At 46.0% G+C, this 169,829-nt stretch carries 203 protein-coding genes, 2 tRNA genes and 4 pseudogenes (2 of these 209 running past the window's edge); 33 read left to right on the plus strand and 176 right to left on the minus strand.

Annotation, left to right across the window (positions count from 1 at the left end):
• The 61 genes and pseudogenes from rimO to ACX4JR_RS11365 all read right to left on the minus strand — a co-directional run.
• Window positions 1-946, minus strand: partial view of a 30S ribosomal protein S12 methylthiotransferase RimO gene (rimO, locus tag ACX4JR_RS11065; RefSeq protein WP_476058114.1) — the 5' portion only. The gene continues 398 nt to the left of window position 1, outside the view; the window shows 946 of its 1,344 coding nt (coding positions 1-946); the start codon lies at window positions 944-946; its stop codon lies off the left edge, out of view.
• A gap of 116 nt (window positions 947-1,062) precedes the next feature.
• Window positions 1,063-1,827 carry a helix-turn-helix domain-containing protein gene (locus ACX4JR_RS11070; protein WP_476060540.1) on the minus strand — a complete coding sequence of 255 codons (765 nt, stop codon included), beginning with the start codon at window positions 1,825-1,827 and terminating at the stop codon, window positions 1,063-1,065.
• Window positions 1,718-2,911: a tRNA 2-selenouridine(34) synthase MnmH gene (mnmH, locus tag ACX4JR_RS11075; protein WP_476060541.1), complete on the minus strand. Its 1,194-nt coding sequence runs from the start codon at window positions 2,909-2,911 to the stop codon at window positions 1,718-1,720. Before mnmH ends, ACX4JR_RS11070 begins: the two co-directional genes overlap by 110 nt.
• Before the next feature lie 118 nt (window positions 2,912-3,029).
• Complete coding sequence (locus ACX4JR_RS11080; protein ID WP_476058115.1) at window positions 3,030-5,243, minus strand: DNA translocase FtsK; 2,214 nt, start codon at window positions 5,241-5,243, stop codon at window positions 3,030-3,032.
• 88 nt (window positions 5,244-5,331) lie between these two features.
• A complete protein-coding gene (locus ACX4JR_RS11085; RefSeq protein ID WP_476058116.1) occupies window positions 5,332-6,114 on the minus strand; it encodes an undecaprenyl-diphosphate phosphatase in 783 nt (260 codons plus the stop codon).
• A 151-nt stretch (window positions 6,115-6,265) separates the two neighbouring features.
• Window positions 6,266-6,456: pseudogene (locus ACX4JR_RS11090) on the minus strand (transposase); the annotation flags it as partial.
• 181 nt (window positions 6,457-6,637) lie between these two features.
• The gene (locus tag ACX4JR_RS11095; RefSeq protein ID WP_476058117.1) at window positions 6,638-6,856 is read right to left on the minus strand and encodes a YlzJ-like family protein; all 219 of its coding nucleotides are present in this window, start codon (window positions 6,854-6,856) and stop codon (window positions 6,638-6,640) included.
• Window positions 6,853-7,659 carry a ClpP family protease gene (locus ACX4JR_RS11100; RefSeq protein ID WP_476058118.1) on the minus strand — a complete coding sequence of 269 codons (807 nt, stop codon included), beginning with the start codon at window positions 7,657-7,659 and terminating at the stop codon, window positions 6,853-6,855. The genes ACX4JR_RS11095 and ACX4JR_RS11100 overlap by 4 nt, the downstream gene beginning before the upstream one ends.
• A 140-nt stretch (window positions 7,660-7,799) precedes the next feature.
• Entirely contained in the window at window positions 7,800-9,464 is a 1,665-nt protein-coding gene (locus ACX4JR_RS11105) for a ribonuclease J (protein ID WP_476058119.1), read from the minus strand.
• A gap of 286 nt (window positions 9,465-9,750) precedes the next feature.
• The gene (gene dapA / locus ACX4JR_RS11110) at window positions 9,751-10,635 is read right to left on the minus strand and encodes a 4-hydroxy-tetrahydrodipicolinate synthase (protein ID WP_476058120.1); all 885 of its coding nucleotides are present in this window, start codon (window positions 10,633-10,635) and stop codon (window positions 9,751-9,753) included.
• Window positions 10,636-10,667: 32 nt separating this feature from the next.
• Window positions 10,668-11,894, minus strand: a complete 1,227-nt coding sequence (gene dapG, locus ACX4JR_RS11115) for an aspartate kinase (RefSeq protein WP_476058121.1) — start codon at window positions 11,892-11,894, stop codon at window positions 10,668-10,670.
• 3 nt (window positions 11,895-11,897) lie between these two features.
• Window positions 11,898-12,917 carry an aspartate-semialdehyde dehydrogenase gene (locus ACX4JR_RS11120; protein WP_476058122.1) on the minus strand — a complete coding sequence of 340 codons (1,020 nt, stop codon included), beginning with the start codon at window positions 12,915-12,917 and terminating at the stop codon, window positions 11,898-11,900.
• 70 nt (window positions 12,918-12,987) lie between these two features.
• Entirely contained in the window at window positions 12,988-13,572 is a 585-nt protein-coding gene (locus tag ACX4JR_RS11125) for a dipicolinate synthase subunit B (protein WP_476058123.1), read from the minus strand.
• Between the two features lie 27 nt (window positions 13,573-13,599).
• On the minus strand, window positions 13,600-14,487 hold the full coding sequence (gene dpsA / locus ACX4JR_RS11130; protein ID WP_476058124.1) for a dipicolinate synthase subunit DpsA: 888 nt from the start codon (window positions 14,485-14,487) through the stop codon (window positions 13,600-13,602).
• Window positions 14,488-14,574: 87 nt separating this feature from the next.
• Window positions 14,575-15,378, minus strand: a complete 804-nt coding sequence (gene dapB / locus ACX4JR_RS11135) for a 4-hydroxy-tetrahydrodipicolinate reductase (protein ID WP_476060542.1) — start codon at window positions 15,376-15,378, stop codon at window positions 14,575-14,577.
• 240 nt (window positions 15,379-15,618) lie between these two features.
• Window positions 15,619-15,801: a hypothetical protein gene (locus ACX4JR_RS11140; protein ID WP_476058125.1), complete on the minus strand. Its 183-nt coding sequence runs from the start codon at window positions 15,799-15,801 to the stop codon at window positions 15,619-15,621.
• Between the two features lie 19 nt (window positions 15,802-15,820).
• The gene (locus ACX4JR_RS11145) at window positions 15,821-16,831 is read right to left on the minus strand and encodes an SDH family Clp fold serine proteinase (protein ID WP_476058126.1); all 1,011 of its coding nucleotides are present in this window, start codon (window positions 16,829-16,831) and stop codon (window positions 15,821-15,823) included.
• A 92-nt stretch (window positions 16,832-16,923) separates the two neighbouring features.
• Window positions 16,924-17,193: a YlmC/YmxH family sporulation protein gene (locus tag ACX4JR_RS11150; protein WP_476058127.1), complete on the minus strand. Its 270-nt coding sequence runs from the start codon at window positions 17,191-17,193 to the stop codon at window positions 16,924-16,926.
• 27 nt (window positions 17,194-17,220) lie between these two features.
• Window positions 17,221-17,559: a hypothetical protein gene (locus ACX4JR_RS11155; RefSeq protein ID WP_476058128.1), complete on the minus strand. Its 339-nt coding sequence runs from the start codon at window positions 17,557-17,559 to the stop codon at window positions 17,221-17,223.
• Window positions 17,560-17,627: 68 nt separating this feature from the next.
• Window positions 17,628-18,182, minus strand: coding sequence for a dCTP deaminase/dUTPase family protein (locus ACX4JR_RS11160; protein WP_476058129.1), 555 nt, complete (start codon window positions 18,180-18,182; stop codon window positions 17,628-17,630).
• Window positions 18,183-18,244: 62 nt separating this feature from the next.
• Complete coding sequence (locus tag ACX4JR_RS11165; protein WP_476058130.1) at window positions 18,245-19,501, minus strand: M16 family metallopeptidase; 1,257 nt, start codon at window positions 19,499-19,501, stop codon at window positions 18,245-18,247.
• 83 nt (window positions 19,502-19,584) lie between these two features.
• Window positions 19,585-20,643 carry a D-alanyl-D-alanine carboxypeptidase family protein gene (locus ACX4JR_RS11170; protein ID WP_476058131.1) on the minus strand — a complete coding sequence of 353 codons (1,059 nt, stop codon included), beginning with the start codon at window positions 20,641-20,643 and terminating at the stop codon, window positions 19,585-19,587.
• A gap of 114 nt (window positions 20,644-20,757) precedes the next feature.
• Window positions 20,758-21,477, minus strand: a complete 720-nt coding sequence (locus ACX4JR_RS11175; protein ID WP_476058132.1) for a polysaccharide deacetylase family protein — start codon at window positions 21,475-21,477, stop codon at window positions 20,758-20,760.
• Between the two features lie 131 nt (window positions 21,478-21,608).
• Window positions 21,609-23,828 carry a polyribonucleotide nucleotidyltransferase gene (locus ACX4JR_RS11180; protein ID WP_476058133.1) on the minus strand — a complete coding sequence of 740 codons (2,220 nt, stop codon included), beginning with the start codon at window positions 23,826-23,828 and terminating at the stop codon, window positions 21,609-21,611.
• A gap of 204 nt (window positions 23,829-24,032) precedes the next feature.
• Entirely contained in the window at window positions 24,033-24,302 is a 270-nt protein-coding gene (gene rpsO, locus ACX4JR_RS11185) for a 30S ribosomal protein S15 (RefSeq protein WP_476058134.1), read from the minus strand.
• A 101-nt stretch (window positions 24,303-24,403) separates the two neighbouring features.
• Window positions 24,404-24,625 (minus strand): hypothetical protein, encoded by a 222-nt coding sequence (locus ACX4JR_RS11190; RefSeq protein ID WP_476058135.1) that lies wholly within the window; start codon window positions 24,623-24,625, stop codon window positions 24,404-24,406.
• Window positions 24,626-24,638: 13 nt separating this feature from the next.
• Window positions 24,639-24,869, minus strand: a complete 231-nt coding sequence (locus ACX4JR_RS11195) for a hypothetical protein (RefSeq protein ID WP_476058136.1) — start codon at window positions 24,867-24,869, stop codon at window positions 24,639-24,641.
• A gap of 116 nt (window positions 24,870-24,985) precedes the next feature.
• Window positions 24,986-25,918 carry a bifunctional riboflavin kinase/FAD synthetase gene (locus ACX4JR_RS11200; RefSeq protein WP_476058137.1) on the minus strand — a complete coding sequence of 311 codons (933 nt, stop codon included), beginning with the start codon at window positions 25,916-25,918 and terminating at the stop codon, window positions 24,986-24,988.
• A 24-nt stretch (window positions 25,919-25,942) separates the two neighbouring features.
• Entirely contained in the window at window positions 25,943-26,869 is a 927-nt protein-coding gene (gene truB, locus ACX4JR_RS11205) for a tRNA pseudouridine(55) synthase TruB (protein WP_476060543.1), read from the minus strand.
• A 2-nt stretch (window positions 26,870-26,871) separates the two neighbouring features.
• Window positions 26,872-27,852: a DHH family phosphoesterase gene (locus ACX4JR_RS11210; RefSeq protein ID WP_476058138.1), complete on the minus strand. Its 981-nt coding sequence runs from the start codon at window positions 27,850-27,852 to the stop codon at window positions 26,872-26,874.
• Window positions 27,845-28,204, minus strand: a complete 360-nt coding sequence (rbfA, locus tag ACX4JR_RS11215) for a 30S ribosome-binding factor RbfA (protein ID WP_476058139.1) — start codon at window positions 28,202-28,204, stop codon at window positions 27,845-27,847. The genes ACX4JR_RS11210 and rbfA overlap by 8 nt, the downstream gene beginning before the upstream one ends.
• Window positions 28,205-28,244: 40 nt before the next feature.
• Window positions 28,245-30,749, minus strand: coding sequence for a translation initiation factor IF-2 (gene infB, locus ACX4JR_RS11220; RefSeq protein ID WP_476058140.1), 2,505 nt, complete (start codon window positions 30,747-30,749; stop codon window positions 28,245-28,247).
• A gap of 9 nt (window positions 30,750-30,758) precedes the next feature.
• The gene (locus tag ACX4JR_RS11225; protein WP_476058141.1) at window positions 30,759-31,100 is read right to left on the minus strand and encodes a L7Ae/L30e/S12e/Gadd45 family ribosomal protein; all 342 of its coding nucleotides are present in this window, start codon (window positions 31,098-31,100) and stop codon (window positions 30,759-30,761) included.
• On the minus strand, window positions 31,093-31,368 hold the full coding sequence (gene rnpM / locus ACX4JR_RS11230) for an RNase P modulator RnpM (RefSeq protein WP_476058142.1): 276 nt from the start codon (window positions 31,366-31,368) through the stop codon (window positions 31,093-31,095). The genes ACX4JR_RS11225 and rnpM overlap by 8 nt, the downstream gene beginning before the upstream one ends.
• Before the next feature lie 11 nt (window positions 31,369-31,379).
• On the minus strand, window positions 31,380-32,465 hold the full coding sequence (gene nusA / locus ACX4JR_RS11235) for a transcription termination factor NusA (protein WP_476058143.1): 1,086 nt from the start codon (window positions 32,463-32,465) through the stop codon (window positions 31,380-31,382).
• A 6-nt stretch (window positions 32,466-32,471) separates the two neighbouring features.
• A complete protein-coding gene (gene rimP, locus ACX4JR_RS11240) occupies window positions 32,472-32,945 on the minus strand; it encodes a ribosome maturation factor RimP (protein ID WP_476058144.1) in 474 nt (157 codons plus the stop codon).
• Window positions 32,946-33,156: 211 nt separating this feature from the next.
• Window positions 33,157-34,896: a proline--tRNA ligase gene (locus ACX4JR_RS11245; protein ID WP_476058145.1), complete on the minus strand. Its 1,740-nt coding sequence runs from the start codon at window positions 34,894-34,896 to the stop codon at window positions 33,157-33,159.
• Window positions 34,897-34,910: 14 nt separating this feature from the next.
• Window positions 34,911-35,987 carry a flavodoxin-dependent (E)-4-hydroxy-3-methylbut-2-enyl-diphosphate synthase gene (gene ispG / locus ACX4JR_RS11250; RefSeq protein WP_476058146.1) on the minus strand — a complete coding sequence of 359 codons (1,077 nt, stop codon included), beginning with the start codon at window positions 35,985-35,987 and terminating at the stop codon, window positions 34,911-34,913.
• Window positions 35,988-36,019: 32 nt separating this feature from the next.
• Entirely contained in the window at window positions 36,020-37,063 is a 1,044-nt protein-coding gene (gene rseP, locus ACX4JR_RS11255; protein WP_476058147.1) for an RIP metalloprotease RseP, read from the minus strand.
• A 23-nt stretch (window positions 37,064-37,086) separates the two neighbouring features.
• A complete protein-coding gene (locus tag ACX4JR_RS11260) occupies window positions 37,087-38,235 on the minus strand; it encodes a 1-deoxy-D-xylulose-5-phosphate reductoisomerase (RefSeq protein WP_476058148.1) in 1,149 nt (382 codons plus the stop codon).
• A gap of 48 nt (window positions 38,236-38,283) precedes the next feature.
• Window positions 38,284-39,390, minus strand: coding sequence for a sporulation integral membrane protein YtvI (gene ytvI, locus ACX4JR_RS11265; RefSeq protein ID WP_476058149.1), 1,107 nt, complete (start codon window positions 39,388-39,390; stop codon window positions 38,284-38,286).
• Window positions 39,391-39,400: 10 nt separating this feature from the next.
• Window positions 39,401-40,189: a phosphatidate cytidylyltransferase gene (locus ACX4JR_RS11270; RefSeq protein ID WP_476058150.1), complete on the minus strand. Its 789-nt coding sequence runs from the start codon at window positions 40,187-40,189 to the stop codon at window positions 39,401-39,403.
• Between the two features lie 20 nt (window positions 40,190-40,209).
• Window positions 40,210-40,998, minus strand: coding sequence for an isoprenyl transferase (locus ACX4JR_RS11275; RefSeq protein WP_476058151.1), 789 nt, complete (start codon window positions 40,996-40,998; stop codon window positions 40,210-40,212).
• A gap of 89 nt (window positions 40,999-41,087) precedes the next feature.
• A complete protein-coding gene (locus ACX4JR_RS11280) occupies window positions 41,088-41,255 on the minus strand; it encodes a DUF362 domain-containing protein (RefSeq protein ID WP_476058152.1) in 168 nt (55 codons plus the stop codon).
• Window positions 41,245-41,463, minus strand: a complete 219-nt coding sequence (locus ACX4JR_RS11285; protein WP_476058153.1) for a hypothetical protein — start codon at window positions 41,461-41,463, stop codon at window positions 41,245-41,247. Before ACX4JR_RS11285 ends, ACX4JR_RS11280 begins: the two co-directional genes overlap by 11 nt.
• Before the next feature lie 10 nt (window positions 41,464-41,473).
• Window positions 41,474-41,995 carry a ribosome recycling factor gene (gene frr, locus ACX4JR_RS11290; protein WP_476060544.1) on the minus strand — a complete coding sequence of 174 codons (522 nt, stop codon included), beginning with the start codon at window positions 41,993-41,995 and terminating at the stop codon, window positions 41,474-41,476.
• Window positions 41,996-42,023: 28 nt separating this feature from the next.
• Window positions 42,024-42,752, minus strand: coding sequence for a UMP kinase (gene pyrH, locus ACX4JR_RS11295; protein ID WP_476058154.1), 729 nt, complete (start codon window positions 42,750-42,752; stop codon window positions 42,024-42,026).
• A 97-nt stretch (window positions 42,753-42,849) separates the two neighbouring features.
• Window positions 42,850-43,506: a translation elongation factor Ts gene (gene tsf / locus ACX4JR_RS11300; protein WP_476058155.1), complete on the minus strand. Its 657-nt coding sequence runs from the start codon at window positions 43,504-43,506 to the stop codon at window positions 42,850-42,852.
• A gap of 117 nt (window positions 43,507-43,623) precedes the next feature.
• Entirely contained in the window at window positions 43,624-44,325 is a 702-nt protein-coding gene (gene rpsB, locus ACX4JR_RS11305) for a 30S ribosomal protein S2 (RefSeq protein WP_476058156.1), read from the minus strand.
• A gap of 193 nt (window positions 44,326-44,518) precedes the next feature.
• Complete coding sequence (gene codY / locus ACX4JR_RS11310) at window positions 44,519-45,304, minus strand: GTP-sensing pleiotropic transcriptional regulator CodY (RefSeq protein WP_476058157.1); 786 nt, start codon at window positions 45,302-45,304, stop codon at window positions 44,519-44,521.
• Between the two features lie 20 nt (window positions 45,305-45,324).
• Window positions 45,325-46,728, minus strand: coding sequence for an ATP-dependent protease ATPase subunit HslU (gene hslU, locus ACX4JR_RS11315; protein ID WP_476060545.1), 1,404 nt, complete (start codon window positions 46,726-46,728; stop codon window positions 45,325-45,327).
• A 66-nt stretch (window positions 46,729-46,794) separates the two neighbouring features.
• Complete coding sequence (gene hslV, locus ACX4JR_RS11320) at window positions 46,795-47,325, minus strand: ATP-dependent protease subunit HslV (protein WP_476058158.1); 531 nt, start codon at window positions 47,323-47,325, stop codon at window positions 46,795-46,797.
• 32 nt (window positions 47,326-47,357) lie between these two features.
• Window positions 47,358-48,266, minus strand: coding sequence for a tyrosine recombinase XerC (xerC, locus tag ACX4JR_RS11325; protein ID WP_476058159.1), 909 nt, complete (start codon window positions 48,264-48,266; stop codon window positions 47,358-47,360).
• 2 nt (window positions 48,267-48,268) lie between these two features.
• Complete coding sequence (trmFO, locus tag ACX4JR_RS11330; protein ID WP_476058160.1) at window positions 48,269-49,606, minus strand: FADH(2)-oxidizing methylenetetrahydrofolate--tRNA-(uracil(54)-C(5))-methyltransferase TrmFO; 1,338 nt, start codon at window positions 49,604-49,606, stop codon at window positions 48,269-48,271.
• Window positions 49,607-51,757, minus strand: coding sequence for a type I DNA topoisomerase (gene topA / locus ACX4JR_RS11335; RefSeq protein ID WP_476058161.1), 2,151 nt, complete (start codon window positions 51,755-51,757; stop codon window positions 49,607-49,609). It abuts the gene before it with no gap.
• Between the two features lie 143 nt (window positions 51,758-51,900).
• Entirely contained in the window at window positions 51,901-52,998 is a 1,098-nt protein-coding gene (gene dprA / locus ACX4JR_RS11340; protein ID WP_476058162.1) for a DNA-processing protein DprA, read from the minus strand.
• A 91-nt stretch (window positions 52,999-53,089) separates the two neighbouring features.
• Window positions 53,090-54,052 carry a non-homologous end-joining DNA ligase gene (gene ligD, locus ACX4JR_RS11345; protein WP_476058163.1) on the minus strand — a complete coding sequence of 321 codons (963 nt, stop codon included), beginning with the start codon at window positions 54,050-54,052 and terminating at the stop codon, window positions 53,090-53,092.
• Window positions 54,053-54,500: 448 nt separating this feature from the next.
• Window positions 54,501-54,728, minus strand: a complete 228-nt coding sequence (locus tag ACX4JR_RS11350) for a hypothetical protein (RefSeq protein ID WP_476058164.1) — start codon at window positions 54,726-54,728, stop codon at window positions 54,501-54,503.
• A 23-nt stretch (window positions 54,729-54,751) separates the two neighbouring features.
• Window positions 54,752-55,597 (minus strand): non-homologous end joining protein Ku, encoded by an 846-nt coding sequence (gene ku / locus ACX4JR_RS11355; RefSeq protein ID WP_476060546.1) that lies wholly within the window; start codon window positions 55,595-55,597, stop codon window positions 54,752-54,754.
• Window positions 55,598-55,674: 77 nt separating this feature from the next.
• Window positions 55,675-55,839, minus strand: coding sequence for a hypothetical protein (locus ACX4JR_RS11360; RefSeq protein WP_476058165.1), 165 nt, complete (start codon window positions 55,837-55,839; stop codon window positions 55,675-55,677).
• Window positions 55,840-55,937: 98 nt separating this feature from the next.
• Complete coding sequence (locus ACX4JR_RS11365) at window positions 55,938-56,186, minus strand: hypothetical protein (protein ID WP_476058166.1); 249 nt, start codon at window positions 56,184-56,186, stop codon at window positions 55,938-55,940.
• Window positions 56,187-56,337: 151 nt separating this feature from the next.
• On the opposite strand from ACX4JR_RS11365, the gene ACX4JR_RS11370 reads away from it, so the two are divergent.
• The 6 genes from ACX4JR_RS11370 (at window position 56,338) to ACX4JR_RS11395 (ending at window position 60,976) form a co-directional block, all read left to right on the plus strand.
• Entirely contained in the window at window positions 56,338-56,547 is a 210-nt protein-coding gene (locus ACX4JR_RS11370; protein WP_476058167.1) for a hypothetical protein, read from the plus strand.
• Between the two features lie 29 nt (window positions 56,548-56,576).
• Window positions 56,577-57,113 carry a DUF362 domain-containing protein gene (locus ACX4JR_RS11375; protein ID WP_476058168.1) on the plus strand — a complete coding sequence of 179 codons (537 nt, stop codon included), beginning with the start codon at window positions 56,577-56,579 and terminating at the stop codon, window positions 57,111-57,113.
• Complete coding sequence (locus ACX4JR_RS11380) at window positions 57,097-57,453, plus strand: hypothetical protein (protein ID WP_476058169.1); 357 nt, start codon at window positions 57,097-57,099, stop codon at window positions 57,451-57,453. Before ACX4JR_RS11375 ends, ACX4JR_RS11380 begins: the two co-directional genes overlap by 17 nt.
• 58 nt (window positions 57,454-57,511) lie before the next feature.
• Window positions 57,512-57,700: a 2-hydroxymuconate tautomerase gene (locus tag ACX4JR_RS11385; RefSeq protein ID WP_476058170.1), complete on the plus strand. Its 189-nt coding sequence runs from the start codon at window positions 57,512-57,514 to the stop codon at window positions 57,698-57,700.
• A gap of 116 nt (window positions 57,701-57,816) precedes the next feature.
• The gene (locus ACX4JR_RS11390; RefSeq protein WP_476058086.1) at window positions 57,817-59,250 is read left to right on the plus strand and encodes an IS1182 family transposase; all 1,434 of its coding nucleotides are present in this window, start codon (window positions 57,817-57,819) and stop codon (window positions 59,248-59,250) included.
• A 289-nt stretch (window positions 59,251-59,539) separates the two neighbouring features.
• Window positions 59,540-60,976: an IS4 family transposase gene (locus ACX4JR_RS11395; protein WP_476058171.1), complete on the plus strand. Its 1,437-nt coding sequence runs from the start codon at window positions 59,540-59,542 to the stop codon at window positions 60,974-60,976.
• 17 nt (window positions 60,977-60,993) lie between these two features.
• Here ACX4JR_RS11395 and ACX4JR_RS11400 read toward each other — a convergent pair whose 3' ends face one another.
• Window positions 60,994-61,095, minus strand: coding sequence for a DUF1540 domain-containing protein (locus ACX4JR_RS11400; RefSeq protein WP_476058172.1), 102 nt, complete (start codon window positions 61,093-61,095; stop codon window positions 60,994-60,996).
• A gap of 202 nt (window positions 61,096-61,297) precedes the next feature.
• On the opposite strand from ACX4JR_RS11400, the gene ACX4JR_RS11405 reads away from it, so the two are divergent.
• Complete coding sequence (locus tag ACX4JR_RS11405) at window positions 61,298-61,525, plus strand: DUF1657 domain-containing protein (RefSeq protein ID WP_476058173.1); 228 nt, start codon at window positions 61,298-61,300, stop codon at window positions 61,523-61,525.
• Window positions 61,526-61,723: 198 nt separating this feature from the next.
• Here ACX4JR_RS11405 and ACX4JR_RS11410 read toward each other — a convergent pair whose 3' ends face one another.
• The 13 genes and pseudogenes from ACX4JR_RS11410 to ACX4JR_RS11470 form a co-directional block, all read right to left on the minus strand.
• Window positions 61,724-63,157 (minus strand): IS1182 family transposase, encoded by a 1,434-nt coding sequence (locus ACX4JR_RS11410; RefSeq protein ID WP_476058086.1) that lies wholly within the window; start codon window positions 63,155-63,157, stop codon window positions 61,724-61,726.
• Window positions 63,158-63,245: 88 nt separating this feature from the next.
• On the minus strand, window positions 63,246-64,712 hold the full coding sequence (locus ACX4JR_RS11415; protein WP_476058174.1) for a SpoVR family protein: 1,467 nt from the start codon (window positions 64,710-64,712) through the stop codon (window positions 63,246-63,248).
• A 59-nt stretch (window positions 64,713-64,771) separates the two neighbouring features.
• A pseudogene (gene yhbH, locus ACX4JR_RS11420) lies at window positions 64,772-65,818 on the minus strand (sporulation protein YhbH); the annotation flags it as partial.
• Window positions 65,811-67,322, minus strand: a complete 1,512-nt coding sequence (locus tag ACX4JR_RS11425) for a recombinase family protein (protein ID WP_476060547.1) — start codon at window positions 67,320-67,322, stop codon at window positions 65,811-65,813. The pseudogene yhbH and the gene ACX4JR_RS11425, both read right to left, overlap by 8 nt.
• Window positions 67,323-67,332: 10 nt before the next feature.
• Window positions 67,333-67,506, minus strand: a complete 174-nt coding sequence (locus ACX4JR_RS11430) for a hypothetical protein (RefSeq protein ID WP_476058175.1) — start codon at window positions 67,504-67,506, stop codon at window positions 67,333-67,335.
• A 121-nt stretch (window positions 67,507-67,627) separates the two neighbouring features.
• Complete coding sequence (locus tag ACX4JR_RS11435; RefSeq protein WP_476058176.1) at window positions 67,628-67,954, minus strand: DUF7768 domain-containing protein; 327 nt, start codon at window positions 67,952-67,954, stop codon at window positions 67,628-67,630.
• A 15-nt stretch (window positions 67,955-67,969) separates the two neighbouring features.
• Entirely contained in the window at window positions 67,970-68,233 is a 264-nt protein-coding gene (locus ACX4JR_RS11440) for a hypothetical protein (protein WP_476058177.1), read from the minus strand.
• Between the two features lie 140 nt (window positions 68,234-68,373).
• Entirely contained in the window at window positions 68,374-69,354 is a 981-nt protein-coding gene (locus ACX4JR_RS11445; protein ID WP_476058178.1) for a ParM/StbA family protein, read from the minus strand.
• A 17-nt stretch (window positions 69,355-69,371) separates the two neighbouring features.
• Entirely contained in the window at window positions 69,372-70,094 is a 723-nt protein-coding gene (locus ACX4JR_RS11450) for an EAL domain-containing protein (RefSeq protein WP_476058179.1), read from the minus strand.
• Window positions 70,095-70,586: 492 nt separating this feature from the next.
• On the minus strand, window positions 70,587-71,981 hold the full coding sequence (locus ACX4JR_RS11455; RefSeq protein WP_476058180.1) for an HNH endonuclease: 1,395 nt from the start codon (window positions 71,979-71,981) through the stop codon (window positions 70,587-70,589).
• Between the two features lie 516 nt (window positions 71,982-72,497).
• Window positions 72,498-73,700 carry an S-layer homology domain-containing protein gene (locus ACX4JR_RS11460; protein ID WP_476058181.1) on the minus strand — a complete coding sequence of 401 codons (1,203 nt, stop codon included), beginning with the start codon at window positions 73,698-73,700 and terminating at the stop codon, window positions 72,498-72,500.
• Window positions 73,701-73,897: 197 nt separating this feature from the next.
• A complete protein-coding gene (locus ACX4JR_RS11465; RefSeq protein ID WP_476058182.1) occupies window positions 73,898-74,074 on the minus strand; it encodes a hypothetical protein in 177 nt (58 codons plus the stop codon).
• 98 nt (window positions 74,075-74,172) lie between these two features.
• Entirely contained in the window at window positions 74,173-74,295 is a 123-nt protein-coding gene (locus ACX4JR_RS11470) for a hypothetical protein (protein ID WP_476058183.1), read from the minus strand.
• Window positions 74,296-74,319: 24 nt separating this feature from the next.
• Between ACX4JR_RS11470 and ACX4JR_RS11475 the strand changes: the two genes are divergently transcribed.
• The 3 genes from ACX4JR_RS11475 (at window position 74,320) to ACX4JR_RS11485 (ending at window position 77,398) form a co-directional block, all read left to right on the plus strand.
• Window positions 74,320-74,607, plus strand: coding sequence for a zinc ribbon domain-containing protein (locus ACX4JR_RS11475; protein WP_476058184.1), 288 nt, complete (start codon window positions 74,320-74,322; stop codon window positions 74,605-74,607).
• Between the two features lie 492 nt (window positions 74,608-75,099).
• Window positions 75,100-75,315 (plus strand): hypothetical protein, encoded by a 216-nt coding sequence (locus ACX4JR_RS11480; protein ID WP_476058185.1) that lies wholly within the window; start codon window positions 75,100-75,102, stop codon window positions 75,313-75,315.
• A gap of 253 nt (window positions 75,316-75,568) precedes the next feature.
• Window positions 75,569-77,398 (plus strand): multicopper oxidase family protein, encoded by a 1,830-nt coding sequence (locus ACX4JR_RS11485; RefSeq protein WP_476060548.1) that lies wholly within the window; start codon window positions 75,569-75,571, stop codon window positions 77,396-77,398.
• Between the two features lie 46 nt (window positions 77,399-77,444).
• On the opposite strand, the gene ACX4JR_RS11490 is transcribed toward ACX4JR_RS11485, so the two are convergent.
• The 9 genes from ACX4JR_RS11490 to ACX4JR_RS11530 form a co-directional block, all read right to left on the minus strand.
• Window positions 77,445-77,795, minus strand: coding sequence for a hypothetical protein (locus tag ACX4JR_RS11490; protein ID WP_476058186.1), 351 nt, complete (start codon window positions 77,793-77,795; stop codon window positions 77,445-77,447).
• Entirely contained in the window at window positions 77,722-78,264 is a 543-nt protein-coding gene (locus ACX4JR_RS11495; protein WP_476058187.1) for a ParM/StbA family protein, read from the minus strand. The genes ACX4JR_RS11490 and ACX4JR_RS11495 overlap by 74 nt, the downstream gene beginning before the upstream one ends.
• Window positions 78,265-78,307: 43 nt before the next feature.
• Window positions 78,308-78,709 carry an EAL domain-containing protein gene (locus tag ACX4JR_RS11500; RefSeq protein ID WP_476058188.1) on the minus strand — a complete coding sequence of 134 codons (402 nt, stop codon included), beginning with the start codon at window positions 78,707-78,709 and terminating at the stop codon, window positions 78,308-78,310.
• Window positions 78,706-79,026: an EAL domain-containing protein gene (locus tag ACX4JR_RS11505; protein ID WP_476058189.1), complete on the minus strand. Its 321-nt coding sequence runs from the start codon at window positions 79,024-79,026 to the stop codon at window positions 78,706-78,708. Before ACX4JR_RS11505 ends, ACX4JR_RS11500 begins: the two co-directional genes overlap by 4 nt.
• Window positions 79,027-79,060: 34 nt before the next feature.
• Window positions 79,061-80,329 (minus strand): CpaE/TadZ family protein, encoded by a 1,269-nt coding sequence (locus ACX4JR_RS11510; RefSeq protein WP_476058190.1) that lies wholly within the window; start codon window positions 80,327-80,329, stop codon window positions 79,061-79,063.
• 17 nt (window positions 80,330-80,346) lie between these two features.
• Window positions 80,347-82,008 (minus strand): hypothetical protein, encoded by a 1,662-nt coding sequence (locus ACX4JR_RS11515; RefSeq protein ID WP_476058191.1) that lies wholly within the window; start codon window positions 82,006-82,008, stop codon window positions 80,347-80,349.
• A gap of 4 nt (window positions 82,009-82,012) precedes the next feature.
• On the minus strand, window positions 82,013-82,756 hold the full coding sequence (locus ACX4JR_RS11520) for a hypothetical protein (protein WP_476058192.1): 744 nt from the start codon (window positions 82,754-82,756) through the stop codon (window positions 82,013-82,015).
• A 63-nt stretch (window positions 82,757-82,819) separates the two neighbouring features.
• Window positions 82,820-83,938, minus strand: a complete 1,119-nt coding sequence (locus ACX4JR_RS11525) for a hypothetical protein (protein WP_476058193.1) — start codon at window positions 83,936-83,938, stop codon at window positions 82,820-82,822.
• A 140-nt stretch (window positions 83,939-84,078) separates the two neighbouring features.
• Window positions 84,079-84,360, minus strand: coding sequence for a hypothetical protein (locus ACX4JR_RS11530; protein WP_476058194.1), 282 nt, complete (start codon window positions 84,358-84,360; stop codon window positions 84,079-84,081).
• A gap of 67 nt (window positions 84,361-84,427) precedes the next feature.
• Between ACX4JR_RS11530 and ACX4JR_RS11535 the strand changes: the two genes are divergently transcribed.
• A complete protein-coding gene (locus ACX4JR_RS11535; RefSeq protein ID WP_476058195.1) occupies window positions 84,428-85,480 on the plus strand; it encodes a stalk domain-containing protein in 1,053 nt (350 codons plus the stop codon).
• A 4-nt stretch (window positions 85,481-85,484) separates the two neighbouring features.
• The gene (locus ACX4JR_RS11540; protein WP_476058196.1) at window positions 85,485-86,060 is read left to right on the plus strand and encodes a hypothetical protein; all 576 of its coding nucleotides are present in this window, start codon (window positions 85,485-85,487) and stop codon (window positions 86,058-86,060) included.
• On the opposite strand, the gene ACX4JR_RS11545 is transcribed toward ACX4JR_RS11540, so the two are convergent.
• The 12 genes from ACX4JR_RS11545 to ACX4JR_RS11600 form a co-directional block, all read right to left on the minus strand.
• Window positions 86,044-86,220 (minus strand): hypothetical protein, encoded by a 177-nt coding sequence (locus ACX4JR_RS11545; RefSeq protein WP_476058197.1) that lies wholly within the window; start codon window positions 86,218-86,220, stop codon window positions 86,044-86,046. The two genes, ACX4JR_RS11540 and ACX4JR_RS11545, sit on opposite strands and share 17 nt — an antisense overlap.
• 59 nt (window positions 86,221-86,279) lie before the next feature.
• The gene (locus ACX4JR_RS11550; RefSeq protein WP_476058198.1) at window positions 86,280-86,678 is read right to left on the minus strand and encodes a TadE/TadG family type IV pilus assembly protein; all 399 of its coding nucleotides are present in this window, start codon (window positions 86,676-86,678) and stop codon (window positions 86,280-86,282) included.
• Entirely contained in the window at window positions 86,672-87,193 is a 522-nt protein-coding gene (locus ACX4JR_RS11555) for an A24 family peptidase (RefSeq protein ID WP_476058199.1), read from the minus strand. Before ACX4JR_RS11555 ends, ACX4JR_RS11550 begins: the two co-directional genes overlap by 7 nt.
• 15 nt (window positions 87,194-87,208) lie before the next feature.
• A complete protein-coding gene (locus tag ACX4JR_RS11560) occupies window positions 87,209-87,412 on the minus strand; it encodes a hypothetical protein (protein WP_476058200.1) in 204 nt (67 codons plus the stop codon).
• Between the two features lie 24 nt (window positions 87,413-87,436).
• Window positions 87,437-87,583, minus strand: a complete 147-nt coding sequence (locus tag ACX4JR_RS11565; protein WP_476058201.1) for a hypothetical protein — start codon at window positions 87,581-87,583, stop codon at window positions 87,437-87,439.
• Window positions 87,584-87,601: 18 nt separating this feature from the next.
• Window positions 87,602-88,474: a type II secretion system F family protein gene (locus ACX4JR_RS11570; RefSeq protein ID WP_476058202.1), complete on the minus strand. Its 873-nt coding sequence runs from the start codon at window positions 88,472-88,474 to the stop codon at window positions 87,602-87,604.
• Window positions 88,475-88,504: 30 nt separating this feature from the next.
• Window positions 88,505-89,410, minus strand: a complete 906-nt coding sequence (locus tag ACX4JR_RS11575; RefSeq protein ID WP_476058203.1) for a type II secretion system F family protein — start codon at window positions 89,408-89,410, stop codon at window positions 88,505-88,507.
• The gene (locus ACX4JR_RS11580) at window positions 89,398-90,747 is read right to left on the minus strand and encodes a CpaF family protein (protein WP_476058204.1); all 1,350 of its coding nucleotides are present in this window, start codon (window positions 90,745-90,747) and stop codon (window positions 89,398-89,400) included. The genes ACX4JR_RS11575 and ACX4JR_RS11580 overlap by 13 nt, the downstream gene beginning before the upstream one ends.
• Complete coding sequence (locus ACX4JR_RS11585) at window positions 90,747-92,003, minus strand: CpaE/TadZ family protein (RefSeq protein ID WP_476058205.1); 1,257 nt, start codon at window positions 92,001-92,003, stop codon at window positions 90,747-90,749. Before ACX4JR_RS11585 ends, ACX4JR_RS11580 begins: the two co-directional genes overlap by 1 nt.
• Entirely contained in the window at window positions 92,000-92,773 is a 774-nt protein-coding gene (gene cpaB, locus ACX4JR_RS11590) for a Flp pilus assembly protein CpaB (RefSeq protein ID WP_476058206.1), read from the minus strand. The genes ACX4JR_RS11585 and cpaB overlap by 4 nt, the downstream gene beginning before the upstream one ends.
• 16 nt (window positions 92,774-92,789) lie before the next feature.
• Entirely contained in the window at window positions 92,790-93,302 is a 513-nt protein-coding gene (locus ACX4JR_RS11595) for a hypothetical protein (protein WP_476058207.1), read from the minus strand.
• A gap of 184 nt (window positions 93,303-93,486) precedes the next feature.
• Window positions 93,487-93,978 carry a TadE/TadG family type IV pilus assembly protein gene (locus tag ACX4JR_RS11600; protein WP_476058208.1) on the minus strand — a complete coding sequence of 164 codons (492 nt, stop codon included), beginning with the start codon at window positions 93,976-93,978 and terminating at the stop codon, window positions 93,487-93,489.
• A gap of 214 nt (window positions 93,979-94,192) precedes the next feature.
• Here ACX4JR_RS11600 and ACX4JR_RS11605 point away from each other — a divergent pair, with 214 nt between their 5' ends.
• Together ACX4JR_RS11605 and ACX4JR_RS11610 are read left to right on the plus strand one after the other, a co-directional pair.
• Entirely contained in the window at window positions 94,193-94,612 is a 420-nt protein-coding gene (locus tag ACX4JR_RS11605; RefSeq protein ID WP_476058209.1) for an exoribonuclease R, read from the plus strand.
• Window positions 94,613-94,614: 2 nt separating this feature from the next.
• Entirely contained in the window at window positions 94,615-94,839 is a 225-nt protein-coding gene (locus ACX4JR_RS11610) for a type II toxin-antitoxin system HicA family toxin (RefSeq protein ID WP_476058210.1), read from the plus strand.
• A gap of 165 nt (window positions 94,840-95,004) precedes the next feature.
• Here the strand turns inward: ACX4JR_RS11610 and ACX4JR_RS11615 are convergent, their stop codons facing one another.
• Window positions 95,005-95,403, minus strand: coding sequence for a hypothetical protein (locus tag ACX4JR_RS11615; protein WP_476058211.1), 399 nt, complete (start codon window positions 95,401-95,403; stop codon window positions 95,005-95,007).
• 95 nt (window positions 95,404-95,498) lie between these two features.
• Between ACX4JR_RS11615 and ACX4JR_RS11620 the strand changes: the two genes are divergently transcribed.
• Window positions 95,499-96,317 (plus strand): RNA-guided endonuclease InsQ/TnpB family protein, encoded by an 819-nt coding sequence (locus tag ACX4JR_RS11620; RefSeq protein ID WP_476058212.1) that lies wholly within the window; start codon window positions 95,499-95,501, stop codon window positions 96,315-96,317.
• Window positions 96,318-96,539: 222 nt separating this feature from the next.
• Here the strand turns inward: ACX4JR_RS11620 and ACX4JR_RS11625 are convergent, their stop codons facing one another.
• Complete coding sequence (locus ACX4JR_RS11625) at window positions 96,540-97,043, minus strand: hypothetical protein (RefSeq protein WP_476058213.1); 504 nt, start codon at window positions 97,041-97,043, stop codon at window positions 96,540-96,542.
• Between ACX4JR_RS11625 and ACX4JR_RS11630 the strand changes: the two genes are divergently transcribed.
• Window positions 97,027-97,497, plus strand: a complete 471-nt coding sequence (locus tag ACX4JR_RS11630; RefSeq protein WP_476058214.1) for a hypothetical protein — start codon at window positions 97,027-97,029, stop codon at window positions 97,495-97,497. The genes ACX4JR_RS11625 and ACX4JR_RS11630 overlap by 17 nt on opposite strands.
• Here the strand turns inward: ACX4JR_RS11630 and ACX4JR_RS11635 are convergent.
• The 17 genes from ACX4JR_RS11635 to ACX4JR_RS11715 all read right to left on the minus strand — a co-directional run bounded on the left by ACX4JR_RS11635 (window position 97,471) and on the right by ACX4JR_RS11715 (window position 109,615).
• Window positions 97,471-97,785 carry a hypothetical protein gene (locus tag ACX4JR_RS11635; protein ID WP_476058215.1) on the minus strand — a complete coding sequence of 105 codons (315 nt, stop codon included), beginning with the start codon at window positions 97,783-97,785 and terminating at the stop codon, window positions 97,471-97,473. The genes ACX4JR_RS11630 and ACX4JR_RS11635 overlap by 27 nt on opposite strands.
• Window positions 97,786-97,843: 58 nt before the next feature.
• Window positions 97,844-98,056, minus strand: coding sequence for a hypothetical protein (locus ACX4JR_RS11640; protein ID WP_476058216.1), 213 nt, complete (start codon window positions 98,054-98,056; stop codon window positions 97,844-97,846).
• Between the two features lie 34 nt (window positions 98,057-98,090).
• Window positions 98,091-98,366: a hypothetical protein gene (locus tag ACX4JR_RS11645; RefSeq protein WP_476058217.1), complete on the minus strand. Its 276-nt coding sequence runs from the start codon at window positions 98,364-98,366 to the stop codon at window positions 98,091-98,093.
• Window positions 98,367-98,416: 50 nt separating this feature from the next.
• A complete protein-coding gene (locus ACX4JR_RS11650; protein WP_476058218.1) occupies window positions 98,417-98,728 on the minus strand; it encodes a hypothetical protein in 312 nt (103 codons plus the stop codon).
• Between the two features lie 107 nt (window positions 98,729-98,835).
• Window positions 98,836-101,364 carry an outer membrane protein assembly factor BamB family protein gene (locus ACX4JR_RS11655; protein WP_476058219.1) on the minus strand — a complete coding sequence of 843 codons (2,529 nt, stop codon included), beginning with the start codon at window positions 101,362-101,364 and terminating at the stop codon, window positions 98,836-98,838.
• Window positions 101,365-101,423: 59 nt separating this feature from the next.
• Window positions 101,424-102,140: a copper amine oxidase N-terminal domain-containing protein gene (locus ACX4JR_RS11660; protein WP_476058220.1), complete on the minus strand. Its 717-nt coding sequence runs from the start codon at window positions 102,138-102,140 to the stop codon at window positions 101,424-101,426.
• An 80-nt stretch (window positions 102,141-102,220) separates the two neighbouring features.
• Window positions 102,221-103,333, minus strand: a complete 1,113-nt coding sequence (locus ACX4JR_RS11665; RefSeq protein WP_476058221.1) for a CpaE/TadZ family protein — start codon at window positions 103,331-103,333, stop codon at window positions 102,221-102,223.
• 435 nt (window positions 103,334-103,768) lie between these two features.
• A complete protein-coding gene (locus ACX4JR_RS11670; RefSeq protein ID WP_476058222.1) occupies window positions 103,769-104,098 on the minus strand; it encodes a HepT-like ribonuclease domain-containing protein in 330 nt (109 codons plus the stop codon).
• The gene (locus ACX4JR_RS11675) at window positions 104,095-104,382 is read right to left on the minus strand and encodes a nucleotidyltransferase family protein (RefSeq protein WP_476058223.1); all 288 of its coding nucleotides are present in this window, start codon (window positions 104,380-104,382) and stop codon (window positions 104,095-104,097) included. The genes ACX4JR_RS11670 and ACX4JR_RS11675 overlap by 4 nt, the downstream gene beginning before the upstream one ends.
• A gap of 175 nt (window positions 104,383-104,557) precedes the next feature.
• Window positions 104,558-104,869 (minus strand): hypothetical protein, encoded by a 312-nt coding sequence (locus tag ACX4JR_RS11680; protein WP_476058224.1) that lies wholly within the window; start codon window positions 104,867-104,869, stop codon window positions 104,558-104,560.
• A gap of 24 nt (window positions 104,870-104,893) precedes the next feature.
• Window positions 104,894-105,136: a hypothetical protein gene (locus ACX4JR_RS11685; protein ID WP_476058225.1), complete on the minus strand. Its 243-nt coding sequence runs from the start codon at window positions 105,134-105,136 to the stop codon at window positions 104,894-104,896.
• On the minus strand, window positions 105,133-105,363 hold the full coding sequence (locus ACX4JR_RS11690) for a hypothetical protein (RefSeq protein WP_476058226.1): 231 nt from the start codon (window positions 105,361-105,363) through the stop codon (window positions 105,133-105,135). Before ACX4JR_RS11690 ends, ACX4JR_RS11685 begins: the two co-directional genes overlap by 4 nt.
• A gap of 57 nt (window positions 105,364-105,420) precedes the next feature.
• Window positions 105,421-106,275 (minus strand): tyrosine-type recombinase/integrase, encoded by an 855-nt coding sequence (locus ACX4JR_RS11695; protein ID WP_476058227.1) that lies wholly within the window; start codon window positions 106,273-106,275, stop codon window positions 105,421-105,423.
• A 17-nt stretch (window positions 106,276-106,292) separates the two neighbouring features.
• On the minus strand, window positions 106,293-106,730 hold the full coding sequence (locus ACX4JR_RS11700; protein WP_476058228.1) for a PD-(D/E)XK nuclease superfamily protein: 438 nt from the start codon (window positions 106,728-106,730) through the stop codon (window positions 106,293-106,295).
• Window positions 106,731-106,743: 13 nt separating this feature from the next.
• Complete coding sequence (locus tag ACX4JR_RS11705; protein WP_476058229.1) at window positions 106,744-107,583, minus strand: DNA adenine methylase; 840 nt, start codon at window positions 107,581-107,583, stop codon at window positions 106,744-106,746.
• A gap of 376 nt (window positions 107,584-107,959) precedes the next feature.
• Window positions 107,960-108,133, minus strand: coding sequence for a hypothetical protein (locus ACX4JR_RS11710; protein WP_476057841.1), 174 nt, complete (start codon window positions 108,131-108,133; stop codon window positions 107,960-107,962).
• 54 nt (window positions 108,134-108,187) lie between these two features.
• Window positions 108,188-109,615, minus strand: a complete 1,428-nt coding sequence (locus ACX4JR_RS11715; protein WP_476057840.1) for an ISLre2 family transposase — start codon at window positions 109,613-109,615, stop codon at window positions 108,188-108,190.
• An 84-nt stretch (window positions 109,616-109,699) separates the two neighbouring features.
• Here ACX4JR_RS11715 and ACX4JR_RS11720 point away from each other — a divergent pair, with 84 nt between their 5' ends.
• Window positions 109,700-110,389, plus strand: a complete 690-nt coding sequence (locus ACX4JR_RS11720) for a YkgJ family cysteine cluster protein (RefSeq protein ID WP_476058230.1) — start codon at window positions 109,700-109,702, stop codon at window positions 110,387-110,389.
• 591 nt (window positions 110,390-110,980) lie between these two features.
• Here ACX4JR_RS11720 and ACX4JR_RS11725 read toward each other — a convergent pair.
• The 4 genes from ACX4JR_RS11725 to ACX4JR_RS11740 are packed head-to-tail and all read right to left on the minus strand — an operon-like array spanning window position 110,981 to window position 113,375.
• Window positions 110,981-112,231: an RNA-guided endonuclease TnpB family protein gene (locus ACX4JR_RS11725; RefSeq protein ID WP_476058231.1), complete on the minus strand. Its 1,251-nt coding sequence runs from the start codon at window positions 112,229-112,231 to the stop codon at window positions 110,981-110,983.
• Window positions 112,232-112,238: 7 nt separating this feature from the next.
• Window positions 112,239-112,550, minus strand: coding sequence for a hypothetical protein (locus tag ACX4JR_RS11730; RefSeq protein WP_476058232.1), 312 nt, complete (start codon window positions 112,548-112,550; stop codon window positions 112,239-112,241).
• Entirely contained in the window at window positions 112,547-112,975 is a 429-nt protein-coding gene (locus ACX4JR_RS11735) for a hypothetical protein (RefSeq protein ID WP_476058233.1), read from the minus strand. The genes ACX4JR_RS11730 and ACX4JR_RS11735 overlap by 4 nt, the downstream gene beginning before the upstream one ends.
• 46 nt (window positions 112,976-113,021) lie before the next feature.
• Window positions 113,022-113,375 (minus strand): hypothetical protein, encoded by a 354-nt coding sequence (locus ACX4JR_RS11740; protein WP_476058234.1) that lies wholly within the window; start codon window positions 113,373-113,375, stop codon window positions 113,022-113,024.
• A 250-nt stretch (window positions 113,376-113,625) separates the two neighbouring features.
• On the opposite strand from ACX4JR_RS11740, the gene ACX4JR_RS11745 reads away from it, so the two are divergent.
• Together ACX4JR_RS11745 and ACX4JR_RS11750 are read left to right on the plus strand one after the other, a co-directional pair.
• The gene (locus ACX4JR_RS11745) at window positions 113,626-114,834 is read left to right on the plus strand and encodes an IS110 family RNA-guided transposase (protein ID WP_476058235.1); all 1,209 of its coding nucleotides are present in this window, start codon (window positions 113,626-113,628) and stop codon (window positions 114,832-114,834) included.
• Between the two features lie 281 nt (window positions 114,835-115,115).
• Window positions 115,116-115,259, plus strand: a complete 144-nt coding sequence (locus tag ACX4JR_RS11750) for a hypothetical protein (RefSeq protein WP_476058236.1) — start codon at window positions 115,116-115,118, stop codon at window positions 115,257-115,259.
• 20 nt (window positions 115,260-115,279) lie between these two features.
• Here the strand turns inward: ACX4JR_RS11750 and ACX4JR_RS11755 are convergent, their stop codons facing one another.
• Window positions 115,280-115,501, minus strand: a complete 222-nt coding sequence (locus ACX4JR_RS11755) for a helix-turn-helix transcriptional regulator (RefSeq protein WP_476058237.1) — start codon at window positions 115,499-115,501, stop codon at window positions 115,280-115,282.
• A gap of 124 nt (window positions 115,502-115,625) precedes the next feature.
• On the opposite strand from ACX4JR_RS11755, the gene ACX4JR_RS11760 reads away from it, so the two are divergent.
• Both ACX4JR_RS11760 and ACX4JR_RS11765 read left to right on the plus strand, forming a co-directional pair.
• Window positions 115,626-115,943, plus strand: a complete 318-nt coding sequence (locus ACX4JR_RS11760; RefSeq protein ID WP_476058238.1) for a helix-turn-helix domain-containing protein — start codon at window positions 115,626-115,628, stop codon at window positions 115,941-115,943.
• A 166-nt stretch (window positions 115,944-116,109) separates the two neighbouring features.
• Window positions 116,110-116,427 (plus strand): hypothetical protein, encoded by a 318-nt coding sequence (locus tag ACX4JR_RS11765; protein ID WP_476058239.1) that lies wholly within the window; start codon window positions 116,110-116,112, stop codon window positions 116,425-116,427.
• A gap of 35 nt (window positions 116,428-116,462) precedes the next feature.
• Here the strand turns inward: ACX4JR_RS11765 and ACX4JR_RS11770 are convergent, their stop codons facing one another.
• On the minus strand, window positions 116,463-116,870 hold the full coding sequence (locus ACX4JR_RS11770; RefSeq protein ID WP_476058240.1) for a helix-turn-helix transcriptional regulator: 408 nt from the start codon (window positions 116,868-116,870) through the stop codon (window positions 116,463-116,465).
• Between the two features lies 1 nt (window position 116,871).
• Between ACX4JR_RS11770 and ACX4JR_RS11775 the strand changes: the two genes are divergently transcribed.
• The 5 genes from ACX4JR_RS11775 to ACX4JR_RS11795 all read left to right on the plus strand — a co-directional run bounded on the left by ACX4JR_RS11775 (window position 116,872) and on the right by ACX4JR_RS11795 (window position 120,351).
• Window positions 116,872-117,237, plus strand: a complete 366-nt coding sequence (locus ACX4JR_RS11775) for a helix-turn-helix domain-containing protein (protein WP_476058241.1) — start codon at window positions 116,872-116,874, stop codon at window positions 117,235-117,237.
• A 131-nt stretch (window positions 117,238-117,368) separates the two neighbouring features.
• The gene (locus tag ACX4JR_RS11780; protein WP_476058242.1) at window positions 117,369-118,163 is read left to right on the plus strand and encodes an ImmA/IrrE family metallo-endopeptidase; all 795 of its coding nucleotides are present in this window, start codon (window positions 117,369-117,371) and stop codon (window positions 118,161-118,163) included.
• Window positions 118,164-118,257: 94 nt separating this feature from the next.
• On the plus strand, window positions 118,258-119,310 hold the full coding sequence (recA, locus tag ACX4JR_RS11785) for a recombinase RecA (protein WP_476058243.1): 1,053 nt from the start codon (window positions 118,258-118,260) through the stop codon (window positions 119,308-119,310).
• A gap of 325 nt (window positions 119,311-119,635) precedes the next feature.
• Window positions 119,636-120,040 (plus strand): secondary thiamine-phosphate synthase enzyme YjbQ, encoded by a 405-nt coding sequence (locus ACX4JR_RS11790; RefSeq protein ID WP_476058244.1) that lies wholly within the window; start codon window positions 119,636-119,638, stop codon window positions 120,038-120,040.
• A 71-nt stretch (window positions 120,041-120,111) separates the two neighbouring features.
• Complete coding sequence (locus ACX4JR_RS11795) at window positions 120,112-120,351, plus strand: hypothetical protein (protein ID WP_476058245.1); 240 nt, start codon at window positions 120,112-120,114, stop codon at window positions 120,349-120,351.
• 87 nt (window positions 120,352-120,438) lie between these two features.
• Here ACX4JR_RS11795 and ACX4JR_RS11800 read toward each other — a convergent pair whose 3' ends face one another.
• Window positions 120,439-121,560: an RNA-guided endonuclease InsQ/TnpB family protein gene (locus ACX4JR_RS11800; protein ID WP_476058246.1), complete on the minus strand. Its 1,122-nt coding sequence runs from the start codon at window positions 121,558-121,560 to the stop codon at window positions 120,439-120,441.
• Between the two features lie 113 nt (window positions 121,561-121,673).
• Here ACX4JR_RS11800 and ACX4JR_RS11805 point away from each other — a divergent pair.
• A pseudogene (locus tag ACX4JR_RS11805) lies at window positions 121,674-121,973 on the plus strand (stage II sporulation protein M); the annotation flags it as partial.
• A gap of 260 nt (window positions 121,974-122,233) precedes the next feature.
• Here ACX4JR_RS11805 and ACX4JR_RS11810 read toward each other — a convergent pair.
• From ACX4JR_RS11810 to ACX4JR_RS11915, 22 genes are all read right to left on the minus strand, one after another.
• On the minus strand, window positions 122,234-122,458 hold the full coding sequence (locus tag ACX4JR_RS11810; RefSeq protein WP_476058247.1) for a hypothetical protein: 225 nt from the start codon (window positions 122,456-122,458) through the stop codon (window positions 122,234-122,236).
• A 143-nt stretch (window positions 122,459-122,601) separates the two neighbouring features.
• A complete protein-coding gene (locus ACX4JR_RS11815) occupies window positions 122,602-123,459 on the minus strand; it encodes an ArdC-like ssDNA-binding domain-containing protein (protein WP_476058248.1) in 858 nt (285 codons plus the stop codon).
• 72 nt (window positions 123,460-123,531) lie between these two features.
• The gene (locus tag ACX4JR_RS11820) at window positions 123,532-123,879 is read right to left on the minus strand and encodes a hypothetical protein (RefSeq protein ID WP_476058249.1); all 348 of its coding nucleotides are present in this window, start codon (window positions 123,877-123,879) and stop codon (window positions 123,532-123,534) included.
• Window positions 123,880-124,233: 354 nt separating this feature from the next.
• Entirely contained in the window at window positions 124,234-124,425 is a 192-nt protein-coding gene (locus ACX4JR_RS11825; protein WP_476058250.1) for a hypothetical protein, read from the minus strand.
• A 413-nt stretch (window positions 124,426-124,838) separates the two neighbouring features.
• Window positions 124,839-125,060: a hypothetical protein gene (locus tag ACX4JR_RS11830; protein WP_476058251.1), complete on the minus strand. Its 222-nt coding sequence runs from the start codon at window positions 125,058-125,060 to the stop codon at window positions 124,839-124,841.
• A gap of 82 nt (window positions 125,061-125,142) precedes the next feature.
• The gene (locus tag ACX4JR_RS11835; RefSeq protein ID WP_476058252.1) at window positions 125,143-125,694 is read right to left on the minus strand and encodes a DUF6927 domain-containing protein; all 552 of its coding nucleotides are present in this window, start codon (window positions 125,692-125,694) and stop codon (window positions 125,143-125,145) included.
• A 118-nt stretch (window positions 125,695-125,812) separates the two neighbouring features.
• The gene (locus ACX4JR_RS11840; RefSeq protein ID WP_476058253.1) at window positions 125,813-125,977 is read right to left on the minus strand and encodes a hypothetical protein; all 165 of its coding nucleotides are present in this window, start codon (window positions 125,975-125,977) and stop codon (window positions 125,813-125,815) included.
• A 120-nt stretch (window positions 125,978-126,097) separates the two neighbouring features.
• Window positions 126,098-126,628, minus strand: a complete 531-nt coding sequence (locus ACX4JR_RS11845; protein WP_476058254.1) for a hypothetical protein — start codon at window positions 126,626-126,628, stop codon at window positions 126,098-126,100.
• Between the two features lie 3 nt (window positions 126,629-126,631).
• The gene (locus tag ACX4JR_RS11850; RefSeq protein ID WP_476058255.1) at window positions 126,632-127,273 is read right to left on the minus strand and encodes a hypothetical protein; all 642 of its coding nucleotides are present in this window, start codon (window positions 127,271-127,273) and stop codon (window positions 126,632-126,634) included.
• Between the two features lie 300 nt (window positions 127,274-127,573).
• Window positions 127,574-127,798, minus strand: a complete 225-nt coding sequence (locus ACX4JR_RS11855) for a hypothetical protein (RefSeq protein WP_476058256.1) — start codon at window positions 127,796-127,798, stop codon at window positions 127,574-127,576.
• A 322-nt stretch (window positions 127,799-128,120) separates the two neighbouring features.
• The gene (locus tag ACX4JR_RS11860) at window positions 128,121-128,621 is read right to left on the minus strand and encodes a hypothetical protein (protein ID WP_476058257.1); all 501 of its coding nucleotides are present in this window, start codon (window positions 128,619-128,621) and stop codon (window positions 128,121-128,123) included.
• Between the two features lie 12 nt (window positions 128,622-128,633).
• A complete protein-coding gene (locus tag ACX4JR_RS11865; protein WP_476058258.1) occupies window positions 128,634-129,437 on the minus strand; it encodes a 30S ribosomal protein S1 in 804 nt (267 codons plus the stop codon).
• 39 nt (window positions 129,438-129,476) lie between these two features.
• Window positions 129,477-131,009: a M23 family metallopeptidase gene (locus ACX4JR_RS11870; RefSeq protein WP_476058259.1), complete on the minus strand. Its 1,533-nt coding sequence runs from the start codon at window positions 131,007-131,009 to the stop codon at window positions 129,477-129,479.
• 184 nt (window positions 131,010-131,193) lie between these two features.
• Entirely contained in the window at window positions 131,194-133,008 is a 1,815-nt protein-coding gene (locus ACX4JR_RS11875) for a hypothetical protein (protein ID WP_476058260.1), read from the minus strand.
• Window positions 133,009-133,147: 139 nt separating this feature from the next.
• A complete protein-coding gene (locus ACX4JR_RS11880; RefSeq protein ID WP_476058261.1) occupies window positions 133,148-134,995 on the minus strand; it encodes a VirB4 family type IV secretion system protein in 1,848 nt (615 codons plus the stop codon).
• Window positions 134,985-135,722 (minus strand): hypothetical protein, encoded by a 738-nt coding sequence (locus tag ACX4JR_RS11885; protein ID WP_476058262.1) that lies wholly within the window; start codon window positions 135,720-135,722, stop codon window positions 134,985-134,987. The genes ACX4JR_RS11880 and ACX4JR_RS11885 overlap by 11 nt, the downstream gene beginning before the upstream one ends.
• On the minus strand, window positions 135,715-136,017 hold the full coding sequence (locus ACX4JR_RS11890; RefSeq protein WP_476058263.1) for a PrgI family mobile element protein: 303 nt from the start codon (window positions 136,015-136,017) through the stop codon (window positions 135,715-135,717). The genes ACX4JR_RS11885 and ACX4JR_RS11890 overlap by 8 nt, the downstream gene beginning before the upstream one ends.
• Before the next feature lie 15 nt (window positions 136,018-136,032).
• On the minus strand, window positions 136,033-136,377 hold the full coding sequence (locus ACX4JR_RS11895) for a TrbC/VirB2 family protein (RefSeq protein WP_476058264.1): 345 nt from the start codon (window positions 136,375-136,377) through the stop codon (window positions 136,033-136,035).
• 185 nt (window positions 136,378-136,562) lie between these two features.
• A complete protein-coding gene (locus ACX4JR_RS11900) occupies window positions 136,563-137,732 on the minus strand; it encodes an RNA-guided endonuclease InsQ/TnpB family protein (RefSeq protein WP_476058265.1) in 1,170 nt (389 codons plus the stop codon).
• 105 nt (window positions 137,733-137,837) lie between these two features.
• Window positions 137,838-138,215, minus strand: coding sequence for a hypothetical protein (locus tag ACX4JR_RS11905; protein ID WP_476058266.1), 378 nt, complete (start codon window positions 138,213-138,215; stop codon window positions 137,838-137,840).
• Between the two features lie 140 nt (window positions 138,216-138,355).
• Complete coding sequence (locus ACX4JR_RS11910; RefSeq protein ID WP_476058267.1) at window positions 138,356-138,859, minus strand: metal-dependent hydrolase; 504 nt, start codon at window positions 138,857-138,859, stop codon at window positions 138,356-138,358.
• Window positions 138,860-138,900: 41 nt separating this feature from the next.
• Entirely contained in the window at window positions 138,901-140,988 is a 2,088-nt protein-coding gene (locus ACX4JR_RS11915) for a VirD4-like conjugal transfer protein, CD1115 family (RefSeq protein ID WP_476058268.1), read from the minus strand.
• A 73-nt stretch (window positions 140,989-141,061) separates the two neighbouring features.
• Between ACX4JR_RS11915 and ACX4JR_RS11920 the strand changes: the two genes are divergently transcribed.
• The 4 genes from ACX4JR_RS11920 (at window position 141,062) to ACX4JR_RS11935 (ending at window position 142,399) form a co-directional block, all read left to right on the plus strand.
• Window positions 141,062-141,487: a CGGC domain-containing protein gene (locus ACX4JR_RS11920; RefSeq protein ID WP_476058269.1), complete on the plus strand. Its 426-nt coding sequence runs from the start codon at window positions 141,062-141,064 to the stop codon at window positions 141,485-141,487.
• A 186-nt stretch (window positions 141,488-141,673) separates the two neighbouring features.
• Window positions 141,674-141,769: transfer RNA gene (locus ACX4JR_RS11925), tRNA-Cys, on the plus strand.
• A gap of 22 nt (window positions 141,770-141,791) precedes the next feature.
• Window positions 141,792-141,867, plus strand: a tRNA-Lys gene (locus tag ACX4JR_RS11930).
• Between the two features lie 247 nt (window positions 141,868-142,114).
• Window positions 142,115-142,399, plus strand: a complete 285-nt coding sequence (locus ACX4JR_RS11935) for a hypothetical protein (RefSeq protein WP_476058270.1) — start codon at window positions 142,115-142,117, stop codon at window positions 142,397-142,399.
• Window positions 142,400-142,449: 50 nt separating this feature from the next.
• Here the strand turns inward: ACX4JR_RS11935 and ACX4JR_RS11940 are convergent, their stop codons facing one another.
• The 5 genes from ACX4JR_RS11940 to ACX4JR_RS11960 all read right to left on the minus strand — a co-directional run bounded on the left by ACX4JR_RS11940 (window position 142,450) and on the right by ACX4JR_RS11960 (window position 144,206).
• A complete protein-coding gene (locus tag ACX4JR_RS11940; RefSeq protein ID WP_476058271.1) occupies window positions 142,450-142,908 on the minus strand; it encodes a metal-dependent hydrolase in 459 nt (152 codons plus the stop codon).
• Window positions 142,908-143,123 carry a hypothetical protein gene (locus ACX4JR_RS11945; protein WP_476058272.1) on the minus strand — a complete coding sequence of 72 codons (216 nt, stop codon included), beginning with the start codon at window positions 143,121-143,123 and terminating at the stop codon, window positions 142,908-142,910. The genes ACX4JR_RS11940 and ACX4JR_RS11945 overlap by 1 nt, the downstream gene beginning before the upstream one ends.
• A gap of 16 nt (window positions 143,124-143,139) precedes the next feature.
• Window positions 143,140-143,370: a hypothetical protein gene (locus tag ACX4JR_RS11950; protein WP_476058273.1), complete on the minus strand. Its 231-nt coding sequence runs from the start codon at window positions 143,368-143,370 to the stop codon at window positions 143,140-143,142.
• A gap of 92 nt (window positions 143,371-143,462) precedes the next feature.
• Entirely contained in the window at window positions 143,463-143,912 is a 450-nt protein-coding gene (locus ACX4JR_RS11955; RefSeq protein WP_476058274.1) for a hypothetical protein, read from the minus strand.
• Window positions 143,913-144,206, minus strand: coding sequence for a hypothetical protein (locus ACX4JR_RS11960; protein WP_476058275.1), 294 nt, complete (start codon window positions 144,204-144,206; stop codon window positions 143,913-143,915).
• Between the two features lie 19 nt (window positions 144,207-144,225).
• On the opposite strand from ACX4JR_RS11960, the gene ACX4JR_RS11965 reads away from it, so the two are divergent.
• Window positions 144,226-144,657 (plus strand): hypothetical protein, encoded by a 432-nt coding sequence (locus tag ACX4JR_RS11965; protein ID WP_476058276.1) that lies wholly within the window; start codon window positions 144,226-144,228, stop codon window positions 144,655-144,657.
• Window positions 144,658-144,933: 276 nt separating this feature from the next.
• Here ACX4JR_RS11965 and ACX4JR_RS11970 read toward each other — a convergent pair whose 3' ends face one another.
• The 5 genes and pseudogenes from ACX4JR_RS11970 to ACX4JR_RS11990 all read right to left on the minus strand — a co-directional run bounded on the left by ACX4JR_RS11970 (window position 144,934) and on the right by ACX4JR_RS11990 (window position 149,249).
• Window positions 144,934-146,037, minus strand: a complete 1,104-nt coding sequence (locus tag ACX4JR_RS11970; protein ID WP_476058277.1) for a helix-turn-helix domain-containing protein — start codon at window positions 146,035-146,037, stop codon at window positions 144,934-144,936.
• Window positions 146,038-146,216: 179 nt separating this feature from the next.
• A complete protein-coding gene (locus ACX4JR_RS11975) occupies window positions 146,217-146,510 on the minus strand; it encodes a hypothetical protein (RefSeq protein ID WP_476058278.1) in 294 nt (97 codons plus the stop codon).
• 55 nt (window positions 146,511-146,565) lie between these two features.
• Window positions 146,566-146,706, minus strand: a pseudogene (locus tag ACX4JR_RS11980) (sporulation protein YhbH); the annotation flags it as partial.
• 52 nt (window positions 146,707-146,758) lie between these two features.
• Window positions 146,759-148,657: a PrkA family serine protein kinase gene (locus ACX4JR_RS11985; protein WP_476058279.1), complete on the minus strand. Its 1,899-nt coding sequence runs from the start codon at window positions 148,655-148,657 to the stop codon at window positions 146,759-146,761.
• A 454-nt stretch (window positions 148,658-149,111) separates the two neighbouring features.
• Complete coding sequence (locus ACX4JR_RS11990) at window positions 149,112-149,249, minus strand: hypothetical protein (RefSeq protein ID WP_476058280.1); 138 nt, start codon at window positions 149,247-149,249, stop codon at window positions 149,112-149,114.
• A gap of 205 nt (window positions 149,250-149,454) precedes the next feature.
• Here ACX4JR_RS11990 and ACX4JR_RS11995 point away from each other — a divergent pair, with 205 nt between their 5' ends.
• Window positions 149,455-150,534, plus strand: a complete 1,080-nt coding sequence (locus ACX4JR_RS11995) for an Mrp/NBP35 family ATP-binding protein (protein ID WP_476058281.1) — start codon at window positions 149,455-149,457, stop codon at window positions 150,532-150,534.
• 69 nt (window positions 150,535-150,603) lie between these two features.
• On the opposite strand, the gene ACX4JR_RS12000 is transcribed toward ACX4JR_RS11995, so the two are convergent.
• From ACX4JR_RS12000 to ACX4JR_RS12105, 22 genes are all read right to left on the minus strand, one after another.
• Window positions 150,604-151,326, minus strand: coding sequence for a type 1 glutamine amidotransferase (locus tag ACX4JR_RS12000; RefSeq protein WP_476060549.1), 723 nt, complete (start codon window positions 151,324-151,326; stop codon window positions 150,604-150,606).
• Complete coding sequence (locus ACX4JR_RS12005) at window positions 151,298-152,704, minus strand: MurT ligase domain-containing protein (RefSeq protein WP_476058282.1); 1,407 nt, start codon at window positions 152,702-152,704, stop codon at window positions 151,298-151,300. The genes ACX4JR_RS12000 and ACX4JR_RS12005 overlap by 29 nt, the downstream gene beginning before the upstream one ends.
• Window positions 152,705-152,710: 6 nt before the next feature.
• Window positions 152,711-153,667, minus strand: coding sequence for an MBL fold metallo-hydrolase (locus tag ACX4JR_RS12010; RefSeq protein WP_476058283.1), 957 nt, complete (start codon window positions 153,665-153,667; stop codon window positions 152,711-152,713).
• Window positions 153,668-153,915: 248 nt separating this feature from the next.
• Entirely contained in the window at window positions 153,916-154,578 is a 663-nt protein-coding gene (locus ACX4JR_RS12015) for a DUF4198 domain-containing protein (RefSeq protein WP_476058284.1), read from the minus strand.
• A 22-nt stretch (window positions 154,579-154,600) separates the two neighbouring features.
• The gene (locus ACX4JR_RS12020) at window positions 154,601-155,296 is read right to left on the minus strand and encodes a YkgJ family cysteine cluster protein (RefSeq protein ID WP_476058285.1); all 696 of its coding nucleotides are present in this window, start codon (window positions 155,294-155,296) and stop codon (window positions 154,601-154,603) included.
• Window positions 155,297-155,363: 67 nt separating this feature from the next.
• Window positions 155,364-157,115: a sigma 54-interacting transcriptional regulator gene (locus ACX4JR_RS12025; protein WP_476058286.1), complete on the minus strand. Its 1,752-nt coding sequence runs from the start codon at window positions 157,113-157,115 to the stop codon at window positions 155,364-155,366.
• 357 nt (window positions 157,116-157,472) lie between these two features.
• Window positions 157,473-158,186, minus strand: a complete 714-nt coding sequence (locus tag ACX4JR_RS12030; RefSeq protein WP_476058287.1) for a TraR/DksA C4-type zinc finger protein — start codon at window positions 158,184-158,186, stop codon at window positions 157,473-157,475.
• Between the two features lie 35 nt (window positions 158,187-158,221).
• Window positions 158,222-158,521 (minus strand): DUF5665 domain-containing protein, encoded by a 300-nt coding sequence (locus tag ACX4JR_RS12035; protein WP_476058288.1) that lies wholly within the window; start codon window positions 158,519-158,521, stop codon window positions 158,222-158,224.
• 100 nt (window positions 158,522-158,621) lie between these two features.
• Window positions 158,622-159,491, minus strand: a complete 870-nt coding sequence (gene secF, locus ACX4JR_RS12040; protein WP_476058289.1) for a protein translocase subunit SecF — start codon at window positions 159,489-159,491, stop codon at window positions 158,622-158,624.
• Between the two features lie 23 nt (window positions 159,492-159,514).
• The gene (secD, locus tag ACX4JR_RS12045; protein WP_476058290.1) at window positions 159,515-160,750 is read right to left on the minus strand and encodes a protein translocase subunit SecD; all 1,236 of its coding nucleotides are present in this window, start codon (window positions 160,748-160,750) and stop codon (window positions 159,515-159,517) included.
• 26 nt (window positions 160,751-160,776) lie between these two features.
• Complete coding sequence (locus tag ACX4JR_RS12050) at window positions 160,777-161,436, minus strand: HD domain-containing protein (RefSeq protein ID WP_476058291.1); 660 nt, start codon at window positions 161,434-161,436, stop codon at window positions 160,777-160,779.
• Window positions 161,437-161,529: 93 nt separating this feature from the next.
• Window positions 161,530-161,817: a preprotein translocase subunit YajC gene (yajC, locus tag ACX4JR_RS12055; RefSeq protein WP_476058292.1), complete on the minus strand. Its 288-nt coding sequence runs from the start codon at window positions 161,815-161,817 to the stop codon at window positions 161,530-161,532.
• A gap of 77 nt (window positions 161,818-161,894) precedes the next feature.
• Window positions 161,895-163,010, minus strand: a complete 1,116-nt coding sequence (tgt, locus tag ACX4JR_RS12060) for a tRNA guanosine(34) transglycosylase Tgt (protein WP_476058293.1) — start codon at window positions 163,008-163,010, stop codon at window positions 161,895-161,897.
• Window positions 163,011-163,018: 8 nt separating this feature from the next.
• The gene (queA, locus tag ACX4JR_RS12065) at window positions 163,019-164,041 is read right to left on the minus strand and encodes a tRNA preQ1(34) S-adenosylmethionine ribosyltransferase-isomerase QueA (protein WP_476058294.1); all 1,023 of its coding nucleotides are present in this window, start codon (window positions 164,039-164,041) and stop codon (window positions 163,019-163,021) included.
• Between the two features lie 23 nt (window positions 164,042-164,064).
• Window positions 164,065-165,477, minus strand: coding sequence for a SpoIID/LytB domain-containing protein (locus tag ACX4JR_RS12070; RefSeq protein ID WP_476058295.1), 1,413 nt, complete (start codon window positions 165,475-165,477; stop codon window positions 164,065-164,067).
• A gap of 129 nt (window positions 165,478-165,606) precedes the next feature.
• Window positions 165,607-165,831 (minus strand): DUF2905 domain-containing protein, encoded by a 225-nt coding sequence (locus tag ACX4JR_RS12075; protein WP_476058296.1) that lies wholly within the window; start codon window positions 165,829-165,831, stop codon window positions 165,607-165,609.
• Window positions 165,831-166,382, minus strand: a complete 552-nt coding sequence (locus tag ACX4JR_RS12080) for an epoxyqueuosine reductase QueH (RefSeq protein ID WP_476058297.1) — start codon at window positions 166,380-166,382, stop codon at window positions 165,831-165,833. The genes ACX4JR_RS12075 and ACX4JR_RS12080 overlap by 1 nt, the downstream gene beginning before the upstream one ends.
• A gap of 36 nt (window positions 166,383-166,418) precedes the next feature.
• The gene (gene ruvB, locus ACX4JR_RS12085) at window positions 166,419-167,459 is read right to left on the minus strand and encodes a Holliday junction branch migration DNA helicase RuvB (RefSeq protein WP_476058298.1); all 1,041 of its coding nucleotides are present in this window, start codon (window positions 167,457-167,459) and stop codon (window positions 166,419-166,421) included.
• Window positions 167,460-167,506: 47 nt separating this feature from the next.
• Complete coding sequence (gene ruvA / locus ACX4JR_RS12090) at window positions 167,507-168,103, minus strand: Holliday junction branch migration protein RuvA (protein WP_476058299.1); 597 nt, start codon at window positions 168,101-168,103, stop codon at window positions 167,507-167,509.
• Window positions 168,100-168,588: a crossover junction endodeoxyribonuclease RuvC gene (ruvC, locus tag ACX4JR_RS12095; RefSeq protein ID WP_476058300.1), complete on the minus strand. Its 489-nt coding sequence runs from the start codon at window positions 168,586-168,588 to the stop codon at window positions 168,100-168,102. The genes ruvA and ruvC overlap by 4 nt, the downstream gene beginning before the upstream one ends.
• 86 nt (window positions 168,589-168,674) lie before the next feature.
• Window positions 168,675-169,328, minus strand: coding sequence for a hypothetical protein (locus ACX4JR_RS12100; RefSeq protein ID WP_476058301.1), 654 nt, complete (start codon window positions 169,326-169,328; stop codon window positions 168,675-168,677).
• Window positions 169,329-169,422: 94 nt separating this feature from the next.
• Window positions 169,423-169,829 carry the 3' portion of a YebC/PmpR family DNA-binding transcriptional regulator gene (locus ACX4JR_RS12105; protein ID WP_476058302.1) on the minus strand. The gene runs 322 nt beyond the window's last position, so only the last 407 of its 729 coding nucleotides appear in the window; its start codon lies off the right edge, out of view — the gene reads right to left on this strand; the stop codon is at window positions 169,423-169,425.

Genomic DNA, 169,829 nt, shown 5'->3' on the forward strand with positions numbered 1-169,829 from the left:
TAAAATCAGCCTCTGTTTCTCCTGGAAAACCCACTATAAAAGTGGTGCGCAAGGACAAGTCAGGAATAGAAGACCGTAATTTATCAATTAAGCGTAAAGCATCTTCCTTACTTCCCCTACGGTTCATTCTCCGTAACATTGCGTTACTGGCATGCTGCAAGGGCAAATCAATGTATTTACAGATTTTATTTTCCTGGGCAATCACTTCTATTAAGTCTTCCGTAACATTGGTTGGATAACAGTACATAACTCGTAACCATTCATATCCCTCCACGGAAACCAAATGACGTAAAAGTTCTGCCAGCTTATAATCTCCATAAATATCCAATCCGTAACGGGTAGTCTCCTGCGCAACCAGGATAATTTCCTTAACCCCATCCTCGGAAAGTTTCTGCACCTCATTAATGATAGCCTCCATAGGTCTACTCCGGTAGGGGCCTTTTATATAGGGAATGACACAATATGAACAATAATTAACGCAACCTTCTGCTATCTTAACATAAGCTGTAGGGGAAGTTTCCAATGGAACCCTTATGCGGTAATCTTCATGCAGGGAATTCTTATTATCTATTGTTAGAACCCTTTCACCACTAAGTATCCTTCTCACAATTTGGGCAACATTGGCAACCTCATTGGTACCCATAACCCCATCTATCTCAGGCATTTCCTTTAACAATTCCCTGCCGTACCGCTGGGAAAGACACCCAGCCACCAGTATATAGGGCCTATTTCCTCCTTTTTTAAGGCGGGCCATATCAAAAATGACTTCAATGGACTCCTCTTTGGCAGCGGTAATAAAACCACAAGTATTAACTATTATCACATCGGCTTCTACAGCTTCATCTACAATCTCAAAACCTTCTTCCTTTAGAAAGCCTAACATAAGTTCAGTATCAACTGTATTTTTAGGACAGCCTAGACTTATGGTTCCAACCTTAATACCCATAATTTCACCTTTTATTGCTATGTTTTTAACAAATTTAATATACTTTAGCTTTTATGCCGTGTCAAAATGTCTATCACCACATTGCCGGGGGATTTACCCCCCGGCATAATCTTAACCTAAGAATCAGTTGTTTTTTCGGCCCAAAAAGTTTCTTCCACAACTTGTCCTTTTCCTCCCAGGTAACCTTTATCTTCACCGTTCACTTTAACCTTTATAGCACCCGCGTTGCCAAGACGCAGCTTAATACTTTCCCGCCCGGAAAATTCTTTTTTCTCACCGGGAACAATAAAACCCTCTTGGACCACATTTCCATCCACTACTACCCGCATCCAGGAACGACCTTCGGCACTGAGAACCAAATTTACCCTCTCAGGATCCGCCGAATTTTTTATTTCGTTATCTTTAGCAGTTTCAGTAGATTGCAAGTCATTATTCAAAATTGGCTTATTGGTTTTGGACTGGTCCGTTATTACATTATTTTCTTTTCCTTTGAAAATCTCGTTCCCTGTTTCATTGGCGTTACCAAACAGCCCTGAAAATAGCATTATAATTCCTGCAAATAAAAACACCCCTAATACAGCTATTAGAACATAATGCCGTCCAGGTGTTCCTTTTGTAATTGATGCTCGTACGTTATTCTGCTTAAAATTTTCGTTTTCCTGTAAAGCCACGTAATTATTATATTGTTCAACTAAAGCCTCACCATCTAATCCTAAAAACCGGGCATAATTTCTTAAAAACCCGCGAACGTATACTTTCCCCGGAAGAATTTCAAAATTCTCCTGTTCCAAAGCATTCAGATATTTCTTCCTTATTTTGGTCTCCTTCTCCGCAACTTCCAAGGATATACCTTGTCTTTCCCGCGCCGTTCTTAAGGTCACTCCAATATCCATCCAACGCACCTCCCCGAGAAAGTGAGTCGCCATACTCAGGCAGCCGGCAAATAAACGTCTTTAATTGCTCAACAGCCTTGGGAATATCCGTAGTATCCAAACAAAGATCATATTCATCGCTGGAGGCATGGGGATAACCGTATAACGGATCATAATAGTCGGTAAGCAAAAAGCGTATAACATGCTCAATTTTTCCTTTTTCAATTTCCTCATTAAGCTCTGTAACTTTTTTCCGACCAAGATATTTGGTCAAGCGGCTTATTGCCCTTTGCAGGCTTTGGACGGCATCAGCGCCTTGGGCGGCATAAATTTGTCTAATCCTGTTTACCCGGCTCTCCATGGAAGCGTAAAGAAGCACATTATACCCTTCTTTCATGGTATGCATCACTGATTGAGGAACCAAAAGATTGCCCAATCGCCTGCTTTCACATTCAACCACAAAAACACCGAACCGCTCCGCTTTTCTTAATTCTTCCACAATCAACGCTTCAAACATCTTTTGGCTGGGAGAAGGAGGCATACCAATTTTCCCAAAAACCGATCCCCTGTGACGGGCCAGACCCTCCAAGTCTAAAACAGGAATCCCCTTCTCGGCCAGTAATTCAATAATTTCAGTTTTACCGACACCGGTAAGTCCATGTAATACAACGGCTTTTAAAGGAAGGGATTCCTGCTCAAGGTAATTCCTTACAAAACCGCGGTAAGCCTTAAACCCTCCTACCACCCTGTAAACTTTAAATCCCATAAAGCCCAGGATGTTGGCCATAAATAAACTCCGTTCACCGCCCCTCCAGCAAAACAGCACTATAGCCTTTCCTCCAGCCGCCTGCTTGACCGCATTAACTATTGATGGTAGTTTGGGAGATACAATCTCCATGGCCAAATACCTTGCTGCTTCAGGATCTTTTTGTTTATAAGTAATTCCCACAAGGGATCTTTCCACATTATCCAGCAAGGGGATATTTATTGCCCCGGGAACAGTTGCTTGAGCATACTCGCCCGGAGAGCGAACATCCAAAATCACTTTTTCGCTAAGCTTAAAAGCTTCTTCCGCACTGATATCCTTGAACATCAACGTCTAACCTCCATAAGGACATAACGCAAAAAACTACTTTCTTTACTTTTTCCAATCTTTTTGAAGTCATCCTTTCGACAATTACCCCACTTTTCCTTCCCCCTAATATGATTTCTTACCTGCGGGAATTTTTAAAGTTTTTTTCATATTGTTCCATGGTCATTAACACTGCCCTTGGTTTGCTTCCCTCATATCCTCCCACGATCCCTTTCCTTTCCATAATATCAATTAAGCGCGCCGCCCGGGCATACCCAATACGTAATCTCCGTTGCAACATGGATATAGAGGCCTGACCCGATTCGGTTATAATCCGAACGGCCTCGGAAAAGAGCTCATCCTCAACCGGCTCTTCCTCCCTTGGAAATTCCCCTGCTATAAAACATTCATCATAATCCGGCACACTCTGCTTTTTTAAATAACTTACCAAGTTGTCCACGTCTCGGTCGGAAAGAAAAGCTCCTTGAACCCTTAGGGGCTTAGCAGCTCCCACGGGGTAAAATAACATATCCCCTTTTCCCAACAGTTTTTCCGCCCCACCCATATCCAAAATGGTTCGCGAATCGATTTGAGAAGAAACTGCAAAGGATATCCGCGAGGGAATGTTAGCTTTGATAAGACCGGTAATGACATCCACCGAAGGACGCTGGGTTGCTATTACCAAGTGCATTCCCGCCGCCCTGGACATTTGAGCTAAGCGGGATATAGCATCCTCAACATCTGCCGGGGCTACCATCATTAAGTCCGCCAATTCATCTATAATCACCACGATCAAAGGTAAGGGCAATTCTGTTTTCCTTTTTTCTTTAACCAATATATTATAACGGTAAATATCCCTCACCCCGGCCCTAGCAAAAAGCTCATAGCGATGCTCCATTTCTTTAACTGCCCAGCGGAGGGAAGTAGCCGCTTTTTTCGGGTCGGTAACCACCGGTGACACCAGGTGAGCGATCCCGTTATAATTGGTCAGCTCCACCATTTTAGGGTCGATAATTAAAAATTTTACCTCGTAAGGGGTAGCTTTAAACAAAACACTGGCAATAATAGTATTTAAACATACACTTTTTCCTGAACCGGTTGCCCCTGCAATTAACAGGTGCGGCATTTTCGCTAAGTCTGCAACCACAGGCATTCCAGTTACGTCTTTTCCCAGGGCCAGAGTAAGTTTGGAAGGCGATCGGAAAAATTCCTTGGATTCTATAAGTTCGCGTAAATATACCATAGATATTTCCTTATTAGGCACCTCTATACCCACAGCCGATCTTCCCGGAACAGGCGCCTCAATCCTAACATCCAGGGCGGCCATACTTAAGGCAATATCATCTGCCAAGCCCATAATTCTACTTACTTTAACCCCCGGTGGAGGTTGAATTTCGTAACGGGTAACAGCAGGTCCCCGAACGACTTTACTGACCTTAGCCTTAACCCCAAAACTTTCTAAAGTAGCTTCCAGTTTGCGTACATTTTCATTTATATGTTTTTCTCCCTTGTCATTCTTTAACCTAGAAGGTTTTATAAGGAGATTGGCAGGAGGAAGGCGGTAATTACCCGCCTCTTTTATCTCAGGCTCTACTGATTCATCACCTTCAAAATTCATATCGTCCTCCTGGGAAAAATTCTTGGATACCATTACCGAACCTGATAAATAGGTATCTTTCTCTTCATTTTCGCGTTGATAATCAATGGTAGCTGCCTGTTCCTCAAAATAATCTTCCGCATCATTACCATAATTTAAAATTATCTGGGCCTCTTCTTTCTTTACTGTTTTATTTGGTATCTCTTTTTCGTATAAAAAATCAGACATTTGTTTCCGGCTTTTCTCAATTAAGTTATTTATCCTTTTATAGATAGTAAAAAAGATGGAAGTAAGGGACCTATCGGTTATAATCAATATTCCTATTATAGTCAGGGTAAAAAGTATTAAATAAGCTCCCGTTTTACCAAAGGATTTTTGAAATATGTAACTGGAAAATCCGCCAATTAAACCTCCACCATCACCCTTCATTCCCGCTTGTAGGGCATAGTCTACGGGAATGGGTAGGTGCAACAATGTCAGCCCTGTTAGTAACAATAATAAATAACCGTAAACATTTACAGAATGAGTCTTTCGCCTGTTGTTTCGCAGGAGACTAAATCCTGCAGTACCAATTGCCAGGGGAAATAAATACCTACCCTCACCAGCTAATGCTTTTAAAACCATACTTGTATAATTGGATACTACTCCCATAGAAGGATTTATTAAACACAAAAACACCAATACCGCCAAAGCCAATAAAGATATACCGGCAATTTCCCATTTCATGTTCTTTTGTAATTGATTGGATCTTTTCATTTTAAACCACTCCAATTAACTATTATATACCATATTAACCAATAAATCCCTTCACTTGGAACAAAAAAAAACCGCAATATTGCGGTTTTTACCTAAATATGGCCAATCCCATTACCATTATTCCTATTGCCAGCCGGTACCAAACAAAAATTAAAAAACTATGACTGGATAAATAACGTAAAAGAAATTTTATCGATAAAAAACCTACCACGGCTGAAGTTATAACCCCGAGGATAAAACTTCCGTTTAAATCCGCCATGGATATTTCGGATAACTGACTAACTCCAGCACCAAAAATAATGGGAGTTGAAAGGAGAAAGGAAAATCTAGCTGAAGTTTCCCGGTCTAAATTTAAGAATCTGCCCGCAGTCATGGTAATACCCGCCCTGGACACGCCAGGGATGATGGCAAGAGCCTGGGAAAAACCGATGAACAGACTATCTTTAAGGCTTATGTCTTCCAGGTTCTTTATTGCCTTAGCCCTACTATCAACGATCCAAAGAATTAAACCCATCAGTATAAGCATGGCTCCTATAACCAAAGGCTCGCGAAATACGGTTTCAGCGTAGTCCTCCAACAGGTAGCCCCAAAATGCCCCCGGAATAGTGGCAACCACCAGGTACCAAAAGAGTCGTCCATAAGTGGTACGCCGACCGCGTAAACCATCCACCGCCAAAACGAACCAATCCCGCCAAAAAAAAGAAATAACAGCAAAAAGAGTTCCCATATGTAAGGCCACGTCAAAAGTCAGGCCCGCATAGGGCCAACCCATAAGCCAGGGAATCAATACTAAGTGCGCGGAACTGGATATAGGTAAAAACTCCCCTATTCCCTGAACTATCCCCAGAATAACTGCCTGAAACCACTCCAAAGACCACATCTCCTCTATCTCAATATTTTGCAGTAAAACTTTAATTAGTTTTTCCTTCGTTCAGCATATTGGGGGTGGGTGGGGAACTGGTACTCGTATGCAGGGTCTATGCCCTAATGGAGAGATTACAGGTTCCCCCACCCAAGGTTAAGAACATTACCCTTAAAAGTTTCCAAGCAATGGCAATCAAAGCCTGTTTTTTCTTAAGTGGGTTTTCCTGTCGGTTTTTAAGGTGATGGTACAGGGCTTTAAACTGCGGATTTTTGGCTACCAGAGCAGTGACGCCTGGTATAAAAGGCAGCGCAATCCCGGCCGGCCCCGCTTGGAAATTTTAGTAGGGCCGTATTGCTTCATTCGTTGGGTTTTTTGTGAGTTCTATTTCTTTTTACCAGGAGGTCTTTTTAATGGTCAACTTCGATTCAAATGTACAGAAATGCTCGCAAATTAACCCTTTAAGCCGGAACAATTATATCATATAGCCAAGTCCTTTGACTACATAAAAAACCGCAGCTAAGCTGCGGCCTTAACATTTAAAACTAACAGGGGTACCTGGAGTTAAATGGGGACTTAAATAATCCCGGGGATCCGTACTTAAAAGCTTTAATAGTTTACCTCTTCCCGGCCCTTCCTCCTGGACAAGGACCGGGATACCATTTATTTTCACTTCTCTCTCCTTGGGGTGTTTCATATCTTCCAGCCCATCAAGTACCAGCTCTAATTGCATGGGTGTGTAAAGTATCATCGTACGTGCACCTCTTTACCCCTCTCAATCATTCCTTTTAAAGTTGTTATGGCTTCATTTAACCCGCCCACTGCATCGATAAGACCTACATCCACTGCTTCCTTCCCAATAAGTACGGTGCCAATATCCCGAGCTAATTCACCGGTACGAAACATAAGTTCTCGAAACTTTTCCTCGGAAATATTTGAATGTTGCGTAACGAAACCTACCACTCTATCCTGCATCTTGTCTAAGTATTCATAAGTTTGTGGTACTCCTATAACCAAGCCGTTGAGCCGAATAGGATGAATGGTCATTGAAGCAGTAGGGGCTATAAAGGAAGTGTTTGCCGCTACGGCAATAGGTACCCCTATGGAATGCCCCCCTCCCAGCACCACAGAGACGGTAGGCTTGGACATACTGGCTATCATTTCTGCTATTGCAAGCCCCGCCTCAACGTCACCTCCAACGGTATTTAAAATTATTATTACTCCTTCTACCTCGTTGGATTGTTCCAAAGCTACTAATTGGGGAATAAGATGTTCGTATTTGGTTGTTTTGTTCTGGGGAGGAAGAACCAGGTGCCCTTCAATTTGTCCTACAATACTTAAACAATGGATATTACTGTGAACTTCCGGAACGTTATTGGCACCTAACTCTTTTACAGATTCCATACTGGGCTTAGATTTTCCCGTTACACGGGTACGTCCCGGCTCACCGGGCCTTTCAGTTCGTTCAGGCTCATTACCCCGGTTCGGGTACGGCTCTTGATGACCGGGAACAAACGGAAACAAACCAGGTTGCCACATATACTTTTGAGACATAACATATCCTCTCCTTAAGAATTTCGATTAACCTTTGTCTTTAGTATGCTTGACAATTCAATAAAATAAACAAAAACTCTTTAAGTAAACAGGGGGATGGAATTCGCAGAATTGCGAATTCCATCCCCCTGTTCAGTCATTTATACTTCCATGATAATCGGTAAGATCATAGGCCTTCTCCTGGTTTTTTCATAAAGAAACTTTCCCAATGCATCTCGAATTTGAGATTTTATGACTGACCACTCTGATACTTTTTTGCTTTGGCATTTTTCTAACGCACCCTTAACCCTTTCCTTAACCTCTTCCATTAATTCTTCGGATTCCCTGACATAGACAAACCCTCTGGAAACTATATCGGGGCCTGCCATCACCTCTCCGTTTTTTCGACTAATGGTGACCACCACAATTAATATGCCGTCCTGGGATAATTGCTTCCGATCCCTTAATACAATATTCCCCACATCTCCAACACCGAGACCGTCAACCAATACCCTGCCGGCAGCCACTTTTCCCGCCACCCTGCCAGAGCGTTTTGTAAACTCGAGTACATGACCGTTTTCGGCAACAAAAATGTTATCAGCCGGAATTCCAATTTCCTGTGCCAACTGGGCATGCTTGATAAGCATACGATATTCCCCGTGAATCGGAATAAAAAACTTAGGTTTTACCAGGTTAAGCATTAACTTAAGCTCTTCCTGGCTGGGATGTCCGCTCACATGAATACCCGATACTGCCTCATAAATAACCCGGCCACCTTGTTTGAAAAGCTGGTCGATAACTCGAGCTACCAACTTCTCATTACCCGGAATGGGCGTAGCGGAAATGATAATAGTATCTCCCGGCATTATCTCGACCTGCTTGTGATCACCCGCAGCCATCCTTGTAAGCGCACTCATAGGTTCCCCTTGGCTGCCGGTGGTAAGTATTACCACTTTATGCTTGGGTAAGCGCTTAATCTCTTCCAAATCCACCAGTACACCCTCAGGAATATCCAGGTAACCCAATTCATGGGCTATATTTACTACATTTGCCATACTTCTACCCACCACGGCCACCTTACGATTATAACGGTGAGCAGTTATTATAGCCTGCTGTATACGGTGCACGTTCGACGCAAAGGTGGCGACAAGTATCCTCTCCTGAGCTTGTCTAAATGTAGTGTCAAAAGTATGCCCCACAACCCGCTCGGACATGGTAATGCCGGGCCGTTCCACATTGGTGCTATCGCTTAATAGGACCAAAACACCCCTTTCTCCAAGCTGTGCAAGCCTGTGGAAATCCGTAACTTCACCGTCCACCGGTGTTTGGTCTATCTTAAAATCACCCGTATGAACAATAGTACCGATGGGTGTATGAATGGCCAGTGCCACGGCATCGGGAATACTGTGAGACACCCTTATAAATTCAACTTTAAAGGGCCCCACCTGAACTACATCTCTAGGTTTTACCACATGAAAACGCACCTCGTCGCCGATATTTTGCTCCTTTAACTTAGCCCGCACAATTCCCAAGGTAAGCTTAGTACCGTACACGGGAACATTTATTTCTCTTAATACATATGGCAAAGCCCCGATGTGATCCTCGTGGCCGTGGGTTAAAACAATAGCCCTAATAAGTTCTTTATTTTCTAACAGGTAAGTTATGTCAGGTATTACTACGTCAATGCCAAGCAAATCTTCTTCCGGAAACATTAAACCGCAGTCAACCAATAAAATATTTTCCCCAAATCTCACCGCCATCATATTTTTACCAATTTCTCCCAAACCCCCAAGGGGAATCAGGAATAACTTAGAATCACGAGCCAATTCCCCACCTCCTATAACTGAATACCTAAATATTACGCCTTTAAAAAAGGTGAGACTCAGGAGAAGGGGGGGAAAATATTTGGTTGACCGCAAAGGGAAAGCCGTTCAAAAAACTCCAAACGTAATTATACTTTAAACTAATATAGATAACAAGCCGGACATACCCAATTTAAGATTAGCATATCCAAATAATGGTTTAATAATACAAAATATAAAATAAAAACCACTGAATAAAAAATTAACCACCCCGGGAACTTCCGGAGCGGTTAAGTTTTTACTTTGAACTTTAAAGCAATCCCTGATCGGAAAGAACCTTCTTTAATGTATCTTTTTCAGTTTCATTGGCTTCTACCAAAGGTAACCTAGGAGATCCTACCTGCCAACCCAACAAGTTTAAGGCGGCCTTTACCGGTACAGGATTGGTTGTTATAAACATGGCTTTAAATACCGGAAACAGTTCTATGTGCAGCTTGGTAGCCATAGTGATATTTCCTGAGGTGAAGGCATTAATCATTTCTTTTATTTTAGGGCCCACCACATGCGCCGCTACGCTGATGACTCCTTTGCCACCCAACGCCATTATGGGCAGTGTCATGGAATCATCCCCGCTATATATGGCAAAACTGTCGGGCAGGATACGGCGAAGCTCACTAACTTGATCCAAACTTCCGGATGCCTCTTTTATGGCCACTATGTTTTCTACCTGTGCCAATCTTTTCACGGTAGACGGCAAAATGTTTACCGCGGTGCGGCCAGGTACATTATACAGCATTACCGGCAAGTCAGTACTTTCAGCCACTGTTTTAAAGTGCTGATACAAACCTTCTTGGGAAGGTTTATTATAATATGGTCCGACCAACATTACCCCGTCTACACCGACCTTCTCCGCGGCCCGGGTCAAAGCTACGCTCTCAGCCGTGTTGTTACCACCGGTTCCGGCAATTACTGCCGCCTTGCCTCCCACTTCCTCAACTATAACTCTAAAGAGTTCTATTTTTTCCTCCTTGGTTAAAGTTGGAGACTCCCCGGTAGTACCGGCCACTACCAGCCCTTCAGAACCTGATTCCACCAAATAACGGGCTAATTTTTTTGCCTGGGCATAGTCAACGGAGAGGTCTTTGCCGAACGGGGTTACCATGGCCGTTAAAATTCGACCAAAATCAATGGCCAATTTGTTCACCTTCCTTCCCCATAATTAGGGCATCACTGGGCCAGCAAAAACTGCCTGTGCAATGCCCTTACAGCCTTTTCCATATCTTCCCGCTTGACCAATACCCACACCGTTGTATGGGAATCGTTACATTGTAAAATTTGAATATCTTCTTTAGTCAATGCCTCAACAATATCGGCTATCACTCCGGGCACCCCGGTCATTGCCGCCCCTACACAGGAAACCTTGGCACATCCTTGCACCACTTCCGGCAAAAATCCCGTATTTTCCAGAACTTTAGCTGTTTTATCGGCCAATTCATCTTTTACGGTAAATAACACTACTTCCGGAAGAACATTAATAAAATCAATACTTATACCTGCCAAGGCCACCCCTCTGAACAAGCGTCTCTGATGCTTCAACCCCTTGGCGCCGCTTCCTACCGCAACCTTAAATTGCGAAATACCTGAAATTTGTGCTATACCTGTAATAATTCGGTCTCTGGTTATATCTATAGTACCCTTGTAAACTTCACTGCTGCTAGTCACCAACGTACCGGGACTGTCGGTAAATGTGGAGCGGACCCTTATGGGAATACTTTTTTGGGAAGCTATTTCCACAGCCCGGGGATGTATTACCTTTGCACCTTCATGGGCCAAGTGACATATTTCGTCATAGGTAATTGATTCCAGCGCCCTGGCTTCTTCCACTATTCGGGGGTCAGCGGTCATAATACCTTCAACATCGGTATAAATATCCACGTAAACGGCATCCAGGGCAACACCTAAGGCTGCCGCAGTGGTATCACTGCCCCCGCGACCCAGGGTAGTTATTTCTCCATCCTCGGTTATTCCCTGAAAACCGGCAACCACTACTATATTACCTTCCTGGGCATGCTTTATTACCCGTTGTGGCTGTACCTTTAATATCCTGGCTTCACCATAGGAGCAATCCGTAATAATACCGGCCTGCGCCCCTGTAAGAAACACCGCTTGATGCCCTTTCCTTTGTAAGGTGGCCGCCAAAATTACACCTGAAATAATTTCTCCACAGGACATCAAAAGATCCAGTTCCCTTTGTGGAACATCACGGTAAGTTTGCCGGGCAAAACCCAGCAAGCTGTCAGTGGCATAAGGTTCCCCTTCCCTGCCAATGGCTGAAACAACCACCACCGGCATATAGCCTTCATCTTTGGCTGCAATAATTCTATCTGCAACCCTTTCTCGTAATTCAGGTGAAGCCAGGGAAGTGCCACCAAACTTTTGCACCAGAAACTTCACTATTTATCTCTCCCGAAGGCAACCGTATTTTATAACCAATTCGGCAATTTGTACTGCATTGGTAGCAGCGCCCTTACGGAGCTGATCTGCCACAACCCAAAGATTCAAGCCATTCTCCACGGTATTATCTTCCCTAATCCTGCCAACAAAGATCTCATCTTTATGGGATGTAAACAAAGGCATGGGATATTTATTATTAGCCGGGTCATCTTCAACAATTATGTTGGGAAATGCTTGTAAAACCTCTCTAGCTTCCGCAGCAGTAAGCTTTTTCTTTGTTTCTATGTTAATTGATTCCGAGTGACTCCTGTAGACCGGCACCCTAACCGTAGTGGCGGTAATGGCCATTTTTTCGTCATGCATGATTTTCCGGGTTTCCTTAACCATCTTCCATTCTTCTTTGGTATAATCAAGCTCTTGGAAAACATCAATATGCGGAATAAGATTAAAAGCAATTTGGTACTGGAATTTTTTCGGCTTAACAGCTTCGCCGGCAAGAACGGCCTTGGTTTGTTCCGTCAATTCCTCAATACCCTCGGCACCAGCCCCACTCACGGCTTGGTAAGTGGAAACTACTACCCTTTTTATGCCAGCAGCATCGTGAATAGCCTTTAAAGGTACGGCCATTATAATAGTGGAACAGTTTGGATTGGCGATAATCCCTTTATGCCATTTCACATCTTCCGGATTAACTTCGGGTACTACCAATGGCACTTCCGGGTCAAGACGAAAGTTACTGCTGTTATCAATTACCACCGCGCCCCGCTCCACTGCCGCCGGTCCAAATTCTTTACTGGCGGAACCGCCGGCAAATAGCGCTATATCCATATCATTAAATGAATCCGGTGTAGTTTCTTTCACCACATACTTCTGTCCCCTAAAGCTCATTTCTTTACCGGCGGAACGAGAGGTGGCGCAAAGACGCAGTTTTCCTACGGGAAAGTTGCGTTCTTCCAAAACTTTCAAAATTTCTTTTCCTACCGCCCCGGAGGCGCCCACTACTACAACGTTGTATTGCTTCAAAATGCTTTCCCTCCTTATATTTCTTTTATTGACCCGGACCGACCATTTCCCCTAAAACATTATACTCCTTTCAAAAGGTTTGTAACACAGGCTGGATTTGCTTACCTTGCAGGGCCAACTCTATGGTATCAACTAATAAATTCATCTTGGCTTTTAAAGAATTGGGCTTACCTGTGGGGTTATCCTGACCAAAGGGCACCAGATAAATGTTCTTTGCATTAAGAAGCACTCCTAAGTTTCTTGCATTCATACCCAGTCCGTCATTGGTGGATATGGCCAGTACAACGGGACGCTGATTACGCAAGTGAGCCTTTACAGCCATTAACACGGGGCCGTCTGTAATGGCATTGGCCAGTTTAGCCAGCGTATTCCCCGTACAAGGAGCAACTACCACAACGTCAACCAGCTTTTGAGGCCCAATGGGCTCTGCCCCCACAATAGTATTAATTATGGGAATCTCCGTAATTTCCTGCAATACCTTTTTCCAACGTTCCGCAGTACCAAACCTGGTATCAGTTTGGTCCACGGAAGAACTTATCACAGGATAAATTGCAGCCCCCTCTTTAACTAATTTTTTTATCTCAGGTATTACCTCACCCAAAGTACAATGGGAACCCGTTAACGCAAAACCTATACTAACACCCTTCAGCCGCAATGACAAACACCTCCTACCAAAATCAGCTCAACGGAGGGTTAGTTCCTCGGCTAATAAGCGGGGTATCACCCTGGCCAATATTTGACCTGCAGTCTTCGGAGCCACTTTCCCAGGTAATCCCGGTGCCAGCAGGGCCTCAATCCCTAACCTTTTGGCTGCCTCAAAATCTGTACCGCCCGGTGCGGATGCAAGGTCGATGATTAATACGTCGGTTGGTAAGCGTTCAAGAACCGTTTGGCTTAACACCAGAGCAGGAACGGTATTAAAAATAACGTCTACCTCTCCTGAAAAATTTTCAATTTGGGAATAAGTGACAATTTCTAAACCCATTTCGTAAGCCCGTGCCAGCTGAGAAGGGTTCCGCGCAACTACGGTAGTTTTGGCTCCCATGGCGGATAAAAGCCGGGCCAGGGTAATGCCTGTACGACCAAAACCCAATACCCAGGCCTTACTTCCATGGATAGTTATGGACATTTTTTCCATGGCCAGTTGAATAGCCCCCTCTGCCGAGGGAATGGAATTTAATATGGCCACCTCATCAATCTTCATAACTTCTATTAACCGCAAACCCAACTTTTCTACCAATCTCTTTAGCGAGGCCCTGGCAATTCCTACTATAACGGGGCTCCCTTGGGGGAGTTGGGCCAGCAATTCCTCGGTTAAAAACATTGGCTGCTCTAAGTAGGCCGAATATATTTTTAATTCTTCACTTACTCCGGGAACTGGTAATATTACAGCATTGACCGAATCCATTGCCTCGGAGAGTTGAAGGCAATTAATAATGTTTTCTCCTTCAACCGGCAGCCCCACCACTTTTACAAGAGCACCTTGCTCGGCCAAATGTTGTGCCAGAATTACTTGCCTGGCATCCCCACCCAAAATTGCCAATTTAACCTCGCTTAAGTTAAACTGCATGTTGCTAACCCTCCTACGGCCTTACTGATAACCTAATATATGAAAGGCTTAATCAGGAGGTGCTTGTCATCCTTTGAACTTAAGTGGTCAATCTTCAAAAATTAAGTTTTCTAACCCATATATCATCCCTTTCACATTTATTACTTTTCTTATAGCCATTAAAACACCAGGCATAAATGATTCCCGGGATATGGAATCATGCCTTATTTTAAGAGTCTGACCCAACCCGCCCAGGATAACTTCCTGGTGTGCCACGAGGCCCGGCAGGCGCACACTGTGAATCCTTATACCCCCGTCAAATTGAGCTCCCCTGGCACAAGGTAAATTCTCCACTTCAGTAGGCAATCCCTGCCGAAATTCACTTCGCCTTTGAGCCAAAACTTCAGCTGTTTTAATAGCTGTGCCGGAGGGAGCATCCACCTTTTGGTCGTGATGTAGCTCAATTATTTCCACATGGGGAAAATACTTTACAGCTTCTTCAGCAAATTTAATCATTAACAGGGCACCAATCGCAAAATTCGGGGCAATAATGCAACCCAGGCCCTTTTCTTCCGAAAGTTTACGTATATTATCAAGCTCCGATTTGCTTATACCGGTAGTTCCTACAACCGGCCTTACTCCATGCTCCAGAGCGGTACGAATATTGCCGCCAACCACCTGGGGGTTGGTAAAATCAACCATAACATCGGGCCGTAAATTTTCCAGGGCAGCAGTTAAATCTTGCTGAACCGTTATACCAATCTCTCCGCTACCCATCAAAACTCCGACATCGTCACCAATAAACCTGGTATCCACAGCACCTGCCAATTCCATATCCCTTGCATGCCCAACAGCCTTTAGTACTTCTCTGCCCATTCTACCTGCAGCACCTGCTACTACAACCCTTATCATATATTCCCTGGTTTTCACCTAAAAACTAAACAATAAAATAAGGACCTGTGAAAACCAGTTCTTGCCCCCTTTCCTGTAAGATTATCAAAAAAATTTTTAGCAGATGTTTTTGAAGTTAATTTTCTTATATGAATAAAAGGTTGTCAAGGTAAAACCGGTAAACGTTACTTTTCCCTACCCAAACCGTAGTGTTTGCCCGAGATATAAAAAAGACACCCATAGGTGTCTAACATTAATCTTTTATCCTTTGGGATATTCATTGGCACTACTTTCTTTGAATTCCGGTATTACTCCACCTCCTATTACCTTTTTCGACATATACATGTAATCAGCAGACGGACAACCAGAACTACCTGTTAGAATATAGTACCTGGTATCCGAAAGGAAATTGGAATGACCTTTTATCCTATCCTTCTCTTTCATTTTTTCACCCCCGGGGAAATTAGCTTATTGTCCTCCAGCCGTGTCCTGTTATATTTACATTAATTTGGCCCCCGTCAGGGAAATCTTGACGCTCCACCAGCCCTGTAAATATAAAGTAATCCTGCCCCTCCAGTGATTCAACTACCCCACTGGGCACTTCAAACTCCGCGCGCCTCCCTTTTAAATATTCCGCCGGATTAAAGGGTTCCAGCAATCTGAGTTCCAATGCAAAATCCTTGTAAAGGCTCCACATCAAGCGGTCCAACCCTTCATCAGCAAAAACCACAGGCAGGCCGATATCATAGTATGCCTCCCACCGGGAAATCATGTGATTGTGAGCATAAAGCTTTTCTGTCAAGTTATCTACTATATTTTGCACCTTTTCTTCGGTCATCCGATTTTGTCTCAAATTTAGTAACCGGCAGGCCAATGAGCGAATTAACAGCCAATTTCGATGAACATTTCCCAAAGCCAGGGGGTGAATTTTTTCTGCCAGTAACCGGAAAATCTTAGATAATTCCTCTTGCTGCTGAATTCCGGCCTTTTCCTTTACAAGGGCAAGGTAAGAGTAAACATCTTCTATATTAACCGGAACCCTGGCAGCCGGATTTGAAGGATCCTGGGGGTTAAAAGCATTTGCCACGCTGGGATCGATGGGACCCAATTCTCCCATCTTCCCCATAACAATTTCGTCGGCACCTAAACATATCAAGGTTCCCGCGCTATATGCCCTAAAAGGAACTAAAACGCTAAAATGATTGGTATATTCCCGTATAAGATGAACCAGCCGCCAAGGAGTAAGGACGTCCCCTCCCCGGGTATATAAAAATAAGTCAATGGGTAGTCCTTTTTGCCCCATTTCCAAGTGTCGGTAAAATACCTGAGTTGCGTCAGGAGCAATCCTGGTGTTAATATTTTCCCTGTCACCGGTAATATAGCAAATGATTGAGGAACCTCTTAATTTTGAAATTTGTTGCATTAAATTTATACGTTGCTCCCGCCCCATACCTGCCTCCACGTTACGTTCCATTTTAAAGTTATTATGGCCAGGGCGACGCTTTAATAATTACCTACAAATAAAAAATTCAGTGGGATAAGCTTTCCACTGAATTAATAATATTTTTATGTCGAATATTTTCGGTAATCCAGGTTTGTCTGATCCAGCTCCACAATAATAACCTCAGCCCCTATTTTTTTTATAGCTCGCCAGGGTATGATTAAGCTCTGTTTATCTACCCAGAAATTTATAAAGTTAGACCGGAGAGGTAAGATAATTGATTCCACTTGTCCCGATTCAGCATCAATGGTTATGTCCGATTCCCCAACTACCCCGAGCTTGGCACCATCAAAAATATTAACAATTTCCTTACCGGCCAATTCCCCCATTCTCATATGACCATCCTCCTGTCCCGGTATTTTTTAAAAACGATTGCGCATCTCTAACACCCTTATAATAAAAGGCTGAATAATGGCTATAAGTATGGATACTGTAGCAATGGGTTCCAAACTAACCATACCGAATTTAATTCGCTCGGGAACCTTTATTTCCAAAAATGTAACCAAAAGTATTATTGAAAGGTATATCCCGCCTGCCATACCCACAAGATTTGTTAATGCCCGGGAAATGGGAGTACTCTTAGCCTCCCCAATGGTATCCCAATCCTTATCCCGGTACCTGTTCAATCTTATCCTTTCTCTAACGGAAAGAGTTACTAATACTAAAACAACAATAATTACCAACCAAACACCGATAGACATTGTCCCACCCCCAATAAAATTCTATTGGGGGTAAATTAAAATTATTCTAATGTTGAACAGTCAAGTACTTAGAAACTATGGCCCAATCCTCCACGCCGGGTGGACAGGCGGGGCTTATCATTGTTGATTATATAATATTTTACGAACATTCCTTGGGCAAAGGGTTCGTCTTTTTTAAAAGTAAAGGGTTTTGACCCGGAATTTTTTACTTTAATTATAATCACTCCGTCATTATCTTCATTAGAGTAGTAATCTGCATCTATCCAACCTTGCCCATTACACAATTCGATGCCATGTTTCATTCCGTAACTGGAACGTATGTTAATAAGAAGAATTTCATCCATCGGCATATATGCTTTAATGCCAGTATAAAAGATATGGCTTTCACCGGGTTGTAATGTAACCTCTTCCAAAGGCCAGAAATCATAACCGCCGGAACCGGGAGTAGCTCGTTGGGGCATATGAACCACCTTTTTTTCAAAGCCTCTCGCAACTTCAAATCCTCGAACTCTTTGTTTCTTCTCTAACAAGGATTTTGCCAGTTCAATAAGCGCCTCCAAAGTTTCCGGGGATAAGCCCTCTAAACGCTTGAGTATTTCCCCTTCCCTTTCCACCGTCATCATCCTTTCATAAAAGTTCTCTGAAAAACAAGATCGAACCCCTCTGCGGGGCCCGGTTTTACTGTCTATGCACCTTTAAGCCGCCTTACCAGTTCAGCATCTTCCCAAGAGCCTATACTGGCCAGACAAAAATTTTCCGGAGCCAGAAACTGACCTGCGACCTGTTTAACCTTATCATTACCTATACTGTTTATCCTGCGGACAATTTCCTCTGGGGGAATTACCTTCCCCAGGTATATCTGGGATTTACCCAGCCTGCTCATACGGTTATTTACATGCTCAAGACTTAACAGCAGATTACCCCTCAGCTGGTCCTTGGCCCGCTGCAATTCCTCATCAGTTACACCGTTAATTTGAATATCCCTAATTTCTTTAAATACCAGATCCACGGCCTGCCCCACATTTGCATGGCTTAACCCCAGGTAAATACAAAAGACTCCCCCATCATGATAGGAACTATGATAAGAAAATACAGAATAAACCAATCCCCGTTCCTCTCTAATTTGCTGAAATAACCTGGAACTTATCCCGCCTCCTAAAGTAGTATTAATTAATTGAAGTACATATACATCTTCATGTCTCAGAGGAAGTCCCGGAGCACCAATACAAATATGTACCTGTTTGGTATCCTTCTTTTGAAAGCTGACAGCACTGTGAGGCTTAGGAGTATGAAGCACACGAAGTCGTGTTTTAGATTCTAAATGCCCCAAGGACTTAATAATCTTTTCCACAACTCTTTCATGTTCTATGTTACCAGCCACTGTTACAATAATATTAGATGCTATATAGTGCTCCTCATAAAATTCCAATATTTTATCACGGGTTAAATTGGCAATAACCTCGGCAGAACCGATTATTGGCCGGCCCAAAGGATGATCCTGCCATAAAGTTTGTATAAAAACGTCATGAACGTGCTCATCAGGAGTATCCTCATACATTTTTATTTCTTCTAGAATGACGTTTCGCTCCCGGTCAAGATCTTCCGAAGAAAAACGAGAATTAAGCAACATATCACTTAATAGATCTACGGCAAATTCAAAAAAATCATCTAACACCCGAACATAATAACAGGTATACTCTTTAGTAGTAAAAGCATTCAATTGCCCCCCTACTGCATCCAATGATTCCGCTATTTCCCTAGCAGTTCGGGTCTTTGTTCCTTTAAACACCATATGTTCTATAAAATGGGTTATACCAGCAACTTCCGGGGGCTCGTCCCTTGACCCCACGTTCACCCAGAAACCTACCGCCACCGAATGTACATGGGGGACCTTTTCAGTCAAAATTTGTATGCCATTATCCAGAACGGTCTTTTTATGCACCTGGTAACCTCCTTGAACATATTAAAAGTTTCTATGTCTTTAATCTTTCGGCAAAAACTTCGTAAATCCTTTGTCATCTTTATTCATCTCCTGGTAAAACGATGCAATAAGGAAAAAATAAAAGAATCACGGGCAACTGAAATTTTTGTCACTAACTTTGCACATCCAATTGCTTTTCCCTGGTAAAAAACCCAGACTTGCCCAAGGCTGCTACCACTTTTAAGAGGAGCCTCCGGCTCACTATCCCATAAGATTACACGTTTTTCAATTTTTGGTTGCCCGTTAGCAGGACTTAAAAAAATAAGAGACCTATCAGCTACTAGTGGCAAATAATTTAGAGCTCCATTTTTTACCGGTATTTTTTTAAGGATTTCTCCTTCCTGTATTACCGTTGTTGGAGTAAAATTATTAAATCCGTATTCAAGAAGCTTAATAGTGTCTTTATAGCGATTATCACTGTGTAAAACAACAGATATTAAACATCTGCCATTCCTGATGGCGGAAGCCACAAGACATTGTCCCGCTTCATTAGTGGTACCGGTTTTTACACCAGTGGCACCGGGATATTCCCATAGCAACTTGTTAGTATTAGTGAGGTTATGTACCCAGTGGCCTTGCCCCTGTATTATAGTAAAGCGAGTACCTATAATTTTACGAAATGTAGGGTCCAAAAGTGCATAACGAGTAAGGAGGGCCAAATCATAGGCCGATGAAAAATGTCCCCGGGCAGGAAGGCCGTTGCTGTTAACAAAGGAAGTATTCGTGGCACCTAAAAACCTCGCCCTGCCGGTTATCAACCGGGCAAACAACTCTTCCGAGCCGACCACATGTTCTGCTATGGCCACACAGGCATCATTGCCTGACCTTACAAGGGCACCAGTCAGCAATTGTTCCAGGGTTAGTTTTTCTCCCGGTACCAGATACATGCTGGATTCGCCCACGGAGGCCGCCCTTTCGCTTACGGTTACTATTTCATCCAATTTACCCATTTCCAAAGCGACCAGAGCGGTTGCAATTTTAGTGGTACTGGCAGGCGGGCGCGGCTCGCAAGCATTCTTTGCAAACAACACCTGCCCCGTACGAGCATCCATCAATATAGCGGAATCGGCAGTAATTGAAATTTCTTCCATCGCCCAACCCATCTGTCCCGGGAAAAGCAAAAATAGCACTATAACAAATATCAGTTGCAACATATATTTCACCGTTTCCCTGCTAATAATCTTGAGTCCAATTTTTAATATTTCCCGGTATGCTTTTTAATTATAAAACTTTTTATCGCTCTTTTTTTTATCTCGGAGCAATTGGCTGACAGTGACCAGGTTATACCCCTGTTCCTGTAATGACTCTATTACTTGGGGCAGAGCATACACCGTTGGGGCAGTGGGGTGCATTAAAACTATTGCCCCATTATGAGCGTTTTTTACCACTTTATTTATAATAGCCTCAGGCGGGGGGTGTTTCCAGTCAACGGTATCTATGCTCCATAAAATGGTGCGATATCCCGCTTCCTCTGCAGCCTGTAATACTGCAGGTCCCCGCTCGCCGTAAGGTGGGGCATAAAGAGTGGGCCGCTTACCGGTTATCTCCTTTAGAACTTTCTCACACTTAATGATATCTTTAAGATTACCCTCTTTGGAAAGACGGTCCGGATGTGGATGGGAATATCCGTGATTCCCAATTTCATGTCCTTTCTCCAACAATTCCCTTGTCATGTCCGGAAACTTTTCTGCCCAAACTCCCCCTACAAAAAATGTGACCGGAACCTCGTAACGCTCCAAAACAGCCAGCATTTGGGGTAAAAATTCTTCTCCCCAAAAAACATTGCATGTCAAGGCAATTTCCTTTCTCTCTGAACTGCCCTGATATATGGGCTGCTGATCAATTAATACCGTCGATGACGTAGGCGGGGAAAAAAGCGAAAAACCCGTACCCAAAGCGGCAAAAAGAAATAGTATGCCTAACACTAAAAACGCCAAAGATTTTTTTATTAATATTACCCGCAACAACATACACCTCTTAATGGTTAAAATTAAAGCTAAAAAATAATATGCAAAGGTATGCGGGATTATAATAAAATTAAAAAAACCCCTACTAAGTAGGGATTTATTTAATAGCTTTTATGCTGCTTACGCCGGTTCCTTTGGCCCTGTAGCTTCTTGTTTTTTCTTTCGTTCTTTATACCTTTTGGGGGTTCAGGCATGGCATCTTTCTTGGATAATTTTAATCTGCCCTGGTTATCATAACCGATTGCCTTAACCAGTATTTCATCGCCTTCCCTAACAACATCCTCAACCCTGTTTACACGCTCGTGTGACAGCTGAGAAATGTGTACAAGTCCTTCTTTTCCAGGCAATCCCAAAACTCCAGGTATAACTTCCACGAAACACCCAAAATCCGTTATCCTCGTTACTTTTCCATTATATATTTCACCCGTTTTCACGTCTTGAGCAATTCTTTCAATAAGGCTCTTGGCATATTGTCCAGCTTTAGGATCTACGGCTGCAATGAATATACGGCCATCATCTTCGATGTCAATTTCAACACCGGTTTCTTCAATTATCTTCTTAATGGTTTTACCGCCGGGACCAATAACATCCCTTATCTTATCAGGGTCAATTTGGGTTTGAATAATCCTGGGTGCATACGGTGACAAATCAGGCCTTGGTTCCGAGATCACTTCCGCCATTTTATCTAAAATTTGCATCCGGGCTTGATGTGCCTGTGATAGAACTTCACTGAGCACCTCCCGGTTGATACCGGCAATTTTAATATCCATTTGCAGAGCCGTTACACCTTTTTTAGTTCCGGCAACTTTAAAATCCATGTCCCCCAAGTGATCTTCCATACCCTGAATATCAGTTAAAACGGCAAAATCATCGCCTTCCTTGATCAAGCCCATGGCCACTCCTGCAACGGCTGCCTTGATGGGCACACCGGCATCCATTAGGCCGAGACTACTACCGCAAACGCTTCCCATAGAAGTAGAACCGTTACTTTCTAAAACCTCCGATACAATTCGTATAGTATATGGAAATTCATCCTCAGAAGGGATAACCGGCTCCAAAGCCCTTTCAGCTAATGCTCCGTGCCCTATTTCCCGGCGTCCCGGGGCACGTATAGGACGTGTTTCACCAACACTATACGGTGGGAAATTATAGTGATGCATAAAACGCTTTGTTTCTTCTATCCCCAGGCCGTCAAGAATCTGTTCCTCGGAAATGGCTCCCAAGGTTACGCTTGATAAAACTTGCGTCTCTCCCCTGGTAAACAATCCGGAACCGTGGGTTCGTGGAAGTAGCCCAACTTCAACACTAATAGGACGTATCTCGTTAAGGGCACGCCCATCTATACGAACACGGTCAACCAGAATAGATCTCCGAATAATTTTCTTTTCCACGTCTTCGATAATTTTTCGTACTTGATCTTCGCACTCCGGATATTCCTCCGCAAAGGATTCAACTATTTCCTCTCTTATGGACTCTAAAAACTCTTCTCGGGCTTTCTTGCCGTATTGTTTTACAATACACTCCCGGATGGCAGCCTTTAATTTTTCGACAGCCCTTCCGGTAACGGCCTCTTCCAGGCCCTCTTCCAATTTTTCCTCGGGCACTTCCTTTTTAGGAAAGGCTAGTCCCATTTCTAACGCTTCTTCACGGAAACTCTTTATAAAACGAACAAGTTCTTTAACTTTTTCGTGACCAAATAAAATGCCCTCCAACATTACCTCTTCAGGTACTTCCTCCGCACCTGCCTCAACCATCATAATAGCCTCTTCCGTACCGGCTACTATCAGGTGCATGTCGCTTTTTTCATGCTGTTCCAGGGTGGGATTGATAACAAATTGACCATCCACCCTTCCCACAATCACTCCAGCAATGGGGCCATAAAAGGGAATATCGGAAATAGTCAAGGCACCGGAAGCACCCAACAAAGCCGAAACTTCGGGAGCATTATCCTGATCTACAGACATAATGGTTGCAATAACATGAACATCATTTCTTAAATTTTTGGGGAACAAAGGACGTATAGGCCTGTCTATCAAACGAGCTGATAAAGTCGCCTTTTCACTTGGCCTACCTTCCCGCTTTATAAATCCACCTGGGATCTTACCTACTGAATAAAGTCGTTCTTCATAGTCCACAATTAAAGGCAAAAAATCAATACCTTCCCTTGGATTTTTAGACATGGTAGCAGTAACAAGAACAACAGTATCACCATAACGAACCAATACTGCACCATTAGCCTGTCTTGCCACGCGTCCAGTTTCTAAGCTGAATGGCCTCCCGGCTAAATCTATTTCTTTTTTTAATATTTTTCGCTGTTGCATAATAGGTTATCACCAACCTGCTAAAACATTTAATTTTGAATAATTTCAGAGTAATAACGTTTAAATATTTTACCTATTTCTCCTATATAAACCAAAAATAATAATACACCATTTAATAGTATTACAATCCTAATTTATTAACATACATCACTAACTAAACTAACCCAGTATATACCAAGAAGCGGGTCTATACCCCGCTTCATTCTATTTGCGCAAGCCAAGTCTTTCGATTAAAGTACGATAACGCTCAAAATCCCGGGCTCTGAGATAATTGAGTAATGCCCGGCGTTTTCCTACCATTTTTAATAACCCGCGCCTGGAATGATGATCTTTTTTATGGACTTTTAAATGCTCGGTAAGATTATTAATTCGTTCAGTTAGGATGGCAATCTGTACCTCCGGAGAACCGGTATCATTTTCATGGGTCTTATATTCCTCAATAAGTGACCGTTTTTTTTCTGCCGTTAAAGCCACGATGCTCACCTCCTTTTTCATTACAATCCCTATTAGCCAAGTTAATCGTTGGAAAAAAACGAATCACCTAGCTAATAGTTCGTATCCTTTAAAGAGGATAATTACTTTCCTATTATAGTTATTACCAGGCGCCCGCCTGGAATATCTTTGGCGACAATGTCAAACATGCGGCCCGATTTAGCAAAAAAGCCACGAAAGCGGGTTGCAGTAGGAATACGACCTGGTATGCCACTGGCTGCTTCAACAATATCCTCAGTAATAATCCCTTCCTGCCTTAAGTCCCGTAATCGCTTACGGGCATGCTCTGTAATAATGATACGCATATTAGTGTCACCACTAATAGGCCTTAGATTTACATATCAGCTCATCTTCCTGCTCAGCCAAAAAGGCATATAAGGCATCTTGGAAGGCAATTAAGCTAACATTTTCCTCCATATTACACTGTAAATAAAGGTTTTCCAACTCATTTTTTAATTTTTGAAAATCCTCACTTAAACAAATCAGTGCTATTTGATTTAACCACTTTTTAATTTCCTCTTCGGATAAGTCAAATTTAGGAACACCCATTAATCAAACGTCTCCTTCCCTCAAATTCGAGACGTTTACCGCGTTAATTGTAGCATAATTGGCAGTGGAAGTAAACTTCTTTAAAAATTATATTAAAGCTAAAATTGTTTTATTCTTTAGTCCACATGCTCTGCCCTGGCATGTAAAATATCTTGCTTAATTTGCCGAATAAGCTCGGATACTGAAGAAAACCTTTTTTCTTCCCTCAACCGCCTATTGAAGAAAACTTTAATTCTTTTACCGTATAGATTACCATAAAAGTCTAAAAGGTGTACTTCTATATTTCTCCTGTTATTTCCCCCGTGAAAGGTTGGTTTAACTCCTATATTGGCAACTCCCAGAAAATTATCATCATCGACTTGAACTTTGACGGAATAAACACCGTTGGCGGGGACCATAATCCGAGAGTCGATTTCTAAATTTGCCGTAGGAAAGCCCAGCATCCTTCCTCGCCTTTCTCCTAGGACCACATCACCTTCCACGTACGGGCAATAACCTAAAAACTTGCGGGCCCTAGATATGTCGCCCTCGCGAAGCAGGTGACGGATAAGCGTACTGCTAACCACATCTCCGTCCACCGTCACCGGAGCTGTTATATGTACATTAAAACCATATTTCTTCCCCAGTTCTTTAAGCAAGTCGGGTGTTCCCTGTCCTTTATAGCCAAAAGAATAGTTATATCCAATAAAAACCCAGCGTACTTGCAGCGCATTTATTAAAATCCGGCTAACAAATTCCTCCGGCGACATTTGCGAAAATTGTCGGGTAAAGTTAGCCCTAATCATAACATCTGCGCCTAAAGCTGAAATCATTTTTTCCTTAGTTTCTTGAGTTAATAGCATGGGTGGTGCACTTTGAGGGTGTAATACTGCCCTAGGATGGGGGTAAAAGGTAAAAACGAAAGACGTACCCCCTATTTCCTTTGCTTTAAAAACCATGTTCCTTATTAGGTGCTGGTGACCGAGGTGCACTCCATCAAAGTTACCCAGTGCTACTACCACATTCTGATACTTGTCTCTGACATCTTCCAAGCTTTGATATACTTTCACCTGGCCAAGACCCCCAACTAATTATCACATCAACACCCTGACAGGCTGAAATATGTATCTTTTTTTTCCCTGCTCAGTTTTTTTTAACGTCTTCCCTATGGCTAAAATCCCCGCCGGGCCTTGTATCCTTACCAACTGGTTTTCGTGCAATTCCGGCAGCATACTTTCTTCCACAGACAATGAAATTCTGTTCCCACACCGAACCGCTTTTACGGCAGTACCCTCAATTCTCACCTGTGGAAGATTATCCAAAGCATCACTAATAGAAATTATGGCATCTTCAAATTTTCCGTCTTCCTTTAATTCTTGTAATTCTTCCAAAGTAAGAGCACCGGAAACTTTAAAGGAACCGGCACGGGTACGTAAAAGAAAAGACATATAAGCGCAGTAACCCAGGCTTTCACCCAAATCGGAACAAATAGTTCTAATATATGTACCGGCAGAACATTTTATATCAATAATAACCCTAGGGGTAGAAGTACCCAGATCAAAGGCATCAACAATACGGATGTCGTATACCCGGACCTTACGCTTTTTACGCTCAACCTCTATTCCCGCCCGGGCCAATTCATAAAGTTTTTTCCCTTTATATTTAACGGCGGAAGTCATAGGAGGAATTTGCTCAATTTCACCGATAAATTCCTGTAAACCTTTATTTATATCCTCTAGGGTTAATAAGGAACAATCTGCGGTTCTAATAATTTCACCAAAACCGTCCTGGGTAGAAGTTGCCCTGCCAAAGGTAATTTCTGCTCGATATTCTTTATTGTGGTCCATAAATTGTATAATCTTGGTAGCTTTTCCCAAGCATATGGGCAGTACACCGGCTGCTCCTGGGTCCAGTGTTCCGGTATGTCCCACTTTTCTTTGTCCGGTTAATTTTCTGATAAAATTCACGACGTCATGGGATGTCAAACCCGGAGGCTTTAAAACGTTTATTATACCATCCATAATCAACTTCTATCCCTCTCCCGGACCGCATCCACCGCTGCAGCCACCACTTCCCTGGTAACGTTTTCAATTTTTCCTTTTAAAATGCAACCTGATGCCTTTGCATGCCCACCGCCACCGAATTTGGCGGCAAGCTCATTTACGTTCACATCTCCCTTAGAGCGAAAACCTACTTTAAAAACACCGGATTTTAATTCACGAAACAAAATTGCAATCTTAACACCTTTTATGGAACGGGGATAATTGATAAGGCTTTCCGTATGCTCGTCACGGGCACTCACCTCTTCAAGGGTGCGCCTTAAAACCGTAATCCAGGCTACCCTTCCGCAATCACTGAGCTTAAGGGTTTGCAGAGTCGCCCGAAGCAAAAGCAAAGAAGGTAAGGGCTTTTCATCATATATCATTGCATTTAATTTACCGGGCTGTATTCCACATTCTATTAAATCGGCTACCCTGCGGTGGGTGGCCGGTGTAGTATTTTCATATTTAAAAGAACCCGTATCAGTAATTATAGCTGTATACAGGCATGTAGCCACGTCCGGTGATATATTCGTATTTGATTGTACCAACATATCAAAAAGAATTTCTCCGGTGGCGGCTGCCCTGGGGTCTACATAATTATAATCGGCTGGAATGCTATTACCCGGATGATGGTCAATATTAATGACCGTCAGGTCCCAATCTAATACTCTACCATATGGACCGAGACGATCAGGTACTGAACAGTCCAATACCACAAAAACATCGTAATTTTTATCTAATTCTTTATCACCAATAATCAGATGCTCTATTCCAGGCAAAAAGGAAAAATTATCAGGCACTGGGTCAAAACTCACCATCGTTACATCTTTCCCCATTTCTTTTAACACCTTACCCAGTGCCAATACCGAACCCAGGGAATCTCCGTCGGGCATTATGTGACCGCACAAAATAAAACTTTGCCGGGATTTAATAAAATCCATAATTGAATTAAGACTAACCATCCCCTATTTCACCTTTATCTTTAACCTTGCTTAACAATTCCAGGACCTTAGAACCTCGGTCAATGGATTTATCCAGTATAAAATTTATTTCAGGGATATATCGCAACCTGATCCGTCTTCCTAATTCCGAGCGTATAAAACCTTTTGCTCGCTGTAAGGTTGCAATGGAATCTTCTTGTTCCTTCTTTTCGCCAAACACGCTAACATATATCTTGGCATGTCGTAAATCCGTAGACACTTCTACCCTGGTAATAGTCACAAATCCAATACGGGGGTCTTTCAATTCATCTCTCACTATGTCTGAAATTTCTTGTTTGATTGCTTCAGCTAAACGTTCCGGCCGGTGTGCCATCCAGAACACCCCCTAAACAATATGGAATTCAAATTACCCCTTACGCCAATTCCCGTTTTACTTCTTCCGTGGTAAAGGCCTCTATAATATCTCCCTCTTGAATATCATTAAACTTTTCCAGGGTCAACCCACATTCATAGTTTTGAACAACTTCCTTGGCATCGTCCTTAAATCGCTTCAAAGAATCTAACTTACCTTCATAAACGACCACACCGTCACGAATTAGGCGAACACCGGCATCCCGGACAATCTTTCCATCAGTTACATAACAGCCAGCAATGGTTCCGACTTTGGATACTTTGAAAGTCTTACGTACTTCGGCACGGCCCAAAACAACTTCCTTGTATTCGGGCTCCAACAAGCCGCTCATGGCTGCTTTAATATCATCAATGGCCTCATAAATAACCCTGTACAACCTGACATCGACCTTTTCAGTCTCAGCTGCTTTCCTGGCATTAGCATCAGGTCTAACATTGAAGCCAATTACGATAGCATTGGATGCGGAAGCGAGCATAATATCAGTTTCAGTGATTGCCCCAACGCCCCCGTGAATAATATTCACCTTAACTTCCTCAGTGGATAGTTTTTCCAAAGCCGACTTCAAAGCCTCCACTGCCCCTTGAACATCAGCTTTAATGATTATGGAAAGCTCTTTTACTCCACCCTCTTGAATTTGATCAAAAAGATCGTCCAGTGACACTTTGGGGGTGGATGCCTTTAATTCTTCCTCCCGCTTACGGGCCTGGCGTTTTTCACTAATCTGGCGGGCCTTTTTCTCATCTTCCATGGCCAGAAACAGTTCGCCGGCCTCGGGCACTTCAGAAAATCCAAGAACTTGAACCGGAACCGAAGGTCCCGCCTCTTTGACCCGTCTACCGGTATGGTCCATCATTGCCCTGACTTTACCGTATGCAGTGCCGGCAACCACCGCATCCCCAACCTTCAATGTTCCGTTTTGCACCAGAACCGTAGCCACGGGGCCCCGTCCCTTATCCAACTCGGCTTCGATAACAGTCCCTCGCGCCAAGCGATTGGGGTTGGCCTTAAGTTCCTGCATTTCCGCCACCAACAAAATCATTTCCAGCAACTCATCAAGTCCTTTACGCTTAATGGCAGAAACGGGAACACAAATGGTTTCGCCTCCCCATTCCTCGGGGACCAGCCCATGTTCAGCAAGTTCGCTCTTTACCCGCTCCGGGTCGGCATTAGGTTTATCTATCTTGTTAATGGCAACAATAATGGGAACGTTAGCTGCTTTGGCGTGATTAATTGCCTCCACAGTTTGTGGCATAACTCCGTCATCTGCCGCCACAACCAAAATGGCGATATCGGTAACTTGTGCTCCCCGGGCGCGCATAGCAGTAAAGGCCTCGTGCCCCGGTGTATCCAAGAAAGTTATTTTTTGACCATTGCGTTCGACCTGGTAAGCACCTATATGCTGGGTAATTCCTCCGGCCTCACTGGCAGTAACCCTGGTTTCCCGAATGGCATCGAGAAGCGAAGTTTTACCATGGTCAACGTGTCCCATCACCGTTACCACACAAGGCCTGGGTACCAAGGCTGCCTCATCGTCCTCAGGTTCCTGCAAGAGTAAGGCTTCCTCATCTTCCTCAACCTTGATATTGACCTCAACATTAAACTCTTCTCCAACAATGACAGCAGTATCGGAATCAATTTCCTGGTTTATTGTAGCCATTACCCCTAAAGACATTAGCTTTTTGATTATTTCTGAAGCGCTAATGCCCATCTTTTCAGATAATTCTTTAACGGTAATGGATTCCGGTATAATGATAACCTTTTTCTCCCTGACAACTTGTTTCTCTTCCTTGGTTCCCTTGGCCTTACCTTTCTTGCGGTTGGGCCTGGAGAGTACTTTCCCTATGTCATATTCTTTCCAGTCGGCATACTTTTTCTTATATTGTTTGGCAGATTCCCTGTAAGCCTGCTTTTCGACCTGTTTTGCCCTTTCTTGCGCCCTGACTTTTTCCTGGGCCCGGGTTACGTCCGGCTTTGCCTTCTCCGCGGCTTTTATTTTATCCATAGGCTTTCCTTTGCGGGGCCTCCCGTGTCTACCACCTTGTGGTTCGCGCCCTGCAAATTTCTTCCCGTCCTGACCTGCCTTATCGTCTCCTTGCTTAGCAGCGATACGCCGCTGTTTATATGGGGACCTGCCAGTACCTTTGGAACGGGAAGGTTTGTCAGAAAATCTACGGTCCGGCGGTCTGGAAGGAACCTTATCAACCAAACCGGGACCACGGTCACCACGGCTATCCCTTTTATCACTTCGGCCCTGATCTTTTCTTTTATCCCCTTTTAAAGCCTCTTCATTCCTTTTTTCCCCGGCGGAAACCTTCCCGCCGTGCCGCTGGGCAACATCTGTATTCAGGCCACTGGAGATTAAGTCGGTTATCCGCTCCACTTCAGCTGGATCCAGTGTGCTCATATGTGACTTTATATTAATTCCTATTTCCGCCGCCCTTTTTATTAATTCCTTGCTCTCTATATTAAGCTCCTTGGCCAGCTCATGCACGCGCTTTTTAGCCATTTAACCTAATCACCTCCGAAATTTTAAGCCACTCATAATATGGCCTTCTCCCCTTTCCAACGCCCGCAATATTCCCCGGGCAAAGTATTTATCCGTTACCGCCACCACCGACCGCGGCGGCTTTTGCAACACCTGACCCAAAATAAATTTGGTACCGCAAAAAGACAAAGGAATATTATTTTGCTGCGCCAATTTTCTAAATTGCCGCTTTGTTCTTTCAGAGGAATCTTCCGCCAAGAGAACCAAATATGCTTTGTTATCCTTTATGGCCTTTCGAACGGCGGCATCACCGCTTACCAGCCTGCGGGCTCTTAAACAAAGGTTCAAAAGCTGTCTTACGGGCTCAATCATTTCGTTCCCCTAACTGCTTTAGTAAATCCTCGTAAACTCCCTCGGGAATAGAACTTTTAAGAGCTTTCTCCAAGCGTTTTCCTTTTTTGGCCTTTTCAAAGCATCCTTCAGAAGGGCAAATATAGGCCCCCCTTCCGGAACGCTTTCCTTTAAGGTCAATTTCTATGCTTTCCTCCGGTGTTCGTACAACCCTAATCATTTCTTTCTTAGGGCGCACCTGCTGGCATCCCACACACATACGCTGCGGTATCTTTTTCCTTTTGGGCATATACCCCCCCCCTATTCCTCAACTTCTTCTTTGAACAATTGCTCATATTCTTCGGGGTATAGCTCTGCCATTTGGCTCTCACTCTTTATATCGATTTTCCATCCAGTTAATTTTGCTGCCAGCCGGGCATTCTGTCCTTCTTTACCTATGGCCAGAGAAAGTTGATAATCGGGAACAATCACCCTGGCAATTTTCTCCTCCTCCCAAATTTCTACACCCACCACCTTGGCAGGACTTAAGGAACTGGCAATATATTTAGAAGGATCGGGATCCCACTTGATAATATCAATCTTCTCTCCACGCAGCTCGTTGACAACGGCCTGTACTCGCATGCCTTTAGGCCCTACGCACGCCCCAACAGGGTCTACATTTTCATCCCGAGAGTATACCGCTATCTTAGACCGCTGCCCGGCTTCCCTGGCAATGGCCATAAGTTCAACAACACCCTCTTGTAATTCCGGAACTTCCAATTCAAATAGTCTTTTCAATAATCCCGGGTGAGTACGGGATACAAAAATCTGCGGCCCCTTAGTAGTTTTTCTAACTTCAACAATATATGTTTTTATTCTGCTTCCTTGCACGTACTCTTCTCCAGGTATCTGCTCAGCAGGGGCCAATATGGCCTCGGCCTTTCCCAGCTCTATTAGCACATTTTTTTGTTCAACCCTTTGTATGATTCCTGTAACAATATCGCCCTCTCGATTGGCAAATTCTTCATAGATAATATTGCGCTCAGCCTCTCTAATGCGCTGTACCACCACCTGCTTGGCGGTTTGAGCAGCAATACGCCCAAAATTACTGGGAGTGACCTCGCTTTCCACCACATCCCCAACTTCATAGCGGGGATCGATTTTTTGAGCCTCCTCCTTTGAAATCTCCAGAAGGGGATCCTCTACTGTTTCAACAACAGTACGCTGCGAATAAACTTTAAAATCACCGGTCTCGCGGTCTATATGCACCCGAGCATTTTGCGAAGATCCGAAATTTTTTCTGTAAGCAGACAATAACGCCGCTTCAATTGCCTCCAAAAGGGTTTCCATATCAATTCCTTTCTCCCTTTCCAGGTCCCGCAAAGCATCTAAAAACTCATTATTCATCTATGTTTAGCCCCCCGAATCATCAAATTCAGGAACCAGTTTTGCTTTAGCCACTTGCTCAAAAGGTATATGGACATCCTGGCCTGTTACCTCCAATTTAATGTTCTGCCCTTCAACACCTTTTAAAACGCCTTTAAAACGGCGCCGGCCGTCAACCGGGCCAAAGGTATTGAGGCTAATTTGCCGCCCTGCAAACCTTTCAAAATCCGCTAATTTTTTTAAAGGCCGATCCAGTCCTGGAGAAGATACCTCCAATATATATGGATTGTTAATAGGATCATGTTCATCAATTAACGGCTCCACTACTTCGGATATCAGCTGACAGTCATCCAAAGTGACACCACCCGCTTTATCAATAAAAAGCCGCAAAAACCAGCGTCCACCCTCTTTAACATAGTTGACGTCCACTAACTCCATATTATTTGCCTCGACAACGGGTGCAACTAATTCTTCGACAATTGCAGCAATATTTTTACCCACTTTTAAATTGCCCTCCCTTATGAAGTTCTTATAACTACGGTATAAGACGAAAGAGTGGGTGTTACCCACTCCTTAAAATAACCATTTTGGTTACACAAAGAAATTAAAAAAATCATGCCTAAACCAACGTAAGTATATCACAGAAGATACATACTGACAAGAACCAGTGTTAATGATACCAAAATACACGCCGGCAATAATATTTTGATCCTTAAGATTTCATAATATTCTTATTCAGTCCTTCTGCATTTTCCAAGAGCTGGCGCACTTTAGAAACAACGTCTTTCTCAGGCACCATAATCGTTACCCCGGAACGCCGTTCCCTGATTTCCACCTGACCGGATTCCACGGCCTTGGAACCCAGAGTTATTCTCAAAGGATAGCCTATAAGATCGGCATCCTTAAACTTTACACCGGGCCGCTCCGGCCGGTCATCAATAACTACTTCTACACCTGCTTTTAACAAATTATCATAAACCCTTTCGGCCATGTCCACCTGGGCTTGGTCCTTGGTATTAACCGGAATGACGATAACGTGATAAGGTGCTATGGAAACCGGCCAAATTATACCCTGGTCATCATGATTCTGCTCCACCGCAGCTGCCATTGTCCTGGTAATTCCAATTCCGTAACAGCCCATTATAATATATTGTTTCTGCCCGTTTTCATCCAGATAGGTAGCCCCCAGGGCCCTGCTATATTTATCCCCCAGCTTAAAAATTTGACCGACCTCAATACCCCGGGCCTCCTTTAAAACAGCCCCGCAACGGGGACAGGGCTCCCCTGCCCTGACCAGTCTGATATCAGTCACCAAATCAGGCTTAAAATCACGGCCCGGATTAACATTTACCAGGTGATACCCGGTCTTATTAGCACCGGCAACGGCATTTACCATGTTATTTACTTCGAAATCGGCAACGATGCGGACATCTAGACCCACCGGTCCGGAATATCCTACTTCAGCACCGGTAACCCGCCTGATAGTTTCCGCATCCGCCAATTCCAATTGCAAACAACCCAGAGCATTATATAATTTAACTTCATTAATTTCTCGGTCACCACGTACCAGGGCAGCCACAACTTCTTTTTCTGTCTTATAGAGAAGAGTCTTTATTGCTTTCTTCCGGCTTTCGCCCAGGAAGGTGGTAACGTCTTCTATGGTGGTTTTATCCGGAGTGTGCACTTCCCTTAGTTCTTCCGGTATCTCATTTGAAACTTCATCTATGAATACCGCATCGGCCCTTTCTATGTTGGCAGCATAGTTACAGCTGTTATTTTCACAGTATACTATGGTTGCCTCTCCGGATTCCGCCAATACCATAAACTCATGAGTATCACTTCCGCCAATGGCACCCGAATCAGCTTCCACCACCCGGTACTCTAAGCCACAGCGGGAAAACACCCTGCTATAGGCTTCGTACATTTTATCATAACTAATGTTTAAGCCTTTTTCATCCCTATCAAAAGAATACAAATCCTTCATGATAAATTCTCTTCCCCGCATCAAGCCGAAACGTGGCCTGCGCTCATCCCGATACTTATTTTGAATTTGATACAAGAGAAGAGGCAACTGTTTATACGAATTAACCTCCCCCCTGACCAGAGCTGTAACTATTTCTTCGTGGGTGGGGCCCAGGCAAAAATCCCGTCCATGTCGGTCCTTCAGTCTAAAGAGTTCCGGGCCGTAAACATCCCACCGGCTTGATTCCCGCCAGAGTTCAGCTGGCTGGACAATAGGCATGAGCAATTCCTGACCGCCCTGGCGATTCATTTCTTCCCTGACAATCCTTTCAATTTTCTCAATCACCCGCCAGGCCAGCGGCAAATATGTATAAATTCCGGCTGCCGTTTTACGGATAAAACCAGCCCTGACCAGCAGCTGGTGGCTGATCACTTCGGCCTCGGCCGGTACCTCTCTTAAAGTAGGAATCAATAATTGTGATACCCGCACTTTAACACCCCCAGCTATCCAGAGAATTTCCTCTCATTATAAATAGTGTACACTTCCTTCACAAGCTCATCAGCGAGCTTATCCCCCGGAACCTTGCGGATTACCCGGCCCTCCCGGAAAAGAAGGCCCTCCCCCTTGCCACCAGCAATACCTACATCTGCATGCCGTGCTTCTCCCGGCCCGTTAACCACACACCCCATTACGGCTACCTTTAAAGGCATGTCTATTCCCGCAAGCCTGTTTTCCACTTCTTCGGCTATGGCAATGAGGTCAATTTCCGTTCTTCCGCAGGTGGGACAAGAAATGAGCTCTATTCCCCTTTTACGAAGGCCAAGAACTTTTAGAATGTCATATCCAACTATCACCTCGTGGCGGGGATGCCCTGTCAGAGAAACCCGTATGGTATCCCCTATCCCCTCGGCCAGCAGCACACCTATCCCTACAGCCGACTTTACGGTCCCCGAGCGCAAAGTGCCTGCTTCGGTTACCCCTACGTGCAGCGGGTAGTTAATCTTATCGGCCAGAATACGATAAGCTTGTATCATTAACGAAACTTGAGAAGCTTTCAGGGAAATTTTTATATTGGTAAAATTAAGTTTTTCCATGAGGCGGATTTGACGCAGGGCACTTTCCACCATAGCTTCCGCCGTAACCCCGCCGTAAGACTTTAACAAATCCTTTTCCAGAGAGCCGGCGTTTACGCCGATTCTTATGGGCACACCTTTTGGGGCTGCCGCTGAAACAACTGCCGCAACCCTTTCCTCACCGCCAATATTACCAGGGTTTATGCGCAGCCCGTGAACCCCCGCGCTTAAGGCATCCAAAGCCAGCCGATAATCAAAGTGGATGTCCGCGATCAGTGGAATCTTTATCCGCGGCAAAATTGACCTGAGCGCCTTTGCCGCCGCCCGGTCCGGGACAGCTACCCGGACTATCTCGCAGCCCAGAGCTTCCAACTCTTTTATTTGTTTAACTGTGGCATCGGCATCCCGGGTATCCGTATTGGTCATAGACTGCACTGAAACAGGCGCACCGCCGCCCACTTGAATAGAGCCAACTTTAATAGCTTTGGTATATCTCCGAGTAATCATATTAACACAACAACTCCAAAAATTTAGAGATATTATGGAAACATATCGTTACCTGCAAATAATTGTAATACATCGTTATAAGTAATAAATATTATCAATATCAAAAGAAGACCAAATCCCACAAGATGTATAAAGTTCTCCTTTGCCGGGTCAACCGGCCTTCCTCTAATCCACTCCAAAATTAAAAACATAATTCTACTGCCGTCCAGAGCCGGTATAGGAAAGAGATTAAAAAGTCCCAGGTTAATACTTAAAAAAGCAGCCAGTTGTAACAAATATACAAAACCGAGTTCTGCCGCCCTGTTAATTTCATATATTACCCTCACCGGGCCCCCCAAGTCAGCAGGCGCCTCACCGAAAATCATTTTACCAATAAAATTAATAATTAAGATTGTTACCTGGGCCGTATACTTTACCCCGTAAGCAAGGGCTGACAAAGGATTCAGCTTTCGAAACTCTGGCTTAGGCCCCTCAATTCCTATCAAGCCCAGCCCGTCATCACGTTTCTCGGGTACCACATTAAGAACTAAATGGAACCCGTTTCTTTCCACGGTTACCTCAATCTTTTTACCCGCATTACCGTTTATAATTTCCACAACCTCAACCCACTGCTCCACGGGCTCACCGTTTATTGCCAATATCCGATCCCCAGGCTTAAACCCTGCTTCAGCGGCAGGTTTGCCAGGCAAGACCCGGGCAACCTCCGTACTGGAAACAGGTATACCCTGAATTACAAAAACACTTCCCAGGAGCATGGCGGCCAATATAAAATTCATTAAAGGGCCGGCAAAGATAACACTTATCCGCTGGAGGATAGGCCTTTCACCAAATCCTTTACCTTCCTCCACTTCTTCATCCTCCGGATCCATACCGGCCATGCGAACAAATCCTCCCAGTGGAAAGAGACGCAAATTATAATTGGTTTCACCCTTTTTAAACCCTAACAATCTTGGACCAAAACCCACGCTGAATTCGTGTACTTGAATTCCCACCAGTTTTGCAACGGCAAAATGACCCAGTTCATGGAAGAAAATTAACATTCCAAAAACTAATACCGATGCCCAAAAAGTACTCATAAAGGCCCCACCTCTGAAGTTTGTTATATAATGCAAGATTTTGCCACTTCCCTGGCCCATTTATCCGCACTCATAATGTCCTCAAGGGATGGCTCGGGAATAACTTTATGTTTTTCCATTACCTTTTCCAAAATCCTTGGAATATCCATAAATCCCAGTCGCCCGGCAAGAAATTCTTCCACCACAACCTCGTTAGCGGCATTTAAAACTGCCGGCATGGTCCCCCCTATACCACCGGCCTCGTAAGCTAATCGCAAGCAAGGAAAACGATTAAAGTCAGGAGCTTCAAAGGTAAGGTCACCAATAGGCCAGGAAAGCTTGGGAGCGGAGCCCTTATACCGCCGGGGATACGTCAAGGCATATTGAATAGGGAGGCGCATATCGGGAACACCCATTTGAGCTATAACCGATCCGTCAATAAATTCAACCATTGAATGTATGATACTTTGTGGGTGAATTACTACTTGTATTTGGTTATAATCCAGGCCGAAAAGCCATTTGGCCTCAATAACTTCCAAGCCCTTATTCATCAAAGTTGCGGAATCAACGGTTATTTTGGCACCCATATTCCAGTTGGGATGCTTTAGGGCTTCCTCGGGGGTTACCCCTTCCAATTGTTCCCTTTTATATGTTCTAAAAGGACCGCCTGAGGCGGTGAGAATAATTTTGGCTACCTCATCCGGATTTTCTCCATGGAGACACTGCCAAAGGGCTGAATGCTCACTATCCACCGGCAAAAGACGGCTACCCTTTTCCCGGGCCAATTGTGTAACCAAAAAACCTGCGGCCACCAAAGTTTCCTTGTTGGCCAGGGCAATATCTTTTCCCGCTTCAAGGGCCTTTATAGTGGGAAACAAGCCTACGGCGCCGGAAACCGCCGTTAGAACAACATCCACTCCGGGCCAAGTGGCAACCGCAACCAAGCCGTCAATTCCCCAGACAACCTCGGTATTCAAACTCGGATCCAAATTTCTTTTTAGCCACTCTGCATCCTCTTCCCTGGCCAGAGATACTATTTGGGGACGAAAAATTCTCACCTGCTTCAGCATTAATTCTTTGTTGCGCCCCGCTGCAATCCCCAATACTTTAAATTTCGTACCGAACTCTAAAAGCACTTCCTGAGCCTGTCTTCCTATGGATCCGGTACTACCCAGTATTGCAATACCTTTCATAACCCACCCCGAAATGCAGAAAAGTTTTCAGTCAATATATAAAATAAATTAATCTATTTTATATGCGTTAATACTGGCCTTAACGGCAGCCTGAATAGCTATAACTACAATAGGCCCTAATACCAATCCCAATACCCCTATGGCTCTCAGCCCCACATACATGGCTACTAATACAGCCAGAGGGTGCAAGCCCAGGTTGGTGGCAACAACTTTGGCTTCCAGCAATCCCCGTATCACCATTACAATTACATACAGGCCTAAAAGCTTAAATCCAAGGCCCGGTGCACCAACTATAAAGGACCATATTGCCCACGGGACATAAACAGTACCAGGACCTAAAACCGGTATTAAATCAAAAAACCCGATTATCAATCCCAATGTTATAGCATAATTTGATCCTATTATGCTTAAACCTATTATACTAACTACACTGGTAATAAGAACAAGAATTAGCTGTGCCTTTATATAGGCTAAAAAAGCCCGGACAACTTGCTGGCTAATATCTAAAAAACGCTCTCCCCACGGAGCTGGAATTATCCTTACCCATAACTTTGCCATTTCCGCCCGGTCGCGACTTATAAAATAAGTAGCCACAATACTGATTATTATTACTATTATTGCCCCGGGTAACCCCGCTATTAAGGTTAAAAGGGAATCGGCCAGTGAACGGGCCCAGTTTTGTAAAGTAACTCCTAGACTGAGCATTACTTGCTCAAGATCAAAAACCCGCTCCAGTTGACTTGTTACCTGTTCCGGTAGAGTTAAATAAAACAACTGTCCCCGGGCAATTATATCCTCCAGGTAATCCTGAATTAATTTTACGTAAGCCGGTAAGACCATTGAAAGGTCTGTAAGCTCTGCTGCGAGATGTAATATAATAATGGTAATTAAAAGCCCAATCCCCCCAAGGGATACCAACATGGCAATAATTACCGCCAGAGGCCTGGAAAGCTTTGTATATTGTTGAACGGTCACAATCAATGGCTCAAGCAATATACTTACCACAAAGGCTATTACGAACGGCACTAATACTATCAATATGTATTTGAGCCAGATTAAAACCTGCGGCACCACATATTTGGCAGCAGCATATAAAGCCAATAGAGTGAGCGCTCCCAAAAATGCCACCAACAAATGTTCAACGTAACGGTGCACCCGCGTCACCTCAGCTTATTATAAACAAGCCAACATAATGGTATACTAGCGGTGCTGCAAATAACATGCTATCAAACCTGTCCAGAATTCCCCCGTGCCCGGGAATCAATCTTCCAGTGTCCTTTATGCCTGCTTCCCGCTTAATGGAAGATTCTACCAAGTCCCCTATCTGCCCTGCAGCCGCCACAATAACCCCTAAAACAAGAACAGAAAATAAAGGCAATGTAGGATAAATAAGCGTAAACAGGTAGGCAGTAAGGAGGCTGCTTATAATTCCAAATACCGCCCCTTCCCGGGTTTTTCTTGGACTAATCCGCGGGGCCAAGGGGATTCGGCCGAACTTTTTACCCATCAAATATGCTGCTGTATCATTGGCCCACGTACAGGCCAGCAAAAATATTAACCAAATCCAGCCATTCGGAAGGTTTCGTAATAAATATATATAAGTAATTAGCCCAATATACAAAGTGCTGAAAAAAGTTGCGGAAATACCGGCTAAATTATTCTGTTCCCTGGAAAACAACATGGTTAATAAATAAATTAAAATGAGAGCAGTAAGAGAATTCAAGGAATATGTACTTCCATAGGCATAGGCTTCAAATAATATTATTCCTCCCCCAATATAGGCCGGCAACGGCTTAGGTTTAAGCCCCAGCCGAAATAACATGTGCAACATTTCTCTTAATCCCTGCAATAATATCAGGGCAGTTAAAAAAAACAGGTAAAGCCCGCCATACCATACAGCAAGAACTACAATGGGTATTCCCAACAGGGCACTTAAGACCCTTTTCCATAACACCAAAATTCACCAACCTGATATCATGAATGTATAAGCCCTCCGAAACGCCTTTCTCTACTTTGAAAATCAATAATTGCCTGTAGAAGATCAACCCTCTTAAATTCCGGCCACATCACAGAAGTTATCCAAAATTCAGTATAGGCTAGCTGCCAAAGTAAAAAATTACTAACTCTAAAATCTCCCGAGGGACGGATCAAGAGGTCCGGGTCCGGCAAGCCGGCTGTATACAAATACCGGGATAAAGTTTCTTCATCAATTTCATCGGGCATTAATTTACCGCCTTTTACCTGTTCTGCAATTTTCCTTACAGCATCTACCAATTCTGACCTGCCACCATAATTCAGGGCGACATTCAATACCAGTCCCCGGTTATTACGGGTTTTTTCCATTGCCATTTTTATGGCTTCACGAGCGCTTTCGGGCAACTCTCGAATTCTTCCAATCGCATTTAATAATATATCATTTTCATGCAACTCGTCTATTTCATTGTAAAGATATTCCACCAATAGATTCATAAGAACATCTATTTCTTCCTGCGGACGCTTCCAGTTTTCCGTAGAAAAGGCATAAACGGTTAATACCTTTATTTTTATTTCCACGCAAAGTTTAACAATATTCCTAAGGGATTCTACCCCGGCCCGGTGACCGACGGCCCGGGGCAGGCCCTTTCTGGTAGCCCAGCGGCCATTACCGTCCATAATAATGGCTATATGACGGGGCAGACGGGAATAATCCAACCTTTTTTTAAGTTCCTCTTCATTTTCCTCAATATCGCGAGGCTCGAAAATACCCCCCTCGGTTTGTGACACGCTGACGCCCTCCTCTTTGCCATTAACGTCACTTACAAGGTAAATTCGCATTAGTAAACAACCCCCTCCGTTTATGAGGGGGTTTTATTCTACTCTTCGATAATAGCTTCGTTGGGGCACTCTTCAATACAACTGCCACATTCTTCACACTTATCAGTATCTATACTGTATATATCTCCCTCAATAATAGCTTCGTTCGGGCAGACTTCTATACAGGTTCCACATGCAACGCAATCATCTGTAATTTTATAGGCCATTCCCCGCACCTCCCTTCATTCCTTGTTCTCTGGCAACCGTTAGCACTCCCTTTCCCAAAGAAACTTTTTTAAATCTTATTACTCTCGCCTTACCTTGGGACGCATCACCCGGAGCTCTTGTATAAACAACTTCTACATCCCAGCCGGCATCAGCACAGCGAGCCAAAGCTTCATCCAGAATAAGGGCCAAAACATTTGGCTTTTTCATACTTAACCTCTTATACGGTCATGATTTCCTTTTCCTTAGCGGCAACCAAGCTGTCGATCTCTTTTATATATTTATTGGTCAGCTTTTGTACCTCATCCTGCAGGCGTCTTAACTCATCTTCTGAAATCTCACCGTTCTTCTGTTGCCCCTTCAATTTATCATTAACATCCCTTCGAATATTCCTTATAGCCACCCGGCCTTCTTCAGCCTTTTTCTTTACAACCTTCACCAACTCAGTTCGGCGTTCTTCGGTCAGTTGGGGAATGGCCAACCTAATAACATTACCATCATTGGTAGGTGTTATCCCCAGGTCAGATTTTAAAATTGCCTTTTCCACATTAGCCATAATATTTTTATCCCATGGCTGAACTACCAATAACCTAGGCTCGGGTACCGAAATCGTAGCCAGTTGATTAAGCGGGGTGGGTGTACCATAATAATCAACGATAATTTTATCAAGAAGTGCCGGCGTAGCCCGACCTGCCCGTAAAGAAGCCATTTCCTTTTTAACCACATCTACGGATTTCTTCATATTACTCTCGGCCTCTGCAAGAAGAGGATTAGCCAACCAAATCACCTCCAACGTAAGTACCAACGTTCTCACCGGCAATAACCCGCTTAATATTTCCCTTTTCATTAATATTAAAAACAATCAGCGGAATGCGATTATCCATACAAAGGGAAGTTGCCGTGGCATCCATAACCTTCAATCCCTTATTTAAAACCTCTATATAACTAAGCTTTCCGAATTTCCGGGCGTTTGGATTTTCCAAAGGGTCAGAATCATAAACTCCGTCCACTCTTTTGGCCATAAGTATTACTTCTGCTTCAATCTCAGCTGCGCGCAAAGCCGCTGTAGTATCCGTGGAAAAATAGGGGTTCCCCGTACCGCCGGCAAAAATTACCACCCGTCCTTTTTCTAAATGCCTCATAGCCCGGCGCCTTATGTATGGCTCGGCCACTTCTCTCATTTCGATGGCCGTTTGAACCCTTGTATCTATTCCGTGCTTGGCCAGAGCATCCTGCAGGGCCAGGGAATTTATAACAGTAGCTAACATTCCCATATAGTCGGCTGTAGCCCGGTCCATGCCCTTGGCACTGCCGGCAACTCCCCGCCATATATTTCCACCGCCAACAACAACAGCCACTTGCACTTTCAACTCAACCAATTCTTTTATTTGGGCGGCGATAGAATTAACAACATCGGGGTCAATACCATAGCCCTGCAATCCGGCTAAAGCTTCGCCGCTCAATTTTAAGATTACACGCCTATATTTCGGTAGTACCATCAGGAGTTTATAGACCTCCAGTCGCTTACTGATTCTACATAACCAAAAGAAATCCCTTCAGTTTAATTTTATTAAAACCAAAAAATTGACCCATATATTACCCCTTGTTAACAGCAGCCATTACTTCCTCGGCAAAATCATCCTTCTTTTTTTCTATACCTTCTCCTAATTCAAACCGGACAAACCGCCTAATAGTAATATTTTCTCCAATTTTGGCGATCTTCTCTGTTAAAAGTTGTTTTACCGAAATATCGGGATTCTTGATAAATGGTTGCTCCAATAGGCAGATTTCTTTAAAATACTTTTCAAGTCGCCCCTGGACCATTTTTTCAATTATTTTTTCCGGCTTGCCTTCATTTTTTGCCTGCGCCGTTAAAATTCTCTTTTCCTTTTCTATAACCTCATCGGGGACCTCTTCCCGGGATACGTATTCCGGCTTGGATGCCGCCACCTGCATGGCGATATCGCGTACAAACTGTTTAAACTCGTCGGTCTTGGCTACAAAATCGGTCTCACAATTTACTTCCACCAAGACACCGATACGCCCGTTACCGTGAATGTAAGAGTCAACTAAGCCCTCAGCAGTAATCCTTCCGGCTTTTTTGGCAGCAGCAGCCAGCCCTTTCTCCCGGAGATACTCTTTGGCTTTTTCCATATCTCCGCCGGTTTCCTGAAGAGCCTTTTTACAGTCCATCATACCGCAACCTGTGCTTTCCCGGAGTTCTTTAACCATGCTTGCCGTAATTTGTGCCATAGTTTACCCTCCCTCATGCCACCTTTTTCGTTTAATTATATCCAAAAACGATTTCACCAAAACTAATACACGTAGAAAAAAGGCAGGGGTTGCTTATCAATCCCCCACCAATTTTTATTACTCAGCAGCAACTTGCTCCCCCTGCTTGCCTTCCAAAACGGCATCAGCCATTTTTGAAGTCAACAAGCGAACCGCCCGAATTGCATCGTCGTTGCCGGGAATAACATAATCAATTTCATCGGGGTCACAGTTGGTATCGACAATGGCAATAATCGGTATGCCCAGCTTTCTCCCTTCCGCAACTGCAATACGTTCTTTGCGCGGGTCTATAATAAACAAGGCACCAGGAAGTTTTTTCATCTCTTTAATACCGCCCAAGAATTTCTGTAACCTTTCCTTTTCGTGAAGGAGTTCGGCCACTTCCTTCTTGGGCAACAAAGCCATCCGGCCTTCTTCTTCCATCCGCTCCAGCTCATGCAGCCGGTCAATTCGCTTGCGAATGGTTTGAAAGTTGGTAAGCATTCCACCGAGCCAACGCTGGTTAACATAAAACATGCCACAGCGCTCGGCCTCTTCTTTTACCGATTGCTGGGCCTGTTTTTTGGTCCCCACAAAAAGAATAGATTCCCCTTCTGCAGCCAGACGCCTTACAAAGTTATAAGCCTCTTCAACTTTTTTGACTGTTTTCTGCAGGTCAATAATGTAGATGCCGTTACGATCGGTAAAAATATAGGGGGCCATTTTAGGATTCCAGCGCCGGGTCTGATGTCCGAAATGCACACCGGCCTCCAGCAGTTGCTTCATTGTAATAACGGCCACTGGTACACCTCCTCCCTTTGGTTTTGCCTCCGCTGCCTTCCCACTCACGGGAACCCCGCCCCCGCGCGGGGCACCACCCGTGAAAATCCAGCAACGTGTGTAATTTTAACCGGATGTATTCTAACACAAAGTTTAACAGGGTGCAAGGTGAACCATATAAAAAATCCACAGTTTATTATAAACTGTGGATTTTTTAATGTTGCTTCATACGGTCTAATTCTTCCAAAAGCCGGTCGTTTAAGACCTTAATATAAGTACCCTTCATTCCCAAGGATTTGGACTCGATAACCCCCGCGCTCTCAAACTTGCGCAGGGCATTGACAATAACCGACCTTGTTATGCCCACCCTATCGGCAATCTTACTGGCTACCAAAAGTCCTTCGTCCCCATCTAACTGGCTAAAGATATGCTGTACTGCATCCAGCTCTGAGTAGGAAAGGGTTCCCAGGGCAATCTGCACAGCTGCCCGCTTACGGGCCTCTTCTTCCATTCTATCGGCCCGAGCCCTTAAAATTTCCATACCAACCACGGTGGCACCGTATTCAGCGAGAATTAAATCTTCATCTGTAAAGTGCTTGTCAAACTTGGCCAATATCAGCGTACCGAGACGAGAACCAGCACCAACGATGGGAACTACCGTAGTAACCTTGTTATTGAATTTACAAGGTGTCCCGTCATGAAATACACAAGCATTGGATTTTTGACAAAAGTTGGCATGAGTTTCATTAATCCCAAGTAGATAATCATTATACTCCTCGGGAAAACCTGCAGGAGATTCTACAAATTCCTGCATTATTTCACAGGTAAAACCCTTTAAATAGTTATAGCCCAGCGGTTTTCCCCGGCGGTCTATAATATAAACGCTGCACTCAATATTGTCACTGAGAATAGCAGCAATTTCCTTATAATCTACCGGGTATCCCGCTGATTTTTGTAAAAGCTTATTAATCGAACGTGTTTTTTCAAGTAAACTGCGCATATTAGTATCGCTCCTTTTTCCTAAAGAATGTAACGACTAAGATCTTGATTAGTTACTACTTCGCCGAGTTTTTGATGCACATAATTCTCATCGATGGTAATGGTCCTCCCCTTCAGCTCGGGTGCCTCAAAGGAAAGGTCCTCAAGTAGTTTCTCCATAATGGTATGCAACCGCCTAGCCCCTATATTTTCTGTCTGCTCATTAACAGTATACGCGATTTTTGCAATTTCGACAAGTGAATTTTGTGAAAACTTTAATTCAAGGCCTTCTGTCGCTAATAATGCCGTATATTGCTTAATTAATGAATTTTGGGGTTCCACTAAAATTTGCAGGAAATCATTTTCAGTAAGACTTTTTAGTTCCACTCTTATCGGAAACCTCCCTTGAAGCTCGGGTATTAAATCAGAAGGCTTTGACATGTGAAAGGCCCCAGCTGCAATAAAGAGAATGTGATCGGTTTTAACCGGGCCGTACTTAGTAACCACCGTGGAACCTTCAACGATAGGAAGGATATCTCGCTGTACTCCTCCCCGGGATACATCTGCACCGGCATGACGGTCACTGGCGGCAATTTTATCTATTTCGTCGAGAAATATAATGCCCTGTTCTTCAACCCTGTTTATCGCTTCGGCTTTAACCTCATCCATATCAATAAGGTTTTGGGCCTCCTGCTGAGCCAGTATTTTCCTGGCTTCCCTTACAGTAACCCGCCTTTTGCGCTTCTTTTTTGGGAAAAGGCCTCCTAACATGTCCTGCATATTTATTCCCATTTCCTCATAACCGGAACCAGTAAAAATTTCTAACATAGGAGGTGAGCTTTCCTCAATCTCCACTTCCACATACTCATCCTCCAGTTCACCCCGCGCCAGCTTTTCCCTTATAGTTTCCCGCTCAAATTTTATCCGCTGCCTCATTTGCTCATTAACTGTGCTTTCCCTTTGATTTTGCCACCCGCCACCGAATAACATCTCCAAAGGATTTTTAGGAGCAGAATTATCCCCGGGCATGGGGGCCAGAAGTTCTACAAGCCTTTCCTCGGCAATCCTGGAAGCCTTTTCTTCTACCTGGGCCATTTTTTCCTGGCGAACCATACGAACAGCGGTTTCAACCAAATCACGGACCATGGATTCAACGTCCCTGCCCACATAACCTACTTCAGTAAACTTTGTTGCCTCCACCTTAACAAAGGGAGCATTAACCAAGCGGGCTAGGCGGCGGGCTATTTCCGTTTTCCCTACCCCCGTAGGGCCGATCATTAATATATTCTTAGGCATTACCTCTTCCCGCAAATCCTTAGGCAACTTACTGCGGCGATATCGGTTACGAAGTGCAACGGCCACCGCTTTTTTTGCTTCTTTTTGTCCGACAATGTATTTGTCAAGTTCTGCTACAATTTCTCGCGGAGTCAGAGTCACTGTATCCACCTCGGCTTTGAACAAATTTTATGCTGCTTGGAGCTATTAATAATTAAGTAAGCGCCCGGCGGGCGCCTACAACTCTTCAACTGTTATCCGGTCATTAGTATAAACACACATCTCAGCAGCCACTTGCAAGGCTTCTCTAACAATTTCCGGCGCAGTCATGTCCGTGTTTTTGGCAAGTACCCGAGCCGCAGCAAGAGCGTAGGCACCTCCCGAACCAATAGCCATTATACCGTCGTCCGGCTCTATAACCTCACCACTTCCGCTAATAACCAGCAGGTGGTGTTTATCTGCCACTATCAGCAAGGCCTCCAACCGGCGTAAAAATTTATCTAGCCGCCATTCTTTGGCCAGTTCCACCGCCGCCCGCTGCAGGTTACCGTGGTAAGCTTCTAACTTGCGCTCGAACTTTTCAAAAAGGGTAAAGGCATCAGCTACTGAGCCGGCAAAACCAGCTAAAACACTATTATTATAAAGGCGCCGAACTTTTTTGGCCTGATGTTTCAAAATGGTATTTTCACCAAAAGTAACCTGACCATCTCCCGCCAGGGCTACTTTATCGCCTTTTTTTACCGCTACTATGGTAGTACCGTGAAACATTGAAATTCCCCTTTCCATAATATCAAAGGGAACTAAGCCCTCGGGTGTGCTTTTTTGTATTGTTCCTTAAGCTTCTCCCTGGTCACATGGGTATATATCTGGGTGGTAGACAGGCGAACATGCCCCAGCAGTTCCTGCACCCCCCGCAAGTCAGCCCCATTATCCAGCAGGTGGGTGGCAAAACTATGCCTTATGGTATGGGGGCTAACTCCTTTCTCCAAGTGTAATTTTTGCACATAACCGGACAAAATATTTCTCACTCCCCGGGCCGTTAACCTGACGCCGCGGTAATTCAAAAACAGTGCTTCGCAGCCGGCACCAGCACGGGAAATCAATTTATGCCGGGCCCTTTTCAAGTAATCCTCCAGGGCCCTTAAAGCATAAGAGCCAATAGGCACAATCCTCTCCTTATTTCCTTTTCCCGTAACTCGTACGGATTGTGACACAAAGTCTATATCGGACAAATCCAGCGAAACAAGCTCACCTACCCTGATACCTGTGGCGTACAAAACTTCTAAAATAGCCCTATCCCGAATGCCAAGGAGCCGGTCCAGCGAAGGCATTTCTATCAACATTCGAACCTCATCTTTATACAAAAAATTAGGAAGTTGTCTCCTTTGCCTGGGTACCGACAGGCGGTGCAGGGGATTTGTATCTAAATACCCTTCCCGGCACAAAAACCGGCAGAAAGTTCTCCAGGCCGACAACCTTCGGGCCACTGTAGCCCGGGACAAGCCCCGTGCCCGCAATTGACCCAGATATTGACGCAACAATGTATAATTGATTTCTTCTGGTTTTATTTTTTCATCCTTCTTTTCCAACACTTGAGAAAAAAAATCTATTCCGTCAAATAAATCCCTGCGATAACTTTCCAGGGTAAGGGGAGAACAATTCCTTTCCACCTTCAGGTATACCATGAAAGAGTCTATGTAACTATACATTACTAATCATCTCCGGCAGGAGTAGCCCAATCCTCTATTTTAGCCTTCCACTTTTCCAGCACATCCAGGGCACGGGCGGAAATCATCCTGTTTCGCTGTTTTTTGTTCCGCACCTTTTTCTCCAGCGGAGGTAATAGGCCGAATGTAATGTTCATGGGCTGGAAATTCCGGGGATCGGCCGTTGTAATATAGTGGGCCAATGCTCCATGAGCCGTTTCCCGGGGGAATACAACTGGTTTTAGGCCCCCGGCCAGCCTGGCTGCGTTAATTCCAGCAACCAGCCCGGAAGCAGCTGATTCCACATAACCTTCTACGCCGGTCACTTGCCCCGCCAAAAAAAGGTCTTCACGCTTTTTACACTGATAAGTAGGCTTAAGCAATACAGGGGTATTAACATAAGTATTTCTGTGCATAACGCCAAACCTGACAAATTCCGCCTTTTCCAATCCCGGAATCATCCGGAAAACCCTTTCTTGCTCGCCCCATTTTAAGTGGGTTTGAAAGCCAACTAGGTTATAAAGGGTACCCTCAGCATTATCCTGGCGTAACTGCACCACTGCATACGGCTGCTCGCCGGTCCTGGGGTCCACCAGCCCCACCGGCTTGAGGGGGCCGAACCTCATGGTATCGGGCCCCCTAGCTGCCATAACTTCTATGGGCATACAACCCTCAAAGTTAATTTCCTTTTCAAACTTTTTTCGGGGAGCCCTTTCGGCGGAAACCAAAGCCTTCCAAAAACGCTCATACTCTTCTTTATTCATGGGGCAATTTATATAAGCCGCTTCCCCCTTCCCGTAACGGGAAGACCAAAAGGTCACCTCCTGATTTATCGACTCCAGGGTTACAATGGGGGCCACCGCATCATAAAAATACAGGTACTCCTCCCCCGTAAACTTTTTGAGACTTTCAGCCATGGCATCCGAGGTTAGGGGACCGGTGGCCAAAATTACTATGCCGGGGGGTATGTCTGAAAGTTCCTCCCTATAAACCGTAACCCGCGGGTGATTAATAAGCTTCTCGGTTACAGCCCTGGAAAACCCATCTCTATCCACGGCAAGGGCACCACCTGCCGGTATCCGGTGAGCGTCGGCACACTGCATTATCAGGGAACCCAACCTGCGCATTTCCTCTTTAAGTAAACCTACCGCATTCTCCAGGGCATTTGCCCTTAACGAATTACTACATACTAATTCGGCAAAATCCCCCGTATGGTGGGCCGGTGTACTTTTTTTCGGCCGCATTTCATAAAGGTGAACCTCTATTCCTCTTTCCGCTACCTGCCACGCAGCTTCGGAACCGGCCAAGCCGGCACCCACAACTGTTACCATTCTCTTTTTCATCTAGACACTCCACTTAACCAAGTTATTATACCACATATTTTCTATTTTTTGAGCATCCTTTTTCTTGCCATTCTTCTTTTTCCTGTTTTTCAGGCTACAATCTTCATTAATACAATAATAGACTTCTTTACCTCTTTTATTTTTTTTCACCAACATGCTGCCACACTCGACACACTTTCTCGCCGTAGGCTCATCCCAAGTTACAAATTCACACTTGGGATAATTGCTACAACCGTAAAACTTACGCCCCTTTTTGCTGCGTCTGAGCACCAATTCACCGTTACACTCGGGACAAGGCACTCCAGTGGGCTCTAACAAGGGCTTAGTGAACGTACAATCCGGAAAACCCGGGCAAGCTAAAAACTTTCCGTAACGACCCATCTTGACAACCAGATTCTTACCACATTCCTCGCATATCTCATCCGTAACTTCATCAGCTATTTCTACCCTCCCAATTTCATCTTCAGCCTTCTCCAGACTCTCAATAAAAGGCCTATAAAAATCCTCGAGAACCTTTACCCAATCCACTTCACCTTCCTCTATACTATCCAGGCTCTCCTCCATTTCTGCAGTAAACTCCACATCAATAATGTCGGGAAAGTATTCCTTTAACAAGTCTACCACCAGCATACCAAGCTCGGTAGGAAAAAATTTCTTATTCTCCCTAACCACGTACCCCCGCTTTAAAATTGTATCAACAATAGGGGCATAAGTGCTTGGGCGGCCAATCCCCTTCTCTTCCAATGTTTTAATCAGCGTGGCATCGGTATAGCGTGGGGGAGGCTGGGTGAAGTGTTGCTCAGGAGCTAAAGAAAGTAGCTTAAGTTCTTCCCCCACAAACAATTCGGGAAGTAATTTATTAACCTCCTCTTCCTTGTTATCATTGGCCTCGGTATATACCTGCATAAATCCAGGAAATTTTACCACTGAGCCGGTAGCACGAAAGACATAGTCCCCGGCTGAAATATCAACACTGGTGGTATCGATAACAGCAGCGCTCATTTGACTACTAATAAAGCGCTCCCAAATCAAACGATACAGGCGGAATTGATCCCTGCTTAAATATGGCTTGACGGTATCGGGGTCCCTGTAAACGGAAGTAGGCCTGATAGCCTCGTGAGCATCCTGGATTTTACCTTTTTTAGTTTTTTCTTCCCGCTTTTCTTTGGGTAAATACTCTTGGCCGAACTTTTCACTGATGTAAGCATAAGCCTCTTCCCTGGCTGTGGACGAAACCCTGGTAGAGTCCGTACGAATATAAGTAACCAAACCTACCGGGCCTTCCTTGCCCAAGTCCAGGCCTTCGTACAATTGCTGGGCCACCATCATTGTTTTCTTGGCTGTAAAGTTTAGCTTTCGGTAAGCTTCCTGCTGCAAACTGCTTGTGGTAAAGGAAGCAGGGGGATTGCGCTTCCTCTTCTTCTTACTGACTTTGGTAACAACGTAGCTTGCCCGGTCCAAGTCCTTTGTTATTTGCTCTACCCGCTCCTGGTTGGAAATTTCAGCCTTTTTACCGGCAATTTTGTACAGTTTGGCCTCAAAGGAATTACGGCCCTTGGCCAGCTTGGCAGTTAGCGTCCAATATTCCTGGGGAACAAAATTGCGAATTTCTTCTTCCCGGTCACAAATAAGTTTCACGGCCACAGACTGTACCCGGCCTGCACTTAAGCCCTTTTTAATCTTCCGCCATAGTAAGGGACTCAGGTTATATCCTACTAACCGGTCCAGAATACGCCTGGCCTGCTGCGCATTAACCCGGTTACGATCAATGGGTCTGGGGCGCTTCACCGCCTGCTGCACCGCTTGTTTAGTAATTTCATTGAATTCGATGCGACACAGCCCGTCCTCATCAATATTAAGGAGATTACTAAGATGCCAGGCAATGGCTTCCCCTTCTCTGTCGGGGTCGGAAGCAAGTAAAACCTTATCGGCCTTTTTAACCGCCGACTTTAACTCCTTTATAATTTCTCCCTTGCCCCGGATGGTAATATATTTGGGCTTAAACCCGTTTTCCACATCAACTCCAAACTGGCTTTTGGGCAAATCCCGCACATGTCCCATAGAAGCTTTAACAGTATACTTTTTTCCCAAAAATTTAGTTAAACTTTTGGCTTTTGCCGGAGATTCTACAATAACCAATGTCTTACCCAAGCAGGTCACCCCATTTACGATAACCGTACAAATGGTATTTTCCACAATATTATTTTTAAAAATTTATCAAAACTTATCTTGTATTATTACTATATTAAGGTGAGCTTTTTTCAATAAAAATATCTAATCCATTTCATATAATTTTAACCGACATTTTGCACAAACCTCTTGCCTGGAAGTTGTTTAACAACACCTTTTACTTCTAAATACATTAACAGCGAAAGTACTTCTCCTGGAGAACTTCCTGAACGACTGATTATTTCGTCCAGGTGCATGGGCTCTGAACATAATAAATTAAAAATTTTTTTCTCTTTAGTAGATAAATTAATATTCACCCTGCTCTCCGGCACCTCTTCGTTTGGGAAGAGATTACCAATCCCTAACTCCTCCAGGATATCAGTAACACTTTCCACCAGCTTAGCACCTTGCTTGATTAAACCGTTGGGCCCCTTGCTCATGCGGCTGTAAATATTACCCGGCACTGCCGCTACGTCTCGCCCCTGTTCCAGGGCTATATTAGCAGTTATAAGGGCCCCACTGCGCTCACCGGCCTCTACCACCACCACACACTGTGACAGGCCGCTTATAATGCGATTGCGAACCGGGAAATGCCAGGGCTCGGGCGCGGAACCCGGAGGGAATTCACTTATTATTGCCCCCTTTGATATTATCTCCTGCATAACCTTGTCATTCTCCGGTGGATAGACCACGTCCACACCGCACCCCAGAACGGCAATGGTATACCCTCCTACTGCTTTCATTGCCCCCTTATGGGCCGCGGTATCAATGCCCCTGGCCATGCCGCTCACCACGGTAACACCGGCCCTGGCCAGATCACGGCCTAATTGTTCAGCCACTTTTAAGCCATAGGCAGTGGCCTTACGAGAACCGACCACGGCCACAGCAGAACCTGTTGGCTTAAGTTTTCCCCTGACAAACAAACCAGGGGGCGGCTCATAAATATCCCGTAACAATTGGGGATAATTAGTATCATAATAACATATGAAGTCAATATTATTATTTTTTAATTTTTCCAATTCTTGCTCCGGATCGATATACTCCCGCCTTCGGAGAAGATTCTGTACTGAATCATCTTTTAATCCGATAACTTGTACCAATTCCTTATCTTGGGCATACCATGCGAATTCCAGAGACCCGAAGTATTTTACCAGCGACCATATTTTGGATGAAGAACCAGGCAGCAAAAATTGCCAGCCAAGCCAGTATAATCTTTTATCCATATAAACCTCACCCTGAATGTAGTACACCCCCTAATGCATTACGCTAATTTTTCGGGATCTAACTGGAATTTCCTGCAAAAACTTTTTAATTTTAATCCAACTCCACCGGTAATAAGTAACTTTTAAGTTCCCTTAACCCACGGCACCTCCGTCCTCTCACGGTTTCCACCAACTTATCCAGACTCTGCCGATAAGATAGCATTTTCCTCCAAAGATCCCCATCTAAATCAAATACCCTTTGCTTAATTGTATGGATGGTGAAGGCTGCTGATGAAGCTAAACTTGGCACTTCATCCCATTTTACAGGCGTTGAAACAGGTGCCCCCGGAAGAGGACGCAAGCTATAAGGAAAAACCATAGTTCTACCCCTCCCATTTTGCAAGTAGTCCAGATATACCTTACCATAGCGCTTATTTACTCTTCTTTCAACGGTGGACTTTTGCGGAAATACTTTAACAACCAATTCCGCGATGTATTTTATGCACTCCGTTACCACTTCAAAGCTATATTCAGGTAAGATTGGAACAAATATATGCAGCCCGCTGGCGCCCGATGTTTTGACAAAAGAATTCAAATCAAAAAAATGCAATGATTTTCTAACCAGTAAAGCAACCTTGCTCACTTCCGAAAAACTCACTCCTTCAGCCGGGTCGAGATCCATTACCGCCACGTCGGGGCAATCCAGATTACTTAATGTGCTCAGCCAGGCATGTATCTCTATACACCCCTGGTTGGCAAGCCATATTAAAGTGGCAACATCATTGCAAATGATATAATTGATAATTTTCTGCGAGTGCTCAACGGGGAAGGTTTTCACCCATTCCGGTGCATAGGAGGGACAGTCCTTTTGATAAAAGGAATGACCCCCTATGCCGTCAGGATAACGCTTCATCACCAGGAGCCGGTTTTTAAGATAGGGCAGGATAAGCGGGGCCATTTCGGAATAGTACTTTATCAGGTGGGCTTTAGTTAACCCTTCTCCTGGCCAAAACTTCTTATCCAAATTAGTAAGATTTATTTCCTTACCCTCTACAATAACTATTGTAGCTTTCAATTACCCACCTCCGTTTGTGAAATTATCTCTTGCAAATGTAACGATAATTGTTACCGGCAAAATAATCAAAATTTAATTTATTAATAGCCGATGAGGCCAGAAAAGGCGAAGGAGCCCGTCCCGGGTTAACGTTTTCCAGGCAAATAGGGGCTCCGCAATTTTTTGCCATTACCCACTTAAGGCCTTCGGCCGCACATGCTTTTACAAATTGCTTTCCCTTTTCCAGAATGTATGCGGAGATTAAAGATGCTCAGCAACCTTGGTACTATTAACCAAAATTTCTTTCCTTTTCACCAGGAGGTCCTCAGGTAAAGAATATCAAAAGCTACATATATGGCAGGATCCCCGGCCGCGGCACCCCATATCTTCCTTAATATCGGTAAGCCTGCCACGAGACTGCAGACTGTGAAAGGACGGCTTCCCGTTTTAAAGTACAATTATTTCTCCGTCAAGCACCGCCGGTCTGCCCGGCACCGAGGAATTCAACCCGGCCAGTTCGGGAAAGGTCATAGTCCATATCCACCCCGTTCCGGGAAAATAGCTTGACTCTTCCGTTCAAATAACAGGGGCACCTGTATCCGTTCCACTTTATCTCAAACAGATACTCCTTGCGATCAAAGGGTGAAGAAGGTACGGCCAGCATGGGCTTAAGCACGGGTAAATCCAGGAAACTCAATAGTTTTCCCTCCCACAAAACTTCTAACCGTCCACCGCCTGCCTTCCCGAACCATGCTTTTTCCCACCATTACCCGCCTTAACGGACTTGTTTTCTTTTTCCTTGTTTGCCATTTCAATACTGGCTTTCAGGGCGGACATCAAATCAACCACTTTACCGGTTTCGGGTTTGGCGGGTACCTCCACCGCCTTACCGGCAATCCGGGCCTGAATTACCTCCATCAATGCTTCCCTGTACTCGTTGGTATATTTCTCCGGCTCAAAATCACTGGAAAGGCTTTCTATAAGGTTAACTGCCATTTTTACTTCATTGTCATGAAGCCTGACTTTATAATTAAGTTCCTGCAGTTGCTTACTTTCCCGAACTTCATCCGGATAATGCATCGTACTCATTACCACCACATCTTCTGCCACACGCAAGGCCGCCAGGGATTCCCTGCTCCTGATAACCACCCGGGCAATGGCAACTTTTCCAGTATCCGCCATGGCCCTTTTCAAGAGTTCATATACCTTTTCTCCCCCCTCCCCGGGGACCAGGTAGTAAGCCCGGTTATAATATACGGGGTCTATATTAGTAAGGTCCACAAAGTCCATAATATCAATACTTTTGGTAATCTCCGCCGCTAACTTTTCAAATTCCTCTTCCCTTATAACAACATACTTTCCCTTTTCATATTGATACCCCCTGACCAATTCCTTTACGGGTACTTCTTCATCACAATAGGGACAGTAACGGCGGTACTGAATGGGATTTTTACACCTGTCATGCAGGTAATTGAATCGAACATCCTTTTTCTCAGTGGCCGCATACATTTTCACAGGAACATAAACCAGCCCGAAACTAACAGCACCTTTCCATAAAGGCCGCAATGTCATCACCTCTTTTTCATTTTCTGAAACCATGATATAACCAGGTAAAATATATTTACTCCGAGCCCTATGGAAAGTTATAACAGGGCAGCCAGCGCCCACATGGGTAAAAAGACCGGTTCCAATCTTTGAACAAATCTGCCCCAATAAATAAGTCTTGTCATTTCAAAAGCGGATAGGGGAATTTCTTCCGCTACGGGTATGGGAAAAATTAAAAGGTAAATCAACACTATAACCACCATGATAATCCCCGAAATAATCAGGCTTGTTATACTTTCACAATTTCCATTGCAGCGTAGCGACCGACTCTTGATTATCTTCCTGCTTTTTTATTTCGCCGTCATCTTTGCCCAGCCGTATCGGGCTTGCGCATGACTCTGGTACGAACCCTGTTTTTCCCGGAACGCTCATTATCGCCCTTGCTTTTTTCATCATCCCCTCCGGTATTTGAAATTTCCTTTGTCCCGGTCTTTTCGTCACCAGGGGCCCCGGCTCTTTGGCCGAGGTTTGTCAGTTCAAAGGTCATACCTTCGAGGAGTTGAAAAGTTAATAAGGTTTTTACCCTTTGCCAGATGGAAATACAACTCACCTCCCGTCAAGCATAATTCAAAACAGGATTTAAGCGCTTATTATCATTAGTCAGATTGGGATAAATTATGTCCTATTTGGCGTAATATATTGCATTTAAAGCAAAAATCACCGGCGTAATATATCCACATAAGAGCGTTAAAAAGAAAGGAGTGATTCACATCCTAAGTCACGAATTATTAGTAATTTACAGTAACGATCCCAAAGCCATGGCCAAAAACATCTTAAAAAGAGCCCGAGTAGAAGCCGATTTATCAAGGGATATGCTTATTGGCATTAAACCAAACCTGATTTTAGCTAAGCCGTCGGAATCGGGAGCAACCACCAGCCCGGAACTGGTAAGCGGCATTTTGAATTTCTAAGGACAAATGGGTTTGACAATATTAAAATCATGGAGAGTTCCTGGGTAGGGGACAGGACTTCACGGGCCTTTAAGGTGTGTGGATATGATACAATATCTCAAAAGTATAACGTACCCTTGGTTGATTTAAAGAAAGACGAAACCGTAGAGCTTAATATAAAGGGAATGAGTATTAAAGTAGCCAAAAGTGTGCTGGCAGTGGATTACCTTATTAATATTCCTGTTTTAAAAGCTCACTGCCAAACTAAACTTACCTGTGCCCTTAAAAACCTGAAGGGATGCATCCCGGACGCAGAAAAGCGCAGGTTCCACACCTTGGGCCTGCATAAGCCCATTGCTTACCTGAACAGTATCATTAAAACCGACTTGGCTATAGTAGACGGGATTATTGGGGACCTTACTTTCGAAGAGGGAGGTAATCCCGTTCAGATGAACAGGATTATTCTGGGCAAGGACCCGGTACTGGTGGACTCCTATGCCTGTGAGCTTCTGGGCTATAATCGGGAAGAGGTTGAATACATCGGCCTAGCGGAAAAAATTGGGAGTAGGAATGGGGGACCTAAATAAAGCCAAAATAACGGAAATAAATAAAGACAGTTGTTCCCGGCAAAAACTTGAACCAACTGAAAAAATAAAAGAGCTGGCCCGGTGGATTATGACTAAGAACGCTTGCTCCGCCTGCTACGGCAGCCTGGTGTACGCATTGGGAAGAATGCGGGAAAAGGGAAAATTGAAAAAATTAAAGACAAAAATAGCTATCGGCCAGGGATATAAAAATAAACCTTTAGAGGGCTTAGGAGTAGGTACATGCACCCGAAAAGCCAGCTATTACGTTGCCGGGTTCCACCTAAAGCTGCGGATATCGTTCAAGAACTGGAAAAATTTTGAAGTGATTGACAGAAAATAATTAGACACAAAACAAGCACTAATTTATAATTAAACCAAAAAAGAAAGGAGAATATTCAATGCCCATAGTTCAAATTGACATGTTAGAAGGTAGAACGGTGGAGCAAAAAAGAAAAATGGCCCGGGAAATCACCGAGGTCATAGCAAAGAATTGCAACTGTCCTGAGGATGCAGTTATCATTGTAATCAGAGAATCGTCCCAGGAACATATTGCCAAAGGCGGAGTTTTAATGAGTGACAGTAAGTAATTATTTGTGACCCAAAATGCCCACTGACGTGGGCATTGAGGCTGTTGACAAAAACAAGTCAACAGCCTTTTATTTTATGGTAAAATTGAGTAAATAAGAATTAGGAGCGAACAAACATGTTAAAAAAACCAGAGTACCGCCAAGGACAACTGGAACTTGTTTGCCTAGAACAACTGGTACCTGAAGATCACTTGCTGAGGAAAATAAGTCGCTTCATAGACTTTAACTTCATAAGAGAAAAGGTCAAACACCTATATTGCCCGGATAACGGTCGTCCTTGTGTAGATCCCGTAATGCTTTTTAAAATGCTTTTTATTGGCTACCTCTTTGGCATAAGATCTGAACGGCAACTGGTTAAAGAAATAGAGGTTAACATAGCTTACCGTTGGTTTTTGGGCCTTTCCCTAACAGATAAAGTTCCTCATCATTCCACCATTAGCCAGAACCGGCGGCGTAGATTTAATGGCACAAATATTTGTCAGGAAATATTTGATGAAATAGTTATGCAAGCAATTAAGAAAGGACTAATAGATGGAAAAGAGTTATTTACGGACTCTACACATTTAAAGGCCAATGCCAACAAAAATAAATTCACACTCAAAAAAGTGAAACGTTCAACTCAAGCTTATTTGGAAGAACTGGAGCATTCAGTGGAGGATGATAGAAAAAAGCATGGAAAAAAGCCGTTGAAACCAAAAGAAGAACAACTTGAAAAAAACAAAGAAATACGGGTGAGCACCACGGACCCGGAAAGTGGCTACATGGTTAGGGACGGCAAACCCCAGGGTTTTTATTACCTTAACCACGTAACGGTTGATGGAAAGCTAAGCTTGATTACCGACGTATATGTTACCCCCGGAAATGTGCATGATTCTGCACCTTACATAGGCCGTTTGGACCGTCAGATAAAGCGCTTTGGCTTTGAAGTGGAAGCAGTAGCCCTGGATGCCGGGTATTTAACCATGCCTATATGCCATGAACTGCAAAAAAGAGATATTTTTGCTGTTATAGCCCATCGACGTTACCATCCTAAGAAAGGCTTATTTCACAAATGGCAATTCAAATATGATAAGGAAAATGACTGCTATATATGTCCTGCCAAACAGAAACTTACCTACCGTACCACCAACCGCCAGGGGTTCCGGGAATATGTTTCAGACCCCCGGATATGCAAAATCTGCAAATATTTATCTAAATGCACCCATTCCAAAAGCTATACTAAAGTAATTACTCGACACGTTTGGGAAGATAGCAAAGACTGGGTAAGACAGAACCGCCTCAGTGAGCGGGGGAAAGCCTTATACAAAAGAAGAAAAGAAACTGTTGAGCGGAGTTTTGCTGATGCCAAAGAACTCCACGGGTTACGCTATGCCCGTTATAGGGGTAGAGCAAAAGTTATGGAGCAGTGCTTATTGACAGCTGCCTGTCAGAATATGAAAAAGATGGCAAATTATCTCTGGAAGAGGGGTAACCCTCCTTTTTTACCACTGCTGGTTCGGATAATACAAAAGTTTTCGCAAAAGCAATTTAGCTTGAAATATGCAATGTAAAGTTAAACCCGGGGCAAAACCCGGGTTTGTCAGCAATCTCATGCCCACTGACGTGGGCATTTATTTTTAACCTCAAGCACTATAATTTGAACAACATTTCCTTATAACGTTTAGGTTTAATTTAAAATGTTTAACCACGGCGTGGTTTAAAAGTTTCGCAGGCAGTATCATCTGAACTACTAATCATAAAGTTATTGCGAATCATTGGTGTTCGGTTAAGCCCCGGATATTCCATTAACAACCAGAGATGGGGCTTTATCCCTGGAAAATGAGTGACGAAAATTGTTCTTTGAAAAAAAGGAATAGGTCCCTCCCTTTGTGGAATTCTTCTCCAAATAATCCTCCCGAGGAGGTTACACAACTGACTCTAATTCCCGGAAAAATTAATCCGTACGAAATAGAAAACGTTCTGACCAAGATGTTTTCTCCGGAGTGGCTAAGGGAAACAGCGGCCAAAGTCGGGTACGTCCAGCGCAACCGGAAGATCGACCCGGTCACCTTTTTCTGGGTATTGGTGCTTGGCTTTGGAGTTGGAGTGCAGCGCACCACTGCCTCCTTAAGGAGGGCCTACGAGACGGTCTCGGCGGAAACGCTCGTCCCATCCTCTTTTTATGACCGCTTCAACAAGAGGCTCACTGCCTTTCTGAAAGAGTGCCTGGCGCACGGCATAGCGGAACTGGCCAAACATGCCAGCCTTACGCTCTCAGACAAACTAAAGGGATTCAAGGACCTGATGGTGGCAGACGGCAGCATTGTCAGGTTGCACGATAATTTGGCTGCACAGTTTCCCGGGGCGAGGGGCAAGGCCGAACTCAAAATACATACCGTCATCGGGATCACCAGCAACAAAAAGAGCATAGCCATCTATCCCGGCAAGACCGCTGATATAAAAACCATGCGCATCGGACCCTGGGTGAAGGACAACATCCTCCTGTTTGAACTTGGTTACTTCAAATACGAGCTGTTCAGCAGGATCAGGGAAAATAAAGGATACTTCGTAAGCAGGCTCAAGCAATCGGCCAACCCGACCATCGTCTCGGTGCTGCACGCCTACCGGGGTAATCCGATCGACCTTGCCGGCAAAAAGCTCAAGGAGATCCTCCCCCATCTGCAGGGGGAGATAATCGACGTCGAGGTGGAGGTCTCCATCAAAGGCAAGAAGACCGAGAAAGATGGTGCGTTCGAGGTTTATCGTCCCAAGGGCAGCACGTCTAAAGTTAAAGAAACCTTCCGCCTGGTGGGAGTGCTCGACAAGGAAAGCAAGACGTACCATTTCTACCTCACCAACATCACGCCGGAACAGCTTTCAGCAGAGGATGTGGCGCTCCTTTACCGGGCGCGCTGGAGTATCGAACTGGTTTTCAAAGAACTGAAGCGCCTCTACCAGCTGGATGTGATCTCCAGCGGCGCGCCTGCCGTGGTAGAATCCCTGGTCCTGGTGGCCATGCTGACCCTGGTCGTAAGCCACCGGCTGCTTAACCACATGCGGTTGCTGGCTCCGGAGAAAAGCACTCGCTTTACACCTTTGCGCTGGGCCGAGTCTTTTTACTCTATTGCGCCGGTTATAATGACTCGTGTACTCAAGTTTATCGGAATTGACGAAGATCCTCTCCTGCTCATAATTTACTTCATGACTGAGGGCGTTAATCCCAGTGTCAACAGAGAACGCCTGTTGTCACCGTGGGTAAAGGCGGTAAATTCCCAGGTATTAGATGGAAATAAGTAACATATCTGGTAAACCGATCACGCATGATTGCGAATAGGTCTGACGTGAATACTGGAAGCCCGGCATTCTTCTCCTTTCTGATATATACACTCTTTAACGGAACATTTGATTTTTGACACATGTACTCCTCCTTAGAAATTATTGGTATTATTTTAGACAAAAAAGAGGTTTTTATTCCTTATATTAATTAATTTCAATAATTAATTATATAAAGAATACTGGTTTTAAATGACTTAATTTAATAATTTTACAGGCTTTATATTTATTAAAAAGGGTAATTATATTTAATAAGCTCAACATAAAAGGAGGTTATTTAAAAATATGACAGTTGGCAATAAGATGCACCAAACCCTGTCCAGCCTTAAGGCAGCTGCTGCCAACTTGCAATCATTCGCTTTAGACACTCAGGATCAACAAGCCAAGCAAATGTTCACTCAAATGAATCAACAACTGGAAAATATGACCCGACAACTGCAAGATCGTGTAAACTATATTGAACAACAGGAACCTCAATACAAGATGCAGCAGCAGCAACAGCAACAACAATAGTTTTTATATTTATAATATTATGAAACTTGAAAAGGCGCAGGATTAGAACTTCCTTCCTGCGCCTCTCATAACTCTATTTTACATATAAACAAAAAATAACTGGGTATTAACCCGGCCTAAAACTAGTTGTAGATAAATAATTTATTATTAAATAAATTGAGATTGCTGACAAACCCGGGTTTTACCCCGGGTTTAACTTTACATTGCATATTTCAAGCTAAATTGCTTTTGCGAAAACTTTTGTATTATCCGAACCAGCAGTGGTAAAAAAGGAGGGTTACCCCTCTTCCAGAGATAATTTGCCATCTTTTTCATATTCTGACAGGCAGCTGTCAATAAGCACTGCTCCATAACTTTTGCTCTACCCCTATAACGGGCATAGCGTAACCCGTGGAGTTCTTTGGCATCAGCAAAACTCCGCTCAACAGTTTCTTTTCTTCTTTTGTATAAGGCTTTCCCCCGCTCACTGAGGCGGTTCTGTCTTACCCAGTCTTTGCTATCTTCCCAAACGTGTCGAGTAATTACTTTAGTATAGCTTTTGGAATGGGTGCATTTAGATAAATATTTGCAGATTTTGCATATCCGGGGGTCTGAAACATATTCCCGGAACCCCTGGCGGTTGGTGGTACGGTAGGTAAGTTTCTGTTTGGCAGGACATATATAGCAGTCATTTTCCTTATCATATTTGAATTGCCATTTGTGAAATAAGCCTTTCTTAGGATGGTAACGTCGATGGGCTATAACAGCAAAAATATCTCTTTTTTGCAGTTCATGGCATATAGGCATGGTTAAATACCCGGCATCCAGGGCTACTGCTTCCACTTCAAAGCCAAAGCGCTTTATCTGACGGTCCAAACGGCCTATGTAAGGTGCAGAATCATGCACATTTCCGGGGGTAACATATACGTCGGTAATCAAGCTTAGCTTTCCATCAACCGTTACGTGGTTAAGGTAATAAAAACCCTGGGGTTTGCCGTCCCTAACCATGTAGCCACTTTCCGGGTCCGTGGTGCTCACCCGTATTTCTTTGTTTTTTTCAAGTTGTTCTTCTTTTGGTTTCAACGGCTTTTTTCCATGCTTTTTTCTATCATCCTCCACTGAATGCTCCAGTTCTTCCAAATAAGCTTGAGTTGAACGTTTCACTTTTTTGAGTGTGAATTTATTTTTGTTGGCATTGGCCTTTAAATGTGTAGAGTCCGTAAATAACTCTTTTCCATCTATTAGTCCTTTCTTAATTGCTTGCATAACTATTTCATCAAATATTTCCTGACAAATATTTGTGCCATTAAATCTACGCCGCCGGTTCTGGCTAATGGTGGAATGATGAGGAACTTTATCTGTTAGGGAAAGGCCCAAAAACCAACGGTAAGCTATGTTAACCTCTATTTCTTTAACCAGTTGCCGTTCAGATCTTATGCCAAAGAGGTAGCCAATAAAAAGCATTTTAAAAAGCATTACGGGATCTACACAAGGACGACCGTTATCCGGGCAATATAGGTGTTTGACCTTTTCTCTTATGAAGTTAAAGTCTATGAAGCGACTTATTTTCCTCAGCAAGTGATCTTCAGGTACCAGTTGTTCTAGGCAAACAAGTTCCAGTTGTCCTTGGCGGTACTCTGGTTTTTTTAACATGTTTGTTCGCTCCTAATTCTTATTTACTCAATTTTACCATAAAATAAAAGGCTGTTGACTTGTTTTTGTCAACAGCCTCAATTTATTATTAAATAAATTTTTTACTTACCCTCTCTCCGTTATACGTAAATAACACCCGTTTATTATCCAATATAGTTTCCAGGTGCACCGGTCTTCCCCAAAGATTATATACATGGGGAATGGTACGCTCCAAATAATAAACGTCTAATTCCATACCTTCGTATATGTGTCTTAAATATAATTCGCCTCTCTTACCGAAATCTCCGTTTTCCACAACAATATAGGGGTAACCACAATTATTCAAGCTGGATACCAAACCATCCCGTACTTTCTCCCAATCTTTTTCAACGATCTTCCACTCATAACCAACTTTTTTATATAAATACAGGTCTTCCTTCTCTACAAATTCCTTTGTCATGTAATTACGCAAAAAGGAAATGTCGTTATCCAGTTCCCGTACTTCAAATATCTTTTGCCTGCCTTCACCGCCTACACGCCCGTATTTTTCTCTTTCCTCCTGGGTCGGTTCATCCCAGCGCCTTTCAATGTCTTCAAATAATTTTAGTCCCACATAATACGGATTTATCCTTACCTTCGACGTTTGTATAACTCCGGCATGCAATTTGGCAAATTCAATTGATTCATCCTCATCTAAATCAAGTTCCCGCATGATACGTAAATGCCAATATGTAGCCCATCCTTCGTTTATAATCTTAGTTTGCATTTGCGGCCAAAAGTAGAACATTTCTTCCCTAATTATGGAAACAATATCCCGCTGCCAATCTTCCAAATCCCGGGCATGCTCCATTATAAACAACAATAAGTCCTTTTCAGGTTTTTTCGGAAATTTTTTCGGAGGCTCGCATTCTCCTTTATACTGATGGTCCCTGTGGTCCAACTCCCAGAGATCATTATAAGGAGTCTCTTGCCTACTGTGATGATGCTTATAACCGCATCCACCCTTGCAACTCCCCCCTGAACAACATTTCCCGCCGGCGGACGGTTCCTGCTTTACCAGGTCATTCTTTCCAATGTGCCCGTAGGGATCAATATGTTCCTGTATTGATATCACAGAATCCAAAAATGACTCAACCTTATCCCTACCGTATAAAAACTCATATTTCCTTATCCTCTGGGCTGCCACGGACATTGACTCTACCATTTTACGGGAGGTCCGCCGGAAATGAACGTTGTTTTTGAAAAAATCACAGTGGGCTAAAACGTGGGCCATAACCATTTTGTTTTCGATTAGTGAGTTACCCTCCAACAAAAATGCGTAGCAGGGGTCCGAGTTAATAACCATTTCATAAATGCGGTTCAAATTATAATCGTACTGAGTTTTCATTTTATGATAAGCCTTGCCAAAGGTCCAGTGAGAAAACCGCGTGGGCATGCCGTATGCACCGAAAGTATATAAAATATCTGCCGGACATATTTCAAAATACATATCGTAGAAATCAAGGTTAAATCCCTTGGCAATCTCAATAATTTTTTCCAGAGCTTCCTCTAATTCTTTTATTTCATTTTTTATCATAGTATCACTTCCCCATTCCCTTTTTATCACCAGTTAGCGGACCGGTGTTTCGGTCCGCTTTACGCTTGTAACTTCCCTAGATCCGGATTAAAAAATTTTTTCAGGGCCGGGTATACTCCGCTCTTATCACGGATGGAGACTGATATGAAATTTTTGTCTTCAATTTTTTTGAAAGCAGATTTTAACGTACTGGAATAGTAATACGGACCCTCTATTTCACCGTATCCCACCAGATTACATACCTTTAACAATTCTTTGACCAGGCGCACGCACTTTTCATTATCTGAAGAAAGGTTATCCCCGTCTGAGAAGTGAAATGCGTAAATATTATAATCTTCCGGGTTGAATCTTTCAGCTATGATCTTCAGGGCTAATTCATACACCGAGGAACACCGGGTACCCCCGCTGGCCCCCTTGGTGAAGAACTCTTCTTCCGTAGTCTCTTTGGCCGTTACATGGTGGGCCAAGAAAACAATGTCTACGTTTTGGTATTTAGTACGTAAGAACCGCACCATCCAAAAGAAAAAACTCCGGGCAATGTATTTTTCAAAGGGCCCCATAGACCCGGAGGTGTCTATCATAGCCAGTACCACAGCGTTACTTTCATGCTTATAGGTGGGCTCCCAAGTTTTAAACCGCAGGTCTTCCCGAGTTATTTTCCCTAACCCGCGCTTTCCTTCTTTCAGGGCCCTGCGCTTCATGGCTTCCAGTATGGTTCGCTTGCGGTCTATATTACTTTGGATACCGACCTTACGTACATCCCGAAACTCTACCCCTTCAGATAACAATTTAGGCTTTTTCTTTTGTTCCAGGTTAGGCAGCCCCAGATCTTCAAATATCATCTGGGCCAATTCATCTATAGTAATCTCCGCTTCGTAATAATCCACCCCCGGTTCTTCTCCGGCCCCCGGGCCCTGGCTCGAGCCCTTGGCGGCCTTCTTTTGAGCACTTCCAAGGACATCTCCTACTTTGCTGTTTCCTTTTCCCTGACCACCGTGCACCCTTTTTCCATCGTCAAACTTAAAATGAAACTCCTCCAGAGAACGGATAGGAACCTTTATAATTTTCTGTCCGTCCGACAAAACGATGCTTTCCTCACTACTTACAAATATCTGTGGTAATTTTGGATAATAATTCCATCGAGGGCACACTGGCTGATATGTTTATGGTGATATCCTTGTTGCGACCATAAACTGTTATTTCATTGATAAAGGCCCTTATAATCGCCCTCTTTTCCAAAGTTGTCAGTTTATCCAGATAACTCTTTAATACTTTTCCGGCAGAAGCTATGTTTTTAATCTCTTTGTGGGACACCTGCCTGTATTTTTCCGCCTGGAGCATTTTAATCTGTCGTCTTATGGTCTGCTCCCTGTCTGTCAGCTCTTTTAATATTTTCTTCGTTATGTCGTCCAGGGTGGTTGTTCCAGAGGCCAGCACATCCAGGATGTTTTTTCGGCCCTTTTCAACGGTTTTCAGTTCTTTAGCCAACTGGGAAATGCGCTCGTCTACCGGTTCTGTGTTGTCCTGGATGTTTTTGATGTATTCAAAAATCTTCTCCGGCTGGTTTATCCAGCTTACAACGTGCTCCCATACAATAGCCTCCAGCGGCTTTCCTTTAACGTACCGGTTTGGCTTACAACACCTTTGGCCTTTTTCCCGCCGGCACGAATACACAACGCTGTCAGGATGGTCAGGCTTCCGGTAATTTGTGCGCATACCGGTCATGGTATTTCCGCATTTCCCGCACCGCAACAACCCGGAGAGCAGGTAAACATATTTGGGATCGCCCGACCAGAGCCGCTTGCACCGGGCCAGCTTTTCCTGAACCTGGGCGAAAGTCTCCGGGTCGATTATTGCCGGGTAGGGGATTTCAATCCACTCTGATTCCGGCCGCAATGTCCGCTTGGCTTTTTCCCTGGTATACTTATTGTTTTTTATTCCGCTATCATTTCTTTTATTGAAGACGTGTTTTCCCATATACGTTGGGTTGGATAATATATAGCGAACTGTCTGTTTATACCATTTCTTTTGGCCCCCGGGCGCCGGGATGCCTAGATCCTCCAGCCGGTAGGCAAGAGCCGTCAGGCTTATATCCTCGCTGACGAACCACCGGAATATGTCTTTAACTATACCCGCCTCACGTTCTTCTATAAAAGCTTGTCCCTTTTCATTATACCGGTACCCAAACACATTAATCCGGTTAGGTTCCAGCCCGCTCCTGGCCTTTTGTATCTTTCCGCGCTTCATCCGCTCCCGGATTTTTTCTCGTTCATACTGGCTTACCGCACCACGAATGGCAAAAAACAGTTGCCCTTCAGGCGTCTTTTGCCAGTCCCAGCCGGTAAATATCAATTCCGTCCCGTGTTTTTCACACTCATCGGCTATAATTAACTGGTGGGCAAGGTTCCGGGCCAGCCGGTCGGGGTCACGGCATATAAGCACATCGATTTCCCCTCGACAAATAGCTTCCCGCAGTTCAGTCAGGCCCGGCCGTTCCAACAAACTACCGGAAATGCCCTCATCGGTATAAACAACTATGTTATCGGCTCCCAGTTCTCGGGCCTTTTCCTGGCATGCCAGCTCTTGCTCAGCCAGGGAATAACCTTTCACTTGTTCCTCGCTACTTACCCTGGTGTAGATTGCTGCAAGCAACTTCCCTCACCACCTTTTCTTTTCGGGCATTTTCGTTTTGTATATGTTTCAAAAGTATACTCGCCACGGTTTTATAGGCAGCTTCCAAATTTTTAACGCCCTGTTCATCATTGCGAAATTGCACCGTCACCTTAACCCCCACCTTTTCAACTCCTTTCGGTAAATTCTACGCAGACCAAGGATTGTCCTACAACTAAAAGCTTTCAAAAAATAAAAAAGTCCCGGCTACGGGTTCAACCCTGCCGGGAAATATTCCCTTGACTTCACTTCACTGCGGCTATTCTGGGCGGCAAGCTGTATATCCTTACAGGTATGCCGAGCTTCTCGGCTGCCTGCTTTTCCTGCAAACATCCCGGAGAGTTCCACCACTCCCCTGTTAACCATAGTTCTTCACATTCCGATAAAAGGCGAAAGCAATACTGCATCACTCTCTGTCTTTCTTCAGGCTCGTGGAAATAGCAAAAGTTCAACACAGGCGAAACCGGTACCACATCCGGGTACCGGTTAATAATTTCCCTGGCTACCCATTTAGCTTTTTCAAAGTTTCCAGCGGGATCAGACGCTAGCGGATGGGCTAGATAAATAAGCATAATATACCCCCCTTATCAAAGGTCCATGAAAGCTCCTATATCTACCCGAATATTTGGCTTTTCTTGTTCACCCTTTTCTTCCAATTGAACCACTATACCTGAAGAAAGTCTTTGTTCCAGCCGGGCCAGGCGGGTGTCCAAAGAGGTTAGAATCTGCTCTAGCTTGCCAGCTAATTCCAGAGCCTCCCGTACCCGCTGGCTCCTCTGGCCGGGTGGTACGCTGAAAATTGGGTGGTCACGCGGCAGGTGTATCTCCAACCGCCTTGTTTTTTGCTTCATCCCGGAAGCCTCCTGCCCAGTTATGATGCGGCCTCAAGCCCTGTTCAAACCCCGTGTTTCCGGAAAGTCGATTTGAAGCGTTGCATTCAGCTCAAAGCTTTCCGGAAACCAGGGGAGGTCAACCCCTTCAAAGCCAGGTGTTATGCGGGTTTATCGTTTCCGGATACAACCTTGAGAAAACCTTCCACGTTTGCCCACTGCGGGTGGGGGAGGACTTCCACTACCGGGAAGTGGCTGGCCAATTCCGGCAAGGCTTCTGCACCACCGCCCGCCAGGTACACCCGGCGGATAAAAGCGAACCGGTCGCCCAGGGCAGCCTTTACCTGGTCTGCTATGACACGGGCTACGTCGGCGCGAGCTCTCTCTGCCACGCCAGAGAGGTCTATCGACCTCCCGTAATACACCACTTTCCCTTCGGCCAGCACCCCCGGCACTCGCACCGCAGCCAAAGGTGCCCCCGTCCGGGCCTGAAATTCCTGGGCTATGGCCTCGTGGACGGCGTGGACGCCCGTCTCCACGCTGCCGCACATGCTGGATACCGGCCTCACCGTGCCGCCGGCTGCCTCGGCGGTTACGTAGTCAGTGGTCTTGTGGCCAACATCTACAAGGAGCACCAGGCCATTCACCGGAAGACCGGGCGCGGTAAGCAAGGCCCCAGCCCCCTGTGGGTAGACTACCACGTCTCCGAAGCTCACCCGCTCGGGACGGCCGTCGCCCACGGCTACGTCGGCGTGGAGGGCCTCCAGGTGTTTTCGCAGTTCTTCCTTTTGGCTCCGGTAGTAGGCCACCGGCAGCCCAACTACCAGGGTAGCGCCCGGTTTTGCGCCAAGGAGCCGGGCGGCCGTAAGGGCCAGTATGTCATGGTTCGGGTGGCGGTGTTTCTCCCTGTCAAAGGTAAAGCTGGCCGCGTAACCTTCGCGGAGGGCTAGGTGGCCCACGAAGTGTTTGGATTTGGTGCCATCTACACGACGGATTTCCACTATGTGGCCAGTTCCTCGGGATAAGTCTTCCAGGGATAGTTCCCGGTAGGGCGCGACAACCGAAGGAATAAGGGTGCGGTGGTCTGAGGATATTCCCTTGGTGCAGCTGTAACCGATGTCAAGCGCAATTATGAATGACATTCTTTCAATCCCCTTTCTTACAGAAATTCCGCAGGCATAGACTCTAAAAAATAAAAACCCTGGGCAAGATCAATGCCGGCGCGTTTAACATCGGCAAACTGCATTTCTGTTTCTACACCTTCTGCAATTACCCGGGCATTTAGTTGTTTAGCCAAATCATTTATAAAAAGTAAAACTTTTTTATAATAAACTGCGCTTCCGTTTTTGTAACGGGTTATTCCCCGGACCAGGCTGCGGTCAATTTTCAAATAATCAAAGGGAATTTCACAGATATGCTGAAAGTCCTTGGTACCTCCCCCTACGTCATCCAGCGCTATTTGGATTCCTTTTTCCCGAAGGGATTCAAGGGCATTTATTAATCTGTCACGCTTGCTAAAACGTGTTCCAACTTCTGATAATTCAATTACCGTGTCAGCCAGGCAGCCAAGATTTTTTTCAATCTCTTTTTGGCGATGGATAATCGTAATAGCATTGAAGTTAAAAAATAATTTACTCTCATAAAAAACTTCCTGAAAGGTTTGTATAAACTTTAGGGCTTGCTTAAAGCAGAGCATTTCCATTTCCACCAGCCGGCGTTCTTTTTTTGCCGCTGCAAAAAGATTTTGTGGGACATGATAACGTCCTTCCGACCCACGACTAAAAACTTCGTAACCTATTACTTTGTTATTCCGAAAATCATGAATTGGCTGGAATAAGATACTTATCAACCTGTATTTGATAATTCGTTCTATTTCAGTCATCAATGAGAATTAACAGACCAACGACACTTAGTATTAAAACCTTGCGTGAAATATTTTCACCCCCTAAAAAAAACCCCCGGGGATTATTTCCCCCGGGGGTTATCTATATCTTGAAAATTGTCAATTTATCTTGAGCCACATTGCCAGCCGAATCCCGGACTTCCACAGTAATTTCATGCGCTCCGGTGCCGCTTATCTCACTGCCGTGGTTTAAGTGCTGATGGGTGTCCAGCTGCTCCAACTACCGGTGTCTGCCTTGACGCGAAACTCCAATAAATCTGAGCTGTTATCATGAGCTTTAACTACCACTTTAAATGTACTGCCTGTCGTACAGGTGGCGTTATTATAACCTTTCACAGAAAATATTGTTGGAGGAGTTGTATCTCCGGCTGAAATGGCATTCTCGATATTTGTGACTTTTGTTTCCAGTTGAATTAATTTATCTAGTGCCGCCGGGAAGACCCCGCCCGTGAGGGCGGGGATGAAAGGCGGCTATTCACAGACCACTATCCCCTCGTTCCGGATCACCTGCCGGCAGCAATCCGGGTGAACGTAAGGCTTGCCCACAATCTGTTTCAGCTCCGGAGAGTACAGGTACTTCTTCGACACCACCCCGGTCACTACAAACCGCTTGCCCGTCGGAAGGTGAACCCAGACGTCGCCGCCCACAGACGGCATGTCCCTCTTGAAGGGGTTGAGGATCTTGATCCCCGGATACACCTTGAGGTTCCTCTGCTGTTCCGGAGTGAGGGGCAGCACGTCAGCCAGAGACGACTCCCTCTGGTCGGCCCTCTTTCGTCTATTCCTGGCCGTGATAACCTTTCCTACCTTGTAGAGCCGATCCCTCTGGGCATGTACCCTCGCACGGCTGTGCCTCCTGAACTTGGCCAGGCAGAGGCGGCGCTCACCGGAAGTGTCAAGCACAGCACTCCCGCAGAAGGTGGCGGCTGCTGCAAGGGCATCTTCTCCGTGTCCCTTCTCCAGTCCCAGCTCTCTCCTTTTGAGAATCACCTTGGGAGCTGGCACAAACTTGAGCCAGGGCACACCCTTCAGCACCCCAACAACAGCGTTCACCGTACCAAGTTCACGCCACTGCCTGACGCCTTTGACCGGGATGTAGACCCTCCCTGCATGAACATCTTCGTGGCAGTTCCTGCAGAGATACACCTTGTTTTCGTTCACTTCCGTGCCGCCGTACTTCCTCTGGATAAGGTGGTGCAGATGAAGATCGTCCTCAGCCCCGCACAGGATGCACTTCCTCTCAACGGGAGTACGCGGCGACACCTGGTAACCCCTTCCGGAGACCTTTCCCCAGGTCATTGCCCGCACATCGAAGATGTTGTCCTCTACAACGAACTCGACCTGGTGGGCAGGAAACGGGAAGAGTTTGAGCAGCTTCCGGAACAGGTTCAGGTGCGTCTCAACGCCGTGCCTGAGCGTGGCACTGAGCCTGTCTTTCGATCTTACGTTTCTCAGAGCTTTGTACTTCGTTAGAACTCTGCCCTGCCTGGCAGAGAGGCGCTTCTTCTTAAGCCGGGAGAGGTATCTCCTGAAACGCCGGTGAGCTTTCCTCTCCAGCATCAGGCCTTTGATCTCCGGAATCCGGGTGGCGAGCACCCCACGGCAGTAGACGATCAGATCTCCGTCCCTCGGCTCGCAGACGGCAAAACCGATGTTCCGGTAGCCGGAGTCAAGTACTACGAAGAGCTTTCTTCCCATAGTCCGTGTGTAGTCAAACTCCCTGTCGACAAAGACCGCAACCGGCGGCTTGCCGGAAGCACCGCCACCAACGATCTTCACTCCCCCGCGCTTTCTCAGCTTCCGAATCATGTCAAACCTTCTCGTCGGATGGCCAGGACTACCGTTTCTGTCAGCCGTAAATATCATGTTTTTACCTCCTCTCGTGAGGAGCCCTGTGATCCGGGCACCTAACGGTGGTGGGTCTCCCTGAGGCGTACCGCTGCACCATGCGTAAGGCCACGGGATTGCACCGGTGTCTCTCAGGACTGGGGTTGACTTCGTGCTGTAACTTCGTCGGCATTCCAGGGTCCATAATATGCTATGCTTTGTGAACTTTGCACTTTAGCAGCATTATCGTTGTAATAATCAATTACCTCTATTTTGATTTGTTGAGTAGGCTCGTTTAATATTATTGTCCTTGGACCGTCGTGCCAAATATTGCTTTTCTAAGGGGATGTATATAGGACATTACCTCCAGAATCTTTGAGCCTCCATTGCCATGCGCCAGAACTAGTACTTCTTTCAACACGAATTTGTACTCTCCCTACCCAAATAATTATAAGGGACAGTATACGTGTATATTTGAATCCATGTATCTTCAATCAATTGTACATATATCTATTTTCCAAAATAAAATGCCCCGTTAAAGGGCATTCCGAAACTTTAGATGTTATATTCGACAGTTTCCTCGTTATTATTTTGACTGGTGGATTCTTCTTCGTTAGTAGACCCTTCCTCATTATTAGATTCTTCTTCATTGGTGAACTCATCTTCAGCGGCACTATCTTCACCGGTTTGGCCATTTTCATCATCCTCCTGCCCGGCGACAATCCTTTCCATAATAGCGGCTATTTCAGCCCTAGTAATTGCACTGTTGGGATTAAACTTGCCGTCAGGGGTTCCCTTAATTATGCCCTGTTCATAGAGAGCCATAATGTAACCCACATCTTCCGGAGATATCAATATTCCGTCCCTAAAGGGTATGTCGGTGACATCAACAGGCTCCAGGCCCAGGGCCTTGGCAATCATGACGGCGGTTTGGGCTCTGCTGGCCTGGACATGAGAATGGAAGCGATTCAAGTTGATAAAACCGTGCTTCGCCGCTTCCCGGACCGCCGCTCTGGCCCACCCGGGCACATCTTCAAGCTCACTCTCGTCAACCTGGTCTTCATCTCCCGTTTCATTTTTCAAAGCTATCCTGACAATTAGTGCAACGGCCTCAGCTTGGGTTATAGAATTATTGGGGCGAAAAGTACCGTCTTCATATCCTTTGAAAAGACCAATAGCCGACATCTTTTCAATGGATGAACTGGCCCAGTGTTCTTCGATATCGGAAAATTTCTTGCCGGCCTCTATAGCATAATCGATTAATTTCTTATAACTTTCCAGTTTTTGCTTATATTCTTTCAACACATTGCCTTTAACCCTTATGCCTTCCCGATTGATTTCTATCTTACCATTTTCCGACTTGTATTCTACCTTGCCGTTTTTCATTTCAAATTTGAAGCCGTTACCTTTGATTTCTATTTTCCCGTTCTCTATTTCTACTTTGAGTCCGTCTTCGGTTGTGTACTCAATTTCGCCAGCATCTTTCTCAATTTCATCGTCATCTGCTTCATCTTCATTCATGTCCTCGTCTTCGGTTGTGTATTCAATTTCATCGTTATCTGCTTCATCTTCATCCTCGTCCTGCTCCGCCTCGGCTCTGTCCTCGGTTTTTGAATTCATGGTACCCGGCTTATCTATCAAATCTGCATCATTCCCGCAGTACAACCCGTGCCCTTTGCTAGGCTTGGCCCACGCAGCTCCCGCAAAAAGTAACGTCACCAGTAAAAGTACCAAGGCTAACGTCAATGCCTTTCTCAATTCAATCCCTCCTTAAATCGTATCCTACTTATTAATTACGTAATTTTGGTTTTCTGTGTAGGGTATAAAAGGTTGAATTTTTATAGGACTTAAGGCCTGTTTTTATTTCCATTCAATCTCGATAGCTAAATTTAAGTCAACATAAAACCCCCGGGAACCCCGGGGGTTCGATTTTACCTCCTCAATTTAGTGAAATTTTAATTTGTCGTGAGGGTATACCGTTCAGACTTTTCCCTTTTAAACAAACCGCTAAGATAGAAGGAAACAGTTGTAGGCTCTGGAAGGAGATCCATTCCAACTTTTTCTGCGACAATGTCTTCTGCATGTTCTATACTTTCTAAATCAGAAATGTCCTGGTCCATCTCAAGCAGCATATCGTCTTCGGAATTCTCAATACAGTAACACGACTACCATCACTGATAGCAAAGTGTAGCAACGCTGCATCATTTTCGATGTTTTGTGACAAAGTCCTTTATACTAATCCTTTCTTATTTAAGGGGTTAAGACCCTGTATGTCGGCAACCCGGGGAATATCACCACTAAAAACTGCGGCAAAAAGCACAACCAGCGGCTGCACCAGTGGGCCTTCGGCCAAACATTTGACCTGCTGAAATATAAGTTGGCCGCTCATGGTATAGAATTTGTGCCGGTGGACGAAGAAGGTACATCTTCCACCTGCCCGTCATGCGGTACAAAAGGCACTTTCAGGGGCCGGGTATTTCACTGTCCGAACTGCGGCTTCTCTTGCCACCGTAACGTGGTAGGGTGTATCAATATCCGTTCCATAGGGCTGTACGGAGAGATAAAGGCCGGGCTCAAAACCGTGCCAAGAGCAACGTATCTGCGACCGGCGGTACTGGCCGCCCGAGCAGTAGATGCCTATGGCCCAGGCCGCCGGGCGGCATAACAAGCCCCCGGTGTAGCCAGGCGAGGCTGTGTAAGACCCTGCTGTTTCAGCAGGGCTTCGGCCTGTGACCCGGGAAGCCTCCGGCCTTGTGCCGGAGGAGGTTCACTTTGTGACAAATTTTTAGGGAGACGTGGAACATTCTGACTGTTTATTGAATAGTTTGATATCGTGAATAAAAAATGGTGGCGAAAGGAGGATTTTTAATGCCCGGTCCCTACTTTGATGGCAGCTTCATTCTCTTTCTGGTTCTAATCCTGCTGGTCTTCGGTATGTTTCCCTTCTTTGGGTGCTATGGTGTCAATAAGTAGTAAATTGCCCAATGAAGCACCATCTCTGTGAAAGATAGAAACCCACAAAACTTGGGTTTCTATCTTTTTACAAAACATTTAATTCAACAAAATGGATATAAAAATGACAAGCTATATATAAAATTTTCGATAAAAAATTTTATATTACTATACTATCGTGAGTTGAATGGTGAGGTGACATAAAATGGGCCCCAATCCTTTTTCTTTGTTTTTAATTTTAATTCTACTGATACTAGGTTCAGATCCTAATACCGGAAAAAAATTAGATTTTGCCCGCGATTTTATGGATAGATTGAAAACTTCAACAATTAACATTCAAGAAGGAATTCAATCTATTCTTGCGATGGAAGAAGATTTCAAAACGAAAATTTTAAATATGCCCAAAACCAAAGATTCGTAAAACATTATAGGTAGCCAGTTTTTTGTTTCCCAATAAAAAATATGAATAAGTGAGAAGCCTCAAGAATTAAGGCTTCTCACATTTATTACATCAAGAGGATAGTTTTCAAAGTTTTTCCAATTCTGCCGCATCTCCAGAACTACTAAAAACATATAATGTAAAATATATAAGGAGGTTATTTTTAATGGATAGGTATAATCAAGTGCATACTACACAAGAATTTAATTCCAATGATTTGAACAGCAACGATATTATGCTGCCGCATTTAATTAAAGATTCCGTAAACAATTATATTCTTCCCCCAAAACTTATCCCAAAATATGTAAACCAGCTGGTAATTCCTCCTGTATATGAACCGACCGTTATAACGGACCCGAATACAGGTGATGTATTAAGACACGAATATACAGTTGACGTAAGCCAGTTTAAGCAGCAGATCCTTCCACCCGGGTTCCCTAAGACAACCGTATGGGGTTACGGAGGTCTGATAAAGGACCCAGAAACCGGCAAATCTACTTATTTTCGAAGCACACCCGGTCCTACGTTCGAAGCTACCCGCGGCATTCCTGTTCACGTACAATGGGTAAATAATCTTGTCGAACCACACTTATTTGCAGTTGATCCCACCTTACATTGGGCAAACCCCAATATGATGTCGATGAATCCCCCTCGCCCCTGGCCACCATTTCCGCCCGGGTTCCTGAATGCACAAATTCCGGTCCCCATAGTCACGCATTTGCACGGCGGTGAAGTGCCTTCGGATTCCGACGGCCACCCTGACGCGTGGTTCACCGCTGGTACAATTAGGGGGAAGGCCTTCACAACATCGCTTTATACTTATCCAAACATGCAGCAGCCTACCACTTTATGGTATCACGATCATGCCTTAGGTCTTACCCGACTTAATGTGTATGCAGGACTTGCCGGCTTCTACCTGCTGCGGGATCCGAATGACCCCCTTGAAAACTCGGATTCACCTGTTCTACCCTCCGGAAAATATGAGATCCCTTTGGTAATTCAAGATCGTACTTTCAAGTTGGATGGATCTCTGTTCTTTGATAAAGTCGGCAACAACCCTAACATTCACCCATACTGGCAGCCAGAATTTTTCGGCAATACCATCATGGTAAACGGTAAGGTATGGCCAAACCTGAACGTAGAACCACGGCAGTACCGTTTCCGGGTTCTGAATGGCTCAAACGCCCGTTTCTATAACCTGAAATTTTCAAACGGACAGTCTTTTATACAAATCGGTTCCGATGGAGGTTATTTACCAAAGCCGGTTACAATTACCTCTCTACTTATAGCTCCAGGTGAGCGTGCTGATATCCTGGTAGATTTCTCAGCTCTCTCTCCGGGTACATCAATTATTCTTGAAAATGATGCTAATGCTCCTTACCCTGATGGTGATCCTCCGGATCCTGAAACAGTTGGGCAAATTATGCGGTTTACTGTTCCACTTACAGCTCCCCCGCCAGTCATCCCGCCGGAATTGCCTGATACTCTAAACACTATTCCTGTTTTAACGCCTACCGCCCCCACCAGAACTTTGACTCTAATCGAGGTAATGGGCCCCGCCGGTCCAGTGGTAATACTTTTAGACGGGCAGAGGTGGGGTGCCCCAACCAGTGAAATGCCTAAAGTCGGGGCAACGGAAGACTGGGAAATTGTTAACTTAACAGGAGATACTCACCCCATCCACCTACACTTAGTTCAGTTTCTAATCATAAACCGCCAGAAATTCCAAGCTGATAGGTATAAGACAGATTGGACTTTGATTAATGGCACACCACCGCTCACTAATCCCACAGTAACACTACCTGTTACCAGATACCTGCAGGGCCAACCTATTAATCCAGCACCGAATGAAATGGGATGGAAGGACACTGTTCAGGCAAATCCAGGTGAGGTCACTCGGATAAGAGTTCGCTTTGCTCCACAAGATGCTAATCCAACCCTGACCCTACCTGGAGTTAACCTATACTCATTCGATCCCACCCGCGGCCCAGGATATGTTTGGCATTGTCATATATTGGATCACGAGGATAATGAAATGATGCGACCGTTAAAAGTGGTACCCTAAATCTTTTTTTGTAAGTTAAAGATTTTGCAATACGAATCCAAAACCCTTATTGACTTTCACCCGCCTTCAAAAACCCCAGAGCGTTGGCAAACTGGACGGGAACAACCGAAGACCCCGGAAACATTTCCTCAAGCTCCGACAATTCCAGAGCTCCACCCCCTACCAGGTAAATCCGACGCACGTCGAAGTTCGCACGATTGCCCCATGCTGCAAGTACCCCGTCCGCGATGGACCTGGCCACTATCCTGCGAATATCAGCCAGAACATAACTCAAGTCCAGTTCTTCTCCTTTGAACCATCTCCGCCCGGTGCGCATTACCTGTTCAGTGTAGGCCGCTGGAAGACGAGTGCCGGTACGTTTTAAGAATTCTTCCTCTACGACCCGGTGAACATGCAAAACGCCGGCCTCCACGCTGACGCACTATGACGGCAGTTAAGCCGGTAAGGTGGTTAATAAGACTTTTCCCTTGTTCACGGTAATAATCAACCGGGAACCCGACTACCAGCCTGTCAATTCCTCCGGGCTCCAAAAGCGCCAACGCGGTTAGGAGTACAATATCGTGGACAGGGTGCTTGTGCTTTACATCATCCAGAGTGAAATGTGCCGAGTGTCCCTCACGCAGCGCCAGGTCGCCGACAAAGAATCGTTCCTTTGGCATTCCTTCCTTACGAATGGTAATCCTGTGGCCAATAGTACCATTGGCAAGCCCGGCCAGGGGTAAATCCCTGGCCGGGCTAATCACTGAAGGAAAACAAACTCTTTTGCCGCAATTGGAAACTCCCTTAGTGTAACCATAACCCACGTCTACTGCAAAAATCCTCTTCCTTTGGGGAAACTGGCAAGACAGAACTTCATGCATTGTCATAATAATCTACCACTTTTCTTTTTAATTTAAGCCTCTTGGATTTTCACAGGAATTCCGCAGACATAGGCTTTGAAAAATAAAAGCCCTGGGCAAGATTAATGCCGGCGCGTTTAACACCGGCAAGCTGCATTTCTGTTTCTATACCTTCTGCAATTACCCGAGCGTTTAGTTGTTTAGCCAAATCGGTTATAAAAAGCAAAACTTTTTTATAATAAGCTGCGCTTCCGTTTTTGTACCGAGTAATTCCTCTAATCAGGCTGCGATCAATTTTTAGGTAATCAAAAGGTATTTCGCACATATGAGAAAAATCTTTGGTACCTCCCCCCACATCATCCAGCGCTATTTGGATTCCTTCTTCACGAAGGGATTCAAGGGTATTTATCAATCTGTCACGCTTGCTAAAACTTGTTCCAACTTCTGATAATTCAATTACCGCATCAGTCAAGTAGCTGAGATTTTTTTCAATCTCTTTTTGGCGATGGATAATCGTAATAGCATTGAAGTTAAAAAATAACTTATATAAAAAGCTTCTTGAAAGGTTTGTATAAACTTTAGGGCTTGTTTAAAGCAGAGCATTTCCATTTCTACCAGGCGCCGTTCTTTAAGGGCCGCCGCAAAAAGATTTTGTGGAGCATGATAACGTCCTTCCGGCCCACGGCTTAAAACTTCGAAACCGACAACTGAGTTATCTCGCAAATCATGGATAGATTGAAATACGGTGTTTATTTCCCTGTATTTGATGATATGTTCTATCTCAGTCATACATAAAACTCCTTCCCACATATTCTTTGAAACATTAACCAGCTTCAGCAAGCTCCCCAACCATTAAACTTTTAAAAGATTCCTTTATTTCCAAGTCAAACAGCACAACGGGTATCCCTGCTTTAATACTTTCCAGAACAGCTCGTGGCTTGCTTGGTATAGTACACGAAACTTTCATACCCGTTGCCTTTTCCACATCGCTTAATGGAAGTTTATCGCTGCTAATTACCTGATTAGCAATTATTACGCACTTTTCAAAATCAAAGTCGTCCGGGAGGCGGTCTATTTCTTTTTGTACACTTAGCAAATGACTAAAATCAAAATCATTTACCATCATAAGTGTACTTGCGGCGTTAATTGCTATTTTTGTAACCGGTGCATTGAAGTCACAAGGAGTATCAAGAATGATTACATCGACAAAATTTTGAAGTGACCCTAAAAACGACATCAAGTTTTTATCATTGATCAGCGGCAATTTTTCTCCGGGATCACTTGTAAAAACATATAAACCCGGAATATAGCCTGGCTGGTATGCGTATACCAGCGGGTCCGAATTATCCTGCAATGCTTGCAATAAACTACCTTCGCCATCTGGACAGTTAAGCCAGGTATATATGCTAAATTTTTTATAATCAATATCTACGAGCGCGGTAATATATCCTTCTTGCGCTATTACGGTAGCCAAGTTAACAGAAACGAATGTTTTACCTGCATGCACCGGTGAACAAACCGCAACTACTTTCTCTAAAATTCGACCGTTATATACCCACTTACTTAGTTTGGGCACTGAAATACTTTTTTTGATATCTCCGCCGAATTTAACCAGTTTGGAAAACGCACTTTCTTTCTCTTCCTCCAAGTTGTCATCTTCATTACCTAATACGCCAGGTTGTACGCTTTTTTGTTTGTCATTCCCCATCTCATCTACTTTCACCGGTGACCCTTGCAAAGGGGATGTAGGATTAAAGATTTTTTCTAATATTTGGCCAATCCTGACTTCACCAAAAAGAATGTCATAAACGCCAAGTTCTAAAATTCTTCTAACGGTAAGGTCCTCTGGAGTTAATGTCCCGGCGATAAAAACAACCCGGATATCAAGGGAACGAAGTTGGTAAACAACATCAATAATATCCATATTTCCTTCGAGCCAGGCGGTTAAAACTACAACATCCGGTTTTGTTTGTCCAGCAATTTCTACCACGTCCTCGCGGTACTGAACAGGTTGACTTACCACTTCTATTCCTTTTTCCGAAGCTATGGCATCATCAAGATCATCTACATTCGTTGCCAATAATACTCGCAAGCATATCGCCCTCCATATCATTTAGTCATTTTCAAATCAACCACAGATAAAACCTTACCGTTGGCTACAATAAAAGGGTCAACAGTAAGGTGCTTTTGTTTGGAATCCCTTTCAGCCGTTAAGGTTACGGCAAAAGTAGCCCCTTCCAAGGCATCCACCGGTACAGTAAACAGCCCGTGCCATGTATTGGTTTCACTGTTTATATCACCCATTGGATAAAAAACAACATGGGCGCAGGTTGAAAAATCAGCGTAAACCGTTTGAGCAAAACCTTCTGTTGTTACTTCCATTTGAATTTCTGCCCCGGCTTTTACTTTTACCGGGAATGAACTGGTCGGTAAAGGTTGGGCCGGGTCATTAAATGCAATGGCCAGCACTTTCAGGTCCTTTATATTTAGCGTCGTTACTTCCAGGGTAACTTGCAGTATTTTCGGTGAAACAGCCGTATCCGCTGTATCCAGTACCGCTTTTACGGCAAATTTATTGCCCGGAGGAACGGTAATCCAGTTCCCGGGCGTTACAGGAATCCAATTAGCGCCGCCGTCCGAAGTCACAAAATAGCTGATTGAGGTACTGGCCGGAACATCCTGTTCTACGGTCAAGCGGAGTTCGTCATAATTTTGAGCCGTAGTTATTACCCTGGAATAGTATTCCCGTGGGTGCATATATCCTCCGGCCAGGGCCAAGCCCGTCACTTCCAGCGAAGTTACCCGGGCCATTGACCCGGTAGCGTCATCGTACATATAATACCGAACGTCTCCATTTTCAGTAATTATTGCATAGTCATAACTGTCCGGCTTCACTGATATAGCCACCACTCCTGAAACCGGCCCTGTGCTTAGAGCTACGGCTTGCTGTGGAGTGCCCGCATCATTATTGAAGTAATACTGCGCTTCGTTCTGAATAAGGACCGCGCTACCGAAATTATGACTGCTTACAGAAATAACCCCGGCCAGTCCCAGAACGGTTCTGCGCGGGTCTTCCACGTAACTGCCAGTAGCATCATCATAAGCGTAATAATAATACGCGTCCTTTGTGGCCACCACCAGGTCGGGGGAACCGGATACTACAGAAACGGCCACTGGGTTTGCCTTACCGGTATCAAAACTAATCTCCGGCACAACAGTGCCTGAACTGGCATTGTAGATATTGATTATACCGATACCGCTGCCGGACCTGGATAACACGGCAGCTTTATCCTGGTCTGACCATGAACTTACGGATACAACGTCGGTCAGCCCGGAAACCTTCAAGTTAGGGTTGGTGCTCATAGCACTACCATTGAATTTATATAATGAAACTTCATTTTCAGTTAAAATCCAGATGCTCGGTGCGTCCTGTCGAACGGCGATCCCCAGAGCGTTTGTGACAGCAGGAATTGAAAGGGCTGTATTCTCTGTCATGGTTCCTGTAGCATCATCGTAGGAAAACATTTTGACCCCATTCTTAGTCGCAACGGCATATTCATAGCCAAACTGCCTCATTGCTATTGCGTTGGGCTTACTGACCTGGGGCAAAGTGATCCAACCTGCAGTGGTATCAACCTTGGCAGTGGTCTTATTCATATCAACATAATTTGTGTTATTAAAACTATCATCCAGGATTACCGTTGCCCAGGCCAGGGAGGGAATTGTTAGCGATAAAAATAAAGATAACAAGAAGACCCTTATTGACTCCACAAAGTTATCCCTCCCCCTTTTCTGCCAAAGTAATATTTGAAATTTTGGGCCGGTCTAAATCAATAACATTTAAAATTATTACCTGGCTAAAACTATTGATTTTATAACTCGCTTTTATTTTCCAAATTTTATCTTGAGCTCCAATTGGTTCAATATTTAGCTGGCTAACCGACATTCCAGTTTTCACATTTCCCCGGTAATTTCTTTTAGCTACCCGCAATGCCTGGCCCGTCAAAATTTTATTTGCTTCTATCCACTGGCCAGCAGCAACCAGGGTAATGTAATCCCTGACAGTTTCTATAACTCTGTCAGGCACATTTCCTTTACTAATCAAACCCAATAATTCCGGATTAACTTCTTCCTGTTTATATATCTTCCAGTGGCCATTAATTTTTAATAATTCAAATTCATAGAATTGCCGGTCTGTATATTCTCCTGATTTAATTGTTATATCAGCCCTTGCCCGGGCATAGGTACCGGATTTATTAAAGGTTAATATGTCAATATTGCTGTTTAACAGTTCGTACTTAACCTGGTTGAATTTTATATTCCCCCGGGCGTTTATCAGTGCCTCACCTGAAAGCAATTTTAAAGTGCTGTCCCAATTATTTTGGGAACTGTACTTTAAAAAGTTTCTAATTGTTGCTGAAATTGCAGGATCCGGATCTATCTCTCGAGGGTCTTTAAAATCCGTGCATCCGGCTAAAATAAACATTAAAGTGAGAATGGCCAGTAATAACTTTTTCAAAAAAAATCACCTCTTAAAATAAAAAATCCCGGGGACACCTCTAATCCCCGGGATTAAAATCCTTTACAATTTCCAAACTGTTCTTACCTTTGAGGCTACATTGCCGGCTTCGTCCCTTACTCGAACCACGATAGCATTAGGGCCAGAATTCGTGACTGGTGCTGAAACTATTCCGTCTGATGGAAGGGCCGAATATGCACTGCCGTTAATACTATATTCCAAATTGGAACTTACATTATCAGAGGCAGTGATGATAATATCTATACTACTCCCGCTGGTGGAATATGCACCTGAGACCGTAGCCCAATCAAGACTTGGAGCCGTAGTATCAGCACCTATATAATTATTTATATTGTTCACAACAGTTTGTAGATTATCGATTTTATTTTCTATCCCTGGAAGTTGCGTATTACGTATATAGGCTGTATCAACAACGGCGGTGTTAGCCTTGGAATAGGCGTTGTACGACCAGTACCCGGAAGTGTTGCCGTTATAAGACGTGTTGGAAGCCGCGGCATTTGCCTTGCTGTAAGTCGAGTCCACCTTGGACTTGATGGCATTCAGTCCGTAGGTGGAATTCGTGAGCACGCTGTAGTTGCTGCTAGCCTTGTTGTAGGCGTTGTTCGCGGCGTTCTTGGCATCTGTAGCTATATTCTTAATATCAGCTGCTACTAAGTCAGTATTAGTTATAGTGAAAAAATCCCAATAAGGAGAGTCACGGTATATTACAAAAGTGTGCCATGCGCCATCACTATAATACTTTAGGTTATGCGACACTACTATTGACAAACGCGCGCTGTTAGAAGCAACCGCAGCAAATGGTACTTTGTAATGTGTCCCCCGATAGTTGCTATATGTGCTGCTCCATTGTGCAAGAACGTTGCCACTAACTCCCCCATCGGTGATTTTAACGGTAATTGTTCCGTTCTTAAGCTTATTATCTGTGTGTGATCCGGAGTAAAAAAATAGCTCAGAATATGCATTTTCTAATAAGATCAATTTTGCACCTGCGTCGGCCGCAAAGTAACCCATCTCAACCGTCTCGTTGGTACCAACGCTAATATCAATCCAAGTTGGCGACACATTGGTGTATACAACTGTATTATAAGCATAGGCCGGCGTAATAACAGCGGAAATTAACAATAAACACATACAGGCGACAATATAACGTTTTGTTTTCACCTAAATCACCTGTCCTTTCATAGTGTATTTAAAACAGAAAGAAGTCTCCATAACAGCGCCCTGGGAAGCGAAACCGCGCTCCAGCACGTAGGGTACCGAAATTACCGGGAAGCCTCGGGCCGGAAGAACGCCCCAGCGCCTCAGTGGTACCTCCCTTCCCACCAAACGAGCCGCGCCGCGGCGTAACGCACGGGCTCCAGGCTAGAGTTTTTGAAGACGTTCCTCGTCGCCGCCCGGACAACGACCACGCAACCGGGCGAATCCAGGATTACCGAGCGTTCGCCGCCACCAGGCGAGATGCTGTCGACCCCGATGCCAAAGGTCTGCGGGAACCCGACAAACGGAAGGTCACCCTCCCAATAAGCCCCGTCGATGAACGCGTACTCCCGGGCTCCCGGGACCCAGGGTTTCCTGACAACCATCCCAATTACAAGTATCTAAGATCCAGCATATGTTTATAGGAAGAATTTCATAAGGAGGAAGTAATAAGTGATTCGTAAGAGTATCGTTTTATTTATAATATCTTTAATGCTTGCTTCTGTTGCGCAGGCAGCACAAATAGAAGGAACTTTGGAATACTTTTATTGTCCCAATTGCAGTTATTGCAAAGAACAGGAGCCTATTTTAAATGAGTGGTTAAAAGATAACGCGGATAAACTAGCTCGGGTTAAAGTTGAAAAAATTAATATTCTGTCTAATCCTAATGTGGCGGCAAGCAAAGGATATAATAATGAATCTCTTCCATATTTTCAGGTGAGAAATAAAGAAGGAAAAGTAGTTGCAACAGGTGAAGGCCTGCATTTTAAAAACCAGTTAACAGAACTTTTAAACATATTAAAGTCACGGGTAATTAAGTTTATTCCCGACAAGAAGTTCTATATTGCAAATGGAAACCGAATCGATATTGACGCTGCCCCTTTTATAAAAAACGGGAGAGTTTATGTCCCAATTAGATACTTGGCAGATGCGCTCGGTGTAGAAAAAACAACTTACTCACACGGTATCATTACATTAATCAAGAATAATAAAACAGTAAAGCTCCAAATAAACAAGCCCAAAATAATAATTAACAACCAGCAGTTTAACATTGATGCTACGCCGGTAATACACGCAGGGCGCACCTTTTTGCCGGCAAAATATATAGCAGAAGCATTTAATTATACAGTAAACTGGAATGATAGAAAAATAATCTTAAACGAATCAAAAAGAGTGGTAAGTAAAAGCATTTCACCGGAGCCTGCTTTTATTGAAAATGGCGAAGAATATTATAAAATCTCAGACATACTCTCTCTAAGTGGTATTCCGGAAGAAAATTTTTATTTTGATACCGAAGACGTAATAATATTGGAGGGCGATTATCCGTTTATAGGATTAATTCTGTCTAATAAAGTAAGCAAAATATTTTTGGTCGATAGCCAGGGGAATTACTATAAGTACGAATTGTTAAGCCCTTTAAAAAAGAAAAACAATGCATGGTATGTAGATGAAAAGAATGCGATAAAGATTGGCATGTTAGGAACCATAATTCAAAACGGGAGGTGATAATTTGAGTAATATTATTAATAAATATACATCTTTAATAGGAAAGTTTTTAAATATATTATTAATAGCAACAATAATGCTAAATATCAACATAAAAGCAGCTTGTGCAAATTTAACTTGGACTTGTACTAAATTTCATTATTATCATACTGGTGATTATTATGGAAGTTTTTCATCTGGGACACAGGATGTTCGTTACGGTCGTTGGTATAGTACTGATACTGACTTTGGTTATTGTTATTCAGCTACTATAACAGGCACAATTTCAGCGAATATAACTGATACAGATAAACAAGATATTGCGAACAGAGTAACCGGTAGCACTATAATGAGCCGTATAGACACAAACGCCAGCAATGCAGCTTCCCGTGCTTCAACCGCTATAACCCGTGCAACGGAAGCACGCGACGCTGCTAACGCTGCTCATGCCGATGCTGAAGCGGCTGCTAATCATACATGGGATTCTATTGAAGGTAAATCAGCGGCTACTCTGGCAAAAGAAGCCAGGGATAAAGCTAACGCCGCCGCCGGAGATACAGCCTATATACGTAGGCTGCAATTTTTTAAAACTTTTTACTAATGTCCTCGTCTATTGTTTTAAGAACGATTATCGTCTCTTTTATTTCCTCCTTTGGGATCGCAAATTTATTTATTAAAGCATTAATTTCGTCAATGTGTTTTTGGTAATATTGAAGCAGTTCTGGTTCACCCGCGATTGCCTCCTTAACAACTTTTTCCATTTAACCCCTCCTTCGATATTTCACGGTTTTAAATCCATCCGGACTTAGTTATTACCGAATCAGAATTTTTCCTTCTTAAATACTGAACTGCTGGTCAGGTGAAAAGAATCATCCCACATGCTACCTCCGAACAGGAGCGGCAGGCCGGGCACCAGCGAAGGTTGGTCGTAATTTACCGTAACGGTGACGTAATTGGCGTTTTTCGTAACGGTAACACCGGTTATATTGGATGTTTTAAGGCTCCCCTCCTGGATAACTTCATTTACTTTATCCTGGGCGTTTCCCAGGTTTAATGCTTCGTACCTGGCTGCTTCCCTCGCAGCGTCGGAAGTTATCATCTTGGCCCAACCCAGAAGAATTAGCGATAAAACTGATACAGCTATAAAAATAATTAAAGGAACCAATATAGCGAACTCAACAGCCAGTGTTCCTTTTTCTTTTTTAATCAAAGCTACCACCCCACATAAAAACCTGCCGTTACAACTCCCAGGGCGATTGGGACCGCATATGCTATCTTGGTGCCGGCATCTTTGATTTCCGCCCTGGAAAAATCACCGCCAATAAATTTAAAAACAAGGAACGATGAGTAACTTGCTGTAAAAGACAATGTTTGTTTCAACTTCTTTTCTTTTATTACTACAATCAGAGAAATTAGCGCCCCGTAAAGGGAAGCAAAAAGCGCCGCCCAGATTACATGCGGTCCGGTTAAAACTCCGACAGCGGCCATAAGCTTGACGTCACCCTCTCCCAGACCGCCTATTACCAGGTATGGTATAAACAGCATCAAGAATCCAAACAACAGGCCCTTTAGACCAAAACCAAGCCCGGGCAAGCCGGCATCAATGTAACGAAGAACCAGACCCAGAATTATTGCCGGAAAAACCACAACGTTTTTAATTAAGCGCCAGCGGAGGTCGGTATAAACCGCCCCCGCCAGCATTACAGCCAGAATCAACTTGTAAACCAGGTCCATTCTTTAGCTACCACCTTACTTGTTCAATGGAGTATCACCATACTGCCAATCCTTCGCATTGTCTATGGTTGCACCACCCTGATCAACAGCAGCTTTTATCTTGGCCCCAGCAAAAGTAAGCAAACCCAATACAACAACACTGGCCACGGCGATTAAAATAGCAGTCTGAGAACCTTCACCACCGTTTTCGCTCCGCAGGAAATTAATAATTTTCTTCATCCGTGAAAACCTCCTTTAATTTTTTTAACTGGTTAATGCTGAGATAACCTTGTCCACAATACCCTTTAAGTGCGGCGCCAGACTTGTATAGATACCAATCGAAACTGCAGACAATATGGCAATGGCTATTGCTATTTGCGTAGACTCACTGCCCTGCTCTTTTTTGAACACAGCAGAACCACTCCTATCCTAAAAATGAAATATATCTTTTAGCTTCATCACCGGAGGTCCCATGGCAATAATCATTAGCGAGGGCAGAATACAAAGCATCAACGGAAAGACCATCTTTACCGGCGCTTTTTGGGCCTGTTCCGTCGCTTTTGCCCTGCGGGCGTCCCTCATACGTATACTTTGCGCCTCCAGGACGCTTACCAGGGAAGTACCTGTACTGCGGGATTGAACGATACTATCTACCAGCAGGGTAACGTCCTTAGTATCAAGCCAGTATGCCATACCCTTCAGGGCCTCAGTAAGCGGTCTACCTCCTTTCGCTTTTGTTATGGCGTCTAAGAATGCATTTGCAAGCACTCCCGAATAGTTGTTGGAAACCATTTCTACCGCATGAATCATATCCGCCCCTTCTGCTACGGCAATTTTTAGCAGGTCCACGTAGTCAAGACATTCTCTGTCGGCGGCTTTTTTCACGGCCTGCGACTTGCTGGCCGCAAAGGTTTGTGGAATGAGAAAAAACATATACCCTCCTGCAATTCCAAATAACAACATTTGCATCAAATTGGGAATAAAAAGCAAAGAAAAAAGCCCCCCGCCAATAACTCCTGCTGCTATCCTGGCGGCAAAAAATTCTTCGGGAGACATCTTTATGCCGGCCCGGCTTAACATGTTTTGTGTTGAAATCAGAGTTGATTTTTTTGGCAACAGGGGCGATATTATGTTTTTGAACCAGTCCAGCAAACCTTTTCTTGCTGGTTTATCATGCGCTTTCCCGTAAAACAATTCCAGCACGCGACGTTTTCTTTTTCGCTCGTTAGAAAAAAAATGGGCAATGATAAACATTATTGAACAGAACAATACTAAAGCAACCGTTTGTGGTTGAGATATCATGTCGATAATATCCAGCAGACTAACCACCTCCTACAATCTAGGCATACTAACTTTGCGCACAAGCCACCAACCCAGAACAGCCCAGCCAATAGCCAGGGTAAAAACTAAAATACCCAAAGGTGTCTTAAAGAATGGGTCCAAATAATCAGGACTTATTATGCGCAGCGCGACAATCAAGCCCACAATAACCAGGGCAATAGCATTACTTGCCAGCCTGCCCTGGCTTGACAGAGATTTGGTTTCTTCCCGTATTCGTCTCCTTTCAGCAATTGTATTGGCAATATTCTTGAATGCCTCCGCCAGGTTTCCGCCCAGTACAGAGTTGACGTTAACTGCCACTATAACCATTTTGTATTCAACAGCCGGTATTCTGTCCTCAAACATTTCCAGAGCGTCTTTGGCCGTATTGCCAAAGTCTATAGCTTTAACAATATCCTCAACTTCGTTTCTAAGCGGCCCGTCAAGCCTGTTTATGCTGAGGCGCAGGGCCTGGGCCAGAGAAACACCTGATTTCAAATGACTGGCCAGCACTAAAAGCCAGTCCTCCATCTCGTTGGACATTTTCTCCGCTCGGGCTCTTATGCGCCCTTTAAGGAAGTTATAAAAAATAAATAACCCTGCCGGTAAGGTTAATAAGGCTACAACTGAATTGTCAAAAAGAAAGTAACCTATTACGTAAGTTGCTATTACTACACCTAGCAACATTAAGATGATTTCCTGGTTATTATTCTTGAATCCGGCCTTACGGGCGATAACAATTACTTTTTCAAAAATATTAAGATTAGTTTTAGGTCTTACCTCAATTTTCTGTTGTTTATCCGAGATACCAAATGTTTGCCTTACAAACTCTTTACGAGCGCTTCTTACGGAAGTAAGGGCACCAAAAATAAGAATGATTGAAGCAAATATAAGTATCTGAATAATTAAGACCGGCACGGCAATTCACTCCAAATCCATTCCGGCAGTTTTACCCCGCGTTCACGCAGCTTTTTATCCAGTATTTCATACCCTTCATCGAGAACCAGCATATCCTTATCCCTGTCATAAGTTAGTACATTTCTGGTAAGTATATCCTCCCCTTCAATACCCTCCACTATAACTATTTCCGTAACCCGCCTTTTGCCATCCCTGAACCTTTCCTGGTGGATAATGAGGTCAATAGCACTGGCTATCTGCTGGCGTATAGCCCGTACAGGTAGTTCAAGGCCGCTAAATAGTACCATTGTTTCGAGCCTGAGCAAAGCATCCCTGGCACCATTTGCGTGGACGGTTGTTAGGGACCCGTCATGGCCGGTATTCATCCCCTGCAGCATATCAATTGCTTCACCTGTCCTGACCTCACCGACCACAATCCGGTCAGGGCGCATGCGGAGCGAATTTTTTACCAGATCACGAATGGTTACCTCTCCTTTGCCTTCCACGTTCGGCGGCCTGGCCTCCAGCTGTATTACGTGCGGCTGCTGCAGCTGTAGCTCTGCACTGTCCTCGACGGTAATTATTCGTTCATTATTGGGAATGAATGATGATAAAACGTTCAAAGTAGTTGTTTTACCGGAGCCGGTGCCGCCGCTAATTAATATGTTGAGCCGGGCAAATACGGCCTGTTGAAACAAAAATGCCTCCCGGCAGGAAAAGGTTTTGAACCTGAAGACCAGGTCAAAAGGGGTATATGGTTCTTTGCTGAATTTCCGTATGGTAAGCGTCGGGCCGGTTAAGGCCAGGGGCGGAATAATTGCGTTTACCCGGGAACCGTCTGGAAGCCGGGCGTCAACCATAGGCGTTGACTCGTCGATTTTTCTGCCAATCCGTGAAACTATCCGGTCAATGATATTCAATACTTGTTTATCGTCATCGAATTTGATATCCGTAAGTTCCAGAACACCATGCCGCTCAATATAAACCGCATCCGGCCCGTTAACCATCACCTCAGTTATTTCAGGGTCATCCAGGAGATCTTGAATCGGCCCCAGTCCCATAACCTCATCTATTATCTCTTCCGCAACGTCCAGTAATTTCGGGCGCATGATGCGGGAAAAGTTCTGTCCTTCTCTTAAAACTGCGTTTTTAATATACTCTTTCACCTTTTCCTGCACGTCAGGCAAATGAAGATTACTCAGCAGGCGTTTGTCCATGTCGTTATAGACCATATTTTTAACCCTGGCCTTTATCTCGGCTATGTCCTTGTTCCCCAGGTGACCGAGGGCCAGGACGGTACTGCCGGATTCTTTGCTGCGGTTGAAAAGTATCCCCAGGTCGTTGAATTCGTCTAGCATTAGTTCACCGCCCTTCGCGCAAATAATTTGGGTAAAGCAAATCTCTTTTTCCGGCCGTTAAATACCGGTATGACAGAGTTTGCCAACTGGCAAATTGCCTGGTTGAAAGCCCCGCAGCGCTTGTCCAGCACCGGTATGCCGCCGGAATTTATTACCCTGTCTACAGCCGGATCGTGGGGGATGATATTTGATACCTCCCACGGCAATACATCCATATAATCCGATAACCTCAATGGCATTTTCTTGGGCATCATGTTAATTAGAAGATTAAATTCTGAAACATCTATCTGGGCATTCCTGAAAGTTTCAGCAATATTTGTATTATCTCGCAAAGCAATGCGATTAGGCGTTGCAATCATAAATACCTTGCTGGCGTTCTCAATGGCCACTATAACCGAGTCCCTTGGTATATGGGTGGTGTCCACCACTACCACGTCAAAACGCCGGGTTAAGGTTGAAAGTATCCTGTTGGCTTCTTCCCGGCCTATGGCGATACCGTCCATGGGGCTGTGCGGCCCCGGCAGTATTTTTATGCCGGAAGAATGGTCCACCAGGTAATCTTTCATATCTTCGGTATCTTTGGCCAGCCAGTCTAGTATGGAACATTTCGGAGGAATGCTGAAAATCTTGCCAATATCTCCATTAAAGGGGTCAAAGTCTACGAGGCACACACTGAGTTTGGTTGTCGGGTTATTAGCCAGGGCAACAGCCAGGGAAGCTGACAGAAGGGTTTTGCCAACACCGCCCTTGTAAGCGTAAAAAACCACCAGTTTATTACCGTGAATAATTACTTCTTTCTGTTTACTGCGGCTGGAGATGGCCGGATGCCGAACTGCCTCCGGCTTAGCCGGGACGGAATGTTGTGCTGTTGAATTTCTGTCCAGCCTGCCCCGCAGGGGGCGCTTTCGTTGTATTTGTTGCTGTTGTGGTGAAGTTATGGCGGTAAAATGATTCAGTGTCTTGATTATTTCCGCAGGGTCAGGCGCAACTATGCCCTTGCCGCCGGCTTGAATGACAGCTTGCAGTGACCCAAGGTCTGTTTCACCAATCAAGTAAACAGCTGTACCCTGCTTTGCCAGGGCGGCAACCAGATTGTCCCACATGATATCAGAAATAGCTTTTGAAATATATGCCGCTGTTACCGGGCCGGCATTAAGGCAGTCCTTCCCGGTTGTCGCAGTTACCACATCATAATCGGAAAGGGACTGGGCCAGGTCATTAAGCCTGGCCTCTGGGTCGCAAATTAATATCCTCAAGAGTTACCCCGCCCTTCTTTCTTGTTTTGATTTTGCGCAACAGGCTGTCGCGGTTGTTTTAAATACCTTTTGACAAAATCATCCGCCGTAGTGACAGTAGTATCGGAAGCTTTAACATCTGCATTGATACCGCACAACTGGAGACTAATAGAGCCTTCAATAAGGGCGAACTCAAGATCCTGGGCCTGCTGGGGAGTAAGTGCCAGCGTTACACCCCCGTCGAAATAATCAAGCACCGGCACATTGGTGGCGATTATCTGTGCCACCGGCTGCTGCATGCCATTAAGTGGCAACTTCATAGCACCGATTACATCAACCCGGTCTCCGGGACCTACTTTTCCGTTTAAAGCACCTACATTATCAATAGGAAATGATTTTGCCCGCAAAGCTCCGTTCTCCAGTTCATCCAAAACAGTGGTAAGAGAACCGGAAGCGCTGTTACCCGCTGTAAAAACATCGGCGCTGACCGGATAGCCGGCGGGTATAACCGTCCTGGCATATTTCCCGACTACCGGCTCAATAGAAGGAAACATAGTGGACTGAACCGCTGTCTGCGGCAGTTGCTTAATTTCCAGGTCCTCAGGTCTTATAACGGTATAGGGCATAATTTTATGTTTGGCGACCACTACCGGGACGGAATTTGTTGAGATATACATAAATTTCATAACCCCAAATGCCGCAACTCCCGCCAGAATCAGCCCGATGGCCAGAAGATAAATTCCGGAGTTTTTGATTACAAAAGGGTTTTTTGCTGAGATGGTTTTGGTCATAAATATCAGCGGTATATTATACCGCCTTCCCTCCTTTCAGCTCAAAATTATAAATTAGAAGTTCCCATGCCTTGGGAACATGAACAGCGCGAGTGGATTTCACCTCCCCGAACATTCTTCGCTGCACTTTTTTGAAACGGCCCGGGTGGTACGAGTAGATTATCCAATCCGGCAAAGTTACTTGTTTTATTCTAATACCCCGGCCGTTGAAAGCTTTTCCTAGCTTGTCAACCAAACGGCGGTTGAAAGTGTTAAAGGTAACCGTCACCCGGCTGCCGAATTCACCCGCGTTTAGACAGCTGATTAATCTTTCAATGTCGTTATTCACTCCGCTGTTATATTCGTTCCAGTCTTTGTATTTTTTCCGGGTGTTGACGTGTATTTCAATGACATCGTTTAAAACCGGAATATCGATATTTCTTTTGGCCAGCATTTTCCTCAGCCAGAATGACGAGCCGGGGAAAATAATAAATGATTTAAAGCCCATCTTTGTTGATTCATGACGCCACCAAAGCAGAACGAGCGCCAAAATTACAAGGTAAACCCATAAAAATGTTATTGTCCCCCAAATGACATACCAAAATATCATATTCCCCAATATGGATATCGCGAGCGCTAGGCCGAAAAATATAAAAACTGCCGGCAAGAGCAGCAGTTTATATTTATAAAAACAGCCTTCAATCACTAGGCCCGCATAGTTATTAAAGAATACCTTAAACATCCTCTGCCTTCGCCTCCGCCTCCCTTATCACTTTTATTACTTTTCCGGCACCGGTCAACTGACCGTAAATCAAAGAGTCAATTTCGGCAGACAGCTTTATGTAGTAGCCGTCCAGGGTGCCGTCCACGTTCTTGTCTATAGCCCTTTTTTCTATCACTTGAACATTCTTGATGCCTTGCCCCGCAAAATTGTGAGCTGTTAGGTTTTCGGCCAGTAGCTGGACTGCGTAGGTATCCGCGAGGATTGGGTCCAGGGCAATTTTCTGGCCGATAACTTCGTCGGTAATGGGATCTCTGATAAGTTTTCCCTGGACGGCGCTGGCGCCGGCCAGGGCGGAAGAATCAGCCACGGACTGCAGTTCATGTTTTAAGATGAATATCCTGAAACCGTCCAAAACAACGGCCATAAAGATTAAGATTAACGGCAGTAAGATAGCGAAGGTTGTGGAAAGAACACCTTTTTGGCCTTTCATCAGTTTCTTCAACAAAACACCCCCCAGTGAAAGGTTTCGTCATACAAGCCCTCCCTGGATAAGAAAAGCCCGGCAATTACTAAAACTCCGCCATTCATCCCCCGGTTTTAACCGGGGGTATTCTGGCGGAGTTTTAGTAAAGTATTTTTGGGGCCACCCCAGCATATACTTATCTGTACATTATGTACATTTTTTGTTATGCTGGAGGTGAAAAGGAGGGATGACCATGTTGACTGAAGTTAACTTTACTAATGCACGGAAAACGCTTACCGAATTATTTGATAAAGTTTGGCATCACTCTTTGCCGACTATTATTAATCGCCGGAAAAATGAAGAAGTCTTAATGTTAAGAGAGGATTTGCTAAAAGATATTTTAAAAGCGTACGCTCTCAAGCCGGAAAAACTACCGGAAGATGATGGTTCAATTACTCTTGCTTTAGATAAACTAGGTATTGCTGTTAATGCTTCCACTTTAGAAAACGCGATTGACGAACTTGTTAAAGAATTAAAAGTTTACGCGGAGGATTACCGTGACAGACTTCAACTTTTTTTGAACGCGCCCAACCGCAGAGAACATTTTCCATATATGCTCAGAATATGGCTTTGTGACGATGACCGGGAAATTAAATCCCTCCTGGAGTTGTAACAATGCCTCCGAAATTTGGACATTTGAAGAAATATTGTGAGAAAAACGGCTGGGTTTTGGTTCGAAATACAGATCACTGGTACTATGAAAAAGTTTTACCAAACGGTGAAATCTTGCGAACCAGAGTTAGCCATTCCACCAAAAAAGAAATTCCCGGTAACTTGTGGCGAAAAATATTAAAACATCAACTTAAAATTACGGAAGAAGAGTTTTGGAAGTCGATATAATTCATTTCATAGTGAACTACCCCTCCCTTCGCTACGCTCAGAAAGGGGCTTCCTGCTTCATCGAGCGGATCTCTCCACAGGCGTAACTTCCCGTGGTCCCCACGGTAGCCGCCTTTCATCCCCTCCCTCACGGAAGGAGACTTCCTGGCGGGAGAAGTTAAATTATCATGTCACAATACCTTCTTTTCGAGCCTTTTCAACCAGACAGATAAGCTCAGAAGCAACCTTCTGAACCGCCTCTCCCCAGCGGAGAACTTTTTCCGGTTCCTTCGCCCAGCCAGCCACGTACTCGAAACTGGAGGGAATCTCCAACCCGAAATATTCGCCGGCAACGAAAGCGGCTCCCTCGGCAATTACCTCGCCTTTGATGTATTCTTCATCGCCGAAGTTGCTCCGTTTTTGCTCGCCCAGCCTGAAGGCCAAAGCATGGGCAAGTTCATGAAGCAAGACAGCCGTGCGCTCATCTCCGGACAGTTTATAGAATTCCGCCTCTGAAAACCCACGGCCTTGTGCCGTGGGATGAAAGGGGCGCTTGGTTTTTTGATACTCAATATACTTTCGCACATAATACAAACGTTCTTACCGTCACCTGGAAGAAAGCCGCCATCACTTTTAAAGGTAACTGCATTTGCCTATCGAACGGTAGAGGGCGGGAACCTTTGGAGGTTAAACTGCCTGCGAGGATTGACCCTGCTGCCGTATGCCAGGCGCAGCTTGTCTGGAAGGGAACCGGGTACTGGCTGCACATAAGCGTTGAGAAACCTGTTCCGGAACAGGTGAGAGGCAGCAAGGCAGCCGGGGCGGACCCCGGTATCGTGCATTCCCTGGCCCTGACGGACGGGGAAGAAAGCCTGGTGATATCCGACAGGCTCTTGCGTTCCTGGTGGCGGCTGCAAAACAAGGAACTGGCTAAATACCAGCGCGGGCTTTCCCGGTTGACCAAAGGTTCACGCCGCTGGCGCCGGCTTAACTGCAAAAAGCGGCGGTTCCTTGAATTGATTCGACGCAGGAGAGAACATCTTCTACACACGATTACCGCCCGGGCCGTGAGGTGGTGCCTGGAACGAGGGGTTAAGACCCTGTATGCCGGCAACCCGGGGAATATCACCGCTAAAGACTGCGGCAAAAAGCACAACCAGCGGCTGCACCAGTGGGCCTTCGGCCAAACATTTGACCTGCTGAAATATGAGCTGGCCGCCCATGGTATAGAGTTTGTGCCGGTGAACGAAGAAGGTACATCTTCCACCTGCCCGTCATGCGGTACAAAAGGCACTTTCAGGGGCCGGGTATTTCACTGTCTGAACTGCGGCTTCTCTTGCCATCGTGACGTGGTAGGGTGTATCAATATCCGTTCCATAGGGCTGTACGGAGAAATAAAGGCCGGGCTCAAAACCATGCCAAAAACAACGTATCTGCGACCGGCGGTACTGGCCGCCCGAGCAGTAGACGCCTATGGACCAGGCCGCCGGGCGGCATAACAAGCCCCCGGTGTAGCCAGGCGAGGCTGTGTAAGACCCTGCTGTCTCAGCAGGGCTTCGGCCTGTGACCCGGGAAGCCTCCGGCCTTGTGCCAGAGGATGTTCACTAGTTAAACATTCCGTATGTAAAGCCGGGGGGAGGCTCAGAAGACCACTATTTTGTGCAGCACTTTAAAGAATGAAAACCAGGTGCTCAGATTTTTCATATCGAAAAAACTTAGTCTTATCCTGTAAATTTACTTTTTTTCATTTTTAAAAAATGGCCGATAAAAATCAAGAAAACGGTGGCTAAAGAAACAAAGGCAAACAACTCTATCGGCAAAAAAGGCATTAGTGCTGGTACAGCAAGCAGAAGAAATATTACACTGAGAAAAAGCGCCAGGTAGATAGTCCGTTTTGATGTACAAAAATCTACCAGAAGCTTAAAAAGACTAATGAATTCTTTTTTCTTAACTATTTCCAATATCCACATTAAACCCCAAAAGGCAAATAATTCATAGCTAAAAACATAAAACACGTTTATCCAAAAATAGTTTTTTGCAAGCGCATAAAGAAACTCTTCTCCGTATTGATTAAAAAAATTTAATGAAAAATTGATTACTGCGCTATTAAATGCCAGGATTTCAATATTAAAAAAAACAACAAAAAAGAACGAAACTACGGCAAACATACCTTTATAATTTTTATACTTTTGAATATGGTGATTAGTTATGGAAAATAAAGACATTACAACACCACTCCTAACCTCGGTTGCGGTGGCAATTATCGTCAATCTTATCGGTAATTACTTTTTCCAGTTTGCCCAAAATATACATTTGTTTGTTTTGGAAGAACTGCCGTTTTTAAACATTCCACCACCGCATTTTGACATAGATCTTTTTAGATATACAATAACGGGTATACTATTGTCCCCTTCAAGCCTAATTCAGGTTTTAGTAGAAATATCTAATATATTTTTCAATATGCAGACTAATTCGCCAGAAAAACTCTTTATGCTAATGTTCTCTTTTCTAACACTGCTCAATATTTGGGTTTCAACTAAAGCCCCTCTCCTATCAATGCGCATTTCTTTAACCCTTGGGGTTTGTTACGCCATTTTTTTGCTTGCGATTTATCTGACAAGCATTATAAATGCCATCTTAAAAAACGCTATATTACCTGGTGGATATTGTTTTAATTAGCAATATGCAGCTAGCTAAAATAAAGAATGTCCAAGTTAAAACTGTGAAATTAAATACAAACAGTACTGATTCAGATGAAATACACTGAAATACATCTCTGATAATGTCATTGTTTACCGCAATACTGTTCATTAAAGGCCCGTTTAAAAAATAATTAAGTCTGTATAGGCCAGCGATAACTGCAACTATGGCAAACAAAGTAACTGCCAAAATAAACACAAGAACATAAAATAATCTGCCGCTTACTACGTTAAGAGTCTTTATAACCTCCGAAAAATCACGATCCACAAAAACACCTCCAGGTAAAAAAATTGACAAGACCCGCCTTATAAAGATGGGCCTCGTTTTAAGGAGCCGCGTTAATTACCGTCTGCGCGGTTTTTGACGCCAGCACTTTAGTCACCGTGTAAAGCATGGCAAGATTGCGGTTTCCAACAGAATAGGAAAAGCAGAACCGACCTGGCTCTCCTTCCGGAGACAATAGCAACATGGTATCTTTTTCAAGGCAATATACAAAGGCTTCCAAACTCTCTACCCCGGCCCTTTTCGCCAGACACAATCGGTGTTTCCCTCCGCTCACCCAGTACCGGTTCCTATACTTTGTAAGGCGAATGGGGGTCGTTCTTTATAAAGGGGGTGCGCCCTTGCCTGAATTCCTCCCAGAATCTCCGACAGGGGCTGTAATTAAGACAGACTTCCAGCATTTCCAAGTCTGTAGCACTGTTGCTAAGCACTTCGAGAAGCTCTTCCTCAGTATTCCAGTAAGCGTTAAAACCTAATTCCTGCAACAGTAGGCACCTGTTACCCAGCATGGTTGGAAACTCAACAATATCTGCTACCTTTACAGTGTGCAGTTCTACTCTCACCACAACTTACTCCCCTCAAACCGGCTAGTTCTTCCCCAAAAAGTTCCCCATGATCACCCCAAAACCTTCCGCCGCAATGCATTTATGGCCGCCTTAAGCTCCGGGGAAAACGCTGCGTAAGACAATACCTGTTCTTTAGAAACAATACCATTAAAGTATCTCTGGTCGCTTTCCCGACTGAAAAGTTGCATTTTACAACCGGGGTACCTTTCTGACATTCCTTTAATCGCATCCCTGATTCCACTCCCCCAGTGCCCGCCTATGGGGCGAAGTATGACCTCTCCCTCGCTGGTCAGTACGGCCAGCAACGGCGAAGACATCCGGCTTAACAAGGCCTTTAACGCCTTCGAGAATCTTTTCTTCATTCACAAAAAACACCTCCCTAATAAAAAAAACCGGGCACGTGCCCAGCATAACTACTGCGACTGTATCACCAACAGCGGGTCTATCCAGTGGCTGGCAGCCAGGTCCTTTATTTCGTCAGCTTTAAATCCGGCCTCTTCACCGGTACGGGATTAATAGTTACCACTTTTCGAGCCGTTCCGGCCCTGGTGTCGGTTGCTTCAATAACCAGGATAGACCTGGCATAGCCGCGCATACCAACAGCGGGAAATTCGTATTTAATTGTTTTCGAATATGGGCCTGACCACCTGGTATAGTTTTCTGACCAGCTTTTTTTAACTGGTATAGTTTTTTGGGGGTTTCCTGAAGGGTCAGATAATGACCATTCTGTTGTTAGAACACCCTCGCCGTGTGTTTTGACATTTAGATTATACTTAACGCGCCGGTAATGTGTATGCCCGTCAGAATCTCTATATTTCTTATAGGGCAAGTACCCGGTTATCTTTACCGTGAAGGGATATGGCTTCAAACCCGGCCATATATCGGGACCAATTATCCGTATATCTCCCGACGCTTCCTGAACCGCAGGAATTATATTAATACTGCAAATATCCTTGTTGTCCTCATAGGTAGTTTCATTTGCAGGTTTATCTTTATCCGGGTTTACTTCCAATATCACCGTATGACTGCCTGCTCCGGGTGTGATGGTTACAGAATCGGATTCCTGGCTGATAACATCAAAGTTCGGTATGTCCTTTATAATTTTTCCGTCCAGCTTCCAGACCAGTCGGGTGACAATCATTCTTCCGCTGTCATTATGAATATTTGCAGTTACTATAACCGAATTGCCTTCTTTAGCTTCTTTTTTATGTTCAGTTATTTCAACCCATAGATTTTGCACGTTTACCGAAACATTAACACTAACTTCATTATCATTAAAAGTGCTTTCGTTATAAAGGTTCACCAAGGGGTCTTTATTAATATTAATAGTACCCGTTAACATTAGCTGCCCGTTGGGAACGGTATAATCGAATGTGATAGTAATTTCATCACCCGGTTTGAGGTCCTTCAAGCCGTAAAACTCTTTTTCGATCCTGGTATCTATAATTTTAGGCAGTTCATTGCCGTCAGTATCTTTGAGGGTCAGGTATTTACCGTTGGCGAATACTCCTATTCCCACGCCTTCAACATTGTACAGGCCGTTGTACGTGAAAGTAACGGTACCGGTATAGGTCTGTCCCGGCTCGGCTTTTTCTCCCTCAGGGATGCCGTCATCTATAGATACGACCGCAAAGTTTATGTCGGTTAAGCTGAAGGCCACTACCCCCTGCTCGGTGGTGGCCACCAGCATATCCCGGGACGCCGATATTTCACCGGTGACGCCGGAGGCGTAATCACTGAGGTTTACGGGGGCGGCCACTTTGGGATTGCTATATGCTTCGCCGTTATTGGGGTCCAACAGGGCCAGTTCTCCGTTGCCCTTGCCGGCCAGAATAGCCGCCGAGTTTGCCGCCCGCATTATTACCGGCGCGGTCATGGCCCTGTCACCGAGCCCGGCTGCCCATGCAGTATGACCGGTTGCACGGTCAATTGCCAGTATCTTGCCGCTTTCCCCTTTTTCACCCACAGCGGGGAAGTACACCCGGCTGCCGGTCAGGGCTGGGGAGCGGTTGGAAAAGATGCCTTGGTTTTTATTATTTTCCCAAACCGGTGTATGTGTAGCTGTATTATAAGCGTATACGTTACTCTGTGTATCTCCAAAATACAGCATATTACCATCTACGCTAAAGCTAGCCGCTATGCCGGCGTCAGTTTTCTTAACAACCCGGGCATCATCGCTTTTAAGTTTCACCCTACCGTCTTGATCTTCCATTAAAATGTCGTCCAGGTAATAAATTTGCAGTTCCCCTCTGGATCGCCCCTGGTCAACACCAACGGCAAAACCCCTGCCACCGTCCACGGGGGCCGGAGAAGATGATGTACGTCCGTAATCGGCAACCTCAATAAAGAAGGAATGTTTTTTCTTTTCATCGTGGGGGTCGGCCACGATAAGGATTTTGCCAGTGTTGCCGCTGGTGGCTACAATAATTTCGTGACCCCGCCAGGTGAGAACCAGGGGAGCGGAAGTTATGTCAGTTACGTCAAGGGATTCAAAAGAGGTTTTGCTGCTTTCTGACACTCCGTGAAAATCGGTAACGTCAATAATGTCCAGGCTGTTGCTGTAGGTACCAATGTAAATATACTTTCTCCCCTGCCATTCATAATACGTGGGGTGGCTCTTGGTAGGTATGGAACCAGAAAGCCTCACCGACCACACCGGGTCGAGTTCCTGCATTTTCAGGGAATCAGGCCCCAGGTAAACTTGTTTCTCCGGGCAAATATAACCGTTCAGCCGGTTGCCCTCTACGGTGATAACCACCAGCTTCCCTGCCAGGTCACCGCCCCACCTATCGCCGGACAGGATCAGGGGCTGGCTGTAACTGGGCCCGCCGAAGTGATACCAGGAAAAAACCATAGCCGTGCCTTCCACCAGGCCGTCCCGGTTGCGCTCGGGAGTGAAACCGAAGGTAGTTACTTCACCTACCGGCGCGGCCAGGGCGGGAAAAGCCCGGGCGGCCAAGACAAACAATACAAAAACCAAGACCGGCAATCGCTTCACCTTTCGTTACCTCCCGTTTATTTTTTTCAAAAAGAAAACAGCCCTTTTTAAAGGCTGTTTTACTGAACCGTTGGCCACTCGGTATCATCCGCCGGAGTATCATTTGTACCTCCGCCCCCGCTGGGAAGTATAACTACAGTTCCGCCGGGCGTCAGGACACCGGAATCAATATCCTTGGCGATTTTTTGAATTTGCCGCTTTCTTTCTTCAATGGGCATATCCTTTGGGAAAACCACCTTTTTAGTTCCGTTTACGAAAACGTATTCATCTTCCAAACTGCCGGTATAATTGACTTCCCCCTGAAAATTGTTTTTATTGCCTTCCGGAACCGACGTATCAGTAATAAACACTATTCTCTCCTTACCGTCCCACTTTACTTCCGCGCCCAACACTTCGCTTACGAACCTGAGCGGCACCATAGTCCTGCCGTTCATCAGCCGGGCCGGGGCGTCCAGGGACTTGGCCTGGCCGTTCACCGCGGGTTTCTTTGAGCCAATCTTCATTTTTATGCTTTTACCGTTTCTCTCTACAGTGGCAGTTTGGTTAGCCCCGTCCCAGCCAACCGCGCCGCCCAGTTCTTCGCTGACGAAGCGGAGCGGGACGTAGGTTCGGCTGGTGTCGGTATCAATGAATGGCTCCTGATCTGGGAAGTATACCGGCATTTTGTTTATGACTACAGTGAGGTTGTAATCATAGCCGGCAAATGCGGGCACTGCCACAGTCATGATTAACAGAGCAGCCAAAGTTATAATTATAAGTTTTTTGCTTTTAAACATAAATCTCATCTCCTTTGAATATTTTTCCTTTTTAAAGTTTGACAAGTGAATAATTCTTTTTGTTCCACATTCTTTTTTGCCTAACCCATGATTCCGAATATATTCTCCGCTATCCACTCTCCAAGGTTTTCCTTGTTCCTTTTCTTTTTCCCGTTGAGAACCGGTACGGCAAATACCGAGTCAGTTTGAAGAAATTCCTTCACAACTTCAGCTTCCTCTTTTCCGGCATCCAGCAAAAGCACTGCTCCGTTTATCTGGTTAAGGTTGTTTCTAAGCCAGCGCGTTACTGCCCTGTTCAGCACCAACGGGTCATTTCTTGTCACCCAAATAACCATATCAATTATATCCATAACCTGTTGAGCATACCATGACAATGGGTCATGCCCAGCATCAACAAGGAGGAACCCAGAGGTAACCCGGGAAACCCGAAGCGCCTTGCGTAGACGGTCGGGCGTGAATTCTTTTTCACCATCAAAGCCAGTATATGGACTAATAGGCATTATCTCAATATAATCATTCACTTGAAGATAATCAATAGAATCGCGCCAGTCATGGATTCGATTTGGCTCAAGCCCCAAGCGGCACCCCAGCCCGCGCCCGACAATATCACAATCAAACATGCGGACGCTAAATTTGTGCCGCGCCAGTGCATAAGCAGTATCCACTAAAGTGCTTGTAACGCCAATACCTGGAGACCACAGGCTTAAAAATGCTACTCGCTGGAAATATACTACCCTTTGCTTTACGGGTCCAAAGGGTAAACGTATATTTATCTTAGTTTTTTTCAGTTTTTCTTTCTCCTGTTCTTTATCCATTTGTTGTAGTATACTTTTTATTTTCTCTGCTGCGTCAAAGGCCGTGGCCGGGTTCTCCAGGCTGGAAATTATTTCTTCAGGGGCTACCGGAGTAAATAATATATCATATATTCCAATTGCCGCCCCGTAACTAAGAACCTGATTTCCGGGGGACGAAATTAAAATTATTCGCAGCCCTGCTTCCCGGAGCATTTTTAAAATATGCTCATGCTCCACAGGCCCTGCGGTCGTATAGTATAAAACCGTGTTAGACTGGTTCTTCTTTGCCATATCCAGGGCCATATCATTAGCGTAAACAGGCAGGGCATCATACCCTGCCTGTTTCAAATATCCTACCGTGTTATCGGGGTCACTGGATATAACCAAGATAGGATTCATTCTTTTTTCACCTCATCGCCTACGGCCCCAGCCACGGTATCCAGATAACGGCCAGGGCCAGTAGAATAACCGATAAATAAGCGTAACATGGTAAAAATCCCCTTTCAACTCCCAGCTTTTCATATATAAAGTTAGGCCAGAAACTTTATTGTACTTCCCTCATAGTGAAAAGTTCAGACAATCCTCGTATATACCAGCACCAACTTCACATCTTTGGGCAGCGAACTAGGGGGGGCGGGCGTACCTTCCGTTCCAGTGAATAACCTTATAACCAAAATTTTGGCGCAGGATTTTCGGAGTAGCGCCGAGGTTGTCGGCTCCAACAACGAGGCACTTTTTCATCTTGCATTCCACCTCTCCAAAAATAAAAAGACTACTATTCTGTGCGGCACTTAAAAAAATGAAAACCAGGCACTTTGAACATATGCGCCTGGTTTAAATTATTTCAATCAACTGCTTTTTTGCTTTGGGCAGGTCGTCTTTAACAGTATTCCACACCAGGTCCATATCCACACCGAAATACTCATGAATGAGAACATCCCGCATCCCCGCCATTGCCTTCCACGGGACCGCCGGATGCTTCCGCCTGGTCTGCACTGAAACTTTTTTAGCGGCTTCGCCTATGATTTCCAATCTTCTTATGACCGCATCCTGGAGCTGGGGCGACGAAAGAAACTTCTCCTTAGATACATTTGTAGTATATTGCTCAATTAAGTCAATACTTTCCAGCATGTGCTTGATGTAAATTATATCTCTATTATTCACATTAACACCTGCTTATTCCGCAGGATATCATCCCTCAATGATTGCGGTATTGATTTTTCAGTGAGCAAATCAACTTCTACCTGTAATACTTCTTTGAGTTCATCCCGTAATCTCACCAAGTCCAACAAGGTTTTATCATTTTTTGATGAGTACCGAATTATAATGTCTACGTCACTGTGGTCATTTTGTTCGTTCCGGGCATAAGAACCAAATACAGCAGCACTTACAACCCCATGGCGTTTCAATATGGGGACAGCTTTTTGTTTTAACACCTCAAAATTCATAGTGACACCCCTGCCAGCATATCTCAAAAACTATAATTAATTCCTAAGTTCATTATAACCCGGAAAAAGAGCTCGTTTCCAGTACTTGTAAATGAAATTTTTTATAGAATTCTGCCTCTGAAAACCCACGGCCTTGTGCCGTGGGTTGAAAGGGGTGGAATTCTATAAAAATCTATCATTTCTTTGCAAATAATCCCCATGGTGGATCAAGCCTGTCACGATTAGTAGGATTAAAAATGTTGGTTTTAAGATTTCTTAACAATTGACCAATTGTAACAAAAGGGGCAGGATAGTGAGGAAGCCTGCCCATACAGTGCATATGAAGCTCTGGTTTATAATCACTATCCTGACTTGCTGTATATTCGGATTTTTCATATCGAAAAAACTTAGTCTTATCCTGTAATAACTCAAAGTGATAAGAGTATGAACTGACGTAAAGCCGTCTTTTTATTTTAAAAATAGTAATCTGTATTTTAAAGTTAAACATTTCTTCAATGATATAGCCATATTCCTAGCCAATTGTCGGGGCATTAAAAGAAAAACTTTCCCCAACAACAACTAGCTTATTTTTCTTACCAAGATCGAATATGGGCTTCCCCTTTTGGGAAAAGCCCATGCTTACTTCTTTTATACTTAAATTAGATGTCCATATCTCATTCTTAATCTGAGAAACATAGCTACTAAAGTTCTTGTAATCCAAAGGATATTTTTTGGCTGACTCAATAATATCTTTTGAGGTAACTTTTTGACTCATCTAACCAACTTCCCGATTGTGAGGTATAAAGTGGCCCAGTTGTTTGCATCGGCAGCTTCAACTTCTGAACATGTCTGGGAGTATCTTTTTGAAATAAACTCTTCAGAACTCATTTTATATTTCTGTTCATAATATTTGATTATATCTTTTGCTTCCGAAATTTGGTCTTTATATCTTTCTAAAGGATTCTTGTGAAAGTTAAACATTTTAATCAATCTACCGAGCATAACAACTCACCACCTCTCTTTTTTATATTTTAAGTTATGTCTAAATAAATAGCAATATTATTCCCACGCCAGCTTTTCCACCGCCCGCTCCAGGTCCTGCACCGACGGCCTGGTATACCTGGCCGTGGTGTTCAAATTGGAGTGGCCGGCCAGCATGGCCACCCGGTCCAGCGATTCACCAGCGTCCACCAGCATCTTACAGAAAGTGTGCCGGAGCCGGTGCGGAGTTACTTCTACTCCCGCCAGGCGTCCCAGTTCGGCCAGTCGTTTTTGTATGGCCCGGGCAGTGATATGCCCGCCTCCACGCCCGGGAAAGAGCCACTCACCACCACGGTGCCCGGCCAGGTATTCTGCTAGCATCCTTCTGGCCGTAGCATTAAGTGGAACCTCCCGCCACTTCTCACCCTTACCGCGGCGAACCTGGATCAAGCCTGACCTTTCTCTAAGTACCAGATCCTCGGTACGTAGAGCAACGGCTTCGCTTACCCGTAACCCTGCATGAAGTAAAAGTGCCAGAAACGCCATATCTCTGGCCTTGCCGTATTTTTTAAAAGCACGCACTAAGCTTCCTAGTTCTGTCCTGGAAAGCCACCGTGGGACTTTTCTCTGTTCCGGTACCCGCCTGACGCCTTGCACTGGATTAGAAGAAACTATGCCTTCAGACATGGCCCAGTAGAAAAACGAAGAAACGGCATCCAGGTGCAAATTTATTGTGGCGGGCTTACGGTTTTGATTCAAAAGATACCGCCGGTAATCGGCTATGTCTAAAGAAGTAACGGCGTTTAAAGTAAAGGGTTCACCGGTAATCCCTTCCCACCATGTTTTAAAGTTCCTCAAAATTGAAAGATAAGTTATCACTGTCCTTGGAGCTAAACCACGGCTTTTTAAAGCTTCGGCAAATCTATCCAGCATCTCTAAAACCTCTCACGTTACAACTTCTTTTTATTTGCACGGGCCAGAAAATCTTCCAGGGATATTACCTCTATCAGGTGGCCATCATTGAATAATGTCCTGAATTTTTGTTTAAATAGATAGCTGCGTGCCCCCTGTGAAAAGCCTCCACCTCCGAGCACCACATAAGCTTTGCGGTACTCCTTTGAGTTACGAACAATGGAAATAAGGCTGGCGATTTCGTAGATAAGTTTTTGTTCCGCTGTACCCGACACCTGCTGCCATTTCGCGCTTACAATAACATTACCTTTATCAGAATCATGTATTAAAAAATCAGCTTTATAATTACCGCCAAACAGTTGAGTACCAACTACTATCTGGGTTTGAAACCGCCCCGGGTAATGGATTTCCAGCACGGGCTTAATAACTCTCTCCCAGAATGCTCCTGTTTTTGTTCCCCTTCCTCCTGGTGTCAATGCTTTTCGCCCCTTAAGAATAATTTCGAATTACCAATTCGCTTATTGATCCACGCCTGTCCGCACGGCAGTTGATGGCCCTCCTGGCATAAACCGTCCGGATGTCGTACCCAGAGTAAAGCTCGTGAATAAAAGGAGTATCCGAGTTGCTGAGCATTACCATGCAGCCCCTGGCATCCAGCCGGCGAAAAACTTCCGCCAGGCGCCGCTGGTCTTCCCGGGTAAAAGAATCAGCTGTATAACTGGTGAAGCTGGAAGTCTCCGAAAGAGGGTGATACGGCGGGTCTAAGTAAATAAAATCACCCGGCCCGGCAAATTCCAGGACTTTACTGAAATCACCAAGGATTATCTCGGCCCGCTTCAGTACTTCGCTTACTTTGCGGAGATTGTCCTCGTCTACAATTTTCGGGTTTTTATAACGCCCGAAGGGAACATTATACTTCCCCTGCTTATTAACCCGCCAGAGGCCGTTATACCCTGTTTTATTCAAATAAAGGAAGCGGGAAGCCCGGCTCACCTCGTCCATCTTCTCAGGGTCAAGGGCCCGGATGTGGTAGTAGTAATCGGCGGTATTTTTATGCTTTTTCAAATCAGTAATTAGTGGCTCCAAGTTGTCCCTGACCGTGCGGTAAAAATTTATGAGTTCCGGGTTATTGTCTATGAGAACGGCCCTGGGCGGTGTCAGGTGAAAGAATACGGCACCGCCGCCGACGAAAGGTTCTATATAAAGGCGGAACCCCTGCTTGGGAAATAACGGTTCGAATTGGGAAATGAGCTGGCCCTTGCCGCCGGCCCACTTAACCGGTGGCTTTGGCTTGTTTTCCATCAGAATAGCCGTTTCGGATTTTCCCACTGAAATTCTCCTTTCGGCTTTTTGCTTATACGAACAAAAAATTCGCCCTTAGATGGGCGAATCCTGCCACCTTATACGAACTTTTCCAGGGGTTTTGTTCGTATAAGGATTCTTGGAAGAATTTTAGTTTTGTCTCCAAAATCCGACACTATTGGTAATGTTGATTCTTTATAATAAGAATCAAATTAAGAGGTATCAACTTTCCCCCCTTCTTTATGGAGGTATACCCTATTATGAAAATCCAACATTTTATAAAAAAATTCAAAAATATGATAAAAAAGCGCTCAAATGCAATTTATAAATATGATATCACACAATTACCCCGTCTTCCATTTAATTTTTTAGATAGTCCGTGTCAAGATTCAGTAGGTATCTTTTAACATGAGACCTCACCGCTTAAAACATTAGTTTTACGGCGGCGGCCTTGACAGCCACCCCGCATGTGATATAGTTTCAGTACCGACGGGGCGGCTCCGGGGAACATGCTGCATACTTTAGCATACCCCGCCGGCTTGTACATTTTATCACATGCGGGGACCCCGGCTGTCAAGGCTACCCTCCGGCGCCGCCTGAAAACCTCAAAGGCTCTCCAAGGAACATGCTTTTACAAAAGAGCAGAAAAGCTGGGACGGCTAAGTTCACGTAAAACATACTTAATCCACAGCCGGTCAGCAAAAGGACCCTTTAAAGCCGGAACAGACGCCTGCAGCCATTTTTCCACATCCTCTGTTTTTTGTTTTTCGACTGGCTTTAACTGCGCAATTTCTCTCAATTTCCGGTGTTTCACCGGCCAGCGCAAAGTATAATTGCCAAGCTCCCCGTTTGCCTTAGCGGCCAAAACACGGGCCATCCGGTCTCCTCCAGGGATTGTCCACCTGGCTCCCAGGCGTTTCATCCGCCGGGCCACGTTGTGTTGAATCTGCCCTTCAATGGTGCCCAAACGTTTTGCTCCCGGCGAGGCAGCGATCCCCGCCCAGTTTTCCTCAAGATAATGCAGAAGTTTGGTGATCCTCTTCTTCCGGTTGCCCCTGGTGTTTTTTGCTGCTTCCGTAAGAACTCTTTGGGTCTCCTCCCAGTTACCCTGGGAAATGGCCAGGGCCACCTTCCGGTAGGTTTCTTCGTCGTACCAGAGGGCCTCGGTTAAATGCCTGCTCAGGTGGTATGGGTCTAAGCGATACACAGCGCCGGGAAAGTAATCAATTCCCTGCTTGGACCAGTCTGCCCCGTCGCCGCCGATGAAGATCCTTTCGGTTTGGCTCAGGTCCCATTTTCCCCCGGCTACGGCATAGTTTTCTTCCCAGGCTGCCTTACCGTCATTTAGGCTGCTTAAAACAAGCTTGTTTTTCAGGGCGAAGCGACCTTGGCCAATTTGTTCCTTCCCTTCGTAGACGACCATATGCTTAATTTCTCCTCTTTTCTCTTTTGTCTTCTGCAGGCGGATTATCACTCCGTCGGCTTCGATACACAGCTCCGGGGTTACCTCTTTCCCGCCGGGAGCTTCGCCCTTTTCAAAAACCGCTGCCCTTTTTTCTTCTCCTTCTTGCTGCAAGACTTCTCCCACTTCTTGGGTAGCCTGCCAGACGGTCATGGGACTTAGGCCGGAAACAAGGTGGTTTAAGATCTCGGCGGCACGGGCAAAGGAAAGTTCGGTGCTTAGTTTGACGGCCAGTTCTTTTAAACGGGGGGTGATCTTGGCCCGGGCTGGCCAGCCCAGCAGCTCGTCTAAAAAGAATTTGGTTTCCCCGGTTTTTTTGTTCCTGTACAGGCGCCTTTTGAAGAGAAATTCCCCAAAGGTGCTTACTGCTGTTTTAGCCCGAAAGCCGACCACTTCCCAGGTGCTCCGGTCACGTTCATTCATCAGGCGGGTATCGATCTGTTCCAGGGCCCAGGTGAAAATTTGGTTGCAGACTGCCTGGCACAGCTCATGGATGCCTTTTTCAAGCTCATAAAAGTCTTTGCACTCGCCAATTAATTTAGTTAGGCCAGAACCGAATAGAAGGACTGCCCCCACTATGTGGCGAATATTTAACATGAGACCTCGCCCTCCTTTAATTTCCGTTGGAGTGTTTTTGGGGTGAGGTCTCATTTCTATTTCTAGGAGGTTGATTTCCTTCTGGTGCCTACTGAAATTTTACACGGCCTTTTAGATATGATGCTTCTTAGCGTAACTTTAGGTATTAACAAAGATGAAAAAGCACTCAAATTACAATTAGATTTAATCCCCAATAATATTAGTTATGGGTGCCCTCCCGGCTGTTTTGAATGTTGTAATGATATAATTTTAATATCATATCATGAATATAACCTCATACTTTACTATATTGTAAAAAACTGGGATAAAGATAAATTAACTCATTTATATAGTAAAAGATTGGGACTCCTAAGACCTGACACCAATACACCCATTTGCCCTTTCCTCAACTTCTCAACTGATTTAATTAAAAATAACAAACATTGTGCTATCTATCCGATGCGGCCATGGGTATGTAGGGCCTTTGGAACCGCAGGCAACCCTTGCAAAAAAATTAAACCAATAGAAATAATTTCCAAAGAAGACTATTATCGGGTATTGGCTGAATTACTTTATCGGGGCAAAAGTATCAGACTTAATAATAGGTATTCATTATTAGCAGGAACTTTTGATATGTGGATAGTTGCAGACTCTGGTAAATCTAATGGATCAAAGCTCCTTGAATTACTTTTTAATGAAAAACAAAATCTAATGGCACAACTCTATGATAGCAAAAAAAATTCAACTATTACTATTAAGCATGGTAAAATACTTAATACTCAACAGTTGAAGTAACCGTTTTAATAATTCTCCTTTGGGTTCTATCACATCCATTTGAATGTCCCTGGCACCAGTAAAATTCCGGAAATCCTCAGGTGTTTCCTTATAACAATCGTAGATGCCGCGCCATTCAGCGGTTGCCTGCTGAAACCCAAGCGCAGCCCCGCCGAGGCCGGAGAATATGTGGAGTATTTTGAATTCTTCAGTCATCGTTATTCCACCCCAGTATAGGTTGTTTCGAAACCCGGGGAGAGTTGATCTGCTCCAGGTCCGCGTACGGAGTGTTCCGCCCCAGTATCAGATAAAAATGTTGTTGTTGTAGATAAGTTCCGCCCCAGTATAGGTTGTTTCGAAACTTGGTGACAGTATTGTGCGAGACGTTCTTTACTCATGTTCCGCCCCAGTATAGGCTGTCACCGGGGGGATCGACTGTTTTTGCTTATGTAATGGGGCGTCCTGTCCCGCCTTGCTTTAGCAGTTCAGACAGGAGGTTTCCCGCCTCTTGGCGGAGGCTTGGCGAGCGTTACCGGTCCCGCTGAAGTCTTGCCGGCACTTCTCGCCCACGGACGCCGAATCGCCCGAAAAAAGTAATATTACAATATTACACTACTTTGCGTCTGTGCCGTATGCTATGTTCCGGGCAGCATTATATGCCATATCCTTTTTACTTCCGCAATTTTTACAAGTCATGAACACGGTATTTTTATCTATACTCTCCGGGTGCGAGTACCCACATCGCGAACAAGTACGCATCGCCTTCTGTCGGTCCGTCTTTTGAACAACGATTCCCTTTTCCTCCGCTTTATAACAGATCTTCTCTATCAGCGCACCCCAGGGGAAACGTTTTATTCCGTTTTCAAGCTCTACTCCTGACATGTCCGCCAGTCGAATTGTTCCACAGCGGTTTGCCGCCGCTATGTCCACTATTCGCCGGCTGTATTTATGTATGATAGCGTCCCGGATTTGCGTAACCTTTCCCGTTAATTTTTTAGTGGCGGCAAGCCGTCTTTTCCTGCCGTGGCCTTTTACGCCTATACAACGCTGCATCTCCTGCCGGCGTTTTGTTATGGCCGCTATTTTTGCTTCTGCCGCCTTAATTTCTGAAACCGGGATATTCCCACGCTTGTGGCCGTAGTTGAATGTCCACGTGACTGCTTCGTCCGCACAGGCGAAATTCACGCCCATGACACGGTTTTCGTCCAGACCGACAATTTTTTCCGGCTCAAAGGAATAAGCCACGATACAAAACCACTTATTTTTATGCTGGTTCCTCACAATCTGCATAACACCCTGTTTGTACTCTCCGCTCAGTATGCGGCGGAATATGGCTTTTTTCGAACCGTCCCCACAGTCTAAAATTAGGAGAAACCGGCCTTGCTCCGCTTCTTTTCCGAGAAGTGTCACTGCTGCACGATATTCCGGTTTTTCTCCTTCAATTAGTGATAAGCAGTAGTTTTGGTTGGCAATCTGAATAGGAACTTCGTTCAACCGGAAAGACGGGATAGACTTTCGTAACTTCATCACTTCCTGCACGTCATTTTTCCATCTGTTCATCACGAACTGGTTTATCTGGCTAGTGTTTAACGAGGCCATGAGCGGGTATATCTCCCTCATTCGCCGGTAGACGTAGTTCCGGAAAGTGCATCCATATATTTGTTTTTCCTCTGCGGCACTCGGGTATTTCCCTTTTTCTTTTTTGTACTTGAGCCGGAAGTTATGATTTTCCCAGTATAATTGGACGGCGAAGTTACATAACTTCGCCGTCCAGTATGACAAGTCCCGCAGTACTTCCCCAAATTCTTTCCATGATGCGTCTATCGGTTTTACGATTTGAAAACGGACTGCCTTTGTTATCATTATATTATCACTCCCGGAGCAACCTTCCACACCTTGCACACCACCAACCATCTTGAGGGTAATTTTGCACGTTACCGCAATACAGGCATGTCATATTGCCGGTTTCCCTATCATACAAGTACATTTCCATTTTCTCATCATAGTACAGATATTCCGCATCATCACCATTTTTTCGCCATTCCGCAGCTAAAACTTCGCACATCTTCTTTACCTGTTCAGAACTATTGTCACCGCTTATACGCAGAAATCTTACCTCACCGTTTATCTTAAAAAAAGCACGGTAGTATTTCTCGGTTGGTTTTGGAATTTCCGTGCTCAACGCCTCATCCTCCTGAAATGGACCTTTTGGGTCCAATTGTGCTTACATTTATGAAAGGCTTTACATCCTGTGGGTTCCAAGCCTTTAGCAGCATCCTGTTGCGATACCCCTTGATACGGCAAGCAAGACGGGATTAATCCATCGCACAGCTTGTCCCGTGCCTGAACATTCATGCATGGGCCCGGGGGACTCGTCCAAATTACTTGAAACTGGCCTTCCTGAATTATTATCTTACTGGAAAGATCTGTTTCTAGACTTGCGCTGAATTTTTCACGGCTGGCGGGATATGTATCCCTATTCATTGCTAATTCAAGAGCCTGCTGTTCAACATTAACCCTTTTATCTGCGACATCTCTAAAACATCCATAATCCGCGAGATCGTCGTCGCTGAGGTATTTGCCAAAGGCGGGATTTTTAATCGGCATTTTCGCTCCCCCTTTTTGAACGCTGCCCCTTCGCCTGAAGCCTGGCTTAGTTAATAAGCAGTTTTTCATTCTTTCGAAGCAGCCCTGCTGCCAACAATTCGGTACGCTTGCAATCCCCCGGAGCATACCCCAGGGGGGCGTATTCACCGCACCAGCCTGCCGCGTCCCAGGCCAGCCTGTGAACCTGTTGCGCGAAAAGAGCACCTTCATTGCGCTCTACCCCCAGAAACTCCCTTATTTCACTTCCCCGCATTCTTATGCGGTACAGGCGATAGATAAATCGCCTGGCGGCCGCCGTGCCTTCCCGCTCAAAGACACTCCTTATCCTTTGTTTGTACGGCTGCAAAAAGTCATATATATTCCTACGCTCAATATCGCGCATATTGCGTATTCCCGACACGCTATCCACCCCCTTATCTGTTAAACTCAAATTAGGTAGCAGGAAAGCTAGCCTAAGTTGGCCAAAAATATAGCCAAAGGTTTCCGGGAAAAGGATTCCACCTCCTGGCAGTTCGACTGCTGTCGGAAGAGCCACCTTTCCCGGATCAAATTTGCAGACTGCGGTTCATAGAAGGGTTGTGCTTCGAGCACCGCGTTAGATAAGGCCCACTGCCAGTCTGCAGCAAATTTCTTTTGCGGAGGTTCTTAACATGTACTTTGTAGGGATTGACTGGTCTGACTTACATCATGACGTAGCCGTGCTCGATGAAAAGGGTCAAGAACTTAAGTATTTCACCATCCCTCACAACAGGGAAGGCATGGAGTTATTAAAGAAAAGGCTCTTGAGCATCGATCCCGAACCGGAAAACTTCGCCTGCCTGATCGAAACCAAAAACGGTCTTCTGGTGCAGTTTCTGTTGGAAGCCGGCTTTCCGGTTTACCCGCTCAACCCGAAGGTTGTAGACTACCGGCGAAAGCCCTCCGGGGCGAAGAGTGACCCAATCGATGCCAGGCTGCTGGCCAACATCGGCCGCTCCGACCTGGCGCAGCTAAAGAGGCTTAAGCCAGATGCGGAACTGATCGCGGAACTAAAAATGTTCACCCGAGACCAGGACGGCCTTATCCAGGAATCCACCCGGCTGACCAACAAGCTCATTGCTTGCTTGAAGGAATATTACCCGGTAGCTTTAGGTTTCTTTTCGAAGCCAACCCTACCGGTAGCCCTGGAGTTTTACAAGCGCTATCCTACCCCGGATCTGGTAAGGGAAGCTACCGTTCCAGAGATAGCCGCCTTTCTTAAGAGTCATAAACATCCCCGGCCCAATCAAACGGCTGTCTCCATCTGGCAGAAGGCGCAGGAGCCGCAGCTTCGGGCCAGTGCTCCCACCGTACGGGCAAAAGGCCGCTTAATGCTCGCCCTGGTGAGTCAGCTGGAAGTGGTCCGGGAGCAAATCGCTGCTTACGACAAGGAGATCAACCGCCTTTTTCAGCAGCACTCCGACAGCAGGATCTTCGCTAGCCTGCCAGGGGCGGCCGGGCGGCTCGCGCCAAGACTGCTGGCGGAGTGGGGGGACGACCGGGAACGTTACGAAAATGCAGCCGTGGTCCAGGCTTTAGCAGGTACCTCGCCGGTTCTTTTTCAAAGCGGTAAGTACCGCTTTGCCAGGCAGCGCAAATCCTGTGTGAAACCTTTCCGACGAGCTATGCACCTGTTCGCCTTCCAGAGTATCAGGCAGGTTTCCTGGGCACGGGAATATTACGATACCAAGAGAAGCCAGGGCAAAACCCATCATGAAGCTTTACGGGCTTTGGCAAATATCTGGGTGCGGCTCATCTTTGCCATGTGGAAAAACCGTACTTGTTACGACGAAGCCACGTTTATAGCAGCCCGCGCCAAGCATTATAATCGGGCAGCATAATGTTAAATATTCGGTTTTCAAAGTTCTTAAGCCGCCAGCAAGGAGGGCGGGATTTTGATCCGGCCCATAGCTAGGCGGAACGGGTAAAGCCCGTCCTTTTAAAAGGCCACGAACATTTGTACTGCTCGACCATGAAAAATTTTTAGATTACACTATTGACATAGAAGGTCTCCCGAGCTCTTTGACTCTTTAAAATAGCCAAAGAGCTCGGGACGGAGCGGACCACAGGGCGCCGCTTACCGGCTGGGCCTTCTTCCCTACCCTGTACGCGTGCCGTCTGGTTGTCAAAGAACAGGGAAATGGTTTCCCACGACCGGCAGCTTGCCGCCGGTTTCACCCGGGGACCACCCGGGGCTCGTCAGGTGGGAGATAGTTGGTTAAAAGCGGTTTTCGGCAGGATTTTGCATTTTTTGCTGGTTAAGTAATGGTAGAATAAAAGAATGAATTAACCTGTGCCCGTTGGCCTGGTATCTTCTTCTAAAAGATCGGTTATGCTAACGCCCAGGGCGGCGGCAAGTTTTTGGAGAGTGCGAAGTGTTGGGCTTTTTTTTCCTGATTCAATGGCACCAACAGCCGGTTGAGAAAGTCCCGACATTGCTGCAAGTTCAGCTTGACTTAAACCACGAATACCCCTTAGTTTCTTAATTTTAACTTTTAGATTTTCCACTTTTTCACCTCACCCTACTACCATAATATAACTATAGTTTTGATTATGTCAATACTAAAGTTATAATAGACTGTAAAAATTTTTATGGTATGATAACTTTAGTTATATATACAGAGGGTCACATATGAATATATCAACTAAAATAACTGCTTTAAGAGAAGCCGCAGGCTGGAGTAAAAATAAACTAGCAAAAGAGGCTGGCATATCACAAGCTTATGTTAGTCAAATTGAAGCAGGCAAAAAACAACCGACCGTCGATGTTCTTTATCGCATCTGCACCGCCCTTGGCATCACTCTGGCCGAATTCTTTGCCGAAGAGGCCCCGGACATGCCACCGGAGCTTCGCCAGGTAATAAATAAAGCTAAAAAACTTACACCAAGACAGTTAAAGATATTAAACGATGTCCTTAATGAATGGATTGATCCCTCGAAAGGAGAATAACGGTGACCGAATAACTCCTCCAACAAATCCTCAGTGAATTAAGGGACCTGAAACAAAGGACGTATCCCTTGACTACCTGGTGGGCCGCAGTGACGACCCGCGGCGGCGGTAGCGTAAATATACCGGATTCCGCCGGCAGGTCGCTGCAAGCAAAGGGGGATTTTTTATGAATAATGAAAAATTCCAAGAAGCCGTGCTGCAACAGCTTCAAGCCATTACAAGGGAACTAACAACTTTAAATGAACGTGTTGGAAAGTTAGAAGAAGGCCAATCCGGCCTCAAAGCAGATGTCACTACTCTCAAAACAGACGTCACCACTCTTAAAACAGATGTTGATACTCTCAAAACAGATGTCGCTGCCCTCAAAGAAGGCCAAAAGGAAATCCAAAAAGAACTTAAATATATATGGGACGACATAAGAAAGATTGATGATAGATTGACTAAACAAGAACAGGAAACATATATTCTTAAGCGCATGAAATAATTTATGAATGGAAATTGCTATTCCCTAATCTGATTTCACTCAGTGCCGGTTGCCTTTGCATCCAAACATTCAGCATCAATACTACCCAACATAATGTTTGATTTTATATCACTGAAAAGTTCGCTTACTGGTTTTCGAAACAATTTTTCCATGTGTATAGCCAACGGTAGCTTTGGAGTTCTAACACCTTGCTCAATCATGCCATAAAAACTGGTTGTAATCCCTAGTTTTTTTGCTACAAACTCTTGTGTCCATCCCCTTTGTTTTCTAAGCTGAACTAAATAATTTCTTTTAGGCATCGCCTCACCTCTTGCATATGCCAACGCTACGTTGTTTTTTATTTTACCCAACGCTTTGTTTGGTGTCAATATTTTTGCCAACAATTTGTTAATAATATTTTCTTTTCCAACAGTATGTTGTAAAATCCCTTCAGGAGGAAACATTATGTTTGCTAAACGTTTAAAACAAGAAAGGCTAAAAATGGGTTTTACGCAGAAAAAACTTGGCGAAATACTCGGTGTAACGGACGCTGCAGTTGGAATGTGGGAAAATGGTAAACGCATCCCTGATGCCCAGGTTCTGGAACGCCTGGCCGACTTATTTGATTGCTCAGTGGATTTCCTCCTGGGTCGTACCGATATTCGTAAGCCCGGTCATTTTGACAACCTCGACCCGGAAACCGTAAAAATATTAAACCGGGCCCGGAAGCTTACCCCTAAAGCCAGAGAACAATTAAAGGATGCTATTAAGTGGGTTTTAGAACTGGATGCCAGAGAAAGGGAATTGGAGAAATTTCGAAAAGACGAATAAAGCGAGGTAAAAAAATTGCTAACAGAAGGTTTAAAAAATCAAAGAATTAAAGACAAAAAGCTGCTATGCCCTGGCAATAGCAGCTTTTGTTTTTCGACAAAAACCTACATCAAACGCTGGAGAGGACATACATGGACTCAATTGGAGCACTCAAAGCACGCTCGTTAACTGAGAAAATTAAACCCAGGTATCCCCTTGACCTGGAATGGTTTTCTCAGCAACCCGAGCTGGGTTTGAATAAACCCGTAAAAATACTTTCTTGCAACAGGCTCCCTGATGAAGTAACTGCCACACTGGTGCCCCACCCAGATTTACGTTACTATTACATATTGCACAACCCCATATACAATGACGAGAGAATCCGTTTTGGGATAGCCCACGAGCTGGCGCACCTCTACTTGGGCCATGACGGTTACTCCATCGGAGACGATGAAGACCCGGACATAAAGGATGAAGCCGACGATTTTGCTACAGAAATTCTAATGCCCCGGTTTCAGGTAAGAATCGCAGCAGCCAAGTTATTTAAACTTAATCCCCTAAAACTGGTACATAAGTTAAGAAGTAAAAAATATTTTTGGGTTTCTATGGAAGCTGCCTGCCGCCGTTTACTGGAAGTCGGCATTGTGAAAGGAGCTTATATTTTATACGACCGGCAAAATTTATATTTTGCCTACAACTACAACGGATTCAAGTTGGGTTTTTCAGCCAAAAAGATATTGTTAGATACTTACTTAAATCTCGAAAAAAAGGAAACAAGTATCACCACCCATAGCAATCCTATGGGACGTACCATAAGTTTTTACGCGCAAAAATTTTCTAACGGAAAGGTATTCGGGGCTTTTGTTTATGAAGAAGAAAATGATATTCAAAAATACGATGATTTGGTTCAAGAAATATTAAGCATTTATGTAGATAAGGCTCAGTAATTAAGTTAAATTTTTATTTTTTTCCCTTGAACCAAACTCACGTTCGTGGTATATTTTTTATAAATAAGAACATGTGTTTTGGGGAGGGAATTATATGGCAAAAACCCAGAACGAAAACAGCGATAAAATTACCGCATTAAACAATGCAATGGCGGACATTGAGAAAAAATTTGGCAAAGGGTCCGTTATGCGTCTCGGGGAAAAAGGAGCAAAAGTCAACGTTGAAGTTATTTCAAGCGGAATACTGCCCCTTGACATCGCAGTTGGTATCGGGGGAATGCCCCGGGGCCGGGTAGTGGAAATATATGGCCCTGAATCATCAGGCAAAACAACGGTTGCCTTACATGTTATCGCCGAGGCCCAGAAAAATGGAGGAATCGCCGCTTTCATTGACGCCGAACACGCGCTGGACGTGCTTTATGCAAAGAATTTGGGGGTTAATATAGAACAGTTGCTGGTATCGCAGCCGGATTGGGGAGAGCAGGCCCTTGAAATAGCAAATATACTTATAAAAAGTGGAACTGTTGATGTGATAGTCATTGACAGCGTTGCAGCGCTGGTCCCCCTGGCCGAAATTAAAGGTGAGATGGGAGATAGCCATGTCGGGCTGCAGGCCCGGTTAATGTCCCAGGCATTAAGAAAACTTACCGCCGCGGTAAGCCAGACAAGAACGCTTGTTATCTTTATAAACCAGCTGAGGGAAAAAATCGGTGACCAGTTCGGAAATCCGGAAGTTACAACCGGTGGACGCGCGTTGAAATTCTACAGTACATTAAGGCTGGAGGTTAAAAAGGGGCAGGAAATTAAGGGTAAGAATGCAGAAATCGTCGGAAGCCAGGTAAAAATCAAAGTTACAAAAAATAAGGTTGCTCCACCGTTTAAGGAGACTGAGGTTGATTTGTATTACGGTGAAGGAATATCACGCGAAACCTGTTTACTGGACCTGGGAGAGAAGTACAAGGTTATCGAAAAATCCGGATCCTGGTATTCGTTCGGTGAAACCCGGCTCGGCCAAGGCCGGGAAAACGTTCGCCAGTTTCTAAAGGAAAACCCGGACATAACTGAGGAAATTGAAAAAAGAGTGAGGGAAAGTGTTCCGCCGGTGAAAAACAATGTTATCAGCTTTTCTATGCAAAAAATTGAGTAACGCCCTACCCTGACTTTAGTTATCTATACTAATAAAGAGAGATCTTCTGAAATGCAAGGTTCTCTCTTTCTGTATATATTCACAACGTAGAAGCTTTTATACGAAAAAAGTGTACCGATGGAACTTAGGTCCGATGCCTATAAATTTTTCCACTCAAATTTTTACTTCAATATACAATTTATTCCATTGGATGTCAATGGATCAGGAGGATGCTTAATTCGAATTATTTATTAATCCCGGGCCCGGGCAAAGATAATATTGAAAAATATACCCGGGATTGGTAATATGTACCGGAAGGACTTGCAGGCGGAAAGGGGTATCGAATATGCAGAAAGTGATTAAAGTGGAAACACACAGCCGTGAGGGACTTTATGACATTACTTCAGAGGTTAAAAAAGTCGTTGCACAATCGAAAATTAAAAACGGAATTGTAAATGTATACGTTCGCGGTGCAACCGCAGCGATTATGATTCAGGAAAATTGGGATGAAAGCGTTCAAAAGGATGTAATAAATTTTCTTAAAAAATATATCCCTCAAGGAATATGGGAACATGACAGGCAGGATGGGAATGGTGATGCACATTTGAAATCAGGCTTGATTGGCCCCGGCGAAACAATCCCAATTATAGATTACCAAATTGGGCTTTCTACCTGGCAAAACATTTTTTTATGTGAGTTTGACGGGCCGAGGAAAAGCCGGGAGATCGTCATAACTATTATAGGGACGTAAAATAAAGATAACTATCATGCAACTATTTGCACGAAAATATCCTTTGGTTGGATATTCAGAGGTGGAGATATTTGAAGAAAAAAACTATTGTATTCTTGTTTATATTTTTAGGACTCTGTTTCATATTTACTGCAGCTGGCAGATTGCTTTCAAACCTGACCGGTAATCTTTTAAATTTTATAGAGAAAGGATTTTCGGGATTTGCCGGTTTAAGTCCCTTACAGTTGTTGGTAGCAATTTTTAGTGACATCCTCTCCCCAATGAATTGGGGAGCATCCCGGCGCGGGACGGCCCAGCACTCAATTTATTGAGTGCTGGGCAGGTTAGCCAACATTCCCCGGACAACCCGGATCATCACCTTGGCCTTAAGGGGTGTCACACTCCCCTCTCTCCCAGGGTCATGCCCCGAGAGCATCGAGCGCTTTGGCGGCAATGTTCAAAGCTCCAACCCTGTCCGCATCAGACTGGTAGTTGCATTTGGTACATTTGAACCAGCCCTGTGTTTTACGATTATAGCGGGAAGCATTCCCGCACTTCGGACAGGTTTTGGAGGTTTCCTTGGGGTCAATGTAGATAACGGATACACCAGCAAGCGTGGCTTTGTATTCAATGAACGAGGCCAGCTCCCGGAAGTTCCAGCCGGACATCATCCGCTTGAACTTCTTTGAGCCTTTGGTTCGCTCGCGGATACCCAGCAAGTTCTCCAGCGCGATGGCCTTACCTTCAGCCTTCGCTATCTCGACAATGCGTTTGGAGAGGTAGTGGTTGATGTAGCGCATCCACCTTTCTTCGCGGCCGGCTTCTTTCTTGACGCGGGAGAGCCTGCCTGCCTGCTGGAGAGCTTTCCGCCGTTCAGCCCATCGTTCCTTACGCCATCTTACCCGGCGGCCGTCAAAAAACACGTTATTGGACAGGACGGCCAGTTTGACGATACCGAAGTCAACCCCGATTACGCCGCCTGGCTTGTTAAGACGTGTTTCGTAGACGAGGGATATTGCCACATACCACTCGCCGCTTTTGTTCCGCCATATCTCCATGGACCCCTGGCGGCAGGAACCTCCTGCCGCCAGGTCCTGAAGTCTCCTGGCGTGGTATTCAGAAATGGCAAGCGGTACTGCTATCTGACTTCTGCCGGAAGAGACGGGAAACTTGATAATCCATGTGCCAGAAGGCAGTTGATGTATTGAGTAGCAGTCCTGCCGCACCATTACCGGAACTGTTTTCTCAAATTTGGGCAGGCTGGCCTTCTTGCTCTTGCGTATGCGGGAAAGATAGGAGCGCCTGGCGGACAGCGCTTTAAGCATGGCGCACTGGAGCGTGCCGCGGTTGAGGTCGAACAACCCACATGCTTGCCGGTAGGTTTCACTGTTTAGGTGTGCCCGGTTGGTGGTGTTTAAGGTTTCGGCCTGTTCCAGAAACCAGGAGCACGCCTGGCGGTAGGTTTCCACCATGCGGACCATTTTCTCCAGCTTGCCTTTGTTGGGAGGCAGAAGCTTTATTTTGAGAGTTACCGCCTGCATTCAGCATCTCCTCCGGTTTGCTTAAATCATAGCATAACCGGAAAGAAAAACCAAACTGCCATTCATCCCCCGATTAAAATCGGGGGCATTCTGGCAGGGATTTTAGTAAAAACTTAATAGCCAGTTTATTTGTAGCCTTTACGTCCTGTTATCTCTACGGGATACCTATTTTTATATTTTTGTTAGTAAATACGGCTGCAATAGGTGCTCTATTGTCAATGTATCCAGGTTTTGTAATCGCCCTGCTTCCACATGGTGTTATCGAAATCCCGGCTGTATCTATTGCCCTTGCTTTGGGTTGGCATCTTTGGCGGCGTAAACGTGGCGTAAAATTCATATACAAGATGTTATTTATTTCCTTAAAACAGTGGTTCCGCTTTTATTTGTCGCTGCTGTGGTGGAAGTATATATAACACCTGCAGTAATCGTGCGTTTTATTCCATTACCTTAGCAAGAACTTGCTCAGTTTCCGAATTAATATTTTCCCAGGCTTCACTCAACTGCATCAGGGCAATAAATAAGTTTTTGCAATTTACTAATGATTTCCAGTCTTTCTTCCATTTATAAGGAGCGGGCCGGTTGGCCCGCTCCAATCCCTCCTTTCCGGGAAATTGTATCAGGCCGGTATGGCCCGTGATTTCATTAGTTTTCCGATCGACTTCCGGAAGAATAATTAATCCATATATGGATAATACTTATTTCCGTAACGTATACCCTCAATTTTTCCGAGCAAATCCCTAAGTTTGTTTTCTAATAGATATTCCTTGCTGCACTGTCCATAGTGCTGACAGCTGGCGCATTCACTATATCTTGAAGGGTCATAATCCCCACCGCATTCCGGTATACCCACAAACGTTTCCAGCAAAATTTGAATTAATTCCCTCAATTCTTCCTTCACGAAAAATCACTCCCAAGAGCACTGGTACAATACCCCGGGCCTGCACACGCTCAGCCGAAAAGCCTATCCTTCCGCCGCAGCGGTCAAGGGCAACCCATGCGGCGAAGATAGGACGGCCCGGACTGCGGCATCGCATTAAATTATCATGCCGCAATACCTTCTTTTCTGGCCTTCTCAACCAGGCAGATAAGCTCAGAAGCAACCTTCTGAACCGCCTCTCCCCAGCGGAGAACTTTTTCCGATTCCTTCGCCCAGCCGGCCACGTACTCAAAACTGGAGGGAATCTCCAATCCGAAATATTCGCCGGCAACGAAAGCGGCTCCCTCGGCAATTACCTCGCCTTTGATGTATTCTTCATCGCCGAAGTTGCTCCGTTTTTGCTCGCCCAGCCTGAAGGCTAAAGCATGGGCAAGTTCATGAAGCAAGACAGCCACGCGCTCATCTCCGGACAGTTTATCCGAAAGAATTATTACACCTTTGTCCGGGCTAAACGCGCCCTTGGCCCTCATGGGAAGGCTTTCAAAATGCACCGGCACGGGAGATACCCGAATAAGAATTTCGAACAGTTCCTGCCCTCTCACAGTATCACCCATGCTCAGTTCCTCGCAGGGCAGCGGCTTGCCTTCGGTCTGGCTGATATCGAACACGTTAACAACCTTAAATCCGGTTAATTTGGAAACTTCCTCCGTCTCACCGGTTTCCTCGTTTTTACGAGTTTCCTTGACAATCAGGGGAGCAAATATCTTGATTGCCCTCTCACCCTTCTTAACGTGCCGCCCCATCTTCTTCCAGGTGTTGTACCCGGCCACCAGGGTTGCGTTGGGGCGCTGGGTCAGGATGAGCAGGGTATTGTTAAAGCTGTACTTGTGAAACTTCGCCTGGAAACGCAGGAGTTCCTGAAGCCGCCCGCTGTTAAAAACCTCCTGGACGCCATGCTTTAGTTTTTCGAAAAGCTCACGAACTTTCTTGTTTTTCCGGGAGGCTTTTTCTAACTGTTTCATTCGTCACGGAACGGGCCAACCGGCCCGCTCCAATCCCTCCTTTCCGGGAAATTGGATTAGGCCGGAATGGCCCTATACAGCTTTTGGGAGATTAAAGTTATCCAACAGGCACCAGCAATACTCGTATATTTCTTCCAAGACTCCGCTCTTTACGACCTCAGCCGGAGATACTTTCCTGCCCAGCTGTTCCTCCAACCACTTTCGGAGTTCCTTGAAGGCCACGCTGGGTACACCCGGCCGCCCGGCGTGGCAAGAGGTCACCTGCCAGATATAGCGCAGGAGGCCGCTGGCATTTTTAGGCAGGGATTTAAGAAGCTGTCCCTTCCGGGCACCCCTGGATGCCGTGATTGCACTTACAACCCTCTCCGGGCCGAGAGATTCCAGCTCGGCCTTGACAACTTCCAGGATTGCTTTTTCCATACACTGCGGGGGCAGGCCGGCACCGGCCCGCCCCCAATTCCCTCCTCCCTGAGAATTGGTTTGCGAGCCGGTAAACCGGCTATGCGCCCAGGTGTTTCGCACATGCTTTCGCTACTTCATAGGCGAAGTCCATTCCCTGAAAAGTTTTGCCCAGGTACAGCGGATACCTTTCTCCTTCCGGCAGAATAGCCTCGATGTCTAAACGGCTTGCCTGAACGTCCCCTGTTCACGGCCTAGCGGTGTGGTTTTTCTCCACACGAACAGGTTGACCGCAGGGCGTGCCAGCACGCCCACTACTCCCGACCGAACCGGCAGGGCCGGTCTCACGGAGATACCTTTTTGTCATGTGTAATATCATTCTGTAAGCAACTCAGGGTCACTATCCCTGCAAATTCTTTTAACCACCTGGGTAGACACAGCTAAAATCTGAACAGCCCCACATTCAGGACACGTCGCTTTTACCAGTCCATCTTCTTTGTCTGACTCAAAGTTAAAATCATAGTTACAGGCTGGACAAAAGGTCTCTACCGTTTTATCAATTATCACTTTCAAATCACCCTCCGTGCAAAATCAGGTTTTTTTAGCTCATTTTTCAACTGATGCCCCACTTTTCTTTCTACATCCTCAACCCGACGGATTAATTCCGCTAATTTTCGCCCCAGCAAATACCTTTTAATTCGCCGGGGCGAAGCCGCGCTTTCATCCCACGGCTAAAGTTATCTATACTCGAAACTAAAAATACCAATAAAATCAAAGACTCTATTGTTGTTTACATGTACACATACTGGTTGTGGGTTTGGTGGATAACTCTTCGAGTTACCCACAAGCCCCACAACCACGGCTACTGATCTTAATAACCACATTGTTGATTAAGTATAGTTAAAAATTCAACAACGAAGGATTTACCCTGAAATAAGGTTCATTGTTTACTATGAATACGGTGTTTTAATCTGGTACATTTAACTAAAGCCGTGGGCTTTCCCGCGCGGGTTTTGTAATTGCTCTTTTTGAAGCCTTTCCCGGAGTTCTTCAAACACTTGACCGATTGTTTTCATACCGACTTTTCGGACGTAGCCGGGTTTCCCCGGCACAGGCTTAAAAATAGCAATCTCAATCGGCCATATATCAGCCCCGACTATTTCCCCGTCTTTTAAGATAAAAAATCTTGCATAGATACTCATTTGCACGGGGCGGCCCCGGCGTCGCCCCTTTCCCTCCTTTCCAGGATTTCAGGGCAGGCCGGGCCGCCGGAAGTTTTTCTGATTAAGCCGTTTCCCGTTCAGGTGGAAAATCCTCAAGCACCTGGAATCCCCAATCCAGGATATACCGGCGGATTTTATATCGCCTTCCCCACCTATCGGTGAGTATCAGCCGCCGGGGGTCTTCCACCCTGAACGTGTCTTCCTGCCGTCCGCTGCTAAACACAATTGAATCGGCAAACTTAATTACCATCCCTTTTTTCAGCTTCGGACGAGCCTTTTTCGCCCGAATGCGTTCCCAGCACTTTTCACGCCATTTCCTGGCCCACTCGTGCTCGGTGGGAGTGAGCATTTTCAGTATGCGCTCCGGGCAATCGTACAGGTAGGGTCCCATCGTTTCGTCCATGTCCTTATACCCAAAGTTGTAATAATCGTTGGGTTTATAGTCCAGGGCGCAAACAATGGCTATTACTTCTCGTTTCCCCTGCGCATCGCCGATTTCATAGGCAATGTATGCCGTGCACAGGTTTACCACGGCGCAGTCGAGAATTTTACCGTACTTTCCGTCGTCTTTGGTATAGTTAAATCTTTCCTCGAAAAATTGCCTAACACTCACGCTTTTAGGCTTATAAGTGTATGTCCATCCCATAACCTCAAGGGCAGGCCCCCGACGGCCCGCCCCTCTCACCTCCTTAACGTCTGGTGAGTGAAGGCGGGCCGGGCCGCCTGGTAGTTTACATTTCCTCTGCTTCGAATTCCATGAACTCGAATACTTTCGCTGTGCCCTGTTCCACCATTTTTATCAGGCTTCTTCGGGCCTCTTCAATTGCCGCCTCTCTGGATTCCGCCAACACCAACAATTCTTCCAACCGAACCTTATATAGTTTCCTATTTTCCATTAAGGCGGGCGCGGCCCCCTGCCGCGCCCTTTCCCTCCTTTCCCGGAGATTGGACACGGCAGAATCGCCGCGCGTTGGCTTTTTATAGACTAGCCGGCATACGGTCTTAAGCGGCCTTTTCTATACTCCCAGATGTTTAGCACAAGCTTGAGCTACCTTAAACGCGAATTCTAAGCCCTGGAAAGTTTTCCCTAAGAATATAGGTTTAATTTTCCCAGGCGGGTAGATCGCGTCCACATGGATATACCAGCCTTCGCTGGCGCCGCTGACAGCGTAACATGCAAGCGACCAATACCCGGAGGGAAATTCCTTTTCACCATCAAACATATACTCTCCGGAAAGACTAATGGATTCATCAGGATAACACCCATCAGTTCTGAGCCGTTCTTTTAACTCATCAAGAACCTCCTGCACGGTCTTTCTTCTTACACGGGGAACGCCCGACTCGTAGTTAACGACTTCTTTCGTTATTGGTGCGAAAGGATCATTAACCAGCCGCACATACCTTGCACAAATCTCCATATTAGCCTGCTTTTGCATTATACAGGGGCAGTCCTGGTGACCGCCCCCTTCACCTCCTATTTTTATAATCCGGCTGTTACCTACCCTTGCTTGTTTTTCGCTCGCCGGCTTACCGGGAGTGGTTGCCACACGTTAGTTTTCTACAGGCTGTACCGACACCGCAAACAATCCCTTGTCGAGATGCTTAAAGCGTACCTGTACTTGTTTTCCTATACAGGCGGCCAGAGTCTGTCCGTTCCCATTCTTTCCATAGACGGCCACCTTTCGCCCGTCCTCGGCCTGGCAGTATGCCCGAATGGTACCTTCCGATTTGCCAGGCCGGACTTCCAATACGGTAAAGATGCCGCTAAGCGTACCGTCATCATCAGCCTTTCCATTACTATGGCCGTTGCCAGATGCCTGGGTATTTTCCTGTACGTTAACCCTGGCCTGCCCCTGGCCTTCCCGGGAATATTCCACTCCCAGCTTTTCAGCCAGGGCCTGTTCCAACGCCGCAGTATCCTGGCCAGCCTGCGCGGCCGAAGCCAGAAGCCCGGTAAGGGCAACCAAGCCGGCGTGTTCAGCTCTTGCTTCATTAAGCTTTGCCTCGGCCTGGGCGAAGGCGGCCCGGGCCTTGTTCAGCTTCTCTTGCTTCTCCTGGCTCCTTTTCTCCACCGGAATTTCGGCCAGGTCAAAAACTACGGCCCTCGCGCGGTGGAGTTCTATGGTTATACCATCCAGGCCGGGAGATAGCAGTTTTTCAACAAGTTTTTCTGCCAGCTTGCCTTTTAACATTTAATCCGGTTCACGGCCGGCAAGGCCGTAAACCTCCCTCCTTTCGCAAGAGTTTAGTTTACGGCCCGCAGGCCGCTTTAAAAAAACAAAAAACGGCCACTTCACGAGAGTTTAACTTAAACTTCCGCGGTGACCGTTTTAGCTTGCCCGTTACAAGCCTTTCAGCTTAATTTTTACCTTGTTTCAAAATATGGATCGTCCTGTTGAGAATCTCTTTGTATTCTTCCGTTTTACCTAATCTGCCGACAAACTCTTGAATAATTAAGTGAAAATAAGAAGAGGAGTCTTCCTGCGGCGATCCTATAAGTTGTCATAGGCAGCATCCTCTTCGTTGTCCCAATCGGAGAAAGCTGATTCTGCAACTTTCAACCAGCCTAAAAGTTCAAACTTATCAATCGTCCTGGCTATTAGTTCTTTTACTTCGTCTTCCGATAAACATTCAATTTCCTTGAGCAACTTATCCACCCTGGCCGACACGTAAACCACCCCAGGGTTATGATACCACATGGCGGCTCCCGTTGTCATGCTTTTAGACTCTCCTTTCCAAGAAAATACAAAAAGCACAGAATGCCTCTGTGCTTAGCTTACAAATTTATACCAAATATGCTCTTGATTTTTTCGTCCCAAGAGAGACGGCCGGTCGCATACGGGGAAAACCCCCGCCACCGGCAGTACAGGAATAACCCTGTACAATTCCCACTCCCACCGGAGTGGTAGTAAAAACAGTCAGCCCGTCACTAAACGGGAAACGGCTCGTGGCCGGAAAAACGGTAGCAAAAACCCTGTATATATGGTACCAAAAACACGCTTGCCGCACAATATGTACCCAGCCTGCAAAAAACCACGTTCAGGCTTTTTGCAGGCAACCTCGCAAAGTTTCCTCCCACAATCTCGACATTTCTACAAAATACCAGCCTTCCGGTACCTGTTCAGTATTCCCATCCAGCACCACAGCCAGGCCCTGCTTCCCACCGGGCGCCGGCGGCACGGTATACACCGGGAGCCTTTTCCCGTTCGGGAACACCGCGTCCCTGCCTTCCAGGTCCGCGCCTGCTTCCACCAGCCGGGCCGCCAGCCAACCCAGGGCACATCGTGCCTCATAAGTAGTATCGGTCGGCGGGGGAAATCCGTGCGGATTCCAGAACGCCTCACGGCTGCCCACCTTCCACGCCCGGCGGGCGAACCCGGCGCCGCGAAGCACCCGGAGCGCCCGGCGGTAGTACGGAAAGAGCAGCGCCAGCGCGCCTTCCGGTGCGCCGGCGCACTTTTCAAGGAAACAGAGGACGTCGTAAACCCGCCGGTCGTTTATAATTCCCTGCTCCTTCGGGTCATCTATCAGAACCGGCATATTAACACCGCCCTACGCCAGCTTGCCGCCTCGTATGCGCAGGCGCAGCTTCTTTTCTTCCCGGTTGAAAGTATTTACAGTAACCGGCACAATGTCACCCCTCCGGAGCCTGCCGCGCAAAGGCAGGTTGGCAATCCCGGTAATACCGGGCTTAACTTCCAGGAGCACCACATCCCCCCGGATGCCCACCACCCTGCCGGCCAGGAAGTCACCGCGCTTTGCGTCAAAGCTATCCCACGGGTCGCCGTCATCCAGCAGGGAAACGCGGATGGTACGGGTCTGTTTATCCACCTGCAGCACTGTAGCTTCGGCGGCCATCCCCGGCTGGTATAACTCGCCCAGCCGGGCCACCAGGCTGCGGGTAGCCTGTTTCCTGGGAACTTCCACCGTTACGCCGCCACCCACGTCCACCAGCAGGCGCTCTCCCTTCTCATTGTCTCTAGACAGGATGGCTTTTACCACAACCGGTATCTTCATACCTTCCTTTGCTTCGGCAAAAAATCTTTCCTCGGCGTCAGCTATGGCCTCCCGCCGGGACAGGGCCACAATACGGTTCTCTTTATCGAATCCCTTTACCTTGACAAACACTCTCTGGCCTACGAAACGCTTCATAAGGCCGTTTTCGCCCAGGCCCGTTTCACTGGAAGGCACCAGGCCCTTAATACCTTCTCCCATGTCCAGTTCCCACACCGGGCGGTCGTCCTCCCATGTTACCCTAACTACCCTGCCTTCTACCGGGTACCCGCGCTCGTAAGCATCGTGCAACTGCTCCCACCGGTCTGCAGTTATCTCGAAGCCTTCTGGACGGAAAATCATGCGGTACCAGCTCCTTTCGCTTAATCTTTCTTTTTTTCCCTATGGCAAAATACCCAGCGGGTTAATCCACGTCCCGCCAATCTGCTTAACACCAAAATGCAGATGTGGCCCGTTAGATCGCCCTGTGCTCCCCACGGCGCCAATTACATCGCCCGGCTGTACTTCCTGGCCGTCCGAGACAGCGATAGAGGACAGGTGGCAGTAAACATAAACATAAACTCCGTCAACCACCCGGACGTAATTCCCTGCCGCGCTGTTGTAGCCTGTTTCAGCTATCCCGGCTGACACCGAAGCCACCGGCGTACCCTCGGGAGCCGCAATGTCTACACCGTTATGAAACTTCTTAGTGCGCAAAATGGGGTGTATGCGCCACCCGAAGGGTGATGTTATTTCTCCCTGCACCGGCCAGCCGGCCTTTACGTCCCGGAAGCGCTCCGCGGCCTCCCATATATCGCCCGCATATTGCTCCCGGCAACGCTCCCTGGCCGCTGGCCCCCGGAAGCCGCCGTAGAATGTTAAGGCGTCCAGGGTGTCCTCTTTCCAGCTCTCGCCTTCCCAGTCCACATCACCTAAACCCTGGCGGGCAAGCATATAAGCTCCCACCATAATTTGCGCCTCCGGGTTATCCCGGTCGGCCTTCACGTCATAACCCAGCCCGGGAGCATAAGCCTCCCAGTTGTCCGGGCTTACCTGCATCAGGCCGTAACAGCCGGTCTCCTGGTTCTCGGCGTGCGGGTTAAAAGTAGATTCCTTATAAGCCACTGCGGCCAAAAACCACCAGGGTATGCCGTACCTTTTCTCCGCCTCCTTGAAGAAGTTCAACAGGTCGGCAGGTATCATGGCCCGGGAAGCCCATGCCGCAGAACCGTAATCATCCATTAGCCAGTCAAACCACTCTTTCTGCTCCGAAAAAGCTTCGGATGCATTGGTAACCAGTATCCGGGTCAGGACTCTTTCTTTTTCTTCCAACCTGTAGAAGTGAACCAAATAATCTTCCAACCACTTCCATTTCGGTTCGATGGTTATAACCTTTTTAAGCCGCTCATACTTTGTCCACTCGCCTTCCTCCGGTCCTTCTTCTTTTACCCACTCGTACCGGTACTGGTACCAGCCGCGGACAGTTTTGGCTTCCACAAGCAGGTAAACCGTATCCGTGTCGGTATCACATACTTTTTCTCCTTCTTCATTTTCATGGCAACGGCGGCGTATGATTTTGGATTCTTTTACATAAAAATACGGGCGCAGATCCCTGGCGACCGGCTCTATTTGTTCAACCGGAAACTCAGAGAGGTTCTTCTGTGCCGCATCGTAAAATAGCACAGCATACACATCGCTCCACCGGTTAGCCAGCCGGGCATCCCTCCCGTGGTCATCCATCCAGCGTACTTCTCCAGTTTCTTCATCGTACAGCCCGTTAACCTTATTTCCACCGCCTTCCTCATACCAGGTCATGCCCTCGCCGGGTGTTTCGCCGGGCACGATGTAATAATCAGCCACGTTCTGCCTGCTGGTTACCTCTACCAGCTCGCGCCTTATTTCTTCATCTTCCGGTGAAGTCTCGACACCAGACAAATATCCACCCACCGGCATCGCCCCGTAAACTCCCGCCAGGAATAGGATGACCAGGAGACAGGCAGTCAGGATAGGAATTAGTAAAGGCCCCAGCGCTCCGGCCAGGGCCTTTCCGGCAAGCTTAATCCCTTTTTAAACGGCCTGTTTAGCCAGTTGTTTAGCAATTTGCTTGGAATAACGCACTTCAATTCAACCCTTTCCCCGGCTGGCGGAATCCGATTGTAGGTTTTTGCAGGTTTTCTTCCAGGAATTGCTGGGATTGGTAAGCCATTAATTGCTGTATGCCGGCCTTTACATCCCTGGCAGACTGCATTGCAATATTTCCTGCCCTGCCCACGGCCTTCATGGTGCCTTTAATGCCATCTTCTTTAACCCCGGTGGTTTTTCGTACGGCTTCCCCCATACTGTCCGCCTGGCCGGTTATGCGCTGGTGCACGGCATGCCCGAAGGCTGCACCTGCCGCGCCCAGGACACGCGCACCTCCCTCGATGCCGCGGGCCAAGCCGTCGGCCAGCCGCTCGCCACCGGGTACTACACCGCCCGTTACCCGGGTCATGGCGCCCAGGGCTTTCCCGGCAGCGTTTGCGGCTGCCATACCGTATTGCATCGCCTTGGGCGGTACCGAAAACCCGGGCGTGCTTCGAGCAGGACCGGCAGTTCCGGCCTCGCCTGGCCAGTGAAAACCGCTCTGCCTGCTGCCGCTGATGTTCACAGATGCCGTACTGCCGGTTTCAGCCTCGCCTGGTGGGCGAAAACCTATCTGAGTGCTCCCGTCAACGCTGCCACCAGCTGAAGCAAATATATCCGGTGCATACCCTCCCGGCACGCCGCCCGTCCAGCCCCCGCCGCTGGTTTTCACCGGCTCGAGGGTCTTCCTCATACCGGTTATACCGGCATCTCCAAAAACGGCATGGCCGCCTGCGGTGGCGCCCGCCACCCGGCCCAGGGAGACGAGGCCACCCAGGCCGAAAGCTGCCGCAGTGAGTTTTCTGGCCACGCCTTCCTCGTGCATGCCGGACATGCGGGTGAAGAGGTTCTGCATGGAGTTGCGAAGAACCTCAGCCAGCGGGATGAGGGTGTAGAGGAACACCAGCACGGCCACCCACGTTCCGCCCTCGGTGACGTTCTTAACGTCACAGAAACCCAAAATCATGCACAGGACCAGGGCGTGGGCTACGGGCATGAATGCATTGGATACGATTTCACCCAACCAGATACCGGCTGCATTGACGTTTCTGTTCAAGGCCCACATTACGGCCATGACCGGAGTAAAACAGAGCATCACCGAGACGGCGAGCTTGCGGATTAGATAGAGAATGTTGAAGTAGATATAAATAATTGTGAAACCCAACTTGACAAAGGCCGTCCCCAGCACAGATCCGGTGACAACGTTCACATCCGCAAAACCTACACTGCTCCAATCATCAATGCCGCGGTCTATCCCGGCTGCCCCTGCCACGGCCTGAAAGGCGACCTTGATACCGTCCAGCATGATTCCCACAACGTGTAAAAGCACGTCCACGAACAGAGGTGCAATCAAGACGATGCCCAGGGACGCAAACCACCGCCAGATTGAGTTTACGGCTTCGGCCCGGGAGGCAGGGTTCACCCCGGCGGCCACGAGTTTGAAGGCTGTTACGATGATGACGATTATGAAAAAAGGTATAGCCAGCCCGGCCAGGGCCAGGTACCAGTACCGGATAAACCGGACTTCGCTATCTACCCACATGTTCCCGGAGAACACCAACTCGTCCAACTCTCGGAAGCCGGCGGCCCCGCCTATTCCCCGGACCACCACGCAGGGCACTTCCACTATGGCGGCCAGGATTCGTTCCAGGGGCCCTCCTTTATCCGCCACCGGCTCCTCGCTGTCTTTGTCGATGACCCGCCGGATACTTTCCCTTACGCCCTCGTCCCCGCCGATTATGTCGGCGTATGCAGGCGCCAGGGCGGAGAAGGTTAAAAAGAAGCATAGCAAAAGTACTGTAAGTTTTTTCAAGATACCTCTCCTTTCAAAAATGCCGGGCCTTACCTGGCCTGTCTCTGCCTCCGGAATTCTTCTTTCTTCTGCCGGTGGACCAGGTAAAGGGCCTGGGCGATATTCCACAAGATTTTCCCAATTGCTATTACCCCTCTCTCTAAACATTTGTCTCTACATACTGCCACTCAAACGGGGCCGGCGTCACCTGCACCGCCGTTACAGTGCCGGACAGCCGAAGTATACCCATGCCCGGCTCGGCCCTGGTGAGTATCTCCCGGCACCCGCCGGCCAGCTTGAAATAGTCTATAACTGCATCAATAGCATGTTCTTCCTGCTTTAGTGTAAGTACCGTGGCACAAGATTCAATTGTCGAACACCCGGCCTGGGTGGAGGCGAATTCCTCAAACCTCTGGGTCGCCACTATTAAGCCGCACCCGTGCTTCCTGCCCCGCCGTGCCAGTATTTCCAGGTAGTATGCCGCATCCGGATGGCGCATGAACATCCATGCCTCATCCACCAGGACACTTTTCTTTACGGCCCGGCCTCCTTTTTGAGCAAATTTTTGCCACACCCAGCCGAGTACCACATACGTGGCAAAAAACTTCGTAAAGTCCACGCTTATATTTTTCAAGGAAAATGTAATCATGGGCGCTTCGGACAGCTTCAGCGTGGTCTGGCCGTCGAACATGCCCAGGCTGCCGTCTGCCAGCATGGGACGCAGCACATCGGCAAGGGTTTCATTTCTTTGTTTTACCCTTTCGTGCAAAGTAGAAAGAGTGGGCATCATTTTTTTGACGCCATTTTCGTAAAGGCTTTCCGGGTCAGCAGTTATTCCACGTTCAGTATATTCTTCCCGAATGGCTTCCTCCAGCACCGCAATCTCCCGCGCCCCCAGGCCCCGGCCGGTGTGGTACCGTACCACCACGCCTACCAGGGACTGCACTTCCGCCACTTTGTCCTGGATGTTGACCACTTCCCGCTTCTCGCCATACTCGTTTTCTTCGACGGCAGGCTCTATATCCAGCACGTTAATCCCGGAAAAAGTACCGGGCACTATCCGAATGGCATGGCCGCCCATATCCTGGGCCAGACGCACGTACTCACCCTCCGGGTCCACGAAGACGGTTTTCACGCCCATGGCGCCTTCCCGAAGGGCGATCAGCCTGCTTGTAACCGACTTCCCGGAACCAGGTTCACCTGAGATAAATAGATGCTGGTTCGACACAATGTGCTCGCCGGCAAACCGGTCCACAAAGATGGGAGCGCCGGTGGAAATATTGAATCCCAGCAGGATCCCCGACGGGTGACCCACCACCGCCGTGGAGGCCGGGAGGCAGCAGGCTGCCGCGCCGGTAGTAAGGTTCTTCCAGAAGTCATTAATCTTGTTGTTACTAACAGGTAAAATCGACTTCAAGCCTTCCTCCTGCCTGAGAATCAATGCCCGGGCGCGGACGTTTTTCCGGGCCAGAACATCCTCAATAGAACTGCACCGGTGGCGCAGTTCTTCCTCGGTATTCGCATGGACCGCTATAAAAATAACCAAAAAGAAAAGCCGGTCCCTGCCGAGCTGCACCGCTTCCCGGAGCGCCCGGTAGTCGGCTATGGCCGCCTCCAATTCCGGCAGGCGGGAGATGTTACCGGCTTTTTGATCTAATACATATTGGGCTTGCACCTGAGTTTCTTTGCGTATTAAAGAATTAATCACGGTCCGGTCCGGAGCCGGTTCCATGTGAATGCTTACATCCACGTCACCGGCACGGTAGAATATCTCGTCCAGCCAGCCGATCTGCAGCATCCTGGGCAGGGCATGTACCACATACACTCTGCACCAGCGGTCAGCACCCAATTGCACCCGATCCTTTAAGTTTTCCAGCCCGTCGGGCGTAAACATATCCTTAACGTTCAGGGAGTTTTGATCAAATATGTTCGGCTCATTCCCGTTTCCGCTGTCACCGGCACCCTGCTGCCTGCCTGACCCCAGCTTCTTTCTGATTTTACCCAACACTTTGCCTGAGCACCTGCCTTTCAGAAACGTGGTATTCGTCCATTACCCCCGCGGTGTCGGCCTGGCTGGGACGCCAGGCGCTGCCGCGGTTCAGCATGTGGTGGAGCAGGTCCACCACCGCCGGAGTGTCAAGAACTTCACAGTGAATTTTGCAGCCGCGCAGGCCATCCGCCAGCGAAGCGGCCCGCGCCAGAAGTTCCGTCCGGGCGTAATCTGGGCCTTTGTCCGTTGCAAATGGTATAACTGCGTAGGCGCTCCTGGCCGCCGCCGTGCGCTCGCTTGTCAGTCCCTCCAGGTAGGCCGCGTACTCCCGGGCGTAGTTCTTTACGTCCTCGTGGAGCCTAAACAGGTTTTCCCTTACATCACGCACTGCCTGCCGGGTATCCACGGCCTGGGATGTGGTCAGGAACTGCACCGGGAAAGAGAGCCCCATGAGGACCGCGGCCAGGGCATCCTCCACCTGGTTCTGCTCAGCCTCGCTTAAAAGAAAAAAGTCAGCCGCCGCCAGGCGGAGTATCATGCGGTAGCGCCCGCCCGGCATGATAACCAGGCCCTGTTTTATATTGTCTACCTCCCATATGTCCTTTATCTCGGTTTTTTTGGCTTTCCGCCCGGCACGGCTTTCGCCGCCTCTTTGCTGTCTCTGCTGGTACTTTAGAGCCACCGGTATGGCAGCGCCGGCCAGGACGGAAAGGATAAGAAAAAGCCACATTACCAGTTCAGCCACTGAGATTCCTCCCTTCCAAATACAATTCCCGGGGATTGACACGCCATTTGAGATATAAATACAGGTAATAATCCAACCTCATTTCCTGCACTTTCAAAAAGGCAAATCCTATCCCTCCGGCTGCCAGCACCAGAAAGAATACCAGGCGTAATAACAGCGGGATAAAGGTCAAAAGAAAGGCGGCCCCGCCCAGGGCCGCACCCAGGATGATGTACAACAGCTGCCGGAGGGATAGGAAACCCCCTATGAGTCGTTCCTCATCCGTTATCTGCACCGGTACCGGAAAGGCACGCACAGAAAAAATACCTCCTTACTGCACTTTGTTCCACAGGCCCATTATAAACCCGGCTGCCACCATCGCGCCGCCCAGTAGGACACCGCCGCCTATAATATACGGCAAGGCACTGATCGCCCTGGCACGCTCCTCCGGCTTGTTACCGCTGGCGATAATTTTGAAAGCCGCCACAACAACCGCTATGAAAATAACTGCCCCGCCGAAGGGCTTTAACAGGCTGGATACCAACTCTATTACCTTGCCGCTTACTTCTTCTGCTGTCTTGTCGCTAATATTTTGCGCCAGGGCAGCCTGGGCGCTGGTTAACCACACCAGTAAGGTTCCTCCTAGTAAATTTATATAGTTTTTTAATTTGGTCATATTAAAAACCCTCCTTTTGCTTTTTTTCTAAATTACCTTAGTCACGTGAACTACCCCTCCCTTCGCTTCGCTCAGGAAGGGGCTTCCCGGGCGAAGCGAATTCGTGGGTTTCCTGCTTCATTGTGAGCCTACCGGCCCAGCTCCACAGGCGTAACTTTCCGCGGTTCCCACGGTAGGGAAGCTGTTTAGGCCGCTTCCGAGGCCAAAGCTGCTTTTAGAATGTTCCGGGCAGCGTTCACGTCACGGTCGAGCACCAGGCCGCAGTGAGGGCACCGGTGCACCCGGACGGACAAATCTTTCGATACAGTTTTCCCGCACCGGCTGCATTCCTGCGAAGTACCGGAGGGGTTTACCTTGACTACCCTGCTGCCAGCCTCTTCCGCTTTGTAGCAGAGCATGGTAAGGAACTCGCTCCAGCCCGCATCGGAAATGCTTTTCGCCAGGTGGTGGTTCTTGACCATGTTCTTGACGGCCAAATCCTCAACCGCTATCAGCTTGTAGACGTTGACCAGCCTGCGGGATTCTTTGTGCAAAAAATCCCTGCGCTGGTTGCGAACCTTAGTATGTAGTTTAGCCACCTTCAACCTGGCCTTCTCCCGGTTGCGGGAACCCTTTTGTTTTCGAGAGAGCGCCCGTTGGGCGTGCTTGAGCCGCTTCTCGGTTCTCCTGAGATACCTGGGATTTTCAATGGTGCTGCCGTCGGACAGCGTTGCGAATTTCTCCAGGCCCACGTCCAGGCCCGCGGCAGTACCGTGGTGCGTTCCGGGTTGGTCAAGTTCAGTTTCCGCGGCAAGGACGGCAAACCACTTGCCGGTAGTATCCCGCTTTACGGTTACGGTCTTGATAGTACCCGGTATATCCCGGTACAGCTTTATCTTGACCAGGCCGATCTTGGAGAGTTTGAGCTTGCCGTTCTGGAAAGACGCGCCCAGGCCATCGCCGAACTGGGTGAAGATGAGGGACTTATACCGGCCTTTACCCTTGAACCTGGGATAGCCGGGGGCCTCTCCGTTTTTTACCCGGCGGAAGAACCCGGCGAAAGCCCTTTCCACCCGGAACAGCACTTCCTGAGCCACCTGGGAGTGGACTTCTTTGAAGTAGTCGTTATCCTTTTTGGCTTCTTTCAGCCAAACCTGCTGTTCTGTACGGGTGACGGAACGTTTTTCCTGCTCCCATGCTTCTTTACGCTGGGCCAGGGCGGTGTTGTATATCCGCCGGCAGGTTTCCAGCCAGCGCAGGAGTTTGCGTTCCTGCTCTTTGTTGGGGTATATGCGGAATTTGTAGTTACGGATTACCTTGGGATTGGACGTATCGTTTGACATTATCGGTGTTTCACCTTGTCTGCGGTAGTTCATAAGTTTATTTTACAGGAGGCACCAATACAAAACAACAGTTCCCTGGAAAAACATGGCCCGCCTTTCATCCCCGCCCTTCGCCCTCGCTTCGCGAGCAAGGAAGGCTCAGGACGGGGACTTCCCGGCGGGAAAGTTAAAAAACCAATCTGAAAAATAGTAAATCAGCCCCACTATTGTATCCGCATTATCAAACAGAAACAGGCCCAACCCTACCGCCAAAACGGCAAAAACTGCCTTCATAAGTATCTTAATCCCGGTAAAGAGCCCGATTAAGGCCATTACTCCAGCAAAGGCAATCAACAGCCTGGATAGTTTTGCCACTGCCGGTTTCGCCAGATCGTACAGGTTATCAAGCAAACTATTTATTTTCCCAACTACCTCATCCACATTCACCGGCTCTATCCCCCCGCCCTGCCCTGTTTCAGCGGCCAGGGCCGGCTGGACCAGGAGGAACAGTGCCAGTAACAGCAATAAAATACGCAAACAACCACACCCTTTCTAATCCCTGTAGAGCCTTTTGGAGATGACGAAAACTTACCGCGTCATAAAAGTCATCCAATCTCAACGGCAGGTTATAGTACGGTATCTGCCATCCTTCCATATCATTTCCCAACTCAACCGGCTCAAAAAACCACTCCCTTTGTCAGAATTAGCATCACACAAGCTAAAAACAACAACGCCAGCGCCTTTTCTTCCGGGCTTTTACCGGTTCTTATTTTCCAGCTAAACTTCCTGTCCCACCCCCTTTCTTTTGGCAATCTGAAAGGCCGGACACCGGACGGCGTAAGAGCATCGAGAAGTATATGCGACAGCCCTCCCAGCACCCCGGCCAGGGCCAGGGCCGGGTAATATCCTTCAAGCACCACGGCTATAAATAAACCAGCAACCATACCCGCAAGTACAGCAAACCAGACGGTATGCGTCAGGCTGTCCCGGTGACCATACTTTTCTTCAATTGCCGCTGAAATTGGCCGGACCAGCCTCCCGGCATAACTGCCGGGATGGTCTATGTCAGGCAGAAGCGCCGCCACGGCACCGGCCGCAGCCCCGATAGGAGCGGCATCAAAAGCCTGGGCCGCCAGGGCCCCCAGGGCCGCTCCGGCTACAGCGTGAGTCGTCCCTGTCACTGTATCACCTCCAGAAAACAAAACCCGGCACCAAGCCGGGACTACAATCCTAACTCATCTGCAATGCCGTCCAGCAGTTCATCCTTCCTTTGTTCACCACTCAGCCTTTCGGTCTCCCTTTGCCCAACTCCCAACAGCGAAGCCACGTCCTGTTCCTGATCTTTCTTGGTGTCCCTGCCGCCGCGCCTCCTTTCTTCCGGCTGCTCCGGTTCTTCTTCCGGCATTTCCGGCAGGGACAGCCTTATTTTTTTCTTTGGTACAACTTCGGCCAGCCTTTCCACCGCCAGAGCCTTTATTTCCTCAGCCTGCGGCAACTCCGGCCACCCCACTTTCGTGAGATACACCGGCAAACACCAGCGAATCAGCGCTATTGCGTCCAACGGTTCCATCCGGGAAATTTCCTCCGCCTTCATCAATGCCCGTTTGGAAATGCTCTCGGTTTTCCTGGGGAGTTGGAAATATTTTCGCCACGGTACCGTTGTATCGTGTCTCTCAGTCTCCGTCCACACCGGCGCGTCACCCAGCCGGCTCGAAAAATACCGTGAAGTTGCCGCATCATCGCCCCCCAGGGCCATTTGTACCGGGCAATTTGCCAGGATTATCTCGGCCTCGGCGCTCCCATAGTTGTCGACCAATTGTTTTAAACCCTGCAAGATGAATTGCACCTGTATACCCAGACTCCGGGCCGTAGAGATAATCTCCACAAAACCCGGTATCACCCCTATATTGGCAAACTCGTCCAAAATAAACCTTGTCGGGTTAGGTAATTTCCCGCCATTTTCAGCGGCCAGGTCATACAAGCGGCGGAAAAAGAAGTAATAAAATGTTGCCAGCACTGGCTTGAGATGCCCGGAATTCACCGGCAGCACGCAGAACAGTGCCGCTTTCTCCCTGCCCACTGCAGACAGGTCAATCATACTCCCCGGCGTCCCTGCCAGAAGCCGGGCCACGCTTTCAGCCCGAACTACATCAAGTTTCGCGTCTACCCCGGAAACAGCATTTTCTAAGTTGGCTGACATTGCGCCCCGCCAGCTTTCATACCCGGTCTGCGGCAGTCGCCCGGCACGGTATGCTTCCTCAAACCGGGCGGCCAACGCCTGCCGGGGCCAGGATAGTAGAGACAGGGCAGAGCGTAAATGAGCCTGTTCCACAGGAAAATCGTATTTTAGTAGATATGTCAGAGCTTTTAGCAATTGAATCTCTTTAAGAACAAAATACCCGCTGGAATCCTTTGCGGCATTGTTTATTATTGCGCTGGCAAATGCCGAAACCTCTTCGTCGTCCCGGCATTCCAGTATAGGGTTCCACTGATCACCCCACTCCGGGTAAGCCAGGTTGAATACATAAACCTTATAGCCCAGCTTTCGCAGCCAGGGCACCAAGAGGCAGGCCAGCTCGCCCTTCGGGTCGGTCACTACTATGCTCTCACCGGCGCACGCTGCAGCTATAATGTTAGGTATCCCGAAACTATAGGATTTCCCGGCGCCCGTGCCGGCAGCCACCATAGCGTGGCCGGGCAGCGGCGGCCTACCCTTGCCCGGCATGGCCCGTACAATCCTGTCGTTAAGTCTGCCCAGAACTATACCACCACCGTATGACCCTTCTCTGGGCGGCCCGAATTCACAAACGTGGGCTATGTCCCTGTCCCCGGCCCACCGGGAAGTACCCTTACCGGCATGGTCGGCTACCCGCAGGCCGTGAACATGTTTTTCATCATGCTTCACCCCGCGCCTGCCCAGCATCCCGCCCAGTACCAGGCCCGCCAGGGCACCTGCGGCCATACCTATTCTGCCTGCCCGGTTGGCTGGGTTGGAAAGCGGCTTTGCTGTCAACCAGGATTCCGGCACCAGTTGCTGCACCTTCGGCTTAACCAGTTTGCCGTCTTTAAATTTAGGTATTGACTGCACAGCCTGCACCGTGGAACCGGCCAGAAACCCTCCGGCCAGAGCCAGAGCCAGCACAAGAACGGGGCCGCGTATAGTTCGGCCCCCGGCCCACCAGGAAGCTCCGGCCAGCAGGGCCACCAGGGCCAGGACCGGGGTTTTCAGTACGATAGGGATAAATATCAGAACAGCAGCAAGATAAATATATATTTTAGGCTGTTTAAGTGTCTCTGTTTTGGGTACCAATGTTTGATCTCCTTTCCATTTCTTTTTTGGGGTTATGTTATAATTTGTAAAAGTTTAAATTGGAGGGTTTGCAATGCCTAGAATAGGAATATTAACATGTTGGAACTGTACCCAAGAGTTAAATTGTGCTTCGGCAGTATGCCTGACCGATTTGCGCAAAAAAAGGGGGTTCTTTGAGAAATACAAGGATCAGGAAACTATCCTAGTTGGTATCATCTCTTGTGCCGGATGCCCAACTGTTGGAGCTCCTGAAAAAATTTTAAGACGCGTAAAATCCCTTGCAAGCTTGAGGATTGATGCCATTCACCTCTCATATTGCATGACCGCTGTTTGCCCGTTCATTAACAAATACATCAAAGCAATTAAGGAAAAATATCCTAATATAGAAATCGTTGAAGGCACACATAAACCACGTGATAAAACCACATTCCAGGGGGAAGTTCGTGAACTATTATGCATTGAGACAAAAGACATGACAGACCTAATCTTAAGTCGTTAATAAAACATATTGTGTATAGTGCAGGGTAGATGAAAAATCTACCCTGCACTATTTCTTTGGAATGTGTATTAAGAAAAGAAAAATATATATTTTTTCATTTACAATTTAAGCTCTTTATAATTAAAAATACTTTTAATAAATATTGTTTATTTGCATTATTAAATATGTTTATGTTAATATATTTCCGGGGAGAAAGGGGATGGTCCCCCCACGGGCTGCAAACCCGTTGGCCTGCCTGTAACCCAGGTGGGAGTCCGGTTCGATTCCGACTTCTCCCCTCCAAATTCAGTAGTCAACTATCTATGGGCCATTAGCTCAATTGGTAGAGCAGGCGACTCTTAATCGTCAGGTTTGGGGTTCGAGTCCCTAATGGCCCACCAAGGGAGTTCCTTTTGTCGGAACTCCTTTTTTTGTAAATAAAATTCGCCTCTTAATTAACGGCTAGCTTTATTTACCTTACTTGCTGTACATTTAATGATTGATAAGAACTTCCAAACCCCTTAAAATAGTTGATATGCGGTAAAAAATTAGTAGTTTATATGGGGGATTAGATTGATAAGATTTAGAAACATCGCAATAATATTTGTTGTCATCGTGTTTTTATTAACTATGTCCACAATTGTATCAATGAATAAATTTGATACTCCGAACCCTATTTTGAGTGGAATGGGACTTGTTAAAATAATGTTTACCAAATCAGAAATTGTGCAAATTCAAGAGTATCCCCAAGTCTATCTTGCTAAGCCAGATAATGCACAACAAGCATTGATAGATTTCATGGAACAGCGTGGTTATTATTATTTAGAAGATGAACGAATGGCTTCTACATTAGTATTTGAAAACGAAATATCTAGAATTTATGTTGATTTTTCTGTTAATGCTTATTACTCAAAATGGGTATTTAGAGAATAGTCATAATAACTAATTAAGGGTTCAATTACACATTACAAACATAACATACATCAAAATAACTCTTGCCTTATTGTCAGGGCCGCAAACCCTAGTGCCGCTACCGGAAATACAATATACCGCTCCAATAGCCCACCGGTCCGTACCAGCGGTACCCTTACCCTCCCCGGCCACGGCCACAAAAGAGGCACGCCGGATGGCGTCAGCAGATCCCCAAAAAGGTGCGCCAGGTACCCGGCGCCCATTGCCAGAGCCAGGGCGGGCCCCCCTGCCAGGCCCACGGCCAGGGCCGCTGCCGCAGCCGCAACCAGGCTGTGCAGAGCCCCGCGGTGCCCGAAACTTACCCGCACCATCGTTGATAGCACGGGGGCCCGGCGCCCGGCATAGCTCCCCGGGTGGTCCAGGTCGGGCAAAAGCGCCGCTATGCCTGCTGCTGTAAGAAATACCGGATCGGGCCCGGCAACCATGTACCCGGCGGCCAGGCCCATTGCCAGGTGTGTATACCAGAGCATCAGGCACTCTCCTTTGCCGGATGAAGTTTATACCTTTCAACCGCCTGCGCTACCTTTTGTTTCCAGGCCAGGTCATCAGTATAAGCCCAGCACTTGCCGTATCGCTCAAATGGGTACTTCCTGCTCTTAAGGACCTGGCACCCTATCACCCGGCCTTTGCGCCTTACTGCCTTATAACATGTTTCGCAGGTCTGCTTCCAGATGGAAATAGACATCGCTAAAAAACCCTCCTCAAAAAGGAAACGCCCCCTGAAATCCCGTCCTGGAAGCGCTCTCAAGATTTATCATGTATCTTACACGCGCTAACAGTTCCGCCGAGGCCGACAAAGGATACCTGCGCACAAGCTGCCGGAGCAGGTCCCACGGCTCACCGTAATGGAACACCGGCACCGGCGAGAACTCAGCCGCCTCCATAGCCACCTGGTTGGCCGCAGTGGCAGCCAGATCCCCCACAACGTCCAAGCGGTTCCGCGAAACTCACCATCACCCGCCGGGCCCCGGCCCGTGCCAGGATACGATGGCGTTGGGCCTATCCGCCCCGCTGAAGTATATCCTCATCTACCCCTCTCCCTCTGCTTCAATCTCTCCTTTCCCGGCACCAGCTCCTTCAGCTCCCATATATCGTCCCTCTCCAGCCGGAACTCCCGGTTCTTTCCGGCCCTGTCCCGGGCCAGGGTCTTCACCACCAAATAGATGCTTTCTCCTTTCTCCCCCCAGCACCAATCCAGGACCAGCCCCGACCTGGCCTCCAGGAGCCGGGCGGCCCTCCGGGCCAGGGCCCCCGGGTCTACCCGCTGCCTGGGCCTCATCACCACAACCACCACCTTGGGTCGCTTGAAATGGGTGAAGTACCCGGCCCGGCGGCCCAGCCACTGCCTGGGCGTGGTCCTCTCCCCGGTCTCGTCCCGGGGTTTGATACGCTGCAGCAGCCTTACCACCCTCATTTCGCTATATTGCGGGTAAACCGTCACCCGCCAGTTCACGCTTTGTTCAGTCGTCGGCATTTACCATTCACCTGCTTTCCTTCCCAATACGGCTTCTGCCAGGTCATCCAAAAATTGCTTCGGGTCTTTACCCTGTTCTTTGGCCCTGTTATACACCAGGGTGTATGCTGCCAGGTATGCGTAGTCCCGGGCCTCACGGCTGTTCCGGTAAAACCCCTCCCGGCCCGTGGCCAGGAAAAATTCCAGGGCCTCTGCCACGACGTCCGATATGTTCCGTTTCTCTTCTCTTGCCTTTTTTCTTACCCGGTCGCCAAGGCCTACCGGGAGGCGGATGGTGACTGGTTCTGTTTTCAAAGATACCTCACTCCTTTCCGTGAATTTTAAGGGCCCCAGTGCCGGGCAGCCCGGCTGCCCGGCGCTTGCCAGCGCAGCGCCCCTGGAGGGCAGCCGGGCACCAGGCGCCCCTGGGATACCTTGCGCCCGGCACTCCGGAGGCTCCGGGCGCCGGGACCTCCCGGCGTTGGATCACGGGCCCCGGGCCCCGGCGCTCCGCGCCGGGTTCCGGTACCAGGCCCGGGAGCCTGGATTTCCCGGAGACCTGGTTTTCCGGGTAACCGGCTATCCCGAGCCCGCAGGGCCCCGGACCTCCAGGGCCTGGATTTCCCGGGCTGGGGCCCGGGGTTGGCCCGCGGTCCTGGCTGCCTGGCCTGGCGCGGTAACGAGCAGAAAGTTTGGTTATGTCAGGCAGGGGCCCGGGGTGCCGGGCCGGCACGCCAGGGTGACCCCGGAGGTGTGTACGTGTTGAGCAGGCTCAATGTCTGGATTTCCGAGCTGTTGAAACGTGTGTGTACGCGGGGTGTATACAGGGTTAGCCCAGGTCCTGCCTGGGCTAAAGTGGTGTACACATTTGTTCTACTATTGGGTGTTGCAGGTGTCCTACAGGGAGGCCGACCGGAGGGAGGCCGGGGGGCCGGTAAATAATAAAAGCCGGAATCAGTTTCCGACTTTCGTTGGTTGAAGTCTTCACCGGTTTTACTCCAAAAGTAACTCCCTGTCGCACCCATACCTGCAAGCGCGGCGGTCAATTACAATACAAAGATTTAATAAATTCTTTTTTCTTTTGTCTTTCTGTTTTTTCAGTTTTTGCTGGTGTAGAACCCTCATTACGGGCTGTATCACCCCTAACTCCTTCCCGTTGTTTATAATTATTTTCCATATTTCTTAGAATGCCCTTAAGATAAATAAGTGGTTTGTCGATTTTCTGGGCGGCTACGGCAAGAGAAAGTTCATAAATAGCTTCCAAAACGCAGTCATAGCCGTATTTGTTGTAAAGTCCGCCAAGGAAAGCGTAATCCCCTTTGGTTCGTTCAATACCTTCAATAGCGTGATATTCTTTAACCAGAAGAGCTATTAATTCTTTACTCGCAGGTAACTCCATAGTTCCCTGCTTTTTGCCACTGGCTGTTGTGTCTGCTGCACCCGCCTGTGGGTGGCTATCGCGGTTATTTTCTTCGTTCCCTTTTTCATCTGCTACACCCGCTTGCAGGTGGCTATCGCATTTATTTTTATTATTTTGGAATTCATTGTCGACGAGAGCGTCAGTGGACTGGAAGTCCACTGCGCTGTTGTTAGTATCCGAACGTAGTGAGGATACTAACAACTTAGTATTATCTATATTGGGTATTATTCCTTGGGTCTTATTAGGGTAAAACTGTTTTACCAGGTGGTTAAATTCTTTTACCGGGTGGTAAAACTGTTTTACCACCCCCCCGGTTTTATTTTTTACCGGTGGTAAAGCTATTTTACTACCCCCCTCTGAATTGACTGTGGTTGAAGCTGGAGGAGGATCTTTAAGAATATACACGGTAGAGTCATGCTCTTGATTGGGCCGCTTTCGGATGATCCTTTGCAACCATCCTTTCTCTTCCAGTTCCTTTAGAGCTTTAATGACTGTAGGTTTACTCATTTTGCAACACTTGGCTATGGTGTTCAAAGAAGGCCATGCCTGCCGATCTCCGTTGGCACATTTAGCAAGGTATAATCTTACGATAATAGCATTTTTGGAAAGATCCGATTCAAAAACTTCGTTGCAGTCCCAGAACCACCCCCGGCTTCGTTGATCTTCCAAATATGTACTTGGTTCTGCCTGGATATCATTGACTTCCCTTTCATTTCCTGTTACCATATACTTGAATTTCTCCTTTGTTCGTGCATCCCGGTTTAAAGCCCTGCACGACGTGAATTTCGGGGTGGGGGGGCAAAATCCGGGACCCGTTCCCCCAAAAATAGGGCCCGCACCACAAAAGGTGCGGGCTTTTTTTCGGTAACAATGATTTATAATTGAATTTCGGTGGGTTTTAAGGATTACCCCGGCCAGAATATCCAGGCTATGTGGGCACCTGTTTCCACACACTGCACCGAATAGCACTTCCGGCAGTTCTGCACGTAATTATCCGGCCGATTTTTCTCAACGAGTTTTGCGTAATGTTTTCCGACAGTTGCCACAAGACCGTCCCGGTCGAAAAAAGAAATGTTGGTCTCATCTTCTTTATACCGCTCTGGCCGGGCTTTTAAGGTCAAGGCAAAACTCTGCAGCATAATTACCGGCATGCCCAGCCGGCGGATATCGTCCCGGAGTTGTTCGCACAAAACGTTCAAAATCAAATCCCTCCAATGCCCGCCATCCGGGGCTTCCAGAATATCAGATAATTGTCATTAGTCTTTCTTCACTTACAATGTCGGCTAAATTTTTTTTGATAGCCTCTTTAACCTTTTCCTGGTGACGCTGGCGGTCTATTTCACCCTTACGGTGCAAAGACCAATCTTCCCGGGTGATAATATATCTGGCGGGCATTTTTACTTCCCTCCTATACCTCCTCCCAAAGCAACCAATATACAAAAACATTTTACCTATTTAATAAACTACCAACATATTTGAGTAACTCATTGGCACATATAGGGCAGTAACCATATTCATCAATCAATTTTGCACTAACCTCATTAAGACGCCTTAGTTGATCAGCATCCGGGGTTTTGGTGGTAGTGGTAACCTTTACCACATCCTTAAGGTCGGCAAATAATTTCTTCTCCACTGCTTCACGCAGGCGCTCGTGGGATTTATAATCAAATTTCTTACCTTTCCTGGCATAACTGGACAGTCGAATGAGAATTTCTTCCCTAAAGCTTTTCTTGGCGCTCTCTGATATGCCTATTTGCTCTTCAATAGAGCGCATTAATTTTTCATCAGGCTCAACTTCCTCATCAGTAATGGGATCGTGGATTTTTTCTCCGTTACAATAAGCTTCCACATTATCAAGGTAATTATCAAATAATACCTTGGCCGACTCTTCATAGGAATAAACGAAGGCCTTTTGAACTTCTTTCTTGGCAATTTCATCATATTCCTGGCGGGCAATGGAAATAAAGTTCAAAAGCCTTTCCCGTTCTTCCTTGGTGATTGACGGGTGCTGATCCAAGCCATCTTTTAAAGCACGCAATACATCCAGGGCATTTATACATTTGGTGGTTGTTTTTATTAAAGCAGAACTTAAACGGTTGATTACATAACGCGGGTCTACCCCCGACATACCCTCATCGGGGTGCTCCGCCTTTAATTCGGCAACATCCTTTTGCTTAAAACCTTCCACATCTTCACCATCATACAACTTCATCTTTTTCACTAAGTCCATGCCCTGCTTTTTGCTTTCCTTAAGACGGCTTAGAATGGAAAAAATACTAGCTACCCGCAGTGCATGCGGGGCGATATGAATATCTTTGAGGTCACTCTGCCTAATTAGCTTTTGATAGATTTTTATCTCTTCGGAAACCTTTAAGTTGTAAGGTATCTTCATAACAATAATTCGGGATTGCAGTGCCTCGTTTTTCTTATTACTGATAAACGCTTTGTACTCGTTTTCATTGGTATGAGCCACAATCATTTCATCGGCGTAAATTAAGGCAAACCTTCCTGCTTTAAAGTTGCCTTCCTGGGATAAGCTTAAAAGATTCCATAGAAATTTTTCGTCACATTTTAGCATTTCCTGGAATTCCATAATCCCCCGGTTGGCAATGTTTAGCTCGCCGTCAAACCTATACGCCCTGGGATCCGACTCCGATCCGTACTCGGCTATGGTACTGAAGTCAACGCTCCCGGTGAGGTCCGCGATGTCCTGGGATTTGGGGTCTGACGGAGTAAATGTTCCTATGCCCACCCTGTTTTCTTCGGATAAAAATATACGTTCTACTTCAACGTCTTCAATATTTCCGTTGTATTCGGTTTCCAACATTAAACGGCATGACGGGCAAAGTTCTCCCTCGATATAAATACCGTACTCCCTCTGAAATTCTTCCCGCAGGTCCTTTGGAATTAAATGGAGGGGCTCTTCATGCATGGGGCATCCTTTAATGGCATAAACCGCTCCCCTGTCAGTCCGGCTGTATCGCTCCAATCCCTTTTTCAACATATGTACCAATGTGGATTTACCACCGCTTACCGGACCCATCAACAGAAGAATTCTCTTCCGAACATCCAGCCTGCGGGCGGCAGGATGGAAATATTCTTCCACCAATTTTTCCAGGGTTTTATCCAGCCCGAAAAGTTCGGTCTCAAAGAATTTATAGTGTTTGGTTCCGTCTTCTTTTTCCTCGATTCCGGCATCCTTAATCATTTGATATATGCGAGAATGGGCTAACTGGCATACCCAGGGACGTTCCTTCACAATCTGCAGGTATTTTTTAAATGTTCCTCTCCAGGCTTGCTGTTTTTCTGCTAAGCGATATTCTTGCAGCCGTTTTACAAAATCCATTATCTCACTCCTTTCCTCTAGAATTATAAGTGGCAGATTATGATAATACTATTCAACGAGTAATATATTATATGCAGAATTGGTAAAAAAAAGATTCAATCCAGAGCTCTAAAAATGCAATACCCGCCAGAAGTCAACAGCTAGCGGGGTATTTTTGCCCAATTATTTTTATTCTGATTTTCACCCACAAATTTCCACTATAATTCCGGTTAAAAGGGCCATAATAAAAAACGGGTTCGTAATGGCCGAGCCAAAGCCGTTACAGGGTCGAAAGGCTCTGTAACGGCCGGCCGAAGGTTAATACTGGGTCGCATGGCTCGATATTAGCCGGAGGACAGATCAATGGATGTTCCGGGAGGCTGTATTGCAGTCCGAAGGACTGCAATGTGGTTATAAGCGATATCCATTGGTCGAACTAAGATTATCATGGGTGTCGATTTATCCATAGTTCCCTTTAGGATAGGTTTATGGATTGGGGGTCTGCAGTGGCCGAGAAGCCGCTGCAGGCTCCTAAGATATCCATGGTAGTCGAGCAAAGGTCATTGCGGATGTCGTAATGGTCTGCGGCAGCCGAAAGGTTGTCGTGGGCCATACAGATATTCGCAATGACTGTAGCTTAGGTCATACGGGCCCCTCATAAAAAACCCTCTTCCTTTCCGGAAGAGGGTTTTTCCATTTAAAATTTTATAACAATGAAGGAAAAATATACAGTTAAAAAGTAATACAAATTAACCAAGGAAATTTCGCCAGTTTTCTAGAAATAATAACAATAGTTTTAAAAAGGAGATGAAGTATGCGTGGATATCCGAGAAACAATCAGGCGAACTTTACGTGCGGTTAATCTCCCGGGCCAGGAAATACCTGTTTCGGAAGTAATCATTGATGTTAACCTCGATGATAACGGTAAGGCAGTAATTGATGTTAACTTTACCCCGCCGGACAAGGAATCCCGGCTGCGCACGGAAAAAGAAATATCCACCGCTGCCCTGACAGTGGAAGGGGTAAAAACAGTACAAGTTAATTTTATAAGCGATACACCGGAGAATTACCTTTCCGATACTCATGTAATTGCCATCGGCAGCGGTAAGGGCGGCGTGGGAAAGTCCACTGTAACCGTAGGACTGGCCTTTGCCCTGAGAAACATGGGTTATTCCGTGGGCATACTTGATGCCGATATTTACGGCTTTAGCATACCCCGCCTTACCGGAGTCCTGGGCAAAACCCCAAATCTTAAAAACGAAACAATAGTGGTTCCCGTGGAGAAAGACGGCGTAAAAATTATCTCCATGGGCAGTCTGGTGGTTGAAAACCAAGCCCTGGCCTGGCGGGGCCCCATGCTTCAGGGTATCCTAGATCAGTTTGTAAATAACGTAGAATGGGGCAAGCTGGATTACTTACTGGTTGACTTGCCCCCTGGAACGGGGGACGTTACCATCAGCTTGATAAATTTACTGCCCGGGGCCTCGTTCATTATAGTTACCACCCCCCAGGTTACATCCTATCAAGTGGCTACGCGCCTGGGCATGTTAGCAAAACAGGTGCATATGCAAACCCTGGGTATAATTGAAAATATGGCCTACTTTGAATGTGATAAGTGCGGGGAGAAGCATTACATTTTCGGACAAAGCGGCAATGACCTTTCAGCAATAGCCCGGGACCTGCGAACCCGGGTACTGGGGCACATCCCAATGAGAAAGTCCTTGCGGGAAGCAGCAGATAACGGTAGAATGTCGGAAGTAAGCAAGAGTGACAACGCGCGGGAATTTAGAGAAATTGCCGCCAAGATACCGGAGCTTGCCCAAAAGGCGAAAGAGAAAAGGATGAAGGAGCCGCGACAGCCGCTAAAATTCGCCTGTTCCCTGGAAGCCGGCGGGTGAGGTCCCGCTTAGAAGCCGTGAGCTTCCATAAGCATAAATAAGCCGCCTGCACATAAAAGTGCAGGCGGCTTATTTTAAAAGCCTCTTCAACATCGCGGAGTTGGCCATTTCTTCCAAACGGTCATCCAGGGGAATTAAGAAAGCCTCCCTTCCCCGGCGCCGGAGGGCCAGGGATATCATATGGTCGGTGATGGCGGGGTTCTTGGGCAAAAGGGGCCCGTGTAAATATGAGCAAAAAACATTTTTATACCTCGCTCCCTCAAAGCCGTCAACCCCGTTATTACCGTTTCCGTAAAGCACCTTTCCCAGGGGCTTTACCCGGCCTAAAAAAGTCCTCCCGCCATGGTTTTCAAAACCTGTCGCCTTTATTTTTTTACCGGCCAGCTCCACTTCCACAGCCACATTGCCGATAAGCCTCTTGTCCCCCGCCTCGGTATAAAAATCCAGCAAACCCAGTCCGGGGATTTTTCTCCCGTCCGGCATCAAGTAATACTTTCCCAGCAGCTGGTAACCGCCACATATAGCTAAAACTACAAGACCGTTTTCCACGGCTTTTTTCAGACTTGCAACCTGCCGGCTCAAATCGGAAGCTAAGAGTGCCTGCTCCCTATCTGATCCTCCACCTATAAACAAAAAATCGAATTCATTAAAATCAACCGTTTCTCCCAGATTAACTTTCACGACCTTAACCGGAATCCCCCGCCATTGGCACCGCCGGGTAAAAGCCAGTACGTTTCCCCGGTCCCCGTATAGATTTAACAAATCAGGATACAGATGACAAACTTTTAACACGGTCTTCAACTCTCTTCGCCTTTTTTGCCAGTACAGCCTCTACCGGCCATAAGGCTGTATAAGTGGCCAACAGGAAAGCTATTTGGCCGTTCCCGGATATAACCCTGGAAACAGCCTCTCCCATATCGCCCTCAACGAAAATTTTCTCCGGGGAAACTCCGGCATATTTTAACCTGACCGCCATTTCCTCAGCCCTCTTTCCCGTACAAATAAAGCTGATAAATTGGTCCTGAACATTTTCCAATACCTCGAAGTCTACGTCCCACAGCCATGATATATCTCTTCCGTCCGCATCATTATCATTAATGGCTATTAACACATCCTGTACCCTTTCCTGATTTAACAAGATGGTAAGAGCTTGATTAAACCCGGTAGGGTTTTTTACCAGGTTAAGCAATACTGGCTTTCCGTTGTACGTGAAGCGTTCCATGCGGCCGGTGGCGGGGATATAATTGCGCAATACACTTACAGCGGCAGCAAACTCGATTCCTAGCAATATGGAAGTGCTTAAGGCCGCCAGGGCATTATAAAAATTATAAATCCCCTCCGCAGGTACCATTAAATTAAAGGTATGCCCTTGGTGGGAAACAACCCCTGTAAACAAGTCTCCCTGTTTTTCTACCCGGGTAGCTTTTACGTCAGGCTCCGGGCGCCGGAATTTACAGCCGGGACAGGTATACTCCCCCAGCTGGCTGTAACTATATGAATTATAATGCAGGCAAGCCCCGCAAAAGGGACAAAATTTAGCTTCCCGGACATCTGCCCCCATATCAACATTCCCTTCTTGAGAGGCCAGGCCGTAAAATACAGCCTTCTGGCCGGTTTTTTGTTTCAGTTGGGCTACCAAGGGGTCATCGGCATTGAGAACCAGTTTTACTTCCCCCATTTTTTCCAGGGATACCTGCACCATTCTTATGGTGGTATCCAGCTCTCCGTAGCGGTCCAGCTGGTCCCTAAAAAAATTCGTCACCACCACTGTATGAGGGTGAACCCGGCGGGAAACAATGGGAAAGGCAGCTTCGTCAACTTCCAGCAGGGCATAATCACAATCGATTTTGCCCCACAAGTTGGAGGCCCGTATAAAGGCCGTGGTCACTCCGGTAATTAAATTGGCCCCTTCCCAATTGGCCAGTACCCTGTAACCGCTGGAACTTAGAATTTGCGCCAGCATATTGTTGGTGGTGGTCTTCCCGTTGGTTCCCGTAACCATAACGGTTCCCCTGCGAGGCTGGCGGGAGAACCATGGCAGGATATCCGGATATATTTTTAAGGCAACCATGCCCGGTAAGGATGATCCTTTCCCTTTTCCCAATGCTCTGCTGAGCCACATGGCAGTTTTGGCAGCCCATAGTGCCAATAACATTACCAGCTGTCGCAATAAGCTTTACCTCCCGACATTCCAGTAATACATTACACCATTCTGAAACTCCCCGCCCAATTCACCTCTATCATACAAGAAATCCAGGTGAGCCTGGATTTCCGAAATCCCCATAAAAACATTCCAACCTTTTAGAGAGGGGTAAATTTCTTTACTTATCTGGTAACAGTTCTTTCGCCCGGTGCTCAGTATATTTTTTATATTTTCAAATTGCTTTTGGTGGTGCTTGCGCCCTGCCTTAATGGCATTCCTGAAATCATTGAAAACACCCCCGTGTCCCGGCCAAACCAATTTTATATCCATCTGCTCGAGTGCCTGCAGGCCGGATAAATATTGTTGAAGGGTAGGTAACCGCCGGGAAGGATTTTCAGGATCCGGTTCCATAATGGGATTGGGGGTAATATGAGGGAGTAAAAAGTCTCCGGCAAAGAAAAACCCCTCCCGGGGAGCGAACAAGCACAAGTGCCCCGGAGCATGTCCGGGTAAATGTAATACCTGGACACTTTCTCCTTCATATTCAAAAGTTTCCCCGCCATGTAAAACCTCTACATCGTTACGATCGAGATTGGGCCGAGGCAGTCTGTCTTTTTGCCCCATCACCTTGGCTATCTCTTCCACGGGCAAACCTGACTGTATCACAAAAGGCATTCTCTCTTTAACGTGGTCGCTATTAGCCGTCATCCTGCGAAGTTCGTACGGGTGCGCATAAATTCTGGCTCCGGATATATGACTTATCCAACCGGCCAGGCCGCAGTGGTCGGGGTGGGAATGGGTTAAAAAAATTCTCTTAATATCGGCAATTTCAACCCCTATAGATTTAAGGCCTTCCCGGAGGGCTTTTTGGGATTCCGGGGTATCCGGCCCCGCATCAACCAGGGTAAGAGGTTCATTCTTAATTAAAAATACATTCACCGGTCCCACGGGATATGGGGTTGGAATCGATAATTGATATACTGAAAGCATTAACTTACCCCCACTATGCTCCTTAAATTTTAACGACATTTTCAGTATATCACACAGTCATATTTGCTAACAACTTATTAAGCGGGACCCGAAAAAGCCGGCCTCCGGCCGACCTTTTGAACCCCTCATCCACCGCTGTTATATCCTGTGGATATTAATTAGTTTGCCGTCCTCGACAATAACGGGTACTTATATGATTCCTTACTTTTCCTTTACCGGGCACTTGGCCTCCGGGTTACCGGGTGTATCTACCTTACACCCGGAACAACAAATGTAGAAGTATAGTACCTGGTCTTATATTCTTGTCCAGTAACATTTTCCTTATAATTTACCAAGAACATCCAGTGACCCTTGTTGTCAAAGGTAAAATTCAGCCTTCCTTCACTACCGGTTGTTTCACTATAAGGATAGCCCGACCCCTCGTAGAGGTGATAAGTGGCTTTCACTTCGATACCGGGAAGGGGTTTCCTGTTAAAAAGAACCTGTAAAGTAACGGTATCCCCGAGGCAGAACTCCTTAAACTCTGCAGCCACAATTTCCAGCCCGTGTCCGGTAACAATAATGTGATGACCAACAGGAACCAGCAGGCTGGCCCACTGGGAATAATAATTTTCTTGGTATACCCCGGCATCATTTTCTACCATCACATGATATAAACCTTCCTCTTCCGCCTTAAAGTATACTCCTGCGTATAACCCTCCACCGTATGTAATTTCCGCATCTAATTTTTTCCCGGAGGGGTCAGTAACAAATACCTTCCAGTTCTCCGCGTTACCTATACCATCCTTCTGCATTTTGTTGCCCCAGAGGGCCTTAATTTCTATTTTGTTCCCCGGGTGAAAATGAAGGTGAGTAGGTTCCAGCCACACAGCATAACCACGTTCTATTTCTGCAAAAGTGTTGTTTTCCAACTTTAGCCCCCCATGTTTTGATTTATTGTTTACCGTTTCTCAGGAGTTTCCAAAGCTTTGTCGGGCATACATCCCTTATTAATACTTCCCCATAAGAATTTTTACCCGTAAAGGGTGTTGGCCTCCAGTCACTAAGGCGGGGGCGTGGCTTATATCCTTCATCATAATCGGGTTTTCGGCCATTCTCCCTGGCCTCTATAAGCCACCTTCTTACCAGTTCATCCTCCCCCTTGTTAACTACCACCTCCCACAACCACCGGGCTCGGTGTGTACTAGGCGCACAGATAAACACCTGACATACCAGGGGCCTAAAAGGATAGATAGTACAAAGTTTACTCTCCCTGTCCAAAAAAAGACATTTATTATCCTCTCCGCGGCGGAGCATAATATCAACCACGGGGCCATCGATAACTATATAACCTACCTGTTTTAATACCTTTTGTACATCAAAAGATTCTTCATTTATATTAAGCGGGTTCCTTAAGTTCAGCAGGTCAATCCAGGTAAGAGGGGCCCTTTCAGCGCAGCACAAATCACAGCCAGCGCAAGTATTTCGCTTACTGCAGCGGGCCCGGCTAAGAGGCAACTTTTCTATGGCCCGATTTAAAGCATTCAGGTAGTCCTGGAGGGTGGCATCTTCCTCCTTTACGGCTATATCATAGCCGTTCGCCCCCCGGTATTTAACCACCGATACTTTAACCTTATCCCGCGGACTCATTCCTTGAAACACCTTTCAAGCTCTAGTTGCATAGGAAAAAAGACAGTCCCGGCATGGACTGTCTTTTTTATTCATTTATTTTATAACGCTTTAGTTTTTTGTACAACCCGGCCCTGGATATACCGAGCAATTTGGCAGCCTTCATTTTATTGCCATTGGCTGCATTAAGGGCTTCCAAAATCGCCTCCTTTTCAGCCTCTTCCACTAACTCCGGCAATCCTCCGGAACCAACCCGCTTATTTTTATGCAGGCTGATTTTTTGTAAGTAAAGAGGAAGATGTTTCTTTTTGATTTTATCCCCGTCCAGGACATTAAAAGCCCTTTCCACCACATTTTCCAGTTCCCGGATATTGCCGGGCCAATCATGGTTATAAAAAATATTTATAACCTCGGGGTCCACTTTTTTAACACTTTGGCCAAACTGTTTGTTAAAACGCTTAATAAAATAATCCACTAACAATTCAAGATCATCTAAACGTTTACGTAAGGGAGGAATATTTAACGAAACAACATTTATCCGGTAATACAAATCTTCTCTGAATTCACCTTTGGCTACCAAGTCTTCTAAATTCCTGTTGGTTGCAGCTACAACCCGCACATCAACTTTACGCGGGCGATTATCACCCAGCCGCTCGATTTCCTTCTCCTGTAATACCCTTAAAAGCTTGGCCTGCATATGAAAAGACATGTCTCCTATTTCATCTAGAAAGATAGTACCCCCGTTGGCTATTTCAAATTTACCGATTTGTCCCCCCTTACGGGCACCGGTAAATGCGCCTTCCTGGTAGCCGAACAATTCTGACTCCAACAGGTTTTCTGGTACCGCGGCACAATTAACTTTAACAAAAGGACCTTTGCGACGCGCACTTTCAGTATGCAGGGCATGAGCAAAAAGTTCCTTACCCGTCCCGCTTTCACCGGTGATGAGAACCGTTGAATTACTGTGGGCCACCCGGCGCACCGTTTCCTTTATGGCAACAATTTCCTTGCTTTGGCCAATAATGTGATCTAATGTATACTTTGTCCGGTGTACTTTTTCCAATTCATCCTTATAGTAATCCAGCTGATTTTTAAGATTCTGGATCTTTTTCGCCAGGGCCCAAAAATCATCCAGGTTACCAAAAACAATACTCCCAAGGGCACCCACAATCTCTCCGTCCTTAATTATAGGAACCCGGTTGGCAATTATTTCTTTTCCATTTAAAGTGGTGAGGTATCCATATTCAGGCTCACCGGTTTCCATGGCCCTGGGGAATATGGGATTGCCATACACTTCTTTAACATGTTTGCCAATTATATCCTCAGGCTTTTTATTAAGAAAGGAGGCAAAAGACTTGTTGCACATTGTAATCTTATAGTTCCGATCTACCGCGATAATTCCGTCACTGGAAAGGTCCAGTATTGTCTCCAGCAAGTTTTTTAACTCACGAATACGTTCATTATCATCACTAAGTTCGTCAATTATATTTTGCAACTCGGTGATATCTTGAAAAACCGCAACCGCACCGATTATTTCGCCGTCATCTGAATAAATGGGTGTCCTATTCGTTAAATAAGTACCATTTTTCAAAGAAAGCCTGCGACCCAACTGCGGCTTACCGTCAACCAATACTTCCAAAAGCCCCGTATTAGGGAAAAATTCCTTAACATGATGTCCCAGTATTTCTTCTGCAGGCATTTCCAGAAAATTTTCCACCTGCTTGTTTACATAAATAATTCTACCTGTAAGGTCGACGGCCACTATAGCGTTTGCCGTTGAGTCTACTATTGTTTTCAAAGTAAGGTTTTTATCAATTGCATGGTTAGTTTCAAAGGCCATTGCCTCACCCCGTTCCCATCTTTCCCTCCACGGTGTAAATAACGTTGACACTATCTTTAGATTTCGACATAAAATGATAAAAATCCTGCACCAATTCAAAATTTTCCCGCAAAGTAAAAGGTAAAAACTATTTGCTTTGACCATAAAACAACGTCATTGCTTATAGCCGGCCCTCCCTGCTGTGCCCAGGTATTCGCACCGACAGCACCACGCAGTCCACTTGCTGGGGAGGACCGGCCTAAACATTACCAGGCTGGATATTGCTAACTTATGCAATCGGTAACATAAATTTTATCCTCAACTGGTGACGCCGCAGGAGGTATGGAGGTCTGCCCCTAAAAAGAACAGCACATCTATTTACTGGGCCCTGGGGCCCTCAGTATGTTCTATACCCACATCGATTTGTTCCGCCGGAGAACTTTCGTCATCCCTCCCTTTGAAACTTTTATAAATTTGGCCGTCGTCCCCTACTTCGTAAGGAATATTGTCCACTTCTTCCACATATCCAATGTCCTCGGCTTTCATATCACCGGAACCGTAATATGAGCCGATACCGGTCTCCGGAGCATTCTCCTGCCAGTGGGCTACGGTCTGCCAGCTGTCCTCACCGTCAAACATAATTTCACCTGTTCCGTCATTGAAGCTCCGCTCAAAAGGAGGATTCAACAAATCTTCCTCCACAGGCCGCACTGACATTTTGGAGCACCTCTCCCAATTCTCCTTACATTCTTTGCATATTGTGGTATATGGTAGAGCTTCCAACCTTTTAGCAGAAATTTCCTTTCCACAGGTATCGCAAACACCATATTTTCCGTTTTTTATGCGCATAAGGGCATCGTCAATTATCTCGAGTTTTATGCGGTCGGCCTCGCGCAGAGCTAAATCCTTGCTTCTCTCAAAAATTTCACTTCCCACATCCGCGGGATGCTGGTCATAAGTAGAGAGCTCGCCTGTGGACTCCTCAAGGGCCACGTCAAGCCTGTCTTTTTCCATACTTGAAATACTTTTCCTTAAATCTTCCTTTTCCTTTAAGAGCCTCTGCTTAAAATACTGCAACTTTTCCTGGTTCAAATTTTTTCACCATCCCTTACAGAAAAAATTATTTGTTACCTGCCTAACTGCAGCATTACAATTTCAACCAAATTGGCTATAAATCCCCCGATTAAAGGTAAATTTAATGCCACCAGCTGCCTTAAAATAATGATTATGATGGCTCCCAGGATGGCAAAGCCCACGGCAATCCCCAGCCCTCGGGCTACTCCGCTGATGAAATTAATATACAGTAACTTCCAAGGGTTCTCCAGTAGGCGAACGTATTCCGCCAACTTCATTCGCTCCATGTTTTGGGCAACTTCCTTTAACCTTTCTTCCAAGGCTTTTAAAACCCGTTCTTGATGGCTTTCCATAATGCCCCTCCCTGAAAGTTAATTTTCCCTACTTCGATTAAAAAAATAAACGGGGTAAATATATCCCCGTTTACACAGCACATATTTCAAATCATAAATGTTACGCCCTGGCAATCTTTTCCCTTAACTTTAAGTCCACCCAAACGGGGCTGGCAGTAAAAATCGAGGAGTAGGCTCCGCTTATAACCCCTACCAACATGGCAAAAACAAAGTTCTGAATAGTGGAACCTCCTAGAATGAGGAGGGCCGCCAGTACAAATACCACGGTGAGCACCGTGTTTAAAGAGCGGGTAAGGGTTTGCCACAGGCTTTTATTGACCAAATCTTCCAGGCTTTCTCCCCTTTTGCCGGTACGAAGATTTTCCCTTATCCGGTCAAAAATAATAATAGTGTCATTAATGGAATAACCAATGATTGTAAGCATGGCTGCAACAAAGGCACTATTAACCTCCATTTGTAACAAAGAAAATACACCCAGTACCACAAATACGTCATGTAAGATGGCGATGATAGCAGCTATCCCCTGCTTAAATTCAAAGCGGATGGAAATATAAATTAAGATTAAACCTGCCGCAACCAGGAGCGCCCAGAGGGCGTCCCATACCAGTTCACGGCTGATTGTCGGGCCGACCCTATCATTGCGGAGCAAGTCCAGTTCACCTACATTCTCCTCCAATGCGGATATTAAAGCGGCACTCTCTTCCTCAGTCAGCTCCCTTGTGCGAATCAAAAAGTCGGTCTTACCGCTTTTTTGAATTCCCTTGGCGAACTCCAAACCCTGCCCGGATACTACACCGCGTACTTCCTCAATGGTGACCGGCTCTTTAAACCTGACTTCTACCAAGCTGCCCCCGGTGAAATCAATCCCTAAATTAAGTCCTTGAAGCATAAGGGATATCAATCCGGGCACGATAACGGCAAGGGAAATCACGTACCATATTTTACGCAGTTTGACAAAATGAAATGACATATTCTTTCTCCCCCTTATGCCCCTTATATTTTTATACTTTTAACCAGGTTACTTCCTGCGAGCAAGTGCAACATCCACCGGGTCATGGTAATAGCAGTAAACATGCTGGCTAAAATACCAATACTCAATGTAACGGCAAAGCCCCGGAAAAGCGGCGCACCTAAGTAATAAAGGACAACAGCCACTAAAAGGGTGGTTACGTTGGCATCAAAAACCGCCACAAATCCCCGCTTAAACCCGGCGTCAATAGCAGGCCGCAAAGTTTTACCGTTTCTTAACTCTTCCTTTATCCTTTCGAAAATAATAATATTGGCATCCACCGCTATCCCCAGGGATAGCACAAAGCCCGCTATTCCCGGCAATGTCATTACAGCATTAATACCTATAAATACTCCCAGAACCAGCAGGGCATATATGATAAGCGCCAAATCGGCTAGCAAGCCCGGTACACGGTAATAGAAGGCCATAAAAACCAATATAGCAATTAATCCCACAATCCCGGCCTTAAGGGAACTTTTCAAGGAGTCCTCGCCCAATTGGGGACCCACGGAACGTTTTTCCAGCACCTTTAGCTTAACCGGTAAAGCTCCGGAACGGAGTAATATGGCCATCCGGTGGGCTTCCTCCAGGCTGGAATACCCGGTAATGCGGGCTTTTCCGTCAAGAATAGGCTCCCGCACCTCGGGCGCCTGAAGCAGATTACCGTCCAGGTAGATGCCCAAGGGCTTGCCCACATTTTCGCTGGTAACCTCGGCAAATTTTTTGGCACCTGCCGGATTAAAGGTTAGATTAACATCAATTGCTCCGCTGGTGGGGTCCCTGGACTCCCGGGCATCTCTGAGATCCTTACCCGTTAACACCGTCTTTCCGTCGGCTGTTTTAAATTCCAAGAAAGCGGGTTTTATCATGTCCCTTACAGCCTTCTCCGGGTCTTCTATCCCGGCAAGTTCCACGATAAGCCGCCGCTCACCCTGGATCTGAATCACCGGCTCGGCAACACCCAGCTGGTTTACCCTCTCTTCTATAATACCTTTTGCCCTCCTCATTGAATCAGGCGTAACTTTAGACTCAGGGGTATCCTGAGCCTCAAGCACCACGTGCACGCCACCCCGCAAATCAAGGCCCAGGGTAATATTTTCCTGAACCCAGGGTAGTTGCTCGTATTTATTGAAAATTTTCAGCGGCGCCACGGCGGATACCCCTGCCACTGCTACTACGGCAATTATGACAATAAGTATAAAAAATCTACCCCATCGCATTTTCCTTTTCCCCCCAAGTGCATTTTCTACAGCAATTTGGCCCCGTTAATAACCAATTCAAACTTGCAGTTTAAAAAAGCAGCAGCTCTGCGACATAACATCATCCGGGTCAGAAAAATTTCGAAATACTCCATTACCGGACATATGTTTATATCAATGGTTAAGTCCATGGTAATAGTTTTCCGGCCGCTGTCTACGCTGAGCAACGCCTGCTCCACGGCATAATTGACCCGGTCATGTATATCAAAGGTGGCAAAATCCTGGTTCCGTACCCTGGTTCTGTGTACATCGGACTTGTCTGCCAGTATTAATGCCGCAGACACATTGCTCACCGGGTGGCCGTACTCTTCTTCATGGTTGGCAATGGCCGAGATTACAGTGGCCACTTCATCCGAGTCCATACCCATTTGAAGTAATATGGGAAAACACAGCGCGGCACCTGATATGCCGTGTTCATTCCTGGTAACCACATTGCCTATGTCGTGCAGGTAACCTGCTATGGCAGCCAGCTCGGCTTCCCGCTCGGGATAACCCAATTTAAGTAAAATACTCTTGGCAATACCGGATACCAGGTTAACATGCCTGTAGCTGTGTTCAGTAAATCCAAGAACCCCTAGATATTGATTGCCTTTACGAATAAAGCTGTCAATTACCGGATGGCTTTTGACATCTTCCAATGTGACCAAAGTTCGTCCTCCAATCAGGATATTAATAGTGGTCTAACCATTAGCTTCCAAGAAAAAAGAGTAGACTTCGGTCTACTCTTGGCACGGGTACAACTACTTCTTGCCATCCTCTCCCTCGCTGCTGGACCGAACTTGGGAAACGGCATTCTTCAAAATTTCGATTCTCACATTATCTGCCACCCGTAAAATTAAAGAATCTTCTTTGATTTTTACTATCGTTCCATATATCCCGCCAATGGTTATCACGTCGTCATTTACCTTGAGGTTTCTTATCATTTCCTGGTGCTGCTTCTGCCTTTTCTGCTGGGGCCTGATTAATAAAAACCAAAGAAGAGCAAATAGCCCGACGATATAAAGAATGCCTACCAAATTAGGATCCATCTACCTTTTACCTCCCTTCCCACAAATACTGTAGGTATTCGTTGTTATTTTCCAATTCCCTTTCGAGATAGCGGAATTTATTCGTTTTTTAAAAATGATTGCAAGAATTGCTGCTTATATTCCAAAAAATTGCCTTGTTTAATGGTCCGGCGAATATTTTCCATGAGCCTGGCCAAAAAATATAAATTATGTATTGTGGTCAGGCGTATACCTAATATCTCATTGGCCTTTATTAAGTGCCTGATATAAGCCCGGGTATAATTGCGACAGGCATAACAATCACAACGGGGATCCAAAGGACCGAAATCCCTGGCATATTGGGCGTTACGCACCACAAGCTTCCCTTCATGAGTAAACACCGTCCCATTCCTGGCAATCCTGGTTGGCAATACACAATCAAACATGTCCACGCCCCTGGCCACCGCCTCAAGCAGGCAGTCCGGTGACCCCACTCCCATTAAATAACGGGGGCGGTCAGGTGGCAGTAAAGGAACCGTATGTTCCAAAATTTCATACATTAACGGCTTCGGCTCCCCTACGCTGAGCCCTCCTATGCCGTAACCGGGAAAGTCCAGCTCTACTAATTCCTTTACACTTTTTTCCCGTAGGTCCTTAAATGTCCCTCCCTGTATTATGCCAAAAATCGCTTGGTCCTCCCGATTATGAAACTCCTTGCAGCGGGTCGCCCAGCGCGTGGTCCTTTCCACGGCGGCCCGGACTTCCTCCCAGCTGCAGGGATACGGAACACACTCATCAAAGGCCATGGCTATATCGGATCCCAGGGCCATTTGAATTTCCATTGCTTTTTCCGGACTGATAAAATGCCTGGATCCGTCTATATGACTGCGAAAGGTTACCCCTTCTTCCGTAACGGTACGGAGGGGACCTAGGCTAAAAACCTGAAACCCGCCGCTATCAGTAAGAATGGGCCCGGGCCAGTTCATAAACCGGTGCAGCCCCCCGGCCTCCTGCACCAGTCGGTGCCCCGGACGAAGATACAGGTGGTAGGTATTGCTAAGGATAATCCTCCCACCCACATCGTAAACTTCTTCGGGAGTCATTGTTTTCACAGTAGCCTGTGTGCCCACCGGCATGAAAACCGGTGTATCCACCCTGCCGTGGGGAGTTTCCAGGGACCCCAGGCGGGCAGAGCTCCGGGAATCTTCTTGTAATACTTTAAATTTTACTGACATATTTCCCCCTATATAATAAGCATAGCATCGCCAAAACTAAAAAAGCGGTACTTTTTTCCCACAGCCACCCTATACGCTTCCAATATCTTTTCCCTGCCCGCAAAAGCCGAAACCATCATCAAAAGTGTACTTTTAGGTAGGTGAAAATTGGTTACTAATCCATTAATAACTTTAAATTTATATCCCGGGTAAATAAATAAATCCGTCCACCCGGAACACGAGATTACACCTCCGTATTTACCGGCAACAAATTCCAGGCAACGGGTAGTGGTGGTCCCTACGGCTATGATCCTTCCCCCATTGCGCCGGGAAGTTTCTATGGTTCTTGCCGTTTCCTCCGTTATTTCGTAATACTCTGCATGCATATGGTGCTCCTCGATGTTTTCAACCCGCACCGGCCGAAATGTCCCTAACCCGACATGAAGTAAAACAAAAGCAATATTTACCCCTTTTTCTTTAATTTTTTCTAAAAGTTCACGGGTAAAATGTAACCCTGCCGTAGGAGCGGCCACCGACCCTGGCTTACTTGCGTATACTGTTTGGTAGCGGCTGGGGTCTTGGGGCTGCCTTTTAATATAGGGCGGCAGGGGCATAGCTCCCACCTGTTCCAATATTTCCTGAAAGGAGCCCGCAAACTCAAATTCCAGCACCCGCCCTCCGGCAGGAGCACTATCAATTACCATCGCGGAAAGCTTTTCACCGAAAGTAAGCCGCTCTCCCACCCGTACCTTTTTACCCGGCCGCACCAAAACCTCCCAGCGACGGGAGCCGGCGGGCTTAAGTAATAAAACCTCTACCCCGGCACCCGTTTTTTCCCTTTTGCCCATCAGGCGCGCAGGTATAACCTTACTGTCATTAAGCACCAGGGTATCACCCGGCCGCAGGTAATCCAAAATATCCCGGAAATGGCGATGTTCTATTTCCGGGTAATCCCTTTTTACCACCATAAGCCGGGACTGATCCCTTTTTGGAGCCGGTTCCTGGGCGATTAACTCCTCGGGCAAATAATAATCAAATTCTGATAACTTCAATGGATTACTCACCTTGCCTCAATTTACAGGCCGTAATTATTGGCTATGGAAACACCTGTATAATAGTATTGCAAAATTTCCCGGTAGCTATAACCCTGTTCGGCCATCCCCTTGGCCCCCCACTGGGACATGCCCAGGCCGTGGCCCCATCCGCTGCCGGTAAAGGTTACCGCCAACAGACGTCCCTGAGGGTCAATTTCCTTTTCTATCGTAAACATAGAACTTTTAAGACCCAGAGTCCTGCGCACCTTATCGGCATTGGACAATTCTACGGTTACCGGATTTTCCGCCACATCAATTCCGCTGACAAGTAACCTTTTAACCCGCCTCCCGGAAGAAGTTAATTCCATTATCTTAATGTCATCAATCCTTTGTAACTGATAACCCTTTTGATTTAATTGATCAACCAGCTCATTTTGAGATAAAACCACTTGCCAGTTATAATGCTTTTCACTTTCTTCGGACCTGTCATAAGGATCAGGCCTGGATCTTATATACGGTAAGACAGCACTCCAGATATCCTCGCTATTTTCAGTATATCCCCCACTGCTGGAATGGAAAAAGGCCGGAATTGACTGTCCCCTGAAAACCACAACTTCTCCCCGGGTGGCATCCACCGCCCTTGATGTAACCGGGTGTTCGGCGGAATATCCTTTGTACACCTGGTTGTTTTGAGTGGCCAGAATATCAAATCCCTGAGATGCATAATTCCCAAATTGGGACACAAGATAACTCCTTGATGCCACCGCCTGGGCCTTTAAGGCCTCCAGAGGAAACCAGGAAGGCATTTCCGCCGGGACAACCCCGTATAAATATTCTTCAATACCCAGTTGATTAATTACCAAAAGGCCGTCTTCGCCGTTACGGAATTCAAGTCCTCCCCGGTACGTCCGCCGGGGTTGTCCGCTTCCGAGCTGGACGTCAACCAAATTCAATACGCCGGCTGGCTTAAGGACAGAAATTACATCTTTTCCCTGGGCCCAGAGATCAGAAAGAGCACCTTTGGGATAAATGACATTACCTTCCGCCCCTAAAATTGCCAGCTCACTGGCGTTACCCTTTTGAAGCACAGAACCGCTTCCCGATAATATATTTACCCGGTATTTTATTTCCTCCAATCCCACCGGGCCAATGTAGCCACCTATTTTATTTTGTTCATTGAAAATTTCCATTCGGTTACCGGAAAAGGTAATCCTCCATTCTTCAGCCTCCCGGGGAAACCCTATAATCGTTCCCGTATTATAGTCCACCAAGCGGTACTTGCCCTGTACACAAAAAAAAGCATCGGTAACCTTTTGAGCAATGCAAACCCGCACCGTTTGGGGGATTACTTGCACTTCAGCCCGTGCGGGATGTAAAGGTATAAACAAAGTGGAGAACAGCATTAAAATCAGCCGCAGTTTAAACATGTTCTTCATGCTTCCTGTTTCCCGCATAAAACAAACCTCCCCGGAAAGCCTCCTCACAACGCATGTCCAGGGAAATTCGACATTGATTAACCATTTTCCTGCCTGCATACCGGCAGAAGACAAAATAGATATTCTCAAGTCATTTTTTGTATACATTTAACGTCGGAAAAAGAGATTCAAAAACAAGGAAAGAATTAAGCTTAAAAGTAGCATGGTGGCCAGGGGAAAATAAAATTTTACGTTACCCCTCTCAATGAAAATATCCCCCGGTAGTTTGCCCAGCGGGCCCAATTTCCCTCCTACCATTAAAAGCCCGCCCAAAATTACAAGCATTACTCCCAGCACCAGTAATAATTTGCCAATGGAATACAGGTAAGGCATTAAGCACCACCTTCTTTCTTGGACTTTCTGAGGTAGCGTTCCTTTTCGCTGTAAATACAGCCACAATACCGCTGCCTGTAAAGCCCCAGTTCCTTTGATCTGGCCGTAGCTTCTTTAAATCCGGGACGAAAGTCTTCGTAATAAAACGGTATGCCTTTTTCCCGTCCTGCCGCCTCGCCGATTTCTTTTACCAGCTCGTGTTTTTGAAAAGGGCTTACTAAAAGTGTGGTACTGAAAGCGTCAAATTTACCCCGCCTGGCAACTGCTGCCGCCTGGCTAAGCCGCATTGAATAGCAAAATTGGCACCTCACAGACTCCCTGTGTACCACTTTACGCAAAAAATCCTCCAAATGATAGCCCTCATCGAATATTACTTTTAAACCAATATCCTTTACATACTGTTCCAGTGTATCCCGCCTTTTTTTCCACTCGGTGTACGGGTGGATATTAGGATTATAAAAGTAGCCGTAAACTTCAAGACCCTTTTCGCGCAAAAAATCCACGGGATATATGGAACAGGGAGCACAACAAATGTGCAGCAACAAGCGCATAAAATTACCTCCGTGCTTACCCTGTTAGTATAACACCTAATCACCTTCATTTAACTCATTGAAGAGATTTTGTTCTTTTTTCATTTCAATTCCCAAATGCCGGTAGGCCGAGGGGGTTGCCACTCTTCCCCTGGGAGTCCTGGCTAACAGGCCCAGTTGTATAAGGTAGGGCTCATAAACATCTACCAAGGTTTCGGCCTCTTCACCTACCGACACGGCGAGGGTCTCTAAACCAACCGGCCCTCCGTTAAACCTTCCTGTTATAGTTTGTAATATATTTCGGTCCACGCTATCCAAACCCAGTGGATCCACCTCAAAAAATGTTAAAGCCTCCAGGGCAACTTCCTTTGTTATTATACCCTCTGCCTTTACCTGGGCATAATCCCGCACCCGCTTCAATAAGCGGTTGGCTACCCTGGGTGTGCCCCTGGAACGGCGGGCAATCTCTTCGGCACCTGCAGGTTCTATTTCCACATTTAAAATCTTTGCCGCCCGCACAATAATCTTTACCAGATCCTGCCAATGATAGTAATCCAGCCTGCTAATAACACCAAATCGATCACGCAAAGGTGATGTTAAAAGCCCGGCCCTGGTAGTTGCCCCGATTAAAGTAAACCTGGGCAAGTCCAGCCGGATAGAACGGGCTCCCGGCCCCTTACCTATGATTATGTCCAGGGAAAAATCCTCCATGGCCGGATAGAGTATTTCTTCCACCGTTCTACTTAAACGGTGCACCTCATCTATAAATAATACGTCTCCCTCCTCCAAATTTGTTAAAATGGCCGCCAAATCGCCTGGCCGCTCCACTGCAGGGCCGGAAGTAACCCTTATATTTACTCCCATTTCATTTGCTATTATATGGGCCAGGGTTGTTTTTCCCAATCCGGGAGGACCCAAAAGCAAAACATGATCCAACGCCTCACCGCGTCCCTTGGCAGCCCGAATAAATATATCAATGGTTTCCTTCACCTTTTGCTGGCCTATATATTCGTCCAGCCTGCGGGGGCGGAGACTCACCTCAATATCAAAGTCTTCTTCCCGCGCCGCAGCGGATACCAACCTACCGTCCTCCCCCATTTAAAAACACCCTTTCATTAATCCCATATTAAAACTCAAAGCCGAACCTATACGTTGTCCAATAACTTTAAACTATATCTTATAAGGTCTTCAAGTTTCAGATCCTCACCTTTTTGCTCTATAACTTTGACCACTGCAGTCCGGGCTTCAGTTTGCCGATAGCCAAGGCTCGTGAGAGCTGTTACCGCTTCACCCGCCGGGGCCGGTAAAACTTTGTCTTGTTGAAAGCTACCGGGCACCACCGGCCCCAACCTATCCTTTAATTCTAAAATAATCCGCCGGGCCGTTTTCTTTCCTATACCAGGGGCCCTGGCCAAAAGAGCGACATTTTCCTCGGCCACAGCCTGGTGAATGGTTTTCGGGCTGAAACTTGATAACAGGGCCATTGCTCCCTTGGGGCCCACACCGCTCACACTTAAAAGGAGCAGGAAAAAAGATAATTCCTCCTGAGAGGAAAAGCCGTACAATTGCAGTTCATCTTCTCTCACTACGAGATGTGTAAAAAGCTTGACTTTCTTTCCCAAAGCCGGTAAGCGGTTTTGGGTTGAATCAGGAGTTAAAATACGATAACCAACTCCTCCCACGTTCAACACCACCGCTCCAGGCTCAGTGGAAACCAGTTCACCGTTTAAAAAGGCAATCATAAAATCCACCTCAACCCGGTACGGTGGTGAGCGTGACAGATACTGACGGCCAATGCGTCTGCCACATCATCGGGTCGGGGTATCCAGGGTAAATTTAATATTGTTTTAACCATATATTGAACTTGCCTCTTATCTGCCCTGCCATTACCAACAACCGCCTGTTTAATTTGCAAAGGAGTATATTCATATACCTGCAACCCCCAGTGGGCGGCTGCCAGCAGTACGACCCCACGTGCTTGTCCCACCGCCATGGCCGTACGGCTATTCTTGTTAAAAAAAAGTGCCTCCACGGCAAAATGCTCCGGCCTGTAAGACCGGAGAATCTCATTAATTCCCGAGTAAAGTAATTGAAGCCTCTCTGGCAGAGGCAACTTGGACGAAGTTTTTATGCAGTTATAGTCAATGGGGCGAAATTTATTGCCAAGATAATCAATAACACCGTACCCTGTAATTGCCGTTCCGGGATCAATACCAATTATACGCATTAACATACACTCCCCATTTAATGGTAGCATATCCCCCCAGCTCAAGCAACTAATTGATTATCGTTCTTCTTCATAAAAAATAATTTTTATGACCCCAAATGTTCTCCGCCCAGTTCATCTAAGCTGTCCAGGGCGGTATTTAAATCTTGTTCACTGGGAAATTCCAACTGTTTACGTAATTGTAGCTTGGTGGAAGAAGCCTGCCGCTCAAAATCCATCGCCTGTTGAAGTTTGATACGTAATTCAGGCGGCAAATCTTCTACAGCTATATTTCTTTCCACCCTTATCAAACTTTCATTATACCCCAAGGGCCCTTCATATACGGCAAGCATACCTTGATAAATTCCCAGGTGCCTGTACTGGCGGTGTCGGTCACAAAGATTATTTACAGATTGACTTAATTTTACTATGCCACCGCTAAGCTTGCTTATGCTCCATCCTTTATCGGGAGAATATTTTCCCCGGACTTCCTTTTCAGACAATCCCTGCAGATCCTTTGGCGCAGGTCCCTGGAAATCAACAAATACGTCCCCGCACGCATATTTCTTTTCTATTCGGACAATGATACCCGGTTTAATTAAAACATCATCTTCCCCATCCAAGTTAATAAGTTGTTGTAAAACAGTGGAAACAGGTTTTTCCACCGGCGGGAACAGATACATAAAAGAAAAATAAGTAATACTGGCTACAGTCAGCATTAAAATCACAGCCGTACCAATTTTTAACATGCCCTTAATCATACCCAAACCTCCAAATTAACTCATCAATCCATTATTTCCTGTCCGGCCATTTTTTATACAAAATGAAAAAGGTTACCGGCATTTTCGGTAACCCCTAATTATCCACCTCCCAATTTGTATAAACTTCTCGCACATCGTCGTGGTCTTCCAGAATATCTATTAGTTTTTTCATTCTTTCTTCATTTTGGCCCTCAAGTTTTACAGTATTTTGAGCGATCATAGTGACCTGGGCTTCCATTATCGAAACATTCTGTTTCTCAAGGTTTTCCTTAACCGAATTCAAACTGTCCGGAGTGCAAGTTATTTCATAAACTTCTCCTTCATCCTTAAAATCATCAGCACCGGCATCCAAGGCCATAAGCATCAAATCATCTTCATTAATCCCCGAATCCTTTCCTACAATAATAATCCCTTGCTTCTCGAACATCCACGATACACAACCGGCTTCTCCCAGGTTTCCACCATACTTGGAAAAACAATGCCTTATTTCTGCGGCAGTGC

The organism is Desulfofundulus sp. JL263-se (assembly GCF_056316025.1).

Excerpts from the sequence above, each read along its gene's own strand:
- ACX4JR_RS11760 (WP_476058238.1), top strand. The coding sequence starts at position 115,626 with ATGAATATATCAACTAAAATAACTGCTTTAAGAGAAGCCGCAGGCTGG.
- ACX4JR_RS11985 (WP_476058279.1), bottom strand. The coding sequence starts at position 148,657 with ATGGATTTTGTAAAACGGCTGCAAGAATATCGCTTAGCAGAAAAACAG.
- ACX4JR_RS11155 (WP_476058128.1), bottom strand. The coding sequence starts at position 17,559 with ATGTCTATCGGTGTTTGGTTGGTAATTATTGTTGTTTTAGTATTAGTA.
- ACX4JR_RS11865 (WP_476058258.1), bottom strand. The coding sequence starts at position 129,437 with ATGATTTTCCGTCCAGAAGGCTTCGAGATAACTGCAGACCGGTGGGAG.
- ACX4JR_RS12020 (WP_476058285.1), bottom strand. The coding sequence starts at position 155,296 with ATGAGTCCGCGGGATAAGGTTAAAGTATCGGTGGTTAAATACCGGGGG.
- ACX4JR_RS12025 (WP_476058286.1), bottom strand. The coding sequence starts at position 157,115 with ATGGCCTTTGAAACTAACCATGCAATTGATAAAAACCTTACTTTGAAA.
- ACX4JR_RS12070 (WP_476058295.1), bottom strand. The coding sequence starts at position 165,477 with ATGCGGGAAACAGGAAGCATGAAGAACATGTTTAAACTGCGGCTGATT.
- ACX4JR_RS11145 (WP_476058126.1), bottom strand. The coding sequence starts at position 16,831 with ATGGAACGTAACGTGGAGGCAGGTATGGGGCGGGAGCAACGTATAAAT.
- ACX4JR_RS11360 (WP_476058165.1), bottom strand. The coding sequence starts at position 55,839 with ATGGTGGTTATAGTGTTGATTTACCTTTTAATTTTTCCCATACCCGTA.
- ACX4JR_RS11920 (WP_476058269.1), top strand. The coding sequence starts at position 141,062 with ATGCCTAGAATAGGAATATTAACATGTTGGAACTGTACCCAAGAGTTA.
- infB (WP_476058140.1), bottom strand. The coding sequence starts at position 30,749 with ATGGCTAAAAAGCGCGTGCATGAGCTGGCCAAGGAGCTTAATATAGAG.
- trmFO (WP_476058160.1), bottom strand. The coding sequence starts at position 49,606 with ATGAAAAAGAGAATGGTAACAGTTGTGGGTGCCGGCTTGGCCGGTTCC.
- ACX4JR_RS11410 (WP_476058086.1), bottom strand. The coding sequence starts at position 63,157 with ATGTTAAAAAAACCAGAGTACCGCCAAGGACAACTGGAACTTGTTTGC.
- ACX4JR_RS11405 (WP_476058173.1), top strand. The coding sequence starts at position 61,298 with ATGACAGTTGGCAATAAGATGCACCAAACCCTGTCCAGCCTTAAGGCA.
- ACX4JR_RS12080 (WP_476058297.1), bottom strand. The coding sequence starts at position 166,382 with ATGCGCTTGTTGCTGCACATTTGTTGTGCTCCCTGTTCCATATATCCC.
- cpaB (WP_476058206.1), bottom strand. The coding sequence starts at position 92,773 with ATGACCAAAACCATCTCAGCAAAAAACCCTTTTGTAATCAAAAACTCC.
- codY (WP_476058157.1), bottom strand. The coding sequence starts at position 45,304 with ATGCGCAGTTTACTTGAAAAAACACGTTCGATTAATAAGCTTTTACAA.
- ruvB (WP_476058298.1), bottom strand. The coding sequence starts at position 167,459 with ATGGGGGAGGACGGTAGGTTGGTATCCGCTGCGGCGCGGGAAGAAGAC.
- ACX4JR_RS11775 (WP_476058241.1), top strand. The coding sequence starts at position 116,872 with ATGTTTGCTAAACGTTTAAAACAAGAAAGGCTAAAAATGGGTTTTACG.
- ACX4JR_RS11495 (WP_476058187.1), bottom strand. The coding sequence starts at position 78,264 with ATGACAATGCATGAAGTTCTGTCTTGCCAGTTTCCCCAAAGGAAGAGG.
- ACX4JR_RS11630 (WP_476058214.1), top strand. The coding sequence starts at position 97,027 with ATGGAAAATAAAGACATTACAACACCACTCCTAACCTCGGTTGCGGTG.
- ACX4JR_RS12100 (WP_476058301.1), bottom strand. The coding sequence starts at position 169,328 with ATGATTAAGGGCATGTTAAAAATTGGTACGGCTGTGATTTTAATGCTG.
- ACX4JR_RS11665 (WP_476058221.1), bottom strand. The coding sequence starts at position 103,333 with ATGAATCCTATCTTGGTTATATCCAGTGACCCCGATAACACGGTAGGA.
- ACX4JR_RS11150 (WP_476058127.1), bottom strand. The coding sequence starts at position 17,193 with ATGAGAATGGGGGAATTGGCCGGTAAGGAAATTGTTAATATTTTTGAT.
- ACX4JR_RS11180 (WP_476058133.1), bottom strand. The coding sequence starts at position 23,828 with ATGCAACAGCGAAAAATATTAAAAAAAGAAATAGATTTAGCCGGGAGG.
- nusA (WP_476058143.1), bottom strand. The coding sequence starts at position 32,465 with ATGAATAATGAGTTTTTAGATGCTTTGCGGGACCTGGAAAGGGAGAAA.
- ACX4JR_RS11860 (WP_476058257.1), bottom strand. The coding sequence starts at position 128,621 with ATGCCGGTTCTGATAGATGACCCGAAGGAGCAGGGAATTATAAACGAC.
- ACX4JR_RS11625 (WP_476058213.1), bottom strand. The coding sequence starts at position 97,043 with ATGTCTTTATTTTCCATAACTAATCACCATATTCAAAAGTATAAAAAT.
- ACX4JR_RS11080 (WP_476058115.1), bottom strand. The coding sequence starts at position 5,243 with ATGAAAAGATCCAATCAATTACAAAAGAACATGAAATGGGAAATTGCC.
- ACX4JR_RS11780 (WP_476058242.1), top strand. The coding sequence starts at position 117,369 with ATGGACTCAATTGGAGCACTCAAAGCACGCTCGTTAACTGAGAAAATT.
- truB (WP_476060543.1), bottom strand. The coding sequence starts at position 26,869 with ATGGATGGTATAATAAACGTTTTAAAGCCTCCGGGTTTGACATCCCAT.
- ACX4JR_RS11190 (WP_476058135.1), bottom strand. The coding sequence starts at position 24,625 with ATGCGTATCATTATTACAGAGCATGCCCGTAAGCGATTACGGGACTTA.
- ACX4JR_RS11695 (WP_476058227.1), bottom strand. The coding sequence starts at position 106,275 with ATGCTGGATAGATTTGCCGAAGCTTTAAAAAGCCGTGGTTTAGCTCCA.
- ACX4JR_RS11440 (WP_476058177.1), bottom strand. The coding sequence starts at position 68,233 with ATGAAGCAAAAAACAAGGCGGTTGGAGATACACCTGCCGCGTGACCAC.
- ACX4JR_RS11390 (WP_476058086.1), top strand. The coding sequence starts at position 57,817 with ATGTTAAAAAAACCAGAGTACCGCCAAGGACAACTGGAACTTGTTTGC.
- dpsA (WP_476058124.1), bottom strand. The coding sequence starts at position 14,487 with ATGCAGTTTAACTTAAGCGAGGTTAAATTGGCAATTTTGGGTGGGGAT.
- ACX4JR_RS11195 (WP_476058136.1), bottom strand. The coding sequence starts at position 24,869 with ATGGGTGTTCCTAAATTTGACTTATCCGAAGAGGAAATTAAAAAGTGG.
- ACX4JR_RS11415 (WP_476058174.1), bottom strand. The coding sequence starts at position 64,712 with ATGATAAAAAATGAAATAAAAGAATTAGAGGAAGCTCTGGAAAAAATT.
- ACX4JR_RS11225 (WP_476058141.1), bottom strand. The coding sequence starts at position 31,100 with ATGATTGAGCCCGTAAGACAGCTTTTGAACCTTTGTTTAAGAGCCCGC.
- ACX4JR_RS11690 (WP_476058226.1), bottom strand. The coding sequence starts at position 105,363 with ATGCTCGGTAGATTGATTAAAATGTTTAACTTTCACAAGAATCCTTTA.
- ACX4JR_RS11840 (WP_476058253.1), bottom strand. The coding sequence starts at position 125,977 with ATGGAAAATAGGAAACTATATAAGGTTCGGTTGGAAGAATTGTTGGTG.
- rnpM (WP_476058142.1), bottom strand. The coding sequence starts at position 31,368 with ATGCCCAAAAGGAAAAAGATACCGCAGCGTATGTGTGTGGGATGCCAG.
- ACX4JR_RS11815 (WP_476058248.1), bottom strand. The coding sequence starts at position 123,459 with ATGAAACAGTTAGAAAAAGCCTCCCGGAAAAACAAGAAAGTTCGTGAG.
- ACX4JR_RS12010 (WP_476058283.1), bottom strand. The coding sequence starts at position 153,667 with ATGCTTTCAGTATATCAATTATCGATTCCAACCCCATATCCCGTGGGA.
- ACX4JR_RS11605 (WP_476058209.1), top strand. The coding sequence starts at position 94,193 with ATGTTGACTGAAGTTAACTTTACTAATGCACGGAAAACGCTTACCGAA.
- ACX4JR_RS11610 (WP_476058210.1), top strand. The coding sequence starts at position 94,615 with ATGCCTCCGAAATTTGGACATTTGAAGAAATATTGTGAGAAAAACGGC.
- ACX4JR_RS11990 (WP_476058280.1), bottom strand. The coding sequence starts at position 149,249 with ATGGCCCACGACAACCTTTCGGCTGCCGCAGACCATTACGACATCCGC.
- ACX4JR_RS12075 (WP_476058296.1), bottom strand. The coding sequence starts at position 165,831 with ATGCCTTACCTGTATTCCATTGGCAAATTATTACTGGTGCTGGGAGTA.
- ACX4JR_RS11570 (WP_476058202.1), bottom strand. The coding sequence starts at position 88,474 with ATGATATCTCAACCACAAACGGTTGCTTTAGTATTGTTCTGTTCAATA.
- ACX4JR_RS11100 (WP_476058118.1), bottom strand. The coding sequence starts at position 7,659 with ATGTCTCAAAAGTATATGTGGCAACCTGGTTTGTTTCCGTTTGTTCCC.
- ACX4JR_RS11560 (WP_476058200.1), bottom strand. The coding sequence starts at position 87,412 with ATGAAGAAAATTATTAATTTCCTGCGGAGCGAAAACGGTGGTGAAGGT.
- ACX4JR_RS11735 (WP_476058233.1), bottom strand. The coding sequence starts at position 112,975 with ATGCCGATTAAAAATCCCGCCTTTGGCAAATACCTCAGCGACGACGAT.
- ACX4JR_RS11545 (WP_476058197.1), bottom strand. The coding sequence starts at position 86,220 with ATGGAAAAAGTTGTTAAGGAGGCAATCGCGGGTGAACCAGAACTGCTT.
- ACX4JR_RS11095 (WP_476058117.1), bottom strand. The coding sequence starts at position 6,856 with ATGATACTTTACACACCCATGCAATTAGAGCTGGTACTTGATGGGCTG.
- ACX4JR_RS11770 (WP_476058240.1), bottom strand. The coding sequence starts at position 116,870 with ATGTTTCCTCCTGAAGGGATTTTACAACATACTGTTGGAAAAGAAAAT.
- ACX4JR_RS11715 (WP_476057840.1), bottom strand. The coding sequence starts at position 109,615 with ATGTTAAATATTCGCCACATAGTGGGGGCAGTCCTTCTATTCGGTTCT.
- ACX4JR_RS11855 (WP_476058256.1), bottom strand. The coding sequence starts at position 127,798 with ATGACAACGGGAGCCGCCATGTGGTATCATAACCCTGGGGTGGTTTAC.
- secF (WP_476058289.1), bottom strand. The coding sequence starts at position 159,491 with ATGTCATTTCATTTTGTCAAACTGCGTAAAATATGGTACGTGATTTCC.
- ACX4JR_RS11945 (WP_476058272.1), bottom strand. The coding sequence starts at position 143,123 with ATGTCTATTTCCATCTGGAAGCAGACCTGCGAAACATGTTATAAGGCA.
- pyrH (WP_476058154.1), bottom strand. The coding sequence starts at position 42,752 with ATGGTACTACCGAAATATAGGCGTGTAATCTTAAAATTGAGCGGCGAA.
- ACX4JR_RS11280 (WP_476058152.1), bottom strand. The coding sequence starts at position 41,255 with ATGGCCTATAAAATTACAGATGATTGCGTTGCATGTGGAACCTGTATA.
- ACX4JR_RS11940 (WP_476058271.1), bottom strand. The coding sequence starts at position 142,908 with ATGCTCTGGTATACACACCTGGCAATGGGCCTGGCCGCCGGGTACATG.
- ACX4JR_RS11385 (WP_476058170.1), top strand. The coding sequence starts at position 57,512 with ATGCCCATAGTTCAAATTGACATGTTAGAAGGTAGAACGGTGGAGCAA.
- ACX4JR_RS11765 (WP_476058239.1), top strand. The coding sequence starts at position 116,110 with ATGAATAATGAAAAATTCCAAGAAGCCGTGCTGCAACAGCTTCAAGCC.
- ACX4JR_RS11725 (WP_476058231.1), bottom strand. The coding sequence starts at position 112,231 with ATGATAACAAAGGCAGTCCGTTTTCAAATCGTAAAACCGATAGACGCA.
- ACX4JR_RS11170 (WP_476058131.1), bottom strand. The coding sequence starts at position 20,643 with ATGGGTTGGGCGATGGAAGAAATTTCAATTACTGCCGATTCCGCTATA.
- ACX4JR_RS11285 (WP_476058153.1), bottom strand. The coding sequence starts at position 41,463 with ATGAAAAAGCCAAATGTTTTGGCCCTTATTCTGGATGAAGCTTTGGCT.
- ACX4JR_RS11650 (WP_476058218.1), bottom strand. The coding sequence starts at position 98,728 with ATGAAGAAAAGATTCTCGAAGGCGTTAAAGGCCTTGTTAAGCCGGATG.
- dapB (WP_476060542.1), bottom strand. The coding sequence starts at position 15,378 with ATGATAAGGGTTGTAGTAGCAGGTGCTGCAGGTAGAATGGGCAGAGAA.
- ACX4JR_RS12035 (WP_476058288.1), bottom strand. The coding sequence starts at position 158,521 with ATGGAAAGCCATCAAGAACGGGTTTTAAAAGCCTTGGAAGAAAGGTTA.
- ACX4JR_RS11935 (WP_476058270.1), top strand. The coding sequence starts at position 142,115 with ATGAATAAATTTGATACTCCGAACCCTATTTTGAGTGGAATGGGACTT.
- ACX4JR_RS11505 (WP_476058189.1), bottom strand. The coding sequence starts at position 79,026 with ATGACTGAGATAGAACATATCATCAAATACAGGGAAATAAACACCGTA.
- recA (WP_476058243.1), top strand. The coding sequence starts at position 118,258 with ATGGCAAAAACCCAGAACGAAAACAGCGATAAAATTACCGCATTAAAC.
- ACX4JR_RS11380 (WP_476058169.1), top strand. The coding sequence starts at position 57,097 with ATGGGGGACCTAAATAAAGCCAAAATAACGGAAATAAATAAAGACAGT.
- ACX4JR_RS11580 (WP_476058204.1), bottom strand. The coding sequence starts at position 90,747 with ATGCTAGACGAATTCAACGACCTGGGGATACTTTTCAACCGCAGCAAA.
- ACX4JR_RS11375 (WP_476058168.1), top strand. The coding sequence starts at position 56,577 with ATGGAGAGTTCCTGGGTAGGGGACAGGACTTCACGGGCCTTTAAGGTG.
- ACX4JR_RS11485 (WP_476060548.1), top strand. The coding sequence starts at position 75,569 with ATGCTGCCGCATTTAATTAAAGATTCCGTAAACAATTATATTCTTCCC.
- ACX4JR_RS11900 (WP_476058265.1), bottom strand. The coding sequence starts at position 137,732 with ATGAACTACCGCAGACAAGGTGAAACACCGATAATGTCAAACGATACG.
- ACX4JR_RS11465 (WP_476058182.1), bottom strand. The coding sequence starts at position 74,074 with ATGCTGCTTGAGATGGACCAGGACATTTCTGATTTAGAAAGTATAGAA.
- secD (WP_476058290.1), bottom strand. The coding sequence starts at position 160,750 with ATGCGATGGGGTAGATTTTTTATACTTATTGTCATAATTGCCGTAGTA.
- hslV (WP_476058158.1), bottom strand. The coding sequence starts at position 47,325 with ATGTTTCACGGTACTACCATAGTAGCGGTAAAAAAAGGCGATAAAGTA.
- ACX4JR_RS11830 (WP_476058251.1), bottom strand. The coding sequence starts at position 125,060 with ATGAGTATCTATGCAAGATTTTTTATCTTAAAAGACGGGGAAATAGTC.
- ACX4JR_RS11675 (WP_476058223.1), bottom strand. The coding sequence starts at position 104,382 with ATGAATTTTGAGGTGTTAAAACAAAAAGCTGTCCCCATATTGAAACGC.
- ACX4JR_RS11685 (WP_476058225.1), bottom strand. The coding sequence starts at position 105,136 with ATGAGTCAAAAAGTTACCTCAAAAGATATTATTGAGTCAGCCAAAAAA.
- ACX4JR_RS11895 (WP_476058264.1), bottom strand. The coding sequence starts at position 136,377 with ATGACCAAATTAAAAAACTATATAAATTTACTAGGAGGAACCTTACTG.
- xerC (WP_476058159.1), bottom strand. The coding sequence starts at position 48,266 with ATGTATAGTTACATAGACTCTTTCATGGTATACCTGAAGGTGGAAAGG.
- tgt (WP_476058293.1), bottom strand. The coding sequence starts at position 163,010 with ATGTCAGTAAAATTTAAAGTATTACAAGAAGATTCCCGGAGCTCTGCC.
- mnmH (WP_476060541.1), bottom strand. The coding sequence starts at position 2,911 with ATGTTCAAGGATATCAGTGCGGAAGAAGCTTTTAAGCTTAGCGAAAAA.
- tsf (WP_476058155.1), bottom strand. The coding sequence starts at position 43,506 with ATGGCACAAATTACGGCAAGCATGGTTAAAGAACTCCGGGAAAGCACA.
- ACX4JR_RS11140 (WP_476058125.1), bottom strand. The coding sequence starts at position 15,801 with ATGAAAGAGAAGGATAGGATAAAAGGTCATTCCAATTTCCTTTCGGAT.
- dprA (WP_476058162.1), bottom strand. The coding sequence starts at position 52,998 with ATGGATAAAAGATTATACTGGCTTGGCTGGCAATTTTTGCTGCCTGGT.
- ACX4JR_RS11530 (WP_476058194.1), bottom strand. The coding sequence starts at position 84,360 with ATGGTTGTCAGGAAACCCTGGGTCCCGGGAGCCCGGGAGTACGCGTTC.
- ACX4JR_RS11160 (WP_476058129.1), bottom strand. The coding sequence starts at position 18,182 with ATGATGACGGTGGAAAGGGAAGGGGAAATACTCAAGCGTTTAGAGGGC.
- ACX4JR_RS11555 (WP_476058199.1), bottom strand. The coding sequence starts at position 87,193 with ATGGACCTGGTTTACAAGTTGATTCTGGCTGTAATGCTGGCGGGGGCG.
- ACX4JR_RS11800 (WP_476058246.1), bottom strand. The coding sequence starts at position 121,560 with ATGCAGGCGGTAACTCTCAAAATAAAGCTTCTGCCTCCCAACAAAGGC.
- ACX4JR_RS11480 (WP_476058185.1), top strand. The coding sequence starts at position 75,100 with ATGGGCCCCAATCCTTTTTCTTTGTTTTTAATTTTAATTCTACTGATA.
- ACX4JR_RS11210 (WP_476058138.1), bottom strand. The coding sequence starts at position 27,852 with ATGGTTAGTCTTAATTCAATTATGGATTTTATTAAATCCCGGCAAAGT.
- ACX4JR_RS11680 (WP_476058224.1), bottom strand. The coding sequence starts at position 104,869 with ATGTTTAACTTTAAAATACAGATTACTATTTTTAAAATAAAAAGACGG.
- ACX4JR_RS11955 (WP_476058274.1), bottom strand. The coding sequence starts at position 143,912 with ATGCCGACGACTGAACAAAGCGTGAACTGGCGGGTGACGGTTTACCCG.
- ACX4JR_RS11790 (WP_476058244.1), top strand. The coding sequence starts at position 119,636 with ATGCAGAAAGTGATTAAAGTGGAAACACACAGCCGTGAGGGACTTTAT.
- ACX4JR_RS11260 (WP_476058148.1), bottom strand. The coding sequence starts at position 38,235 with ATGAAAGGTATTGCAATACTGGGTAGTACCGGATCCATAGGAAGACAG.
- ACX4JR_RS11820 (WP_476058249.1), bottom strand. The coding sequence starts at position 123,879 with ATGGAAAAAGCAATCCTGGAAGTTGTCAAGGCCGAGCTGGAATCTCTC.
- frr (WP_476060544.1), bottom strand. The coding sequence starts at position 41,995 with ATGAAGAAATCCGTAGATGTGGTTAAAAAGGAAATGGCTTCTTTACGG.
- ACX4JR_RS11455 (WP_476058180.1), bottom strand. The coding sequence starts at position 71,981 with ATGATATTTACGGCTGACAGAAACGGTAGTCCTGGCCATCCGACGAGA.
- ruvC (WP_476058300.1), bottom strand. The coding sequence starts at position 168,588 with ATGCGTATAATTGGTATTGATCCCGGAACGGCAATTACAGGGTACGGT.
- yajC (WP_476058292.1), bottom strand. The coding sequence starts at position 161,817 with ATGGATCCTAATTTGGTAGGCATTCTTTATATCGTCGGGCTATTTGCT.
- rbfA (WP_476058139.1), bottom strand. The coding sequence starts at position 28,204 with ATGGCACACCGGCCGGAACGTTTAGCTGAAGCAATCAAACAAGAAATT.
- ACX4JR_RS11970 (WP_476058277.1), bottom strand. The coding sequence starts at position 146,037 with ATGGTAACAGGAAATGAAAGGGAAGTCAATGATATCCAGGCAGAACCA.
- ACX4JR_RS11660 (WP_476058220.1), bottom strand. The coding sequence starts at position 102,140 with ATGTTTAAAAGCAAAAAACTTATAATTATAACTTTGGCTGCTCTGTTA.
- ACX4JR_RS11435 (WP_476058176.1), bottom strand. The coding sequence starts at position 67,954 with ATGCTTATTTATCTAGCCCATCCGCTAGCGTCTGATCCCGCTGGAAAC.
- ispG (WP_476058146.1), bottom strand. The coding sequence starts at position 35,987 with ATGATTACTCGGAGATATACCAAAGCTATTAAAGTTGGCTCTATTCAA.
- ACX4JR_RS11745 (WP_476058235.1), top strand. The coding sequence starts at position 113,626 with ATGTACTTTGTAGGGATTGACTGGTCTGACTTACATCATGACGTAGCC.
- ACX4JR_RS11850 (WP_476058255.1), bottom strand. The coding sequence starts at position 127,273 with ATGTTAAAAGGCAAGCTGGCAGAAAAACTTGTTGAAAAACTGCTATCT.
- rseP (WP_476058147.1), bottom strand. The coding sequence starts at position 37,063 with ATGAGTACTTTTTGGGCATCGGTATTAGTTTTTGGAATGTTAATTTTC.
- ruvA (WP_476058299.1), bottom strand. The coding sequence starts at position 168,103 with ATGATTGCCTTTTTAAACGGTGAACTGGTTTCCACTGAGCCTGGAGCG.
- ACX4JR_RS11445 (WP_476058178.1), bottom strand. The coding sequence starts at position 69,354 with ATGTCATTCATAATTGCGCTTGACATCGGTTACAGCTGCACCAAGGGA.
- ACX4JR_RS11450 (WP_476058179.1), bottom strand. The coding sequence starts at position 70,094 with ATGACTGAAATAGAACGAATTATCAAATACAGGTTGATAAGTATCTTA.